Consider the following 229,579-nt stretch of genomic DNA (forward strand, 5'->3'; position numbering starts at 1 on the left):
ACCAGTGAGACCAGAAGGTTGGAAAGGGTGAGGACAAAGACTACAGCCATGCCCATGCCCAGCCCATTATCTGCTGTGTTCGTGACTGCCAGCACAGGACAGAGCCCCAGTACCAGTTTGAACGGGGGGAGGTCCTTCCAGAGACCCTTGGAGAATTCTTTCCATAATTTATTCATTATATGCTCCATTTAGTGGCGTCTTCACACTGTGTGCTAGGACCAATCCTTGGCGAATTCGGATTTCAGTGAATTGAATATGACAATGGCATTTTGAACAGCGGAAACAGTTCCGGTGGAGGATATGGTTGCTCCGGCAACGGCATCAATGCTGCCGCCATTCTTTTTGAGGTTCATTGAATCAAGCGGATGCTCCTTGAATTGGGTGGTAAACCCGTGAGAAGCGACGCGAGAACCCAACCCCGGTGTTTCTTTCATAGTTGTGATGCCAATGCCGGACAACGTGTCGGATTTGATGTCAAATCCAACCATAACGCCGATATTACCGCCGTAACCTCTACCGGATGTCTCGAAGGCGACTGCGGTTAGCTCTCCGTCGTGGATCGCTGGAAAGACCGTTATTGTTTTACCGTCCATTTTGAATTTTTTTCGGTCCTTGATAGGGTTGTTGTTATACTTGTGGAGGACCGATTCGATGGCGGGAGCCTGAACAAAAGTCAGTACCTGTTCTTCGATAATAGGGGCAGTGGCTTGTTTAAGCGCTGCCAGTGTCACTCCCGACAATCCACAAATCAGGGAGAGTACGATCATCATTTTGAGCATTTCTTTCATGGGTTACCTCTTTCCGAAAGGTCTGGGGCGAATACGTTCCAAGACCGGCGTGAGCAGGTTGGCAAGCAGGATGGCAAAAGGCACTCCGTCAGGATAGATGCCATAGACTCGGATGATGACAATCATGACCCCGGTAATTATTCCGAAGAGAAGCATGGGGATTTGTCTGTTAGGTGATGACGGGCCGTCGGTCGCCAGGAAAAAGGCGCCGAATAGCGTGGAACCAGTCAACAGATGGAGAGTTGGCGTGGCATAAATCGTGGGGTCAGCCATGTTGAAGAGACCCGCAGTAATAAGGACTCCTCCGATGACACCGACCGGAATGATGGTGGATATATGTTTACGAATGACGAGAAACAACGCGCCGGTTACAACGCCAGCGATTTGGGTTGCTCCCAGTCCACCGAGTTGTTTTCCGAGGAATAACGCACGGGAGTCGGTAATCATGACGGCATCAAGGCCGAAGTTTTTGAGTTGGGCCAAGGGATATGTGAGATCAACATTGAGCATAGTTGCGTCAATATCCATGAACCCGGGCCAGGATATCCGACATACCGCCCATCCGATGAGTGGTGCGCAGAATGGACTGCCACCGAGCCCGCCAAACATCATTTTACCCAGTATAATGGATGCGGCACTTCCTATGGTGACAAGCCACCAAGGGGCAGATGCCGGTAAAAGAAATGCGAAGCAAAGCCCGACGGTGAAAGCGTGGAAATCGCGCACTTGGGGTTTTTGATCCATGAACATGGTGCACACAGCTTCTGTGAGGATAGCTGTTGCCACAGAAAGCGCCATGACGCGGAAAGCTGTCATGCCGTATGAAGTCATGGCCATAGCAGCCGCTGGTATCATAGCCAGAAGAATATTAACCATCCTTCCCTGAACAGTGATGCCACGATGTCGATGGGGCGGGACCGAGACGGTCAATGCGAATGGATTGAGTTGTTTCATGGCTATTTCTCCTTTCCAGCCACACTTTTGGCTCGTTCAAGTTCGTTTTTTGCGAGCCGGATATACTGAAGCATGGGGCGTTGTGCGATACAGAAGAAGCCGCACAATCCACATTCAAAGCAGGCATCCACAGATTCATCGGCTGCTTTGTCGTACATGCCGAATTCCGCGTAGCTGGTGATCATGGCTGGATCGAGTCTGGCTGGGCAGTGACGAATGCATTCACCGCAACCAACACAAGGGGAATCCTGTGCAACGGGGGCGGAATTTTTGACTAAAGTGATGGCGGTGGTGTCGCGAGTCACCCCCTGCATGGGGCTGGCAGCGGCTGACCCGCGAAGAACACCACCGAGTACGATACGATCTCGGTCTTCGATATTGTCACCAGTTATATTGATGATTTCTCCGACAGGAGTTCCGAGGAGAAAGATCTGACTCGTTTTATCTACTGTGATCATGGTTTCCATGACGGGCAGGCCCGTTTCCATGATTCTTCCGATGTGAAAGACTGTTTCCAGGCCCACAACGAGCGTGTTGTCCGGATTTTCTTTGCCGGTTACGGTCAATGCAACCATGGGGTCCAATCCGGCAGGGTACTGTTCTGAAATTTTAGTGTATCGTGTGCTTTCCAGCAGGTCCGATCCATTGATTGCTGCCAAATATGTTGCGGGTGGTGCATATATGGAAAGAAGAGCCTGTATCCCCAATTCAAGAGTTCCACTGGCCGTAGACAAAAGTGTTGAGCGAGCCGTGAGCCCTTGTTCTTCATCCACGCCGTTTATGATCAATGTTTGGATATCCGAAGCTGCTGTGATGTCAGCCCCAAGTTCAATGAGTGCTTTAAGAAGCTCTTGCCCGGCAATACCATTGAACGAAATTGGTTCGACTGTTTCATCGCCATCAGCGGTTATACGAATTCGGTAGGGGTCGACATGGTCGATAGTTCCAGCCACTGGAGCATGGATATCTCCAAGGCCAGAGATTGAGGTTGTGGCAATTCGTTCACCGCGTTTGACAGCTTGACCACATGTAACCAGATAACAGTGCCTTTTTAGCGTTATTTCAGCCTGCGAGATGGCTCGAGGTGTATCGTGCTTATTCATGTTCGCCTACCTAGTGATGTGGCATTGGTTACAGTTGTCAGGTCCATATGGGCCGACCTCATTTTCTTCGTGGCAGGACATGCATTGGTCGTGAAATGCATTCATGCGTGGAAGAACGAGTTCCCGTGTTTCGGATTCATGGCATTTGTTACAGGAGGTGAAGTCGCCCTCGTATTGGGTCATATCCACTTGAACATGGCAGGATTTGCAGCTTGAGAGGCCTTTATCAAACATGTCTTCATGACAGTTCGTACAGCTTTGGTGTCCAGCCAGACGCATGCTCAACAGATCACCAGAGTCATCACCTTTGTGGCAGTTGGCACATTTTTGCGGCTCGGGTTCGATTTCTTTGCCGTGATGGCAATCATAGCAATCGTCTGCATAGTCTTTGTGTTCTTCATGATCGAAAATTATTGCTTCATATTCAGTGTGATGACAGCGAACGCAGTATGATTCATTAGGGAATGAATCCATGTGGTTATTAATATATTCATCATTAAATTCGTTGGGATGACATGAACCACAGTCAAGCGCTTTGTTATCCTCAACCGTCATTACGTCAGTGCCTTTTTCGTGGTGACATTGAATACAGTTGATCTGGTAGTCACGATGATGGACGAGGTGGGAAAAGATGACTTTTCCGCCATTGTTCTGGAACAGAATCCGTGCTGGCATCTGTGCTTTCTCACTCGTTTTGATGTATCCGATTGCGGACGCTGCCAAGAGTAAAATAGCTGCAAGAATGACCGGAAGTATCTTTGAATTTGAACGCATCTTTCCTCTCCGTCGCCTGAGCGCGACAGCTCAACAGTTAAAAAAGGTTTTTTTATCCTGCGGGCGGTCATCAATGACCGCCCGCAGGGAGGTGGAGTTTATTTAGGCATGACAGCCCAGTCCGGCACGGAGTGGAGATCGATTCCCCAGACAACGGGCAGGAGGTATACGACAAAGATCGTAATTAAGAGGGTGCCTATGATGTTTAACCATAGGCCCGCCTTGGCCATTTGTTTGATTGATATGCATCCGCTGCCGAAAACGACCGCGTTGGGCGGTGTTGCTACGGGAAGCATGAATGCGAAGGAAGCAGCTACACATGCACCGATGATGGTTGCATAGGGATGGACGCCCATTGCAATGGCTGCGCTACCCATAATCGGGACAAGCAATGTTGCAGTAGCAGTATTGGAAGTTATTTCCGTCAGGAAGATGGTGATCAGCACGACTGCGCCGACGAAAACCATGATGCTGGTGCCTTCAAGCCCACCCAGTTGGGAAGCAATATAAGTTGCCAGGCCGGTCTTGGCAAAGCCGTTGGCAATAGCCAGGCCACCACCGAAGAGCAGGATGACATCCCAGGGAATCTTGACGGCGGTTTTCCAATCCAGAAGGAATTCACCTTTTTTGAAGTTGGTGGGAATGGCGAACAGAATCAAGGCTCCAAGGATACCGATTGTGGCATCATGGATGTAGCCGAAATTCGGCATGATATCGGTAACGAAGGGAACCCCTTTAAGGAAACCACGGGCTAGCCAAAATGTGGCGACGAAACAGCCGACCACAACGATTTTCTTTTCTTCGGAAGACATGACGCCAAGTTTCTGAATTTCTTCGTCGATAATTTTTTTGCCGCCTGCGAGTTGCATTCCACCCATGGGGAAAAGAAGCTTGGTCAGGACGACCCAGGAAATGGCAAGCATGACGACAGACAGGGGCACACCAAACATCATCCACTGACCAAAACCGATTTCAACGCCGAACATCTTGTCGATCATACCGACCATAATGGTGTTGGGAGGGGTGCCGATAATGGTTGCAACGCCACCCATGGAGGCTGCGTAAGCAATACCAAGCATGAGACATTTACCGAAGTTTGATTCAGGACCGGTGGTTGCACATGCACGCAGGGTCTTGGAGTCAAAACCTGTGGCCTGCTGGATGACGGCAAGTCCGATGGGGACCATCATCATGGTGGTTGCCGTATTGGAAACCCACATGGACAGGAAGGCTGTAGCGATCATGAATCCGAGAATCATTCTGCCTGGACTGGTTCCGACCATTCGAATGGTATGTACGGCGACCCGCTTGTGCAGGTTCCATCTTTCCATGGTGACTGCGAGGAAGAAGCCGCCCATAAACAGATAGATCAGATGGTTGGCGTAGGGAGCAGTTGCAGCTTTGGATTTCATGATGCCGAGTAATGGGAATAAGGCGATGGGCAAAAGGGATGTCGCCGGAATGGGAATAGCTTCCGTAATCCACCAGATTGCCATGAACACTGTCACTGCAGCGACTCGCCACGCTTCAACCTTCATCCCCTCAGGGGCCGGAAGGAGAAGCATTAATGCAAAGACGATGGGGCCGAGAAAGAACCCTACCATCCTGCCTTTTCCGCTTTCCTCTGCTTGTGCACTCATGTTTACCTCCTAATCTATTGGCAAAAAAGCCGTCATTGTAATGGTAATCCCAGTCTTTGAACTCTCGGAACCCGAGAGCCGGGCAGGTCCGCAACCTCCCTGCCCGGTAATGGGGATTAGATACCGAGATCGTATGAATCGACGAAGGCCCCCACGCGAGCGGAGGAGTCTGCAATACGCTGACGCAGTTCCTTCTTGTATTCATCAAGATCAATATTCTTGCGTGCGACACCTGTGTCCATGGCGGCCTTGGCAACAGCCACGGAAACGTATTCGATTAGCCGCAGGTCAAGAGCCTTGGGGATGATGTAATCGATGCCGAATTCAAGCGTGTCGACGCCAAAGGCTTCGCAAACGTATGCCGGAGCCGGTTCCTTGGCGAGAGCGGCCAGAGCTTGTGCGGCGGCGAGCTTCATTTCTTCATTGATGGCTGTGGCACCAACATCGAGAGCACCTCGGAAGATGAACGGGAATCCGAGGACGTTATTTACTTGATTGGGGAAGTCAGAGCGTCCGGTACCCATGATGGCGTCAGGTCGAGCTTCCTTGGCGTCGGTGTAGGAGATTTCCGGATCAGGGTTGGCACAGGCGAAGATAATCGGGCTGTCTGCCATGGATTTGACCATTTCTTTGGAAACCATGTCCTTGACGGACAGGCCGAGGAAACAATCAGCTCCTTCCATGGCTTCTGCCAGAGAGCCGTATTCTTTTTCTGTGGCGTAAGCTTGTTTGGTCTCATTGAGGTCCGTACGGCTTTTGTTGATATGACCGCGCGAATCGAACATGGCTATATTTTCGGGAAGGACACCCATACCTTTGTACAAGTTGGTACAGGCGATAGCTGCTGCTCCTGCGCCGGAGATGACAACGCGCATGCCTTCAGCTTTTTTGCCGGAGATTTCCAAGGCGTTCATCATACCGGCAGCTGTCACGATGGCGGTGCCGTGTTGATCGTCATGGAAGACAGGGATATTCATCTCTTTTTTTAATTTTTCTTCAATATAGAAGCATTCTGGAGCTTTGATGTCTTCAAGGTTGATGCCGCCAAAGGTCGGTTCCATGGCCTTGACGATTTCAATGATCTTGTCAGGATCGGAAACGTCGAGGTTGATATCAAAGACATCCACATCAGCGAAAACTTTGAACAGTACGCCTTTACCTTCCATAACCGGCTTGCCTGCGGCTGCACCTATATTGCCGAGACCAAGAACAGCCGTTCCGTTGGACACGACGGCGACCAGATTGCCGCGAGCGGTGTATTCAAAGGATTTCGATTCATCTTCAGCTATTTCCAGACAGGAGTGGGCAACACCGGGGCTGTATGCCATGGACAGGTGTTTTTGAGTGACGCACGGTTTGACAGGAACAACTTCAATTTTACCTTTTCTCCCCATGGAGTGAAAATCGAGAGCTTCTTGTTTGGTGAATAAGGCCATTTTTATCTCCTTGGATAACGGTTTTTTATTTGAGGCCGGCAGCTTTACGATCGGGGACGGCGTAGAGTTCTCCACCATGGGCGTCGTTGATGACGAGCAGGGGAAAGTCTGTGACTTTCATTTTACGAACGGCCTCCGGGCCGAGTTCGTCAAAGGCGATGACCGTGGATTCTGTAATGGAATTGGACAGAAGAGCTCCTGCGCCACCTGTTGCGCCGAAGTAAACGGCTGTGTGGTCCTGCATGGCTTGGCGCGTTTCATCATTGCGTTTACCCTTGCCGATGGTGGCCTTGAGGCCCAGGCTGTAGAGACGCGGGGCATAGGAATCCATGCGATAGCTGGTTGTCGGACCGGCTGCGCCGATGGGGCGTCCCGGAGGGGCTGGGCTGGGACCAACATAGTAGATTGCAGCACCTTCAAGGGCGAAGGGAAGTTCTTTGCCTGCGTCCAGCAGATCCACAAGTTTTTTGTGGGCAGCATCGCGGGCGGAGTAGATGGTGCCGGAGAGGAATACTACATCGCCAGCCACAAGCTGTTTCATGTCTTCGTCTGTCAGCGGGGTATTCAGTTTATATTCAGCCATTAGAGTACGACCTCCTCGTGCCGTTGGGAGTGACACTGGATGTTTACGGCCAAGGGAAGACTTGCCAGATGGCAGGGATCGACAGCCATTTTCACACTGAGAGCAGTGGTTTTTCCGCCGAGGCCCATGGGACCGATGCCGAGTCTGTTGATGGCATCTTCGAGTTCTTTTTCCTTGGCTGCGATATCCGGGTCAGGATGTGTGTCATCCAGTCGACGCATAAGAGATTTCTTGGCAATGATGGATGCGTGTTCAAAGGTACCGCCAATGCCGAGGCCTACAACGATCGGAGGACAGGGGTTGGGGCCGGCTTCAGCAACGCGGTTGATAACGAATTCCTTGATGCCTTCCCAGCCTTGAGCTGGTGCCAACATGGTGCAACGACTCATGTTTTCACTGCCGCCGCCTTTTGCCATATAGACAATCTTCAGCGTGTCGCCAGGGACGAAATCAAAGTGAATGATTGCGGGGGTGCCATCGCCTGTATTGGCCCGACTGAACGGGTCGCAAGCGGATTTTCGTAGAAAACCATCGGCATACCCTTTACGAACACCTTCGTTGATGACTTCACGAAGATTTCCTCCGTCAATGCGAACGTCGTCGCCGACTTCAACAAAGAGGACGGCAAGGCCGCAATCCTGACAGAGGGGGAGTTTTGTACTTTTGGCAAGGTCGGCATTTTCCAGAAGTTGGCGCAGGACTTCCTTTGCGGAGTCACTGGTTTCTTTGGCCATCGCCTGTTCGAGTTTGGTGCGGACATCGCTCGGCAGCTCTGTGTTTGCCTTGATGCACATGTTTGCCACGGCATCGACTATTTCGCTGGTTTTGATTGTGCGCATGATTATTTCTTCCTGAAGATTTCTTTGATTGCTGTGATGCCCATCTTGCGGCGGAGGAAACCGAGTTGATCTTGCAGCGGCAGCCCTTTAGGGCAAACGTCTTCACAGGCCAGCAGGCCCATGCAGCCGAATATACCGTTATCATTGCCGATGATTTCAAAGTATTGATCGTCAGAGCGTTCATCTCTGGGGTCGACGACAAATCGGGCAATACGGTTTAGGGCCGCTGCCCCCATGAAATCATCCCGCAGGCGGGCGGTTCCACAGGCAGAGACACAACAGCCGCATTCGATGCAGCGTTCGAGTTCATAGATTTGGTTGGCTACCTTGTCGTCCATGCGCTCTTCTTTCTTGGTCGGATCGAATGTCTTGGACGTGTGAACCCATGATTCAGTTTTGTCGTACATTTCTCTGAACCAGACACCCGTATCCACGGAGAGGTCTCCGACGAGTTTGAAGACAGGCAGGGGGTGCAGTGTGATATTGGTGGGTTGATCTTTTGTTTTGGTCTGACAAGCCAGGCCCGGACGCCCATTGATGACCATGGCGCATGCGCCACAGATGCCTGCACGACAACAGAAGTCGAAGATGAGGCTCGGGTCCTGTTCTTCCCGCAGTCTATTTAGAGCAATGAACAGGGTCATGTTTGGGGTTTCATCAAGGGTGTAGGTCTGCATGTGCGGGACCTTTCCCTTTTTTTCTGGATTATACCGGAATATTTCGAATTTTATTTCTCTACCCATGATACGTTCCTTTTTTGATCCGGGTTATTACTTCTTGCCAATTTTAGTGACAGGGCTTTTGACGGTGCGATCCTTCACATATGTTTCGTCTGCGGGAATGATCGTTCCACCGCCGTATCCGCGGTCACCCGGGGGCAGTTCGAAAACAGGCGTGGTGTCTTCGTAGCTGAGTTCAGGCATGTCGGCCTTTTCTGGCCAGTATGCCAGCGTCCGATTGAGCCAATCCTGATCATTGCGTTCAGGATAGTCTTCGCGGTTGTGAGAACCTCGGGATTCAGTACGAACCATTGCCGCTTGGGCAATGCACAGGGCGAGCTTGACCTGTCCTTGAATCTTGAGTGCGGCAGCCAATTCGTGGTTAGGGCCTGCGCCATCAGAAACAAGGCTGACTTTTTTGGATTTTTCGAGAGTCTTTTGCAACGTTTCGACACATTCTTCCAAACCATCCTGATTACGGAAGACAAAGCAGCCTTTCATCAGGGCATCTTGCATCTCATTGCGTACGTCGTAGACATTGAGTTTGCCGTTGCGACCATGAATAAGGTCGTGAATGCGTTTTTCCTGTTTTTTGACTTCGGCATTGATGAGTTGGGTATCGAATTTGGTTTCGTGCCCCTGGAGGAACTCGACGATTTTTGTTCCGATGATTCCACCGGCCACGACGGTTTCAGCCAAAGAGTTTCCGCCAAGACGGTTGAAGCCGTGCATATCCCAACAGGCCGCTTCACCAGCGGAATAGAGGCCTTTGAGACCATACACCGCGCCGTCTTTATTGGTACGAATACCAGCCATGGTATAATGTTGGGTCGGACGAACTGGGATAAGTTCCGTACGTGGGTCGACACCAAGGAAGTGGTGACAGATTTCGTCTACTTCACGGAGCTTGGTGGAGATATGTTTGTCACCAAGGTGACGGATATCGAGCCAAAGATGCTCGCCGTATGGACTTTTTACGCCTTTGCCTTCACGCATGTGATGGGTCATCCAGCGAGAAACAACGTCACGAGAAGCGAGTTCAGCCTTGTCCGGCTCATAGATGTTCATGAAGCGTTCTTCATTACAGTCAAGCAGGGTTCCGCCGTCTCCGCGACAGCCTTCAGTCACGAGTATGTCCGTGGGAACAATACCGGTGGGATGAAACTGAATGGATTCAGGGTTACCGATGGGGACAACACCGGTGTCATGGGCGATGATATGGCCGCCACCATCACAGATGACTGCGTTGGTTGTGGCTTTGTAGATACGACCAAAACCGCCAGTACAGATGGCGGTTGCCTTGGCGAGATATGTTTCAAGCTGACCGGTTCGCAAGCAGCGAACAACAGCACCCATGCAGGTTTCGCCGTCTTGAATTAGGGCGATGGCTTCTTTTTTGTCGAAAACATCAATGCCAAGTTCGGCACAACGGTTGTCCATGGTACACATAACCGCATGGCCTGTACCATCAGACGTGAAGCAGGTGCGCCATTTGGCAGTACCGCCGAATGAACGAGCTGTAATCAACCCTTCATTTTCTTTTTTTTCAAATTTTTCAAATTTTTCTCCACCTTTAAAGAAAAATGATTTGCCTGGAATGACGCGGTTCCACGGCACACCCCAGTGTGCGAGGCGGCGCATTTCGATAGGAGCATTGTCTGCGAAAAGTCGGGCAACTTCCTGATCGCAACCCCAGTCAGAACCTTTGACTGTATCAATGAAATGGATGTCAGGGCCATCGCCTTCACCTTTTGCAGAGTTGCCGAGAGCAGCCTGCATTCCACCTTGTGCGGCAGAGGAGTGAGAACGTCTTGCTGGAACAATGGACAGGCAGGTTGCTTTGAAGCCGCTTTGCGCAGCCTCACAGGCGACACGCTCTCCGGCTAGGCCAGCACCAATAACGAGCAGATCTGAATAGTACGTTTGCATTGGATGATCCTTACTGACCTAATGTTACAAAGCGAATCAGCGTGGCGATGCCGATGACCATGAACATGGTGAACAGTGTCGACTCGAGCTTTTTGAAGCCCTTGCGCTTATCTGATTTGATGAAGCCCCATTTCACTGCAATGCGGTAGAATCCGACGCTGACGTGGAGTTCGACACAGGGAAGCAGGAGCATATAGAAAACAAACCACCAGAATTGCTGCATGCGTGCAGCAGATTTCATGGCGGTGATGGGGAGATCATTTAGGACGACCCACATGTGGATGGCGCCGAGGATCAGGATGATCATTGCGGTTCCAGCCTGAACAATCCAGAGCCATGTGTCCCGATGCTTAAGCATTTTAGCGTGTTGCCAGATTGTGGATTGATCTTCCACACGGAATGGAATCTTACGAGCTGCCAGAACGAAATGGACCAGGAATGTCAGAAAGATAATGGGTCCTCCCACCTGGGCCATGTATGTGACCTCAAAAAAATGTGCGATGGCATTCATGATGCTCGGCGAAATGACTACGGAAGATACGAGCAGCATATGACACCACATAAAGAGGATGAGTCCTGCACCCGTAAGCATCTGTAGCCAGTCTAGGCCAGCATCGACACGGGACAGTCCTGGAACTGATGTTGTGTGGTTTTTCATCATTTGTTCACCTGTTGTTCAAAAATTGTAACGAAACTGGCTTGGGCCATGACCTCTTGTCGGGTGTTTTGTGTGGTAAGCTGATTGTTGTGGCGATGCGTTTTAGGCACATTCGTTGCTCGCCCGTATTCCAACCTCCTCATTATTTGATGCATTTGATGAGTTGGTAAAAGCAACAGGCGTGCCATGACTTTGTCAGTGACAAAGTCTAAATATTTCAATGGATTAATTTTATGAGAAAAGAAGGATGAGCGGATTTTCGCTGACGCTGAAAAAGCATATCAGCGAAAATCCGCCGAGAGGTGTTTACTGGCGTTTCAAGTCGTACTTGGACATTTTTTCATTGAGAGTTCTTCGGGGGATACAGAGGTCGTCAATGACATTTTTTACGTTGCCGCCATGACGTGCGAGTGATTCCTTAATCAGGTGGCGTTCAAAGAGATTGACTTGATCCTTAAGGCTAATAGAGGAAGCGCATTCGCCTGCAATTGAGCTGGAGAGAATTTGTGGAATACGTTCTTGAGGCGGGAGGGCAGACAAGACATACCGTTCAGTCATACTTTTGAGTTCTCGAACGTTTCCGGGCCAGTCATGGCTCATCATGATAGCCAGACTTTGCGGCGTGGCACTGTCTGCCGAAGTGCCATAAGTGTCTGCAGCCTGTTCCAAAAAGAAAGAAAAGAGTAGAGGGATATCATCCTTTCGTTTCCTCAACGGTGGTACTGTCAGCTCCACGGTGTTCAGACGGAAGTACAGGTCTTCGCGGAGACGACCTTCCTTAATGGCTTTTTGTGGGGATTCATTCATGGCAGAAAGTAGTCGGAATTCTACAGGCCTTAATGTGTTGGAACCCAATCTTGTTATCTCTTTATGCTCCAAAGCTCTCAGGAGTTTTCCCTGAACATCAATAGGCATGGAACTCAGTTCATCGAGAAAGAGTGTGCCACCGTTTGCCGCCTCCAGCTTGCCAATACGTTTGCCCTGGGCGCCTGTGAAAGCGCCTGATTCATGACCGAATAATTCACTTTCAGCCATGTTTACAGGAATAGCCGCACAATTTAGGGCAAGGTAGTTCTTTTTATTGCGATGGCTCAATTTATGGATTGAGCGCGCAACAACTTCCTTGCCGGTTCCGGTTTCCCCAAGGATTAGAACATTGGCAATGGTCGGGGCGATATGTGTCATTTCCTTTTTTAGGCTTCGCATGGGAACACTTGAACCCACAAGTCTGGAGTCCAAGCCTTCGCTGTCAACAAGAGCTTGTTTAAGGAGTCGATTTTCTATAACAAGTTGACGTTTTTCAAGGGCTCGTTTGATGGTTTCCACAATCCGTTCAGGATCGAAAGGCTTTTCTACGAAGTCATACGCACCACCTCGAATGGCTTCTACAGCCATGGCAATATCCCCGTGGCCGGTAAAGAGGACTACCGGAAGATCCGGATCGACCTCTGCTATTTTTTTTTGAAACTGCAAACCATCAAGACCGGGCATTTTGACGTCCGAAAGGACGATCCCTTCATAATTCTTTGTGATGGTTGTAAGAGCCTTGCTTGCATCTTCGAAGCTCAGCACTTCAAATCCAGAGAGTTCAAGCCATTGTCGGGCGGAATCGCGTACAGATTTTTCATCATCAACAAGAGTGACCTTATTCATGGTTACGACTCCTTATTTTGTTTGGATAAAGGAAGATACACAGTAAATTCAGCGCCTTGATCAAGGCAGTTCCTTGCACGAAAATCACCATTCATATCCTTGATGATCTTATAGGAGATGGAAAGCCCAAGTCCAACGCCGACGCCTTCTTTTTTGGTGGTAACAAAAGGCTCAAAAAGCTTTTTGTCGATATCAGAAGATATGCCTGGACCATTATCCCAGACGCGGATTCTTGCCTTTTCATCACTGGCACTCAGCGTCACACCGATGAAGGATGACTCTGTGTTTTGCAAGGCATCAAGTGCGTTTCTGAAGAGATTAATCAGCACTTGTTCAAGCCGAACTCGGTCTCCCTTGATGAGGATGGGGGTGTCCGGCAAAGTTAATTTGAGTTCACAGTCTTCTACACGCATTTGATGCTTCATGAGTGTCAGGGATTCATTGATCGCTTGCCGTAAATCGAACTCTCTGTCCGTATTTGATGATTTTCGGGCGAAAGATTTCAATTGTTCTGTAACCTTTGCCATGCGGTCACCCAGTTTAGAAACTTTCGTCAGGGTAGGATCAAGTTCATCCAACAGATTTCTCGCCAGCATAAGTTTACAACTGGCGATATATGTTTTTGTTGCGGCAATTGGTTGGTTCAGTTCATGGGCGATAGCGGTCGCCATTTCGCCAAGCGCTGCCAATTTACCTGCCTGGACAAGTTCTTCCTGAGCTTCTCGCAATTCCACTTCGGTACGTTTGCGGTCTTCAATTTCTTGGGCCAGTTGTTTATTGATGTCCCGAATGTGTTCTGCTTCGACAGCTTGTTGTCTGGAAAGTATTTTTTGGTGTCGTTCCCTCAGAAGGAGGCGAGTGAGAATAGCAAGACCAATGAGGACAAAAGTCGTTAAAGACATGCCCAATGTTCTTTCCCACAAAGCACTTTGTTCCAACAGATAAAGTATATCCCAGTTCATCCCTGGAATGGATCGAGTGTTTTCGAAAAAACGTTCTTTATCTATGGTGACTTCATCCATGAAGCCCATTCGGGTCGTGTGTTTTGCTGGAAGATGTTTGAGTTTTAATTTGGGATATTGGCCGCGTTCATTAATTTTTGCCAATGTTTCGTTTGAGAGTGGTTTTAACGTCCTATATTTCCAGCTTGGTCGGCTCGACAGGATGATGACTCCGTTAGCGTCAACCACGAATACAGTCTCACCTCCTTCCTGCCATAAATTTTCCAGGGAAGAGAGTACGATTTTGGCGACAGCGACACCAACGATCTTTTCATTACTACGAATTGGGTGAGAAATATAAAATCCAGGTTCTCCGATAGTTATACCAACACCAAAAAACATACCGTTTTTGCCAGTGATCGCATCTTTGAAGTACGGACGAAAACTGAGGTTTAATCCAATAAAGTTTTTAGGTTTTTTCCAGTTGCTTGAAGAAATGACAACTCCATTTTCGTTAATGACATAGACTGCGGCAGAACCAGAGTTGATGCTTGCTGATTCCAGAAAAGAATTAACCTCTTCGACATTACCTTCTCCCTCAAGAAGATCCCTGACAATTTCTGTTTCAGAGATCAGGAAGGGGAGATATTCGTGTTTTTTGAGAGCGGATTGAAGAGTGCTTTCGTATAATGTCAACCGTTCATTGGAGACCCGATCAAGATCTTGAATGTAGTCATATTGGACGATTAAGGCCACAAGTACCGGAATGCCTATCATGAACATGAACGTCAAAAAAATAGGAATTGCTTTGCCCTTATACGTCTTGAATAACTGCATATAAATACTCGCTATCTGCTGAGTGTTGTTATGGTCGCCAGTGTGAGAGCTTTTGATTACTCAGTGTTGTATGCCGTCTATTTGCCCCTGTTTGATTGCAGCAAACCATCGGCGAAAAACCGCTTATTTTAAAGGGTATAGATAGAGCCGTTTTCATAGTGTTTTCTCTAACAATTTATTTTAATTCGTTTTTATCTCTTTCGGTGTAATCGAAGACTCTTTGATTAAGCAAGAATAGTACCGAGATTTCAACAATAATATTATTGTTGAAAGTTATCTGTGGTCACAATTTGCATGTCGGGAGTGAACCATATGGCTGATGTCGTAGGGTATTCTTTCTTCATGATACTTTTACCTTTGAAAGGTCCGAGAATAAAGAGAGCTGTTGCTAGTGCATCCGCTTTTTCTGCACTGTCGGCGATGACGGTCACTCCAACCGATGCGTTGGCAGAACTCATATCGGATGGGTTGATAATGTGGTGTCGAAATTCTTTCTTCCCGTGGTTTTCAACGGTTACAAATTGTTGGTAGTCCCCAGATCCGCATACTCCTTTTTCCCGAACTGTAATGGTCTTATACACAGTATCGGAACGAGGATGTCGTATGCCAACGGTCCAATCCTGGTCTCCGAAACAATAGAAGTCGCCTCCTGCTTCTACTATACCAGATTGAATTCCTTGTTTTTGCAGCAAGGCAACAGCAGTATCAATGATCGTGCCTTTGGCTATTCCTCCAAGATCAAGAGCCATTCCCTTCTTTTTCAGGCGAATACGTTTGTTTTCATTATCAACTATGACCATGTTGTGATCGACAAGCCCTTTTTTCATCTGGGCCAGAGTTTCATCAAGAGCATAGTAGAGCGGAGAGGTTGTCAGAGCACCGATCGTTGGATCAAAGGCCCCGTCAGTTTTTTTGCTGTATTCAAGGGCCCGGTTGATTAAGGCGTATGACCTTGTTGAGGGTGTCACCCAATACTGTCCGGCTCCTCGGTTGATTCTTCCGATTGAACCTTCTAAATTGCGATGGTCGTAATCTTTTTGCAACATCCGCATGGTAGTGATTGTTTTTTGAGCAGCTTTGTCTGCGGCGGCTTGACTTTGAGCCTTGATGGTCAAGTTAATTATTGTACCCAGACCAACATCGGTGAATCGGTATATGGTCTTGTCACCAGCAAGGAAAGGATGCGTTTGAGGAATAGATAGGACGTACAGAGGAATTGCGGCCAGCAATGCGCAACAAAGGGCCGCGCTCCATGAAAGTGTTTTTTCCCAATACAGATGATCCCGAAAGCTGGAAGAGAGCAGGGGGATGCAGGAAAAAACACCTATTATCGCTACAAATTGCAAGGCCGGTGCGACTGAGTGGATTATTTGAATTAAAAATCCGCCAAGAAGAGGACCAAAGAGAAATCCGAGTCCGGCAGCAAAGTGCGTGGTGCCAAAGGCCATGCCTTGATTTTGGGACATATCGGATGCAGCGGTCATGGATGCTGGAATGGATATGGCGGTTCCAAGTCCCATGATTGCTCCCCAGAGAATGAAATGCCATGGCTCTGAACTTGTCCCGAGGGCAAAGAGAGCACTCGCGCTGAGAAGCATACCAAAAACGATAGTACCAAGTTGTGTTTTTTTGCCATGAATTCTTCCCATGAGCGGAAGACAAAGGCTGGTTGTAAAGCTTGGTATTGCATACAAAATTGCGATTTCAAACCCGGTCCACCCGAGTTTTATGGTTAAAAGAATTGGATAAAAAGCTGTGAGTAGACCAATGCCAAGAGTTCGACCGAATATGGAGAACAGTAGGTACGTCGCATCAAGTTTTTTGAGAACGGAGGGATTGGAGGTACTTTTTCCCCTGACTGTTCGAGTTTCTTTAGGCAGAAAGAAAATAATAATCAGTGTTGCAAGCCCCATACAAAGGGACAGTCCCAGAAGCGGTGGTTTGATGGAACGGTTGAGATAGAGCAATCCACCAAGAAGAGGTCCGCAAAAAAGGGCTATGTTGAAAGCCATGGAATACAATGCGAACCACCGTGGGAGTGTCTCTTTTGACCCATTTCCTCCCAATGTGGCCATCCCAATTGGTTTGATGAGACCGGAAACAAGACCCAGAATGAATTGAATGACATACAGAGTCGTTAAACTCGTATGAAAAAAGTACAGTAAAGGAATAATACAGCCAATGAATGTCGTGAGAAGTAGTGGAAGACGCGGGCCAACTTTGTCTCCCCAAAGGCCGGCAACTGGTGCGATTAATAATTTGGCAAGATAGTATCCCGCAAATGCACTGCCAAGCCAGATGCCACTGATTCTTTCATCGAAAGATAGAAGTGGAATTGTAAATGAAAATAAGCCAATACCCAGTGTCGAAAAAAGCCCACTGGAAAGTATCGCCCAAAAAATACGGCGAGTATTGTGAGTGTGTGTATCGGAATTGCTCATACTGGGGTCATGTCCTAATTTAAGTCAGTGTGACTATAAATAGCCAAGAATGGCAAGCTGTTCGTGTGCTTGCCATAATAGTACATGGTGAAAACTCAGCAAAGCGCCTTTTATTTTATATTAAAAGAAGGCCTTGCGAAAAACATGCGCAAGACCTTCTTTTTTTGATTCTTAGAGTTGTTATTCGAGTTAGAATGGATAAACTAAAGTGCTTTCAGTGCTTTTCTGTTTGCCTATCTTTTTATTGATGGCATCGATACGGGCCTTGGCAGCTTCTCGCTGTTCTTTACGCGCGGCATTACGGATAACTGTTCCAAGCAAGCGTTTAGCGGTTTCGTATTTCCCCCTTTTTTCATAAATGAGGGAAGCACGATACATGGCGGTCAGCGCCCAGATGTTTTCCTGTGGATATTGCCAGGCCAGTTTGAGGTAATAATCCAAGGCTTTATCCATGTTACGCATGGCGTGCTCGCCTTCGCCCAACCAGAACAATGTTTCAGCCTGAAGAGCGGTCGTCATGGTGGATCGATTGTCCCACATAATCAGCAGTTCTTTTTGGGCTGTTTCGTAGTCTTTTCGCTGTTGATATAACAACGCCATACGTAAACGGGTCATGACCGGGATAGGTGTGCCAGTTTTGACCATTTCCTTATATGTATCTAGCGCTGCGGACTGTCTGCCAGAATCAAGTTCAATACGTGTTTTGATATCCAGCCAGGATGTTTTTAGGTTCGAAGGCAAACTTGGCTCATCTATTTGGTTTAAATAAAATGCACTTAACTGTAGATTTTTGGTTTTGGCTGCGTCGTTTGCCAAATAGAGTAATCCTTGAATGCCGAATGAAGAATCATCAAAAAGAAATGCTGAGCGTTTGGCCAGTGAAACAGATGGTTTCTCATTAAAGAGTTGTTGCCAGTATGCAAGCAGCAATAATTTGTCCAATGGGTATTGATCAAGAGAAAGCGAAGCAAGTTGTTTGCTCGGAGCGGTTGTCCAGAAAGGAGCTTCTGTTTGAGCATTAACGTCTTGTCCCGCCGCACCGGAAAGGGCGGTCAAAATTGGATAAAGAGCATAAGATTCAGTCGGTTTTTCCGGTAGGATATTATTAAAGTTGTCCTTGAAGGTTAGGAGTCCTGCAAGACGAAGAGAAATCGGAAGTGTTTTTTTATTTAAAGAATTCCAAATAGTTCTGGATGATTCAACATCTCCGTTAGATAATGTTAAAGCAAGTTTAAAGTTCGTGAGAAGGGCGGATGTTTCTTCAGAGATAAGCATTGATCTCAGTTCATTATCGATAGCCTTTTGGGCATCATCAAGCGACATGGTCAAAAGATTATTCCTAAACTGCGTCCATGGTCCAGAATGAGGATTGCCGAGGAACCACTGACTTCGGGATTTGGAGTAGGGAGCTAAAAGATTTCCAGACCAGAAAGCATTGGCCTTGAGGTATTTTCCGGTGGTGAAAGGGGAAAGATCTGTTGGCAGAGTGCCTTTTTCAAGGAAGAGTATGATTGATTTCCAGAATATCTTGACGGTTTCTTGTGAAATTTTGTCAATCTGGCTATTCGCTGCATCAAACTTTTCCAAAGACGCGGAAGCCATGGACTGAGCGATCAATGTTGTATCATTAGGAAGTAGGAAGGGTGCTGTAATAGAAGGGGATTCAGTAGGTTCTAATTCTTTTTTTTCTTTTAATTCCGCATGATTGTTGTCGGTAAGTGCTTGAGCAATACTCCAGAAGCTGTCATTCCATGCACGCTGTCCTACCGCCATGACCAGATTGAGTGCCTCTTTTTGAGAGGATCTGGATAGAGTATGATTTGCGGAATATGACCAGTACATTTTGAGCCAGACATCATGCCAGATATCAGCAAGTTCTGGTTCAGCCTTTAAACGTCGTTTGGCGACTGAATCATCCATGAATTTTGTAGCCTGAGTGAACCAGAGGACGGCTTTTGAAAGGTCACCTAGTCCTCGATAAGCCTGTCCACCAAGCCATAATCTTTCTGCTTCAAGGGTACGATCCTCAAAAGCAGGTGTCATTTCAATGATTTCAAGTGTTTTTGCTGGTGAATTGAGGTTTAAATACACTTGAGCCCGTTTAAGGATTGCTTCAGGAGAGTCTTCTGCAGTTTCGGTTGCATATTCCTTTTCAAGGCGATCCCAAGCTCCATAGTGTTCAAGCCATTTTTGAAAGGTCTGTTTTTGTGCCGCCAGGCTGTTGGTGCCTGGAATAAGCAAACAGACTATTAATGCGAAAAAGGAAAGCGAAAGTTTCATGGTCCCTCAAATGCCGTAAACGGCTTTTTATTGTCTTCGATCAGGCATTCTTATCAGTCTCGAAAAAAACTCTCAATGGTGAGTTAGTAGAAGTCGAACTTCCCGACGTAAAAAGGGTATGTCTGATTTTTATCGGAAGTTATGAAAGCTTATTTACCTTCTACTTGTTAAAAGTTTACATAATTTACATTATGAGACAAACGTGTAGTAAGCTGAAATAAAGAGTTAATCTGCATTGTGTTCTGTTGCATGTCAGATCGTCGCTATTCGTCGGCTTATCAATAAGCCCGCCGAAACCGTTAAATGCCCTGTGAGTTAATTGGATGTGTTTTCTGATCTTGGGGTCGGTTTAATGAGAGAACATCGTTAGGGCTTGAATGAAGGCCAAAAAAAAGACCCTGTCTAGGGCCTTTCTCTTTATGTGATTCGTTGAGAGTTTTATTCGTCGTCTTTTTCGATGGTCGTAGCTTGAATTTGTTTCAAGTATTTGTCCCGACATTCATAGGAACAGAACATGTGGACTTTGTCCCCTTCTCGAACTCGAATAGAACTATCCTTTTCAACATACGTACCGCAAACCGGGTCTTTGACCATTTCGCCGGAGGCCACTTTGTCCTTGATGACCTTTTCGCTTTGCATTTCCTTTTTTTTCTTGTCGCCCATGAAGAGCTTGTAAACAAGGAAAAGTGCTACGCCAATGACCAGGAATTTCAGCATGGTATGTCTCTTTTATGTATTGGTTTAGGCTTTTTGCCAGATTTTACGATCTTCGAGCCGGTATTCAATAGCATCCAGGGCTTCATCGATGGTTGTTCCATCAGGAAACACGTAGTTTGGTGCGATTTCCTTGAGGGGTACGAGGACAAACGCCCTTTCTTTGGCTCGCGGATGCGGCAAAGTCAGGAAATCCATGTCCATGGTCACATCACCCCAGGCGACGATATCCATATCCAGCGGCCTAGGGCCACCCTTCACCGTTCTCTCACGTCCCATTTTTGCTTCAATAGCCGTACACGTGGACATAAAGCCTTGTGGTGACCAAATTTCGGCATCAATTTCCAGTGCGATCATCTGGTTTGTGAACCACTGTTGATCCTTGACTTCGCCCTGAGGCTCAGTCTCGTAATATTCGGATACAGCCTTGAGACGTATCTCATCTCCATAGTCTTCAAGCTTAATCAAGGCCTCGTGAAGATTGTCTTCGGTGTCTCCAATGTTGGAGCCGAGGCTGACATAGCATATTACAGTTTCGATATTCTGGATACCGCCTCCTCAAGCAGATCGTTATTCACAGTCAGGGAGATACGGAAATACCCTTCTCCCGGTGTTCCGAAACCATTGCCGGGTGTGAGTACAACGCCTGTCTGTTTCAGAACGTTCGTCACGAATTCCGACGATTTATTTCCATCAGGTACATTGCACCACAAATAGAAGGAAGCGTCGGGGACGCGATGGTTTATGCCCACCTTGGTTAAAGCGGCACTTACCACGTCTCTGCGTTCCTTATAAATGGCGCGGAATTTTTCAGCGTAGGGTTCGCCATTGCGAAGCGCTGCGATACCGGCTTCCTGAACAGCTTGGAAAATGCCTGAATCCACATTTTCTTTGATCTTGCCCAGGCCTGCGACCAGATCACTGTTACCTACGGCCATGCCGACACGCCAGCCGGTCATATTGTAGGTTTTGGACAGGGAATGAAATTCGATGCATACCTCTTTGGCATGTTCGCATTCCATGATTGAAATAGGACGATTGTTCGGATCGTAGTAAATTTCAGTGTAGGCGGCGTCAGAGATGACGATTACATTGAATTCACGGGCTTTTTCAATCAGTCGGTCATAAAATTCTTTGGTGGCCGTTGCGGCTGTCGGATTGTTTGGATAGCAAACGAAAATCATCTTGGCTTTCGCCCAAGTGTCGTTGCTAATTGCTTCCAGATCAACCAGATAGTCGTTTTCTTCCAGCAGCGGCAGATATTCCACTATGCCACCGGCAAATTCTGTTGCGACACCATAGACTGGATAATTGGGCGTAGCCACAAGAGCCAGGTCTCCGGGGTTAATATATGCCAGCGGGAAATGAGCGATGCCTTCTTTGGAGCCGATAAGGCTGACCACTTCGGTCTGAGCATCAAGGTCCACATCGAAACGTTGCTTGTACCAGTCTGCCACGGCCTGACGATAGGCAGGCATGCCTACATACGAAGGATACTGGTGGTTAACGGGCTTTTTAGCTCCTTCATACAGAGCCTCGATGATGAAGTCCGGTGTCGGGAGATCTGGATCACCGATGCCCAAGCTGATGATATCCATGCCCTTGGCGGCCACTTCTGCTTTAGCCTTGTCGATGGCTGCGAAAAGATATGGGGGCAGCGTTGAAAGGCGGTCGGCCAATTTGAAATTAGACATGTATGAATTCTCCTTAAATTTCTTCAATGCAAGCACTTTCATAATTGCGGCTTGACCCTGTGTCAATCCGAACTGTTGCGCTTTGGGCAGTCCCTTGGTAGCACCTCAAGAGTTAGAGTGCCGTTTATTTGTATCCAATGTTAGGGCTACTCTTATTTTTAGGATATCATCCAATACTTTAATTGTATCAAATATGATCTGGTCGTGATCATGAATCGAAAAAAAAATGATAAATCAAGCAAAAACGTCAACCATCCATGGGTTGATCGTTATTTAGAATATGTTTTGATCGAAAAGGGGCTGTCAGAGAACAGTGTGTCCGGTTACGCCGAGGATTTACATTCCTTGTTGGCCTTTCTGGATGACAAGTCCTTTTTATTAAAGGACCTTTCGGACAAAACATTGTTTCTTTATTTGACATATCTACGGGCCAAGGGGTTGAAAAGTCGTTCTTTGGCTCGTCATTTGTCATCGCTCCGTGGTTTTTTTGCGTATGCCGTCAGTGAAAAGTGGTACAAAGAAGATCCTGGACATCTTTTGGAGAACCCCAAACTTCCAAAAAAACTTCCAGAATTTTTGACCAAAGAGGAAATATCCCGCCTACTCGCTCTACCCGACTCCTCCACCAAGCTTGGAATGCGGGATAAAGTTATGCTTGAACTGCTGTATGCGGCGGGTTTGCGTGTTTCCGAACTTATTGAAATGAAAGTGTTGGATTTTGATCCTCAGGTGGGCATGCTTAGGGTCTTCGGAAAGGGAGCCAAGGAGCGTCTCATACCAATTCATTACACAGCACAAGACTATTTGAACCATTATCTTGAATTCACCCGCCCTTCTTTTAAGCCGGTTGAGGATTTCATGTTCCTTAATCGCTCAGGCAAGGGATTAACTCGTCAAGGTGTATGGAAATTGATCAAGAAATTTGCTACATTGGCAGAGATAAAGCGATCCATTTCTCCGCATACCTTCAGACATTCTTTTGCCACGCATCTTTTGGAAGGTGGCGCAGATTTGCGGACGGTACAATTGCTTTTGGGTCACGCTGATATCAGTGCTACGGAAATCTATACGCATGTGGAATCCAGCCGGTTGAAAATGCTGCATCAGCGATACCATCCCCGTTCTTCAATGTGAGTATGAGAATAAAGTGAAATAGAATGAGTAAGAAACAACCGAAATTGTCCGCACCGACCGTTATTACGGGGCATGCCAATGCGGATTTTGATGCTCTGGCTGCCATGGTCGCTGCCAGCAAGCTTTACCCTGATGCTGTTCTCATTTTTCCGGGTAGCCAAGAAACAAACCTGCGGAATTTCTTCATTGAGAGCACTACTTATCTTTTTAATTTCAAAGCGTTCAAAGATATTGATCCTGCATCGGTAGAGCTACTTGTTGTTGTTGATACCCGTCAACGTTCACGCATTCCGCATGTTCGTCCGGTGTTGGATAATCCCAATTTACGCATCCATTTATATGATCACCATCCCGATAGTGATGAGGATTTGCCCGCTGAAAAAAGTGTGGTGAAGTTCTGGGGGGCAACCACTTCAATTATTGTTGATGAGATTCGGGAACGAGGATTGACGTTGAACATGGAAGAAGCCACCCTTCTCGGCCTTGGTATCTATGAAGATACAGGGTCCTTTGCTTTTAACACAACGACTCCACATGATTTTAAGGCTGCGGGGTGGCTCAAACAACAAGGCATGGACATTGAGGCCGTGTCTGACCTTTTGTCACGGGAATTATCTGCAGCACAGGTGACTTATCTCGGTGAATTGCTCAAGAATGCGAAGACCTATGACATTCATGGTGTGGATGTCATTATCACGGAAATTTCCACGGACCGTTTTGTCCCTGACTTTGCGTTGTTGGTTCACAAGCTCATGGATATGGAAAAGATCAAGGTTGTTTTTGCTCTGGGCAGGATGGCTGATCGAATTCATGTCGTTTCTCGCTCACGCAATCCAGATGTTAATGTCGGGCAGATTTGTTCGTCGCTTGGAGGCGGTGGTCATGAGGCCGCAGCTTCGGCTACGGTCAAGGATAAAACCCTGGCTGAGTTGCGTGATGATCTGTTTGCATTGTTTTATTCTCAAATTAATCCTCAGATCGTGGTGGATGGATTGATGTCCCGTCCGCCTGTGGTTATTGAGGGCGACAAGTCCATGGCGGACGCCGTGGAACTCATGACCCGCTACGGCCTCAAGGATGTGCCGGTCGTTTCTGCCAATACGATGAAATGCATTGGTATTATGGGACATAAGACGGCAGATAAGGCTCTCTCCCACCATCTTGGCGATATCGGACTCAGTGAGTATATGACCCGCAAGTTCGAAACTGTTGAGGTCAAGACGGATCTGTATCGTGTGATGGAGATTATCTTGAGTAATCGTCAGCGTATGCTGCCGGTTGTTGACGGAGAAGAACTTGTCGGCGTTATTACTCGCACCGATTTAATGAATATGCTCATAGATGAGCCTGCACGTATTCCAGACTCATTGTTGCCGGAGAGGCGCAGAGAACGGAATATTGCCGCCCAAGTGAAAAATCGTCTCCCACAGAAGATGCTCAATCTGTTGAAATCTGCTGGCGACCTTGGTCATAAATTGGGGTGGGAGGTTTACGCCGTTGGCGGTTTCGTTCGAGATATTCTTCTTGGAAGGCCAAATTTTGATCTTGATTTGGTCGTCGAAGGCGATGGGATTGAATTTGCGAGAAAATTTGCAAGTTTGTCAGGCGGTCGAGTCAAAGCACATTCCAAGTTTAAGACCGCTGTCGTTATCCTTGATGACGGTCAACGTGTTGATGTGGCGACAGCTCGTCTTGAATATTACGAATATCCCGCAGCCTTGCCCACGGTTGAACTGTCATCCATTAAAATGGATTTGTATCGGCGCGATTTTACAGTGAATGCCTTGGCGTTGCGGATTAACCCGGGACGGTTTGGGCAGCTCGTGGATTTTTTTGGGGCTGAACGGGATATCAGAAATCGAACCATTCGAGTTTTGCATTCATTGAGTTTTGTAGAAGATCCGACCCGTATTCTTCGTGCCATCCGTTTTGAACGTCGTTTTGATTTTCAAATCGGTGGTCAGACCATGCGTCTGATTAAAAATGCTTTGAATCTTGAGTTGTTCAGCAAACTTTCGGGCACTCGGGTCATGCATGAATTGCAATGGATCATGAACGAGGAAGACCCACTTGCTTGTTTTATAAGGATGCAGGAACTTGGGATTATGGCCGCAATTCATCCCTTACTCAAATTGACCAAGGATAAGGTCCAAATTTTGACTGAGCTGGGTAAGGTTCATAATTGGTATAAACTCTTGTATCTGGAGCCTGAGATTACGTCCTGGAAGCTCTATATCCTTGGCATGACGATGGGAATCAAGCGAGAAGATATAGGTCAAGTTACGACCCGTCTACATTTTACCCGCAAGGAAGAAAAAGATTTCAAGCAGTTGCGTGACATGATTGGTGATGCACTCATGAAGCTTATGGGGTGGCGTGAAGGAAAGTCCAAACTGAGTCGTTTGTACTCGATTCTGCATCCCATTCCCGTAGAGGGCATTTTGTTCCTTATGGCTCGGAGTCGAAAAGAACATATTCGTCGGAATATTTCACAATATCTTGCACGTTTACGGTATGTTAAAATTGATGTGGATGGTAAGGATTTGTTGAATTTGGGGATAGAACCGGGGCCGATATATACTATTATTCTTGATAGACTCATGCGGGCGAAGATTGATGGTCATGTGGAGACTCGAGAGGAGCAGTTGGAGATGGCAATAAAAATTTTCAAAGAAGATCTAGTCCAAAATGGAGATTCTACTGAAAACTAGTGTGTTTCGCGCTTGCCCTCTTGTGGCAAGCGGTGTAGAAAAATTTCAAATTTACGGTGTCTGTGATATGATACCTCAATTAATGCTGTCAGGCTGTCTCATTGAGTATAGTCAAATGCAAGGGATAGAGATTAAATGGAAGTGTTATGGGCGCCTTGGCGTCTGAATTATATACTCGGCCCCAAACCGGACGAATGCGTTTTTTGTATTCCTGAAGATTCGTCCGAAGATGAAGAACGATGTATTTTGGCCAGAGGAAAACACTGCTTTGTTATTATGAACAAATTTCCATATAATAATGGTCATCTCATGGTAACACCGTATAGACATGTGAGTAATCTGACGGATTTGACGCTTGATGAATCCAATGATTGCATGCTTTGGCTAAGATATTGTACAACTATTTTAGAAAAAGCTTTTAATCCTCAAGGGATAAATATGGGACTTAATCTTGGGGAAGCGGCAGGTGCCGGAATTGCTCAGCATTTACATTTTCAGATTGTCCCGCGTTGGAATGGAGACGCTTCATTCATCGCCGTTTTTGGGGAGACAACAGTCATCCCGGAACACTTGAATTCAACTTACAGCACACTCAAGCCGCTGTTCGATGAAATAACTGTTTAAGGAGATTTTCATGCGTTTTATCAAAGTCCTGTTTCTGTTGGCTCTTTTTGTTTTTTCCATCCTTTTCTTCAGCCAGAATATTGAATCGTTGCAGCAGGAGTTGACGCTGATTTTGGATGTCCCCTATATTGCTACGTTGCACTCCATTCCCCTGCCGTTCAGCGTTTTGATTCTGACTGCATTTGTCGCCGGTTCCTCGCTGACCATGATCTATTTCATCGTTGACAAATTCCGTGCCTGTTCCAAGCTCAAGGAATGTCGTACTCGTATGGCTAGCCTTGAACAGGAACTCAACTCTTTACGCAATCTGCCTATCAGTGAAGGTCAACCTTACGCTGAGTCCAAGGAAAACGAAGAAGAGAACGTATAAGGATTCATATGGTTTGGCAATTTTTCAATCGCAAGAAGGCATCGACCTTCGACGAGAATGTCAGGGCTGCCCGTGAAGCTGGGGGTGGGATTTCCCTGCCTGTTCAGGATACCCGTGCGGCCATTGAGGAACTCAGCCAGGTTGTTAAAAATGACCCGGAAGCAGTTGAAATTTATCTCGCGCTGGGTAGCTTATACCGTTCGCAGGGTGAGATCGAAAGAGCCATTCAAATTCGAAATAGTCTTATTGTCAGACCTGGCCTTGATCGTAAGTTCAAGGCCAGGGCCTGGTTTGAATTGGGTCGTGATTTTAGACGTGCCGGTTTTCTTGATCGTGCTGATAAAGCCTTTCTGGAAGCTCGTTCGCTTGGTCAAGATCCGACCGCTATTCATCAGGAGATGGCCCGTTTGGCAGCAGAACGGGGCGACTTTGAAAAAGCTGCCGATTCATACGGGCAACTGAATCTTCCTTTGCCCCAGGCTCATTATCTTGTTCGTCTTGCTTTAGATCGTTTTTCTGAAGGCAATAATTCTCAGGCGCATAGGGCATTACGGCATGCCATCCGTGCCTACCCTGGAGCTGTCGAGGCTTGGCTTGAGCAAATAGTTCAGGCGTACAAGACAGGTAATGCAACCAAGGTCGCTGATATTCTGGGGCAAGCTCTTGAGCATGTCGCGCCAGATTTGCGCTTTGTGCTGTTTGAAGGTCTTTTCCTTGCAGCCAACCGTGCCGAAACAGCAAAACAGACTTCCTTTGGTGAAGAAAATGAGTGGTCGCGTGTCTGTAACGATGAAAAATTGGTCAATGCGATATTGCCGATTATCGAGAGACAGGACCCTGATGTCCTTCTGCTCTATTATGGGGCCATGTTCCTGCTCCGTCTCGAGGATTTGGAGAATGCACAGTCTTGGTTGGAAAAGGCATTGATGCTCCAATCTGACTTTTGGATGGCTCGACTTGAACTTTTCGAATTGTCTCGTAACGACCAGACGTTAACGCCTTTCTATAAGGAACAACTTTCGTTCTTTACTGGCCGAGCTCGTAAAGTGCGTCGTTTTTTCTGCCGTCGTTGCGGTTTGAAGCGGGATCAATTGTTTTTTAACTGTCCCCGTTGCCGAAGCTGGCACTCCATTGCTTTTCGCACGGATATTTCCGAATAAAAATCCAACATTTCAGGTTTCACGTGGCTAAGAAAAAACTGACGCCTATGCTTGAGCAGTACCTTCGTTTCAAGGAGGAAAATCCAGGCTGCCTTCTTTTCTTTCGTATGGGCGACTTTTATGAGTTGTTCTTCGAAGATGCTGAGATTGTGGCCAAAGCTGTTCAAATTACCTTGACCAGTCGTAACCCAAACGACGAAAATCCTATCCCTATGTGCGGTATGCCCCATCATTCTGTGGAGCCTTATCTGAGTCAATTACTCGACAAGGGTTATAAGATCGCCATCTGTGATCAAGTGGAAAATCCCAAAGAAGCCGTAGGGTTGGTGAAACGGGATGTAACACGAGTCCTTACGCCGGGAACGGTTGTCGAGGATTCAAACCTCAAGTCCAAAGCAAACAATTATCTTGGTGCATTGTTTTGGGATGAGACCAAAGACGCGGGCGGTATTGCTTGGCTCGATTTTTCTACCGGCCAATGGTCTGGGCTGCATAGTCGCCGTGAGGTTGAGCTTTGGCAGTGGATGATAAAGATTAATCCCAGTGAGTTACTTCTCCCTCAAGGGAAAAAGGTGCCATCTCAATACAATGAATTGAGTGCACAGGTCACCAGTGTTGCACCGGGGGCTTATTTTGATCTGACAGCTTCAAAAAACAGAGTGCTAGAAATGCAGTCTGTTGCAGATTTCGAAAGTCTTGGGTTGAGTGGTAAAAACGAATTGACCCGTGCCTGTGGTGCACTTCTGACTTACCTTGAACAGACGCAGAAAGGCGATTTCGGGCACTTGGGTGAATTCAAGCCGTTGAATTTGAGTAAACATCTGCTTTTGGATGAAATTACCGAACGGAATCTCGAAATTTTCAGGCGTCTTGATGGGAAGACTGGACTTGGCACCCTGTGGCATGTGCTTGATCGGACCATGACTCCCATGGGGGGCCGGCTGCTTGAAGCCCGTTTGCGTCAGCCTTGGCGACAGCTTTCTCCCATTGATAAGAATCTCGATTGTGTCACGTTTTTCTTTGAACGCGATCAACTTCGCTCTGATGTCCGACACGCATTGGATTCAGTCTATGATTTGGAACGTCTTTCCACTCGCATTTTTTTAGGACGTGCAAATCCTAAAGATTTTATTGCATTACAAAAAAGTCTTTCAATGTTGCCCGTTCTTCAAAGTTGTCTGAAAGAACAGGAACTTGAAGCAGCCCCCGAATTGCGTAAAATTTATCGAAAATGGGATGGCATGGATGACCTGACCGCCCTGCTTGAATCAGCCCTTGTGGACAGTCCTCCACCGGTCATCACAGATGGCGGATTATTCAAGAAAGGGTATGATGCCGTTTTGGATGAGTTTATTGAGCTGAATGAACACGGTGAAGATAAACTGAGGAAATTGCACGAAAAAGAACTGTCTGCCAACGATATACCCAAGCTCAAGCTTGGATTCAACAAGGTCTTTGGTTATTTTTTCGAGGTCTCGAAGGCATATAAAGGGCAGGTGCCTGAACATTTTATTCGTCGTCAGACTTTGGTAAACAGTGAGCGGTATATTACTCCTGAACTTAAGGAGATGGAGGACCGTATCCTTTCGGCCTCCGATGAACGTAAAAGTCTTGAGTACAAGTTATTTCAGGATTTACGTGAGCGTCTTGCCAAGGCAAGGGATCGTTTTTTGTTTATGGCCGACATTGTGGCTGCCCTGGATTATTGGCAAGGGTTGGCAGAAGCTGCTCGTGTCAACGAATGGAACCGCCCTCTTCTTCATGATGGTATGGAAATCGAGATTAAGGCAGGACGCCACCCTGTAGTGGAAGAAGCCATGGGGGCTTCCAATTATATTCCCGGCGATTTGAAGATGGATAAAGATCGACGTATCCTGCTCATTACCGGTCCGAATATGGCAGGTAAATCCACGGTACTCAGGCAGGTGGCTATCCTGACCATTATGGCCCAGATTGGTTCCTTTGTTCCAGCCAAGTCCGCACAACTCGGGTTGGCGGATCGTGTTTTTTCTCGTGTGGGAGCTTCGGATAATCTGGCGCAAGGACATTCCACATTTATGGTGGAAATGACTGAAACTGCTCGTATTCTTCGACAAGCGACTAAACGAAGTCTGGTTATTTTGGATGAAATCGGACGTGGTACCAGTACTTATGATGGCCTTTCACTCGCTTGGGCCGTGGTCGAAGAGCTTTCTTCTCGTGCCAGAGGTGGAATTCGTACCTTGTTCGCCACTCATTACCATGAATTGACGAGTCTTGAAGGCAAGATTGAAGGGTTGCGTAATCTCAATATCGCGGTCAAGGAATGGAAAGGCGACATCGTCTTTTTACGTCGTCTTGTGCCTGGTCCTGCTGACAGAAGTTATGGTATCGAAGTGGCCCGACTGGCTGGAGTACCTCGTGGTGTCGTGGAACGAGCGCGAGAAATCCTTGCGAAGCTCGAAGAAAAGTCGCAGGATAATCAATCGAAAGGGGCTGTTGAGCGGGCATCGCAGACTTTATTGCCGGGATTTGGTGCTCCTCCTATTGAAATTCCGGAGGAATTGGTCGAACATCCGATCATCACTCAACTCGTGGATCTCGACGTGGACGGCATGACACCCATTCAGGCTTTGATGTTGCTTAATCAATGGAAGGACATGATCAAGGAATAGGATTTATGCGTAAACAGATTGTTCATGCCACCTTACTTATTTTTGTGTTCGTATTGTTGTCCGGTTGCGCCCTGGGTCGCAAAGAATGGCCTTCATCTGTAAAGAGTGAAGACACTTTCAAATTGAAACTTATGGAAGGCGTCCGACAAGATGGATGTCTTATATTGCAGGTTGCGGTTACTGGATCTCCCAATCGTCTTTGGCGTGCGAGTATTCAGTATGAAGCCATTGGGACTGAGGAAGGCCAAGGGTGTGAAGGTTGTCCTTTTGTTCCCAGAAATGCAGTTCATTTTACCCGTGATCAGAAAGGCTTTAATCTGGCAGGTAATACGCTTCAACTGAGTATATGCGGTCTTGAACCCGGAATAGATTATCGATTCAGGGTGGCTGGAAAAAGTGAGTTGTCTACCATGGCTATTGAATACACCGATGTCTTTGAAGCCTTACCGTAGCTTTGATTTTGTTTGATATGAGAAAAGTATTGGATGATACACAAAGATACAGCGTAGATATTCATCATATCATTTTTTAGGAGATAGAAGACATATGCATCATTTTGAATACCGAGACGGAATTTTATCCGCTGAAGAAGTCAGCGTCACCGCCCTTGCAGAAGAATATGGTACCCCACTGTACATTTATTCTGCTGCTACCCTTAGACGCCATTTCAAAGCTTTTGATTCTGCTTTTAATGAGCTGGATCATTTGACCTGTTATTCCATCAAAGCCAATTCAAATTTGGCGGTTCTTAAATTGCTGGCCGCTGAAGGCGCTGGCATGGACATTGTTTCCGGCGGTGAATTGTATCGCGCACTGAAAGCTGGCGTCACCCCTGAAAAGATTGTTTATTCCGGCGTAGGAAAACGTGATTCTGAGATTCGTGAAGCTCTTGAAGCGGGAATTCTGATGTTTAACGTAGAATCCGTCGCGGAACTTAAAAGAATCAATACGGTTGCCAGCGATATGGGAATGACGGCCAAGGTCAGCTTTCGGATTAATCCGGATGTCGATCCGCAGACTCATCCATATATTTCAACGGGTATGCAGGAAAATAAATTTGGATTGGATATCGAGAATTCGCTGGCTGCCTACACACTGGCTGCCGAGTTGGAGAATGTTGAACCCGTGGGCATGGATTGTCATATTGGTTCTCAGCTCACAAAAATCGATCCGTTTCTTGAAGCTTTAGATAAACTTTTGGATTTCAACGAAAAGCTGAAAGGACTTGGTATTAATATCAAGTACCTTGATCTTGGTGGTGGACTTGGGATTCCTTATGACAAGGAAGAACCGCCCCATCCTTCGGAATTTGGTAAAGCTTTGAGCGCAAAACTGAAAGGTTTGCCGTTGAAGGTCATTTTTGAACCTGGACGTGTCATTGCAGGCAATGCCGGTATCATGGTGACTCAGGTGGTTTATACCAAGTCCAACCCCACAAAGAATTTCTTGATTGTGGATGCTGCAATGAATGATTTGATTCGTCCGAGCTTATACGGTTCTTATCATCGTATTGGCGAAGTTGAACTTAAAGGCCGTCAACATCAACGTTTTGATGTCGTTGGTCCCATTTGTGAGTCCGGTGACTTCCTGGCCCGAGATCGTGAGCTGCCGACTGTGGATCAAGGAGAGCGTCTGGTGGTTTATTCTGCCGGAGCCTATGGATTTACCATGGCCTCAAATTATAATACCCGTCCTCGTGCCTGCGAGTTGCTGGTGGACGGCAGCAACGTGACAGTTGCCAGAAAACGGGAAACATACGAAGATCTTATCGCAAATGAACTTTAGTCAAAAGGCCGGGAGTTCGCTCCCGGCCTTTTTTATTTTCAGGATATATCATGCCAAGACTTAATTCTTTTTATCTGTCGCCTGACCTTTGGCCTTCCAAAGTTGGAGAACATGTTGCGCTGGAGGGACAGGAAGTGCGTCATATGGGCACAGTTCTCAGAACCGAGCCGGATCAGATGGTTCGACTTTTTGACGGACAAGGACATGACGGGCTTTTTTCTGTATGCGATATAAAAAAACGTCGAGCCTTGCTTGAGGCTGTTCAGTTAGAAGATCATTCCCGACCTGCCAATGGAATAATTCTGGCCATCGGTTGGGGAAAATCCAAACGCAGGAATTATCTTTTAGAAAAAATGGTTGAACTCAAGGGATTTGGGGTAGTTTTTTGGCAGGCTACCCGGAGTCAGGGAGTTGTTCCGGCTTCCCCCAAAGATTCTTGGACAGACAAGAATATTCAGGCTGCAAAACAGTGCGGAGCACATTTCCTTCCAGAGTTGCAAACGCTTCCCGGGGGTGTTGACTCTCTGATTGCCATGGCCAAAAAATATGAGAATAGAGTTATTGCGTGGGAATCCGACGATATTACAACGCGTTTATCGCCAACCATGCTTGCAAATGGGCATACGCTTGTGGTCATCGGGCCGGAAGGTGGTTTTGAAGATCGTGAGGCTCAAAAATTAGTGGAAGCAGATTTTATCCCCGTTACGTTTGGAGATTCTATTTTGCGCTGGGAAACAGCCGCGACTTATTGTCTCAGTCTGGCCATGTTTGGTACACAGGAATAGTCATGAAGCTTGAAATAGAAGATACACAACCTCTCGCTGATAGAATTCGCCCTACTTCATTGGATGACTTTGTCGGGCAAGGACATATTCGGAATCGAATTGAAGCTTTTTCCAAGTCCAAAAGAATGCCAAGTTTGTTATTGTTCGGGCCTCCCGGGTGTGGAAAATCAACATTGGCATTGTTGCTTGCCAAATTGACGGGCAAAAAATACCTGCGTGTAAGTGCACCGGAAGCCGGATTGACTGCTCTTCGCAAAAAGTTGCCGGGACAGGACATTCTTATTCTCGATGAGCTGCATCGCTTTTCCAAGGCCCAACAAGATTTTTTCCTTCCCATTCTGGAAACCGGTGAAATTATTTTGCTGGCAACGACCACGGAAAATCCTTCTTTCAGCGTGACCCGTCAATTGTTGTCACGACTTCATGTCCTTCGACTTCGTCAATTGAGTCGCGAGGAGTTGGTTAATGTAAGTACTCGAGGCGCAGAAGAGCTCGGCGTTGATCTGGAAGAAGAAAGTCATAAAATGTTGGCTGCCATGGCTGGTGGTGATGCTCGTACCCTGCTCAATTTACTAGAATATACATCTGAACTGCCCAAGGAAAAACGGTGCCCGGAATGTCTGCGTGATTCATTGCCGGAAATAGTTGTTCGTGGCGATCGGGATGGCGATTCGCACTATGAGTTGGTGTCTGCCCTTATCAAATCAATTCGTGGCAGTGACCCGGATGCGGCACTTTATTATTTGGCTTGTCTTATCGAAAGTGGCGAAGATCCGCGCTTTATCACCCGTCGTTTGATTATTTCATCCTCTGAAGATATTGGCCTTGGTGATCCGCACGCTTTGAGTCATGCCATGGCTTGTCATCAGGCTGTCGAGACCATCGGTATGCCCGAAGGGTTTATTCCCATGTCGCAATTGACGGTTTACCTTGCTCTGGCTCCCAAGAGCAACTCGACATACGCCGCCTACCACACAGCCCAAAAAGAAGTGCGTGAAAACGGTCCCAAGCCAGTCCCTTTGCATTTAAGGAATGCAACCTCTTCCCTTCAACGAGAATGGGGATATGGACGTGGCTATCTTTATCCGCATAATTTCCCGAAATCATGGGCTGATCAGGATTATCTCCCCAGCGAACTTGCCGGACGGAAATTTTATCATCCCAAAGATCAGGGCGAGGAGCCAAAGCTACTGGCATGGTTAAAACAGTTTCGCAGAAGTCGTTGATTTCTTAATGAAAAAGCCCTGTTCAATATATTGAGCAGGGCTTTTCTTCATTCATTACTTTAAGTTTTTACAACCGGGATTTATACAGTTTTTGCCATTCATCCAAAAAAAGAAGTGCAGTGTCTAGATCGGAAAGTTTACCCTGCTGCTGCCGTACGGCCCAAACGAGATCATCGAAGGAAACATTTTCAGGAAGTCCTAATTGACCAAGCAAATTACGAATGTCCTTTTCTAATTCCGGTGGATAGTCGGCGGCAAACAGTGAGGAGGCAGACTTTGGTTTTGGCCATCCCGGAATACGGCTTGCCGTAAATTCCATGAGCGTACGCATGCGTTTTGTATAGGTATGCTCACGAAGCACTCGTGTACGACTTTTGGTTGCATATTCATTACGATCATCGGGATGATTCAGGAAATATTCTATTTTTTCGGTAAATTCCGATATGCTTGTAAATGTTGCCAATTCATCGTCGTTGAAAGCGTCATTCATGAGACTACGTTTGTCCACTAATTGAAATGCGCCACAGGCCGCCAGTTCAAATGTGCGTGGATTGATAAAGTCTCCGCCTGTGACCAGTTCTTCTGTCTGGACACTGGAATGCAGGTTAAGGTTGATGGCAGTCGCGTTAAATATTTTAACGCAATCTTCTGATGAAATTCGTGCTCCTTTTAATTGTACCAGCGGTTCCAGTACATGGTCCCCTTCCCACTCTGTTCCCCATATTTTGAAGTCGAATTTGACCAACTCTCTGAAGGCGACCCTGCGGTTAGGATATCCTGCGCCCATGAATGAGATGTCAGAGCCGAATTTACGTTGTTCGACCGGTGATAAGTCTGACGGTTTGTGAAAACCTGGTTGGGCAGCAAGTGGCAGATAGAGCACATTGGGTTGTCCTATTGATGCAAGATCATCAAAAAAATGACCTTTTTGGATGACTGCGAAAATGTCATACAGAGGCGCAAACGCCTTCCAATAAGTGAAAAGTCGATAATCTTCCACAAACCACATGGCCGTGACAACGCCATCTCGACGGAGTCTTTTGAGTGCCTGTCGATTGAGTGGAGCTTGAGCCATGGATAAAACCATGTCAGGTTCAAATGTTTCGACCTTGGCCAATACTGATTGGCTGACGACATTCAAGAAGGAGTTCTGTAAATAATCCAATCTGTCGGATGTCACCTTGAGGTTATTCAAAGAGTCGTATGCAGGATAAAAATCTGGTGCTTCAAACACTTCAACCAGATGTCCTTCCTCCTTAAGTGCTGATGCCACATATCGGCCAATGGAAAGAGAGCCGCCATATAAAGGCAGAATAACAAGTATGCGTAAGTTATCCATTGATTTATCCATTATTCTCAAATTTTTGTATGGTCGTCATCCAGTCTTTTTCCCGATAGAATTCTTGAGCAAAAAAAAGCTCTTTTTCGAAGCATTCCGATTCTTCACCCGTGAGATATTGGTAAATGAAGTTTCTGAAAATAGTTCTTTGGCTATTGTCTTTGTCTACACCGGCAAACGGGATATAAATCTGCCCTAACGCATCGAAACCGGAGTTGAATCCGATAAGTCTTTCAGGTGCGTGTTCATTTTTTTGTGTGACCAGAAAACGTTGAAATTTTGGCGAAGTAAAAGGAGAAATACATTTAACTTCATTATCACACGGCTTGGTTTCTAAACAGGGGAGACAGTTTGTCACAGCTTGATACACTGTGTGTCCCAAGCCATAAGGGCCTGTTTCAAAACACCATGCCGAAGACAGAAAAAATGCTGTAACCGGCGTTCCGAGGTGTGCGGCTAGATGCATGGTTCCCGTATCCGGTGTCAGCAGCATATCGAGTGAGCCGACAAGATCAACAAGATCTTTCCAGTTTGTCTTGCCTGCCAAATTTTTTGTTTTATTTTGAAGTGAAGATGGTAACTCTTTGAGAACAGCCTGCCCCGCTGCGTGCTCTGTCTTTCCGCCGAGCAGAACAATCGAGTCTGTTTTTTGGGAGGCTCCCAATGTTGCTGAAATGGTCGCAAGGAGTTGGGCTGGTAAAGAACGACGGGATTCGCGGCCAGCGAGGACAACACCAATACCTCCGCCTTTGGGAGTGGCTGGTGGATTAACTTTGGTTGGTGCGATCATATCCGGGCAATATCCCGCCCAGAAGTCTACGAGATTTATGCCCAAACGTCGAAGATTAGACCAGCGCATGGCCATGGCTGGCCAAGTGCCCGTGATTTCCTGTCCGTTGTGCCAACAATACCCTGTCACTTTTACCGGGTCGAACAATGCGGCCAATCGAAAATTAAGTCCTGAAAAATTAAGGTTATAGACGGTATTGAAATCAATCGTTTGTAGCTTGGCAAAAGCCTGTCGGTTCTCAACAAGCATTTTAAGGAGTACGGTTGAAGCATCCAGTCCGGTCCCATGCGCTGTAATCGAATGCACGACAACATCCGGATAAATTAATTGTGCCAGCGATTTTAGGGAAGTGTCCACGCATAGATGCACCACACCGTCGTTTCGTGCGGAAATGGTCGCAATAAGCCGTTTTGTTTGGATAAGATCTCCAAAACGAGCCAACTGTATAACAAGATAATTTTTCATTCGTATTTTCACGGCGTCAAAAATGTATCGTAACTTCAATGATTATTGCAAGAACCGGGCAATTTCCCATTTTACATGTTCCTGCGCATTGGTTATCAAGACGCATGCGATATTATCCGATCTTCTTGAATCTGGAAAACAAAACGTGTCTTGTTGTTGGTGCAGGCGGGGTTGGCAAGCGGAAAATTCAGTCCCTGCTTGACTCTGGAGCCGGTCATGTGACCATCATCGACACCCGTAAAGCGGATGTCGAAATGGAATCAATCATGAGGCCGGACACTGTTACTTTTCAGTGTCGTGAATTTGTTGAGAGTGATCTTAGTGGCAAATTTTTAGTGATTGCCTGTACTTCATCTGAAGTGGTGAACCAGCGTATCAGCACACTCTGTGCGGATCGCAATATTTTGTGTAATGTCGTTGATCAGCCTGAAAAATGTAGTTTTATTGTTCCTGCTACCATTAAGCGTGGTGATCTGACTGTAGCCATTTCAACCGCAGGTCAAAGTCCTGCCATGACAAAACGCATCCGTAAGGATTTACAGGAACATTTTGGTAATGAATATGCTGCTCTCCTGACGCTTATGGGCCGCATTCGCCCGCTGATGCTTGGTCTTGAACAAGAGACAAAACAAAACACCGCGGTTTTCCGTTCTCTGGTCAATTCGGATTTGCTTATAGTAATAAAGAACAAGAACCTTGACGCTGCCAGGGAAATACTTAAAGAATCTTTGCCCGAACCGTTGTACGCCAACATCCCGGAGATGCTTGATGGGCTTATTTGATACGCTCCATATTTTTATTATTGCACTGTATGCGCTTGGCACCGTGCTTTTTCTGACCGGTATTACTACCGCCAATGAAAAGCTCAAACGGATTGCCATTTGGTTTGCTGTCGTTGGTTTTTCTTTGAATACCATTGACTTGGGAATAATCCTCATGAGTGATCCAGCCGCTCTCAGTGGTGGAACATTTTATTTTAATATTTTGGCGTGGAGTGTCTTAGCCATTTACTTTTTCCTTTGGTGGCGATTGCGGCTTGAATTTTTGGCAATCACCGCCCTGCCTTTAGCTCTGCTTCTGTTCGTGGCATCCATGGCTTTGGGAGGCATCCGGGTGATCATGCCTCCACAGTTAACCGCATTGTTTTTTGGTTTGCATATAGGATCCCTCGTGCTGACTCTTGGGGCGCTCATGATGGCTCTCGGGGCTGGTATGGCTTTTATTTATTATAATCGAAAACTTAAAACCAAGGCCGGTCTTACCAGTATGGGAAGCACTGTGCCCTCTTTGGAAAAATTCGATACCGTAAACCGGTGGGCTGTAGCCATCGGATTTCCTTTGTATACATTGGGACTTTTTTCCACGTTTTTTTGGTACTGGATTGCACCCAACAAGGAATTTACCTGGGATATCATGAAAATCGGCTCCTTGGCCGTCTGGTTCCTTTATGCATTCCTTTTTCATCAACGAATTGTACTGGGCTGGCGTGGACGTAAACCTGCTATCCTTGCCATTTGGGTTTTTGTCGGCATGTGCATTTCCCTTATACATCACACCATCACTTTTCGAGTAATGCCATGAACAGACAAATCATTCTCATAGGACTCAATCACCGGACTGCCGGTGTTGATGTGCGTGAAAAATTCGCTTTGACCGATGTAGAGAACTTTGAGCAAGGGCTTATGGCCCACTGTCCAGTGCTCGAATGTATGGCCCTCTCTACTTGTAACCGGGTAGAGATCATCGCTGTTGCTAAAAATATTTCTAAGCGAGAGGTTGTTGATTCTGTAATTCAGTATTGGGCTGCTATCTGCAAAGGCGACCCCGCATTACTTTTGGATAATACCTACAATTATTCTAGGCTGGAGGCTGTGAAACACGTTTTTTCTGTCGCGAGTAGCCTAGATTCCATGGTTATGGGCGAGCCACAAATTCTCGGTCAGCTAAAAGATGCATACCGGGCTGCCGTGGCGAAAGGGACAGCAAAGACCATTGTTAACCGTTTGCTTCATAAATCTTTTTCCGTTGCCAAACGTATTCGCACCGAGACAGCCATTGCCTCCAGTGCCGTGTCCATCAGTTTTGCCGCTGTTGAATTGGCGCGCAAGATTTTTGGAGATCTGGAAGGCACCAAGGCCATGCTCGTAGGTGCTGGCGAAATGGCAGAACTGGCCGCGACCCACTTACTGCGTAATGGTGTTCAGGATGTCATTATTGCCAACCGGACGTTTTCTCGTGCCAAAGAGTTGGCTGATAACCTTGGTGGCGAACCTATTCAGATTGAAAACATGCCGGATCGTCTGCACGAAGTTGACATCGTTATTAGTTCTACAGGTTCCCCTGTTGCCGTAATCAAGGCCAAGGACGTCAAATCCGTACTTAAGCGACGTAAAAACAAACCCATGTTTTTCATCGACATCGCTGTGCCTCGTGATATTGACCCTGATGTCAACATTTTGGACAACGTATATCTTTATGACATTGATGACCTCAAAGAGGTTGTTGAAGACAACATGGCGCAACGTCATGAAGAAGCAGCCAAGGCCAGAACCGTTGTTGATCATGAAACAGATACTTTTGGTAATTGGTTGCATTCGTTAAATCTTCAGCCGACTATTGTTGATTTGGTGGAAAAGACTGAAGACGTGGCGCATCGGGAATTGAACAAGACATTGAAAAAAATTGGTCAGGTAGATGAACGGACGCGGAAGGCATTGGAAACACTTGTCCTTTCTGTGGCCCACAAATCTATGCATGAACCCATTTGTTTTTTAAAACGTCGGACACAAGAAGAAGGTTCAGCCGAACGATTTATCGATTTGGCACGACGTATGTTCAATTTGGACGATGAATCTATTCCGGCGGAAGCCCATCTTGATCGAAAGAGTAACACCTGCTCGGCAGAAGACATCAACGAGCTCATTAAAGCCTCAAAGAACAAGGAACAATAATGCGTAGTTATCTAATAGAAGACCTGGTCGACAAGAATTATCAAGCTATTGTTGCCGCTTTTGAAGAACTGGGGTTCAGAGGACCTCTTGATGGCATTTATTACCTGCCCTTGCCTGTCGAGCTTTTGCAGCGTGAACAACAGGATCATCAGAAAGAATGTGGTCCGTATTTCATGGCTCTCGAATGTATTGAAAAAGAAGACGAGAACGCGTTGAAATTAGAACTGTTGGTTCGCGGAAGACAAAAAATGCGTTGCTCATGCATCTCATACGCTACTCCTGATCAACGTGCTCACATGATTGAATATTTGGATCAGTTTATCGATGAACTGGAAGTTTCCGTATAGCCATGTTTTCTGCGCCTGATAGTTTTCCTGAAACCCTTCAGAATCTTTTGCCTAAATGGGCGCATTTTTGTCTGTATATTGAAAAATTTATAAGTCGTGAACTGAAACAGGAACTTTCTGGAAAACATCTTCTTGTAGGTTTTTCCGGTGGTGTTGACTCTACTGCCCTGCTTCTTGTTCTTCACTATCTTTCTCAAAGAAATGATTTCCGACTAACTGCAGCCCATCTGAATCATCAACTACGCCCTGAGGCGGATGACGACGCTCAATGGTGTACATCGTTTTGTGACACTCTTGGTGTTGAGTGTGTGGTTGAATCCAAAAATATTGGGGATTTTGCTGAAAAACTCGGCGTTGGGATTGAAGAAGCTGGTCGGAATGCACGTTACGCTTTGTTTCAGAATGTGAAAAATGACACAGGCGCGGATTATGTCGCGTTGGGGCACCAATTGGATGACCTCAGCGAAGATGTTGTTATGCGTCTCATCCGGGGTACGGGATGGCCTGGACTATCAGGTATGGCGGGGTATGACCCTAATCGTTCGCTTATTCGTCCGTTGCTTATGATCCCAAAATCCACATTGATTGCTTTTGTTACCAAAACAGGTGTTATCTGGCGTGAAGATGCGTCAAATGCTGAATCAAACTGGACTCGTAACCGAGTCAGGAACGAAATTCTTCCACTTATCCAAAAAGAAAATCCTAGTTTTTGGCAATCAGTGAGCCGTTTGTGGAAAATTGGTCGTATTGAGAAAGATTATTGGCAGTCGATGACATTTTCCCCTTCGGAAACACTGGATAACGCTTTTCTGAAGACTGCCCACCAGGCGCTTCGTCTACGATTGTATAAATCATGTCTTGATCAACTTGGTTCAGGGCAAGTTTTAGCTGATTCATTGTTCAAGCTTGATGAAGCTTGGCAGGGAAAAAACGTTGGAGCGACCTTTCAGTTTCCCGGTGATAAAACTGCGATAATCACCGCCGTAGGTGTCGTTTTTGACTGCACCCATTGACTTCCGCAACTCCCCGGTATAAGAGCATGTGATCTTTTGCACAATGTGCTGAGGCGTCATGCAGGCGCTTCGTTTTCTTATCATCAGGAGGAGTTTATTATGAATATTCTGATTTTCGGCCCTAACGGCTCCGGTAAAGGCACCCAGGGTACCCTGGCCAAAGACAAGTACGGTCTGGATCACATCGAATCCGGTGCCATTTTCCGCAAGCATATCGGCGGCGGCACCGAACTCGGCATGAAAGCCAAGGAATTCATCAACAAGGGCGAACTCGTTCCTGATGATATCACCATCCCTATGGTTTTGGATGTGTTGTCCAGCTCCAAGGACGGTTGGCTGCTCGACGGATTCCCCCGCTCTTTGGTTCAGGGCGAAAAGCTCTGGGAAGCTTTGCAGAAAGACGGTGAGAAGCTCGATTTCGTTATCGAAATCAAGCTGCCTCGTGAAATTGCAAAGGGCCGTATCATGGGTCGTCGTCTTTGCGAAAATAATCCGAATCATCCCAACAATGTCGGTATTTCGGTTATCGCTCCTGACGGCGACAAGTGCCGTGTTTGTGGCGGTGCCTTGTCCGCTCGTGAAGATGACCAAGACGAAGCTGCAATCGACGTACGTCACAACATCTACTACGATGAAGAGACCGGTACCATGGCTGCTTGCAACTTCTACAAGAACATGAAAGACGGTGGTTTCAAGTTCATCGAATTGAACGGTGAAGATTCCATCGACACTATCAAGGATTACTTGATGAGCCAGCTCGTCTAGTTCTATTTACAGAAAGATATTAAGCCTCTTCCATTATTATGGAAGAGGCTTTTTTATATTTTATGGTGTACTTTTGCCTGACGCGATAAGCTCTTTTGATAACCATAGAAGAGAGCTATTTTCTGGGGTGACCTGTTTGATAATAAAGTTTTTATCTTGATTTCTTCTGGTCCATGAAGCGTGGTCATTTATGCATTATAAATAAAAAAAGGGAAGGACCATATGGCCCTTCCCTTTTTGTTTGTAGTGTATCGAAGACTTATGCTTCAGCTTCCTGCAAGTCTGCGGCACCGGGACCGAATCCAAGCAGGATCGGGCTAGCGACAAAGATGGAGGAATAGGTACCCACACCTACGCCGATGAGCAGAGCCAAGGCAAAGTCATGGATAACGCTGCCGCCCAGTACGAACAGGCAGAAGACAACCAACAAGGTTGTTACTGATGTCATGATTGTACGCGACAGGGTCTGGTTTACAGCAGTGTTGATAATCGAGGCGAACGTGGTGTTGCCTTTGCGGGCATTATTGTTCTCACGGATACGGTCAAAGACAATAATGGTGTCATTGAGCGAATAACCGATGATGGTCAACAATGCTGCGATGATGGTTAAATCGAATTCTTTACCAAGAATGGAAAAGATGCCGACTGTAATAGCCACGTCGTGTATGAGTGCTGCAACTGCGCCTAGAGCGTAATTAAGTTTCAAATACCAGCATAGTCCTACAGTGATAATGAGTGCTGCAATGATCAGCCACCCCATTTCAACACCGAGCAGACCTATGCCGTACACGCCAAAGCCTAAAGCCGCAGCCATGACGCCTGCAACGGTCCATCGTTGTTCAAAGCGACCGGAGATGTACACGGCAATAAGGAGAACTGCGTAGAACAGAGCCTCAAGAGCTTTTGTGCGTAAATCCGCGCCCACTTTTGGACCGACCATTTCGAGACGTTGTATCTCGAAATGAGCGCCATCAAGATTGTTTGATAAAGCACTGGTTACCCTATTTCGCACCTCTTCTGAGGTGATATTAGAGCTCGATGTACGAATCAAGTATTCATGGTCGCCGTCCAGTCCGAGGGTCTGAACAACGAGGCCGGGCAATTCAACGCCACTCACGGCGTTTTTGACCATTTCTACATCAGTGTTTTTGTCGATCTTCACCTGGACGATCATGCCGCCTGCGAAGTCGATGCCATACTTCGGGCCACCCTTGATGAGAAGGGAGCCAAGGCCGGCCAGGATGATAACCGCTGAAATAGCGAAAGCGATCTTCCTGAGTCCGATGAAGTCTATTTTGGTATCAGGTTTGATTATTTGAAGTCCCATTGTCTTCCCCTTAGATGCTCAGCTTGGCGCTATCGGAGCGGCTCTTTAAGTACAAGTCGAACAGGATGCGCGACACGAAGATTGCCGTAAACATGGACGTTATGATGCCCAAGGTCAGTGTGACGGCGAAGCCGCGAACAGGTCCGGTACCAAATTGATAGAGGATGACTGCCGCAATGACCGTCGTCACGTTAGCGTCGAGAATGGTCAGGGTCGCCCTGCCATATCCTTCTGCTACAGCCTGCGATGCGGACAGGCCGCGTCGCAGTTCCTCGCGGATGCGTTCGAAGATAATTACGTTTGCATCAACAGCCATACCGATTGTCAGAATGATACCGGCAATACCCGGTAGGGTCAGCGTGGCACCGAAAGCTGCCAGTCCACCCATGATGAGCATGATATTAATGCAAAGCACAACGTCCGCTACCAGTCCGGCAAAGCCGTAGTAAATAGCCATGAAGCCAAGTACCATTGCCATGCCGATGAAAGCGGACATGATGCCGTTGTCGATGGATTCTTGTCCCAAAGATGGGCCAACGCTACGTTGTTCCAGAATTTCGACTGGAGCAGGCAGTGAACCGGCGCGAAGCACGACTGCGAGATCGCGGGCTTCTTCTCGGCTGAACTGACCGGTGATGGAAGCGCGTCCACCAGAGATACGTTCCTGAATGACTGGTGCGGAATACACCTTGCCGTCCAGAACAATGGCCATACGCTTGTTCACGTTGTCGGTCGTCAGGTTGGTGAAGATGGATCCACCGCGTGCATTAAATGTAATAGAAACGTACGGAGCGTTCCAATTGTCAAGAAGCACCTTTGCATCGGTCACGTATTCACCGGTCAGGACCGCGTCACGTTTCAGAACGATGGCAGATTCGGCGTAATCGCCGCTCGGTAATTTCTTGAGCAGAACGGAAAGTTCACGGCCGGGAGCAAGAATGCCCTGCTTGGCCTTGGCAATATCAGCAGTGTCGTCCACCATCTTGAATTCGAGATGAGCAGTCTGGCCGATGATTTTGATTGCGCGCTCAGGATCTTGCAAACCAGGCAACTGCACTTGAATGCGGTTATCCTGTTGTTTGCGAATGTCCGGTTCGGCAACGCCGAATTGGTCAATCCTGTTGCGAATGGTTTTGATCGCCTGTTCCATGGTCAGCTTTTCTATATCACTACGATATTGTGGTGATATGGACAGGATGTATTCTTCCTTGCCGCCGTCCATGATCTTGGTATCTTCAATAGTGAACTGTGTGTAGTCAGTGATGACTTTTTCGAATGCCTCTTTCTGTTCACTTTTGAGAAGCACGACTTCGATTTGCGATTCATTCAAAACGTTTGGACGCAGAACAAAGATTTCTTTGTCGCGAGCCACGGCTTTGAGGTCGTCGCCGAGTCGGGCGAGGTTGTTGTCCATGGCAGTATCCATATCCACTCCGAGAGTGAGATTGATACCACCTTTGAGGTCAAGGCCGAGGTTGATGGAGTCGCCTGGCAGAATTTTGCCTATTGCTGACTCCTTGAAGCCCGGTATGGACGGCAGCATGTAGGCCAATCCGAGGACCAGGACGACGAGAGCTGTTACGGCTCTCCAACGCAAACTTTGCATGAAAACTCCCTTAATACGAACTAGTTGCAACCTCTTTGCACTACCCTTGCGATAAACACAAGTACGGACCGGGCCACGGAAAAGTTGTGGTCCGGTCCGTTAGGGTGTCTCAAAAACTGGTTGCAAGAACCTACTTTTTGTCAGCTGTCGGTACGCCGCCGTCTTTGTCGGCAACGAATCCGCGCTTAATAACGACATTAACGCCGGTTGCAATCTCAATGGTGAGATTGTCACCATCGATATTCACGATGGAGCCGAGGATGCCGCCATTGGTCCATACCTTGTCACCCTTACTCAGGGCTTGGAGCATGGCCTTGTGCGTCTTCTGCTTTTTTTGCTGAGGGCGAATGAGCAGAAAGTAGAAAATGGCGAACATGAGGACCAGCATGGGCAGCGGGCCGCCGAGAAGGCCGCCCAGACCGCCTGCCTCGCCGCCGCCGGTGGGCGGAGCCATGGCATATGCTACGGAATCGAAGAACATAGGTTCCTCCAGAAAAGGTTAATAATGTTGCAGTCTTCTGAGCTATCTAACAGGGAACATACAGATTGCCGTACGGTCGATGTGAGAACGGACGAATCTTCACAAAGTTCTCACTCATTATTTCCGTGCTGTCCAGCTTCAATTCGTTAGCGTAATCTTTAACTAAATCTTCAATAATTTTCAAATCTTCAGAATTCACGGGTTGAGCGTTCAAACCAGGACCGAGTTGATTCTCAGGAACGTCTCCGCGAATATAGATTACACCGCCATGCATTCCTGTGCCGAGACTTCGTCCCGCAACAGGCGCATCAGACTTATCAGAAAACATACCCAAGAGCAAAATAATTCCGCCAGCCATGTATTCTCCGAGGAAGTCCCCGGCCTTTCCGCCAACAACGATTTTTGGTTGGTGGTCAAGGTAGGCTTTCATATGAATTCCAACCCGGTAGCCAACATCACCCTTGATGAAAATTTCACCACCACGCATTGCGTACCCGATGACATCGCCAGCAAGTCCTTCAATGATGATGCGACCATTATCCATAGTATTGCCGACACCATCTTGAGCATTGTTGTGAATACGGAGTTTGGGACCACGCATAAATGCGCCCAAATCTTGCCCCGGAACGCCATAGACATCGAATGTCAGGTCCCCTTCCAAGGCCGTGGCAATATATCGTTGCCCGTTGCATTCCTTGAGCGTGAAATCAGTCACGCCACTTTTGATAAGCTCTCGAATTTCTTCGTTGAACTGCTTGTAATATGTTCGCCCTGCCGTGAGGGTCTTCTTTTTTCTTTTGGCTGTCATTTAATCCTCCAGATCCACGATGACGGGTTCGCCCGCCTTGGGCATCCAGACTCTATCCAGGTCGGGACAGACATCACGCACTGCCGATTCTTCGGAAGACATGAAGACCATGTCATCTTTTTCAGCCACCAGAAGCGGTCTGAGTTTGATGCGGTCGTTAAGTCCCATGAGTCGGTTATTATCGGCGACCAGAATGGCAAAGGGACCGTTGAGCATACCTGGGCCGTAGGTGGCGCGAAGTGTGGTGTACAGTTCCTTGTCTTCGTCATCCATACGCTCGATTTCGTCCCAGAAAGGCGGCGCAAAACATTTTGCCGTCATTTCCCAGGATAGACCGTGTTTACGGATGAGCATGTCCAATTCATAAGCCACGACTTCGGTATCTGTCATCATGGTGCAGAGATAGTCGTGTTCGCATAGATATCGGCGATTAATACCATATGATGAAATCTCGCCGTTGTGGACAATAGACCAGTTCAGAATGGTGAATGGATGTGCTCCTCCCCACCAGCCGGGGGTATTTGTCGGAAAACGGTTATGCCCGGTCCAGATATAAGCCGAGTATTCTTCCAGGCGGAAGAATTCAGCGATATCTTCAGGAAAGCCAACACCCTTGAATGCACCCATGTTCTTACCACTGGACACGACAAATGCGCCGGGAACAGTGGTGTTAATTTTCATGACCACGGCAACGATGTAATCTTCTTCCGGTAATTCCCAGAATTCGTTGTCCGGTTTTTCAGGGACAGTCACGAAATACCGATTGAACATCGGCGGATTGGGAATAGCCAAGGTCCGTCGAGTGGGAATTGGTTCGTAATAATGCAGATCGAAGTATGTCTTGATCATTTCTTCTGAGCCCTTGATGGCCGCATCATCATCACACATCATGTGGAAGCAGTATTTGTCTGCATGGTCAGGGTAGATGCCATAGGCTGCAAATCCGCCGCCAAGGCCATTCCCACGATCATGCATACAGGTCATGGCTTGAATGGGCATGTCGCCCGGAATCAATCCACGTTTCTTGTTGATGACGCCGAATATTCCACAACCGGAAATATCCTTTTCGAAATCATAATATCTATCAGGCGCTTTCATGTAATCCTCTCAGAAATCGCTAACTTACGCTTTGGGGTTCCAAGTTTCCCGAAAGAAATCATCAGGCCACATCAGTACATCCGGCTCACCGGCCAAAAGTTGTTTCTTGGCCTCTTCAGGGATGGGCATTTGGAATTTGACAAAAGCTGTATACATGCCGGCCATGTCGATATCACCCACCAGGACATAGCCCACCAAGTGGTCTTTTTGAAATACCAGTTTGCGGTAGCTCTTTTTCTTTTTGTCCAAAGTAATGGAAGCCGTATAGGACTCGTCATCTTCCGGCGGATTAACCGTCCCAACCGAAATAGTTGGCAGGCCATAGAACGAGATAGAGTTCATGGCTAAGGACCCTTTGAACTCGATGTCTGTGCCAGTCATGTTTTTACCGGCGCAGAAGCCTTGATTATATGCGTTTGTCCAGATGGGGATGACCCGATCGTCACCGAATAGCAAATCTTTGGCTTGAGCTACATCGCCCGCCGCGAATATGCCGTCGGCACTGGTGCGCATATGGTCATCTACATGAATGCCTCGGTCCACTTCGATACCAGCGCTTTTTGCCAGCCCGTAGTTGGGGACAACACCGATGGCAATGACGACCACGTCGGTCTGCAAGAAATCGCCGTCAGTCAGATGGACACCTTTGAGCTTGCCGTCTGCATCTCGTTGAATTTCCTTGGCAGAAACGCCGCAGCGAACGTTGAGACCGACTTCAGCAAGCCGTGAACCAGCCAGCGAAGCTGCGTTTTCATCAAACGCAAGACTCAATATGCGGGGAGACAGTTCCAGAATGGTGACGTCAACACCACGATCAAACAGGGATTCACCGGCTTTCAGGCCAATAAGTCCACCACCGATGACAACCGCCCTTTTTATTTCCTTGGCTTTGGAAATAAGCGTCTGGGCGTGTTTCAGATTGGTGAAGTTATATACGTCGGTACCATCAGATCCCGGAATGGGAGGTGTAAAAGGGATACCGCCTGTGGCGATAAGCAGATTTTCGAATTCAATAGTCTCGCCTTTGTTCGTGGTTACGGTTTTGGCTTTGGTATCAATGCCGGTGACTGTTGTGCCAAGCTTGAGGGAGACTTTGCTTTTTTCATAGAATTCTTGAGGACGAAGAGCTAAACGGTCCGGACCGATCTTGCCTGCGAGCAGGTAGGAAATGAGAGGACGACCATATGCCGGGGAATCCTCGGCACCGATAATCAGGATCTCGTTGTCGGTATCTACCTTGCGGATACCCTCGATGGCACCGATGGAAGCGATGCCGTTACCAATGATGACGTATTTCATGGTCGCTTCCTACCTTTCCTCGAATTTCAAGGCCTGATTGGGACATGCCTGCACACAGGCAGGACCTTCTTCACGCCCTTCGCACAGGTCACATTTGACGATTTTGCTTTCCGTGGGGTGTCTGCGAATGGCTCCGTAAGGACATGCCATCAGGCAGGACCAGCAGCCGACGCATTTATTCCGATCATATACAGTGCGTCCGGTCTCAGGGTCTTTGTATAAACCACCGGAAATACAGGCGGCTACACAAGACGGCTCGTCACAATGACGGCAGCTGATGGCAACACAAGTGTCACCTTTTTCAAAGACCTTTTTGCAAGGAGACAAGCCGTCTTTGCTCCGCTCTTCACGGTAGGCGACAATCAGATCTTTGGATTTGGAATGCGCAGTGATGCAGGCCAACTCGCAGAGGTGGCAGCCAATACAGTAATCTTTATCCGGATAGACTCTTTTCATGGTGTCCTCCGCTTAACGCCCGGCATGCTTGATGCCGAGAATGTCGAGTTCAGTGTCGGAAAGACCTACACCGCGAAGCTTATCGCGGTTGCCGCGCAGGGATTCAATGGAGTTCAACCCCATGCCGCCAAGCATTTCTTCAATTTCATGACCCCAGGCCCGAATCAGATTGGTCAATTTCTTGGCCGCAATATCCGGGTTCTGACGTTTGGACAATTTGGGATCGTTGGTAGCTATGCCCCATGGGCATTTGCCAGTGTAACAACGGCCGCAAATGGTACAGCCTACAGCGATCAAGGTCGCGGTGCCGATGTAAACGGCGTCAGCACCAAGGGCGATAGCCTTAACAACATCACCGGAGCACCTGATACCGCCTGCCGCAACGATAGAGACATTGTTGCGAATTCCTTCATCACGCAGGCGTTGATCTACCTGTGCTAACGCCAGTTCGATGGGAATACCAACGTTGTCGCGAATCATTGCCGGGGCCGCGCCTGTTCCACCACGCATGCCGTCAACTGTGATGATGTCCGCGCCCGCCCTGGCAATACCAGAGGCGATGGCCGCAACATTATGAACAGCGGCAATTTTAACGGAAACTGGAACCTTATATTCAGAGGCCTCCTTCAGCGCGTAAATGAGCTGAAGCAGATCTTCGATGGAATAGATATCGTGATGCGGTGCCGGAGAAATTGCATCTGAACCGATGGGGACCATTCTCGTTTCTGACACCATGTCATTAATCTTTTCACCAGGCAGATGGCCGCCGATACCAGGTTTTGCGCCCTGCCCTACTTTGATTTCGATACCTGCACCGGCTTTGAGATAATCAAGATGCACGCCGAAACGGCCGGACGCTACCTGCACGATGGTATTTTTGCCATATTTGTATAAAGACTTGTGCAAGCCTCCTTCGCCCGTATTGTAGGCTGTGCCGGTTGCTGTGGCGGCACGAGCCATTGCACGGTGAAGGTTGAAGTTGATAGCACCGAAGCTCATGGCAGCGAACATGATTGGTATATCGAGTTCAAGCTGCGGTGTAAGTTTGGTGTTCAGCTTGGGTTTGCCGGTCTTTTTATCTGTTGTAATATTCAATTTTCTGGGCTTCGCGCCAAGAAATGTTTTTAGTTCCATAGGCTCACGCAGTGGGTCAATGGACGGGTTGGTGACCTGACTGGCGTCGAGCAACATGCGATCCCAGTATACGGGAATATCTACGGGTGACCCCATTCCAGCCAGCAGAACGCCACCTGTGTCAGCCTGTTTATATATATTCTGTAAGAATACGGGGCGCCACAGATTGTTGGTTCTGAAGTCAGAAGGCTTGTTAACGATGTTCAGGGCAGCTGTGGGGCACAAAGCCTCACAACGGTGACAGCCTATGCACTTGGTGTTGTCGTGCATAACTTTCTGTCGGGCTTCATCCCAATAATGGGCTTCATACGAACACTGACGGACGCACACCTTGCAATTTATGCACAGGTCTTTGTCCCGTTCAATACAAAACTCATGGTAGTTTTTGTTGATGGGCTGAAAAAGCAAGACTGGTACCTCTTTACGTTTGTTGCCAAAAAAGTCATCTCGCATCCAAGATGTTTGGAGCTCGGCTTTAAATTTTTCACAATTCGGGGAATATCGAGAGTCCTCCGAAGGAAAAATAGAAAACCACAAGTACCATTATCCTGTCAAGAGAAGTTTTAAACACTTGGAATCGTTGATTTTGTAAATAAATGACAAAGTTAAAACAGGCTAGTGCAGTCTGAAATGGTACTCAAAGTTACAAAAATGAAGGGAAATGTGTGCATATCCTTTGCCTCCTTGACTTTGCGAGTGCCTCAACGTAAGAATTGATTTATGAACACGTACCCAAACCGCTTTAGCTTCTTTTTCTTTTTTAGCTTCCGCTTTTTTAGAAGCGCCTGCGGTCTTGGGGTGTATGTGTAACAACTAATTATTACATGACATCCACAACAAGGGCCGTAGGCGATAAGCTTACGGCCCTTTTCTATTGTGCCGCAAGCTTGATGCTACGGTCGAAACAACGAGGGGCATCCGTTATGATGTTGGGTTTCGGGAGTGTTGAAATTGCATTGGCGTTTTGGTTAAGCATTGGTGCGACGCTTTTGTGTGTAGTTTACGGAATTGTGAATTGGAACAATTCTGGCGATCCCACGACGACTGTTGAATCCGGGGAGGATAAGTAGATGGAAGGCAAACTCCTCGGAATTATTATCTATTTATGTGTCATATTTTATCTGGGGTATCGAGCCTGGAAAAACACAAAACAATCCACGGATTATATGCTTGCTGGCCGTGGCATGAATCCTTTCGTCCTTGCCATGTCTTACGGAGCGACTTTTGTCTCAACTTCAGCCATCATTGGCTTTGGTGGAGTGTCCGGCATGTTTGGTATGTCACTGCTTTGGCTCACCTTTTTGACGATTTTTGTGGGAATCTTTATCGCCATGGTCTTTTTTGGCAAACGTACACGGCGCATGGGGTTGGCTCTTGATTCTCACACCTTTCCTGAACTCTTGGGAAGACGCTATAAGTCAAAATTCATTCAACAATTCTCAGGTGTTGTCATATTTGTTTTTATTCCGGTATACGCTGCCGCTGTTCTTATCGGTATTTGTCGGATGCTTGAGGTGGCATTTCCCGCTGTGAGTTATGGAGCATGGTTGCTTATCGTGACGGCGGTTGTCGCCATGTATGTCATTACCGGTGGCCTTAAGGCCGTTATGTATACGGATGCCTTCCAAGGCACGATTATGGCGGTAATGATGCTTATTTTGATCGTCACCACCTACTCACTTCTCGGCGGTGTGACCGAAGCGCATCAGGCATTGACCGATATGATCAATCTGGTGCCTACCAAATTACAACAAGGTGGACTTGTCGGTTGGACAACGGGACCGCACTTGCAGTCTCCAATTGGTCTGACCATCTATACTACTATTATATATGGTGTCGGTATTGGTGTTTTGGCGCAGCCACAGCTGGCCATTCGATTCATGACTGTACCGTCTGACCGCGAGTTAAACCGAGCTGTTGCCATCGGCGGTGTCTTCATTCTTTTGATGACCGGTGTCGCATTTCTTGCGGGCGCATTGTCCAATGTTGTTTTCTATAAGGAGTTCGGCAAGATATCTATTGCCATGGCTGGCGGTAATTTTGATAAAATTATTCCTCTTTATATCGACAAGATTATGCCGGGTTGGTTTTCAGGCCTTTTCCTTGTCGCCATGTTTGCGGCAGCTATGTCCACCATGAGCTCCCAGTATCATGTAGGCGGCACCTCGCTATCCCGTGATTTTTTGGAACAGCACGTATCCATTGGCAATGGTGATTCTTCAATGAAACTTAATCGTTTGGGAGTGACTGTAGCCGTTATCGCCACCCTGATCTGGGCGTGGCTCCTGCCCGGTGGAGTTATTGCGCGTGCCACGGCCTTTTTCTTTGGTCTGTGCGCAGCATCTTTCTTGCCAATTTATGTCCTAGGCTTGTACTGGAAAGGCATGACTAAAATTGGAGCCAAAATATCCATGGTCGGCGGTTTCGTCTTCTCCATGTTCTGGCTTTTGTTCATTCACCTCAAGGAAGCCGCACCAATTGGATTGTGTCAGGCTTTGACCGGACAGGTGACCTTGGTGGCAAACACGTCAAAAGGTTCATGGATTTGGTTGCTTCAATGGGTTGACCCCAATGTTGTCGCCCTGCCCGTTTCGTTAGCTTTGGCAGTCGGCATAAGTCTTGCCACCCGACGAATGGAACAAAAACATCTTGATCTCTGCTGGGACGGTCTGTGCTAACTGTTTAATGTTAAAAGGAAAACATGGGTGCCTGAAGAATCAAGCCGGCACCCTTTTTTTATGAGTAATTGACAGCCGCACGCATTGCGCACATAAAAAGCCATTCACGAACAAAAGGATTAAAAAAAATATGAGAAAGATCGATGTAAACGTCAAATTCCTGCATCCCGTCTGGGAAGAAAATGAACTTGCCTATGCAACTGAACATTCTGCCGGACTTGATTTGCGCGCCTGTATTGATTCTGAGGACCTTGAAATCGGTCCCGGAGAAAAGGCTGCCATTCCTGCTGGGGTTGCCATTGAAATCCGTGAACCGAGTATTGCCGGTTACGTTTTTTCACGCAGTGGCCTTGGTACTAAGGATGGCCTGACCGTTAGTCAGGGCGTTGGCGTTATTGATCCCGATTATCGTGGTGAGATTAAAGTTTCTCTGTTGAATACTTCGGACAAGGTGCGACGAATCAAGCGCGGACAGCGCATCGCACAATTGGTATTCATGCCCATCTTTCAGGCTGCCATTCTTCCGGTCGACGAACTCGGCGATACGGATAGAGGAGCTGGTGGATTCGGGTCCACGGGAAAACATTAACTCAATAGAGAATAGAAATGAGCAATAAATTTGATGAAATAGTAAAAAAAGAAAACGCCCTTCTCTGCAACACCTATGGCCGGTATCCGCTGGCTATTTCCAAGGCCAAAGATTGCAGGTTGTATGATCTTGATGGCAACGAGTATTATGATTTTCTGGCAGGCATCGCAGTATGCAGCCTTGGTCACAGCCGCGAGGATTTGGCAGAAGTCATGGCCGAACAAGCCAAAAAACTGGTTCATGTTTCCAATTTGTTTTATCAGGAGCCGCAACTAGAACTGGCTGAAAAACTTTTGAGCACATGCAATGCCGGAAAAGTCTTTTTCTGTAACTCTGGCGCAGAAGCTAACGAAGGAGCCATCAAGCTCGCTCGCAAGTACATGTGCACGGTCAAGAACGAAAATCGCTACGAAATCATTACCTTGGAAAAGTCCTTTCATGGCAGGACGTTGTCCACCCTGACGGCGACAGGTCAAACAGGTCCAATCAAGGACGGTTTTTCTCCATTGCCTGAAGGATTTATTACGGTTCCCTTTGGTAATGTAAATGCTTTACGTGGGGCTATTGGCAAGAATACGGCTGCAATAATGATTGAGATGGTCCAGGGAGAAGGCGGCGCTCGTCCTTTGTCGAGCGATTACGTCAATGATATCGTTCAGATATGCAAGGAAAACGGTATCCTTCTTATCGTTGACGAAATTCAGACAGGCGTCTGTCGGACTGGGAGAATGTGGGCGCACCAACATTACAACATCACGCCCGACATTTTTACTTCTGCCAAAGCTTTGGCCAATGGTCTGCCCATAGGTGCCATGCTGTGTACAGATGAGCTTGCCAAAGGCTTTACGCTAGGTTCTCATGGCACCACCTTTGGTGGCGGAGCTGTCGTGTCTGCTGTAGCAGCCAAAGTTCTGGACATCATGATCAACGAGAAAATGGCAGAACGCGCATGGGAAATGGGTGAATTTGCCGCAGCAGAAGCACAAAAGCTGAAAGCCAAGTATCCCGATAAAATTGCTGGAACCCGTGGTCTTGGATTGTTGTTCGGCATTGAACTGACTTTTAATGGTACGAATGTCTGGAAGGCATTGCTTGAGCATAAAATGGTTTGTAACCTCACTCAAGGGACCATTTTGCGTCTAGTGCCTCCTCTGACTATTACAAAAGAAGATATCACGGTTTTCATGAATGTTTTGGACACGATTCTTGAAACCGTTGAGATTGAGTCAGCTTGACCACTCATGGCGTAGAGCGTATCTTTTGCAAAGAGGTACAATGTCATGAGTGGCGTCGCCCCCATAGGTTCGGTCAATGAGTATCAGCCCCTTACCCGAGAGGATGAGCGGGAACGCATTGAGCCGGATAATCAGCCTCCTGTGCATGAAAAATCGACAGAAGCTGTGCAGGGAGCTATTCGTAAGCAGTCCGAAAATGAAACCATTTATGGATTCAAGTACACGGGCAGAGGCTCATTCATCGACAAGGTATTCTAATTAATACCAACGAGAAAATACATCATATAAGGCCGGGACATGGTTCCCGGCCTTACCATATGCAACCATTGGAGACACCACGATATGTCCACCCTTTTGAAGATTGAAATTGTCATTGCCGACGAACAGGCTGAAGAGGCCGAAGGATTCATATCCACCAGGGTTGCTCACGGGTGGGAAGAAGGCGAAGCTGAAAATGGTCGTCGAATGACAATCTTTCTTGAAGATCACCCGTCTGGAAAATTGATTGCACAGGATTTTCAGGCACAGTTTCCAGAAGCATCCGTGACCTTTTCGGAAGAAGAGCCGCAGGATTGGGTCATGGCATGGAAGGACTTTTTTACCCCTGTCACCTGCGGAGAAACTTTCAAGATTTTCCCACCGTGGCTCAATGAAGATGCAAAAAATGGAACCACACATATTGTTATTGAACCCAAAATGGCTTTTGGTACCGGTCATCACCCGACCACATCATTGTGTTTGGGGACGATTGGAACATTGGCAAAAGAAAAACACATCCATTCGGGACAAACTTTTCTCGATCTTGGAACCGGATCTGGTATCCTCGCCATCGGCTTAGCCAAGGCTGGTTTGACCGGTGTGGGCTTGGATATTGACCCGATTGCCATCCCATGCGCCGTTGAAAATGCAGAGATTAATGACGTTGCAGATTCTGTTGAGATGGCAGTTGGAACCATTGATTGCCTTGACGAAGATGTGAAATTTGATCTGATTGTTGCCAACATTCTTTCTGGGCCGCTTATTGAAATTGCTTCAGACATCCTCGCTCATATTGCTCCCGGCGGTTCTCTTGTTCTCTCTGGAATTTTGGCCGAAAAGCAATCTGATGCCGTGGCCCAGGCTTATGACAGACGAGGAATAGGCATGCCGCAACGTTTTGTTGAAGGCGAATGGGTCTGCCTTGTCTGGGAAAACATCAAGAGATAGTGCCCATGTCTCAAGCTGACACGATTTTAGGCATGTATGAAGCCATGCACGCTGCACTTGGCGATAGCGATTGGTGGCCCGGCGAAACACCTTTCGAAATTTCGATAGGGGCTATCCTGACACAGAATACGAACTGGACGAATGTTGAAAAGGCCATCGACAATCTCAAGAATGCTGACTTGCTGTCGCCTAAAGCGATGCATGATCTGGATATCCATGAATTGGCAGAATTGATTCGTCCGGCTGGATATTACAATATTAAGGCTCGTCGAATATTTAATTTTCTTAAATTTCTGAAAAATGAAGTTTCTTACAATTTACTAGCATTAAAAGAATACTCTTTGGAAAATGTTCGTCCAAAAATACTCGGCGTCAATGGAATTGGGCCGGAAACAGCCGATGCTATTCTTTTGTATGCACTTGATTTTCCAACCTTTGTTGTTGATGCGTACACAGCCCGGCTTGCCCACAGGCATGGACTGGCTTTCGAAGGAATTGATTACCACGAGCTTCAATCTCTTTTCATGGACGTTTTGCCGCAAGATGTGGCAATGTACAATGAATACCACGCCCTTATAGTCCGTATCGGCAAGGATTGGTGTAAAAAAAAACAAGGGCTGTGTGACACCTGCCCCCTGAAACACTTTTTAGAGTAACAGACTGAATGTATAAGCATTTCCTACTTATTCTCCTTATGACTTTACTCCTGACCGGCGTTATCTTTGCTCAAGATGAAGGTGATATGTTGCATGAATCATTGCAACAGGAGCACGAACGTGCTGACGAGAATGAACAAAAAGTTCGTGATTTGACTCGGAAGGCCGGACGAATTTCAACCCGCCTTTCGGACATCGAACACGATGTGAAGTATTTGCAGGGAAAGATTCGCAAGCAGGAAAGATTTCTCAGCAAGATTAAAGAGAATGAACGCAAAGCTCGACAGGATCATTTTGCACTGGAAGAGGAAAAGCAACGGATATCCCTTGAGCTTTCCGGCTTGATGCAAACCTTGTGGCCCGTCCATTTACAAAATGTGCGTGCGCGATTTGAAGGCGTGGACAGTTGGGCCATGTTTGATCGTCGATTCAACTGGTTGGCTGAAATCTATGGTGCAACCAGTGATAAATTAAACGAAGCACATAAAAATTCTGAACAAATTGCCAAAAATCTTGAACAACAACGACTTTTGGAAGTTGAGGCCGAAAAACAACTCGCCAGTATCAACAAAAACAAAGATCGTCTGTTGGGCAACAAATATTCACTTCGAAAAAATCTAAAAACGATTCGTAAACAACGACAGGACGTTGAAACAGAGTTGACAGATATTCTTTCGACGATTGAAGATCTCAAGTATCAGTTACAATCACAAAAAACAAAACGGTTTTCCTTATATAAACGCACCCTTCCCTGGCCTGTTCAAGGTCGGTTGGTGTCTGGTTTCAACCTCCGAGCAAAGCCACCGGTACGAGGATTGGTCATCAGGACTAAAGATGGTGCCAACGTTCAAGCTGTTTTTTGGGGTAAAGTGGTTCATAACGACACTTTGCGAGGTTTTGGGCATGTGGTGATTCTTTATCATGGATATGATTACTACAGTCTTTATGCTTATTTAGCGGATACATTTGTCAGAAATGGACAAGAGGTTGAGAAAGATGAACCCTTGGGTACTGTTGGTTTTTATCCCAAGGCCGATGGGCCGGGATTGTATTTTGAATTGCGTTTTCATCAAAAACCAATTAATCCAAGAAATTGGTTAACAGCCTTAAAATGATAATCGTTAACCCTTTATAATACTCAGGACTCCGTTTTTCGGGAGGCTTTCATGCGCGTCACGCTTTGGATAGTTACATTTCTTCTTCTTTTTACCCTTACCATCGCCCCTGCGCCGTCTATGGCAGGCAGGGAAGATCATTTTGAGGCGCTTAAACGCTTCTCCCAAATTCTCGACCTGGTTGAAGGGCACTACGTAAAGCCGATTTCCAAAAAGGAACTCATCGACAATTCCATCAAGGGAATGATCGAACAGCTGGACCCCCATTCTGCCTATCTGACTCCGGAAGATTTCAAGGAAATGCAGGTTGATACCGCTGGTAAATTTAGTGGCATCGGAATTGAAATCAGTCAGGAACAGGGCCGTATTCTTGTGGTCTCCCCTATTGAAGACACTCCTGCATACAAGGCAGGCCTGCTTGCTGGCGATCTTATTCTTGAAATCAACGGTGAGTCGACTCAAGGTATGACATTGATGGACGCGGTAAAGCGGATTCGCGGAGAGAAAGGAACGACAGTTACCTTGCTCATTCTGCATAAGGAATCCAACAAACCCGTTGAAGTGCCTATCGTTCGTGGCACCATTCCCATCGTCAACGTCAAGAGCCAGTCTCTTGAAGACGGGTATTTATACCTACGTCTGACTAAGTTCCAAGAATCATCCACACGGAATCTGCGTGAAGAGATCGAAAAGTATCAGAAGAATCACACCCTTAAAGGTATTGTTTTCGACTTGAGAAACAACCCTGGCGGTCTTCTTGGTCAGGCGGTTTCCGTCGCGGACACCTTTATTGAAGATGGTACCATTGTTTACATTCAAGGCAAGGACAAGGCCAACCGTAAGGACTTCTATGCCACCAAGAATTCTAATGAAATCAAGGTGCCTCTTGTCACGCTGATCAACGCCGGTTCTGCTTCGGCTTCCGAGATCGTGGCTGGTGCGCTGCAAGATCACCACCGTTCTCTCATTGTTGGTGAAGGTTCCTTCGGCAAGGGCTCAGTACAAACCATTATTCCCATGTCTGACGGTTCTGGCATCAAGCTGACAACCGCGTTGTACTACACTCCTAGCGGACGTTCCATTCAGGCTACAGGGATTGAACCTGATCTTCGTATTCCTTTCGTGGCACCAAATAAGGATGACGATGCAGGAATGCGCGATAGGTTTACCCTTCGTGAAAAGGACTTGACCAGACATCTTGAGAACGGCTCTAAGTCGTCCAAGAGCGGCAAGGATGCTGACGCTGAAAAGGCCAAGGATATGCTTGCTCGTGACAACCAGATTCGTATGGCTTTGGAATTGGTAAAAAGTCTGCCGAAACTGAGAGAAATCAGATAAATAAGGAAGACCGTTCCCATGGACGATAGCTCTTCTGAACAGACCGATAACAAGACCGGGCTCGATGGATTCTTGCAAAGGATCTATCGGCCCGGTCCTCTCGTTTTTCTTTTCACCGTCGCTTTTCTGGGACTTATTTCCTTTGGGTACTTCCTTGTGACAGAAGAGACTCCTCCGCCAGCGGTTTTGGCGTCAGCTCCGACTTCTAAAGTGCAACCAACAATCATTCCGGTCAAGCGGACTCCTGTGGTCAAAGAATACGAAGAAGAGACCGCCGAGATGGAAGATTTCGTCAAGCAGACAGATTTCGCTATCCTTGAAACATTGCGAGAACTTGCCGTTGCCATGAGTGACCTTGATTTGGTGGACGTGGTGCTTCGTCAGCATGAAGGGCACAGCTATCATTATCAAGTGTTGCAACTCCCTAGAGTAAAAGACAGAAATAAATTTCTTGTAACCTTGAGAAGACATATTTTTGAGCGTTTGCCTGACGCAATTCTTCTCGATAACGGGGATAACGAAGCCATTATTCGAATTAATGACCTCCCCACGCACCGGTTATTGTTGGAAGCGAAACCTGAAATTATTGTTCGCCCAGAAGCAAAAAAACCAAAATTGGCTATTGTTATAGATGACATTGGCGAGAATCACGCCGTCCTTAAAGGATTGCTTGACCTTGATCTGCCTTTGACTTTTGCGGTCTGGCCTCATGCAAGCCATACAGAGGATTCCATTTCTCTCATCGGCTTAAAAAATCGTGATTTAATTATCCATTTCCCCATGGAACCTAAGGGATATCCCAAAGTTAAACCGGGTGAAGACGCCCTTTTTGTTAATATGACCACAGCTCAAATTCAGCAGCAGATTGTTGAAAATTTGAGCAGAGTTCCGCAGGCTATAGGGGTCAACAATCACATGGGATCTCGTTTCACGGCTTTCTCTCCCGGAATGACGACCGCCTTGACAGAGTTCAAGCGACGTGGGTTATTCTTTTTGGACAGCATGACATCTGCCCAAAGCGTTGGTCGGCAGACCGCTCAAGACGTTGGAATACCCTTCTACAAACGTGACATCTTTTTGGATAACGTCAAGGACGTGAACGCCATTGTTCATCAACTCAAAAAAACTGAACGAGTAGCAGCCCGTCAAGGAACTGCCATTGCTATCGGACATCCATATAAAGAGACCTTGGCAGCTCTGAAACAATGGCAAGCAGATAGAAAACCATCGGTTCAAATCATTTCTCTTTCACAAATTTCACCGAAATAAGTCACTTTCCTAGCCTGCCTGCTTTTTTCAACAGGGAATATCTGTACGATGTTCCCTGTTAGCTTAATAGAAATATGTATTTTGTTTGATTGCTTTGAATCCGCTGTTTTTATTGTTATATGTAGTGATGTTGATATTGATATTTGAAAAAATCATGTAATTCTCTAGAAAATTTCGACTGAATTTACGCCTTTTTATTGCCTAATTTGGGACTCCCGTGTAAAAATGTATTTAAGCAATTATCCGTTTTGGTCGATAAGAGAGCATTGAACCCGGCCCGCTTTTTGCTAACGTATTAAAGGTATTCAAATTTCCGGCATAGCCGGTGAAAAACGGGCCGAATATTCGGCAAAAATGAGGCTTTCTCCCAATGAGCAAAATCCTCGAACAAGATGAAGTTGATGCCCTGCTCCGAGGTTTATCCGGTGGGGACGTCGAAACGGAAACCGAGATACCGGAGGACGATACCGGTGTTGTCGCATTTGATCTGGCCAATCAGGACAGAATCATTCGCGGTCGCATGCCCGTCCTTGAGATTGTCAACGATCGTTTCGCACGTCTGTGCACCAATGCGCTGGCTAATACCATGCGTAAACGTGTGGACATCAATCCCATCTCTATCGATATGTCCAAGTTCGGTGACTTCATGCGTTCTTTGCCGGTCCCGACGTCCATTTCCATTTTTAAGATGGACCCACTTCGAGGAAATGCCCTGCTAGTGGTCGATTCCAGGCTTGTTTTTGCCTTAGTCGAAAACTTTTTTGGTGGTGCCGGTAGCCAACCTAAGGTTGAGGGCCGTGATTTTACGCCCATCGAACAGGCTATTGTCGAGCGTGTGGTGAAGATTGCTTTGGCAAATATGGAAGAATCGTGGAAGCCCGTGCATGAAGTCCATGTGGAAATGGTTCGTACCGAGGTTAATCCACAGTTCGCAGCCATTGTCCCCCCATCAGACGTTGTTATTGTCGTCACGTTTGAAGTTGAGTTGGAAAACGCCATTGGTTCTCTCATTGTCTGTCTTCCTTATGCGACAATGGAACCTATCCGTTCGAAGTTGCATGCATCTTTCCAATCTGAACGTCTTGAAGTCGATCACGTTTGGATTAATCGTTTCAAAGAACGTCTCATGGAAACACCTGTCGAAATGGTCATTCGCATGGGACGGACTTCCATTAGTGGTCGTCAGTTGCTCTATCTTCAGGAAGGCGACATTATTCTTCTCGATACAGATGAAGATGAACTGTTGGAGGCTGAAGTCGAAGGAATTCGTAAGTTTCACGGCTTGCCCGGTCGCGTAAAGGGTAACAAGTCTTTTCAGGTGATCAAGGAAGAAGAAATCCGTTTCTAATTTTCTACAAGAAGCTATTTATCGAGCCGCTCCATGCGGCTCTTTTTTTATGATCAAAGACCGAAACACCTTGACTTTGCACCTTTCAATTGGTCAAAATTTGTCCTAATTTGAGAGAAGGAGCCTGTTTCATGAAAAAGATTTTGTTGATTTTGGCTGTGAGTCTATTGCTTGCCGCCACCGCATTCGCTGGTAAATCCTATGTTGTTTCCGTGACCCAGATTGTTGAACATCCGGCCTTGGATGCCATGCGTAATGGTGTTGCTGATCGACTTAAAGAGAAAGGCATTGATGTCACATTCAATGTTCATATCGCCCAAGGTAATTCCGCCACCAACGTTCAAATCATTGGACAAATTATGGGCGAACAGCCTGATGTCGTCTTGGCCATCGCCACTCCCGGCGCACAGGCAGCTGCACAAAAAATTCATGATCGTCCTATAGTTTTTACTGGTGTAACTGATCCGGTAGATGCAGGACTGGTCAAAGATCTGCAAAACAGTGATGGCAAAAATGTGACAGGCATGTCCGATTTTAGCCCCATGGACAAACATGTGGCTTTAATTCAGGAAATTGTGCCTTCCACAAAGACTATCGGTGTCATTTATAACGCTGGCGAGCCTAATTCTGTGGCTCTCGTCAGTGCGCTCCGTGAAAATGTAGCCAAGGCTGGATTGAGCCTTGAAGAGGCCACTATTGCAAATTCAAGCGGCGTGTATCAGGCTGCCAAAAGCCTGATCGGGCGCTGTGATGTAGTGTATATCCCGACTGACAATACGGCTATTTCTGCTTTGGAATCAGCCATCAAAGTCTGTACACAAAGTCAAGTTCCCCTGATTGTTGGAGATGTCGATTCCGTTGCTCGTGGTGCAATTGCTGCCGTGGCTGTCGACTATTATAAAATGGGATTGCAAACCGGTGATATGGTTGCCAAAATACTTGTGGACGGTGTGAAGCCTTCCGACATGCCAATCGAGTTCCTCAATGATCTCAAATTGCATGTGAACAAAAAGGCCGCAATTTCCATGGGCGTTACCCTGCCAGAATCTACTATAAGCCGTGCAGCCAAGATTATTGAGTAGCCTCGCATTTGCTTATTCTGTCTAATAAGTATAAAAGGCGCGTTGCTTAAACGCGCCTTTTTCATTGTTTCGTCGAGGAAGTGTTTTCGCTTGATTCTCGACTAATTTAGGAAGCAAATATGACCAGTTATGCTTTTTTCGGTGCTTTGGAACAGGGATTCGCCTATGGCCTTATGGTCATTGGTGTCTATCTGACATTCCGAGTACTGGACTTTCCGGATCTCACGGTTGACGGTAGTCTTCCTCTTGGAGCCGCAGTTTCAGCCGTGGCTGTCACCTCAGGGTATTCCCCGTTTTTTGCTATTATGATGGCAGCCGGAGCGGGATTTCTTGCAGGAATGGTGACCGGTATACTCAATACAAAATTCAAAATTCTGCATCTGCTCGCCTCCATTCTAACCATGATCGCTCTTTATTCTGTTAATTTACGAATTATGGGTCGACCCAATATGGCCCTACTTGGACAAGACACAGTGGTCGATTGGTTCATGGAGTTAACCGGATTACTTCCTTATTATTCTACCCCATTACTATTCTTCATCATTTGTTTGGTCGTTGTAATCATACTCATTTGGTTTTTGCATACAGAACAAGGCCTCACTTTTCTGGCTACTGGCAACAATATGCAGATGATTACGAGCCAGGGTGTCAACACTGATACCGTAATTATCTTCGGTGTAGGCCTGTCCAACGCACTGGTCGCCACGTCCGGCGCATTAGTCGCTCAAAACCAGGGGGCAGCTGACGTTAATATGGGGGTGGGGACCATCGTTGCCGGTTTGGCTTCGGTCATACTTGGTGAAACCATTTTCGGCGACAAGACCATTGGACGTGCTATCATTGCCGCCCTGCTCGGGTCCGCTTTGTATCGTATAGCGATTGGTTTAGCCCTTGGTCTCAAACTTGGTTCTTTTTCCATTACTCCGAGCGATTTGAATTTAATCACAGCCCTTCTTGTTGTCGTGGCATTGATCGCACCCAGAATGAAACGTAAAATTCTCGCCGGGAGGTCCAAATGATATCCATATCCGGCGTGAGCAAAGCCTTTAATAAAGGCGACGTTAATGAAGTGACAGCACTCAACGGTGTGAACCTTGAAGTGAAAGATGGTGACTTTATTACCATTATCGGTTCCAACGGTGCAGGAAAATCCACCTTCCTCAACGCTTTGGCTGGTTCATTTTTCATTGATTCCGGCAAGCTAATTCTCGATGACACAGATATTACTAAATGGCCTGAATACAAACGGGCTGGGCTTATAGGCAGAGTCTTTCAGGATCCACTGCTTGGCACCTGTGCAGAGGCGACGATTGAACAAAATCTCGCCATGGCCAACAAACGAGGATTATCTCGTGGATTGTCCAGAGGTGTCAAAAACAAGGATCGTGAATTCTTTAAGGAAAAGCTGGCTGTGCTTAGCTTGGGGCTTGAAGATCGTCTCAAAACGCACACAGGTTTACTGTCCGGTGGTCAAAGACAAGCCTTAACCATGCTTATGGCGACATTGGTCCGCCCTCGCCTGTTATTGCTGGATGAACATACAGCCGCCCTTGACCCCAAAACCGGCAGTATGGTTCTCGGTCTAACCGAAGAAATCGTTAGTTCACAAGGACTGACAACATTGATGGTGACACACAACATGAATCAGGCCATTGCCATGGGCAATCGGCTTATCATGTTTCATCGAGGTAAAATCATTTTGGATATCAGTGGGGAAGAAAAAACAAATCTCAAGGTCGAAGATCTGCTTCAGCGTTTCTCGAAGTTACGCGGAGAAGAAGGCGTCTCCGACCGGATGCTGCTGAGCTAGGGGTGTTCAGTACTGTCCTTTGGCAAGAACTGGCATTTTTATGCCAACCCGTATAAAAAAAATAACAACTGACAAGACGGAGGCTATTATGGCTATCGAACAAACCTTTTCCATCATCAAGCCCGATGCAGTGGGTCGCGGTCTCATCGCTGAAATTCTGAAAATGATCACCGATTCCGGTCTGAAGATCAAAGGCATGAAAATGATGCACATGGATCGTGCCAAGGCTGAGGGCTTTTACGCCGTTCATAAGGAACGTCCTTTCTTCGGTGAACTGGTGGATTACATGATTTCCGGTCCCGTGGTTGTTACCTGTTTGGAAGGCGAAAATGCTATTGAAACATACCGTAACCTGATGGGCGCCACCAATCCGGCTGACGCTGCAGAAGGCACCATTCGTGCTGCTTACGGCGAAAACATCCAGAACAACTCCTGCCACGGTTCCGACGGTCCTGACACCGCCAAGACCGAGGTGGCATACTTCTTTAACAACGACGAGCTGGTGGGATAATGACTCATACTATCGGGTTCATAGGCGTTGGCAATATGGGGACAGCCATTCTCAAAGGGCTGACCTCGCGTGATGACATCAAACTGCATGGATTCGACCTGCACACGGATAATCTCGTCCGGGCTGGTAAAGAATATGGTCTTGTGGCGCAAAAAAGCGCTCTGGACCTCGCCAAGGCATGCGACTACATCATTGTGGCCGTCAAGCCGCAACACGCTGAACCCGTGATCAAGGAAATTGCGGCATCATTGGATAGGTCCAAATGCCTTATTTCCATCTGTGCTGGGCTTTCTCTTGGAAAGTTCGAAGAATGGACTGAAAACCGATGTGCCGTGGTGCGGGTCATGCCCAACACCCCAGCACTGGTCAATGAAGGCGTGTCCGCCATTTGTTTGGACAATGCCAATCTGTCTGATGAGATGAGGGAATTCGTCCCGGCCATGTTCAAAGGAATCGGTCAGGCTCACATTTTACCGGAAAAACAATTTGATGCCTTTACCGGCGTCATTGGCTCCGGTCCGGCCTATGTCTTCTATTTTATGGAAGCAATGATTGAATCTGGTGTTGCTCTCGGCCTAACAAGGCCACAAGCTACACAGATGGTCGAAGGACTTTTCCTTGGTTCATCAAAACTGGCAGCAGAAAGTGATCTTTCCGTTACCCAGTTGCGTGAGATGGTTACATCACCTGCCGGCACAACGATTCGTGCGCTTATGCACTTTGATCGTCAGGCCGTTAAGGGAGACATCATTGACGGTGTTTTCGAGTCATACTTTCGAAGTATCGAACTCGGCAAAAAATAAAAAAAGGGGCTTCATATGAAGCCCCTTTTTTTATTTAAATTCATAGAGTTAAAACGCTAGCGATAACATTCCAAGGACTGGAATGAATACCCAAGCCGCTATGGTTCCGGTCTTGTCGCACAGCCCGATTAAAGCACGAATCATGGTTTTGTCCCACGGCTTATCGATAGGACCAAGTACAGGTTTGTCTTTGACTGTACCGAAATACACGGTTGGTCCACCCATTTGACCACCAATAAGCCAGGCAGCGGTAGCCATGGGCCATCCAGCATTAGGGCTTTCCATTTTTCTGGCATCTTTTTTGAAATGCTTTTTTGTCTCTTTTATATTCAAGCCGCGCAATTTACCCGCAATGATCATTAAATACGCTGTAATTCGTGCAGGCAACCACGCCAAAAGATCGTCTGTTTTGGCAGCGCCACGTCCAAGATCATTAAATCTCTCCGTGCGATATCCCCACATGGAATCCATGGTACTGACTGTCTTGTAAGCCCACAGTCCGCCGGGCCCAAACAGGCAGAGATAAAACAATGGAGCGACAAAACCATCGTTGAGATTCTCGCTGACTGTTTCTGCGAGAGTGCGACGAATACCATTGGCGTCAAGTTCGCTTGTATCTCGACTTACCAACATGGCTATGGCTTTACGTGCTCCGACAATGTCACCGGATTCTAATACATGAAGAACTTTGCTGGATTCTTTGATCAAACAACCGAGAGCCAGTCCTGCGTATGAAAGGTACAAGCTTATAAGAACGCCAAGATATGGTATCACCGTGACTAATGCGACGATCCCCCAAGAGACTGAGGCGAAGAGAAGGACTGCGATCCAACCGGCTATACCAAGGTTGATTTTGACCTTACGGGCTGCATTTTCATAGAGATCAAGCCATTTCCCGATAAAACGTACGGGGTGTGGCAGTTTTTTGGGATCACCAAGTATGCTGTCCAGCATGACAGCCAAAGTGGGGATGATAAAAGCGGATGGGAATGTAGTCATGATAATAAAAAAGACCGGGAAGAGCACTCACTCTCCCCGGCCTGTAGTAGTTTAGTTTTCGAAGTAGGATCGTAGCAAAGCGCTTCGCACAGGATGGCGTAATTTGCGTAAAGCCTTGGCTTCGATCTGACGGATACGTTCACGGGTAACGTTGAAGAGCTTACCAACTTCCTCAAGGGTGTGGTCAGACTTTTCGCCAATACCGAAACGTTTTCTGAGCACCTGCTCCTCTCTCGGAGTCAGGTCGGATAAAACAGAGGCGATTTGCTCACCAAGCTTGGTGGAAACCACTTCTTCGGCAGGCGCAGTGGCCTTCTTGTCTTCAATGAAATCGCCCAGACTCGAATCTTCCTCGTCTCCAATTGGAGTCTCAAGGGAAATGGGTTCCTTGGCAATCTTGAGAACTTTCTTAACCTTTTCAAGCGGATAATCCATACGCTCGGCGATTTCTTCAGGGGAAGGATCGCGACCCAATTCCTGTACAAGGTAACGGGAGGTACGGATAAGCTTGTTGATGGTTTCAATCATATGCACCGGAATACGGATGGTTCTGGCCTGATCCGCGATAGCGCGGGTAATGGCCTGACGAATCCACCATGTTGCATATGTGGAGAATTTGTAACCACGCTGGTATTCGAACTTGTCCACAGCCTTCATCAAACCAATGTTGCCTTCCTGAATGAGATCCAGGAACTGCAAACCACGGTTAGTGTATTTTTTAGCAATGGATACGACCAGACGCAGGTTGGCACGAATAAGTTCCTGCTTGGCCTGCAAGGCTGTACGGTTGCCGCTCTTGATACGCCACAGGACTTCTTCCAGGTCATGTACAGAATGACAGCACTTATCCTGAAGACGCTTCATGATCTCCAGTTTACCTGCCAACATTTCCTTAAAGGAAAAGAATTCTTCAACAGTCATGCCCAATCGGTCTGCAGCGACCACGGGATTGACTTCGCGATCATCTACTTGCTTGAACAATTCTTCGATTTCGCTCTTGGTCATACCAACAGAAAGAATATAGGCGGAAAAGTCACGCTGACAGTTGTGCATCTGGCGAACATAATCGTTGACCGTTTCAATAATGCGATCAATGAGCGTCTTTTCCAGCTTGATATCGCGCAGTCGGGTGACGACCTCTTCCTTATATTTAAGAATATCTTTTTGAACGCCGTAAACACGCTTGTCCAAGCAGGCGCAATAGTCGAGCTTTTCGTAAATCTTGTGTTTCTTGTTGTAGAGCTCTTTGACCTCAGCGAGCAGGAAGATAACTCTTTGACGCTGGTTCATTTCATCTTCGGAAGGATCATCTTCCTCGATGGTTTTGACCACGTCTTTCAGCTTGATACGTCCATCTTCAAGGTCTTCACCCACTGCGATGAGTTCTTCAACGGCAACAGGAACCTCAATCAGAGAGTACAGGACGTCCAGTTCGCCGTTTTCAATCTTCTTGGCGATAACAACTTCGCCTTCACGATCCAAAAGGCCTACAGCGCCCATTTCGCGCAAATACATGCGCACAGGGTCTGTGCTTCGAGAGGCGTATTCCGCAGAATCTTCCTCTTTTTCGTTTAAGGCCAGTTCCTTGTCAGGATTCATTTTTTTGTGAGTCTCTTCCGAGTCCACAATAGCAATGTCCATCTGTTCAAAGATGGCATGAATTTCTTCCAGCTGTTCCGGGGAGTTGTAGTCAGAAGGCAACGCCTTGCTTAACTCCTCGTATGTCAGGAATCCTTTTTTCTTACCTGCTGCGATCAAAGATTTGATCTGTTGGATTTCCTTAATGTTGCTCATCATCCCTCCTGCGAGATTCTTTCAAGGCCAAGAGTTCCATTGCCCGATGGGTGTCGCCGTTCTGCTGCGCCTGGCGTATGGCCTCTGTGAGCTGCCGTTTGTTCATTTTGTCTTGCCCAAACGTAATTTTATTACAAATATGATTCCATTCGTCCAGTAAATCCCGGCCGGAAAGAATGTTGCTCCGCATTTCTTCGCGACACCTGTAGTAGAAGCCTTTTTCTTGTTCGTTCAGCAGGCTCGTTATATGGCCTGGCTGCGTATTTACAAGCTTCTCCCAAAGTGCTTTCGCCCAATCGGTGCGAAGAATACGGTCAAATCCTCTTTCTGCCAGATGGGACACGTAGTCCGGATACTGGATTGGAAACCGCAAAAAATACCGATCATCCGTATCATCTTTGCCGACTGCTATGCCTGCCTGCTGTCGCTGTTTGACTGGTTGACGTCGTTGAGGCTGCTGTTGCGTGTTGCGCGACGGTGACATTGCACCGGCATCGCGTCTGAAGTCAGCTTCCGACAAACCAAGCCCGCCAGCTAAACGGGGCAGGTAATATGCCTTCAATGATGCGTCGGACAAATCCGACAAAAAACTTTTGGCCCACGCTATGATTTCCCTTGGGGCGAACTTATCCCTCAGGGTTGTCATGCAAAAATCAAGTCCGTCCGGGGCAGCAGACATGCACGCCTCGAAACCTTCGGCTCCCTTCGCCTGAAGCAGGCTGTCCACATCCTCCCCGTCAGGCATGAGAACTACTTTACAGGCTACGCCTTGTAAGAGAATCATCCTGCTTGACTTAAGTGCGGCCTTACGTCCTGCTCCGTCACCGTCGAACACAAGGTCAACTCGTGAACAAAAGCCAGTCAGTCGCTTCACTTGATCCGGTGTCAGGGCTGTGCCCAAAACGCCGCATGAATCGGTGTACCCGAACTGATGAAGCGATATTACATCCATGTACCCTTCGGTCAAAATGGCCCGCTTGGAGCGGGTCATGGTGGACCGTGCCAAACTCAACCCGTACAAGTGATCGCCCTTCTTGTAGATAGGCGTATCCGAGCTATTTAAGTACTTGGGTTCTCCATCTGTAATTATTCTACCGCCAAAGGCAATAACCCGCCCTGATAAATTTTGAATAGGAAAGATCAATCTTCCACGAAACCTATCGTAAATATTACCTTTATCGTTTTTTGATAAAAGTCCGGCTTCAACGCCTTCTTCGGAGGTTCTTCCTTTTGTCTTGAGAAAATGGTCCAAACCATGCCAATCATCAGGACTGTAACCAAGACCGAATTTTTCGATCATTTCCTGAGTCATGCCCCGATTCGTCAGGTATTTCATGGCGTGATTTCCGGCCGCCATGCGTAGGTTCCTTTGAAACCAATCACTGGACTCGAGATGCATGTCAATGAGCTTCTGTTTACGTGCTTTACGTTCCGCAGCATGCGGATCGCGAGGCACATTGGAAAGTTCAATCCCGGCTTCAGCGGCCAATTGTTCCAAAGATTCACGGAATTCAAGGCCATTGATACGCCCATAAAAATCAATAACGTCGCCCGAGGCCTGACATCCAAAACAATAGAAGAATCCTTCTTCGTCATTGACTGACATGGAAGGTTTAGTCTCCTGATGAAAAGGACAAGCCCCCATCCACCGGCCAGATACCGGTTTCAGGTCTACGTAACGGCGCACTATGTCCGAAATGTTGATACGGGCTTTAACAGCCTCAACACCGCTTCTGTCCACCAGATGCCTCCAAACTCGAGCTATTACTTGAGTTTCACTTCGGTCATACCGTCCCCGCCCCGATCTTCGGGTGCAAGGGAAAATTTTTCTACCGCAGGATAATATTTTAAAAATTCGTGGACTTCGCGTCGCAACGCTCCAGTTCCACGACCATGAACAATTTCAAGTTTTCCAGCGCTTTTGAGCAAAGCCCTGTCAATAGCTCGCTCCAATTCACTGATAGCTACATCTGATCGATTACCTCTGAGATCCACTTCAACAACGAGATCATCCGGAGTCGAGGCTGTCGCTTTTAACCCTTTGGATGTGGTCTTCTGTGTCTTGCCCGCCGGCCCAAGGTGTTCTGCCTTGACCCACATGGCGACACCATTGATATCGACTTTGGCTTGTTTTTTCTTTGCGTTAATCTCAAGCACGGTGCCAGTCTTGTTCCAAGCCAGATACGATACTTTTTTGCCCGGGACAATGTCTGCAAAGGAAAAGGCAGGAGCTTTTTTACGTTCAGTCCCTATTTCTTCAATTTGCATGCGAACTTGTGCGAGTTTTTTTCGTGTCTCTTTTCGGCCTATTTTATTGGCTTGCCATTGCTTAACCACATCCTGGGCACTATTTTGGATGTCGGCAAGCAATTTGGTGCGCTTCTTTTCGAAATTTGCTTCCAGTTTGACCCGTTTTTGTTCAATTTTGCCCCGTTCTTTCTCGATGGCATCCAGTTCATCTTCTTTTTTGACCGCCATTGCATTAAGACGATCCAGCACTGATGTGGTATCAGAGCCGTCCAAAAGGAGATACTTTTCTGCACGAGATAGAATTTCGAGAGGCAATCCGTGTTCTTTGGCCACATCCAGAGCAATGGATGCACCAACCTGATCATAGGCCAATTTGAATAATGGCCTTTTGGTACCGGGATCAAACAGCACGCTTGCGGCGCGAACGGATTCTTTAGACATGGCATAGGCTTTCAAGGCCGGGAAATGAGTGGCCGTAAAGGTCGTTGTTTCTCGTTCGACCAAAGAATCAATGACAGCCTGAGCCAAAGCTGCCCCCTGTGTAGGGTCGGTGCCAGCGCCAAATTCATCAAGGATGAAAAGAGATTGGCTTCCTACCAGATCCCATACTCGTTTCAAATATTGAATCTGTGCGGTAAAAGTGGACACGTTTTCTTCAAGGCTCTGTTCATCGCCCATGATGACAAAAATTTCAGACCAAAATGGCAGTCGGCTGCCTTCTGCTGCAGGAACCGGCAAGCCGGCAAAGGTCATTAATCCTATAAGACCGACTGTCTTTAAACAAACAGTTTTACCACCAGCATTACCACCACTGACGATCATCGCCTTTTGCCCTTCCAGCAATTCGATGCTGAGAGGCTGTACGGAGTCGTCTGTCAGGGCTAAAAGAGGGTGCCGAGCCTTGATCAGTTTGGGCGTCCCGTTTTCAACGACTTGAATTGTGCGTCCATTATATGACTGAGCAAGTTCAACTTTGGCCATGAGGACATCAAGAGACACAAGTCCTTGATAAGCCCCATAAACCTCTTGAAATTCGCTGCGAATAAGCCCGGTCAGGTACAGGAGGACTTTATATTCCTCTTCCCGTTCTTCCCGCTTCAATTCCTGGAGTCTGTTATTGGTCTCAACAAGAAACATTGGTTCAAAATAGCAAGTTTCACCAGTCTGCGAATAATCGTGAATGATGCCCTTGGTTTTGTTCTTGTAGTTCGCTTTGATGGGCAGGACATATCGATCTGAGGAGACCGTCATGAATTCGTCCTGCATAGCCGAACTCATGTTTTGCTGAATAATAAAATCTTTGACCCGCTTAGTACATCGCTGATGGATAGAACGAATTTCCTGACGGACTGCTAACAAATCAGGTGAACTTTCGTCCTTGATCTGCCCTTCCACATCAAGACATCTGCCTATACCGGAAACGGTTTTCTGAGGCCACGCATATGCGAATAAAGTTTCGGTGAGAGTATCCCACTCCCTTTCCTCAAATCGTTCAAGAGATTCTCGAGCGGTTTTGGCCATTTCCAATATTACTTTAAGAGCAAAAAGCGCGTCTTGGTCGAGAACGGCTTTGTCACTTTCAAGGTGCGGAAATATGACATCCATTTCAGGGAAAGGACGAAGTTTAAAACCGGATTCTCCAACCCAGGCCGTAGCCTGTTCAAAAAGGACTCCGGCAGTGCAAACCTCTTTAAAGGTAGTAAGTGGCCGGATTTCCAAACACGACGAAGCGCCGGGTTCGGAAACAGCGAAACCGGACAGCGCCCCGAGAATCTTGGGGAACTCCAATACGTGGAATGTTCTGGATTCCATCTGTGAGCCGTTTGGTTGGGAAGTTAGGAAAGCTTGGATTTGACCAGTCCGCTAGCTTTTTTGCCGTCAACCTGCCCCTTGTGCGCGCCGAGAACAGCTTGCATCACCTTGCCCATATCGGCCATGGAAGAGGCTCCGAGATCGGCAATGGCCTTCTCAATAGCTACTTCCAACTCTTCATCGGACAATGATTGGGGGAGATACGAATCCAGGGCGACAAGTTCTTCGGCCTCAATCTTAGCCAAATCATCTCTGCCAGCCTTGGTGTATTGATCAAAGGAATCCTTGCGTTGCTTGACCTGCTTAGCAATGAGATCAAGAACGACATCGTCGGGAAGACCATCGGACCTTTCTTCGACCATGCGGTTTTTAATGGCCGTCTTGAGGTGTCTCAAGACGGCCACTTTTACCGTCGATTTAGCCTTGTAGGCCTCGATGTAGTCTTTGTCTATTTGTTGTGACAGACTCATAACTACATATTACGCATTTTGCGCATTTTTTTTGCAAGCCTTTTCTTAGCGGCAGCTTTCTTTTTCTTCTTCTGCACGCTGGGCTTTTCGTAGTGCTGACGTTTTTTCAGCTCGGACAAGATCCCGGCCTTCTCTACCTGCTTCTTGAAGCGACGCAGAGAGATGTCGAAATTGTCATTATCGTCAAAGTAAACACCCGGCAAAGTAAATCACCTCCTCGGTGAACTGCCCGCGCCTTTGGCGGGCGAGCGAAATAAGAGATACTACATATACGTATCAAAATTGGATTGCAATAGATAAATATAAAAATATCTCGCATACTCCGCAAAGACAAAGGCCTATCGATTTTTCTCGACAGGCCTAATTTGTCTAATAAAATCATATTTTAATGTTCAGCGTTTTTTGCATCTCGCATGGACTGCAGGACTGTGACGGCCAGCGCAACACCAAGGACGCCGAGAACGACATAGAGGACGCCGAAAAATACGAAATGGTCGGGCATCCACCAGGGAAGGTCCTGAAAAAGCGGGCTATGAACGGTTTCACCATGAATCATCATAGGGTTGTCTCCAAATTATTTAACGGCGTCCTTGAGGATCTTACCGGGACGGAATTTGACGACCTTGGTGGCCGGGATCTTGATTTCAGCGCCAGTGCGGGGATTACGGCCAACACGAGCTTTACGTTCTTCCACAACGAAAGTGCCGAAACCAGTCAGTGTCAGCTTGCCATCTTTGACCAAGGTACCTTCGACGGTATCCAGAAAAGCATTCAGAGCGCGCTCTGCATTCGCTTTGGTCAGGTTCGCCTTCTCCGCGATTTTGACAACCAATTCAGCCTTTGTCATCAGTCCTTCCTCCTCAATGAAATAATTCCTTTACGTATCTGGGTAAAAATGCGGACAGAGATGAAACTGTACTCGCATCTTGTTTCCTTCAACAACTCACCCCTCCGGCTTTAAATGAACTTTCGGGCTGTGTCCAGTCCGGTCGCTCAAATACTACGAAAAAACCTATGTCCTATCAAGGTTTCGGGGTTTTTTAAACTCAGTGAATTTAATCAGAAACAGTATTTTCCCTCTCAAGTCAATAGGGAACGGCCTTTTTGTTGTGAAAAAATGAACTAAAGTCGTTCTGATAGGCTGGAAAACTGTTTTGGAGTCAAATTTTCAGGACGAACCTTTGGACTGACACCTTCTAATTCAAACCACTCTTCGATTGAATCATTCCATCGTTTTTTCAAAATGGTTGAAATTTGTTTTCTGCGTTGTTGGAAAAGGAGTTTAATCAACTCGGATAATTTTTTGGGATCAGCAGGCCATTCCTCAACAGGAAGCGGGGCGAATCGAACGACAGCTGAATCAATTTTAGGTTGAGGTCGGAACACGGTGGGCGGTACTTTAAACAAATAAGTGGTAGTACAATAATTCTTCACCCATGCAGTCAGCCCCCCAAACGCTTTGGTTCCCGGTTGTGCCGTCAAGCGATTTGCAACTTCATGCTGCACCATGAATACAGCCATTTGTAGCGTATTCACCTTGCTGACAATATCCCAAATTAATTTTGAGCCGACATTGTATGGCAAGTTGCCAATGATTTTACACGGCCTTTCATTGAGCGATTCCCAAGGGAATTTCAGAGCATCCATTTTGATGACTTCCAAATTTGGCCATCTCTCATCAAGGCGCAGCGCCAGTTCATCGTCCATTTCAAGAGCGACAAGCTTGCTTGCATCCGTTTCCACGAGAAATTCCGTCAAGGCGCCCCGCCCTGGTCCAATTTCTATAATATAGTCATTTTCTGTCGGAACAATAGCATCCACAATTTTACGGCAGATGTTTTGATCCTTGAGAAAGTTCTGGCCTAGACTTTTCTTGGCCCTGTGTTTTGGTCGTTCGTCAGACATTTATTTTCTCCGTGTGTCATGGATAGCGGAACACCATTTATCTGGCAACATCATTGACACCATATAAATTCAAAACGTATGAGTCTTCGTTATCTATTTTTTAGGAGGATTTTATGAATTTACGCCATTATGTGAGAGACATTCCCGATTACCCCAAAAAAGGTATCACCTTTTACGATATAACTCCGATTCTCAGCAGTCCCGAAGCATTTCAATATGTCATGGACCAACTTTATGAAAAGTACAAGAATTGCGGGGCAGATAAGATAGTGGCAGCCGATGCTCGTGGTTTTATATTCGGCGCACCATTGGCCTTGAGAATGGGTGTTCCGTTTATTCCTGTTCGTAAGCCCGGCAAGCTTCCTTTCAAGAACCGTTGCGTCACTTATGACCTTGAATACGGTTCAGACACTCTGTGCATGCACGTCGATGCCGTTGATCCGGGCGACAAAATTCTGATGATTGACGACCTGCTGGCGACCGGCGGTACAGCGGAAGGCATGGTACAACTTGTCAAAGAGGCAGGCGGAGAAATCGTCGGCTGTGGTTTTGTCATTCAACTCGGATTTCTTGATGGCGACAAGGTCATGAAAGCTGCTGGGGTTGATCACGATTTTCTCATTGAAGTATAGTATAAGGACACGTCATGACCAAAATAGGCATCATCGGCGGGAGCGGACTGGATAACCCGGACCTCATGCAGGATGCACACGATGTTGAAGTGGAGACTTCCTATGGTAGCCCCTCTGCCCCGCTCAAAATGGGAACCATTGCAGGAAAAAATGTCGTTCTGCTTGCACGACATGGTCGTGAGCACACGATTCCACCTACTTTCGTTAACTATCGCGCCAACATTCAAGCGTTAAAGGATGCTGGTTGCACTTTAATTCTTGCGACAACTGCCTGTGGATCCTTGCGTGCAGAGATTGACCGTGGACATCTTGTCATTCTTGATCAGTTCATTGATTTCACTCGCCGCCGCCCCGTTTCTTTTTACGAAGAATTCGAACCGCATGGCGCTGTTCATACCGGTATGGCGGATCCTTTTGATAAGACATTGCGTGGTGTATTCAATCAGGCGTGCGATTCACTTGATCTCACACATCACAAGGCTGGCACTGTTATTACTATCGAAGGTTCCCGATTTTCCACTCGGGCTGAATCCAATATGTTTCGCATGTGGGGTGCCGATGTGATCAACATGTCTGTCGCACCTGAATGTATACTCGCCAATGAGGCCGGTATTCCTTATGCCGCAGTAGCTATGTCCACTGATTACGATTGCTGGAAAACCGATGAAGCCCCCGTGACCTGGGAAGAAATTCTTGAAGTCTTTCAAGGAAATGTGGAAAAAGTTACCTCCCTGCTTGTCGAAGCCATTAAAAATATCGATTGATTTTAATGAATACCAATCAAATCACTGCGTCCGTTCCGACAAAATGCGACCTGCTTGTTCGGGCGGATGTTGTTGTTACACAGGATACGGACCGTCGGGTCATTACCAGTGCCGGCGTGGCTATCACTGATGGCCTTATCGTGGAAGTCGCCGGATATAATGAATTGGAAGCTAAATTTCAACCGACTCAACGGTTGGATATGGCTGGCAAGATGCTTTTGCCCGGACTTGTCAACGGACATACGCATTTACCCATGACGCTTTTCCGCGGCTATGCCGACGATCTTCCGCTCATGGAATGGCTCGAAGACCATATCTGGCCCGTGGAATTTCAATTAACTGATGAAATTCTTTCCATTGGTGCGGACATTGGGTGCTGTGAATTGATTAGGACTGGCTGCACAGCGTTCCTTAATGGTTATTTCCACGAGTATATCACAGGTGACGCGGCCAATGCAGCCGGGTTGCGAGCGGTTTTAGGCGAAGGTTTTTTTCATTTTCCTTCACCGCATTTCCCCACGGCCAATGACTGTTGGGATACAATACGCACACTGGATGCCCGATATGACAAAAATTCACGAATTCGGACGGCTGTTACCCCCCACGCTGCGTTCACGGTAAATCCAGATGAATTGCAGGCCAGCTTTCAATTAGCTACCGATCTGGACATCCCGTGGCAAGTACATTTAGCGGAATCCCCTGTTGAAACAGCTGTCTGTCTCGAAAAGCATGGCAAGCGTCCTGTGGAACTCCTCCGTTCTCTCAACTTGTTGACGCCACGAACCACCCTTCATCATTGTGTTGACGTAACAGATGATGAAATCACGGCCCTCGCAGAAAACGGCGTGAATGTTGTCCACAACCCGGCTTCCAATCTCAAGTTGTGTTCAGGTCTTTCACCAGTGCAAAAAATGGTGGATGCTGGTGTAACGGTCGGCTTGGGAACAGATGGCGCTTCGAGCAACAATCAACTTAATATGTTTCGAGATATGGCTTTGGCAGCTTTGATCGGCAAAGTTCGTCATGAGGACGCCTCGGCAGTAAACGCACAAACCGCTCTTGATATGGCGACTGTCAACTCAGCCCGCTGTCTCGGTTGGCCTGAACTTGGACGTATCGAAAAGGGGTGCCCTGCGGACATGATAGCACTTGATTTAGGCAGTCCAAATCTTATGCCAATGTTCTCGCCGGTTTCACATGCCGTGTATGCTGCAACAGGCATGGAAGTGTGCATGACCATGGTCGCTGGAGAAATTCTCTATCTTTATGGAGATTTCAGAACTATCGACGTGCAAGCCTTGCGAGACAACGCTTTTAGTGCGGTTGAGTGGGTTCGAACTAAGGCGAAAAAATAAAAAAAATGTCGTAAAAAACTTGACAACACCCACTCTGGGTGCATATCGAATTCTGCTCTTGCATTAATATGAAATTTTTATGCCGCTGGCATCCCGTGAGCCGCATTATTTTTAGGAGGAAGGCACCAAATGGCTAAAAAGAAAGTTACCGTTTCCCTGGAAGGCGCTGTCATGACCGATGCAGGTCTGACCTACAAGGGCGTTATTATGGAAACCATTGATGAGAAATGTGAAGGTTGTGAACGTATTGTCTCCTTTGAAGACAAAAAGTACTGCCCGACCTACGCACAGCCCGCAACCAAGTGGAGCAAAGGCGTCTGCAACTTCGCCACTCACGCCCGCGCAGATGTTGACAAGGCCGGTAAGGTCAAGGTCAACCCGTTGAAGGCTTCCAAGCGCGCTGCTCGCGGCCGCTAGGCTAAAGTTTTTAAAAAAGGCGGGGCAAGTCCCCGCCTTTTTTTTGTTTGTATGAATTGTTTTTTGGGTTATTTTATTGAAAATAAACCGGAGGCCCCACATGGATGCTCTCTTTTCCGAACTGGACAAACAGTCTGAAGCAGTTGTCGAACTGCAAACCAAGCTTACTGCTATTCCCGCCCTTGGACCGATGAATGGTGGTGACGGTGAAAAAGACAAAGCTGACTTTCTGATCGCTCATCTTAAATCCATGGGTATTGAAGATATTCGCGAGTATAATGCCCCAGCCAAGGACGTTTCCTGCGGTTACCGTCCAAACGTTGCGGCAATCATCCCCGGTAAAAATACGGAAAAGACCTTGTGGGTCATCTCGCATATCGACATCGTCCCTCCGGGCGACTTGGCTCTGTGGGATACTGATCCCTACACGTTAGTTCGTGATGGAGATAAAATCATTGGGCGAGGCGTTGAAGACAATCAGCAGGGTATTGTTTCTTCGCTCCTGACGGCTCAAGCTTTGCTTGATCTAAAAGTTACCCCAGAAGTTAACTACGGTATTATCTTCGTGGCAGACGAAGAAACCGGCAGCGGCTTTGGTTTGGAATATCTGGTTAAGGAACATGAAGAAATATTCGCCAAAGATGATCTTTTCCTGGTTCCCGACTTTGGTGAACCGACTTCCGAAATGGTTGAAGTCGCAGAAAAGTCCATGTTTTGGCTCAAGGTTATTGTTGAGGGCAAGCAGTGCCACGCATCTACCCCATATCAGGGTGTGAACTCTTTGGTTGCTGCTTCAGACTTTATTCTTCGTATTAAGGAACTTGAAAGCATCTACGATGCCGAGAACCCTATTTACGACCCGCCCTGCTCCACGTTCCAGCCCACAATGAAAGAGGCAAACGTGGCCAATATCAACACTCTTCCAGGCCGTGATGTTTTTTACATTGATAGCCGCGTCATGCCTGAATATGACGTCGAAGAAATCCTGAAGACTATCCGTGACTTTGGTTCTGAAGTGGAAAAAACACATGGCGTGACCATTTCCTATGAGACCGTTCAGGCCGAACAGGCAGCTCCTGCCACACCAGTCGACAGCGAAATTGCGGTCAAGACTATTAAATCCATCAAAAAGATTTATAACAACAATCCTCGTACTGTTGGCGTCGGCGGTGGTACTGTTGCTGCATTCCTGCGCCGTAAAGAATATCAGGCCGTTGTCTGGGCCACTTTGAACCATTGCGCACACCAGCCCAATGAGTGGGCTTCTATAAAAAATACTATCAATGACGCCAAAGTCATTGGTGATATCCTCTTGTCTAAATAGACGGATGCAAAAAGCAAATGCAGCGTAAAGCCCCATTTCCGAATCAATTCGATCTCATTGTCGTGGGAGCGGGTCATGCTGGCTGTGAAGCCGCCATGGCCGCTGCCCGACTTGGACTTAAAACGCTCCTTTTGACTATCAATGCCGACCGCATTGGTCATTTGTCCTGCAATCCTGCCATCGGAGGGTTGGCCAAAGGACATATGGTCAAAGAAATTGATGCCCTTGGTGGTATGATAGGGTTATGGGCAGATGCCGCCGGTATCCAGTTCCGCATCTTGAATACCCGCAAGGGGCCTGCCGTTCGGTCCAGCCGTGCACAGATTGACCGCGTTGAATATATGCGTGTGGTCCAAAAATCCATTTTTGCTCAGGATAATCTGTGGGTGTTTCAGGACATCGGTGCTGCTGTGCTCACTAAAGACGGCCACGCTTGTGGAGTCCGCACAGAATTAGATGAAGTATTACCTTCCCGTTCCGTGCTTCTCACGACCGGAACATTCCTGCGTGGCCTTATGCACATTGGTTTGGAAAACATCAAAGGCGGTCGCATGGGCGATCCGGCCTCGAATCAGCTGTCAGACAACCTGCGTGAACTTGGCTTCGAATTGGGACGCCTTAAGACCGGCACCACGCCAAGACTCTTGAAAGATTCTATTAATTTCGATGTCATGCAGATACAGCCGGGCGATGATCCGCCGGTTCCATTCAGCTTCCGCAATAAGACTGTGCCTATGCCACAGGTTCCGTGCTACCTGACCTACACTAATGAAAAGGCGCACGAAGCGATTCGTTCCGGTTTTGACCGCTCCCCGATGTTCACCGGTATTATCGAAGGCACTGGCGCACGCTATTGTCCGTCCATTGAAGATAAGGTTGCCCGCTTTCCAGAAAAGGATCGTCATCAGATTTTTGTAGAGCCAGAGGGACTGGACAGTCCCGAAATGTATCCAAGCGGCATCCCCACCAGTCTGCCTTTTGATGTGCAGAAAAAAATGGTTGCCGCTATTGTCGGGTTGGAAAATGCGCAAATTGTTCGCCCTGGCTATGCCATTGAGTATGATTTTTTACCGCCTACGCAGCTTAAGCCAACGCTTGAAACGAAGAATATTTCAGGTTTGTATTTCGCTGGACAGATCAACGGCACTTCCGGGTATGAAGAAGCCGCTGCGCAAGGTTTTTGGGCCGCGGTTAACGCTGCCAATAAACTTCTTGGCCGTGATCCCTTCCTGCTTTCTCGCGATCAGGCCTACATGGCTGTACTTGTGGATGACCTTGTCACCAAAGGTACAGAAGAGCCGTATCGCATGTTTACCTCCCGCGCCGAACATAGACTTTTACTTCGGGAAGGCAATGCGGATGAACGATTAACCTCCATTGGTCGTGATCTTGGTCTTGTTGACGACGATCATTGGGCAATCTATTCTGCCAAGCAGGAACAACTTCAATCCACATTGGAAGCTTTGCGGTCCATCCGTATTCGTCCTGACGCACCGACTCGTGCAATCATGCAGGATATCGGCGCCTCGGTTCCAGGAAAAGCTGTCGAGTTGGCAGCTCTGTTGCGTCAACCACAAATGACCATTGAACAGTTGGAAGTATTTTATCCGGCCATTGCCGATTTGGATGAAGTGGTCCTGCGTGAAGCAGAGACTCAGGTTCGCTATGAGGGATATCTTGTTAAACAGGCAGACCTTGTTGCCAAGTTCAAGACTATGGAAAATGTTTCTCTGCCGTCTGATCTTGATTATACTGTCGTTTCAGGTTTGACACGTGAAGTAGTGGAAAAATTGTCTTCAGTTCAGCCAGTGACCTTGGGGCAGGCCGGTCGTATATCCGGCATCACACCCGCCGCCCTGACCTGTCTTGAAGTCCATCTCAAAAAAATCGGCCTCTTGTAACCAAAGCGTTGGTTCGTTGTATTGACAGTGAGTGACTCTCTGTCTAAATATAAAGAATACGATGAACTGACGCAGTTGCGTAATTTCATCAACAATTTAACGAATTGCCAACCCACCTCAAGGAGTCTGATCTTGGACGAAGGATCTGACAGTCGGTTTTTTACTATTTTTAAAAAACTATTCGGCACAAACGGCCAGCAGCTTGAAGAGCACATCCTCGAAGCCAAAGCGGACGGAGAGCTTGAAAGCGATGAAGTTTCCATGCTGCTCAACGTTTTGGAACTTGATGAAAAGCAAGTCAAAGAAATCATGGTTCCACGCACGGACATGGTTTGTGCCGAAATCGGCAGTACGGTAAAAGACGTCGCCGACCTCATTGCCAATCAAGGCGCTCATTCCCGTATCCCCATATTTCGAGAAACAAAAGACCATATTTTTGGACTGGTCCATGCTAAAGATCTTTTAGAGCCACTTTTGCAAGGATTGGACAATACGTCTGTGGACGGCCTTATGCGTCCAGCTTTCTTTGTCCATGAAGAAAAGCCTTTGGATGAAGTCCTCGCTATTCTTAAACAGGAAAAGCTCCACATGGCTATCGTGCAGGATGAGTACGGTGGAACATCTGGCATGGTCACCATGGAAGATGTGCTCGAAGAAATTGTCGGCGAAATTGCTGATGAATATGATCAGGAACGTCCCATAGAAATCCAGGAACTTCCTGATGGAGCGTACATTGTCTCTGGCCGTGTTCCTCTGGATGAAATCAGTGAACGGTGCTCTCTGGATCTTGAAAGCGAAGAAGTGGATTCTATCGGTGGATATATTGCCGACATGGCAGGTCGTATCCCCGAGCAAGGAGAGTTCTACACTTTCGACAATCGACGGTTTACGGTCCTTGAAGCCGATGAACGACAAATCTGGTCTATTAGAATCGAACCTCTCGTACAAGAGTAAGCTGTGTTAACACTGGTCCTTATCGCTACTGTCGGGGCGTGGATAGGCTTTGCCAACCCCGTGTTTCATTTTCCCCTGGCCGCATTGGCCTTTCCTCTCGGGCTTGCCTGGATTGGTTTTCGCGCTACATCTTGGAAAAAAGCCCTTAAATACGGTTGGTTCGCTGGGACATTGGCTGCCACAGGTTGTTATTACTGGATGGTTATTCCTGTCCAGATCTACGGAGGGTTGCCATGGTTCATCGCCCTACCCTGTCCGATTTTGCTCGCCGCATCCATAAGTCTCTACTTTGGCTTATTTTCAGTGGGCATGTATTACGCGGGCAAACAGATTGACGGCATCCCCCTGTGTTTGTTGGCTGGTTTCTCTTGGGCATCCATGGAAATGCTTATGGGAACGTTGTTTTCCGGCTTCCCCTGGATTAATTTATCTTCCGCATTCGCCTCGTGGCCATTTGCCATTCAAAGCGCGTCTGTGCTTGGAGCATATGGGCTTTCCGGGGTTTTCGCGATGCTGGCCGTGGCATTATTGCTCTACAGCACATACAAAAGTACTCTATGGCTTGCTGTAGGCTTAACCCTTTGTCTGACAGTATTTGGTGTCTACAGAGTAACAACTTTTGATACCGGCACACCGGATTTCCCAATTTCACTGATTCAAGGAAATGTTGACCAGGGAAAAAAATGGGCGCCCTCGTATCAAGCCGCTACTGTAAAGAAATACAGTAAGTTGACTTTGGAGGCGATGCGAGATCATAAGTCTGTTTTGGCCATCTGGCCTGAAACGGCCATGCCTTTTTATTTGCAAAACATGACCCCGCTGCGCAAAGGCGTCGAAATATTGGCCAGAGAAGCTAAAATCAACATAATTACAGGGTCCCCGGCGTATCATGTCACCAACATGAAAAAAAATAATTATGTGCTCTATAACCGGGCATGGCTTATGGATACGACAGGGAGAACAACGCAGCATTATGACAAGGAACATCTTGTCCCGTTTGGCGAATATATGCCCTTCGAAGAATGGATGCCCTTTAAAAAATTAGTTCAAGCCGCCGGCAACTTTCTTCCTGGTACAGATAACCATCCACTCAAAGTGAATGGCGTTGCTCTTGGAGTCCTCATTTGTTATGAAGCCATATTCCCTGATTTGGCACAGAAACAGGTGGAACGGGGTGCAACCATTCTGGTTAACATCAGTAATGACGCTTGGTTTGGAAACACTTCGGCTCCACAACAACACCTCAATTTATCAATTATGCGTGCTGTTGAACAAGGCCGTTGGCTAGCGAGAAGCACCAATACCGGCATTTCTGCATTTGTTGATCCTGTCGGACGAATCGTTGCCAGGGGAAATCAATTTCAAGCTGAGAGTTTGAGCTTGGGCATCGCTCCTTTGCATAAAACAACGCTCTATCACCGAATAGTTGGTTGGCTAACCTTCTTTATTTACACCATGACCATTGCCGCATTCGGATTTATCGGCTACACAGCCATTCGATATAAAGGAAAAATAGAATAATGTTTGAATATCCTGAACTTAAAGGTGCTTCCCAGAATCTTCTGGACCAATTTGAGACCCTCTGGGGGCGTCTTTGACTACGCCCAAACTAAAGAACGACTCGACGCTATAGAAATCGAACTCTCCAAACCTGGCGCATGGGATAAACCCGAAGCTCTTACCCCTGTTCTTAAAGAAAAAAGTCAGCTTTCTACCAAACTCAACATGTATGAGGGGCTATCCGAAGCCAAGGAAGACCTTGAGGCATGGCTGGAATTGGCTCAAGAATCTCCGGACGATGAATCTTTGACCGCTTTGGATGGGCAGGTAGCCTTACTCAAAGAACGGTTGGCAGGGACGGAATTGGCAACCATGTTTGCTTTCGAGCATGATAAAAGTAATACCATTCTTGAAATCCATCCTGGTGCCGGTGGTGTTGAATCTCAAGATTGGGCGGAAATGCTGCTTCGCATGTACAATCGCTATGCTGAACGCAAAGGATTCAAAGTCTCTCAACTTGATTTTCAGGCCGGAGATGAAGCAGGGATTAAATCAGTCACCCTTCAAATCGAAGGACTATTCGCCTATGGTCTGCTCAAAGGCGAGGCCGGAGTCCATCGCCTGATCCGTATTTCTCCTTTCGATTCATCAGGCCGACGTCATACCTCTTTCGCATCCGTAGATGTTTATCCCGATATGGACGATGACATCGAAATTGAGGTCAAGGATGAAGATTTACGAATAGATACCTTTCGATCCAGTGGTCCCGGTGGTCAATCTGTCAACAAGACCAGTTCCGCTGTTCGTATCACACATATTCCCACTGGCATTGTCGCCCAATGTCAGAATGAAAAATCACAACACAGAAATAAGGCAACAGCCTTGCGTTTGTTGAAAGCTCGACTCTATGAGCAGGAGTTGAAAAAGATTGAAGAAAGCCGCAGGCAAGATTATCAGGCCAAAGAGGCCATAGCTTGGGGAAGTCAGATACGCACCTATACGCTCCAACCCTATCGTTTGGTCAAAGATCACCGGTCCAATAGTGAAAGCGGCAATGTTGACGCATTTTTGGACGGAGATCTGGACGAAATGATTCGAAACCACCTACTCTACATCCATGCCCAAGGAAAAAAAGATTAATTTCCCTGAACAGAAACTCGCCACTGAACTTTCTGAGCTCCAGAAGGAACTGTGTGGTCTTTCCCAGGCATGCCTGGGAAAGCTCGATACAGATGCTGTCTGGGTCTTTCGACTTTTTGAAGGGATTACCCCGGAAGAATGGGACGATCTGTCGACAAAGCACGATTTGCAACAGTGGTTGACCATGTCCATCGACGGTGATGCTTTTCCTCAGCTCAGAAAATTACAGAAAACGCTAGAAAACCTATCGTATCAGACCGATCATGATGCTTTGACAGGCTTGGCGAACAGACGAGCTTTCGATCGTATTCTTGACATTGAAATAGAACGGTCAAAACGAGCCAAAACGCCTTTATCGCTCGCAATTTTTGATCTTGATAATTTCAAATCCGTCAATGACACCTATGGTCACACAAAAGGTGATGAAGTATTGGCGCGTTTTGCTGAACATCTGCAAGCTTCAACCAGACGATATGATCTAGCTTCTCGTTTTGGTGGAGAGGAGTTTGCCTTGATTATGGCAGGTTCCGGCGTGGTCAAGGCAACGCAACTTTTGAATCGCTTGCTTAAGGAATTTAAGGAAATAGAATTTTATTCTTCAGATGGAAAAACTTCCTTCAATGTGACATGTTCCGCAGGGTTAACCTGTTTCAAAGGCACAATAAACATGACAGAGAAGCAACTCATCAACCTGGCTGACGAAGCGCTTTACGAAGCGAAATCGTCCGGTAAAGATCAGGTGAAGGTATCCAGATTGCCCTTTGTGGACAATGTGTCAAACGCAACTCTTGTCCAGGCAAATGAAAAGAAATTCCTGTTCGGCGGGAAATAACGGAGACAGGCCATGAACAAAAACAAGACACTCAGCCTTGCCATAATGAGCGGTAAAGGCGGCGTGGGTAAAACCAATATAGTTCTCAATCTAGGATACGCTTTGCAGCAGGCTGAAGCAAAATCCATACTCATGGATTGTGACCTCGGGCTGGCAAACCTTGATGTACTGCTCGGCATTTCACCAGAAAAGAATTTGCACGACCTTTTGCAGACAGGAGTAGCAGCTGAAGATGTCCTTGTCTCGATCGAGCCAGGTTTTGATATGCTTCCGGCCACAAGCGGCGTGCCTGAATTGGTCGAAATGGACGAAGATATTCAGGATATTCTCTTTAAAAAGCTTATTACTATCGCCGGGCAGTATGATTACCTCATGCTCGACCTCGGAGCTGGCATCAGTCCGACGGTTCTCTCTTTGGCTGCCCTGTCCCAGCTTCGGGTTGTCGTTGTCACTCCAGAACCAACGTCATTGACTGACAGCTATGCCGTGATCAAGGTCTTGACCACACAGTATGGAATTAAAGATTATCTGGTGGTCGTGAACCAGGCCCTCAGTGCGCAAGAAGCGAATCAAACATTCGACAGATTATCTGCTGCATGCAAAAATTTTCTGAATATTGAATTACGAAATCTTGGATTTGTTCATCAAGACTCGACACTTGTTGAATCGGTACGTCGTCAAACGCCACTCATGAAATATGCCCCAAAAGCCACGGCCAGCAAGGATATTAGAGCGCTTGCACGGAAAATAATGCGGTACCGAGAAGACAATATTGAGCGGATTGCCGGACGTCCAATTTTAAAAAATTTTCCATCCTGATGAAAATAGAAATAAAGGGTTGACGAAAAGAGCCATTTTTCGGCATAGTTAGTGAGAATTTTGGAGAATGACTTCATTTCCATTTCTTCGTAGAGCCATTTGATGGCGCTACGATTCAAGCAATGTTTCAGGGGGAAACCATGAATAAAAGCGAATTGATCAAGGCTCTGTCCGAACAAAAGAAAATGCACGTTGACGAGGCCACCAAAGTGGTCGGAGCTTTCGTCGATTCCGTCAAGGAAGCCCTTCGTCGCGGCGACCGTGTCGAAATCAGAGGTTTTGGCAGCTTTAAAATCAAAGACTACGAAGGTTACACCGGACGCAATCCCAAGACTGGGACAGTTGTTCAGGTTAAACCCAAAAAACTTCCCTTCTTCCGTCCTGGTAAAGAATTGAAAGAATTCATCAACCAGTAGGATGAAACGGTTTTCATACTGCCTTTTTTTGGCGGTCTGGCTATTCGCCTGCACTAACGCGTGGGCGAAAGAGCCGGTCCTGACTCTTCTTTATTCGGCAAATACGTATGGCACGGTGCGTCCATGTCCATCATGAGGTGGTAAAACCCTTGGTGGCGTGGCCCGGCGGGCCACGTATTTTTTTGACGTCCATAAAACATCGGCACCACGACTTGTGGTTTCCGGTGGGTGGGAATTTATGCGTCCACAAAGCAAACTTCCTGCCCCAGACGTGCTGCAATCTTTAATCAAGGCATATAACCTTATGGGCTATGATCTTGGCTTCATCCCCAAGGAAGAAGCCAAGGCTTTAAAACAAGCTCAAGCAGTTGTAGGGTCGTGGCAAAAAACTTCTGAAGAAGTTCCGATCACAATTTTAACAACCCAAAATGGTGATAAAATAGGATTTGTTCGATTTCCTCCCTTAGACCAAGGTAACGATATACCAGAGCCTGAACTGATTTCACGCATTGGACGACAGATCAAATTATTACGGAATAAAGTTCGTCTTGTTGTCGGACTGTCAGGATGGGGTTGGCTTGGTGAAAATGAATACTTGATGAAAAATCCCAAAACCGTTCCTGATCTTCTTTTAGGAAGCGGACGAGGGTCTGGGCTGAATGGTCGGGTTTTGGCCGATGATCGTTGTATCTGGGTTCGTTCTTATGACAAAGGACGGAGTATTTGCGAGATACAAATATACGAATGGCCTGATCGAAAGAATTCGTTTGCCTGGACAGTCTCGAAGAATTATAACACGTCTTCAATAGGATTGAACGATACCTATAAGGACAACCCGGAGGTGGCCGCTGTATTACAATAGTGGCTTGCATCCGTTTTCATAGAAACTAGAAGGAGATGACTATGGAATTTAGAGGAGCCTATACCGCCCTCTCAACCCCGTTTGCAAACGGGGAAATTGATGAAACCGCATATCGTGATTTTATCGAGTGGCAAATTGAACAGGGAATTGACGGGCTGGTACCATGTGGTACCACTGGCGAAGCCGCAACATTGACTCATGAAGAACAGGGACGGGTCATCAAAATTTGTGTGGAGCAGGCTAAAGGCCGTGTACAGGTAGTAGCCGGTGCCGGTTCCAACTCCACAAAAGAAGCCATCGCATTGACCCAGATGGCCAAAGACGCCGGAGCAGATGCAGCTCTACAAATAACTCCATATTACAACAAACCCACGCCTGGCGGATTGGTAGAACACTTCAAAGCCATTGCTGCAGAAGTCTCCATGCCTTTCGTTATTTACAACGTGCCTGGACGAACCGGTTTGAATTTGCTTCCTGCTCACCTCAAGATGATTGTGGATGCAGTTCCTGAGACTGTTGCTGTCAAAGAAGCAACCGGGGACCTGAATCAAGCCGCTCAAGTCATCGAGCAATGTGGTAAAAATTTCAATCTGCTGTCTGGTGACGACTTCACAGTCCTCCCCTTACTTGCAGTCGGCGGTGTAGGTGTAATATCCGTTGTTTCCAACATCATGCCCAAAGCGATGAGCGACATGTGCAAGGCATTTTTTAACAAGGATCATGAAACCGCTTTGGATTTGAGTTTGAAAATGGCTCCGGTCAACCGTGCCATGTTCATGGAAACCAATCCTATTCCTGTCAAAACGTCCCTGTCCATAATGGGTATTTTTAAAGATGCACAGTTCCGTCTGCCTATCGTTCCCCTGCAGGATGAGAACAAACCCAAATTGAAATCCGTGCTTAAAACCGCCGGTATATTGTAATTTTGAAAGCCCCTGCTGTTTAGCCGGGGCTTTTTTCGTCATCTCCTGAAAAGGGCGACCATTTGGTCGCCCTTTTTTTATTCATTAAAAATATTATTTTTTAGGAGATCGCCATTTGGCAACGATTGAATCTATAGTGCCTTCTTGTTTCAATTTTTGTAAAGAAATCTCTATTTGTTTGAGCAACTTTGTATTCCCTTTGGCAACAGCAATGCCTACAGGAGATCCTGGATCTAAATTATCGAGTATTTTAATTTTCACATGATGCTTTTGGGCTAAATACAAACCTACTTCAAGAGGCGCAATAACAGCCACAATCGTCTTTTGCTGCAATAACAGCATAGAAGTCTCTTTGCTGTCAGTCTGATATAAACGAATCTGACTTCTTAGACCTATCTGATTAAAATACTCCTCCACGAAAGAATGCCTATCGCCAGCAACAACTTGCCATCGTAAATCATGAATCGTTTGAATGTTGGTGTTATCCTCTCGAACGAAAACCACCACTTTCCTCATATAATATGGAGTAGTAAAATCAAAAAATGTTTCTCGTTTTTTATTAATCTCTATTCCGGCAATACAATCAATTCTCCCCAACCGTAAGCTCGTTATGACCTTATCCCATGGTAACTGTTGAAAAACGATAGTCTTTCCCATGCGAGTAGCAACATTCCGTATAATCTCCACATCCAATCCAGTCGGTGCTAAGTTTTCGGCTTGGTATTGATACGGAGGGAAACCTTTAGCTACACCACAGAGAATTGTTTTTTTGCTCGTATCAGCCACAGCATAGAGAACTGATGATGCAATGCAAAAGGCTACGATGTAAAGAAAACATCGCATCAGGCACAATGCAACCCTGCTGCCTTCTCTTTTCCTCAAACAATTCTGCATATGAATTTAATACACCCTTCGTTGAAACAAGTATATATGGGAGAATTACTCACTAATGTGAATTATTGCACAATCAATCCATTAGACATGAAAAAGGCCCGTCAGCACAACGCTGACGGGCCCATACTTTGCGCTTCAATCAGATCGCTTCAACTAGCCTTCGAAGGCCTTAATGAAGTTGGGGGCAACCTGTTTCTTACGGCTCATCACGCCGTCGAGATATACAGAGGAACCTTCGGGAGCAATGCCAAAGGCTTTCTCGACAACAGAAATGTCGTCGGAAGCGATGAGCATCTCGGAACCTTCTTTCATGATATCAGTCAAGAGCAGGAAGACAGAGTGACGACCGTCTGCTTTGACTTTTTCGATTTCAGCCTGAAGAGCTTCCTTGTGAGCATCCAACATGGACAGATCAACAACTTCCAGCTGGCCAATGCCAACCTTGTTGCCATTCATATCGAAATCTTTGTAGTCACGGAAAACCAACTCGCTCGGGCTTGCGCCGTCGACAGCGGATTTGACCTTGAACATTTCCATGCCCAGAGCCATGACATCGTCAACACCAGCGATTTTGGCCAGAGCTGCGACAGCTTCCTTGTCAGCATCGGTGCAGGTGACGGACTTGAACATGACAGTGTCGCTCAAGATGGCACACAGCAGGATACCAGCGATGTTCGCAGGCATTTCTACATTGTAGAAATCATACATGTTCTTCAGAACAGTACCGGTACAGCCCACGGGCCAAACCCACATTTCCAGCGGACCGGAAGTGGTGATGTCACCCAGCTTGTGATGGTCGACGACGGCAAGGAGTTCACCCTTATCCAGATTGTCGATGGTCTGAGAAATGTCAGTGTGGTCAACCAGAATAATCTGCTGATCAGTAGCATCGGTAACGATCTCGGGAGCGGCAACGCCGAACTTTTCGAGAACGAAAACAGACTCAGGAGCGATTTCGCCCTGGGTGATAGCTTTGGCTTCCATGCCACGTTTTGAGTACAGATCAGCGGCAGCAATCGCGGAAGCGACAGTGTCGGTATCGGGGTTTTTGTGTCCAACAACCAAAATAGCCATATCAAGTCCTCCTAATTGAATTGTCCTTTAATAAGGAAATTTGCCTCGAAAATAGAATGTGACGAATATCACAACCTACCCGGACTGCCAAGCTAAAAACGGCTCCAAACTAAGAAAAGGACAAAAAGACTTATTCCAGTAGTCAAGACGGCATACGCCCGTTTCACTCGAAGAGCCATTAATCCACCAAGAGTGGCTGCAACCCACAAGTGTGCCCATGTGATATCAATGGATGTGAGAAAACCTGGATATACAGAAAAAATAAGTTGCATACATTGTTTGATGACAAGAATGGCGATAAAAAAGGACAAACCAGACATGACAAAAGTACGTGCCATGGATTTCATAATCAATGTTGCAGGTAGATTGTGTGTTTCAGGATTACGTGCCCAATTCAACAATCGATTATAACTCCCCTGCTCCTGATCACGAATCATCATTTCAACCCTGGCACCAAGCCATGCGAGTGGCATGCTGGCAAAAAGGACGCCCATTATCCGAGCTGGATGCTCCAGACCAAAAAATGTTGTCAGAGAAAGTGCTGAAAAAGTAGCAGCTGTCAAATGTGGCGGGATGAATGTTCCGACAGGTATGAGATCGAGCCACAGGAGCTCAAAAAAGATTGCGATGTAAAGGCTGGTTGTATAATCGCCACTAAAGGCCCCCCAAAAAAGGCCTATGACGAGTGGACGTTCAAGAAGTCCTATACTGATTGAATACCTAAACAGAGAAAACAGGGCAAAAAAAAAGCGACCATGGCAAACCATACAAATGGGTTGTGAACAATCATGACTCAAACCTCACCTGAACCGGGTCATTGGGAACACACCTGAAATCAAGTTTTACACCTTTTCGATTGAGAAGTTTGAGACAATTCTCGTCCTCATCTGATAATGCGACACTTGGAGAAATTTGTTTTTTACCAGGGCTATAATGGACGTTGCCTATATTCAGCATGTCAAAATCAAATCCGGCTTCATAAGCTCTTTTTGCATCTGCACAATTAGAGAAAAGAACAATAATATGTTCTCCGTTGGATCCAATTTGATTGATGGCATCGTGGAGAGCATCCACACTGACAAAAGAACTGTCCACAGTTTGCGGAATGGCTAGCGACATTATTTCTTGCTGTAGAATATCGTGTGATAATTCATCATTGGCGACAATGATCTGATTCGCACTCGTATAGGGAAGCCATGTCTCAATAATCTGGCCGTGAATCAAGCGGTTGTCAATACGAACAAGAATCACGGCATCACCCTATTTCTTCGTTTTTTTTCGAAGCATTGCGCCCGCGACCTTGATGCCCTGCCGTCCTGCAGTTTTCGCCTTTTCGGCCAGAGCATTCAAATTCATTTTGCGCGATTGCAGGGTTGCTACCAACATTGGCAGATTGACGCCTGTAATGACTTCAAGATTCTCAGATTTCATAAGAGAAAGACTCATAGTGGTGGGTGAACCACCAAACAGATCCGTAAGAGCGACAACGCCCTTTCCGTTTTCCACGGTCTGTATAGCCTTTCTGACGGCCTCCATGGTTTCATCCACACTTTTATCGACATCAATCCCCACAGCCAAACAATTCTCTTGTTTGCCCATGACCATTTTTGCCGCATCAAGCAAAGTATCCCCGAACGTACCGTGGGTTACCAAGACGATGCCAACCATTGCATCTTTTTTATCAGACTTTAAAGCCATTCTTTATCCAAGTTCCATATGTCGATGTTCAATCGAAACAGTATACCCTTTTTTCTTCAGGGTCGCCAGTACGGACTCTCCCACTGAAACCGACCGATGCCGGCCACCAGTACACCCAAGTGCCAAGGTAATCCGGTATCGCCCTTCATCGGCGTACAAAGGGAGCATGTAGCTCAAAAAGTCGAGGAAACGTCTTTCAAATTCATTGCCAACACCACTGCCAAGAACATACTGGGCAATGGATTCATCCATACCGGAAAGTGACCTGAGTTTTTCGTCAAAATAAGGATTAGGCAAAAATCGTAGATCAAAAACTAAATCAGCTTCTGACGGGACACCGTATTTGAAGCCAAACGAAATGAGATGTACTCGCATGCCACGGCCTACTTCTTCAATGGCAGACCATTTGGTCTGAATTACGCGTCGAAGATCGTGGATAGAATAATTTGTTGTATCAAGCACCAAAGCGGCACCGTTTCGGACAGGATCTAGGAGTTCCTTTTCCTGTTCAAGCGCCTGTTCCAGGCCAAGGTTCTTGCTTTCCAGAGGATGTGGCCGACGAGTTGTGGCATAACGCCGGACAAGTTCATTCATCCGTGCTTCAAGAAATAAAACCTGAGGGGTAATTCCTAATTCATGAAAATCCCGTAAAGCCTGCCCCCAACCATCCACAAATTCGAGTTGCCGCAAATCCATGCCAAGGGCCAGCCCTCGATATTGGGAATCAAATTTTAAAATAAGGTCCGCAATTTTAGGCGACATCTCAGAAGGCAAGCCGTCAATACAGAAAAAACCCAGATCCTCAAAAACATTGAGGGCTGTGCTTTTTCCAGAACCGGAAAGCCCGGTCACAATGACTACGGGAAAAGAATTGGAAGGCGTCACAGAAATATCCTCAAATTATTATACACTTTTGAGAAGCCCCCACAACTCCTCGGAACCGTCAGCTTCAAGTAAGGATTGACGAAAGGTTTTATCTTTCAACAATCGGGAAATTTGGGCCAATATACGCAAATGCAACCCAGCCGCCTGCTCCGGTGCCAGCACGAGAAAAAAGATGAAGCAAGGCTTTTGGTCAAGGGCATCAAATTCGATCCCCTTAAAACTTCGACCCACGAGAACAATAACCTTTTCCAGATTCTCCAATTTACCGTGAGGGATAGCTATGCCGTCACCAATTCCGGTGGTTCCCAGTTGTTCACGGTCGAGAAGGACACGGACCGCGAGGTCCGTGTCCATCTCTGGATATTTAACCCCTAACGGGGCGATAAGTTCTTTCAGTGTGTCCGATTTGTTTTCGGACAGAAGTTCGGGAAGGACAAAGTCCTTCGCCAGGTAATCACCAAGTTTCATTTTTAGTATCCAGGATCAATCAGGCCGTAATCGCCATTTTTTCTTTTATAGATAACATTAACGCCTTCGGTTTCGGCGTTACGGAACACCAAGAATTCATTCTCAAGAGAATCAAGCTGCATGGCAGCTTCATCAACGGACATTGGTTTCGGTACATACTCATCAGTGCCAACTATAGTGGGCTCAGATTCACTGGGCAGATCTTCATAGGATAATACATTCATCTGTACCATCTTGTTGCCACGCCCCTGCTTTGAACGGCTCTTCATTTTCTCACGCATTTTGCGCAACTGGGCTTCCAGCTTGTCCAGCACCATATCAATGGTGGAATACATATCTTCAGAAGCCTCATAGGCCGATATGTGAATGCGATCCGAATTCAAAAGAACGTCCGCCTTATGGCGAAATTTGTCGACCAACAGATTTACCTGGAGATCGGCCTCCGAATCGGAAACGTATCTTGCTACTTTTTCAAAACGCTTCTTAGCGTATCCCTTGAGATGATCGGACGGCTCAAAGTTCTTGAAAGTGAAGCTAATGTTCATACGTTGCCTCCTGGTTGTGAGTGCGGCAAACAGGATTAAAAATACTGCTTGCGTTTTGATGAAGACGGGATACCCATGGCGGAACGGTATTTTGCGACAGTACGTCGAGCGATATTCACATCAAGTTCATCTTGAAGTATTTCGCCTATCCGTTCATCACTGAGCGGTTTTTTCGTGTCTTCATCTGCAATCATTCTCTTGATGAGCGCTTTGACGCTCTCTGAACCCACCTGCGAACCATCGTTCAAATCCAAGGCTGAGTTGAAGAAAAACTTCAATTCAAAAATACCATGTGGAGTTGAGACATATTTACTGGTTGTAATACGGCTCACCGTGGATTCATGCATCTCAATGTCCTCGGCTACCTCCTTGAGGATCAGGGGTTTGAGCTTTGTCACACCTTCTTCAAAAAAGTTTCTCTGAAAGCCGACAATACTCTCAACTACTTTATACAATGTTCTCTGACGCTGGTACAGACTTTTCATAAGCCATGCGGCAGATCGCATCTTTTCCTGAAAATATTCTTTTTCCTTATTGGCAGCACCTTTCATGGAGTCCATATAAAAAGCATTCATCTGCAAACGAGGTAACCCATCTTCATTAAGGATGATGACAAAATCTTCACCATATTTATAAACGAAGACATCCGGACTGACGTAATGAGGCTCAGTACTTGAAAAATTTGTCCCGGGCATGGGATCAAGAGTCTGCATCATGTCCAGATATTCTTTGAGCTCTTCCATAGAAATCTTAAACTTGCGGGCCAATGGCTTGTACCGATTCTTTTCCAGATCTTCCAGATGATCGGTAACTAATGAAACAAGAATAGGATCATCATAGCCAAGAACGTCCATCTGAACGAGCAAACATTCTTGTGGATCTCGTGCGGCGATTCCTACCGGATCGAGGCGCTGAATACGCTTAATAGTGGATTCAATTTCTGCATCCGAAGCCTGAACCATTGATTGAAGCTCTTCGATAGAAGCTTGCAAATACCCATTTGAATCAACATTTCCGAGAACTATTTCACCAATAGCAATTTCGAGTTCGGAAAAATTGGAAAGACGCATCTGCCAATTGATGTGCCCTTCAAGGGATGGCTTGGAAGCAAGGCGGGCCTCAAAGGACATGCCCTCTTCCGGGATTTCTGAATCTCGTCCGGTCGCCTGCTTTGAAGTGCTTGAAAATTCGCCGAGATAATTTTCCCAATCGGCATTGCGGACCAGTTCTTCCTCAGCTTGAGATTCAGTAAGGACTTCGGCAGGTTCAGAAACATCTGCTTCTGTTTCCTTTTCTTCAAGAAAAGGATTTTCCATAAGTTCTTGCTGAACAGTTTCAAGCAACTCAAGACGTGAAAGTTGCAGCAGTTTTATTGCCTGCTGCAACTGTGGAGTCATAACCAGTTGTTGAGAAAGCTTGAGTTGTTGTCTGAGTTCCAATCCCATAATGTATATCTCGAAAGGCTAATATGATCTCGTTCACACTACCGGTTTGAATTCTTTTCCGGCCATACCTTTATAATTCTGTTTTGAGTATGTCACACCTGCGATAACGAAGCAAGGACATTGTTATAACATGCCGTTACTATTAACGATATAGCACTGTGAAAGTCGCATGAAAAAAGTGTACCAACCTTTAGGAACCCTGTAAATCGCGAATGCATGAAAGTTAAGTAATTAGTACTTACAGTCGGAAATCTTCACCCAGATAAATTTGACGGGCACGACTGTTCTGAACGATTTCTTCGGGGGAACCCTCAAGAATGACATTGCCTTCGTAAACGAGGTACGCTCTGTCACAAATATTGAGTGTTTCTCGAACATTATGGTCTGAAATCAAAATACCAATCCCCATGCTTTTCAGCACGGAAATGATCTCCTGAATGTCGATAACAGCAATAGGATCAATACCGGCAAAGGGTTCATCCAAAAGAATAAATTGAGGATCAAGTATAAGCGCACGGGCTATTTCAAGACGCCGTCGTTCTCCACCAGACAGATACATGGCAGCCTGATCTGCGAGCTTGGTAATGGTGAACATTTCCATCAATTCATCAGCACGAGCATTCTGCTGTTTTGTAGACATGGACGTTTGCTCAAGAATGATTTCAAGATTCTGGCGTACTGTCAGCTTTCGGAAAATGGAACTCTCTTGCGGCAAATAGCTGACTCCCATGCGAGCTCGTTCATGAAGCGGTTTTTCTGTCAAATCTACTCCATCCAAAGCCACATTCCCAGTATTTGGCTCGACAATGCCGACGAGCATATAAAAGGTTGTGGTCTTGCCCGCACCGTTAGGGCCAAGCAGCCCGACAACTTCCTTGGGATTTAATTCCAGACTGATGCCATGCACGACCTCTTTCTGGCCGTATCGTTTGGATAGGTTTGCTGCTCGCAGTCCTTCTGCCATTTATTGCACCTTCATGTTGCCGGGAGTCATAAAAATCGCTTTGACACGTTGGCCTTTTCCGCCCACCACTTCGGAACGATTGTCCTTGATGTTGAACTTGATAATTTCTCCGGTCAAACTATTGGGGCCATCTTGCAGCAATGGATTCTGTTCCATTTGTAACAACTGATCATTCACAAAATATGTCAGTTTGCCACAGGTGCCTTCTGCTGTCCCCTTTTGGGCTTTGACATCCCCTTCCGCAATGATGCGGTCAACGCTGTCTGCCGTAAACTTTTTACCGCTCTTGGAAGAAAGATACGCTGACAAGTTGTTGGCCCACAAAGTTAACTGACCGTGTTCGGCGACAACATTCCCAACAAAGGAAACAACCTTGCCGGATTCATCATATGTCATACGATCAGACGAAATTTTTACTGGCATTCGGCTCGGATCTATGCCGATTTTGGCAGGATCATCCTTAGGGGCAACAGCCGCTGACGCTTTGACTTCACCATCGCCACTTTTGGCGTTCGCAACAGCCTCAGGCTGAACCGAAGTCTTTTCAGGAGGGACTAAAACAGGTTCAGGAGTGGGAACGACAACCAACTCGAGATACTTCACATTGGCATAGCCTATAGCCTTGCTCTGGTCTCGATCGGCTTCTGTCAGATTAAAAATTGTTGCCCACCCATTCTTGATAAAATCAACCTTGACCCGCTGGCCTTTTGCCAGGGTGAGAATATGTTCGCTCTCTTTGTCAGGACGCTCTCGAACATTGAGATTAACGGTTGCCTCACGAATTTCACCCCATTCCTCGGCCATAACCACGGAAGGGAGAGTTAACACGACCAACAGAAGCAAGGTCGTCAGCGCATATATATTCTTCATGAAAGACTCACTCCTCGTCTTCATTCAATGGATTCTTTTTAAGTCCCTCGGGGGCCAGCAATGCTGTTACACCTCCGGCAGCCACGAGTTGACGGGTCACAAGATCAATCTCTATCGCTTTGGCCTGTATGGTCATATCAGAACGACGTACAGTCACACCGCCCTTGAGATATACTTTATCAATCGCCCCAACATAATCAAGTTGTTGGGCATCAAGGGCAAGGTCACCAAATCGACCAGATACGCCGTCGTACATTGTCAGGTTATCATTGGCCTGATCAACCTCGCCACGGTCTGCCCGGACATACACTTCCTTACGATCTTCACCGAAATAAGCCGTCAATTGAGGGCGTTCAACACCGATAAGCCCTTGTTCTTGATTGTATTTTGCTGTTTTTGCAAGTAATTTCCATGACAGGTTACCCTGTTTGCCCTGTACGAGCTCAATATCCTCGGCTGTAACATCAGCTTCTTCAAGCAAACGTTTTCGCGATTTGGAACTACTCTTTTGTGTTGAATCCGGTTCAATGATCGGATCAGCAAAGAACACAGAATTGACCGTAATCCCGACAACGAGACCTACGGCAAATATGAGAACAAGCATCAGCGCCGGACGCCTTTTCATCATTCTGCCCACTGCTTTAAAGCTTTATCTTTGAGCCCACGAGCTTCAAGGATAAACGCGATGGCTTCTCTGACGGCTCCGTCCCCACCCTTGCGAGTGGAAATCCAGTCTGCTGCCTCTATGACTTCGGGCACACCATTGGGGACACTCATGGCTAATCCGGCCACATTCATAACACCAAGATCAATCCAATCGTCGCCCATAAACGCGGCTTCAGACAAAGATACACCAACGTTTTCGCATATCTCTTCAAAAAGCGGTGCTTTGTCGTGCTTTCCAGCATAATAATGGGCAATACCCAATTCTCGGATACGCTTTTCGACAGGCTTCTGGTTTAATCCTGTGATGACACCTATTTCGAGGCCTACTGCTTGTGCCAATTTTATACCGAGACCATCTTGAACATGAAAACGTTTCATGACAATCCCGTCGTCACCATAATACAGGCCGCCGTCAGTGAGGACACCGTCCACGTCGAGAACAAGCAGCTTGATGTTTTGTGCGAGCTTCGTCGTGTTATCAGGCACGATTCAACTCCCACAGCGCCTTCAGACGAATAAGCAATGGCTCCACTTTATCCAGTGGGAGACTGTTCGGGCCATCACAAAGTGCCTTGTCAGGATCGGGATGTACTTCCATGAATACACCGTTGACCCCCGCTGCGACTGCGGCAGAAGCGAGTACTGGAACATATTCACGTTGACCGTCGGACATACCACCAAGCCCACCTGGTAACTGAACTGAATGAGTGGCATCCATGACTACGGGGACATCGAAGCCCTGCATTTGCGGGATGGAACGCATGTCCACGACGAGATTATTGTATCCGTAAGTGGAACCACGTTCGGTCAACCAGACCTGCTCGTTGCCGGAGGCTCGGACCTTTTCCACAGCGTTTTTCATGTCCCAGGGGGCCAGAAACTGGCCTTTTTTGATATTGATAACCCTGCCGGTTTTAGCGGCAGCGACAAGCAAATCAGTCTGGCGACACAAGAAAGCCGGAATCTGAAGCACATCCGCCACTTCGCCAACCGGAGCAGCCTGCTCCGGGTGGTGAATATCGGTGACCACGGGCAAGCCCGTAGTTCTCTTTACTTCAGCAAGTATTTCCAACCCCTTTTCCATGCCGGGACCACGAAAGCTCGTCACAGAAGTCCGATTTGCCTTATCAAAAGAACTTTTGAAGACAAGCGGAATATCCAGCTTTGCAGCCAGTTCGGCCAGAGTGCCAGCCGTCTGGAGTACTATTTCCCGACTTTCAATGGCGCAGGGACCGGCCAGAATAAACGGACCGGACCTGCTTGCTTGATAAAGGTCTGCCATAGGCTATTTCTTGCCCTTTTCGTCCTTGGCTGCCTTGATGAAATCCCTGAAAAGCGGATGGGGCTTCATGGGATTGGACTTGAATTCCGGGTGGAACTGACAGCCCAGATACCAAGGATGATCTGGCAGTTCGACGATTTCCACGAGGGATTCATCAGGAGCTGTGCCGGACAAAACCATGCCATGCTCCTCGAACTGCGGGATAAACTTATTGTTGTATTCAAAACGATGACGATGACGCTCGTCGATCTTCTCTGTCTTGTAAGCCTCGTATGCGACCGTACCCTTCTTGAGCTTACACGGGTAAGAACCAAGACGCATGGTGCCGCCCTTTTCCGATTCTTCACACCGTGTTTCGGTCTTCTTGGTGCGGAAGTCGTACCATTCTTTCATCAGATAAATGATGTTGTTCGGAGTATTTTTATCAAATTCTTCAGAATTTGCATCTTCCAAACCAATCACGTTACGGGCGAATTCAATGCAGGCACACTGCATGCCGAGACAAATTCCGAAGAACGGCACCTTGTTTTCACGTGCATACTGAATGGCCAGAATCTTGCCTTCCACACCACGTGCACCAAAGCCGCCGGGTACAAGAATGCCGTCCAAACCTTTCAGTTTCTTATCAACGTTCTTGGCGTTCACCTTTTCGGAATTCACGTACTCAAGTTGTACGTCAACTTCGTTGGCCACACCGCCGTGCACCAGAGCTTCATGCAGGCTCTTGTATGCTTCGGTCAGGTCTACATATTTGCCAATAATACCAATTTTAACGGAGCCCTTGGGGTTTTTCAGCGTGTGGACGAGATTTTCCCACGGAGCAAGTTCCGCGTTGCGAGCTGGCAGCTTCAACAAAATGGCGATCTTTTGATCAACGCCCTGTTCGTAAAATTTCAAGGGGACTTCGTAAATGTTGGAAACATCTTCGCCGGTAAACACAGCGTCTTCGTCAACGTCACAGAACAAGGCAATCTTACGCTTGAGGTGGTCTTCAAGCATCACCTCGGAGCGACAGATGATGATATCCGGCTGGATACCGATGCTGCGCAGTTCCTTGACAGAATGCTGCGTGGGCTTGGTCTTCAACTCACCAGCGGCCTTCAGATAGGGAACCAGTGTCAGGTGAATGTACAGGACGTTTTCCTTGCCCAGGTCATTCTTGAGCTGACGAATGGCTTCAAGGAAAGGCTGACCTTCGATATCACCGACTGTACCGCCGATTTCGATCAGGGCAACATCTTCGCCGTTGGGCAGGTTGATAACTGCTTCCTTGATGGCGTCGGTAATGTGCGGGATAACCTGCACGGTACCGCCCAAGTAATCGCCACGGCGTTCTTTCTGAATAACGGAGTTGTAGATGGAGCCGGAGGTGTAGTTGTTTTGCTGGCTCAAAGCCGTTTCAAGATAACGCTCGTAGTGACCAAGATCGAGGTCGGTTTCTGCACCGTCATCAGTGACGTATACTTCACCATGCTGGAAAGGATTCATGGTGCCAGGATCGACATTAATATACGGGTCGAGTTTCTGGATTGTTGCCTTCAAACCTCGAGCTTGAAGGAGTGCGCCGATGGATGCGGCAGCAAGTCCTTTGCCCAGAGAAGAGAGAACACCACCGGTAATAAATATGAATTTGGTTTTCATACGGAAAAAAGCCCCTTGGTTCTGCTTGAATTATATGAATATATTATGATCGACCTTCTATGTCGACCATGTTGACTGTCATGCATCGGACACGTATGTTCCTTGCCCAACACGGCACTGCTTTGCAAAGTATGCAAGGTAGTACGACAAAGTCAATACGAAGAGGAGAATTTCATGGCGCGCGTCAATGCACTTGTCATCACAGGATACGGTACCAACTGCGAAAAGGAATCCGCTTATGCACTTAAGCAGGCGGGAGCAGAGAATGCCGATATCGCCTACTTTTCCGACCTTGCCGCAGGCCATGTGCGCATGGATAAGTATAATTATTTGCTCTGTCCCGGCGGATTTCTCGACGGCGACGACCTTGGAGCCGCTCAGGCCGCAGCACTGCGCTGGCGTTGGTCAAACGATGCCGAAGGCAAACCGGTTCTGGATCAGCTCAAAGTTTTTTTTGATAACGGCGGTATTATTCTTGGTATCTGCAACGGCTTTCAACTTTTATGCAAGCTTGGTTTGCTTCCGGCTATCGGTGGCAAATATTTTGAACGTCAGGTTTCATTGTCCTATAATGACTCTGGCCGTTTCGAAGATCGTTGGGTCCGCCTTAAAACCAACCCGGCTTCTCCGTGCGTATTCACCAAAGGCATCGACATGATCGATGTTCCCATTCGTCACGGTGAAGGCAAAATCATTCCCATGGACGACGACACATTCAAGGCCATTCAGGACAACAACCTGATTGCTGTTCAATATGTACACCCTGAAACCGGCGAACCGACATTGGAATATCCGTATAATCCAAATGGTTCTCCTCTGGGTATCGCTGGCCTGACCGATCCGTCCGGCCGTATTCTGGGACTCATGCCCCACCCCGAGGCTTACAATCACATCACCAACCATCCGTCATGGACGCGCGGCACTGATCCCAACATGCCGCTCGGTTTGGCTATGCTCGAAGCCGGTGTAAAATATCTGGCCGACCAATAATCGCCGGAACTTTCATGTCTATTCGTATTCCTCCTGAACCGCCTGAAGGCGCAAGCTGGCGTTCATTTATGGACGTGGCGTTTCAGGAGGCGTGCAAGGCCGCTAAAGTGGGAGAATCTCCCATTGGTGCGGCCTTGTTTGACATGGACGGCACGCTTATCGCCAGCGCGCATAACCAGCCTATTTCTCTCAACGATCCGACAGGTCACGCCGAAGTCCTTTGTCTGCGCAAAGCTGCGGATAGATTGAAAAACTATCGTTTAACAAACACTATCATGGCTGTCACTCTGGAGCCGTGTCTTATGTGTACCGGCGCGCTTATTCATGCCCGTGTACAAGGTGTGATTTTTGCCGCACGAGACACACGGGCCGGAGCGTTGGTTTCCAATCTCGACGGCCACGCCCTGCCCTTCACGAATCACAAGATATGGACCATCGAGGGCGTCATGGGCGAAGAGTGTAGCGGCCTGCTCAAAAGATTTTTTCTGGAACGCAGAAAATAAACTCCCCACTTTACAAGTCTGATTTTCGTCTTATTCTCCGTACTCCACCAAACTTTTTTAGGAGTATTCGAGTATGAAAATAGCTCTCCCCACCCGTGACGGTAATATCGACGATCATTTTGGCCATTGCAACCATTACACTATAATCACGCTGGATGATGATCAGAACATTGTCAGCAAAGAACGCATGGACTCCCCGGAAGGCTGCGGTTGCAAATCCGACATTGCCCCGATTCTGGCCTCCAAGGGCGTAAAAGTCATGCTCGCCGGCAACATGGGCCAAGGCGCGGTCAATATTCTTCAGGCCAACAAGATTCAGGTCGTACGCGGTTGCTCCGGGCCGATCGACGAAGTCACCGCAAAATGGTTGGCCGGTGAAATCAAGGATGAACTCATTGTCTGCAACCATCACGACTGCGGCCATCACTAGCCCTCTCCCCTTTTCAACAAAACTTTTCGGCGCGATCGGCAAAATGTCTTGCCAGTTGCGCCGAGTCTGTTTATATACCCTTTCCACATCGGCGTTAGCCGACTGTTGATTGAAAACGCATTGTCCTCGATGCACCCTCACAACAATTAAAATAGCTTTGGCTGTTTAAAAATGTGCGAGTGCTAGGCGCAAGAAAAAAGCAGGACCGAAGCGTATCTTAATACGCGAGGGTCTGATTTTTTCGCAGCAACGACGCAATCGTGCATTTTTCAACAGCCAAAGGAGAGGTAGCGAAGTCCGGCCGTAACGCGCTCGACTCGAAATCGAGTTATGGGTCAAACCATACGTGGGTTCGAATCCCACCCTCTCCGCCAAGAATGACAAGGGGTTACAGCAATTACGCTGCAACCCCTTTTCTGTTGGATTTGTGAATATATGCAAAAATATATGCAAACGGTTTGAAAAACGACTTTTCAAACACCACCCAAAAGCCCCCTTCCTTCCGGTTGGGGGCTTCGTCTTAATACGCTTTCCTCTGCTCAAGAATCCGAAGTGCCTCTCTCGGACTTACTCCGCTCCCCTTCGATCTCGACTTGATCCGGCTGGTCATATCGCGGGTGGTAATTACCATCCAAGGCTTTTTGTCTTCCATGGCCTCTTTATTCCACCCTTTCCACTCGGTCAGGATACTACGGGCTTTTTTCTCGTCCCCTGCACGCAGAGCCCCAACATAGTTGTTTGCAAACTCGGTGGCCTTGTTGCTTCTGACCTGTTGAGAAACCTTCCGGCCTCGGTACTGATCCCATGACTTGCGGCTAGAGATAGGCTGGAACCCTGCCATCTTTCCTATCGCTTCCGCCTCAGTCAATTTGCGCGGACCACGTTTCCCCGGCTCATTGATAGGCTTGCCGGAAATAGAACGTTGACCGTCTTTCCAGAGACGATAACCGGCCATGCCGTTTCGAACGATTGTAGGCGCGGCCTCTTCAAATGCTCGCCACTCATTGCCAGCATTGAGAGCCTTTACTATCCTTGAAGGTTTGCGGATGAACATGTCGTAAGGGATGCCGAAGATATCGCCAAGATTGTCAGCGACGCTTTCTTCTATCGTGGCACCAGGTTCAACCCTTGAAAGGATCGGAGTTTCAAGCCCGACGGAACCACCAAGGGAGAACCCGGCCCCGGCTGGCAGTCCATACGAAACCATATCGCGAAGGATGTCGCCTTCTGGCAGTTTCTTCCGGATCTCTTCCGTCCAATCATCATCGTCACCGGTTGCCCATTGGAACAGGTGCATCAGCGTCGCGTAGAAAGGTAGAGCCGTAAATCCACCGATGGCCATGGTTCCCATCATCGACTTGGCAAATGCTTTCTTTCCTTCTGCGCCTTGCTCCGTCAGCATCCAATTCCAGATAGAAAGGATATTGTGTGAGAAGGTGCGGAAAGTATAGGCAGGGTTTGCACCACGGCCTATGGTCGAGTTCCTGAGAGGCTGCGGGAGGTTGGTCTTCCCGTAGACGAAATGAGAGTCTCTCACCACATCTTCGGCGTATGCCTTGGCTTTCTCATAGGGCAATCTTACTCCAGGCTTGGCGCCGAGCTCTGCCAGAACCGCTTCATTTGTGATCTTGCCGTCTCGGGCTGCACGGTATGCGGCCAGAGCCAGAGAAGCCCGGTTGAAACGCTCGGCAATGGCCATAGGCATTCCTGCCCATTTCAAAACCTTATTACCAATTGCCGCGACCGAAACACCTTGAACACGCCCGCGAATCTCATTGAGGAAACCTTCGGTAATAACGTCCTCGCGATACAAGTCGTCGAGAAGACGCGATTCGTCCTTGGGCAAGGTCTTTACTTTTCCGCCCGTAGCTCTGCCGGTCAACTGCTCGGTGAGTGTTGCCGCGGCAGCCTTCCAGTATTTGAAACCGCCACTTTTTACGTCCATGCTGAATCGAGGAATACCCACAATAACATTCTGCGTCAGGTTGAGCGCGGCAGTCTTGAGATTGAAACCCAAGTACCAGAGGAAAGCCATGGCCTTGATATTACCGACAGCGCGGTCAATCTTGTCCGCATTTCTGAGCATATTCTGGACGTAATTGGTGGCGTAGACATATTCTTTCGGATGGTGCTTTGCATCAACTTGTCCAAGCAGTGAAGTAAAATCCCGGCTTGCCTGAATCTTGGTCAGCCAACCGGAAAGACCGGCCTTGTAGTCATAGATGATGCCTTGAATATCTTCCTTCTCATGTCCGGGAACACCCTTGCGTCCGATGGTTGCAGCCGACCAACCGCGTGATTTCATGGTGTCGGACACGGCTTCGGCCAACTTGCCTTTGATTTCCTTGGCCATCTCCTTGTTTTCTATCTTGTCAGCCGCCGCCACCACAATTTGCTCCATGGCATTGGTGTCGATACCAAATTCATAGAGTTCATCGGGCAGACGTTCGTTCTTCCCTGTAGACCAGTCTACATTGTCGGGATAATCGGCTTTCAATTCAGCCATTTTCTTTTCAGCCTTGCGACCGGCGAGTCCCTTTGTCGAAGCGTCAAAGTGTTCCCGGTGAACGGCGCTGCGTTTGTTCTTTGTCCAATGCTTACGAGCCGTAGCTTCATTGGCAAACTCTTTGGAAACGATGTCGTCAGTTGCATTGAAAACCGCCCACTTACCTTCATCGGTCTGACCGACGTAGTTGTCTCCAACAGCCTGAACGTAATACCCACCGTACCGTTTGTGCGGGAAGTAGTTATGAACATGATTGATATTCGAACGGAACGCCTTGATTGTGTCCTCGTCAATCTCAGCCATTTCACGCATGGCATCATAGGCCCGCAGGAAATCGCGGTCGAGGGATTCACGGAGGGCACTCATTGCCTTTTTTACCTTCTCAGAAACAGGCTGTTTATCCAACCAACGCTCAAACATCCGATAATAGCGAGGATTCATTTCAAGGACGATCCGCCCGTTTTCATAGGTGTCGCGCCCTTTGGCATCCTGAACCGGAATAAACTTGTCGAGATTCATACCCGGCAGTTTCTCGCCGTCTATCTCCCAAATCATATCACGAAGCGCGGCATGATCTTCTTTGCTCAGGTCAGTAAAGAAATCTTCAACCTCTTCCAACGACTCTTTGAGAACTGCCGCTCTTTCGTCCATACGGGTCAACTGACGACGGTAGATAGCATCAAAGGCCGGAAACCGTTTGGCAATCCAGTGAGGCAAGCTCGCGACTTCCTGCAATACGGAAAGGTCACCGGTATTGATCCGGTTATGAAGACCGGACTTGCCTTTCTTTGCTGCATCCTTGGCAATCTGGCTAGGCTTGGCTGTCATTGCCCTTACAGCGGCATTGCCACCGCTCGGCATGGTGCCGCCATTCATGCGTTGGAGTTGCTGAATAAGTGCCGACTGACGATAGGTGCCGCGTGAGAATTTAACTTTTTTATTTCCGATTCGAACTCGTATTTTTGCATTCTTCAATACAGGCTCACCGTCTGATCCTGTGCCTATCTTTTCGCCATCGACAACGTACAAAGGACGTTCCCCAGCCTTCAACTCAAGGAATGTTCCCATTTCTTGATTGTATTTAGGGATAGCAATAGCTTCTCCTGATTTGGGTAAATATTTACCATGGTAAACGGACACTCCCTCCTCAGAAATATTATCTCTGTAATTAAAGCTTATTCCACCTTCGGGGATATCGCCATATCGAACGAACACATCCTCTGCTTCCCCCCATTTTTTGTCATGAGATTCCTTAGCCAATTGATCTGCAATTGCCGTAGCCTTATGGATAATTTTAGCTTCCGGTACCCCAGAACCAAGCGACTTGCTTTCTTTTTCTATTTCAAATCCATTTTTTTTTGCCCACATCAATGCTTGATTGTAGGCATTTGCAACAGATTCCTTGTATTCTTCATGTGTGCCTTCAAAAAAAATGACAGATATCCCCTTGCTGTCCTTTCCCTTTCTTAAGCCTTGCACCTTAAATTGGGGAGATTCTTTTAGCCCCATGGCTTTAACATAATAGCCACTTGTGACCTGAGAAATTTCACGGTCTGAGGGGAAAAGTACACGACCAAATCCAGACGGACTTATATTGCCATCAGGAGCATGGAATCCCAACGAATCAACTAGAACTGAATCTTTAACCATAGATACTTCTTGTCCATTTATAGCAGGAAAATCAAATTTATTTTTTTTAGAAAATCTAGTTTTGTCGTTACCACTCTCTTTAGAGAACGCAACCGACGGTTCGCGCTGACCAAACTTGATACCACCTCTGGGACCGTCAGGCCCGTGAATGGTCCATTGAACAGCATCATCAACAATCAATGCTATTTCAGCGTCAGTCAGATTCATATTCAAGCCAAGGTCGCGCAGCCACTCGGTGACCGCTTTAACGAACCTACGCCATATTTTTTTTGCCTTATTCGACAGGGGTTTGTTGAGTCGCACCTTTTCAGCAATACCAGCAAGATACTCTTCTGCTGCAAGGATCTGATCTTGTCGGTTATTCAAATCGAAGTCATACAGGCTGGCAGTATCACGGAAAGCCCTTTTACCGCCTGCAGCAACAAACACTCGGTTCATCATGCGGACATATTCACGCGGGCCAAACAAGCCTTTAAGTCCCTGATGCAACCCTTGTTCGTGCATCCAGAGTGCTACCGCCCGGCGATTAGAACCGATGTTGCCAGCAACCAAATAAACTCGGTCGCCATCGTTCGCGGCTTCAAGCACGCCGCCGCCCTGCTCATTGAATTCATCCTGAATATGCTTCGGCAAATCTTCGACAGATTGCACAACCTCAAGAGGCAATGCTTTCTCTGCCGACTTCTGAAGCTTATTAAGCGCGCCCTCAACCACTTTGCGAGACATTGATCTAGTCGGAACGTCCTTACGGGAAAACATAGTGATGTTCTGCGATGTCGGTTTTTTCTTCCCTTTCGCCTCGTCGACCAGTTCCTCTGTCGCTTCTTTGAAAGCCTGACTTCGTTTTTCAAGCTCGTTGGCTTTGGCCTGCTCTTTGATATTTTCAAGTCCAATACCCGGCAAATCGCGGCCATCATCGTGTGATCCTTCGGCCTGTTTGGGCATGGAGTCGGCATATTGGTGAAGCTGTTCGGCAATATGCTTGGCGGGAGTTTTGTCCATAATCCGCATCCAATCTTCTGCGACGGGATCCCCTTTGCCCTTGGCCGGAGCCATGGACATGTATTTCGTCAGATAGTCATGGACGGTCTTGATTGCAGAATTCGTGCGCTTGGCCTGTTCAGCCTCGATGAACATATCCAAAACATCCTGCAACAGGCCGGACATGTCATAGTTCTTATTGCGGCTCAAACGAGCAAGGGCCGGAAGTATACGATCCATCTTGTTGACAATTCGCTTCGGCGCACGTTCAAGGGTATTGGGGTTGGCAAATACCAGTCCACGGAAGGCATTGATTACGGTAGCCTTGCCGTCGGGGTTCAACACGTTGTAATGATCGTCCCAATACTCGTTCCGCTTGGTTGTATCGAGTACTCCATTTTCCTCAAGCATTTTCACAATACGTCGGGAAGCATTCTGGCTCAGATATTCAGAGAAGGTCATGTCACCGTATCTGGACAAGTCGAGCGCCAGTTCCTTCAACGTATCCTCAGAAATCAAATTGCCGAGTGAAACGCTCTGCGCCATCTTGCCCATACCACCAGTTACATTCTGGTTATAGATACGGCTCTTCTTCAAAAGTTCTTTGGGACTTGCCCCTTCCATATCCACAACGCGCACAAGAACAGGTTGCTCGAAACCGTCAACGTCTTCGGCAGTCAAACCAAAGATCGAAGCACTGTCTTTCAACTCGGAGACATACTTTTCAGCATGTTGGGGGTAGGATTCGTAAACGACCTGAAGAGTCATTGTTCGGCCATTGCCGCCAAGGACAAGACCTTTTTCGGTGATGATGGGTGCGCCATTGCTGGCATCGGGGTTGTTGGTAACAAGGTACGCAGGATTGAACCGGGCAGCGTTGCCCTTTACCTTGGCTTGCTCTTCCTTGTCGCTATGGTAGACGCGCTCCTGAACCTTGGGCGGATAGTCCTCCCTCGGCTTGAAGCTATCGGTGGGATCGTGAGAAGGCACAACGTCAGACAACTCACGGATTTCGTATCGTGCGTCGTCTTCCTTTGTTTCCTCACCTACTCGGTACGGAATTCCTGTGCGATTTCCTCTTGCGTCTTTTTCCGATACTTTCCCATATTCCCGGCTTGTTCGTGACGCTTCATTAGATTCGTGAACGCTTGAGGATCGTCGCCCTCGATCACGTCCTGAACCATCGTTTCCCGCTCTTCCTTCGGAAACGGTATCGCTTTCTTCTCTTCCATTGGACTGCTCCTTAATATCGACTGCCTCTGATTTTACATCAGATTCAGACTGTGCGCTACCGGAAACATCAGGCTTTTCGATCACGACCATTCGGGTTGCTACACCGGTCGGACGTTCAGAACTTTTGAAAGAACCTTCAGGCAGCTGTTCCGACCAACCGTGTTCCATCATCGCGTCGTAATCACGATTCGGCACGGCCTTGAGAAGTTTGTCTTTGATAGTTGCCTGCGCGTCCTGATCCATGACCGGGCCTTCGTCCACAACCTCGCGCCAGCCCCATTGCTTACCTTCATCGTCAAGCTGAACCTCTTCGACGTTCATGCCCTTCTTAACTTTCTGAGCAACAACCAGGCGGATACCCTTCTTGCTGTAGGGCTTGCCGCTGGACATGACGTTTACGCCATCAGGCGCGGATTGTTCCGGGTTCTTTTGATCCAGAGAGATTTTTCCAACATGCCCTTTGGTTCCCACCGGCTTGGTGGTGTTGCCCTTAGTCCATGCCTTGAACTCGTCTGCGCTCATCTCGACAAGATTGCCGAGCCCGGTCCAGCCTGCTTCGTAATTCGAAAGGTAGCCTTCCTGGGCTTCCTGCGCGTTGTCAAAGCCCATCAAAATCTTGTGCTCGTCGAAGGAACCGTCTTCGTTCTTTTGATCCACCACAAAGACGGGCTTGGAACTCATGTCTTCAGACTCAACACCGTCTTTCAGGAAAACGTCCAGATGGTCCTTGTCTTTACCCACGGTTCCCTTGATATAGCCGTAATGGTGCTGCATCTGCACAGACCAAGGCTTTCCATCCTTGTCCGTACCGGAACGCTCGGAGCCTGCCGGATTCTCAATGGAGATATCAAGGCCTATGGCTTTAACATGGCCGAGCTTGTAATTTCCTTTTTCAATCTGAGCCTCAGTCGGCTGCGGGGTGTCATTCTGCTCGGAGGTCGCGGCTTCGTTCGCCTTCGTTTCAACGGACTGCCTACGAGCCTGTTCCGTTATAACGGCACGAAGGTCGGTCTGGTAGGCGACCCCTGCACCCTCTGCGACGCCTAATGCGGCTCGATCTTCATCGGCTTCCATCTTGCCTCTAAGCTCTTCAAGAGCTTCGTCGGATAGCTCTCCAACCTTTTGCCCTTGAATCTCATAGCCAGCGGAGGCAAGAGTATAATCAAAAGAATAGCGTTCTTTCTTCCCTTTCAAGGAATAACCCGAATCGCCGTTGCCATCTTCTTTGTTAATAAGCTCGACGTGGCCATCTTCCAGCACGACACGAAGAGTATCGTCGCTTTCTGCCTCGACTACGCCCTGGTGCTCCCCACCGTTAAGGTCATAGATGGTAATAGCATTGATCGGGGAAGTTGCAGCCTCGTTTGCTTTATTGATAATAAGGGGCTGCGCTTGCGCCGGCGCAAGGTCCATAGCCGTTCGCACAGCAGGCACTCCACCATGAACTATTTCAAAATCAGGCCGGTAATTCTCGCCCTCGTTGGAAACCATTTCAAAATCTTGGGAAGAACGACTCGGAATTGGTTCGGACTGAGCCCAGCCCATTGCAATAGGCCGGGAGCCTTCCGGCAAAGCTGCCGGGGGCTGACCTTGTGGCATGGCCATAGCAGTACGGCCTTGTTCCTGCGGAATGGGACCATATCCGGTCTGTTGTGTCGGTTGAGGGATGATAACAGGACCACCAGGAGGAAGGGCCATTGCTCCGCCAACCGGGAGTTCGTTCCGTGCTGCCGGGGGCATTTGCGGCGTGACGTGAGGATCAGCCAGACCAAAGGCTTCATCAGCCGTCGGAAAGGGGGAACCCGCGTTCAAGGCATCTTGTAAACCCTTGTCGAAATAATCACTAACCTCTTTCGCAGAATATCCAAGAGCATTTTCATATACAGGCTGTTCGTTCTGTGCTGCCGGGATGTCTTGGTTTGGCTGCGTTGACGTGACTTGCGGTGTCCCCATATTCATGAGGTCTACGGTCTCAGGAAAAGGAGTAGCAGTACGTTCTCTTACTTCCTTCTCAGTATATCCACTGTCATCATAGACAGTCGGGAATTTGGAAGGATCGAGGCGGGGGCCATATCCTTCATCGTCGAAAACTCCGCCCATTGACTTCACCGCTTGAGGCAGGCCACCGGGAACAGGACGAGCATCAATATACGAAGGCTGTTCTTCTTCGCCTTTCATTAGATCGTAAGCCTTTGCTCCAGCCTTGTGAACGCCCATCTGCAAGACGGAACCGACAGCGACCGGGCCTGCCTGGGTGTCGATAAACTCGCCCAAGGTAGGATCGTCTTTCCTGAGGTCCATATCCTTTCGGATACCTTCCTGCCCAAAATATGTGACGGCTTCTGTGACTTCTTCCTCTGCCACTTCTGCGGTCATTTTTGCGCCGATACGGGCAAGAGCCCGCTTCGAAATAGCTTCGGTTATTCCCGCAAAGCCTGGGATTTTCCCGAAGATTTTACCACCAACACCCTTGAACATGCCTGCGGTCAATGCCTGGGAAATTGCTTCTGGCCCTGCTTCCCATGCGCCCATCTCCGACGCTTCATCGTCGATGTCTTTTTTAATCGCTTCCCATTCCGGCGCGGTCAGGTTGACATTCCCCTTTTTGGCAACATCGAGCATCTCTTCAAGGAACTGGTCTTTTGCCATGCGGTAGAACGCTGGACCGGTGCTCGCAAAGGCTCCGACCATGGAACCGACAGTACCACCAGTAATTGCGCCAGCCGTAGTACCAGCAACCGGGACCGCTGACCCCGCTGCCCCACCGATCATTGCGCCTACCTTCGCGCCTGCCAAGCCACCGGAAGCACCAACGACCGCACTGGTAGCAACGCTCGCCGGGCCTTGGGCAAGAGATTCGTTCCACTTGTCGCCAAGAATGACCTGTTTGGACGGGATACGGGAAGCGCGATCCTTTTTTTGCTCCGCAATCCACTCGTCTTCCCAAGAATCGTTTTTCAAATCGACGTCACCACCGCGAGAAATACGGGCAATGTCTTCGGGGAATTGGTCGCGAACGGCATTAAGAATACCTGTTCCAAGTTCCCTAGCCCCACCGAAAAAACCGCTATTGTCCGGCAAGTCGTCAACCGTAATCGGAGTATTGGGATTCACCTGATTATACTGGTCAACAGCAGCTTGGAGCTTTTGATCGTCAGTAGAGAGTTCGCCTTGCGGTGTGTCATTATGAAAGAACCCCTCGTTCGCAAGCTCTTCTTGCGCCATTTGGAACAGGGTATCGCGGTCGTAAAAGCCCATTATTCCCTCGCTTTACTGCTGTGCAAGTTGAGTGTTTCCGGTCAGCCCAAGATATTTCAAGATTTTCAAATATTCTGCATAGTGTGGGCTGTCATGGAGTTGACCTTTGCCGTCCCTAATCTTTTCAGAAGGTTTGACCATAATCCGACGGGCTTGTCCGTCCTCTCCCTTTGCCCAAATAGTTCCATTTTTCGACATTTGGGATTTTCCACGATATTGCGCGAGGGGGTGCCCCCCTTGAGGGGGAGTATTAGAAGCGACTTGAACGGGCTGCGGTTTGGGTTTTACTGGTGCCAAACCAAGGCCTTGTGAAGCGGCAGGGACTCTATGGTTCGCAACAATGTCGGGATCGGTCCTGGAAGGACCACCTCCATTCTCTTCGTTGAGAACTCTCTGCGCTCCATCCGGCCCAAGTTGTTTGGTGAGCTTTTTTATTTTCTCAATTTCTGCCCGCTCTTCTTTGGTCGGATCGGGATCGATGTATCCAAGTTTTTTGCTGTACTGGAGCCACCTACGAGCCATGCTGCGAGTTTCATTGGAAAGAGCCGGGTCTTGCGAAATCCCAACTACTTTCTGAACAAACGGAATGCGATCAGCTTCCGGCATAGATTCCATATCGTCGCCGGTCGGAAAGACAAAGGTGTTACCTTCACCGTCTTTCACGCCTTTGAGTCCTTTGGTCATATCGTTGAGGGCGTCACGGTATCGCTTGAGAGTAGCGTCGCTAGCCTCACGCCCGGCCTTTGCCTGCGCCAAGCCCAACTTCCCCTCGTTCAGTTCGGTTGCGCTTTCCCGCTGCTTGATAAGAGCCTTGTTGCCTTCAATGGCGGTCAGGTCTTTCTCTCGGCCAAGGTTCTCGATCTTGAAATGCTTCTTCAATTCAGCCATAGAACGGACAGTTACCGGGTCGCCGCCGTCCTCAGAAAAAACGAGATAATCCAAATCGGACAGGTCGTTGATATTCTTCTGTGGGACAATGGTGTAAGTCCTTCCGTCTTTCATGCCCTTGGCGTACATATGTTTGGACGGGTCACATTGGTACGTCAGGTTCCCCTTTTGAATGGCTGCGGCGTGTTGCGCCCCTTGCATAAAGAATTGCTTTTCATCCATGCCGGAAATCATCTGCCAGACATCCTTCATGGGCATTCGCTCGCCGGTCGCGGTGTTGCCTTGATTGGAGTCCAAATAATGAACGCCAAAAGTCTTAGTCTTCGAGTCGTAGTCACCGAGGCTGTATGGAAGCGGAGCCTTCGAACTCAAAAGCTCAATACCCTTGATCGCTTCGTCCGTCTTGCCCTCGGCCAGCAGGGAATTCACACGCTGTTTCCCGGTCAAAAAATCAGTATATTTAGATGCAAGGATTTTCTTTCGATTCTCCATCAGCGTGGCTTTGCCCTGCTCAGTTTGTGAATATGTATCCACAAGTCCAGCATACGCGGCAACCTCCGCACTGTTCGTCGGTTTGATTGCGCTAAAGTCATAATTGTTCTGTTGAAGAACAGGAATATAGTTGTTTGCTGCGGTACGGATAGCCTTGTTCTCATTTGCCTTGGCAATCGTGTCTTGATGGCCGAGTCCCGTGGCGTACTGCCCCTGCGCGGCAATCCAGTTCTGTTCGGTCATACCGTCCGGTCGCTCTCCACCTGACTGCAAAGCCTTGAGCCCAAGCCCAACCTGTTCGCGGTTCTCTTTCTCGCGGCCAATTTCTCCAATCTGCTCGTCGTAAAGCTGATTGCGCTTCATACCTGACATCAGGCCGACGGCACTGCTTGCCATCTTCAATCCGTCTTCTGCCGTAGGGCGGCCCCATTTATCTGGCATATCTAAAACTCCTTATGAGAGAAGGTATCCGAGTGCTCCGACGCCTGCGCCGATGCCTCCACCAATAGGACCACCAAGAGCAAAGCCAGCCATTCCCATCCCTGCACCGGACATTAAAGCCCCGCCTGCAGTTTTGCCGGGCGGTGTGGTCGTGACTGTCTTTTCCTGCCCCATCTTGCTCAAAGTGCTGGCACCTTGGCCCATGCCCTGCAACGCCTTGGCTGAAACATCTTCAATTGGGTATAATCCGAGTCCTGCCATGGTATCCCCCTACATTACCGGAAGGCCGAAATTGCTGGCCCCCTGGAGTCTACGGAAATTCTCTGTTTCCGCGTTGGTTCTGGCGTTGTCTTTCGCCATGCCTGTGTTACGAGCTCGGTCCATATTCAGCGCGTTCATTGCACTGATGAGCTTGCCGGAAGACGGGCTTCCACCCATGCGGCCAGACTGACGAGTAAGCATCTTCCCGGCGTCCTTGTACTGCCCGGCCATGGTCGCACCGGCCTTGCCCATGCGGTCCTCGATGTTCACGCCGTTGATAGCCTGATCGAGATACATACCCGTTGCTTGAGTCTTCGCGGGAAGCAATCCGAGATTTGCGGTATTCTGTGCGGTTGTGAGAGTGTTCTGCGATTGCTGCGCTTCGGTCTGCCCAGGGAGGAGCTGCTGCGCTGCCTCAATCTGCGACAACCCCAAGGAAGTTTGACCGGGTAAAAGGGCTTGCTGACTTTCTATTTGCGATTTCTCAAGCCCCGTCTGCAAAGGCATGAGCTCCATGTTCGAAGCTATCTTCGCCTTCTCAAAATCGGCGTTATTCTCCATCCAGAAGTCGTAATATCCACGACCCATTTCCAGTTCTTCTTCTGCGACGGAAGCCATGCGTTTGTTATATTCGTAGTCGATGGAGTTAGTTGTAGTAGAACCGCCTCCCTTGCACAACGAGACAGGCCCGTCATACTCATAAGATACTTCCTCGATCACTTCTAGGGTTGCCATGTCGAAGACGATCTTCTCATAAACCTTCATCGTAAATCCTCCCGTGTGAGGGTAATAAGTGTCGCTTCTTCGCTCTGCCCCGTGTTCCCGTTGAAAACGCCGAGCGGGAGCAAGCCACCGACCTGGCCGCCGCATTTCCTCACATATCGCAATGCCAGCCTGTGCCGTGTCGGGAGAATCCCGACGAGCATATCCAGCAAGTAGCCGTGTTCGTCTTCCATGGTCAGGAGCTTGGTCAGCACCCACTTGCCGAGCTCGACCGACTTGCCATGGCCCCAAGTATTCTTGAACAGGCAGAAATGATACTGAACCCACTTCTCTTGGAACCGATCCAACCAACACACGCCGACCGGGACGCCATCAAAAAACGGTATGAAAAGATGGCAGCCGGGAGACTTCACGAACTCAATCCACTTCTCCGCGTCGGTGATCTCTCGCTCAAGGAATACCTGTGACGCCGTGCCGTCTTGCTGCATCTGCACAAAGAGCATCGCCAAGAACTCGTCTGCGATGTCCTCAGTGTAAGGAATAAGGCCGTATCCGGTGTGTTGTTCGCTCATGCTCTATTCCTCACTGATCGCCATGTAATTGACCGTGCCCTCTGCCAGGGTATTCGCCCCGGTTAAAGTTACGGAAATGGAAGTAAATTCTACTTTGGTCAAAAGCGCGTCAGTGCCTTTGCGCCAATACGCAGTATAGCCAACGCTATTCAGCGTGGCGGTATTAGTCATATAGCTGTTTGTACTGTGGGATAGTGACCCTGATGTAGGTGAAGACGTTAGCGAGGTTGTCCCTGTCCCACTAAAAGTTGCCGTTCCAGCAGCCCCCGAACAAGTCACGGTCACTCCACCAATTGAAACTTTCGCAACAAAGTCATTTGTTACGGTGTGGGTATTCGTCAGGTTGCCCGAGATATCTATTTGATATAGCTCCCAAGCCCCATCCGAGGGGGTAGAAGCTGCCGGGATACTAAAAGAGTCACTATGAACAGACTGCCCGATCCATACGCCGGAGAGGGTGTTATTAAGGGAAGAAGCCTCTTGCGTGTCATATGACATAGACGCTGGAAACGTGTTCGCCCCGTCGTCCGTTGCTGACAATTTAAGATAAACCGAGTGACCTGTGGCCGAGGCCGTAAGCCCCGAAATGGAAATGCTACCGGGATAATATCCAGTTGAAGAGGTTGTTATAGACCTCGTATCTTCCACAACACCATCCACATAGACACTCAAAATTGCGGTTCTTTTATGCCATATGCCGACGGTATCGGTTGGCTTATTCGCCTTAAACTCATAGTCAATGGTACACGCCGAACAATAAGGGGGTGTCGTATATGAAGCTGTTTGTGCAGCAACTCCATCCTGATCTTCTGATTTAGAAAGCAACACATCAAAATCAACAGTCCCGGCTGCGATGACAAGCCGAGCATTGCTCATAAATCTGTAGACATTAGGGGTGCCGCTGACCTCTTCAATGTCAGTAACTTCCATGTTTAACGATTGGTGAACTGTGTTGTTGTCCTTATCGAACGTCTTTAAATTCCGTGGAGAAAGTTGGATCTTGGGCGGCGTAACCCAATAACCGGGCAACGTCAGCCATACTCCGTTTGACACCCACCCCTGCTCCATCCTTTTTAGAGACTTGTATTCCCGGTGTGCGCCGCCAAACCAACGATAATAGGTGATATCGCTGCCGGTCATAAGCATATAATCCTTGCCGACTGCTACGTTCCCGTTGACATCGAGAGCTCCATTCGGCCCCATCATTAAGCGGGTAACGCCACCAGTAGTATCAAGCAGGAAATTCCCGTCACCGCCAAAAATTTTGGCCCCTTCCATAAAACGAAAAAGCCCATCTACCCCAAGCTGAATCTGAGCAGAGGCAGACAGAAATGCACCGTTGATAATGTCGCCATCCAAATGCTTGGTCAGGATCGCGCCATCCACAAACATATCACCGTTGACGCCGATAGCGGTCTGACCGTCCACCGTACCGACCACAAAGACCGGAACCGGACTTTCAAGCCCTGCGCTCGGCTGCAACACCTGAAACGAGTCGGCAATGACTCGATGAATAGTGTCGTATTTGTTGTCGTCAGTCAGCGAGGACAACAAATCGTTGATCGTGGCCGAGGAATCGGCAGGGACGACTCGCCCGCCGTTGTTCGGTTCCCATGGCGAATGATTACCGGGCCAGTTCTGTGTTCTGAGCCAGTAAGTATGTGAAGCTTTGGTATTCAGGCCGGAATGAATGAACTCCCCAATCGCCTTGTAATTCTCTTTGCTCGGGAACGAGTAGATACCGACTCGGATTGCGTCGCTGATACTCTGCGAGCCAAACGCGCAGTATATTTCAACGTGGCTCAAGTCGCTGTTGTATGACGGATTGGTCCAAGTCAGTTTGTTGGACACGACCATGGACGTAACAGCCAGATCACGCGGCGGGTTTGGCACACTGTCACCACGAACAATGCGAGAGAAGTCGTACTCCGCGTCCGTACCGACACCCTTTTGACTGACCTTGAGCCCCATCTTCTGCAAGTCTTCAAACGTCACCACGGCCTTGAGCGCGGTATTTCTGCGCTTGCCCTGCATGGTTTCAATTGTTTCTTTGACGGCAGTAAGGAACGCTTTGGTTGAAGCGTCCACTCCGGCAGGAACAGCCGGAAGGTTTGGAGATTGCTTGCCTCTAACCGGCATACTGCAACTCCGTGATACTTGCGGCCATACGGACTTCAAACACTTTCGCCGTGCCTTCTACCTGAAACTCCCAATCGTATCCCTTCACGCCGTTGGTCAGACGGAACGGTTCGTCATTGGTTATAATCTTGGTTTCTTGGTGAACACCATTGCGGTACACCTTGAAGTAAACCGGATCACCGACGGCCTGTGCGCCGTTAATTCTGGCTGCGCCAAGATTAAGCGGGGTCGAGTGGAAGAAGTCTTTTGATTTCCAAGTGTAGGTCATGGCCGTGGCTGCGCCTTCCCACTTCTCAATGCGATAGCTGGTGTCGTCGTAGGTCAGAAGATACAGGGCGTCGTCTTCGGTATCGACATGGCCGCCGTAGACCTTTTTCCCCATAAGGGAAATATTGCCGACGTCCTGCGATTCAAAGTCGAAGATAATACCGTTTCCGGTCCCTTCGAAGAATCCGATATACTGACCGTCTTGATAGAACCCGATCAATGAAGAAGTAGGCAAATCCCGCCATTGATCCTTGGTGTAGACGCTGCGAGTCAAAACCGTTTGACCTTCAGGACCAATCATAACCAACCCATCAGGCGAGGCATAAATTACGCCGCCTGGAGAGTTGGCCACCGACCGTTTGGAAATACAAGCCTGATTGTAAGACACCTTGTCCATGGACAGGGATTCGGGATCAAGACCGCCAATTAAATGAGCATGGCCCGTGGTCAGCACCACAACCGTTTGATTGAAGTAGCCGCCGGTCACGATGTCGTGGGGTACAGAAAGACGAAAATTCCAAGGGTAAGCATATGGGATATACGACTCTGAGGGATAAACTTCCTTGTCCTTAAACGCGAAAAACAGCCCGTTGCCTGTGTGCATCAAGCCAAAAGCATCATCCGGCAGTTTGTTCCAATTCTCAGTAGGCAGAACCTCGGAACTCAAATCAGAATCGGCAACGTTGTCAGTGAAACTCGTCTCGCTCGCAGGGATGTCGGCAGCCGAAGAGGAGTACGGCACAAGCTGAAACTCGGCAGAAGAATCACCAGAATTCAATCTGTAGACACGATAATGAGAAATAGACACCCCGGCCAAGGTCGGAGGGGTAAAGTTCGTCAGGACGCAAGATTGTCCCGTTTTGACCTCAAAGACTCCGGTCGGGTCGGAAGGCTCTGATTCCTCACCCCATGAAGTGACGTAGGTGTAAACGTAGGAGGTGGACCGTTCAATTTCTGCGTCTTCCGCGACACTGGCCGGGGAAAGTTGTACATTCAAAGGCGCGGAAGGCTTCGGAAGACCAAGCCGCTTTGTCTCGGTTGGGTAGGTGTCAGCCGCCCCACTCGTTGCCAAAGTTGCGTCAGTTTGCTTCGGGTAGCTGTCTCCAGTGAAGTGGATACGGCTATCAGCATCGTTGACGGCAGCTTCAACCACATCCACCACGCTCGACCAGTACAGCCAAGTCCCGTCCTTGAGTTTGTAGATCGAGCGAATAGCACCCGCTTTCGAAATCGGGTTTGGGTTCTGAGCTTCCAAGTCCATAAGCGGGGAAAGAATCCCGCGTTTGGTATTGCAATTCTGAGAGACTTGGGCGTTGACCGCTTCCAAGTGTTTGGGAGAAATGCGCGGCTTCGTTGCAAAAAAGGCAGGGACCACAATAGGTGCGGGCATCAGGCAAGCCCCCTTTCGATCTTGCCTATTTGCTGTGCCAGCAACAGGTAAGCATCCTGTTCAAAGATATCGAGTCCGTACCGCGTGGCAATGAATGCTGCGGCCTTGTAGACGGAGATTGGCTTGGACTCGTCAAGACATTGAACCGCAAAGGCTCGAACTTCACTTCTCAGCTTCCACTTTTTATCTCCCCTCAGCCAAGACCAGAAGGTTTTCCAAGGTGCAGCCTTAAAATCGTCTATGTGCTTCTGCTCATGTGCGCGAAGGCCGGTATCGTCACGGTACTTTTTCAGAATGAAGGCGACCGGGCCGATTGCACGACCCGCGAATTGCTCAGGGACCAGACGGCGGGAGTTGGTGTAGATAATCATTTCTACACCCCCGGCACGGCTACGCCGGTAGGAACATGCTTCGTGCCGTTTTCAATGACGTTGGCAGGAGTGGCGTTATCCGTGGTAGTCACCACGTAGTCAACTACAGGGATTTCGCCTTTGTGTTGGGTCAAGTCCATTACTTCGACGTAATGGATTTGAACGACATACTCGCCGCCCGACTCCACTAGCTCTTCAGTCCAGATAACCCCATGTCCGCTTGCGGCGGGGTCAATGGCGTCGTGCTTAACGGTGTCGACCAACTGGCCCACGCTACCCTCGCGGTAGGACTTGACCACCGACGAGTCGATAGCAACCGTTGCGCCAGTCGGCACGTTGCCAGTCAGCCATGACACAAAGTCAGCGTTGCCTGCGCTTTGCGTATAGTGGACGACTCCAGTACGTGCCACGGCCTCAAGGGTCGGGGCGGGTCGTGGTACTAAGGCTTCGTGGTTATATACAATTTTGAGAGTTTCGGCAACGCCAAGAGCTGTGGTCAACGTGATAGAGTTGGCCGTAGCATCAAAAGTCCAACCGGTTTCCTCGACGTAGGTTGTGCCATTGAACCGATAGACCCCACTCGGCGCGGCCTTGGCCGGACGATCAAGTTTAAAAGTCTTGCGGACCCCATCGCCCAACTGACTCTGCCAACCTTGATCGCTTTTGTAGCCAACGTTCAACACGCCGAGGATGTCTGCGATTTCGTAGATGTGGATACTGTCATAAGATACTGTTTCGCCTACAGCATCAGCACCAACATACACATACCCTCCATCTACTCCTGCGGGTATGATGATTGTATTTTTACCTAATGTTAGTGGGGTATGTTTAGCGTCTATACCATTCCATTCGCGAATATAGGGAGTGCCTGTAAGCGCGGTGACATTGACAACAGCCATGATAGATACAGATGTGGGCAAAGCCTCATACATGATATATGACAATGCACCTGTGGCATCATAGTCTGCTGTGGCTACGCCGTTAAGTACGGTAGCCTCACCACTAAGCACTCTACCGGCGATAGCGCCATCTTCAAGTAGGTACGGGTCAGGGGCAACGTCGGTCAGTGGCGTTGAGTTGTCGATAGTGATGGTGGTAGGGGTAGAGCCTTGGACAAGCTCCGCTCCCCACAAGTAAGCCTCTTCTCCAGTAGATGCCGAGTCAATAAAGTCAACGCGAACAAGAGTCGGTATACCCGCAGTTAGCATAGTTGCGGATATACGTTGCCATTCAGCACTTAGAGTCACTGGATCAGAGAATTTATAACCACCATCATAAATAGCTATTGATGCCTGCTTTCCAATAGAAGACCCCTTACCTCTTAACCAGATCGAGGCAGTGTAGATGTCAGAAGCTAAACCAGTAAGAGTATAACGAGCCTGCGGGTCTGCGGTAGATGCTGTTCCGATAGACACAGGCTTACTATTGTTAGGTGCAGCTACTTCATTAGTATTTGTAATGGTACAACTCTGTGCAGCCCACGTTGTTGTAAAGTCAAACGGCTCTGCTATTTTATTCTGTGTGGCATTCAACTTTGCACTATCATCCCGTCTTGCATTAAGCGCGGCGTACATCTCGGCAGGAGTGTCAACATCGTTGCCGATGAATGTTTCAGGCCGCGTAATCGGGCCGGGGGTTTTGTTGGCGGTGTCCTCTTCTCCAACAACAACCATCACATCACCCGTTGGGTCGGGGATTATTTGCCCTACTTTTGGCGTCAGTTCAACATAGACGCTGCCGCCACTCGCTACCACCACGGCAAGGGGGAATACTCCGTTGCTAGTAATCGCAAACATTTTTTTATCTACTGCCAGTGTCTCGCGGTCATACGCATCACTAGGCCACGCATCCACGCTGCCCCCATCACTCAACACCCATACTCTGGTAGGGCCGATTGTCCGAGTTGTATTGTACGCGCTGACAAATGGAAGACTGCCAATAAATGTAGTATTCCACGGCCCCTCACTCCCAACCATCGCGCCGGAAATCAGGTCCGCGCCCGACTCGTTCAAAAAACGGAGCGAATCGAACAGCCACTTGTCTGTCAATATGCCTTGCAGTTTGGTGTAAATATCCAGCAAGCCAGCCGGGGTGACGGCTTTATCGCTCAAAGTGTGTGCGATAGCTTCGGCAGCCGTGGCGAGTTCCACTTCACCGGGAATCTCGGTCGTCGCAAGCTGCACAGTGCGGTCGAGCTTATCCCATGTCGCTCCGTTGAAAACCGCCCAATCTCCTACGGCATAGTCAGTAGTATTGACCGAGCCATCAGCAGAGGCGGCGTAATAATCTCCCTTGTCAGGCGATGCAGGATAGCCAGAAGCCGGAACAAACGTCCCTTTGTACTCCATGGCCCCAACAACTGTTTCAGGAAGCTGAGACACTGGAACCTTGCCGCCCGCGTCGAGTCCGGCCACGCCGTTTGCTACGCCCTTCTCACTGGCCGGAACCTGTTCGACGTCCAATACGTTACCAAGCCCGACTTGCGTTTTGGTGACGCCGTGTGGGTTTGCTACGTCTGCTTCGTGGGCCGTCTGCGCGTCTGCACCGGCTGTAATAGCTGCGGCATTGGCGGCAATCCCATCAGCATTGGTGGAAATATCTGTGGAGTTCTGGTCGATGTCAGCTTGCATCACAACAGAAATGGACCGCTTGTCATACGGCGGAAGGTCGGCAACGTCAGCCAGGTTACAATCTCGGTTCGGGATCGTGACGTAATAACGCTGAATCTTGCCCGTATTCGGGTTGATAACCTTAAATTTGTATTCGCTGCCTTCTGTTCCGAGCTCGTTGGGGAACACTGCCAGGATACAAGAACCGAGAGAATTGGTTTCGGCTTCAATGTAAGTCGGGACCACAAGCCCTTCATACTTCTCGGTCGTGGTCAGTTTCGCAACAACGTGTGCGCCTTCGACCGGATCACCGGCAGAGTCGTTAACCTGGACAGTGACGTTGACGGTAGGGATCGCCATTACATGAAGCTCCTTGGCTTAACTTGCAAAGAACGCTTCGCCCCGCCCGTAATGGCGCGGATTTTGGCAGAAGCAATGCCGTCTTCGAACAATTCGTTTTTGATCTGTGCGCCGGGGATGTCTTCCCACTCGCGCCCGCGCATAGCCTTGAGAGAAGCTACTGCGCCGTAGGCAATGTCTTTGCCCCAATCTTCCATCAGCCCTTCGGGTATCCCGGTAGAAAGAAGCGTCGGCTTGAGTGCGACGGTCGGGATCAGCTTGGTATCCTGGCTGATCATTACCAATATGGTCACGATGTCAGTGGTGGCGGTGAAGTGCGTTCCCGCAATCAATTCTTCTCCATTCAAATGGCTGACGGAAATAACCTCGCAAACTCTCGACTCCTGCGGCGGGTCAAGGTCTGCGGTGGCGACTCCAGCCGGGAAAAAGAGATAATCCAAGTCTTTCTGCCAAATCTGCGAACGCTGGCAGAAAGTGATAGCGGCCCGGCGAATCTCGTTGACGATCTGCGCCTTCGGGCATTTGTCCACTTCCGGCAGGACGTAAGGGAGAAGAGTTTTCCAGAGTACGTTTGCCATGTGCTACTCCACAACCTTGACTTGTTTCGGGTAGAAAAGGTCGGCCTTGAGCTTGACGCCGAGCGACTGATAAAAAGCGTTGAAGCGGTGCTGCGCCTTTGCAAAGTTGGCGTCGGAGTTATCGCCAGCAAACACCTGATAGAGAATCCAATCCTTGATAGGACCGGCAAAAGTTTCAGGCAAAGGTACGTCGTCGTCAGGTCCGGTAATGGAAGTAGGTTCAGCCGAGTACGTCATGGAAATGTAGACGTTCTCGCCAGTGGTAACGCCAGGATAGACCCAATAGGTCGAGGGGTTCGCCACCGCGTCATATGCGTAGTTGTCGATCTCGGTTCCGGTTGTGGTCCAATCAAACGCCTTCATCGCGTCCTTGGCAGAAATAAAAATGGGCTCGCCCGGTGTAAGGCCGTCCGAACCCATGTTTTGAATGACTTCAATCAGGCGCAGCGCGGTCTTCGAAGCTCCGTTCACCCCATTTACGGGGAGAGCCTGCATAACTCCATTGCCGAGCTTGATAGCTTCGGTGTGGGCGGTAGCGTCCGGCCTCTGCAACGCAATCTCACGGACTGCGCTATTAAAAAGGTCGGTCATGCTGACAACACCCGCCGTGATTGCCCACGGCCAGCGTTCGCCCGTCGGGTTGGCGAGGTCTTGCAGAACTCCAGAACAGAGCAGGAAAATTTCACTTGCCTTCATGGTCGCTCCTTAAAGAGTCTGGAAGGGGAAACGCGAGACGTTGCGAGATCCGATGATTCGACCGGACTTGTCTCGGTCGTATTCCGTCTTCACCGCATCGCGCAGGGTGTTGACGACGACCATGGGAACTTCGACTTCTTCGTCGCGCTTGATCTGGAACCGACGACCATTGGCGTTCAGAAAAACGTCTTCCTTCCCGTCGAACTCGGCGGAACTCGGAATAATGATTGTTACAGTCTCTTCCGGTTCGTCGGGGACAGGTTCGTCTTCCTCCGTATCAGGTTCGACGGCCTTGGCGTTTTCCATTGCCTTTACCTTGGCTTCAAGCTCCGCGACTTTAGCCTTGGCTTCCTCGGCTTCCTTCGCTTCTTTGGCAGCTTCGGTCTTTGCCTCTTCCGCTTCTTTCTGAGCGGCTTCCAGGGCTTCGTCCGTCTGCGTTTCGGTGTCGTTGTTGTCGCCGGTCAACGCATCAGGGACGCTGGCGTCGGTGGGGGCCACATTATTAGGGGCCACTTTCGCTTTCTTCTTACCCATGGGACTTCCTCCAAATTAAAAAAAACGAGGGGGAGAAATTCCCCCTCGTCATAGGGTTACTGAATTACTGGACTACAGCTTGACGCAACACTCGGCGCGAGCCATCCAAGCATCGTTCAGGATGCAGGCTGCGTACATGGTCTTCCAACCAACCGAGCCACACTGACCAAGCTGGTCGCCGCCACGAGGGACGTTGGGGTTCAGGACCATGGGAGTGATCGCCTTCTTGCCGCGCAGAGGAACAACACCGAAGGCATGCTGTGCCAGATAAATGACCGGGTACACATCGGCACTGGTGCCGGTAGTGGAGATCATCAAGCCCTTGGCTCCGCCTGCATCAGCGAAGGGTTCGTAGAGAGAGGATGCGCAGTAACGAACCTCTTCAACTGTGCCGATCTCGCCGGGAAGTGCCTGCTGAGTGCCGTATTCGGCAACGGGAATGAATCCGGTCATGTCACGGATGGAACTGGAACAGTCGGTGTGACAAAGGCCGATAAAGCAAGCACCAACGGGGCTGGTGTTATGGTTCGGAGAGCCGTCAAGGAACTGAGTGTGACGCTTGCCGTTCATGGCAAGGATGCCACGAAGGGCGCGACGCTGAACTGCCAAAGTCAACTCGGTATTGACGTCGGTACGAGCTGATCCGTTGGCGTAGAAGACGGAGGTTCCGCCCTTGATAACGCCGTAGCTGACGAGCTCAACAGTCTCGGAGGCCTGTTCGCCGGTGATGCCCATGTACTCTTTGAGTACGGGGTCTTCGTGGGTGTCCACGATAACATCAGTGAGTTCAACGTAATCACCGTACTGTTCCAGGTTGACGGTTACATCCGTCTTGGTCCCGGTCTTGCCGGAAGGAGACACGCCCTCAGTGAGAGGGGTCAGGGCCGGAGCCAGGGAGTTGTAACGCCTGAAAATCTGCGTCTTGGTGTCGTTCTTTTCCAGGGGGCGGGAATCAGCAAAACGCTCGATGAGACGAAGCGGTACGCCACGTTCCAAAAACTTCTTGCATGCCTTGCCTGCGGTACGGGGAGAAATGTCGCCGTAATTCATGAGTTACCTCGTATGGTATCGCCCGCCCTAGCCGTGTGTGCTAGTCCTCATCCCATCCAGCATCGAAATCATCTTTGCTGCCTTTGGACTTGGGGAGCGGGCCGGGTTTCGAATCAACCGCGAGTGCTGCGTTGGCTGCCGCCTTGGTCTTTTCATCGACCGGCGGTGTTGCCTGCGTTTCTCGCGTGGCATTGAACTCGTTGATCAGCGAGGCGACCTGTGCAGGGGTTCCTTTTTCAATAACCGCGAACTTCTCCGTGGCTGTTGCGTAAGGCTGCTCTCCAACCCATGTTCGAAGGTCTTGGTGGTACTGTTGACTCTCCAAGGCTCTGTCAGGGTTGGTGGCTAAATCCTCGTAGCCGTCAACGGCGGCGTAAACTGCCGCGTTATGCGCTTCGTTCGCGCTCTGCTGAACTGTTTGATTGATGACTTCGCCCTGCTCGCTGACCTGTGCAGCCGCATCGCGTGCGGTTTGAACGGTAGAGGCCTGGATCAAAGCCATGTCGGAGCCGTAGTCCTCAAGGACTCCACGGAGCCGTTTGCCATCGGTGGTGTCTTCTTTGAAGAGGGCCGCGAGTTGCGGGTCTTCTTTCTCGACTGCCGCCAAGTCATCTTTGAGCTCGTCGGGAACTTCGAAATCACTGGCTGCTTGCTGTACCGGGACAGCCGGGGCCGGGTCGGGAGCGACCGGGGGGGCTGCCGGTTGGGAGCGAAGGGCTTCCAGTTCATCTCGCAACTGAGCTTTCTCGTTGCGTTCCTTCTCAAGCCGACCGAACATGGAGTCGTAGCCGTGGGCCTTCTCCTCTGTGCTCAGTTCTTTTTCTGCGGCCTTCCCTTCCTGATCGGGGGCCAACTCGCCGTCTGCATTGGCTGCATCGGCTTCGGGCGCGTCGTCGGAGTCGTCCGCATCGTCGTCGGTAAAATTGTTGTCGTCAGTGGAGGCCGAATCTTCATCGGGGGCTCCGGCAGTCTCATCAGCAAACGCTTCTGCGAATTCCTGTTCTGCCTGTTCCTCTGCCGTCATTTGATCTTGGTCTTTCATCTTTCCTCCGGGCCGCATGGTGCGGGGGCCGTCGTTTGATGGTTAAGCGGTGTAACCGCCCGGTTTCTGTGCTTTGAACCCATCGGGAGCCATGTCTTCCAAGGCTTCCTTGAGTTCGGTAATCCGGCCTTGCAGCCGGAACATTTCTTTGGTGTCGAGCTCGGTTTCCAACTGCTCGCGCTTCTGATTGATTCGGTCCTCGATGTAGGAACGAACGAGCTTGACTGCGGGGGTGTCCCAACTGTTTTTCAAAGCTCTAAGGTCGTTGTCAGAAAAGATCATGCTCCGACCTCCTGAGGTGCTGCGGTCTGCTGTTGCTGCTGGATGGCTCCGCCGAGCATCTGAGTAAGAGCGGCCTGCGGATCAAGCCCTCGCTTCTCCATCTCGCCCACGATGGCCTGAACATTGGCGGTCGCCTCTGCTGTGGCCTGCATGGTCATTTGCTTTTGCTGCCAATCCTCATACTCGCGGTCGTCGCGGAGAATTTCGGGGTCCAGATCCATGGATTTGAAAATTTCTTCAAGGAGCTCATCGTCTTTGACTCTGCCTTGGAAACGCGGGTTGTCAGTGAGCGCGACGGCCTGCGTCATGCGCTGCGCCTGAATCTCCTTGGCAATGAGAGCGGAAGAGCCACGGGCAACAATGTCGAAGTCTCCCTTGATGTCCTCGCGGGGGTTGAACTTCATGTTCCAGTGGTAGAGAGCCTTGATAAAAGGCTTGGTGATATTGTCGTCGAAGTCTTTGACGATATCCTTCAACGGGATACTGGCCGCGCCCATGAGCATGGACAAACCGGAAGCTGTGTCACCAGCCCCGCGCACAGCAGCGTTGTCGCCTTGCATAAAACGAGGCGAGGTCAATTCGTCAGAAAACTCGGAGAACATCTTGGTAATGCTCATGAGTTCGGGAGTATGGGACGGGAGCTCAAACACATTGAAAGCGGATCGGACATCGACGCCGGACTTAAACGGCCAGACCTTCCAACCATGTACGTCGGTCGGGTCCACTCCATCGGCCAGAGCACGAACATTCACACCAATCTGAGGACCGGAAGCGATAGCGGCGTTGTCGAGGGTCATTCGAACGGAAGCGTTGATACCCATTTGACAATCACGCATGACGGTCGGGATACCATTCCCGTAGAATGAGCTTTCGTCCTTGTCGTAAAAGAAGAAGTGATATGGGATTTCTACGCCTTCGATGGGAGAAATGACGGCTTTGATTACTCGGTTGCCAACCATCCAGACGTTTGCTGGGAAAGACTCGCCAGCGCGTTCAGGCTCTATCTCAACGCCAGCCATGACAAGCTGATGTCCCTGGACATATCCCCAACGCTCGTAGACACGGAAGCGACCGGACAAATCGGGAGATGAAGTCTCAAGCTCGCCCATTACCCGAAGGTCAGTCTCGTATTTTTTGATTTCTGCATCACCTTGAGGGTGATCCAGAATATATTGACGGATGGTCCGTTCGGAAAAATTAGGCATAAGAGCCAAATCCATGAGCTCATTGGGCATCATGAGGTGGTCTTGCCAAACAAACCGCATCTTCTTTGGATCGGTTACGCTGATATCGGGGTACGTGTTCCAGATGGAAACAAATTCATAGGCAGGCAAAAGCCCTGCGTCTTCATGACGGGCAAGAGTCCATTGACCTGTTGCCTCGTCGATGGTGTAGCGATCACGGACACGCTTTTTAACGAGCGGCCCTTTCATACAGCCAGTGCCGAACTTGAAGGCATTGCCAAGAAGGTCATTGCACACACGCCGATAACTCGGACTGCCGGGAGATTCGACCAACTGGTCGGACATAACGCGAGTCATGTTCTCGGCGTTCTTCTTGGCTATGTCGCGGAGAATGGCGTCTTCGTCGATGTCGTCGGGGCTGACACCTTGCTCGATGAGCTCGGCGGCTTTCTCCTGAATCATCTTGGGATGGACAACAGGTTCGGGAGTGGATGAAATGCCCCAATTCTTTTCACCGTTGGCCTGAAACAGAATGTCCATGGCGCGGGCTTTCGTGCCGTCAACCTTCGTCTTGGTGACGCGAAGATTGACCTTCGACCGTTTGGGGTCCATGGCTGCCAGAATTTCGGGATCGTAAACGCCTTTAACTTGGCGGAGATCACGAAGCCAACGCTCTTCATAGAGTAACCGCTGGTTTGCTACCTCGTCGAACTCAGCACGAAGGAACGAGCCGAGCGCGTCAACATTGGCTTTTTCTTGCTTGGATTCTTCCGGCTGCTGTTCGGTCGTGGTCATTCCTGGCGTCCTGTCTGGTTGAGGAGACATTGGTAAACGCTGGAATTATAACCCCTGTTTTGGGCTTAAACCGCTGGTGCTAGGCTGGTCACACCCTCACGCCCCCCTGATGAGGGGTTGACAGGGTTTTAACTGAGGCCGAGGTATTGCGCGCCCACCAATAGTAGAATGGGGCTTTGACATGGACACGGAGCGGATCGGCTACCTTATCAAGATTGAGCATAAGAACGCGCCGGTCATAGGTAGGATCGGAAAGAGGTAGGCCAGCAACGTGAACAACATCGAATTCCATATCAATTGCCAAACCGATAGCGCACATGCCGGAAGTCATGTTGTCCCATCGTGTCGGGAAAACATAGTCGGGGTAAGTGTATGCTTTGGGTTCCCACTTTGAGGCTTTGATCTGTTCTGCCAGGTGGTGCGGGTGCTTCGACACAGCATAGTCAACCGGGACCGGGCTCAGTGACACGGCACGGTTAACCGCAAATACCCTCATGCCGGGGGAATAAGCGCAGACTGTCTCTTGCTGCCAGCCTGGACCGTTGCCAATGACAAGGGCGGCTTTCATGGCTACCACCCTCCTATCGTATCCGCGACCTTGGCAGTTTGCCCTTGATACCTATTGCCCATAGTGCCTAGATCGAGCTCTGCTAAAGCGTAGAGAAACGCGGCAACAGGTGGGAACTCTTCGGGGTGACGCTTGAGGTCGGCAGGCTGGAGCGTCTGATAATGCCCTGCGACTTCACAGTCTCCGAAATGAAGGGTCTTGCGCTTGGTGGTACGCTTGGCGACCAGACGGTCGTAGAACCGGAACACTTCGCTTTTTTCGCTACGGTCATACATTGGCGGGGAGTTAAGCTCGACCGGAGCTTTCCGCATCCGGTAACGATGCTCTTCATTATAGTCATCCACCAGCAGGACATTATTATTATCCATGGGCGTCATCCACTCTTTGCAAAGGGTGCGATCCTGCAACATGGCCACGCGGGAAAGGAGTTCCTGAAAGTCGTCGGACTTGGTTTCACCGAGTACGAATACATGGTGCTGGTGCATCTCAGGGTCTTTGCGAAGGATCTCCCCCAACACGACGGCATGACCTGACGATGAATTGAACGGGAAAGCCAGACCACCAACAATGCGCTGGAATGTCCGCTCAGTCAGGCGGTCTTTGTAATAGTGTTCCTGCGTCCTGTAATCTACCAGCCTTTGAATAGGTGTTGCTCTCATCATGATAAATCTCTCCCTGTCGTCACAGAAGTTTCGAGGACGCGGTATCGGGTTTCATCCCCAATATGATCTTCGGCATGGGTATTAACGTCGTCGTGCTTGGTTTCGTCGCGGGGAAGCGTCGGTATAGTTCGAATGAACTGGAAGCAGTTGGAGAACACGAACAGACCGGGCTCTTCCATAGGGAACTCGAAACACGCCTTGAACATGCCGCGCATTTTCTCCCACCCGTTGATACGGGAACCAGGCTTTTTGTTAGCCTTCTGCCAATAGACATCCTCGGATTCGAAGTCGTCATTAATGCAGTTCTTGTTTTCCTCGGTCCAGATAGATGAATCTGCCGGGCCAGGCATGACCTTGAATGAAAACTTTGCTTCGCGTTCCTTGATACCCTTGGCAATCTCTTTGGCTGACATCTTGATACCCTTGTCAGGCGTTTTGCCGTCCCACCCGTACCATTCGAATATGCGGAAGAGTGTTCCAGGGGGAAATATGCGCTTTGTCCCGTCGGTCATTGTAGCCTCTGTCCCATCGGACTCGGCCCACCAGCCCACGGCGAAAGGTTTGCTCGATCCCCAATCAAATGAGCGGTTGATCTTCCATGTCTTCGGCGGGCGGAACGGCTTGATTACGTGAACGTCGCGGCTGAATACGTCGTCGAACATGCCGCCTGAAATGATATCCCAATCGCCTTCAAGCATAGCCTTGACGAGTTCGGGGGAACCGAGAGCGGAAAGACGATCCGCGTAGTCGGGGTCGTTTTCCATCAATGTCGGGTTGTCGGTGAGCTTGGCCGGAATATACTGACGGAGCATACCGCCTTCTTCCTTCTCCATCCTGCGATGTTCCATGGGGTCACAACCATCGACAAAGGATGCCTTGACCCAATTATGCCCAACTCCGCCAGGGTTTGCGCCTGAGATCACGCGAGGAAATATCCCTTGATATTCCTCTGGTACTTTCAATCCGCCAAGGCGCAGTCGCCCGCGCAGATAGCGATATATTTTGTCTGTAAAATGTGTGAGCTCGTCGAACAAAAGGAGGTGGATTTCTGCGCCCTGATACGAATACATATTCTTTTCATACTGACAGTGGCAGAGGAATATCTTTGACCCACCGGCAAAGCCGTTATTCTTTCCGTTCCTGAACGCAATGGAGTTTTCGGTATAGTTGATCTTGGCGAAACCCATGTCCACCCACTCAGCGAGCAGGACGGGAAAGGAAGTCGGCCCTTCCATATGGTTCTTGAGGAGATCAGGAGAGAGTCTGCGGAAAAGGTAAACCTGTAAACCTGGAATCAGGTATGCAAACGCAATAGCAGCCACGCGAAGAAAGTGGGACTTTCCCCCACCAGCCGCACCGCCGTACAGAATCTCGGTGGCCTGTGAAAAGAAAGCCTCAAGCTGCTTGGGGTGCAGAGGGAAGTCGAGTTCAACTTCATTTGTCATCAGATTGTGGAACCGTGCCTGAAATACGCAGGGTCGGCGTTGCTGTCTCAATCTTACCCGAATGGTTTAGGTCGAGCTTGTCACCGTACTTCTTCGGCTTGAGCTTTCCGGCCTGCCACTTGATTGTATCAACCATGAGCTTCGAACGCTGGACAATATCGGGGCGGGTTGCGTCATACTCATTGCCGTGGCGGTCCTTTCTTTTTTCAACATCCAAGCTGCCGTCAAAGGCGATGGTTCGCATCTCATCAACAAGGATTTCAGTCTGGAGTTCTTTCGCGCGTGTGTATTGCTTACGAAAGTCAGGGTGAGATTCCAGCCATCGAAAGATAGCCGGGACGCTTGGCATGTCTTCTCTTGCTGCAAGCTGCCGCAATGTATGGCCATCCACAATAAGTTCACAGATTAACGCCGCGAGCTTCTTCGTGTACTTGGACGGTCGCCCCATTTTTTTCTTTGTCTTCGCCTTCTTCTTCGCCATAAAAAACCGCCTTTAAGCGACGTATGCGAACCCAATAAAGACTTCGTTGGTTGAATCCTCGTACTTGTTCTGAACCTTGTCCTCGTTGAACATGGACAGATTGAACGGCGTTACGAGGTAAATCGGGATTCGACGCTTTTGGACTTCTGAAATCAATTCAGATTCGGGCATGTGATTCTCCATAGGTATAGACCCCAAACAAAAAATATTGAGCTATGATCTTGTGTTCCTATGCCCTGCGAATTATCGAGCCTGCGAGGTTCATCCGACCGTTACCCCGAAACGGGGTAGTGCCTGGCCGTCGTCGCCATATGCACCTTTTAAAAAATCGCGCTCGTTTATCCGTTACGCCAGGGCTTAATGCTCATGCCTGGCCGACCGGCCTCCGGGGTCCGTGAGGCCGCAGGGTTTCGGGGTGAAATTAGTTCTACTGCTTTGCCTTGAGCGTGGTTTCAACCGCGACCAAGCGTTCGGTGTTGTGGTCCGTCTTGATGTCCAGCCGTTCAACATCTTTCTTTGATGCGAAGTGCTGATGAAGATTGAGTTGGCAAAGTCGCTGCGCTTCCTCGTATCGATCAATACGTTCATGAACGCGGGTTATCTGTTCCTTGGTATCTGCTGCAGTTGCGTCCACCTTCTCCGATAAATCTCCGAAGAGTTTTTCGATTAATTTTTTAAGGAGCCATAGAACGAATCCGCTTGAACCGACGGTCGCTGAAACTGTGAGAGCGGTGTTTGCGAAAAGAGTTTCAGTCACGACTACCCCAAAAGTTTTTTGTTTAGAGCTTTTGCCGTGGTTCTATCTGCGAAGAACCAGCAAAAAGCGGTGGAGAAGAGAGAGAAGATTGCGCGGAACCCGTAGTCAACTATCGAAAGCTGTGCCGCGATGGATGCTCCACCAACGGTCAACATTGCTTGAGCCAGGAGAGTGTTTGCTTTGACGCCCATATAAATGAGCATGGCGGGCCGGATGGCTTTATTCACGACATCGACGATGCCGAAGAGGAAAACAATAAAGCCACCAAAGGCTCTGGCGCAACGCCCACCTTCAAGCAGCTTTTCCAGGGCTTCACTCGACAAGAGTCTTTGATTGCCCTGCTTCTGTGACTCCAGATATGCCTCGCCGTCGAATTTCTCGCGGGTGACTTCTATCTCGCACTTGGCCTCGACGACGCGGGTTTTGCGATCTTCCGCCGCCATGTCCTTTTCGTGCGCGAACTCAAGTTTCTTGGTCTTGTATGTCTGGTATGCGCTGATTGCGCCACCTATCAAACCCAGGACGGGGGAAAGGAGAAGTGTTGGATCAAACCCCATTGACTACCTCCAACTCGCATAGACCGGACGCCGTGATAACTTTGACGAGCGGTCGTAATGCTGCTTTTGATTGAAATATGAATGGGACTTTCTTGACGAACCCTGCGCTCTGCCCGACGAGGATACAGCCCTTCGAATGGGCAACCTTGTTGCCGGAGTGGACGCGAATAAGCGACCGCCCTTCGACGTTTTGAACAGCGAGAATATTTCCGAAGTGGTTCGAATAGACGGGAGCGAGCGGATAGAGGCCAGGCGGGATGCAAGATACGGACTGAGCGTTGTCGAGCCATGGTCGTTCAAGGGTATACATGGTGAGGCCATTCCAGGGCAGCGTAAGGACACCGCGAGTGCAGGATTCATCCATAAAATACCTATGCAACATAGCCCTTTTGACACGGCTCATACCCTCGCCTTCTCGTCGTACAGATATGGGTTAACCATCAGACCAAACCACTTCGAAACACGCCGGGCCATGCCCTTGGTCATGCCAGCATCGCAGAGACGGCAATAGATAGTCGTCTCGTTGAGTGCGTGTTGGGCATCTTGCTTCGGCGTGGTTTCCATTGCCTATCCCTTCTTGACGAGTGATCCGGCCTGACCATGGAAGACGAGCCTCCGAGCCGTGGCCAGTGAAGCCGGGACCGGGGCCAGACAACAGACCCTCGTTTAGTAGTGCATATGATAACATCGGTTTGGCGCAATAACCGCTGGTGCTATGCTCATGAGGGGGTAGCGATATGCTGACGGGGGGTTGACAAGGGGTCACTAATTTGCAAAACCCTATTGACATTATGGTCAATTTGCCATAATTTACCCATATGAGCTTGAACGAACGGAAAGTGTTTTGGGTGGGCAGTAGCCTAAAAGACCTTAAAGAATTGGGGAAAGATGTCTCCATAGAGATGGGAGCCGCTTTATCTGAAGTTCAAAATGGAAGATCACCAGAGAACGTAGTGTCGTTTAAGGAAGGCGGTTCTGGTGTGATGGAAATACGGGTATCTATCGACAAAGAAACGTATCGAACCATGTATGTCGCCAAGCTCAAAAAAGGTATTTATGTCTTACATGCCTTCCACAAAAAATCATCAAAAGGGAAAGCAACGCCACCTAAGGATGTTGCTAAAATAAAAGCCCGGTACACAGAAGCTCTAGACTCAGACAAACGATAAACCCCCTTCCTAAAAGTCCAAGACTTGCAGAAGGCGGATAAGTTGAATGGAGGTGCTGACTATGGCAATTACAGAAAGTTCAGGAAATGTTTTTGAAGACCTCGGTTTAGAAAACGCCGAAGAACTACATTACAAATCACATCTGGTTATGGCTCTTAAAGACGCAATTAAATTTCACAAATTCACTCAAACAAAAGCCGCGAAAGTATGTGGAACAGACCAACCAACTCTTTCAAAGGTTTTACGTGGACAGATCGACAAAGTTACCACCGACCGCCTGTTTAGATGGCTTGGCTGTCTTGGACTAGGAGTTAGAATAACGCTCGATCAAACGCCGAAAAAAGGTGTTCAAGTCTGCACATGCAGCTAAAACAGTAAGCCCTCGGTTAAAACCGGGGGCTTTTTTTTATGCTACAGCTTGAGCGGCGTAGGACTCTGGATCTTTCAGCCAACTCCATACTTCGGCAACTTCGGCAATCCAGAACCCATCGATAAAGAAGATTGGAGCCCCCTCTTTTTGCCATTTTTTCACGGTGCGCTCATCTCTTCCGAACCGCTTGGCAATTCTCTTCCACCCTTTGACCGTTTCAACTGGCCGAATTATCATGGTACTCCCCTTGTGCGGTTCTGATGGCCGGGGCTATCAGGTCAAAAATTTCCGAAACGATTCTATCTAGCCCTTCATCGTCATTCTTGGCCATGTAGACTTCTCCGAGCTCTTCGGAGATTTTTGCCAGGGCTCCAAGAAGCCCATCCCCGTCGGGCGTGAATACAGGGTGTTTCTCCCTGGCCGCGTCGAGGTGGGCTTGTATTGTCGCTAGAGTTTTTTCCCGCACTACGCCGCGACCTTCTCTATATTTTCAACCGTGACCACCAGAAGACCGGGCTTTAATTCGGTTGGTTCATACCTTTTCGATTCACTGTGCTTGAGATTGTTGGCAGTCAGGAAGGCCATACCTTCGAAAAGGAAGTCTTTTCCTCCATTGGTAGTGAAGAGCTTCACCGTGGAATCAGAACTCTTGTTAAGTAATTCGATAGCCACCTGGCGGGTCTGATAATTGAAGTATATCTGAACGTGCTGATATGAGGATAGACTGAACTCTTTTGCGGATGAGCGGGAGAAGGCAAACGCCCCATTTTTGCGTATGGTAATTTGTGGGCTCTCTGCTGGCTTCCCTGTATTTTGGTGCATGACGAACCCGGCGAGTAGGTCGGAGGTTGGCTGCAGTCTTTCTTGAGACGTGGTTTCATCTTCTTCAATCGGCACGGCTTTTCCATCCTTGAGCTCGTAGACTTCACAAGGCTCGACATGCTCTTCTTCCTTTGGCGGGAACACAAGATCCAACATGGCCTCACGGAAATACTTTGGTTCATCAACCTGCCAAGTATATGTTCCGTCGTTATTCTTCTCAAGATCGCCAAGGTTGAAATATTTGTAGCAGGAAGCACACAAGCCCATTGAAGCTATGCCGATATCCTCTCGCTTGCAGCATGGGCATGTTCCTGTTTTCGCTCTTTTCTTTTCAATCTTTGGCACAGGTTTGCCCGTCTTGAGCTCAACAAAATAATCAGGCTCATCGATAAGCCATTTGAATGTGCCATCAGGGGTCAATTCCAAATCACCATCTTTGAAATAATTGTAGCAAGTATTGCATAGCCCCCTTGCGGCAATGCGAGCATGTTCCCGTCCACAACATTTGCAAGTTGCAATGGCCATTGTCTCTTTCTCCTCTGGCTTCTGGCCCACAGTCAGTTTGCGGGCTTCATGTTCGGTGCATTTTTCACACGCTGAAATAGGACGCCCTGTATTCACGCCTACGCTTCCCCAACCAGGAGCATTTTCGTTTCTCTTCCTATTCTCATCGCAGGCGGAAGGGATCAGTTTGATTTTTAGGTCAGGGCAATAAAAAGTATTCTTTTCAAGCCATTCTTCTTCGGGTGTCACTCTTCGAACTCCTTCCCGTTTCCGATCGTGTAATTCAGCATGGCTTCCCGGGCCTCCTCACACCCCTTGCAGACCACAACGAGGAACCCGGCAAACCGCAATATCTCAATCATCCGCTTTTGATCTTGCGATATGGAGCCGCCCTTGACGCGCTTCATCTCGATAAACATGCCGTGGTACCCCAGCCGCGCCCATGCAAAGAAAATGTCAGGCACACCGGCCTTGACACCTTCAGCCTTGAGTTTTGCGGCCACGGCTGCGAATCGGTGTCCACCGTTCGGCGTCGCCCACAACAGCGCGTAAAATTCTTCCGGCAACCACCCTTCTGCCCACTCAAAAAAGGCAACCTGTTCGTCGTGTTCAAGCGGCGTTGCATTTTCCGTTTTAACGACCTTTTTACCCTTGGGCCTTGCCGTGGGTCGTTCGGACCTCATAAGCTTGTCCAGACCGCCCATTTCGCGGATTTGCGCGGCACTGTATGTTTCTTGCCCACTCATTTTTCAAAGCCTTCAGTTGATGGGCTTTTTATCCACCAGTTGATGCATTGACCGCGATACCCACAATGACGAACGGTTTTAGCCTTCACCTTTTCGCCATGGTTAAACGGCTTCTTTTCCCAGGTGGGCTTACCGTAACAAAAACCGTCGGGCCCATAGCATGGGAGGAGTTCTGCCACTTTGGCGTTGTAGCAGGGGCGACTCATGCCGCTGGCACCCTTTTGTGTCTTGAAGACCGGGCTATAATTTCCAAAATTTTCCGACACCCCTGACGATTCCGCTTAACCTGCTCGTCTGTCAGTTCGGTGGACCCGGACAAAGCCAAGAGCCTGAGCTTGGGCTCCCGATCAACAACAGCGGCGTGCGCGTCGAGTATATCTTTGACGCACGGGAAAAACTTGTTGTTCCGCCTATGCTCAGTACACGCGGCAACGAATTGGGCTTCGGTCAGATGTCCGAGGTCTTCAATCCAGTCGTCCAGGAGTACCAGCACTTGGGCCGGGCCGATCATTGCCGACGGGTAATTCAGGCCGAACGCCGTTAAGCGCATGTGGATTGTTTCCTCGCTGACTTTCTGCATTTCTCTTTGTCTCCTTCGCTTTGAGTAAAGCCATTGCCATGGCTTCACGGTCTTGGCTGTTCTTCTGCGCTTGGGTCGTTGCCCTTGGTTGTTGCTGGCCGGGCTGCGCAGGATGAGCCGCATTGTCCGGTCGCTTGAATGGCTTGTTGCGCCACGCTCGATCTTTTATGCAATTCGTGAAACTCGGAGAAAATCCATCGCTCCACTGATCGTCCTGCTGGAAAAGCAGGACAAACTGGTCACGGATATACGGCATGTCTTCCACCAGCATGCCCCGGTCTTCCATGTCGCACCACATGCGCCACGCGCTGTCCTCGTTGACCCTGGCCTTGTTGTCCTCGAAAACCTGGAGACAGGCCATGAACACCCCGCGAGAAGATCGTCCCTTGGACGGGTACGGCGTTTTCTTCGGCCCGGTGTTTGTGGTGGGGGAAAGCTGGTCTTTTGGTGGAGGATCAACGTGCGCGCACGCGACTCTCTCTCTCTCTTCTTTCTTCTCTTCTTCTTCCTCTTCTTCTTGCTTGCAAGCCGCTTGCAAGTTTCTTGTATGATTGTCCTTAAATTCCTGCATTTTAGGCAAACAAACTTTTATGCCTTTTTCTGAAAAGGTCACGAAAAGCAGCTGACCTTTTTCCAAAAAGGTCAGCACCTTTTTGAATTTTTTAGGGTAGATCCCGGTCAGCTTCCGCCAACCTTTCACGGAAGTTTCGAGTTCTGGAGTGCCATTGGCTTTGTACTGATCCGCGACAACCTCGCAAATAATCCACCACATACCATACCCCTCGACTCCGAATTCATCCATGAGGGCAATGAGCTTTGGATCTCGATGAGCGTCAGACATGTGTTTGAACCACTTCATGTCAGTTACCCGGCCTTACGAATACTCTTGACTGGTGGGCAGTCTCGCTCTCTGGCTCTGTAAACTATGTCGTCCATTTCCTTGGCAACCCGGTTACGGAGTGTGATCAGTTCTGTGTAGTGCATCCCGCTATCTGCCGCACTAGTGAACGCTGAAGCGACGTGAAGCCCTTGCAAACACTCCTCTGTCATATCTCTCCCGTCTGGGTGCGCCTCTTCGTGTACGAGCCGATACCCAAACCGTGCCGCCAGCAATTCAAGCGGCTGCACGCCGTCACAAGCGCGCATAATCGGAATCAGATCCATAACGCCGAACTTCGCAAGAGGATCGTCTTGGTTTAGTTCACGCATCAAGGTCGTGTATGGTTTGCCTATATCGGCGGCGATCTGCTTGCGCGGTTTGCCGGACTCGTCGATCATTGACTCAATGACGTCGAGCATGTTTTCTGAGGCTGTCATTAGATTTACCCTCCAATCAAATAATTTTCGGTTGTCGCGTCTTGTGGCTTACTGCAATCATGGACGCAAAACTAAACATTCACTTTAAGAGACAGGCTGACGGATCAACACTGGCAACTGCGGTGCTAATCGAAGACGGGAACGCAACGCCCCGCTTCTTTCGACTGCCAATTAAACCTGAGGTCGACCCGTGGACGGTGTACGCGGACGTGGCGAATCAGGCGGTCGGGTATTTGAAGTCCCAAACGGAGCCGCCGACCAAGAATAAACAAACTGGATCGTCGCCAAAAGGGAGACTCATCCAATTGCAGGGGGTGCTGACGACATGACATCAAGCGGCCTCGTCTTTGGTGCCAGGATGCTTGTCTCCGTAGATGAATGGCTCAAGAGCCAGTTGAACGTCAGCCGTTCTAACTCCTGATTTTCGTCCTGGCACTTTCCCCGCAACTCGGCGAATAGTCATGAGCGACAAGCCAGAAAATGAGGCTAACTGTTGTTCATTCCATCCAGTTTCGTTCAAAAACTTGGTAAGTTCTTTCTGAGTAATCATAGTCAAAGTTTAACCGAGTGGTTATTTTTCGTCAATCAAGTTTAAACGAATGGTTACAGACGGCCAGAAAAGTCTTTGATATGAGGATGATTATGGGATTTCATGACGACTTAACAAACGGCCTCAAAGGTCTTGTCGGCAAGGATAGGCGCTTTAAAAACAACGCAAGACTTGCCGAGGCGTGTGACGTAGCCCCTATTCAAATCAGCCGAATCGTTAAAAAAGAACGTGAACAATATATAAAAGCTCTTGCCAAAATTATTGATGGAGTAGGAGCTCGACTAATTTTTGACGATGCAAATGAGCACGACACGGCCCGCGAGGTCTGCTTTGTTGACGCTCAAGCCGTTAATGCTCCTGATGCGATAAAAATTGCTGAAGAAGATTATATTGCGGTGCCTTTGGCCGAAGAGCCGGTTGCCGCTGGCCCCGGTCTTATTCCACAAGATTCAATACGTGGATGGGTGTTGGTTTGGAGACATCATAAGTCTTTACGGTTCACTACCAATCTTGTCGCTGTCCAGATCGGGAAGAATGAACGTTCAATGCTTCCGACATTTTGTCCTGAAGACATCCTCTTGATAGATCGATCAAACAAGAATCCAGAGCAGCCTGGCAAGACATGGCTGGTATGCGACCCTGATGGTGGATGCGCTATCAAACGCGTTAGCACAAAACCTGTCGATGGCGATATTGAATTGATTTTTTATTCAGACAACACACAAGATTTTCCGCCTACAAGTTACCGCTTAAAACGCGATTTTGATGGTAACATCACCCGCGCAATCGCTGGCCGTGTCGTATGGGCTTGGTCTGATGTGAGGGATAAATGAAGAAGCCAAGTCCTTCCGCACAATTTTTATCGGATAAACGATCCTACAAATACTATCTTCGAAGCCGGAAACATAAATATCCAGACCGTAACGATAGTGACCACCTGCACAGTGGGAGGAACTACTTGGAATCCACATACAATTCAACACCATTAAAACTGCTGGACGAAGCTGCTGAAGAAGGGAACTATGCTTCCTTCTTATCCCCAAAAAACAAAGACACCTATACATCAGCAAAGGTGCTCATCCCCAAAATATTTTCATTAATCGATGCTCCTAAAGATGCCGTGCGAACCTTTCTTACTCTTGCTCAAAGGGTAAAGAATTGGAAAGTTAGAAGAATTCATTATGACTATAAAAAATGTACCTCTTATGATTTGGCGGCACAATGTGTTCTGGACTACATAGTTGAAGAATATCAACGGGAAATATCATCAAAAAGAAATCACTTCACCACGACGGTTGTTCCCCCGCAAGATGAAGGGCATTTGAGGCTACTTAAAACCGTCGGAATATTATCTAGGACGGACGAGGATAAGCAAACAGTCCATCGCAGAATTGAAATGTTCAAACAAAGTAGTTCTCAAATAGAGGAACAAATTTCAATTGGATCGGCAAGTTATGTCGAAAGGGTTGCAAAGGCTTTTGTTAAACATATTCAGAATTGCCTCAACAGAGCAGACAGAACGTTAACAGAATCTGCAGAAGGACTAATCTCAGAATACGTTGGTGAGGTGTTGGACAACATCAAAGAACATACGAAAATCAACAAGTGGAGAATTACAGGGTTCTTGGACTGGAGACAGGACATCCCTATGTGCGAAGTTGCTATTTTCAATTTTGGCAGATCTTTTGCAGACTCATTTATTGAAGCTCCCAAGACGTCAAAAAGTTATGATGATCTTTCTGATTTTCTCAATAAGTACGAACAAATGAATGGTAAAATTAGAGATCGGGACGAAAGATGTCTTATCACCCTGTTCGCGTTGCAGGAAGGCATCAGCTCAAAGAATACAGACGACTCATCCAAACGGGGAATGGGAACGGTTGATTTGATTGAGCTTTTTCAGAGAATGCACGAGGAGTGCCGCATTGGTCAGTCGAATTCTGATGCAAAAATGACTCTACTGTCCGGAGATGTAAACATTTTATTTGATGGAACATATCAAATGAAAAAAATGCCGCCTGCGGGTAAAATTATATCCTTTAACAAATCAGGCCACCTTCTTGACAAGTTTAATCCGAAATTTATAACATGTATTGAACCTTTATATTTTCCAGGGACAGTGGTGAGCATCCGCTTCCCGCTTGAAAGAGCTTGGACGGAGAAAATATGAACCAGAAAATTAATCAGACCATAGATTTTGGAAATTTTGGATCGAGTCTCCTTACGACGAGAGAACGAGGGGAATTAGCTGGGAAAAAGTTGAGAATCGATGAAATGAGCTGCCAAGGCAATCCGATCAAAATTATTGTTCCCGACTATATCACGTCGATCACCTCGTCTTTTATCCTCGGCATGTTTGGAAACATAATTCAACGTTGCGGATCAGAAGAGGCTTTTCTGAAAAAATTCCAATTCCAAATGAAAGATCGCCACTGGATCAACCTTAATCGCAGCATTGAGTACGCCCTGAGGCCAACTAATTGTCGTCCCTACTAATTACCACCACTGCTTTTTGGAAGAGTGTCCGAGCTCTCGATACAGCCGCAATCGCACTAATAATTTCGTGTGGCACACTTAGTTGGCGTCTAATTGAAACTTTTTTTAAGCGAACTGATCGTATTTCTGACCGTCAGGTCCAAGATATCAAGGAAGTCTGGATTGACGCTTCACTCGTGCCTGTTTGTATCACCCCCCTTCGTAAATTTGTAACAGCCCTTACAAAAAAGTTTCGCGAGGTGTGTGGAGATTTGGCTCTGGAACAAAATCAAGATAAAATTGATGAAATCACTACAAATTTTGATTCTTTTTTCAAAGAAAAAAGAGACCGGATAGAATCAAAACTCAGAATCATCGCTCCAATTAGCGGGAATCATTACAACCAAATTCAGGATATAATTAACGACTTTGAAGACGCCCACTGGGAACACTTTAGCATGGTGACTAACAATGAGAAGGGAACTGGCCTTCAGAGTGCAGCCTTTGGATATGAGACGACCCTGTACACAGGTTTGAACAAAACACTTCGGACGCTTTATCTGCTCAACAATAGCGATGATCTGTCCAATTTTTTCGGATTTGAAATCACTTTCAAGGAAAAAATATTTCGAAATGGGAAAAGAGCCTTTAAGGGCGTTATAAACGGGACTCACAACTTGGCCCAAAAAAAGAATGCCATTTGTTATACTCCCTTCACTAATAACAACGCTATACCGCAATTGGATGAACCAGCTTATATGTATAAATTAAAATTCTTACGGGCGTTACGGGAAAGGGCTTGTTGCGACATAACATTCCCCACCGAAGAATTAAAGCGTGTGCATAAAGAAGATGGAAAAATTTGGGCCTGCAAGATGTTTATTCTCATGACGATATGTCATGTTATTTTATGGTTGTCCTCCCCTATTTGGTTTCCTCTTTGCGCTACACGTAAATGGTGGAAATTGACCAACGAATTGCCTAACATGGAAACGGATATGGAATGGAAAGCAGCCATGATAATCCAACGTCCTGAATTATTTTCACGTATCTATTAGCCCCCTCGCCCCGCGGGGGTTTTCTTTTGGACTATTTTCTTCTCCACTCCCAAGGCGGTGTCGGATTCACTGATCCCCACAGCCCAAGGTGCTTGGCCCTAGCGATGGCTTCGTCTTCATCCCACGCCCCGCATATTGGTAGCTTACAATATCGCGAATAAACCCAAGCCCATCCATGCTCAAGAATCATCTGATTAAGTATCCGCCCATCGCCTAGAAAAACAATGGCCACAGATCGCCCGTATCGATCTTGATCTATCTCCTTTACGTCAACCACGCGACCAATCGTTGCCTTAACGTAAGCCGTGGCACCAGCCCCACCTTCTTGCTTTCGCTCAGGACAATCGATGCCGTACAACCGCACACGCTCACGGCCCCCTTCGATCCTTTTCACATGAATGGTATCGCCATCCACTACTCGCTCAACTGTACCGCGCCAAGCATGGACTGGAAGGACTAAGAAAAACAAAAAACATATGATGTAAAATGTACGCATGCTAATTGGCTGGTAATCTACTTGTCACGTCACTATGCCTGTCAAACGTATAGACACTCCCATTTATTTGATGGGTGTCGCCAGTAGACTTTGTAATAATACTGTTTGTTCCAAGAGTAAGACGGGCTTTCCCATTATAATTAAAATTCATCATTGGGATCCTGTCATACGTTGAAAAATCAATTCGATCATCGAAATCTTGATCTTTTAATAAGAGACTGGTCCCCGTGGGCTGGGAACTCATTGAAGCCATGCTTTTAAATTCATTCTCTGATTGCACACCTAACTGCAAAGTCCCTCCGCCCCCGGCGTTGTAGAAAAGGTGTACAACTGGCTTACATTTTTCATCTACGATCTCAACAGAAGAAGCGTAAATTTTCCTAACAAAAAACTTATTTGCTGACAGTATGTCATAATCAGCATTTATAAGTTTATTACTCTGTTTGGCCATAGCTTCTTGTGAGCCGGACTGTGACATCCATCCGCCTACAATCCCACCTAAGAAAGAACATACCGCAACAAGAATCACCAATTTAAAAGACTTCAAATTATTCACAACAACCTCTTTTAGTTTCCCACTATCCTCTTCAGCATTAACCGATCTTTCTGGCGACCCTCTCCACCTTATCGGCAAGCATCCTTAACAACATTGCCAGTCCCGGCCTGTGATCTTCATTTAGCTCGACTAATTCTTTGAGAGCTTCGCTTATCGCATATAATTCTACCTGAATATCCACATGATTCTCCATGTCTTTGGACACCCTAACCATGTGAAGCTATATGCAATTTTGATTCATAATATTGTTTACATATTTATTCAGTCAAAACAAATACCATTTGGTTATTTTAATGTTGACATAATTTTAACCAAATGGTTATTCTTTCTTCAACACGACGCACCACCAACCCCGAACAGCCTGCGCCACGGCCAGCGAGTAAGGATGACAATGCGAAGTGGACGCCAAAAGTACCGCAACAGCAAGGCCGGGCAACGAGAGGTCACGCCACGGGAGGGAAAGGCGAGAGGTTGAGGAAAGTTCATTGATACGGAGGGTAGCACTCAATGGAGAGTAAGCGGTCTTGAAAACCGTGCCATCGGTGAAGAGCCGATGGGGGTTCAATTCCTCTACCCTCCTCCATCAAAACATCGAACGACAAAACAGCAGGGAAATGAGGACCATCATGGAAAAGACATGCGGCCTTTGCGAACAATTCGAAGGATTACCCGGCACTACCGGCCTCGGCAAGTGTGACGCACTGGAAGACGAAATCGAACTGAAGCACAGCGTCAAGGTGACGGTCTTTGTCCATGAAACAACCAAGTGCGCCAAGTGCGAACACTTCGACGGCAACGACGAATACCGCGACATGCTCAATGCAGAGCTTGCACACGACGAAACAATGGGCCGCACCGCGACCGGACACCCGCACAAAAGCGCAGCGTAAATTTTGAAGCGAGAGACACTAAGGATAAGCAACATGAAAACCATCGAATTGACAAAAGGGCATGTCGCCGTGGTTGACGACGAAGACTACGACAAGCTCGCTGAACACAAGTGGTGTTCACGCGAAGATAAGCGCAAAGATGGAAGTATTCGTACTGTTTATGCCGGGCGTAGCAAATGGGAAAAAGGCAAATGTCTTTCAATCATGATGCATCGAGAAGTAGTTGGTGCTGGACCAGGACAACAGGTCGATCACATCAACGGGAATGGACTCGATAACACTCGCAAAAACCTGCGGTTGTGTACCTGCGAGCAAAATATGCACAACAGTCGCCGACGTTTATCCAACAGCAGTGGGTTCAAAGGTGTTTCTCGCGATAATAGCGGGAAGAAATGGCAGTCACGCATAGAGGTGTGCGGAAGGAAAATATACCTTGGAATGTTTGACTCCGCTAAAGAAGCGGCCCGTGCATACGACAAGGCGGCTATGAAGCATCATGGCGAATTCGCTCGCTTAAACGGTGTGTAATAAATTTCTGCTTATCCCCACCCCGCCGGTGGTGGCCCCGGAAACCGGCAAGCTTTTAAACAAAGGAGAGAGAACCATGCAAGAGACTATGCTTCAAACCATTGATCGAAGAGCCAGAACCAGCGATGGCGACACCGTTTGCGCCCTGTGCGGCAACACTCTCCCCAAAGGAGAGGTCTACACTCAGGAAACAAATGTCTCTACTGGCACGATGATTGAGCGCGACATATGCGCCAACTGCCAAGGCTCGGATCCACACAACGAATTCGTGAACATAGTGATTGTGATCGGCGTGAGCCTCGCTTTCGTCGGGATTCTGGCCTTGGCTTTAGTTGGGTAATTTAAAGGAGAACCCTCATGACTGATATAAAATTAGAAACAACACTCCCGGCCCTCAAATTTGATTTTGATGGGCTCATGGCAATGGCTAATGGAATAAAAGAAAAATATGAAAAATTGGTTGTCCGTGAAGAAGATGTCAAAGACATCAAAAAGGTCATGGCCGACTTGAACAAGACCAAAGACGCCGTAAACGCAGCGCGCAAAGAAGCCGTTAAAAAGGTGTCTGAACCAATCAAGGATTTCGAGGACAAGATCAAGCAGGTGGTCAAGGTTATCGCTGATACCCGTGAGGTTCTGGCAAGTCAGGTCAAGAAGCATGAGGAGCAGGAACGCCAGGACAAGAAGCGTGACGTTCAGTTCTTGATCGACGACCTTAAATCCGAACACAATCTCCCTGACCTGATTGTCAAAATTGAACCGTCCTGGCTGAACAAGACCAAGACGTTAAAATCAATCAAGGCAGAAGTTGAAGCAGTCATCCTTGCACATATGAAGGCCGAACGCGAAGCCGCGCAATTAGAACAGGCCAAACAGGATCGTGCTGTTGTAATCGAACAACGTTGCGAAATCTGTGAAAAGCAATATGGCGTCGCTATTTCACCCTCTACCTTTGTCAGGTTGAACGATCTTGATATCCCGCTCATCGAGGTCAATGCGCAGATTGACAACGCTTTCCAAATGAAGGCCGCAACTCAACCCGCCCGGCCACAAGTCCAAGAACCTATGCCAACGCAGGTGGCTACGCCTGTACAACAAGAATCACCGGCTATTCCCACTTCCCCTATGCCTCCGGTTCCTCCGATGGCTCAGAAATGCATCTGCGTCGAAATCCATTACGCCCCAAACAAAGAACAGGCCGTGGAAACCGCGTTGCGTGACCTCCAAAAGATTTGCACCTCAGTCCGCCTTGTAAACGACGTCCGTACAGCGGCGTAAGGAGATAAGGAAAATGCACGGCAACAATCAAGAAATTTGTCTGAGTAATGGGGCTCCTGCCACACAGCAAGGTAATCATGTCTCCACTCTGGAAGACTTCGCCCTTGCCCCGGAAAGGATCGTCGCTCGCAAACGTATGCTCCATCAAGTCATGGCGTCCGTAATGCAGGAAGGCGAACATTATGGCGTAATTCCCGGCTGCGGCAAGAAGCCTTCCCTTCTCAAACCCGGCGCGGAAGCCATTTCTTCCACATTCCAGCTTTGTCCCAAGTACGACATTAACAAGGTCGAAATGGGCGATGGACACCGCGAGTATGAAATCATTTGCAATCTGTACACCCCCGGTGGTGGATTTGTAGGCTCCGGCGTTGGTTCCTGTTCCACAATGGAAGGCAAGTACCGTTTCCGCACTGGCGACGGTGAAGTAACAGAAGTCCCTGTCCCAAAGGAATATTGGGATAAACGCGACCTCAAAATCCTCAAACAGACAGCAAATGCAGCCGGACACGAAGGCGACAAGTTCAACGTAAAAAAGAACGAATCCGGCAAGTGGATGATTTCCACCCATGGAGAGCGCGTTGAACACGACAACCCCGCCGACTATTACAACACCGTCCTGAAAATGGGTAAGAAGCGTGCATTCGTGGATGCAGTCCTGACTGCAACTGGCGCGTCAGACATCTTTACTCAAGACATTGAAGAAATGCCCGAAGTTATCCCCGGTGCTCGCCAAGCGCAGACACGCCCCCAAACACAACAAGGCCAGCAGCAAGGCAACGCCATGGATCAAATGGGTGACATGCCGAACTGGAGCCAGTCGCAAGGGCAAAACCAAGGCCCAGCACCATTGACCGATGGGCAGAAGCGCAAAATATTCGGCGTATGCAAAGGGAAGAACATCGACCTTGACGCTCTCTGCCTCTCTCTGACCGACAATAACAGCTTTGGCAGAAAGATTATGCGCATCACCGACCTGAGCACTCAGGAAGCATCAACAATTATTGATTGGCTTGACGGTGGAAGTCTCGATTTCCTGTCTCAGCAAGCAGCATAACCACACCCTCAACCCTGTTGAAGCGGGCAGGTGGGCTTCCTCTCTCCTGCCCCCTGCCCGCACCCAAGGAGATAATCAATGGCAAAGGACAAGCTTTCACTCGCAACGCTCGGACAGGGAGCAGCCGTCGAACAGTTCGACATAGCCCTGGGCCGCGCTCTCGAAAATATCTTGGATGTGAACACGGACGGAAAAGCCAAGCGCAAGGTCACGCTTGAAGTGACCCTCAAGCCCAACGCTGACCGAAATATGGCGAACGTCTCGTACCAGGTGAAATCCAAACTCGCCAACGATGAAGCCATCGACACCACTTTTATGTTTGGCAAAGACGGCAAAGGAAAAGTCAACGCAATGGAACTCTTTTCCGGCCAGATGCCCGGTCAGGGTCTTTTACCCGGCGTTGATCCCGTAACAGGCGAAGTCCTCGGCGAACAAGAAGAAGACGGCACCGTAATTAACTTCAACCGCAAAGAAGGCACCAACAATGATTAAGGAAGCAATCGACCGCATACTTGGACTCGCTCGACCGGAAACCGTGAAGGTGGAAGAACGGGAATATTCCACTCACTCGTTGACCCCTCTGGAAACTCCTACTCCTGAAACTCTCCACGTCATGTCCCTGACCGGACTTGTCGACTACATCGAAAAGAACGTGGACGGCTTGGACCATGACAATCTCATGGTCGTGGTTGATGATCCGAACACGGTCAGACTCATTGGCAACACACTTGCCCCGTTTGAAAACCGTGCTTTCCACTTAACCTCAAAGTTCACATTTGAGGAATTCCCCTACGAGCGTTTCATGTCTTCCGAAGACTTCAACATCAAAATTCAATCTCTTTTCGTTGACACTCATGATCGAGCAGCAGTCCTCAAGCAATCCGCCAGCGTTACCGACGAGGCCGTAGCGACTCTGGCAGACGACGGCGTAACACAGAGCACCCAAGCCAGAACCGGCATTGCCCGCAAAGAAGAAGTTGCGCTCAAAAACCCGGTGACTCTGGCCCCCTATCGTACTTTCCCCGAAATCGACCAACCGGCATCACCGTTTGTTTTCCGTATGCGCGGTGCGGCTCGTACCGGATCGGAACCCGGCTTTGCCCTTTTTGAAGCTGACGGCGGGAAATGGCGCAATGATGCCCGAATCACCATCAAGAAATGGCTGACTAAACATTTACCGGAAGGCGTTGTCGTCCTGGCGTAGCCATCCGCATAGGGCGCAAGTCTCGCTTGTGCCCTTCGGGATGATTGCGAACCAGAGGAGACACCATGAACGGACTTCCAAGGACATCGTACAAAGCCAAATCCGAGAAGCTGGAGATTGCCCTTAATCACGCAAGACGACGCGCAGATTGGGCAGAGAGAGACGCCAAGGTCGCCAAGTATGACCTGGCCGAAGCAAAGAAAAAAATAGCCAGCCTTGAACAGCAATTAAGGCAACAGCAAGACCAATTTTCATTTGATGGAGTGGCATAAGACATCGCGGACATACAACAATTTTCCCCGGCCTTTGTGATTGGTCGAGGATTCGTAAAATGGTCAGGAGGGGCGGATTGGCTGCCCCTCCTACAACCAAAGAAGAGGGATATTAAAATGAAGATTACCAAAACAGAGAATGGCTACATTCTGGAAGACCCGCAGACCTCAAACGAAGAACAGGCCCTCGAACGGTTTGTCGAGAGCCTGCGTGAGGGGAACGAGATTGTGGAAACTAGCAGCCCGTCAAGTGGTTGTTCAGCCACTCGTTCACCCTCTTCGGCCCAATCCCAGCCCAAGGGAGATGAAGAGCGATAATATAGAGGGTGTCGTTTTTGTCCATGCCGCCACTCACATAGTCTCGCACTTCCTCAGCGGTGGAATTGGTCGAAACCGCATGAGTAGACTCAGTAATTTCGGCATAGCCATCGTAGCTCCGAATGCGTTTAAGAACTTCATTGTAGTCGCGACCAGGGGCTGAGAGATCGTAGGTAACAAGATAAACGGACAAAGGGATACTCCTTCTGATTAAAGGTTAACTAAATGTATTTCGTTTTCCCGATATCAGAAGGAATCCCAAAAGGAAATCCGATAACAATATTTGATGGAGTCAGTGAGTCATGATTTTTTTGAAGAGCTTACTTCTGTTCATAGCTGCCCTTCACTGCATTGCCTCTTTTCTGGCTGGATGGGGTGTTGGTGTTGAACACGGATTCTCTAAAGAGATTTATGCCCTTCTCATTTTCGTAGCCACCGCATTTGTCGGGACGGTCTGGGCGTTTATCTCGAACGAACGCAACAACTTTTGAGAGGTAGTACGATGAAATGGGAAGTCAGACCGCACAACATGTTCCCAAACATGGCAATCATTTTTGACGAAAACGGCTCACAAGTTGGAGTCGTCGAGAAAGAGGATGCCAACTTGATAGCAGCAGCCCCAGAGATGTTGGCCGTGATCAAGCACCTCTGTGCATCCTTGGAGTTTCAGAAACTCTCCAGGCGGCAGATAATTACGATTTTGACGGAAGAAATCACTCGGGCCGAAGGCCAAACCGTTGGAGGGAACTCTGATGATTAAGGCTATACCCTTCAATGTAGCCATGACCTGCGCCATACTGAATGGCGAGAAAACGCAGACACGCCGGGTTATCAAATGGCCTGCCGAATATTACCCGGTTGAATACCTCGGCGAGTATCCCATGGATGAAGACGGTATTGATCGTCATTGGTGGGTCATGAACTTGTCAGCCGAGACAGGATTTATACCGCCTCACCTTCCTGGCGATATCCTTTGGGTTCGCGAACCGGGTCGCGTCGTAGCCTACGAAGAGTCCGCAGATTGTCAGTATGAATGGATGCGAATCAAATACATGGCGGATGGGCACGATGTGGAAATAAACACCCCATGGCGCATGTCTGATGTTTGGGACGGCAACGGACAGAAGTACCCATATGGTGCGCCGGATTGGGTCTGGAAAAAGCAAGGTATTCCAAACGGTATTTTCAAAGAAGCCGCCCGTACTTTTCTCAAAGTCAACAAGGTGCGCATTGAGCGGGTCACAGACATTTCTTGGCAAGACGCTTGCGCCGAAGGCTTTGCGGACTACGGAGATAATCCGAACCAAGGCCATCGGCATGACCCCGTGGGCTGGTTCCATAACCTTTGGGAGTCTATCTATCCCGGCACATGGAAACGCAATCATTGGGTGTGGGTCTACGAATTTGAACTCACCGACAAACCCGCCGATTGGCCGGAAAATTGATAGTAGGTAGCGCATTATGAATTTACGCTATGGCTCCATCTGTTCCGGTATCGAGGCCGCTTCCGTGGCCTGGGAACCGCTCGGCTGGAAGCCTGTCTTTTTCTCTGAAATCGAAAAGCACCCCTCGAACGTGCTTCGCTATCACTGGCCCGATATCCCGAACCTCGGAGACTTCACCGCCATTGCTGGCAAAGATCACGACATTGACGTGCTTGTCGGCGGAACTCCTTGCCAAGCATTCAGCGTGGCCGGTCGCCGACAGTCTCTTGAAGACGATCGAGGGAACCTCACACTCAAATTTGTGGAGCTTGTACATGAATCAGATGTCCCTATTGCCATTTGGGAAAACGTCCCCGGAGTCCTCAACACAGAAGATAACGCTTTCGGCTGCCTCCTCTCTGGACTTGTTGGATCAGACACCACCCTCGTACCGCTTAAAGACGGGGGCTGGCCTTGTTTCGGCATGGTTGCCGGACCACAAAGGGTCGTGGCGTGGCGGGTTTTTGATGCGCAATACCAGCGAGTGGCCCAGCGTAGGCGGAGGTTGTTCCTCGTTAGCTTCCGAACTGGTGACGGGAGAAATCCCGGAGCGGTACTTTTTGAGCCCGAAAGCCTGCCGAGGGATACTGCACCGCGCCGAAAAAAGGGCGAAAGAATTGCCCCGACAATTACAGGAGGCCCTCCTTTCAGTCGCACAGGAAATAGCCGCGTAGAAAGTGAGGCGATGGTTACCGGTACATTCCGAATGACCGCCTTCGGAGAGTATGTGGCTGATGATTCAGCTTCTACAGTTAAGGCCAGAGACTATAAAGACGCAACGGATTTGATTGCCTTCAATTGGCAGAATGCCGGGAATGATGGGCTTGCCATTGTTGAAGATGGCACCGGGCCCCTTGATTGTTCTCAAACAAAAGCAATCTGTTTTTTCGATGATGAAAAACGAAGGATGCGTGTTCGAAGGCTCATGCCGATCGAGGGGGAGCGGCTCCAAGGTTTTCCAGACAACCACACAAAATATGGTCGTACAAAAGACGGGAATGAATATGAGCTGGCAGATGGGCCTCGCTACATGGTTATTGGCAACTCCATGGCTGTGCCGTGCATGGCTTGGATAGGCCGTCGAATTGAGAAGGTCTTGGAAGCAACACAGTATTCAAAATAGGCAGACAAGATGAACACACAAGACATCATACGCTTATCAAACATCACGCCCCTGGAACACCAGATGCATGATAGCGGAATAGTCCATGTCGTTTCCTGTTCAGGGGGCAAGGACTCCACCGCTTCCATCCTGCGCTCAAGGGAATTGGGCATCCAAGCGCGTTACGTGTTCGCCGATGTCGGGAATGAGCACCAACTTACCTACGAATATCTCGACTACCTTGAAGATCGGCTTTGCATCACTATTGAGCGAATCAAGCCTGATTTTTCCGAATGGATGGCAAAAAGACGGGCGTGGGTTCGTGAAGTCGGTCCCCGTCGCGGCTATACACCCGCCATGGTTGAGCGCATTGTCAGCCATTTGAAGCCAACCGGTATCCCATTTCTCGACTTGTGCCTTATCAAGGGCTTTTTCCCTTCTACTAAGCGGAAGTTCTGCACACAGTTTTTGAAGCAAGTCCCGATTAACACGCTTGTTACGGAACCGCTTCTTGAAGCTGATCGAGAGGTTTGGTCATGGCAGGGAGTTCGTCGCGAAGAGTCAGCCGCCCGTGCCACTGCAAGCCATTTTGAGGCAAGCCGAGACGGATGGGAAGGATTCTTTATTTATCGCCCCATCGTGGAATGGACTACTGACGAAGTTTTTGCCATGCACCGTCGCCACGCCGTGAAGCCGAACCCCCTTTATTCTCTTGGGATGACCCGCGTGGGCTGCATGCCCTGCGTCAACACAAGAAAGGAAGAACTCTACCAGATTCAAAAGCAATTCCCAGAAGTTATTGACCGGATCGCCAAATGGGAACGGCTTGTAATGCTGTGTAGCAAGAAAGGTGTAACGACATTCTTTCATGCCAGAACCATTCCCAATAGAGGCGGAGGCGACACGCGATCACATATCAGGAACGCCGCCAAGTGGTCTAAGACTGACCGCTATGGGCAATATGACATGCTCAAGGCAATGGAAGCCCCAGCAGAATGCGCCAGCCAGTACGGGCTTTGTGAATAAATATTACTATCAGCAGGAAGTGGAGTGCATCAAATGAATGTAGCTATAAGCTGGAAAATGAAGCCCACGAGTATGGCAAGAAAACCAACTCTTCGAGGATTTTCAAGGTGTTCCGTGAAACTCCAGTATTTTGCGTGCGCTTTTATGATTAAGAACTTCAATTTTGTTTTTGATTTAAACATTGCCTTTTCAAGCCGTGACCTTGTCTCGCCCAATTCTTTTAACCTCTTTTCCTCTTTTTCACAGTTGGTCATGTCTGCGAGCCTGTTCCCAAAACGAATAGCGTTGTTTTTACAATGCTCATGGTGTGCTTTGGTAAAGAGGTCTAGCGCAATTAAGGACGCCCCAACGATGTCAATAACGAGGCCGATCCGCGTGAAGTCTATTGATTCGATCATGCGCGTAGCATCGGCAGAACAATGAAAGAAGTCAACCAATCCGCAATCAGGAGAAATCAATGAACGCAATCGAAGCATATCAGGCCAGCAGCACATGCGTGTGTGGCGGCATACCTACTCTGGTTGAGGTAAACGGCAAACAGCAGATTAAGTGCGCCTCTTGTGGATGCTCTGGACCACTTGAACCTCAAGCTGAAGGTGCTGTCCGTGGCTGGAATATAAACATTGAGGCTCTGACCTCTAACATGACTGTCATTGACATCATGTCGCGAGACAATCCCAAACTGGCTGAGTTGTTTGGCAAGTAACCACGTATCTGTAATGAGGTGATGAAATGAAAGAACTGAATGAACCAATCGTCCTCTGCTCATCATGCAGGAAGGTGTTTCTCGGCAGAGATTTCAAATTAAATGACGGCTGCCCTGGATGCAAAAGCATGAAGGTCGTAGTCGTGTTCTCGGCTGAAAGCCTTGTCACCGACATTGAGAACTCCAACGCCTTCCAGGCTCTTATTCAGGTAGGCGCGGACGGAGAGCAACTTGATGAGGTTGCCGACCTCATGGGCGTCCAGGGAGGCTCGTCCGATGTCAGGACTGATTCCACGCAGATTGATGCGCTGTCTGAATGGAAGTGTGAAAACGGCTGTTACTTTTAACCTGCTTTCTCAGCATAAGGAGGCACGATGACCAAAGGCAAAGAAATGAAGTGGGCGGAAAAGATGCTTTACCCGTCAACAATGAAGGTGACTGTTTATGATGACGGAGAAGTCGTCATAGATATTAAGAGTGAAGGCAGGACCGGCCATACCATGTCGCTTAACAAGAGCCAGTCCGCAGAGCTTCTCGCCCACCTTAAAAATATTACTACATGAGAAACCACTATGCTTGACCACCTAAATACACTGGAAGGCTTCCTAATCGGGGTTGGTGCCACCACCTCCATTATGTGTGGCTGGAAAGTCCTTTGCGGATTTTGCAAAGGTCTGTGGGCAAAAATCCAAGAGAATACAACCAAATGAGAGTAAGATGAGTGAATACAAAGAACGTGACCATAGGCACCTCGACCAAGAGGGTAATTACTATTGCAAGCATGTACTCGCCATGACTCAGGAAGGACTTCACGACAAATCAGACATTGCGGCAGAATTGGCGCACCGCGACTTTGAGATTGACTGTCTTAAAGATGACAAGGGCAGGATTGAAAAACAGATGTGCCACCTAGCCGCTGTCCATCATCTTAACGCTGTAAAAATATTTGAAGCGAGTCCTCTTGAGGCGGCACTATCCCGTATTGAAGAACTTGAAGCTGAGCTTTCTGATTGGCAGCGATACTGTGGAATCATCCTGCGTGAGCAGAGATCAACTGATATGAACAAATCTGAGGAGAACTAATATGGGTGGCCCCTACTGCGAGACATGTAAATATTTTTATCAAGGCCCAACGAGTGGTGATGGCGGCGAGTGTGAAGACCCCGCCAAGATCATCTACAGCAAGGGAGGGCAGTCCTCAGAAAAGCCTTGGGTCTACAAAAAGTGTGAGTGCTGCAACTGGACTGAAATAGAAGGCGAGGAGCGGCCTCATTACGGCAAGGATTGTCCCGAAGGAATGGTGCAAGTCGAGTTTGTCATGTGCGACCCCAAAGACAAAAAGGGCGAATATGGTTGGAAGCCTGTAGAAAAGACGTCGGTAGATATCTACGTCGACGGTGAACGGTACCTCGTAAAAGTGGGCGACTATCACGACGGGGTTGCAGAGCGGCGCGGGTTGTATGTCGGAGGCCCTATCGACATGGTGTGTGAGAAGACAAACATCAACACATGCAGCCTGTTCAGAAAATCCACTGATGAAGACAAACACGACGAGTCATTCACATGCTCCGACTGCGGCGATAGATTCATGGGCAGTCCGTGTAACGATGATGGGCAATGTACGCTCTGCGCGACAAATGACACACTGTAACTTTCTCCCCTCCCCAACGAACATCGCGCCGAGGAGTAACGGACCTGGGCGCGGTGTTCACAAAAGGGAGAAGCCGCACCACACGGCACGGCCTCACCTTTCGCGTTCTGCCGGGACAACCCCGACGAGGTAAATAATATGACTGATAAAACTGAATTGCTCAAGCCTACGATTGAAGAACTGGAAGAACGGGCCGGGACAGGAGACTGCGACTATGCGGTGTTGGAAGCAGCAGCCGAGTGGGTCGTCGAACTTAAAGGCAAAATTGCCATGAGTTCCACCGCAACTGGCATGATGATGGTCCATGGCGAGATCGACCGTTTAAGCGGAGTTATCTATCGCATTGCCGACGATGTTGCTTGGTACATTCAGTGCCGCGAGTTTGAAGGATATTTGTACGATATGAATTTTATAGACTTCATCAGTCCGGATGCCCTGGCAGAGATCAGCGCGTCAACTGGATCAGCCATGGGCGTGATGAAAAAGGCTATCGCGCCGAAGGGGATGTAGGCATGGAACAAGAAAGCAAAACATACCTGTGCCTTGCCCCCAGGAGGCGGATATACAAGGGGAGGCTTTTCGACATTAGGCCCTACAAGCCAAACCCCTTTAAGCGTTTTTTTAGTGACTGCTTTCACGGACGAGACTTCTATGGGAATCAAATCGTACATGAATTTATCAAGCACTACGCGACCGTGTATGTACGCCCTTATGATTTTTTCCCATGGTCGGAAACTTCACCACTGGTAGACATTGGAGAATACAACGAACACATGGCTTGCCTTGAAGAAGCGATTGCCAAAGCGACAGAGCTTTCCCGGCGTATTCCCGAAGATTCAATTTGTACTGTGGATGTCGTCCTTGAGACATTCAAAGTGGTCAAGAGGATTATTACCAAGACCGAAGATGGCGACTTTATATACGACAGCGGAGAATACTTAAAAATAAGCGAAGACAAAGTGTGGTCGAACACAAAAGAAAAGGTTTCCTCGCGTATTTTCTGGAAAATGGTTCATTACTTCGGATGGGGCTACGCTTCCTCAATGTTTCAAAGGTTAGTGGACCGATGCCTGATCTCTACAAAATCGTAACCGATCGAATCCACCGTGACCTTGAAACGGCCATGGACAAAGAAGCCGAAGAGCTTTCCGAAGGTGAGAAGTTTGCTCTTTGTTATGCTGCCGGAGTCCAGTTCCATAGCGTTGTTGACGACGATTATATTTTCACATTCAAAACCGTTAATCCCTGTGCTGTCGTCAAGATAGACGGCAAGTTTCAGGTTTACGAAAGACAAGACTCATAGAGGGATGAAGAACAATGACACCTGTTCTTGTTGACTTAGACGGCCTTGCTAATGCTATAAGCATCAGCAAAAGCACATTGCAAAGATTCTGGACAACGCTACCACATGTCCGTATCCCCTCTTCGGAGGGGGCGGACGGAAGAGGGGCATTGTTTTCCGTTGAAGATGTTAAACAGTTCCTCGTCATGAACCACGGAATCAATTATGGCAGTCAACAAATACAAGACGAAGAAAGGGCCACGGTATCAAGCGGTCCTCTGTCTGCACGGCCAAAGAGTCGCAACGAAGTCAGGGTTCAAGACAAAGAAGGACGCAAGAAAGTGGCTGCACCAAGAGGAAAAGCGATGGGAATTGTTCGGAGAAAAGACGAAGACCAGCATGGACTTCGAAGAGTTGGCCGGTGATTACCTAACATGGGTTGAAGACCGCCGGAGCAGAAACACATATATTTACAAACGAAGCACATTCCGCAGATTCCTTGACTTTTACCCGCGCAGACTACCTTTAAACGAACTCAGCCGTGAACTCCTTGAAGAGTTCCACCGCGTACAGAACCAAGAGCGCGGCCCGAAGGCAGCCAATAGCGACTTACGCGAGATAGGGACCATGTTCAATTGGGCCATCAAGCGCGACTACATGGCCAAGAACGTCGCCCGCCAGGTTGAACCATACCCCGTCGAAGCCACTGTCCGATACGTCCCGCCATCCGAGGATATAGCAGCCGTCAGAATGGCAGCCACTCCAGAAGAACGTCTCATATTCGACACCCTCTACTATTCTGCAGGAAGACTCACCGAGATACTTGAGCTCACCTGGGAAGACATTAACTTCGAAGCCAACGCCCTCCGTCTATGGACTTCAAAGCGCAGGGGCGGCAACAAAGAGCCTCGCGTAATTGCCATGCACAGAGAACTGGAAAAGGTGCTTGAAGAGGCGTGGAAGAGAAGAGACACAGCGAGTCCATACGTCTTCACCAACCCACATACCGGATCTCACTACACGCGACACAGCGATCCTATCCGTCTACTCTTCTCTCGTCTCTGCAAGAAGGCCGGACTCAAGAAGCCTTTTACGGCTCATGCTATCCGACATCATGTAGCCTCCCGCTTCGCAGATTCGCGCAAAGCGACACACCGCCAGATTCAACAATTCTTGGGCCACATGAATATCAAGACGACAGAAACATATCTCCATGAGCTCCAAGTCGATCACGACATCCTGGATGCCTTTGACTCTAAGACAGACACCACCAAAGAAGCCGAAAAATAATATGCAAAAAAATATGCAAACGCTCTGCATATTCATGCACGATGTAGCATTTCCTTGCATATTATGCACAGTAACGCCAACGAAAACCTTTTAATACCAACGCTTTTAAGCCCCACAAACTAGACTCGAAATCGAGTTATGGGTCAAACCATACGTGGGTTCGAATCCCACCCTCTCCGCCATGAAAGTAAAAAGCCTTTGGGTCTATGACCCAAAGGCTTTTTTGTAATTAATTTCTGTATAATTCATTAATTTAAGAATTGGAAAGCCCCTCCTAATTCTGTGGTGTTCTGTGATCATTCCACCTGACAACACTTCTGGGTGGGCTTTGTCTTTGCGTGTTTTTGTCTTGGGGTGTATCTGTTTTTTTGGAGATCGCACTAAACTTATAACAGCAACCAGAGAGACATGGAGAAATGGACCTAAAAAAAAATTCTACACCTTATGTTTTGCCTCCGTCCGTTATCGACCTGTGCAATACGTTTTCGCGAATCACTCTCCCATCTCAACCGCTGCTTGACTCTATGGCAGTATTCAATCGCTCACTTCAGCCTGTGATGGAATCTGTGGCCATGATGAACCGCTCACTTACACCACTCGGACAGGTTGCCGCTAAAATGAGCCGTTCAGTCCATAAAGCGACTTTTCCGGCTACTCAGGCATTAGGGGCTGCCCTTCGGTCAAGCGCATTCGTTGGTGCTGTTGAGGCAATGCGTTCTCCTACGATGCTTCAGTTCGGCGAGACTATACGAGAAATGGCTGCTGTCGGGACTGCGTTTAATGGTGTTATTGATGATTCTGTCGGGAAGGAGTTCCTCGCTGTCGTTGAAACCCTACGGAAGGTGGATTGGACGGCGGCCATTGAGGAGTCGCTAGAAGAAACCGAAGATCATCAAGACGACGAACTCAAGAACGAAGCAGAGGCGGCTGGCAGCTTCATCAACACGGAGTTTCAAAGCATACTGGATGAAGTGGAACAAACGCCGCAGGGGATGATAGCTGCGCTAACCGTGCTTCGTGAGAGAGTCATAGAGTCTCCGCTGGGCAAGGCTACAAAAAGTATCGTCCTGTGGATGTTAAGCGTCATACTTGGCAACCTCTTTTGGGCTTATATTTGCGTTCCTGTTGGGAAGAATATCAACCAACACTTCACCCACAGAGAAGCATTAAAAGCCACCAAGCAACACATTTTGAAAGAGGTCGGACACCACCCGCAGCTACGCATCGTGTCGGTAGAAAGCCGCTTGAATATTCGCATAAAGACGAACAGGAAATCGCATGTCGTCGGAAAGTTGTACCCGTATACAGTCGTTACCGTGATAGGCCATGCAGGAAAGTGGGCAAAAGTGGGCTTTGCCAACGGGCAGGCTGAGAGCGTTGAGGGGTGGGTGTTCAACAAGTACCTATCGAGACTAAAATAGGTGTCCTAGTAGCTCTTGAAACTGCTACATTAGCTATTAATGAATGTTGACAATATTCAATGATTACGGGATTTGATAGGATACCTGATGGTTTCCCACCCTCTCCGCCACGAAAGTAAAAAGCTCTGAACATCGATTCAGAGCTCTTTTTTATTTAAAACGGGTTTTATTCTTTGAATTTTTCGCCTCATTTTTTTTATTTCCTGAAAGATTGCATCTAAAAAAGGACACTTTACTTTACAGGGGCTTTAATCTGACCTTAATTTTAAACAAAACTTCAACTAAAAAACCACCCCAACATACCAATTAGTCAAGACAAAACCACCATTTTTAATATTCCTTTACTTTCGTCACTTAATAGGACAAGTAGTACCTGCTCAGCGTAACTGGACGCACGATTACTTCTTTGTCCCATTTGGACAGCATGCGTTTCGGTTTATCGAAACAAGATTTATTCCACGTACCAGAGCCATCCCTTAATATATATCCGGTAATCCGGACACGACCGCTGTTGCGCGCCGTCGTCATTAATACCTTTTCACACAAGGATCGTATGGCTTTTTCCTCTTTTTCTTTTGATAACCGTCTTAATGCGGGCATCAAATCATGCGGCTATGAAACCCCGACCCCTATCCAGACTCAGGCAATCCCTCACGTACTCAAAGGGTACGATGTCATGGGATTGGCCCAAACTGGCACAGGTAAGACCGCTGCGTTTGCCCTGCCTACTCTGCAACGTTTGCTGGACGAAAGGCTGCCCGCCAAAGGTGCACCCAAAATTCTGGTTCTCGCTCCGACTCGTGAGCTGGCATTGCAGATTCACGAAAGCTTCATCGCTCTGGGTAAACAAACCGGTATTCGCAGTGCTGCCGTCATAGGCGGCGTGGGCATGAGTCCTCAGGTCAAGGCCTTCGCCCATTCACGGATCATCGTGGCTTGTCCGGGTCGATTGGTACGTCTCATGAAAATGAACGCTATCAGCCTTAATCAAATCAACACATTGGTTCTCGACGAAGCAGACCGGATGCTCGATATGGGGTTCATGCCCGACATCAAACGCATCTTGGCCAAACTGCCTGTCAAACGGCAGAATCTGCTCTTTTCCGCCACGATGCCCGCCGATATCAGAAAGCTCGCAGAGAAAATTCTCAACCAGCCCAAAACCGTTCAGGTCGCCAACACGGTCTCGGTAAAAAGCGTTGGACATATTCAGTACAAGGCGCCCAACCATCTCAAACTTTCCCTGTTGGGAAAAGTTCTCGCTGCAACTGACCATAAAAGCGTACTCATCTTTACCCGCACAAAGCACAAGGCAAAGAATCTGGCGCGCAAGCTCAGTAACGGTGGAGAAAACTGCACTTTCCTTCAAGGCAATATGAGCCAGGGACAACGCCAAAGAGCTTTGGACGGATTTCGCAACGGGCAGTTCAACATTATGGTAGCCACCGACATCGCCGCGCGCGGTATCGATTGCGACCGCATTTCCCATGTCATCAATTTTGACATGCCGGACACCGTTGAAAACTATACTCACCGTATTGGACGGACCGGTCGAGCCGGTCGATCCGGCACTGCCGTCAGTTTTGTAACCCCGGAAGAACGCTCTCAGATCAAAGACATTGAGCGGGTCATGCGTATCAAAATCGAACAAGATACCATTGACGGATTCGATCACAACGCCGTCAGTACCAAAATAGACACTCGCAAACCCAGCCGCCGTCCTCCCAAGAATCGCTTTTCCAATTCAAGAAAGCGTAGTTCCAACCGAGGTCGTCGCTCCGCAGCGTAGTCTTCCTTTCGTTACGAGAACAAAGCCCTGTCCTTCGGCAATTAAACCGAAGCACAGGGCTTTCCCTTGTCTATCCCTTTCCTGTCTACAACCCTACATTCTTCAAATCATCTCCGAGATATTCACGTTCGTTTTCGCCAAGCATACCGAGCGAAAGACAAATGAGTGTCCAGAGGTGAACCACCGGGAAGTGTGCGCCGGAGTATTCACTGAGATCATGAATCTGTGAATGGCAGTTATGACATGGCGCGATGCAATAGTCCGCCTTGGTGCGAAGAATCTGATCGAGTTTGATCTGACCATACTTGCGCCGTTCGTCTGCAAAACCTGACTGGAGAAATCCGCCGCCGCCACCGCAACAGTAGTTGTTGGATTTATTCGGCCACATATCGATGAAATTTTCTTCACCGACTACGGATTTGACCACAAAACGAAGGTCCTCGGCCACCGGATCACCCAGTGACTTCCGTACAAGCTGACACGGGTCCTGAACCGTGAAGGTCACGCCCAAGTCCTTGTTCCAATCGGAGTTGACTGGCAGCTTGCCCTCACGAATCCACTGGGCATACAGCCGAATAATGCTTTCCATCTCGAAGTCGTGTTCAACATTAAACTTTTGCAGTCCGGCCCGGACTGCATAAAATTCGTGTCCTCACTCCGTGTTGAGCCAAACCTTGCACCCCAGCTCTTCTACGGCTCCGGCCTTGTTGCGCACCACATTTTCCCATGCGTCATCATCGGCCAGAAACATGCAGTAATTTTCTGCAGCCCATCCTTTGGTGCTATATGTCCAGTCCGCGCCGACCAGATTAAGTATCTTCCAGAGCGGAACCATTTCGTCCGGCTCGGTCACTGGTTCGCGTGAATTCTGATTCAGGAAATAATACGCGCCCTTTCTGTCGACAGAGACTTGAATATTCTCCTGACCAGGCTGCATTTCACGCACTTCCTCGGCCACATCCTCAACCACGAATTTGAAGTCTTCGCTGGATGCACCCATTGCGCTGTTGCCGGGGGTGTTCAAGGCCTGTTCGCAGGAACCAAGTATTCCTTTGGGACGATCTTCCCTCGGCCACGATTGACGGCATTGATAAATTAGTTGTGGGATATCCACTTCCATGGGACATGCATGAACACACCGTCGACACATGGTGCACAACCACACCCAGGATGTGGACCGGATAGTTTCTTCCTGTCCCATAAGCGCCAAACGCACGAATTTGCGAGGGTCCATGTCTTCCATACCCGTGGCAGGGCATCCTGCAGAACAGGCTCCACACGTGAGACACATGTTCAGATTACCGCCCTCGGGCAGCAGTTCCCGGACCTTGTCCACCAGTTCCGATTGCTTCGGCTCAAGAAGAAGCGCTGCTTCACCCATGGCTAACTCCTTTCGCGGACTTATGCCGCCGGATTCCCGGGAGCGGTCGCCCGCTCCCGAAAACCGTTTATCGTGAGGTTCAACTTTTATTCACACTGAATTTTCTATCTAGGCCAAGGCCTCCGTCTGAACAGCCGCGCCTGTCTGGTCGTACATAAGGCCGCAACGCAAATCGAAGTGACGGTTGACGCTCATGGTCGGACACGGTGCATTCAATGCCACCTGAGTGACCGTCGAACCAAGGAAAGCCTTTTCCGGATCACGTTCCTTGGAATGGTGAGCCATGATGATCAGGTCTGCATCGGCCTGATTCCCCATGCGCAGAATTTCCATGGAAGGCTTGCCGCGACAGGCCTCGAAACCGCATTCACCGATACCATCAAGACGAGGACCATATTCATCTTCCAGTCGTCCGATGACATCAGAGCGACTGTTTCCATTTTCCACGACATGCATGATCTTGAGATTGGCCTTGTACTGACGGGCCATCTGGCCGCCGTAACTTACGGCGCATTCAGCTTGATCAGAGAAATCGGTTGCCACAAGGATATTACTATACAGCGGTTCCTTACAAACAACGTCCTTGTGAACAATCATGACCGGACAGCGGGCCTTCTGACTCACGCGTTCAAGCGTACTGCCTGTCATGCCCCACATCTTGGAACGGGTTTCCTCGTATTCCTTGGTGTGCGGTCCCATGACGATAAGGTCGGTGTTCTTCTTTCGTGCCAGACGCAGAATCTCGTTGTGCGGGATACCCGGTACGACAATAATCTGTGATTCCTGGATTCCCTCAAGCATTTCCGCATACGTTTCAGAGATCTGTTCCTTGAGCCGTGAAGTTTCACCCGAAGGTTCCAGAGTTTCGATAGAACCCCAGCCCTGAGCCATGCCCGCTACATGAACGAGGTAAAGCTTTGACTCGAACTTACGAGCGAATTCCATTGCTGCCTGAACCGCGCAGTTGTCGATTCCGGTAGGAGTGACTCCTACGATGATGTCCTTAAACATGATTTGCCCCCTTGCTGAGGTTATCCGCCTTTGCTTCCGCCATATCGTCGCCGCTTTCGACCTGGTTCGGCTGGCTCCAGACCTTGTTGGCGATATCCCTCCTGACCCCAGCCGATATGGTCAGGTTTTTCTCGAATTGAATGGCCCCATCCTCCAGCCCGAAGGCTTCGCCCATCAATTGTGTCAGATAGAGAATGGGGATAGGTTTGGCTCCAAGTTTCTGCGCCTGCGACTGATATGCCTCAAGATTCATCTGACATAATGGACAGACCGTGGCGATGGCATCCGCGCCCTCTGCATCAGCGAGTATTGCCGCCACCGATTGAAGTGCCACATCTCTATGCCCCACCATGAGCGAAGCACCACAACATTTGTTTCCGTGATTCCACTCATGCATTTCTGCACCCAATGCCGTAAGAACACGATGCATGGATGTAGGGTTCTTGGGATCATCAAACACCGGGTATGGTCGTAAGATCTGACACCCGTAATATGGGGCGATCTTCATGCCCTCAAGGTTGTTTGTCACCTTCTGTTCAATAATTTTTGCCCCGACATCATTGATGAGAACATCGAGAATATGTCGCACCTCCACCTTGCCGGAATAGGTCAAACCGGACGCAGCCAGCACTTCATTCACCTTGCCATGCAGACTCCTGTCTCCAATTACTTCCTTGTTCACCTTGAGCAGGTTGAGATAGCAGGCGGAACACGGCGCGATCACATCAATGCCGTCGAGTTCTTTTTCAGTGAGGGCAAGATTACGTGCCGGAAGCGCATAGTTCATAAGCTTGCTCACCGGCTCAGCCGCACTCGCGCCGCAACAGGTCCAGTCTGGAATTTCAATCAATTCGGCACCAAGATACTCCATGACTGCACGCGTAGAGATATCAAACTCCGTCGCACTTTCAGTCAAAGAACAACCTGGGTAGTATGCGTATTTCATGACAATCCCTCCATCTCTCGCGCCTTGGCGAACATAGGCTTCAGCACTCCGCCCTGACCGCCACCCGGCATATGTACCTTGCCCTTGGCCATCATCTTCATACCCAGCGGTACAAACTTGAGCGGTAGCGTCGGGTTATCCATGCGTTTGAAGAAATAATTGCTCATCATGCCCATTTCCTGCACTCGACCATGTGACTCGACATTTTCCATGAACGCTCTATAGAACGCACTGTTCTTACGTCCTTTGCCACTGAGCATGGCCAGTCTCTTCAGAGAAGCCATGACCGAAGTGAGTTTGAGACCTCGTGGACATCGCAGTGTGCAGGTGTAACAAGATGAACACATCCAGAAGGTCTGGCTTTCAAGGATCTCGTCGAGCATGCCGAACTGGATCATCCGCCACATGGCCCGTGGAGTGATATCCATGGCGAACCCGTTGGGACAGGATGCCGTACAAGTACCGCACTGCATACAGGCCCCGACTTCTTCCTTTAATTGGGCGAGCACGAACTCGATTTCATCTCCGGCCGGGCTCCATGTTTTTCTTACTGCTTCGCTCATGGCGTTATTCCTCCATATTTCCGAATTACGCCGGTTCTTCGAGTGCCGCGTCAATGACAGACATCATCGGCCCATCGTGGAATCCCTTGAGGACCGTGGCACTGTTAGGACAAACTGCCGCACAGGAGCCACACCCCTGACACAGGATTTCGTCCACCTGAATCTGACCGAGTTCCATATCCAATACACGAGCACCATACGGGCAGGCCGCGATACACGCCTGACACAATGAACACAATGAGTGTCGGACAGAGGCCACCACAGTTTCACGGGCAATAGTTTCTGCATTGAGAATTCGTAATGCGCGTTGAGCAGCAGCCTTTGCAGAAGCAACAGATTCTCCCATTCGACGAGGAGCCAAACCGGTTCCGCACGCGTAAACACCCTGCTTGAGGAAATCTACGGGCCGCCACTTGAAATCCGCTTCTTGATAAAAGCCGTCTTCGTTAATCTCCACGCCAAAGACTTCCTGGATATCATCCATGTCATTGGGTTCCATGCCACTCGAAAGTGACAGAATATCTGGCCTGAGGATTATGTTTTCCCTAAGAATGGGGTCGTAGGCCGTAATGACCGGCTTACCTTCCTCAAACTTCACCTGAGGGGGGGCGTCCTGTTCATATCGAATGAAGATGGCTCCGGCCTTCCGTGCCTGCGTGTAGTAGGTCTCAAGGAAACCAGGCATCATAATATCACGATAGAACACGTATATCGACAGATCAGGATTGCGCTCCTTGAGAGCGAGCACGTTCTTGACCATTTCCGGACAACACACCTTGCTGCAATAGGTACGGTCCTCACCGGGCTTGCGCCAACACTGAATCATGGCAACCGAAGAAAGTATGCCTGCGTCAAGCTGACCTGTGGCAAGCTGTTCTTCCAATGCGAAATGAGTCATCACCGACTTATGCACACACAGGCCGCTTTCATAGACCTTGGCCTCGTGTGCACCGGTAGCAAGAATGGAGACACCATGCTCAAGAGGGAATACTCCTTCCGGACTGGCAATGGCGGAACGGAACCGTCCTGCACTGCCTCGAGACAGCACGACACGTGAATCCTTGAGCACCCTGATATTCGGATGCTTTTCCACCTGTGCGATGAGTTCTTCCATGTACTTGTGTGGATCGGAACCATCGAGTTGTGTATGCAACCGCATAGCCATGCCGCCAAGTTCTTCTTCGGATTCCACCAAACAGACTCCATAGCCTTGATCCGCAATAGCCATAGCCGCTGTCATACCCGCCAATCCACCACCGACAACCAAGGCCGACCGTTCTACGTCAACCATATTAGGTGGCGGTGTTGGGTCGACTCCTTGCAACCGTGCTACAGCCGTGGACAAAGATGCGTAAATCTCCTTCTCCGCTGTTCGTGCATCTGTTTCCGGGCCAAAGGTCGGTGTATAGATATCCACCACATCCATAAGTGCGGGATTCAGACCAATGGTCTTACCCAATTCCTTGAGACGGGGAATGTAGGCGTAAGGCATACACGCACCGATGATAATACGGTTCGGCTTGAACTCTATGGCCGCCTGTTCAATATCGCCCCACCCTTCTACCGTGCAGGCACTTCCTACACTTACAACCTTGCAAACCGAGTGAACATTGGCCATACGCAGACTCAACGCTTCGATATCAACGGATTGCTCCAAAGTAGGACAGGATGCACAGACTGCCACCAATGTACGAGGTGGTTCACGCGAAACGTCTGGGAAATCGGGTTCAGGTTCGTCCTCAATACCCGCCAGCACGTCATATGCCTTGATGATACGGGACGCGGCTTGCGCTGCTGCGCCTGCATGAATCACGGATTCGGAGATGTCCTTGGGTTCACCAAACGCCCCGGCTGCGAATATACCGACAGCGCTTGTGCGTTCCGGTGAATACGGCTGCGTATCTGCGAAACCCCACTGATTGAGATCAATACCGATTGTCTGCGCAAATGTGTCCGAATTCTTTGGCGGACGTGCTCCCACGGCCAGAACAACCATGTCATAGATTTCGGTGACCATTGTTCCGTCTTCGGCAAAGTATTCGAGTTTGATGTCTTGCCCGTCATCCGTCGGCAGGAGCGAATGAGGACGGCTGCGCACAAAACGAACGCCCTGTTCTTTTTCAGCATTGATACGATATCGTTGATATCCCTTCCCCGCCGTACGCATATCCATGTAAAAAATGGAAGTCTCCACTTCACCATTGGTCACCTTTTTAGCGAGCAACGATTCCTTGATGGAAAACATGCAGCATATCCCAGAACAGAAATCCGCATTCCTTTGCACATCGCGCGAGCCAACGCACTGAATCCATGCAATCTTTTTGATCGGCTTGTCATCACCGGGACGCAACAGCTTGCCGCCTGTGGGACCAGTCCCGCTCAAAAGGCGTTCGAATTCGACCGCTGTAAGTACGCCGGGGTGTTCATAATTCCAGATTTCCGATGAAACCTCAGGATCTGTTTTTGGATCGTAGCACTCAAATCCACCGGCCAAAACGATGGCTCCGACTTCCAGTTCCTCGACAGTGTCTGAAAGAATACGCACGAACAACTTATCGAGCCACGGCACAAACTTCTTTGCCGTCAACGGCTTGGTCAGATATTCGCGTGCACCTTGCAAAACAAGTTCGGTAGCGGTTTCATCCTGACTTTCATCTGCCAGAATAACCACCGGCATATCCGGGTGAAGTTCCTGACAACGTGTCAAGACACGTTCGGCATCCATGTCATTAATATTTAATCCAAGTAGGACAAGCCTGAATTGATCGGTTTCGGCGAGCTGATCCACTGCCTCACGCCCACTTGCGGTAAAATGAAGTGGGAAATTCTGTTCATCAAGACTTCCTTGCATCATTTCCTGTACCGTTTCATCTCGATCTACCACGAGGATATGAAAATCCTTGCGCTCTTCGAACTTGAAATCAATGGCCCCGGTAGGACATACTTCATGACATTTCCAACAACGCAAACAGTTGTCCAAATCCAGTACATACTGATTGGGAATGGCATGCGGAACCGGCAGATAAATAGCTGCCCGTTGCGTCAATCCAGCGTTGAATTCACTGTCCACTCGAACCGGGCACACCTCGGAACACTTGCCGCAACTAACACATTTGGTCGGGTCCACCAAAGGCGATGTTCGGTTTAACGAGACAAAGAACTTGCCCGGTTCACCTTCTACTTCCGCCACTTCGGTAGAGAGCATAATATCAATATTATCGTGAAACAGCCCCTTGCGCAGGCAATACTGGCTGGATGAATCCCGTGACATAAGCGGCAGCATCTTACACATGCCGCAATGATCGGACGGAAATTGGTGGTCAAGTTGACTCAAAATTCCACCGTGGTTCGGACGGCGGTCGATAAGAGCGACCTTGTGACCAGTAACGGCCAGGTCGAGAGCGGCGCGTATACCACCGATTCCTGCGCCTACCACCATTGCTCCGTATTGCTTCCTCATAACGTCCTCCCGAAACTGGGACCTGTCATTAGGCCATGTGCGACACTGTGTCCTGGAACTCGTCTTCCTTGAAAACCGAAAGCGGCGGCGACTCTTCCAGACTTCTGCCCGGCTCGTAGTCAAAGCTCTTCTGTGTCCGAGCTGCGACTGTACGGAACAACTCCATTACGGGGATGCCGTTAGGACAAGCATTAGAACACTGTCCACATCCCACACAGGCCATGGACATATGCGCCATACGGGTCAGATGATAGAAGATAGTATCCGTGGGCAGCTTGAGACTTCCCTTACGCTTGGCCCAGCCCATGTACTGCCACGGCTTATGTTCGAACACGTCAGTATTAAAAACGCATTCCTTGCAGTAACAAACCGGACAAGCCACTCGGCAATTATAACAATTCACGCAACTCGACAGATATTCTGACAAATCGGTCAATGTACCAGTGGCGGCCTTGGTCGCCTCAATCATGGCATCACGATTTTTAGTGCGCACCTTAATAAGCGATTCAAGCACTGCGTCTCGTCCAGTGGTTTCCATATTGGGCAACCCAAGGCTATTGAGCAGAGCCTCGCCTCGAGCACTATCTGCCATGACCGGAATAGCATCGTGCAGATCTGCACCGGCGATCCCAATAACAATATCCGCATTGGTCGGAGCCGGGAATTCACAGGACTTGCAGGCCGGAGCTATATCCACACCGTTCACAGCTGTCTCATTTGCTCCACCGTGCTGTCCTTGAAATGCAAGTGTTGCCTCAAATGACTCCCGGTCACCGACGAACGTCGTATAGCCAGTGTTGTCATAGGCCCCCATACAATCCATCCCCACGATAATTACATCATCAAGGCTGCCCTGATTGAGCTTCACTAATTCCACGAATGCCCTAATTTCACAGGGGCGCATAACAACAGCTATACGTTCGCCGGACTGACCACGCGTCAATCGCGACAGAAGTTTTGCACTGTTCAGGGGAAATGCCGGAGCCAAAGGGTCCGCACCTGAAAGCTGATCAGGGTCAGTCACCAACGTCGGCATGGGGAGTCCCTTGTCAAACAGATGAACCGGCACCACGACTCCGCCTAATGACTCGTCTTCCAACAAGCCACGCAAAAAGCCTTGTATCGCCACAACCGGGTTGTTATTTTCAACCTGTATTTTCACAGTGGTCGCCATGTCGCCACCTCCCAGTGTCTAAACCACGGCCATGGAACGCGCTTCCATGGGACCGAGTTCTCTGATTTCGTTAATGAAAGAATTTACCGTTTCCGCAAATTCATTCCCTTCACTCGCTCCTACCCAAGTCAGCTTGACGCGCTCCCTTTCAACTCCAAACTGAGGCAGGATTTCGTTGAGGAGCTTAACCCGACGTCGGGCCTTGTAATTGCCATTGATATAATGGCAATCACCGGGATGACACCCACTGACAAGCACTCCGTCAGCTCCGGAAAGGAGCGACTTTACGATGTACTTGGGGTCCACCATGCCGGTACACATAACGCGTACCAATCGAAGATTCGGCTGTTGCACCATTCTCGACGTTCCAGCGAGATCTGCTGCGGTGTAGGTGCACCAGTTGCAGACAAAAGCTAAAATGGTCGGTTCGAATTCACTACTCATCACTGCCTCCTAGGCTTCGCCTGGTTGATTGTCGCTGACGGCCTCAGCTATTTGTCCCTCGCCCTCAGGAGGCACAAGGTCAAACATCATGCCAAGCATTCCATCGATTTCATTGAATATCTGTGTCTGATTAAAGTGCTTGATCTGTGCGGCTCCACTCGGACAATAACCGGCACAGCTGCCACACCCCTTACACATGGCTTCATTGATGACCGAAATTTGTCGTCGTTCATCAAATTCAATGGCCGAGTATGGGCACAAGTCGATACACACCTTGCATCCGATGCACACGTCCGGGTCGATCCACGAGGTTGTAGGAGAGATGGAGACCGTTCCCTTAGCCGCAAGCGCAAGGGCCTGCGCTGCACCACCTGAAGCATGGGCAACGGCATCAGGGATATCCTTTGGTCCCTGACAGGCTCCAGCAAGGAACACACCATCTGTTGCGGTAGAAACCGGACCAAGCTTGGGATGCTCTTCGAGGAAGAAACCATCCTGCCCTTGGGCCACACCGAAGATACGTGCCACTTCATTTGTATCACTCCGTGCTTCCATGGCGGTACAAAGAATGACCATGTCCACAGGCACCCGCACGTTCATTCCGAGCAAGGTATCCTCGCCGACGATGACCAGCGAATCGTCTTCCTGCACAACTTCAGCCGGACGGCCTCGAATAAAGGTCACGCCTTCTTCCTGCACACGCTTGAAGAATTCTTCGTACCCTTTACCGAAACACCGCATATCAATATAAAAATTATACACTTTGGTGTCATGTCCGACCTTGTCTTTGATAAGATGATCAAACTTGAGGGCGTACATGCAACAGGTGCGCGAACAGTATTCGTGATAATTCTTATCGCGGCTGCCCACACAATGAATTATACCGACACTCTTGGGCGCCTCGCCATTCTTCAAGACGATCTTTCCCTCGGTGGGACCAACTGCATTGTTAAGCCGTTCGAATTGTAGCGCGGTGTACACATTGTCAAAACGACCAAAACCGTATTCGTACAACGGTGTCGGGTCCATGGCATCGTATCCGGTAGCCAGTACGATGGAACCAACATTAAAGACTTCATGAGTCTCCTTCATTGTATAATCAATGGCCCCGGTAGGACATATAGTCTGACAAATTCCGCACTTGTCCTTGGTGATCTTTTTGCAAATTGAACCATCAATGACCGGCGTACTCGGCACAGCCTGTGGCGAATTCCGATAAATGGCCTTTCGCATGGAAAGCCCTTCGTTAAACTCATTCAAGGCCTTGGTTGGACACTTTTCAAGACAGGCACCGCATCCAGTACAAATAGCTTCGTTGACGTAGCGAGGCTTGTGCTTCACGGTCACGGTATAATTCCCGACAAAACCGGAAACGTCCTCGACTTCACTCCACGTCATAAGATTGATATTCGGTTCCTGCGACACTGCCACCATCTTGGGGGTAGAGATGCAGGCCGCACAATCCAACGTCGGAAACGTCTTGTCGAACTGGGCCATATGTCCACCAATTGATGGACTTTTTTCAACCAGATGAACCTTGTGTCCCGATTTTGCGATATCAAGAGAGGCCTGAATACCGGCGATGCCAGCACCAACGACCATGACATCCGGCAGGACATCCACTTCGCGAGAAAAGAGCTTCTCATGATCACCCACTCTATCAACAGCCGCTTCGACAATGTGCTTGGCCTTGGCTGTCGCTTCATCCGGGTCAGCGGTTGTCCATGAACAATGTTCACGAATACATGCGTGTTGCATGAGATAAGGATTCAGCCCAGCTCTTGCACAAGCCTTCTGAAACGTCTTTTCATGCAGACGCGGCGAACAGGATGCCACGACGACCCGATTGAGGCCGTATTCGCGGATATCCTTGATAACCATTTCTTGTCCCGGGTCCGAACACATGAATTGGTAGTCTCGAGAGACCGCCACGTCCTTGAGTTTTCCGGCATACCTGGCCACGTCTTCGCAATCGACCTTTCCCGCGATGTTCGAACCGCAGTGACAGATGTATACTCCGATTTTGTTGCCCATGGTTCCTCCATTCCTCGACGTGTCAACGACTGCTCTTGCCGCTGGTCAGTTCCAAAGTCAGTTCGCCCACCAGTTTTTTGAGTTCTTCATTTTCAGCGATCAACTCAGATTCACTCGAAAGATTTGGTCGCTTTTCAAAAATCTGATGGCATTGCTCCAGGAATTGCCCTCGCCACTTGTAATACTGTCCGGGTCGCAGGTCGTGGGAGCGACACAAGTCATTGACGCACCCTCCCATAAGGCCTTCCAAGACGATCTTTGCTTTTTTCCGTGCATCCCATTTGCGCCGCATTCGTGATACCTCCTTGCCGTATTCCCTTGTCTTCTCTTTTCCGGGGCGTTCACATGGAGAGTATGAGAGTGTCGCGCTACGCGAACCGCTTGAATATTGTTGCCCTTGAATCAGCAACCCCGCTTGAACCAAAAGGAAATTCATTTTCCCGGATATCCGCGTTACTCCCGGACGATTCTCACTTGCTCTCTAAGAACAAGATGCGTACCGCTTTCGAGTTGTATAGATATTCTCGATTGATGGAGAGAGAGTCTATTGGCAGACGCGCTGTTTTTCCTTGAAAATCAGGCTTAAAACGTCTTCTCGTACAAGATGAGTCTTGCAAAACAAGACACATCCTCGCCCTGAAGAGAGTCACCTGCCATTCATAGGATGAAATTATTTGCAAAAGATTGTGCGAGGACTCTCAAGAGTCTCTCATCCTTTAAAGAGCGTTGAGTGTCTTGTTAGACGAGACTTTTTAATTCCCTCAAAACGATATGTTTTTTTCTTCAACAATTTCAAGATGTAGACAGATTTGACAATTCCCGCACAATTCATGGTATAATTATGTGAGGACTTCTTTGTGGGAAGAGGGAGAATTACGTCATGGCCGAAATTCTCATTATTGATGGAGACAGGAGTTTTACTCAAGCCTTGGGGAAAGCTCTTGCAACACACGGCCTGCCGACGGCAGACTGTGATACATTGTCACGTGCGATGGGCCTGCTTCACACCGGTGACTACAAGGCTGTACTGCTTGGAGATGATCTTGCGGACGGAGACAGTCTTGCTTACCTCGCAACGATCAGAGAAATTCCGTCCTTTCCTGAAGTCATTGTCATTTCCCGTAGCCGAAATCCTGACATGGCGGAATTGGCCATTCAGAACGGTGCATGGAATTACATCACCAAACCGCTGAACATGCAGCGACTTCTCGTCCTTATCAGGCGTGTCATAGAGTACCATGAAGAACGATACAGCGGAGGTATCCGGTGTTCCCTGCGTCGTTCCGGTATCATTGGCAACAGCCGCCTGCTTCAATCCTGCCTAGATACACTGGCTCATGCTGCCAGCTCAGATGCAAATGTTCTTATCACCGGAGAAACTGGGACAGGTAAGGAACTCTTCGCACGAGCCATTCACAAAAACAGTGAACGTGCCGCAAATTCTTTTGTTGTCGTGGACTGTGCCGCTCTTCCAGACACTTTGGCAGAGAACCTGCTGTTTGGTCATGAACGTGGAGCATACACAAGTGCAGACAGGAATTCTGTTGGTCTTGTTAAACAAGCTGACGGCGGTATTCTCTTTCTCGATGAAGTAGGAGAACTTCCTCTATCCATGCAAAAAGTTTTCTTACGAGTACTGGAAGGACGCAGTTTTCGCCCCGTTGGAGGAATGAAAGAAATCCAGAGTGATTTTCGCCTTGTAGCTGCAACCAATCGAAATCTTGAGGCCATGGTTGAAAAAGACGACTTCCGGCGAGATCTTTTCTATCGGCTGCGCGGTATCCGCATGCAGCTTCCACCGCTTCGGGCAATGACAGAAGACATTAACGAATTGACATGTAAATTTATTCAGCATCATTCCAAACGACTTAAAATGGCGAGCAAAGGATTTTCGCCTGATTTCTTGGATGCACTGATGAACTATGAATGGCCAGGCAACATCCGAGAACTCCAAAACACCATTGAACAAGCCCTTTCACGAGCTGGCAAAGAATCGATCCTCTACCCTCGTCATCTGCCGCGTGCCATCCGTGCTGAAATTGCTCGACGTGACATGGAAAAAGGAACCAGTAAAGAAGAACATCAGGACCACTTACGTATTGATCCACAAGATTTCCCGACTCTCAAGGAGTATCGAAATCTCCAGTATGAAGAAATGGAAAAAAGGTATCTTCTTAATCTTTTTGATATAACCGGGGGGGATGTCAAAAAGTCATGCGAAGTCGCAGGGATTTCTCGCGCTCGATTTTATGTCCTCATCAAACAGCACGGAATATCAAGGGATTGAAAACGATTAACCACAACGCAAAACTCCCTGAGTCCACTTATTGTGATTTCAGGGAGTTGTTTTTTTGAGACAATAATTTTGAATTATTCTTTCAAAGTTGCGACATAATCCATAATGGCTTGTGCAGAACGTTTGGAAAGATTCACCGCTTCAGCCACAGTCTTGGCGCCTGTGACAACATCACCTGAAGCAAAAACCCCTTCTCGAGTGGTTCGACCATCTTCATTGGTTATGATGAGACCGGTTTTGCCGACCTCAATACCGGACAGATTATCTCTTGGAGTCTGACTGGCCGCAATGAAAACTGTATCGGCCTCAAGAAAATGTTCGCTACCGTCTTCAGTAACAAGGCGCATGGAACCATCCTGTTCCTCAAGATGAGTCCTGACGCAGCGAATACCATCATCGAGAATTTCAAGAGGTGCCGTGTAGAACTGAAATAAAACACCATCAAGTTTGGCGTATTCATATTCATACTTGGTGGCGGACATGTTCTCCTCACCACGACGATATAGAACTGTTACCTCTTCCGCGCCCTTGCGTCGGGCCGTTCTGGCGACATCCATAGCCACATTTCCCGCACCGATAACAAATACTCGCTTGCCTAGAGAATATACATTGGGATTTTTGAGATAATTAATCGCGTAGTGGACCGTTCCCAAGGTTTCACCTTTGATACGTAACGGTTTAGGACTCCAGACGCCTGTACCGATGAAGATTGCTTTGTATCCATCGCGCAAAAGGTCTTCAAGTGTAATAATCGGACCGATGACCATATTGGGACGTATTTTAACACCCAGTCGTTCCAACATCTTCTTGAGCTTGACCAAAAGGCTTTTAGGCAAACGAAAATCGGGAATACCATATTGAAGGACTCCACCGATCTTGTCTTCGGATTCAAAAATAGTCACATCAAAACCTTTGGAGGCAAGGATAAAGGCAACAGTAAGACCGGCAGGTCCGGACCCGACTATGGCAATTTTCTTCCCATTGTTCTCATGTTCAGGCTTTCTTTGCTGAATCTGCTCCAAATAATACCCGGATATATAATTCTCAATGTCACTGATTTGAATGGGAGAACTTTTCTTTCCAAGGATGCAATGTCCCTCACAAAAATTTTCATGCGGACAAATGAGAGAACAAACGACCGAAAGCGGATTATTGTTGAACAGAAGTTCGCCCGCTTCATAGGTTTTCCCGTCAAGCAGGAGTTTGATGACTTCATTAATAGGGGTACTGATCGGACACCCTTTGCTGCACAACGGCTTCTTGCATTGCAAGCAGCGACTCGCCTCTTCAATGATATGCTTTCCCATAAGACTCGAATACTTGTTTGGAAATGTTAACCCAATGGAAGACTCAAAGACATCATGATATCTTTATCGCCCTTACTTTTGACAATAAGCAGTGATTGATGAAGACATTTTGATGGCATTGTCAAGGGCATTTCAGACCTTGGAAATCTGTTTTTTTCAACAAGAGATGATCAACAAGATTATATACGTCCAGCGAGGATTGATTAAAATTCATCAAGAATATTGTCTATAATTGCAATAATCATGTATTTAAAGAAGAAACATAAAATTCTTGTATAAATAATTAACCACATACAATTCTTTTTTCATGAATAACGTACAAAAATAACGGGGTAAATCATGCGTGTCGTAATAAACTCACAAGCCCCTGACTTTACTTTGGAAGATATAAGAGGCCGTACGGTTTCACTATCCGACTATACTCAAAAAAAACATGTGCTCCTCATTTTTAACAGAAGTTTCTCGTGACCATTCTGCCGAAAGCACATGGCGCAGTTGCGTCAAGAATACGAACTACTTAAAACCTTAAACATTGAAGTATTCGTAATCGGACCAGAGAAACCACAATCGTTCATAAAATATTGGGAAAAAGAGAAACTGCTATTTGTAGGACTTCCCGACCCAAAACACTCCGTGCTGAATCTTTATGATCAAGAAGTAAGCCTTTTAAAATTAGGCAGAATGCCTGCACAAATGTTGATAGATACACACGGAATTTTAAAATTCGTTTATTATGGTCATTCCATGGCGGACATACCAAATATCAAACAAATCAAAAGCGTGTTGTCAGCCTAATAAAAAAGCCCGGTTTCATAACCGGGCTTTTTTATTACTCAATGAAATTGCTACTTAAATTCATGTACCAAAATAAAATCGTTGGCAGCACGCGTCCCATGGCAACCAATACAACCAGCAGGTTTTCCGGCCTTATCCGCCGTGCCATCTGGCGAATATTTCACCCAGAACCAATCTCCATCGCTCGGATTGTACCCACTCACCTTATACATAACTGTAATCGCCATAAGCTTTTCATCCGAGCTGTAATTCTCTTTAACCTCAATTGTACCACACGCCACCGGCGGCATTTTCGAATTCAACCCTGCCGAATTCACATAAACCTTATGTTTTGGACCATGCGGAGCACGCCCTGGTTGCATTCCTTCATGATCCGGCCAGAAACCCCATTCAGTATATGGATCAACATTGGTTATATAATTCCACAACTCTTTTGCATCGGGACCAGGTTTCCCTTCCGCCAGAGCAGAACCAGCGAGGAAGGTGAAAACAAACGCCATACAGAGAGCAATCAAACAAGACTTTTTCATGAACGACTCCTTGGTTTCGCAATTATGGGCTAAAACAATCCTCTCACAAGATTAAAACCGGTATAAAGCTGCATGAAAGCCAATAAAACCAACACAAGATTGTTTACCCCATGGAATATGGGCAGAATCTTTCTCGGGGCTTTTTTAAATTTCATATACAAACCAGAGCCTTCACCGAAAAGAATCAATGGCAACATAATCATTGCGATTGTTCGATGGTCACCGGTCATACCTGTCGCGCCATAGATGAGTTTAGCCATGATGCCACCGGCAATCATACCGAAAAACCATGTACTCATGACAATTATTCCATAGCGTACATGCCCTTTCCAATTAAACTGAACCTTATGCTTAAAAAGAGATATTCTGACACGATTGATCCCCTGCCATGCCACCCAAAAAGACAGGAAAAGCGCAAGCGTCATGAAAATAGGATGTCCAAGGGACACAAAAATCGGCATCTTTTGCGATGAAAAAACAACCGTGTCAGCTTTTTGAGTAGAGACACAGTTCAAAATTTGAGTAACAGTCTGAATCTGCCCACTCAACAATATGGAGAATGCCGCGATTTCATCATCTGAAACTTTTGCACCATTGGAAGCCATACGTTTAACCGTCGGCCCCCAAAAATTCTCTCCCTTACCAAGATTGACGCAAATACGATCAGCCGTATGACATACAACGCATCGCTCCTGAAGTGTGGACGGTTCAATCTGTAAAGCGAAAGCATTCGCAACCGGAAAGGAAAACATAACCATTACCAAAACGATGAGAATACGATAAGAAATTTTCATACTTATCGGTATCTGATAATCATCACTACAAGTCAACATGTCTCCCATATTAATAATACGAGAGAGACTTGCTCTCTGCACATAACCATCATATTAATATGAAATGTCATCTTCACCATTCACATTGAAAGTCGTAGAGATTATCCGTTCAATTCCTTTCGGAAAAGTTATTACATATGGAGGTATTGCAACAATGGCGGGCAATCGACGAGCAGCTCGGCAAATTGCTCGCATTCTCCATTCATGTTCTCGAAAAGAAAAACTTCCCTGGCACAGAGTTATTAACAGGGAAGGCCGTATATCCCTTGCCCGTCAACAAGGTTATGATGATCAAAAAGAATTACTTATCAATGAAGGTATCATCTTCGACCCATCGGACAAAATAAATCTGGACCATTTTCTATGGCATGGACATAAAGTCTGATCGACTTGCCTTTTATTACTGAAATTAGTTGCATTTCAAGCCTCTTTTGCAATAGATTGCTCCCATGAAACAGATACATATTCGCTCCATTTTTTGTGTTTTGGTTTTAATCTCATTGAGTGCTTGCGCTAGTAAAGCCCCTGAAATGGGCATGCACGAGGGCGTATTCGCCACCTGTGGTGAATCCGACGACTGCGTCTCTTCCCAAGCAAACGACGCCAAACACAAAATTGCCCCTATCAAAGCCAATGGAGATCCTGAAATCGTCATGGTTGATCTTGGCAATGCCATCGATTCTATCTTCGGCGGCAAGGTGTTGTTGGTTCAAGACAACTACCTTCGTGCCGAATTCAAGAGTACTGTCATGCGCACCATGGACGACGCTGAGTTTTTTTATGATCAGCATGCAGGAGTCATCCACGTCCACGCCATCTCTCGTGGAGACTTCTTTGATTTCGACGGCAATCGGGACCGTATTGAGGAATTACGACAAACTTTTGAAGAATCACAATAAATGAAAAAATGAGACAATAAAAAAAAGACCGCACAGAATGCGGTCTTTTTTTTATCACAGATGTGATTTTTTACTTGGAGATAGCTTCATTGGGGCATGTTTCAATAGCTTCATCCACACAATCAGCAGTGGAATCTTCTTTGATCACAATAGCCTTTTCACCGTCTTCATCCATTTCAAAAACTTCAGGACAAATTTCGACACAAGATTCACAGCCGATGCATTCATCAGGATCAATAACAATACTCATACTACAACCTCCTATAATGGTTGAAACAAATCAACCTATGATTTTCAATTGCTGTAATATAGCCTGTCAGTCAATTTGGTGGCAACACTTTTCATGAAAAAATATTAAGTATGCCGAACCAGCTATTGTATCGACAACTCACAGACAACACACGTTGTTGAACGCATGGTAGACATACTTATTTCAATCATATTAGACAGTTAATATATTTTTTCTCAGCATATATAAAAATTCTCGGAAAAAAAGTAATTCAATGATAAATTGTCATGAAATAATAGTTCATTACCAAACTTATTATCATGAAATAAACTTTTCTCGGGGACCCCATGCCATCATTTCTTAAAAATGCATTTAAAAAAGACCAGCTCATTCTCCTCGGTGCAGGCATGAGCATAACCGTTGTCATGGTCTTTCTCTTTTTAAGCCAGCCACAGTTCCTCTATTTGCTTGAATTAAAGGTATATGACCATTATATTAAAGAATATCACGGACCTGTTTCTACCAATATCCCTGTTATCATCGACCTTGATGAAAAAAGTTTGGCTGAAAAGGGCCAATGGCCCTGGCCAAGATATCGTGTAGCTATGCTTATGAAATATCTTCAGGCATACGGTGCAGTAGCCATTGCTTCAGATATAATCTTCGTTGAACCGGACCGTACGTCTCCCATAAATATCAGAAAAGATGTAAAAAGAGATTTAGATCTTAATATAGGCTTCAAAGGACTACCCGCCGATTTCGACGACTATGATGCATTATTGGCAGCCAATCTCAAAACCGGTCCCTTCATTCTCGGCATTGATTTTATAGCAGGGGGAAAAAAACAAACAGAAAGGTCTCCAGAGAGACAAGAATGTTCAGTCAAACCTGCCAAGGTCGCAATTCTTGCCCCTCCCGGCTCCATGTCACCACTTGACGCACTTCCCAAAGCAAAGGACATGATCTGCCCCATTCCTATTCTGGCAAAAGCTGCCGCTCGATGCGGATTCATCACCATTTCTCCTGATGCGGATTCCGTTTACAGACGAGTACCACTCCTCTTCAGTTGCAAAGGGAAACTCTATCCGAGTTTGGCGCTGGCGTCGCTCATGCAAGCGACTGGCATAGACAGCATGATTTTGAAAATGTCCTCATTGGGCGTGGAATCCATCAAACTTAAAGGAATGGTCATCCCCACAGACTACCATGGACGAATGCTGATTAACTATCGCGGTACAATGAAAACATTTGAATACATAAGTGCCGCTGACGTGCTCGACAGAAAACTTCCTAACGGAGCCCTCCAGGGTCGAATTGCGCTAATAGGCACTTCAGCTTCAGGACTGAAAGATTTACGCCCTACTCCACTTGATCCCGGTGCACCCGGGGTGGAAACACATGCAACTATCATCGATAATATTTTGTCAAAACAATTCATTTCCATCCCGGATTGGACAAAAGGGGTTGAATTTTCCGGTATGATTCTCGCTGGGCTTGTCACCACATTCCTCCTCATGTGGGCCCGCGCCTCCTGGATTGTACTGCCGTTAATAGGCCTAAGCTATGCCATGTGGTATGGATCTATTATCCTTTACAAAGAACAAAGCTATTTCATATCTCCTATGTATTCTTACCTTACCTTGGCTGTAACATTTGCTTCTTTGACCATTCTTAAATTCTGGCGAGAAGAACATGCCAAGAAATTCATCCACGGCGCGTTCGCCCACTATCTAGCGCCATCCGTTATTTCTCAAATCATGGATGATCCGGACGCCTTGTCTCTGGAAGGTCAGGAAAAAGATATGACCATTCAATTTTCAGACGTTCGTAATTTCACATCACTTTCGGAAAAGCTTTCTCCGACACAAGTGACAGATCTTTTACACGACTACCTGACACCCATGACTCGAATCATCACAGAAAATGAGGGAACACTGGACAAGTTCATCGGCGACGCTGTTATGGCATTTTGGAACGCACCGCTGGATGTGAAAAATCATCAGGATAAAGCATTAATTGCCGCACTGAATCAACTGGATCGATTGGACAAACTGAATGAAGAATTCATTGAAAAATATGGATTTACCATCGCTGTGGGCATTGGTATTCACTCCGGCCCTGTACGCGTCGGAAACATGGGGTCCGCAGATTTGTTCGATTACACACTCATCGGTGACAATGTAAATCTGGCTTCACGACTTGAAGGTCTCACCAAATATTACGGCCAAAAACTCGTGGTTAGTCAAACTGTAATCAACGCCTGTAGAGAAGGATATTACTGTCGCATACTCGATAAGGTTCGGGTCAAAGGCAAAAAAGAACCCGTCACTATTTATACGATATACAGGCAAAAAGAAGCTCAAGAGCGTAAGGAAGAACTTGCTCTTTATGAAAAAGCCCATGAGGCTTATACGGATATGGATTTTGAAAAAGCAAAAGACATGTTTCTGAAACTCAAGGAAACGGACAAAGAACCATTACTATATGATCTTTACATTAACCGATGTAACCATTTGATTGAGACACCACCAGATTCAAATTGGGACGTTGTATTCAATCACAAGACCAAATAGAAAAGGGCCGCATAAAGCGGCCCTTTTCTTATTTATATCATTTTTAAATTTAGGGATTGTTCATCATGGCTTCAATAAAACTATCGGGCCACAAAGCAGGAGACGGATCACCTTCCATGAGTCTCTCTTTGCCGGTTTCATCCAACTCAAAACCATTTTTAATGAAACTGGTATAAAAACCGGCAGCATCAATATCACCAATTAAAATACAACCAGCCAGCACATTACCTTTAAAAATAAGCTTCCGGTAAATGGAATCTTTCCGATCCAAATGAATAGTTGTCTCAAACCCATCTTCGTCAGCGAGGTTCGTCTCTCCAACGGAAATAGTTGGCAAACCATAATATGTGATGGAGTTCATTGACATGCCTCCAGTGTATGGAGAATTCGTCCCGGCCATGTTCAAACCGGCATATCGCCCCTGCGTGTATGCGTTGGGCCAAATGGGACGTACTGTATATTCACCGGTCAGCAAATCTTTTGCCTCGGCCACATCACCTGCAGCGAACACGTCAGGATCACTGGTCGCGAGATAATCATTCACCCGAATACCCTGATTTGTAGTCAATCCAGCCTGTGCAGCCAGTCCCATATTCGGACGAACACCGGCAGCCACAATAACCACATCGGCGTCAACAAGACCTTTGTCTGTTTCCACACCCTTGATGGTACCATCACTGTAGCGAACAATTCCCTTGGTGTCTGTACCCTGCATAAATCTGATGCCATTCTTTTCAAGATGATCGACGATCAACTCCCCGGCAGTCTCATCAAAATAGGTACGCATGATGCGGGAACGGACAACAATAGTTACTTCAACACCCTTCTCGGCAAAACCTTCGGCCGCTTTCAAGGCGATCAGACCAGCGCCAATGACAACTACTTTCTTGACCTTGTCCACCAACTCCTTGAGTGTTTCCGCGTGTGCTACGGTTGTAAAATTGTGCACACCTGGTCCATCAATTCCGGGCAAATTCAGCTTGACCGGGGTTCCACCGGTTGCAATCAGTAGCTTGCCATAAGGAACGGTGTCACCACTGTCCAAAGTCAAGACTTTTCCCTTGGTATCAATGGACAGAACCCTTGACCCAAGTCGCATTTCAATCCCGTTATTTTTATAAAATTCTTCTGGACGGAATGGCAGTGTTTCGAATTTGATCTTATCTGAAAGGTAATAGGAAATCAGCGGACGTCCATATGTCGGCACAGCTTCATCACTAATTACGATGATGGCCCCTGTAGTATCATGTTGACGAATACCTTCAATGGCACCGATGGCGGAAACGCCGTTTCCTACAATAACGTAATTCATGCTTGACTCCTCTGCGCCCAGAATTCATAACATTAACAATTATGACAATAAAACGCCTCTTTTGGGGGTTGATCAGACTTTCTACACATTTTTTAGTAAAAAATCCACTTCAACAATTAAAACAACTGTTTCATAATAACATCTTGTAATAATACATTTAAAATGAAAGTGAAAAATTTGCCAGAACCGTAAAGAACCGTTAACTAAAGCACCTCCCATTTACTCTAAACAAGAGATAAGCAAACCGTGAGCATTCAGGGAAATAAAGTACTCATTGCCAACAGGGGCGAAATAGCTGTTCGAATCATGGAAGCATGTTCCGAACTAGGCGTTCCGTTTGTCGCCCTATATACGGAAGAAGACTCCCAGTCCGGCCACATTGACGTCGCCAAAAGGCTGGGCGGTGAGAAATCACTTTACCGCATCCACAATTACTTGGATGCAGGAGACATTCTTTCCGTAGCCGACGAATCCGGCGCGACCGCCGTCCATCCAGGATACGGATTCTTTTCGGAAAACTACCGTTTTGCCAGACGCGTAGTGGAACGTGACCGCCCCATGACCTTCATTGGTCCCTCATGGGAAGTTATCCGCGACCTGGGCGACAAGATTAACACCAAACGACTGGCACGCACAATCGGCGTTCCCACTGTACCTGGTTCCGACCGGGCTATATATGATGAAATGGAAGCGGAAGCCATTGCTGAAAGCCTCTTTGAATTCCAAACGAAAATGGGCATTTCCCGTCCAGTTGTTCTGGTCAAGGCATCTGCTGGTGGCGGAGGTATGGGCATCGACGAAGTCGAAGACATGGCTCGTTTCAGACAAACCTACCGTCGAATTCGCAACTATTCACTCCGTACCTTCAATGATGAAGGTGTACTCATTGAGCAGCGCGTGTTCAACTTCAACCACCTTGAAGTACAGATCGCTTCAGATCGTACCGGCATCAATCCGGTTCACTTCGGGACCCGGAATTGCTCAGTTCAGAGCCCCGGGCTGCAAAAACGCATTGAAGTCGCCCCTGGATTCAGACCTGAAGACCTACAATATAGTTTTGATGCCCAAAAATTGATGGATGACATTACTGAATATTCTCTCTCCATCGCTCGTGAAATCAAATACGACAACGTCGGTACATGGGAATGGATCGTGACTCCCAACGGTGAACCGTTCCTCATGGAAGTGAATACTCGTATTCAAGTAGAAAATGGCGTTTCAGCTTGCATCTCTTCAACGCAGGGCAACAAGGACGTCAATCTCGTTCGTGAACAAATCCGAATCGGTCTTGGTGAAGACCTCGGTTATACGCAGGATGATGTCTCCTTTGACGGTGTCAGCATTGAATACCGCCTCATCGCCGAAGACACGACCCAAGGTTTTACTCCCTGGGTTGGTAAGATCGAAGAACTGAAATGGACCGATTGTGACTGGTTGAGCATGCACACGCATGTTCCACTTGATCGAACATACCAAATTCCAACCGAATATGACCCAAACCTGGCTCTGGCCATCATTTGGGGTAAGGATTTGGAAGAGGCAAAGAAACGCGGTCTAGAATTCCTGAACGACCTGAAACTCAACGGCGGGGACTCAAGCGGTGCTGGCATGAAGTCCAACATTCCCTTCCTCATTGAGAAAACAGAAAATTTGCTTGAATTCTAATACTATGAATATAGAAAAGAAATTAAAGGGACTTCTGGAACGGGTCAGCTATGCCCGCGATATCCTTGGTGGCGCCCCCCGACCCGAATTGGATGCCTTTACCACGGAAATCAGCGAGTTCTCCAAAAAAAACAGCGACCTGTCCGAAGAATTGAAAAACCGGGCACTGGATTCACTGGATGCTCGATTGATTGCCATGGAATCCGCCATCGACACGCAACTTACGGCCATGGATAAAGTGCGTATCGTTCGCCATCCTCAACGAGCCTGTCTCAAAGACATCCTTGAAAACGTCTATGACAACTACACCGAAATTGGTGGTCAGGACGAGCACTCCATTGATCCCGGCATGCTCATCGCCAGAGCGTACATCACTCGGCGTCGTGGCAAAAAAATCATCAATCAGCCGGTTATGGTCGTGGGGCAGGAAAAAGGCCACGGCGAGGAATTCCGCAACGGCGGATCAATCAAGCCCTGGGGCAACAGCAAGGCTTTAAAGTACATGAAGGTTGCTGCACGGGAACAAATTCCCATCCACGCCTATGTGAACACACCCGGCTCCTACCCTGTTGAGGATTTCCCCGGTGCCGCCCAGCAAATTGCTGAGAATATTTATGAGATGGCCGGACTTCCTGTCCCCATTATCGCCATCTTCTCCGAAGGCGGTTCCGGTGGAGCTGAAGCCATCGGTATGGCAGACAAACGCCTGATGCTTTCTCATGGATATTACTCAGTCATTTCTCCCGAAGGGGCTGCAGCCATTGAAGGCCGCATCCGAGGCTCTCAACGAGCCCCGGTCGAGCTTATAGAATCTTGTGCTCTGGCACAACGCATCACGGCTCAGGACAACCTGAAAAACGGTTATATCGATGAAATAATTGAAGAACCACCGCTTGGTGTTCGCGCCGATCATTTCGACTTCTACAAGCAGGTCCGGGAACAAATAGTCCGTGCAACCGACGAAGTCTCTCTCGGAGTGCGTGGCGTCCGTTTGTTTCGAGCCATGGCTATGCGCCATTTCAAAAGACATACAGACATCATTGTTCGCTGGTCCCTTAATGAAACTGCACGTGAACGCCTGATCGCCAAGCGCTTCAAAAAATATCGCAAACTTGCTCAGCATGCTTACAAAGATAATCGATCCTTGATGGACAAGCTCACCGCGACCAGTTCCGGTATCGTGTCCAACACCTCAAGCCTTCTCATGTACGGATTGGTCAAACCCTTTCGCCAGCGTATCGGTCGCATCGTGGAAGAAGCGACTGACGAAATTCATGTCGTCACCGGCAAGGTCGATTCCATCGTAAAGACAGCACTCAAGAAAGTGGGCATTAAAGCTGAAGGCGATAAGCAAAAGGAAATGGAACTGACCGGCCTGTCCACGACACAAGCGACTGAACCGGCAGTGACCAGTGACAACGGCTACATCAGCCCTCAAGCAAATATAGACCGAGAAGTCACATGCCCGCATGCCTCGAAGCGTGGCTGCCTTGATATCTGGGCCAAAGATCTGTTTACAGACTTTGCCGGTGTCTGCCCTCACTGTGGTTACAACTTCCCGATGGAATACCAGTGGTATCTCCATAATCTCTTTGACAAAGGCTCCCTACGTGAATTCAATCGCGACATAGCAGCAGGCAACCCTACAAAGTTCCCTAACTTCGAGGCACGCTTGGACGCAGCTAAAGAAAAGACTGGCCTGCAATCAAGCTGCATGACCTTCAATGCCAGCCTTGAAGGGATTAACGTCACTTGTGCCACACTGATCGCCAACTTCCGAGGTGGTTCCGTCGGAGCCGCCGAGGGTGAGAAATTCATTCGCGCTCTGGAACTGGCACAGACAAAACATCAGCCGTTCCTCGCCTATGTGCACGGCACCGCTGGTATCCGCATTCAGGAAGGCGTTAATGGCCTTATTCAGATGCCCCGCTGTACCATGGCAGTACGCAAATATATCGAAGAAGGAGGCCTATACATCGTACTGTACGATACCAATTCGTATGCCGGTCCAGTGGCATCCTTCCTTGGATGTTCTCCGTACCAGTACGCAGTCCGTTCTTCCCGTTTGGGCTTTGCAGGCCCCGGCGTAATCAAGGAAACCACAGGCATCGAAATACCGCCCGACTATCACAACTGCTACAAAGGCCTTTCCCGAGGTCATATTCAAGGCGTGTGGAGCCGTAAAGACATTCGTAAAAACTTGCATCAGGCCTTCCTGACAATTGGTGGACGCAACCTCTATTACAGGTAACTTTCACCCACATATGTTCTGCATAAGGCAGTCTCCTCGGAGGCTGCCTTTTTTATTTCAAATCTAAAATATAACAACACTGTAACGTGGAGGTAACACCCATTTTGCCGGAGGGTGTATTTAAAACACTGGCCGTACTCGTTTACTAGTTATAATTCCTGCATATTTATCTACACAGGCTCAACATGCGAGAAACGCCATGCTTCCAGAAAAGATCAAAGCCTTATTTACAGATAAAACAGAGGATGCAATGCACCAGGAACTCCCTGAGTATGTACTGACAGATTTTAACTTAGACACAATTCATACTCAAACGCTGGTTCTCATTACAATCAGAGAGTATTTTACACTCCGAGAAATGTACGGCCAAGGTTTTGTCGATCGTTTGGAAAAAGAACTCAGGACATCCCTGTATCAAACAGCAAAAAACAACAAAACTACCACGATCCAGACTCATAAAGTTGGTCCTGGTGTTACCGCCTTCCTCGTCCTGCAAGACAGCAATCCTGCCGATATTGCTTACGGATACAAAGTTCAGGCTCGTATTGCTCTTGAAGGTATAATGCTCCGTCATACGGGCATTGGCATTGATCTTGGAATGGGATTCGCCTCGGTACCATGTCACCAAAAGGATAGTTGCACTACGATTATCGCACAAGCTCTCAAAGACGCTCGACGCATGGAAAGCCGACCGTTAGACATGAATGCTCTCTCCATCAGCTCTCGTTTCAATACGATTCTCACGCAAAAATTGATATCAGCTCATTATCAACCGATTTATGATTTTCGCACCAGCACGACCTTGGGCTGGGAAGCTCTTGCTCGTGGACCAGAAGGATCTTCGTTCCGTTCCCCCTTTATGCTTTTTGAAACGGCTGAAGAACTTGGTCGCCTTTTTGCCTTGGAAAAACTCTGTCGAGAAGCCGCTGTCAAAAATATAGGTACATTGTCAGATAATCAAAAACTTTTCTTAAACATCCACCCGAAGACCATGGCCGACCCTCTTTTCTCTCCCGGTCATACGCTCGAACTTTTAGAAAAGGCCAACCTGACCGCGGATAATATCGTTTTCGAGATTACCGAACGCCATAGCGTTCAAGACTTTGATCTTTTTTACCGAGCATTGGACCATTACCGCAATCAGGGCTTTCAAATCGCCGTGGACGATGCCGGAGCAGGTTATGCAGGATTATCACTCATTGCTGAACTTCAGCCGGATTACATCAAACTTGATAAATCACTCATCGACGACATCCATAAAGATCCGGTAAAACGCGCACTGGTAGAAACCACTGTCACTTTTGCCGACAAGATCGGTTCTCGTATTATTGCTGAGGGGATTGAATACAAAGCACAGGCAATTTGTCTCAAAGATATTGGTATTCACTGCGGCCAAGGGTACTTTCTTGCAAAACCCACGTATCCCAAACCACAGGTCAGCGACGAATGCAAAAACCTAAAAGCCGTCCGTGACATTTCATCCAACATCACTTGTTCTCGACCAATCGGTGATTTGGCACAGGCCCCGCATGCCGAGAAGCTGGACTGCAAAGTTTCACAGGTGGATGAATTTTTCAGAAAAAACAATCAGTTCAGCAATATCGTCGTGGTTGAAGATGACATCCCCAAAGGTATTCTCATGGAATATCACCTTAACCGTCAGCTTTCATCCCAGTATGGAATTGCCCTGTACCACAAACGGTCCATTGTTTCGATTATGGACGACAAACCACTTGTGGTTGATATGGAGACCCCCGTTGAGCAAGCCGCACGCTCTGCAATGCAACGAGAACACTTCAAGACCTACGATGATCTTATCGTCACCAAAAAAGGAAGACTCTACGGAGTCGTCACGGTTCAGGCTCTCCTAAACGCACTGGCTGAGATACAGGTTGAAATGGCCAAGGGGACCAACCCTCTAACCGGCCTGCCAGGAAATGTCGCAATTGAACAGGAAGTAGAACGACGTATTAAGCAAAATGAAAGCTTCAGCATCATATACGGCGATCTTGATCATTTCAAAGTGTACAATGACACCTACGGATTCAAGAACGGTGACAGAATCATCAAGTTGGCGGCGGACATCATGTCATGGGCCATGCAAAAACACGCCCCACAGGATGCCCAACTCTGTCACATAGGCGGCGATGACTTTGTACTCATCACTACACCGGAATCTGTCAGTAGAATATGCACATCCATTACCCGCTGTTTCGCACGGTTGGTTAACCAATGCTATTGCGCAGAAGATCGGGCACGAGGCTGGATCAAAGCCAAAGGAAGAGATGGTAAAGAACGGGAATACCCATTGGTTACCATCTCTCTCGGTGTCATTGAAGTTTTTGGCAAATGCTCGCTCATGGAGATTGGGGAACGGGCCGCGCACATAAAAAAATACGCGAAGACCATTCCCGGAAACTCCGTGGCCATTGATCGACGCTCCGCTATCGGAAACGAGTCAACAGTTCTTATCGAGCAGGAATAAGAGCTTAGTCTTACCGTGTCAGTTTACGAAACTTAAGACGATGAGGTTGGCTGGCATCCGCGCCGAGACGCTTTTTCCTGTCAGCGTCATAGTCGCTGTAGTTCCCTTCCACCATGACCACTTTGGAATCCCCCTCAAAGGCAAGAATATGCGTGGCTACACGGTCCATGAACCAACGATCATGGCTGATAACCAACACACAACCGGCGAAGTTCTCCAGACCATCTTCCAAAGCACGCATGGTATTTACGTCCAGATCATTGGTTGGTTCATCAAGAATCAGAACGTTCGCACCGGATTTCAACATCTGGGCCATATGGACTCTATTCCGCTCACCACCCGACAGGATATCAACAGATTTCTGCTGATCCTGACCAGCAAAATTGAAACGGGAGCAATAGGCTCGAGCATTCATTTCACGGTCTCCAAGTTTGATAAACTCGGCCCCACCGCTGATGATCTCGTATACGCTTTTACCCGGTGTCAAAGAGTTACGATTCTGGTCGGCATAAGCCAACTCAACTGTAGCTCCGATAGTCATAGTGCCTGAGTCAGGTTGCTCATCGCCTACAATCATCTTGCACAACGTGGATTTACCCGCGCCATTAGGACCGATAATACCGACAATGGCATTGGGAGGCAGTATGAAGTTCACATCTTCCATAAGCAACTTGTCGCCCATGGATTTGGAAACATTCTCAGCCACGATGACCTGTTTACCAAGATGCGGTCCCGGTGGAATGTAAATTTGCAGATCATCTGCCAGACGTTCACTTTCATGGCTGATCATGGATTCATACGCGTTAATACGCGCCTTGGACTTGGCCCGACGTCCCTTTGGAGACATGCGAATCCATTCCAATTCTCGTTGTAAAGTCTTTTGACGATCCTCTTCCTGCTTGCCTTCCTGAGAAAGTCGATTCTGTTTCTGATCCAGCCAAGAAGAATAGTTGCCCTTCCAAGGAATACCACGACCACGATCAAGTTCCAAAATCCAACCAGCCACATTGTCGAGAAAATACCTATCATGAGTTACGGCAATGACGGTGCCTGGGAAGCTGGACAGAAATTGTTCCAACCAGGCAACTGAATCTGCATCAAGATGGTTGGTAGGTTCGTCCAACAGCAAAATATCCGGCGACTGAAGCAACAGACGACACAAGGCCACACGACGTTTTTCACCACCAGAAATCACGGATACAGATGTGTCGCCCGGAGGGCACCGCAAGGAATCCATGGCCATTTCGAGCTTGGAATCAATATCCCACGCGCCCTTGGCATCCATGAGTTCCTGCACTTTGCCCTGCTTCTCGATGAGAGCATCCATCTCGTCGGCTTCCATGGGTTCTGCAAACTTTTCGTTGATCTCGTTATATTCACGGATAATATCCATGATTTCGCCAACACCTTCTTCAACCACTTCACGAACTGTGCGCTCTTCGTGCTGAAGCGGTTCCTGTTCAAGATAGCCAACAGTAAATCCGTCCTTGACCTGTACTTCACCTTCAAAAGCGGTGTCCACACCGGCCAAAATCTTCAGCAAGGAAGACTTACCAGAACCGTTCAAACCAAGCACGCCGATCTTGGCGCCATAGAAATAGGAAAGAGAAACATTTTTCAATACTTCCCTTTGCCCGTGACGCTTGGTCACTTGGTACATGGAATAAATTATCTTATCGGGTTCGTTGCTCATTGATACCTCGTTAAAAATGAAAATATGCGGAACGGTGATTAGGTATACGACTGTACCACCGCTTTCAAGTCGTTTTTGTCGTATTCATGGGCAGCAAGCCTGCCCTGAACGGAAAATACCGGCCGATCATTTCGATACAGCACTCCCAACGGGATACGCTCGCCAAATTCGTCGCTCTTTTCCATGGCCACTCCCCAATTGGCCGGATCATGGTCTTCCATGAAATACGTCCGCTCTTTATACCAAGCAAACGTATTGATCTTATTAAAAGAAACACATGGCTGCAAAATATCCACCAAAGAAAAGCCGGTATGATTGACGGCTTCGGTGATGACGGCAGCCAGATGATCCGGCTCACCAGAAAATGCTCGCGCTACAAAGCTTGCCTTCATGGACACGGCAGTACTGACTGGGTTGAAGGCTTCTGACTGCGCGCCGTTAGGTTGAGCCTTGGTTACATGACCACGCCCAGTTGTCGGACTGGCTTGTCCTTTAGTCAAACCGTAAATCTGATTATTATGCACCAGCATGGTTATATCCAGATTGCGCCGGATAGCCGCGAGGAAATGGTTACCCCCTTCACCGTAGGTACAACCATCGCCGGATACACAAATGACCTTCATATCGGGATTCGCCATCTTCATGCCCTGCGCCACTGGCAGAGATCGGCCATGTAGGCCGTTAAACATGTGGCAATTAAGATAATGCGGCATCTTGGCAGCCTGTCCAATACCAGAAGAAATCATCACCTCGTAAGGCGCAATGTCCATATCCGCTAATGCTTTTTTCAAACTCGAAAGGATGGAAAAATTACCGCATCCGGGACACCATGTCGTTTCGAATTGACCGTAATCTTCGATGGTAACCATATCTCTACTCCATGGTCTTGATGATGTTGTCCAAACCGGCAAGCACATATTCAGGAGTCATGGGCCGTCCGTCAAAACGAAGAATATACTCCCGAATCATAAATCCGGTTTCCTGAGCAAGAAGTTTGGCAAACTGACCGGTGGCATTGCCCTCCACGGTGACGACCATGCCAGATTCCTCCAGATAATCGATAAACGTGTCTTCCAAAAGCGGCCAAACCTGTTTAAAATGCAACACACCAATGTTCTTGCTAAAACCGGCTGTATCCATGGCGTCCAGGCACGCGCCGAGCGTGGAACCCCATGAAACAAGCAAAATGTCCGGCTTATCATCACCATAATAATCGGGTTCAATCACTTCATCCCAAAGGCCGTATTCCTTGTTCAACCGCTTGGTGTTTTGCATCATTCGGTTGAAGCCATCCTCGGTGATTTTCGTATTCTCATCGTGCTCATGAGAATCTGCCCGTACCAATGCCTTGGTTGAACCCGGCACCAATCGGGGGGACACACCATCTTCTGTCAACTGATAGCGCTTGTAGTCATCCACATCGGTATCAAGCATTGGGCGAGCTGTTTGTGGTAAATTATCAATGTCAAACGGCTCCAAAGAACGATAGGAATCTGCCAAATATTGATCGGATAAAATAAAAACCGGGGTTTGAAACTTCTCGGCCAGATCAAAGGCCCTGTGTGTCAGATAAAAACATTCTTCTGGGTCTGCCGGAGCAAATACGGCTCGTGGGAATTCACCGTGCCCTGCATAGAGGACCAGATTGAGATCACCTTGCTCGGTTCGAGTCGCCATGCCTGTCGCTGGTCCGGGTCGTTGAACCACGACACAAACCAATGGCATTTCAGAAACACCGGCCAAACTCACGCCTTCAACCATGAGCGCAAAACCGCCGCCCGATGTGGTAACGATGGCCCTTGCACCGGCAAAGGATGCACCGACAGCCATGTTCACGGCCGCGATCTCATCTTCAACCTGCTCATACACCAAACCAAGCGGCCCGCCTTTCTCGATGAGTGACATGGCAACCGTCGTAGCAGGTGTCATGGGGTAAAATGACAAAAAGTTACACCCTGCAGCCACGGCTCCGAGCGCGATGGCCTCATTACCGTTAACCATAATCTGTTTGCCATTTTCTTCAGGGGGCGCAAGACAAGGAAAATCATACTTTTGCGAGGCCACCCAAGCGTATGCCGCTTGCAACACCTCAATATTGGCCTGCACCACTTCATCGCCCTTCTTGGCAAATATCTCGGCCAAAAGTTGTTCCAAAATCTTCACATCATGACAGACAACCGCACCAAGAACACCAAGAGCTACTGTATTATAAAATAAAGATTTGGACGCCAATTCCTTAAAAGGAATACGTAAGGCGTTGAAACTCTCCGTGTCGATATCATCACCAGCGACCACTATTGCATCAGGATTAAGCCTTGCCTGATGCAACTCCAAAGTCTCGGCATTCAGGGCCACCAATATGTCTATGGCCTCAGTAGGACCGACAATAGGATCTGGACCAAGTCTGATGGCGAAGGTGTTATGACCGCCACGAACCCGTGACATGTATTTCTGATTGACCAACAAATGGTAGCCGGACCGCGTGACGCCCTTGGACAAAAGACGACCTATGGTGGCCAATCCCTGTCCTGCAGCGCCGCCGATGACGATATTGATGCTTGTGTCTGCCATAATTTCCTCGTGGCTGTGACCGAAAAAAACCGGAAGGAATAAGTTCCCTTCCGGCACGTTGCTCTTAAGTCTTACGCGTTTGCCGGAGGTGTAAAGACCCGAGTGGCCAGATCTCGATCCAGCATGAACAGCCCACCGCCGTCGCCGACCATTTTCATCTTGCCGACGATGTCGCCCACGGTGTCTTCTTCTTCCACCTGCTCGGCGATGAACCATTGTAGGAAGATGCCTACGGCATGATTTTTTTCTTCAACAGCCAGATTGGCCAAATCATTAATCCGAGCGGTAACACCCTGCTCGTGGCTCAAAGCTTCCTCAAAAGCAGCCAACGGAGATTCCCACGAATACTCAGGTGCTTCGATGGTGCCAAGTTTTGCATGCCCGCCAGCTTCGTTGATGTAATCAAAGAACTTCATGGCGTGGAACATTTCTTCCTGATACTGCGCGTACATCCATTTGGAAATACCGGACATTCCCACCTGAGAAAAATGGGAAGACATGGAAAGATAGATATGAGCGGAGTAAATTTCCCAATTCATCTGCGCATTGAGCGCATCTTCCATTTTTTCACTGAGCATAACTTACGTCTCCTTGGCTTTGTTATCGTCTTGACTCCGAGCGTATGATCATTCGTCGCTCGTCACGTACACAAGACACAATGATAATCATTGTGAATGAAAAAACCAGTGTATAATCCACTATTTTTTCAATTGTTTTGCAACTGAGAAAAACACCGAAACAGAGGCTAATACAATCTATTTTCTGAAAAAATAGATCGAATACGATAATCCAAATGAGTATGCCTCTTCCCTGCCGTAGCATTGTTCAATCCGATCTGGAAGGCTCGATCCGAGCCAATGAGCACAGCCAGTTCCCGAGCTCGTGTCAATCCAGTATACAGCAGGTTGCGTTGTAACAACATATAGTGCTGAGTCACGATAGGCATAACAACGGCGGGATATTCACTTCCCTGCGATTTATGCACACTCACAGCATACGCCAATCCAAGCTCATCCAATTCACTGGACTCGATGTGCACAAAATTGCCGTCGAACTCAATAAGCAATTCATGAGCATCTTCATCCACCTCAATAATCCATCCAAGGTCGCCATTAAAAACTTCCTTGTCATAATTATTTTTAAGCTGGATGACGCGATCCCCTTCACGATACGTTACATACTTTCGCTCAAGTTCCCGCTTTCCTCCGGGAGGGTTCAGACGTTTTTGCAAGGCAATATTCAATGCTTGCGTACCAACGTCTCCCTTGTGCATGGGAGTAAGCACCTGGATATCCCGAAGCGGGTCCAAACCGTACCGTTTGGGAATACGATCACACACGCTGTCGAGTATCAGCTTTTGCACCTTAAGTGTATTTTCCTGTGGTATCCAATAAAAATCTGCTTCCGGGGCCTGACTCGGATGCTGACGCGGAAATTGCCCATTGTTGATACGATGAGCGTTTACAACAATGAAACTTTCCTGCGCCTGCCTAAAAATATGGGTCAAAACAGCACACGGTATTTTGTGCGAATTAATCAAATCACCAAGAACATTTCCCGGCCCGACACTTGGCAACTGATTGACGTCACCGACAAGAATCAAACGGCAAGTATGCGGCAGTGCGCGCAGGATTGCCACAAACAACTGAGCGTCCACCATACTCGCTTCATCAACGACCAGTACGTCAGCCTTGAGTTTTTGATCTTCACAATAATGAAAACCGCCGTCCGGTTGATATTGTAAAAGTCGGTGTAACGTCTTGGATGGATGTCCCGTTGCCTCGGCCATACGCTTGGCTGCTCTTCCTGTAGGCGCGGCCTGTTTAACCTTGAGACCCAGTTCTTTCAAAGTCAGCATGATAGCCTTGGTAATAGTCGTCTTACCTGTACCGGGACCGCCAGTGATAATGAAAACCTTATTACTACATGCTTCAAACACGGCTTCCCGCTGTTCATCGGACAACGTAAAACCGAGCGTTTCCTCAACTCGTGGCAAAGTCTTGTCGATCTTTTTTCGGCTGACGGGCGTGGGATGACTAACGAGCTGATAGAGTCGCTGTGTGGATTCATTTTCATAATGATAGAAGTACATCAGATACACGGCTTCAGAAATGTTCTGCTCTGACAAATCCTCAATGCGTATCCGCTTTTTCTCTTCCAACGAATAAAGAGCCAACTCTAACTTCTCAATATCAGAGGTGTCGAGCATCCGGGCCACGTCTTCCAGCAACTTGGGCTTAGGCAAAAACAAATGCCCACTCCGCTCGCAACTGGTGAGTATGGTATAGGCGAGAGCCGCTTCTAACCGTTGCGCACAATCATGATCGAAACCGAGCTTCATGGCCATCTGGTCCGCTGTTCGGAATCCGATCCCTCGAATTTCATAGGCCAGATCATACGGATTTTCCCGCAGCTTACGCTCCGCCTGTGCACCATAAAGATGAAATATTTTCCCTGCAAATGTGGTGGGAACATTGTGTGTCTGTAAGAAAACCAGAAGGTTCTTGATCTCCCGCTGCTTCCCCCATGACTCAATAATATCAACGAGTTTTTTCTTTGATATACCGCGCACTTTAAGAAGTTTTTCCGGGTCGTCATCTAAAATATCCAGCACCTCAATGCCGAACTCTTCCACCAATCTTGTGGCGGTTTTTTCCCCCACACCCTTGATGGAAGATTGCAGGAAACGGATAACTCCGTTCTCTGTCGCCGGACGGGTCTGTTCAAATGTAGAGACCTCAAACTGACGACCAAATTTCGGATGCATAAGCCATTTGCCGTGTAAGTCCAAAGACGCACCAGCAGCCAGTTCACCCAAGGTACCGACGATAGTCGTCTGGCCGGGTTCATTCTTCACACTCACACGGGCAATCGTGTACCCGTTTTCTTTGTTATGATAGATGACTGTCTGCACTTCCGCGCCAGACAAGTAGGAAAGTTGATCGTCGCTCATGGACACTCTTTTCGGCTACACTTTTTGCCGGTGAACGAGAGACTGCTTAAGCGTCTCCTTGTCCATAAATTTGACTTCCGCGCCAATGGGTATGCCTTGCGCCAAACGGCTCACAGACACTTCAGGAAATTCGGACTCCACCAGATTTTTTACATAGGAAGCGGTTGCCTCAGCATCCAAGGTGGCACCAAGGGCCAGAATCAATTCGGATATTTCACCTGTAGACAACCGACGACGGAGTCGGTCCACTTCCAGATGCCCCGGTTCAACCCCGTCCAGCGGCGACAACAAGCCGCCGAGGACAAGATATTTCCCACGATAAATGCCCATCTCTTCCATGGCGAGAAGCGCATCCCATTCTGGCACGAGACACAGTTGAACTGATTCTCGAGATGGATCGGCACAGATGGAACAGGGGCTGGATTCCGCCAGACAGGCACAGTCGTCGCACAGACAAAGTCGTTCACGAAGATCGACAATAGACTGCCCTACTCCCCGCGCCTTTTCCCCTGGCATCTTGAGTAATGTCAAAGCAATACGTAAGGCCGACTTAGGCCCGATACCGGGCAGGCTGGAAAGCTGGTCGACCACATCCTTGAGTGGTCCAGGAAGATTCTGCAAATCAGCTCCTAAAACATGCCGGGGATATTCATACCGCCGGTAATGCCCTTCATTTCTTCTTCCATCATTTCCTTGGACTTCTTGATAGCCTCATTGACGGCGGTCATAACGAGATCCTGAAGCATTTCCACATCACCAGCTTCCATGACGGAATCTTCGATAAGTACTTCGACGACTTCCTGTGCACCAGAAACCTTAACCTTGACCATGCCTCCACCGCTGGATGCATCGACAATCTTCGCTTTCAGGCCTTCCTGAGTCTCAGACATCTTGCGCTGCATGATCTGAGCCTGACGAATCATTTCATTCATACCTTTCATTATATTCTCCTCAATATTATTCGTTTATTGTTTTCGAGCACTTACCGAAATAATCTGAGCACCAAACGTTTCAATAATTTTATTGACGGCCGGATTATTTTCGGCATCTTCCATGAGTTGTTTATCCGATTTAGGCACGATAATATTGCCTGTTTCAACCCGAACCTCAACCCCTGGATCAAAATATTCTTTCGTGAGTGATTCAAGCGCGTTAAACGTATTCTTTTCCGTCAATTGACCACATAACGTCTTAGAACGACACGTCACGACCAACTCATTATTCGCAAGTTCACCCTTTGTCAGGTGCAACATGCTCACCTTAACACCAGCCTGCCCATTTCGCTCTTCCACAAAGGAAAGAAATCCTTTCCAACTTTTGGGACCTGATGACGTGACTGAAACCGACACCGATGGAGTCACTGTTTCAGCCATGGGCGCAGCATCAGACGGCATCACCGCCGCTGGCTCAGGCTCCTTTGGCGCTGCCGGAGAAGCCGGTGGTTCGGCTACCCGAGCAGTTGCTGCCTGCGGAGTCGTTTGGCGAGATGGCATTTGAGGCCTTTGTTGTGCCTGTTGTGGAGCCTGCAGCCGGGATTGTTGCATGGACTGCGACGCCTGAGGCTGAGAAAAACGCTGACCATTACCAGAAGCGCCTCCCTGTCCCTGCCGATATCCTGTGCCGGGACCACCTTGCATTCCACCAGAACCGCCAGTGGGACGCTGAGGCGTATTGGAAGCCGGAGCCTGTGCAGACACGGATTCAAGACGAATCAATTCGGGAAGACTGGTCAAATTCAACAACAACAATTCCAACGCCAAAGCCGGTTCCAGACTGGTCATAACCTTGCGTTGACCGTCCAATGTCATCTGCCAGCACGCATGAATATGCGCGGGTTCGAATTTTCCAGCCCAGTCCATCCAACTAGTAGCTTCTTCGCCGGACAAACCGAGAAGCGGCAAAGCCTCTTCTCCCGCCTGTCTGAGTAAAAACATGTTACGCCAGCAGTTAGTCAACTCACGCAAGAAGAATCCGAGATCAAGTCCCTGATCAAGCACCTGACGAAGTACGTATCCGACAGAAACAAGATTGCGAGAGTGCATAGCCTCCATCAGGCCGAAGAAAACATCCTGACCGGCCAGACCAAGAAAGCCGCGCACATCCTCTTCCTTGAGCACATCTTCACCCATAGCGAGAGCCTGCCCCAACAAAGACATGGAGTCGCGTACACTTCCAGCTCCACGCTTGGCGATGATCTGTAATGCGCCGGGTTCAAACTGCAACCCTTCCAGATTCATTATTTTTTCTAGATGATTCACCAGTTCGGACTGAGTCAGCATCTTAAAGGTATAATGCTGGCAACGGCTAATAATTGTTGCCGGGAATTTATGATGCTCAGTTGTCGCCAAAATAAATGTGGCTCGCGGCGGCGGCTCTTCCAACGTCTTGAGAAGCGCGTTAAACGCCTCTTTGGTGAGCATGTGCGCCTCATCGATGATGAAAACCTTGTAACGGCATTCTATCGGTGCATAGCCTATATCTTCTTTCAACCGACGAGCATCATCAATACCACGATTGGATGCGCCATCGATTTCAATAACATCCACAGCCACACCAGCAGTGATCTGTTTGCAATTCGAACACTCATTGCACGGCTCCCCGGTGGGAGCATTCACACAGTTCAATGCCTTGGCAAAAATACGGGCAATCGTCGTCTTACCCACCCCACGCGTGCCCGAAAAGAGATAGGCAGGCGCAATCTTGTCCTGAGCGGCTGCCCGGGAAAGAATGGATTTAATCGCTTTTTGTCCGGCAACGTCTTCAAATGTCTGGGGACGATACTTTGCTGTGAGGTTCGATGTACTCATTGGTATGCCTGATGCTTGAACGCGAAATTTATACTCGCCTGATAAAACAGAAGAAAAACGGTGAAGCCCGATATTCCGCGTCGAATTTCACCATTAATATCAGATGATGGTCCGACTTTCTAGACTTTCTATCAACCCAGTTTTCAATCACACCGCGTCAATGTGTTTTCTTTCATGGATATGGACATAAAAAATCAACCCTTTGCGTACACGATTGAACACAAGGGGTTGATTGATATTTCAAGACAACACGTTTTTCACGCGTTTCTCTTCATTAAATTGAATAACGATGAAGCCAATGTTCGTAATCCGGATTCTCACCTTTGACTATCTTGAAGTATTCAGTCTGTAGCATCATAGCCACAGGCCCGGCCTTGCCTTCGCCAATCTGACGATGGTCAATGGAACTGATGGGAGTCAACTCAGCCGCAGTGCCAGTGAAGAAAACTTCGTCGGCCACGTACAACATATCACGGGTCATCGGCTCTTCGCGAACCTCGTAACCAAGATCATTTGCCAGGGCGATGATGGAATTACGAGTCAATCCACCCAGAACGCCATCAGAATGCGGGGTATAGATAACGTCATCTACTACCATGAAAATATTCTCGCCGGAACCTTCAGACACATGGCCTGTTGTATCAAGCAGAATAGCTTCATCGTATCCGTCAGCCACGGCTTCGGTCTTCGCAAGCACAGAGTTCACATAGTTGCCGCATGCTTTGGACTTGGTCATCATGACATTAACGTGATGGCGATTGAAAGAACTACATTTGACCGCAATACCTTTTTCCAATGCATCATCACCAAGATACGCGCCCCATGGCCAAGTAGCTATGATGGTACGAATCGGATTATCACCGGGATGCACACCCATGGCACCGTCACCGATAAAAACCAGAGGACGGACATAGGCTCCGGCCAACTTGTTTCGCTTCAGGGTATCAATGGCAGCATCGGTCAATTCTTCTGCAGTATACGGAACCTTGATGCCCAATATCTTGGCAGAATTAATCAGACGAACCATATGTTCATCAAGTCGGAAGACTTCAGAAGAACCGTCCGCGCACTCATACGCACGAATGCCTTCAAAAACGCCCGCACCGTAATGAAGGGTGTGAGTCAGGACATGAACATTTGCCTCGTCCCAGGGGACCTGTTTGCCGTCAAACCAGATGGTTTCGGATTTCTGGACCATTGATGATCTCCTTATTGTATTGCGGCACACTCGCCGATCTATTCTTGAGTTGAATATGGACGCTAAAAAAAACTCCTACATAGGTCAAGATACTAAAGCGAACCATTTGAGCATGGAACATTGATTGCCAGACAATTACAGCCATTTTCATTTTGACAGTGCAGTAAGTGGAGAGTAAGAAATCTGGATTGAACTATTATATTTTAGGAGTTTTACGTCATGTCCAAGTTCGCTAGAGTCGATAGACTGCCCCCGTATGTTTTTGCTCAGGTCAACGAATTGAAAATGAAGATGCGCCACGCGGGCGCGGATATCATTGACCTCGGCATGGGCAACCCTGATGTGCCCACCCCCAAGCCCATCCTCGACAAACTGACTGACGCGGCGCACAAGGCCGGTAACTCCAAGTATTCAGCGTCGAAAGGCATCAAGGGTTTGCGCCACGGAATCCGTGATTGGTACTACCGTCGCTATAATGTTTCTCTGGACGCCGACCGCGAAGTCTGTGTCACCATGGGAGCCAAGGAAGGCTTGGCCCACCTTGCGCTGGCCATGCTTTCCCCCGGTGATGTCGTCCTGGCACCAGACCCAGCCTACCCGATTCACCCGTATGCCTCCATCATTGCAGGTGCAGATGTCCGCCGTGTTCCCATCGGTCCTGGTCAGGATTTCTTCGAGAATCTGGAAACTGCGGTTTCACACACATGGCCCAAGCCCAAGTTGTTGATCATCAATTTCCCGCACAACCCGACCACTCAATGCGTGGACTTGAGCTTTTTCCAACGTATCGTTGATTTCGCCAAAGAACATGCCCTCTACGTCATTCATGACTTCGCCTATGCGGATTTCGTATTCGACGGTTACGAAGCCCCCAGCTTCATGCAGGCCGAAGGCGCTCGTGACGTAGGTGTCGAATTCTTCTCCATGACCAAAAGTTATTCCATGGCTGGCATGCGTGTTGGTTACTGCGTCGGCAACCCGGAAATGGTCAATGCACTGACCCGCATCAAGAGTTACCTCGACTACGGTATTTATCAGCCCATTCAGATCGCTGCCGCTTGTGCCCTCAACGGCGACCTCGAAGATGATCCCAAATTCACACAGGACGATATGGACGCATCGGTCAAAGAAATCATGGCCGTATATGAAGATCGCCGTAACGCCCTTTGCGAAGGCCTCAATCGCATCGGCTGGGACGTGACACCACCTAAGGCAACCATGTTCTTATGGGCTGCCATCCCGGATGAATTCAAAAAAATGGGATCAGTTGAATTTTCCAAAATGCTCTTGCAAGAAGCAGAAGTCGCAGTCTCTCCCGGTCTTGGTTTCGGCCAATACGGTGACGACCATGTCCGCTTCAGCTTTGTCGAAAATCGACACCGCACGAACCAGGCAGTCCGCAACCTGCGCAAATTCTTCGCAAAGGGGTAAGTATGGACGTTATAAAACTCGGCCTTGGCGGTTTCGGCACTGTCGGCTCTGGTCTAGCAAAAATTCTGGACAGCAATGCTCAACGCATTGAAAAAAGAATCGGCAAACGCATTGAAATTAGATCCGTACTCGTACGTGATCTAACCAAGAAACGTGCTTTTGATCCGGGTCCGAACGTCACTTTTACCGATGACCTTAATGTATTGGTCAACGATCCTGATATTGACATCATCGTTGAACTCATGGGTGGTCTCGACACAGCGAAAGACTTGGTACTCAAGGCTTTTGCCGCAGGCAAACATGTCGTCACAGCCAACAAACATCTTCTGGCCGAACACGGGCTGGAGCTTTTCGATGCAGCCCGGGATCACTCCACGGGCCTCATGTTCGAAGCCAGTTGTGCCGGTGGGATTCCTATTGTCCAGACTTTGAAAGAAAGTCTGGCTGGTGATGAAATCACACAAATGCTCGGTATCATGAACGGCACAGCCAACTACATCCTGTCCGAAATGACCACCAAGGGGCTGGATTTTGAAACAGCTCTGGCTGATGCTCAGGATCTTGGATATGCCGAGGCTGATCCGACGTTCGACATTGAAGGTTTCGACACTGCTCACAAACTTTGCGTACTTATTCGCATGGCCTATGGCGTAGACTATCCATTGAATGAAATCCCCATTCAGGGAATTACCGGGGTTACCCCCATGGACATTCAATTCGCTCGCGAATTCGGTTACCGCATCAAGTTGCTGGCCCATGTCATGGATGTGGACGGCAAGCTGGAAGCGGGTGTCCATCCAGCTCTGGTACCATATACCTATTTGTTGGCTCGTGTTGGCGGCAACTATAACGCCGTTCGACTGAAAGGCAACGCAGTGGGGCCAATCATGCTGCACGGCCAAGGGGCTGGAGATCTGCCCACAGGCAGTGCTGTGCTGGCAGACATCATGAACGTCGTCCGTAATGTTGGTGAGGGATGCCCTGCTCCAGACAATACCGGCTTTAGAAATCAGCCCCTTACAAAGGCGAACATTCTCCCTCCAGAAGACTCCGAGTCCAAGTATTACTTCCGTTTCACCGTTGCTGATCGCACTGGTGTTATGGCCGCCATCACCAAATCCATGGCGACTCACGGCATTTCCATTGCGCAGGCTGTGCAAAAAGGTGAAGCCGGAGCTGAAGGTGTACCCTTGGTGATCGTGAGTCATGAGACCCCTGCCAAAGCTGTAGCCGCAATGATTGAAGAAATGGACGCCATGGATTTCACAGTCGAACCCTGCGTCAAATTCAGGATACTTTAGAGATATATAATGAAAATACTGTACCTTATAGCTGACGGAATGGGTGGTTGGCCGCTGGATAAACTCGGCGGCAAAACCACCATGGAAGCAGCGCATACACCCAACATGGACGCACTGGCCAAAACCGGCATAATCGGTCGCGCCCAGACTGTGCCTGAGGGCATGCCCCCCGGCTCCGATGTAGCGAACATGTCCTTGCTCGGCTTTGATCCTGCCACCTATCACACTGGCCGCGGTCCTATCGAAGCTGCCGCTCAGGGACTTGAGCTTGGAGCGGACGATCTGGTCTGGCGATTGAATCTGGTTACTGTTTCCAAACTGACCATCGATGGGTACATGCGTGACTACTCGTCAGGCCACATCTCCACTGATATTTCGAGACCCATAGTAGAAACGTTGCAGGAAAAACTCGGCGACGACTCCTATACTTTCTATCCCGGAATCCAATACCGCCACCTGCTGGTACAAAAAGACGGCGCTCTCACTGAAGACGCCGATCTACTCATCAGCCCTCCCCACGACATAACAGACAAATCCATCAAGCCGGATTTGCGAGTCTTTTCCCGTAGCCCATTCCTGTGGGATCTCGTATTCGAGGCCAAAGACATTCTCGAGGACCGATCAATAAACATGTCCATGGCGAATTCCATCTGGCCATGGGGTCAAGGCCGCCCGCTCAACCTACCGAATTTCAAAGAGACATCCGGCATGAAAGGTGCGGTCATTTCTGCTGTGGACCTAATTAAAGGACTAGGCAATGCTTCCGGTATGGATGTTATTGATGTGGAGGGTGCAACTGGCCTGTTGGAGACAAATTATCAGGGCAAAGTTGATGCAGCTCTCACATTCCTCGAAGATAATGACTTCGTATTCGTTCATTTGGAAGGTCCTGATGAATGCGGTCACGGAGGCAGCGCCAAAGACAAAGTGGAGGCAATCAGCCGGTTCGATGCACGTGTAGTCGCTCCCCTACGGGAAGCACTCAAGGACCAAGAAACCGCGTGGATCATTACTTGTGATCACTTCACACCCATTGTTGAACGCACACATACTATGGATGCCGTGCCCTTCATTCTCAACGGCCCCGGATGCGATGCGTCAGGCATTGAGTCATTCAGTGAACAGTCAGCGGATTCTACTGGCCTAAAACTGGAAAAGGGCCACGAGCTTCTTTCATTCGCACTGAAAACATTCGGATTGAAATAATGGCGCGCAAATCAGATTTTCCCGCGTGTGACAGTTGGTATTCACACTTCATTTCCTATGGTGAAACTGATGCCATGGGTGTAGTATATCACGCTGAATATCTTCATCTTTTTGAACGATCTCGAAGTAAGCTCATCAGAGAATCAGGCATGAGTTACGCTGAGACAGAACGTCGAGGTATAATGTTGCCTGTCCGTGAGGCACAATGCCGATACCGCGTACCCATCAGGTATGATGAAGAAATTTATATCCATGTAGGCATCGAAAAATGGGGCCGAGCTTCAGTCGATTTCATTTATGAAATCTGGAATCGGGAAAAGACCACACTCCATTCAACCGGCAAGACAAGTCACGCCTGCGTTAACCTGGAAGGAAAACCAGTGCGTGTCCCTGACTGGCTCAAAAACCTTTTCTTATAAAATACGACGAACCAAAGACTTCATAATATTAATTGAAATAGCCGATTGCTAAACATGCTCTCCGGCAAGGATTTCCCATGCGCATTGACATTCACGCCCACGCCTTTGATCCCAAAATTGCTCACAAGGTTCTTGTTCAGCTTGAAGGCCACTACGGCATCAAACCGATCGGCACGGGCAAGACTGATGATCTCATTGAACGGTTGGACGAAGCCGGTATCGACAAATCTGTAGTACTGACTGCTGCAACGACTCCAAGCCAGGTGATTCCGGCCAACAATTGGGCCATTCAACTCAAAAAAAACAATCCGCGTTTTATCCCGTTTGGCACTGTCCATCCAGGCTTCGATCGTAATGCCGAGGAATTGGACCGTCTGGAAAGAAACGGTATCCAAGGACTTAAATTCCATCCCGATTTCCAAGGATTCAGAATGGATGACGAAGACTTCTTCGAAGTCATGGAACTCGTCCAAGGACGATTTGTTTGTATGTTCCACGTCGGAGATACTTTACCGCCTAACGAAAATCCTTCGTGTCCCAAAAAGATGGCTGCACTGAGAAAACGATTCCCCAAACCAATTATGATTGCGGCGCATATGGGCGGCTACCAACACTGGGAGTATGCCATTGAGCACCTTGCAGGGACCGATGTTTACGTAGATTGTTCAAGTGTACTGGACTTTGTAGACGACACACTTCTGAATCGTTTATTCGATGCCTTTTCGCATGATCATATTCTTTTTGGCAGCGATTACCCGCTTTTTGATGCGGCAACAGAGATTAAAAAAATTGCGTGCCGACTTAATCTGAACGACAGCCAAGTGGATGATCTCCTCAGCCGAGGTGAATCTCTTTTCGTCTAAAAAAAATCAACACCTTTTGAAAAATAGGAGTTGATAAAAAGTGCGAACAGATTGTAAGAAGAAATTACCATTCAATGCTTACAAGGGGTAATCAATGAAACGTTTTTTCACACTTGTCATGCTGTGTCTATTTGCTTTTTCTCTGACGGCATGCTTTTCAAAAAAGTACATGATAACGACCAATACGGGCAAAACGTATATTGCTGACGGTTCGCCAGAGTATGATGTCCAAACCGAGACCTACAAATTTGAGGACGACAAAGGGAAAAAGGTCATCCTCAATCAGGAAGACATTGAAGTTATCAAGGAACAATAATTTGCCATAAAAAGCCCCGATAAAAATCGGGGCTTTTTATTACAAACAAATACTGATTGAATCAAATCAAATCATTAATAGATCCAAAATCTGGATCAAAAAGCCGTTTATACGTCCTCACAACAAATCCGTCAGTCATCCCGGAAATGTAATCACACAACATGCGCCGCCGTTCATAGGCATCATGCTTTTGCAATGCTATATGATAATGGGCCGGTAAAAGTCGGTAACCGGGAGCGTCCTTAATCACATATTCTTCTTCCATGACCGTGAAAAGTTCACGCAGAATACGTCCACCCTTATATTCAAGTTGATGAACCTGAGGAGTGTGAAAAACCAAATTAATGGACAGCATTTTCAAAAGAGTACAAAGCGCCAAGCCTTCTTCCTCAACCTGGATGTCAAACCGGTAGCGGTGTGTTTTCTCTGCAAGGACATTGTCACGTTCGACGAATTTCGTTCCGTGAATAAATGTACCTATCAACCGTGCAAGGAAAGCACTGAAAGTGTCATCCGTAATAGCGGTGGCTAGTTCCTCAAGAAATCCCCGGTCATTGCCGGTATACTCTTTATCCTTGTCATCCATCCAATTCCGTATTTTTTTTATTGTGATGAAGCCTGCACGAATACCATCATCAATGTCATGGATTGAATAAGCGATGTCATCGGCCCAATCCATAATTCGACATTCAAGCGACTTGAATGAATTCAATGCATTTTCATTTTCAAAAAGAGTAGAAAACTCGACATCAGGGCTAACAAAATCAAGAATATCCTTCTGAAAATTGTAGATAAAATGATTCTTTTTCTTTTCTGAATTAGCAAACAACACTTTATATTTAAGCATCCCGTCAAGAAAAGCCCGTGTGGGATTCATGCCGGACCATTGAGTTTTATCTCTGTAAAACAGGTCAACCAAAATACGAAGATTCTGCGCATTCCCTTCAAAACCACCAGCTTCGAACATCAATTCATTCAAAATCTGCTCACCGGCATGCCCAAAAGAAGGATGACCAATGTCATGTGCCAAGCAAATTGATTCGACCAAATCCTGATCTATCCTGAAACCGTCTGACAAAGCATTAGAAGAACGGTTAAGATGATTCACTATGGAACGACCGATTTGTGACACCTCCATAGAATGCGTCAGACGAGTACGATAAAAATCAAATTCACCGGACAAAAAGACCTGCGTCTTATTCTGAAGCCGACGAAAAGCCGGAGAATATATAATACGATCCCGATCCTGCTCAAATGGAGTGCGGCCCTTCACGTTTTTGGACTGACCACGCCCTATCCACTCAGTATCGAAGTCACTGTAAAAACTGTTTTTCACGCTTCCTCCTCGTCCTGAAAACTTACGTGGAACTCGGGATAAAAGAAAGCCCCTCCCGGTAGGTACCGGAAGGGGATTCATAATCATAGTATTGAGTGCTAACCTAGATCCGGGATTTTCCCGGCATTCTCACGCGCACCACTTCCAGCAGATAGCTTTCTTTCAAGAGCGTTAAAAAACCGCGAAAAAGAAAACGTCAATGTCAGATAGATACAGCCAGCACCCACGAGGAACGGAACATATGTATAATACCGTGCTCCAAGCACTTTTGCCGAGTACATCAACTCAGCCACACCAATGGTGGAAATAAGAGATGAATCCTTGAGCAAAACAATCAATTCGTTACCCAAAGGTGGAATCATACGCCGCAAAGCTTGTGGCAAAATGACATGAATCATGGCCTGCACATGACGCAATCCGGTACTACGGGCTGCTTCCATCTGTCCTGTATTAATGGACTGGATACCTGCCCGAATAATCTCGGCATTATACGCACCACTATTAATGCCTAGGGCAATCATACCGGTAAGCAAAGGATCCGGGGAAATCCCTTCGCCTGTCATCATCATGTAAATTTGCGGGAAGCCCAAGTAAAAGAAAAAAATCTGCAATAACATGGGAGTGCCGCGAATAATTTGAATATAGGCATCCGCAATAACGCGAATATAAAAACGGCGGCTAATGCGACACGTTCCGGCTAAAGTGCCAAGAATAAGCCCCATGGCAAGCGCACCAAGAGTGACCTGCAAGGACGCAAGTGCACCATTGAGCAACATATCATAATGTTTAAAAACCAGAGCGAAGTCCACTATCAGCTCCTGAAAAGACAAGCCGGGAGGAAATAGATCCCTCCCGGCAAAGTTATATTAGAGATTCCACTTCTTGACGAGAGCGTCGTAAGTACCGTCTTTTTTGACGGCTTCCAGAGCCTCATTCAAGGCTTTGAGAAGCGGATCATTGCCCTTACGGGAAATGATGGCGAATTCTTCGAAGGACAGCGGCTCTCCGGCACGCTTAAAAGTACCCTGCTTCATGTACTCATCAGCAACAGACAGGTCGGCGATGACAGCATCGGCGGCCTTGTTACGCAGCATCATGAAAGCAATGTTGTAGCTTTCGGGTTTGACGACTTCGGCACCTTCAATCTTGTCAGCCTGCTGTTCACCGGTGGTACCCAACTGAACTGCAATCTTCTTGCCTTTGAGGTCGGCAGCAGAAGTAATGTTGGAATCAGGACGAGTAACGATAACCTGACCGCTGGCAATATACGGAGCGGAAAAGCTCACCTGCTTGGCACGATCAGGGGTGATGCTGAAACCAGACATCCCCATATCAACCTGACCGGACTGGACTGCTGTAACAATAGCAGCAAATTCCATGGTGACCCATTTGACCTTCAAGTCCATCTTTTTAGCCATTGCAGACAGCAGATCAATATCGAAACCAACGCGTTCACCATTGTCACCAATGGATTCGAACGGAGGATAGTCAGGGCTGTTACCGACAGCTATTTCGCCAGCGGCCTTGACTTTATCCAGAGTGGTTCCAGCAAATGCGGAAACAGACAAAACACCGAGCAACATGGCGATAGCCATAACGGCTACGACATTGAACCTATTGAACTTCATACCTTTCTCCTTGAAAATTAAAAGTCATATCCAAACCATACGGCCTGAATAAAAATTAAGTACACCTGCCGCCTATTCCACTATGCCCGCCATAAGCGGACCTATCTTACGAGATATTCCTTCCTCTGCCGTGTCGAGAATGTCAAGGATTCGGCCACGATAAATGACCGCAATACGATCAGACAATTGCAAGGCTTCGTTCAAATCTCCGGTCACAAGTAATACGCCAGCCATCTTTCGCGCTTCAAGCAAACGATTCCAAACCTCTTCGGTAGCAGAAACATCCAAGCCCTGTGTCGGTTGTTCTGCGACAATCAAACGAGGTTGGCGATACAGTTCGCGTGCAAGTACTGCTTTTTGCAGATTACCACCGGAAAGCTGCCATGCCAGCGCGTGAATTCGCCCCGGACGAATATCAAACTTCTTGATAAGCTCAATTGTATCCTTGGCCGCTTTTTTCTTATCCAGAAACCACCCCTTGGCAAAACCTTTCCGGGTCGTCAAAAGCAGATTGTCCACAAGATTCTGATTCGGCAAAGTAGCCAAACCAAGTCTGTCTTCCGGAATGTAACACATTGACCGATTCCAGGTAGATTCGGCAAAAAACTTACGCCAGGGTTGTCCCATTATAAAAACAGTATCCTGCGGCGGCTTGATCAATCCCGTAACAGCTTCGACCAACCCTTTTTGACCGTTACCGGCCACGCCCACTATAGAAACAACTTCGCCTTGGTGGACATCCAGATCAACTTCGGACAACCCAAGCCCGGTGAGATTCCTCACATCAAGAACTTTATCGCCCCTCTCGACAGGCTTTCGATCGACTTCCAACAACACTTCCTTGCCAACCATGCGTGAAGCAAGATCAGCCTTGGATTCAATAGTGTTGGGATCAAGTTCACCCTCAATTCTACCACGACGCAAAATGGCAATTTCATCCGCCAATGCAATGACTTCTTCCAACTTGTGACTAATAAAAATGATGGATTTACCCTGTTCGGTCATACGCCACAGGGTTTTGAACAATCGTCCTGTCTCTTCGGGCGTCAAGACAGCGGTGGGCTCATCAAAAATAAGAATACGACTTTCACGATACAGCAGTTTCAAAATTTCAACCAACTGCCGCTCGCCCATGGAAAGATCGGCAATACGAGCATCTGGATCAATTTCCATGTCGTACTTACCGGCCAATTCACTCACCCGCTTCGACATCTCTTTTCGTCTGATGAAGAAACTGCCTTCCTGTCCCAAAAGAACATTCTCAGCAACAGTCATAGAGTCAACCAACATAAAATGTTGATACACCATACCGATTCCGGCTGCGATGGCATCTCTGGAAGAAGAAAAACGAACCGGTTTCCCATCAACTTCAATGGTGCCTTCATCCGGTTTGTACCGACCAGCCAGCATGGACATCATGGTGGATTTACCAGCACCGTTTTCACCGAGCAAGGCTTTGATGCGTCCAGGATACACATCAAGGGTAATGGCATCATTAGCCACTATCTTGCCGAACCGTTTGGTGAGCCCTTTCAGACGCACCACGGGTATCACTCCAACTTCTACAGGACGACTTGGTACCGGACGAATATATTTCAAATTGGTCACGCCTTACCCCTCAGGCTCGATGTTGGTACCGAGAGCGGCGGGTCCGTCAACACGACGCCCACGCCAAGCGGAAAGGATCAAAACCAAAATGGTCAGCAAGTAAGGGAGCATGAGCAACAAAGAAGACGATAAATTTGTACCGACAGCCTGCAAACGCAACTGAAAAGCCATCACGCCACCAAAAAGATAGGCACCGACGACAGCACGCCCCGGCCGCCAGAAGGCAAAAATAACTAGCGCCACGGCAATCCATCCGCGCCCACCAGACAAACCGTTCGTCCATAGATGTGTATACGCCAGCGAAAGGTACGCCCCACCAAGACCGATAAGAAAACCGCCAGCAACAACTGCAAAGTAACGAAGTACCACGGGCTTCAAACCGGCTGCGGAAGCAGCGGCAGGCATTTCACCGGTTGCGGTCACATGCAAACCGAGGCTAGTCCGTTTGAAAAAGAACCAGAATAGGAACGGTACGATGAATGAGACATACACCAGCATGTCATGCTTGAAGAAAATCTCACCAATGACTGGAATTTGCGACAACACCGGGAAATCAAAAGGGCTAAATCCCGGCGCATGTAAGCCAACATACGGCACACCAAGGTAGTGAGTCAGCCCAGTGCCAAGGATTGTCAGCGCCAAACCGGACACAACCTGATTTCCCAGACAGGAAATACAGACAAAGCCATGCAATGAGGCAAAAATCATTCCGGCTGTTCCACCCGCAAGAAAACCGAGCCACGGTGAACCAGTGATCAGACTGACCCAAAAAGCAGCCAAGGCGGCAACGGACATAATGCCCTCAACACCAAGGTTGAGCACGCCGCCCTTCTCGGTCATCATTTCGCCCAAAGTGGCATAAAGAATGGGGGTGCCGGACTGCACCGTTGCAGCAAAAAGCGGTATCAAAAATTCCCACATACGCTTAATCCTGCCTCTGCTTACGTTCCAAGGTGTATAAAAGGAAGAACTGCCCGGCCAAAACGGTCAAGAGAATCATACCCTCCATGATCACACCAAATGCTGCTGGAATCTGCAATTCAAGCTGCAAATTTTCCACGCCGACCCGCAATGCAGCCAACAGGAATGAAGCAAACGCAATATTCAAGGGTTCAAGACGTGCCAACCAGGCCACGACAATCGCAGTGTAGCCGTATCCGACAATAAGACTTGGCTGCAAACGATTCAGGACCGCCGAGGTTTCGATACATCCGGCAAACCCGGCAAATCCACCAGACAGGCACATAACGAACATGACGAGCATTCCGTAACGGATCTTGGCATACTTGGCCACACGAGCACCTTCACCGCTGGCCTGCAATTCAAAACCAAGTCGAGTGAAACGCATGAAGGCCCACAGCCCTATACCGACGATCGCACAAAATAATAATCCCCAATGTACACGGGAGGAACCAATATAGGGAATGATCGCATTCACAGAAAATTCAGGAGTCATGGGGAACCCGAAGCTGGCCGGATCTTTCCAAACGCCAAAAACCAGATAATCGAGCAAAAGAATAGCAATATAGTTGAGCATCAACGTAGAAATAATTTCGTTGACGCGCAATTTTAGCTTGAGAAATGCAGGAATAAATGCCCAGGCTCCGCCAAGAATAAAAGCCATGATGAACATGAGCGGTAGCAAAATAAAACCTGGTAAATCAGGAAACAATAGAGCCATCCATGTAGCCCCAATTGCCCCAAGTGCAAACTGACCTTCCGCGCCGATATTCCATATCTGCATGCGAAAGGCTACAGCCACGCCCAAAGAACAAAGAAAAAGCGGAATGGCTTTAAGCAGTGCGCCTTCCAGCGCCCAAAGGTTACCAAAACTTCCCTGCCACAGAACCATCATCCCGTGCAGTGCGTCCTTGCCCTGCCCTTCAATGAGCAGAGCGCTCACAAAAAGGGAAAAGAGCAGGGCGCCCAGGAATACAACCAGGGCGCCCCACTTCCAGGGTTCATCTCTTTTTATTATTTTCAGAGGCATGTGCCGTACTTATTTTACAGTACCGACAACGCCTTCAACAAACCACATCATATCATGCAGTTGGGCGTCGGTGGCTTTTTCGCCATCGGCGATCTTGATTGTACCGCTCTGATCCTTGATAGGACCAACAAAGCAGATATCGTTGCCCTTAACCAACTCGGCACGTTTGGCCATGACAGCACTCTTGACGTCTTCCGGGACCATCGGCCCCATAGGGGCGATATCGACAACGCCGTCTTCCATGGACCACCAAATAGACTCGTCACCCTTCCAGGAGCCGTCGCGAACCTGTTCCACAGTCTTGGTATAGACCGGGCCCCAGTTCCAGATAGCGGAAGTCAGGTGAGCCTTGGGAGCAAAAGAAGACATATCGGAGTTGTAACCAATGGAGTACATTCCAGCTTCTTCAGCGGCTTCCTGCGGTGCAGGAGAATCCTGATGCTGAGCGATAACGTCACAACCTGCATCCAGAAGAGATTTGGCAGCATCTTTTTCGAGTGCCGGGTCATACCAAGTCTTGGTCCAGACAACACGCACTTCAACATCCGGATTCATCTGGCGAGCACCGACAGCAAAGGCGTTGATGCCGCGAATAACTTCGGGAATCGGGAAGGCAGCCACATAACCGAGCTTGTCGGTCTTGGTCATGGCACCAGCCACCATACCGGTCAAGAAACGAGCCTGATAAACACGACCGAAATAATTAGTGACGTTGGCAGATTTCTTGAAGCCGGAACAATGCATGAACTTGGCGTCCGGGAATTCTTTACCAACCTTGATGGTCGGATCCATGTAGCCAAAACTCGTGGTGAAAATAATGTCGAAACCTTTGCGAGCCATGTTGCGGATAACACGCTCGGAATCAGCACCTTCAGGTACGGACTCAACAAAAGAAGTCGTCACCCAATCAAGGGCATCCACGGCTTGACGGCCCTGGTCGTGAGCATATGAATAACCGGCGTCTCCGACCGGGGAAACGTAAACGAATCCGGCCTTGACGGTTTTGGGCTCTTCCTGAGCGGGAGCGGCAGCTTCTTCAGTCTTTGCAGGCTCTTCAGCTTTTTTCTCCTGAGGAGCTTCGCCACAGGCAACCAGGGACAGGAGTAGCGCCATGCACATGGCGGATACACCAAACAGTTTCAGCAATTTTTTCATGTGGACCTCTCCGTTAGCGATTTATTATCTCAAAACTCTATCCCAGCGAGTCCATTCGAGCAAGGCTCAAAGGGAACTGCTGGGAGTAATCAGCGTGGATAGTATTTTTTTTCTTCACTTATTCATCGTCAGAAACTTGGGCGATTGGTTCAACAAATTGAGTACCTGCGTCCCAAGGAAATAAAATCCAGGTGTCCTGGCTCACTTCCGTTATATATGTCTCGACCAAAGGACGCCCTTCGGGCTTGGCATAAACCGTGGCAAAATGCGCTTTAGGCACCATGTCACGAGCTAATTTTGCGGTCTTACCGGTGTCAACGAGATCATCGATGAGCAACCAGCCTTCTCCGTCACAATCTACCTGTTTGAGAACATTGGTCTCACCCTGCTCTTTCCAATTATAGGAAGAGAGACAAATGGTATCAATCAAATGAATATCCAGTTCTCGAGCAATGATCGCAGCCGGAACCAAGCCACCACGCGTAATGGCAAGAATACCTTTCCATGGCCCCTTTTCAACAAGTCGCCAGGACAAGGCTCTGCAATCACGATGTAGCTGTTCCCAAGAAACCGGGAACATCTTCTGGTATCTGCTCTTGTCACCCATAGTGAAACATCTCCTGCATGTGCTGTTCAAAGGAATTGGCTTTCTACCCGTATCAAACCGCTTAATCAAGCAATTCTACGCCCTAATTACACCTTATCGCGCCAGCAGTTGCATTCCGTAAAACCCAGCCCCGTATAATCCGCTCTCTTCATTACAATTGAGTCGAATAGGAACAGAATGCAAAAAGTCGCCATATATATGAGAATTATGAAATTCTTCCAAAAATTCCGGGACAGTAACAAACATGGGATTCTTGGCAGCAATGCCACCGGCAATAAAAAAACCACCGTGAGACATAACTCCGATGGCCCAATCGCGACATGCCCGAGCGTAAAAACGAGCATACCATTTGGTCGTTGCATCTCTTATTGTAATGGACGCTGAGACCTCTTTTGGGGTCAAATTCTTACCTGTCAAAAATTTATGCACCAATTTCAATCCTAACCCGGTGACAACGGAATCACCTTCCGGCCAATTCCGACCACTTTCCTGACGGTTAAAGTCACCGTAGTCGGATTCTTCTTTGCCCAAAAAAGGGAAAGCCATATGTCCGCCCTCAAAAGGCAATGCACTCCAGCCGCAATCAGTGGGAATAAGCGCGGAATATCCAAGACCAGTTCCAGCCCCGATAATAGCTATGGGATCACCGTCGACACCCGTCCCCTCCTGGAGAATCATAGCTTCGTCTACGGCAGACGTTCTACAGGCAAAGGCTTGCGCGGCAAAATCGTTGATGACACTCACGGCTTTCGTCCCGAAATCGATATCCCGAATATCAATTCCCCAAGATGCATTGGTCAAACAGGGACATTCCACACCACCAACAACCGCTCCGGCAGCCGCGACAACAACACTCTCAAAAGACCCCGGATATGCAGAAAAATCACTGCTCCAGAGTTGTTCCAAAAGCTGAGAAAAAGTCTCCGCGCCATGGGTTTTCAGCCAAATTGAATCCACCATGACAAAGCCGTCACCCGTGGTTTCAAAAAGAGCAAACCGACTGTTAGTGCCACCTATATCAGCGGCTAGAATCTTCGCCATCAGTAAAATGCCTCCCGTGAGCGGAACACTATCATAATCAGACAAAAAGAAAAGGAGCCTGAAGGCTCCCTTTTCTGCTGCATCGATTGGATTTGGCTACGCCGCTTCTGTCGCTTTTTCCGTGGATCTCGTCATCGATGGCATATCTGCCAACTCCACAGCTTGCTGTTTTTTCTGTACATACTTCCGGGTAATTCTACGCAAAGTTTCCGTCTTGCCTTCGCGTTCACTAGGACTCAGGAATGAAGCCAGTTTACGTTCGAGCTTGTAGGAATTCTGTTCCTTACTGATAGCAATAATCCCTTCAAGGACCAATTTCTGATTCAACAATTCAGCACGAGTGGAAAAATTAATATTCTCTGCAATAGGGGAAAACACAAGATTGCTCAAAATCAACCCATAAAGAGTAGAAATAAATGCCACAGGAATATTTTTGAGAATAACTGCCGTATCATTGATTCCCATAAGAAGACCAATCAAGCCAATAACGCTGCCTGCAACACCAAACGCCGGTGCCATTCGGGCTAAAGTCTGAAAAAAACGCTCACTCTGTTGACGACGAAGATTGAAAAAAGCCATCTCGGCATTCAAGCATTCACGAATTTCATCTTCTTTGTAGTTATCCACCAACAGAATCAGTCCGTTCTTCATAAAAGAACTGGTATCGTTGGCTTTTGAACGTTCCAATGAAAGGATGCCATCTACTTTACTTTTGACCGAAAGGTCGAGCAACGTGTTGACAATGGACTCAGCCGAAACACTTTTGGTAGAATATATGTTTTTCGCCACCCTGAATGCGTTTTTCACGTGCCGCGCCGGGTAGCTCATCAACATTGCGGCTGTCAGACCAGATATGACAACCAAAAATGCGGCCAGATTAAAATAGGCCCCAGCGGCTCCGGTCAGCATAAAGCTGCACACGAAAATGACGAGACTCAATCCTACGCCAATAAAATTCTTTCTACTCATAACATTCTCCAATCGATCAGCTTTGATGGACGATGACGATTTCAACTCGCCGGTTTTGCGCCTTGTTGGCTTCGGACGTATCAGGCACTTCCGGTTGATACGATCCTCTGCCAGTTATGATAATTCGCTTGGGAGCGATCCCGAATTGCGTGATAAGGAATTCAGCCACGTTGGCCGCTCGTTGTGAAGACAACGTAAAGCTTTGCGTACCTTCCGACTCGCTCTTGTCCGCGAAACCGATAACATGAACAGCACCGAGACTGAGCTTCACTACTTCGGCAACCTCGTTCAAGTACTGCCAGGATTCAGCCTTGAGTTCCCCGGATTTCTCGTCAAAAAACAATGCTCCACGCAATGAAATACGCACCTGTCCAGGGACTTCCCTGATAACAGAAATTCCCTTTGAACGAGATCGAAACAGAACTTCTGTCTCTGCGACACGCACGACATCTTGAGAACCACCGCTTTCCGCTCGGCTAGCAATCTGTCCAATCAATCCGATAAGAGGATCAAGTGTACTCGCAGCCTGCGCCTTTTCCGCGGTCTGATGACTAAACAGGATTTTTACATCCTGATGAGTGCTGGCATACATAAACAGCACCACAAACAGGACAAACATGACCATCATCAGATCAGCCCACGGCACGGACCAATCGTTCATGCCACGGATTGCGCCTTCGCCTTCCATTTGGCTAAATGATGAAAAATCTTTAGTAAAACTCTTTTCAATTTGCTGCATGTATTCTCCTGCGCATCTACGCGCACGATATGAAGCAAGAATCTTACCACAACAGTAACCAGCTAAAATACAGGCATTTATTTTCTTGTAATATGTCCTTCATTTTAGAATGACAAAAAGCTGACAGCCTGTGCGTTGACTCGGGCAAGAATATGGGAGAAACATTGATTCCATGACAACATCGCAAGGACCGTTCACCACCATCAGTCCCATTATCTTGGCTTCAGGCTCACCCAGACGGCGCGAACTTCTGGCCGACCTCGGTCTTGAATTCACAGTACATCCAAGTCCGCTTAATGAACCGAAGCCAGAAACAAATGAATCCCCGCTAAAATATGTCAAACGAATGGCAGAACTGAAAACGCTGGACATTGCCCGGCATTATGCAGGCCAAACCATACTTGGCGCCGACACCATCGTAGTTTTAAACGACCGTATTATGGGTAAACCCATAAATGATGCACATGCCTTGGAAATGCTCATGACATTGTCTGGCAACACGCATCAAGTCATCACCGGGTTTTGTATGGTAATGCCCGACGACACACGCATTACCAAAGCCATCAGCACGGATGTCGACATGCGCTCCTCCACCGAAATAGAACTCAAGAGGTATATTGCTACCGGCGAGCCTGCAGATAAGGCGGGAGCGTATGCCATTCAAGGGGTTGGAACATTTCTTGTTACCGCGATTCGAGGATCATACACCAATGTAGTCGGATTGCCTGTCGCACGAGTTCTGGACGAACTTCTCGCTTCAAAAATCATTACGCCTGCAAAAATCTAAACCCAATACGAAACTCTCTGCCTTCAACGATCAAGCATTACGGGTTTTATTTAATTTGATTAAAATGGATTCCATTTCTTGACTTTTAGTTAGGCATCCTTACAATGCTTGTCATGAACGAATTCAGAGAATCTTATGAAACAATGCAGCATGCGTTGCTTGAGCTTGTCGATACAGTGAACGCACATCATCGTGGTGGCGTAGATTTCGGCACTGGACATAGGTTGCACCCTGCTGAAATTCATACCATAGCAACAATTGGTGATGAACCCCAAATTACTGTCACGCAGTTGGCTGAACGACTCTCCGTTTCCAAACCAACTATCTCTGAACGCATCGGTAAACTCATGAAGAAAGGCCTTGTTGAAAAGGGGATAAAGCCCTACGACGCCAAGGCTGTCACCCTACTGCTCACTAAAACAGGATGGACGGCCTACACCCATCATGAAGCTCACCACGACAAAATGTTTGATGTATTCGTATCACAATACGGTGAAAAATCCGAAATCATGGCTCAAAAACTCAGTCAAGCCCTGCACGAAATGCAAAATTTAGCAGAATTGTTTGACTGCCATAACGATTAAATAATTATTTTTTGTTCATATTTTTTTAAACCAGTTGTTAGGCAGCCTAACAAGAAAAGGAGCATCCATGAAAGTGTTACACGTTTTCCATTCACAAACTGGAAACACAAAAAAAGTTGCACAAACTATTGAAAAATCAGTGATTGAGTCAGGTTGTAAAATAACAACGGTACAAGCAAAGGCAAAAGGAGACCCAATACAACTCATGGACTATGACTTGGTTCTGATTGGTTCGGGAGTGTATGGATGGCTTCCGGGAAAACCCATGATGGATTGGTTGGCCGAACGAGCAAAAGAGAGCATGACCGAATTTGGCGGGTCGGGAATTCTCAAACCAGGTTCTCCACGATTATTAAACAAATACGTTGCTATCTATTGCACGTTTGGTGGAAGCCATACTGGCATCAACGAGGCCATTCCTGCCGTAAAATACATGGGGCAATTATTTGATCATTTAGGATTCACCATTGCTGCTGAGTGGTACATGCCGGGTGCATATGGAGTCCCGAAACTGGAACACCACAACACGCAAGGTCGACTTGGTGATATTAGAAACCGTCCTAACGAAAATGACTTAAATGCAATGGCTGAAAAGGTAAAAGGATTGATAGCGTCAATCAAACCTCCTACTTCCCCGGTTGAGTAAGTAATGAAAAAACCCATTATTCTGTCTGTTTCAGACGGATATTATGAATATTCTCACCCTCGGCAACTCCTCTTTCCCGGTGTTGCCGAGGCAGATCTCATGGCGGCAGGAATTCCGAGAGTAGAATGGGACTTCTGGATAAGCCCGTACACTTCAACAATTATTCAAACTGAAAAAACACCATTCTGGTTGATGCCGGGGCTGGTAATATCTCCAAAACAACTGGAAGGCTTGTTGATAATCTCAAACTAAAAAATATTCACCCGAACGATATTGATTGCATAGTCCTTACTCATCTACACCCAGATCATATAGCGGGATTACTTCCTTCAAATGGTAATACTCTTTTCCCCAACGCGCGGATTCTCCTATCCGACATTGAATATTCTTATTGGCAGAAAAAACCAAATCTTCTTGAACTGAATATTCCACCTGAAGTTCGCAAAATGCTCCAAAGTACGACTTCTGAATTCTTGCAACGCTATGCTGACAGAATCGAAACCGTTTCGATGGATGAACAACTTATGGCAGATATCAGTCTATTTGCAGCCCCCGGTCATACTCCCGGCCATGTTGGAGTTGAAGTGCAAACAGACGACACTTTGTTTTTAATCGCAGGAGATGCTTTTTTACACCCTGCTCACTTTACTCATCCTGAATGATCATCATCCGTAGACATTATGCCCGAGACAGCAACACGTACTCGACGACACATCTTAGAACGGATAAAAAATGAATCGGCTACCACGCTTGGATTTCATTTGTAACATATATGCGCTCAACGATTTATGAATATATCAATTCTCAATTCATTCATGTACAAGATCACAACGAATTGATGTATTATGAAAGGCCCTTCTCGCCATCTGGAATAATTAGAATATCAAGGCATAAAAAACCATGATCGAAGGATTGAGCCATATTACCCTTGTTGTGCAAGACTTGAAAAAGACATCCTCAATTTTTACAAAAATACTTGATGCCGAAGAGGTGTATGCAAGTGGCGATACGCAATACTCACTGTCTCAAGAGAAATTTTTTCTAGTTGGTGGTGTCTGGATCGCCATAATGAAAGGCCAGCCATTATCAGATAAAACATACAACCATATCGCCTTCAAAATTCCACACAATGAAATTGACAACTATGCAAAACGTATAGAGGCTCTAAATCTTCACGTCCGTATGGACAGAAATAGAGTATCAGGTGAAGGTTGTTCACTATATTTCCATGACTATGACAACCATCTGTTTGAACTCCATACAGGTACACTCAAAGAACGACTGACGGCGTACGCCAAAGATGATTAACATGAAGACTCAATCGCCACTCGACAAACTTGCCTCAGCACTGGCAACTCTCGGCCCAATCGGACATTTCCCCAAGGCTCCAGGGACATGGGGATCTCTGGCCTCCATTGTCGCGGCTCCATGGCTGTTCCTTTCTCTCCCTTTATGGGGACGTCTTGCTGCCCTGGCCGCTATCCTTCTCGTCGGAATCTGGGCTTGTGCTCGTGCAGAAGTCATATTCGATAAAAAAGATCCCGGTTGCGTCATCATTGACGAATTGTTCGGCCAATGGCTTGCCCTGCTTTTTTTTCACGGCATGCCTATTGGGTATCTGATTGTTGGATTCGGCCTATTCCGTTTCTTTGACATTCTCAAACCATGGCCAGTCAAATGGGCCGAAGACTCCTTCCCCGGCGGGCTTGGAGTCATGCTCGATGATGGCGTTGCAGGACTTTATGCCATGGGCGGCCTACACCTTCTTCATTACATTCTCTCCATATAACAAAAAAAACGCCGCTTCCCGAAGGAAGCGGCGTTATCATTGTATAACCAATCGAATTTATTGTACCACAAACTCGGCTCGACGATTCTTGGCCCAGGCACTTTCATTGTGCGCGGGATCAAGAGGACGTTCTTCACCAAAACTAACAATCTTCATACGTTCAGGTTCGACGCCAAGAATCACCAAATGTTCATAGGCAGCACGGGCACGACGCTCACCCAAAGCGAGATTGTACTCTTCGGTACCACGTTCGTCACAGTGCCCTTCGACCACGACGCCAACATCCGTATATTTACGCATGATACTCGCCTTAAGGGCAAGAGTAGCACGAGATTCCTCGTTCAATTCATAGGAATCAAAGGCGAAATGAATAGTAATGCTGGAAAGTTCTTCCACGGCTTCGGTCTTGGCACGCGCCTCAGCTTCTGCGGCCAGAGCAGCCTCATCGACCTTGGGTTCTGTCGGCGGCGGAGTCCACTGGGAATCATCCTTGACCTCAACCTTAGTCTCAGGCGGGGTAGTGGTGGTCGTCTTTTTGGCACAGCCAGCAAAGACAAAAAGGGACAGGGCCAACAAGGCCACAATTCCGAAATACACTCTGTTTTTCATGCTCACTCCTTGGTAGAGCCGTCGCCCGGCCATTATTTCAGATGCTTCCGAAAGCCAATGATTCTCGCATTGGGTAGCATGCACCTTTTCTTACAAAAAAATCAACCCCGTGTTTATGACAATTTACCTCTGCAACGAAGTATCCCATGCCGGAGCAAAGGCCGCGCCTTTACCAGTGGATATCATCCGAGGTTTATCTCCATGACGGGTTGAAAGATACAATTTGTATTCACCGGTCCTGCTGGACGCAAAAGCAACGAAATACCCATCCGGACCAAAAGCTGGATATTCATCGTTACCAGGGCCAAACGTCAATTGCTTTTCTTTGCTTGTCTGCAAATCATGCAAAAAAATACGATGCCCGTCTGATGTCTGATGAGTATACGCCACATAGCGTCCATCAGGACTAAGACACGGATGAGTGTTATACCGACCAGTGGTGGTCACACGCTTAATCTGACCGGTCTTCATATCCAAAAGATAAATATGCGGATTACCTGCTCTGGCTGAAGTAAAAGCCATCTTCTCACCAGTCCTGTCAAAACTTGGAGATACGTCAATATAAGGACTACGCACCAAAGTTTTGCCAGGTTTATAATCATTCTTCAGGTTGAAAATATTGGTTGTGCCATTCCGATTGAGAGCCACATACAAAGAACCGTTCGGACCGTAAACGGGACTGATAACAGTCGACCCCAACCCTTTGTACATTCTTTTTATCGTACCGGATTCACTATCATACACACCAAGCTCATGCCGCGTTTTGCCGATATGAGTAAAAGCAATTCGCTTCCCATCTTCAGACCACGCGGGACTCAGGTTGTAGCCGCCCAATTTCGTAATGCGTTTAAGCCCTCGGCCCTGAGGAAGAACAGTAAAGACTTCCTTTGTCTTCCCCTCCTGCTTGACGAAAGCAATGGGAGAATCAAAAAATCCCTTCTTGCCTGTCAAAGCTTCAAGAAAGGATGAACAAAAACGATCAGCCACCAGCGGCAGATTCTTGCTCACGTCACGATAAGATTTCCCGACCACACGACGGCCACTAAAGGTCTCGAATACACGAGCTTCAATATATTCACCGTTCCAGCCTGTCGTCATGCACAAATCAACACGAGCAAGCTGAAGAGGTTTGAAATCTATGTCTGAAGCCTTCACGCCCTGACTTGGGTCGCCGCCCAGCAGATCGGTCACCGGCACAATGTTAAGAAAAGGGATATAGCCCAAGTCATTGGCTACCAGTTCCTGAAGAGCATTGGCTGCCGCTTCAGGCAATGGAGAGCCGTCCAATTCCTTGGGAGTCAAAAGAGTGATGTTCACCATGCGTTGGCCTGGGCCGTGAATATCCACCGTCAGCGGTCCCTGTGCGAACGCAGCGGCGACCATGAGGCAGACACAGACGCAACTCATACCAAGTATCAAAATCCGTTTCATACCGTCTACTCTGAAAGTTCCTGGCTGTTGAAATTAATACGCAGAACCCGGTCCCTTTCGGTCCTCGGTTTCTCCACATATTCTGTTTCCTTGATGGCTCGAAGAGTTGAACTGTCAAATTCAGGATTGTTTGACGATTCGATAATCTTCGAGGACAAAATTTTCCCGTCGGCTTCAAGCACTATTTCAAGCGTTGCCGTAAGATTGGCTTCTCCGGCAAATGCAGGATATCGCCAATTTTTCTTAATGGCAGATCCGACGATCAGGGCATAGACTTCAGACAAACCGGAGCCTGACCCGCCGACAGTACCGCCGACAACCCCACCGTCCACTCCACCAGGCTGCCCGCCATGAGCATAAACCTGATCCCCTTCACGCTTCTTGAGCGCAGCCAATTCGTCGGTCAAAGCTTTTTTCTTTTTCTGATCCTGCCGTTTGGTCCTCGCCTTTGCAGCGGCCATCCCTTCAGCCAACAACTGATCAGCTGTTTTCTTTGGCTTGGGTTTAGGCTTCGGTTGAGGCTTAGGTTTCGGTTTTTCTTCCTTTTTCTTAACCACGGCCTTTTTCTCAACCTTCTTAGGGCTGATTTTCTTGACCTCTGGTTCAGGTTTGGCCTCGACCACAGGAGTGGACAGCACTTCAACAGCAGGCTCGGCCTTTGCTTCAACAACTGGCACTGCCGGCGTCGAAGTCACCGGTTCAACTGTAGCCTTTACTTCTACAGGCGGACCGGGGGGAGGCGGAGCAAGGGATACAAGATCAACCGTATACACAGGTCTATCCATATTCACCGTCACTCCGGCGGTGTTCACGCCATAGATGGCAACCATGGCCAAAACCATGTGAAAAAGAATGGAGAATATAAGACCGATACTTTGCCGCATTATATTAAGATACTACTATTTTTTGTTTTTTTTCAGATCAACGGTCTTTTCAGCCACTATACCCAATCGATCAATTCCAGCACCTTTGATTTCACCCATAATCATAACCACAGTACCATAGGCCACATCTTTGTCGGCGCGCAAAAACAGTTGTTTCTTCTGCTTGGCAACCAGTCGCTTCAGATGATCCTGTAATTCGTCCAGCCCAACCTGATATTCATCGAGAAACAGCGTGCCATCCTTCTTGACTGACAACACTAGATGCTCGGAATCCTGTGGCAAATTCTTGACTGTCTTGGTCACGGGCAGATCAACCTCGACCCCCTGTGTCATAAGTGGCGCAGTGACCATAAAAATGATCAACAATACCAACATCACGTCTACAAATGGCGTGACATTAATTTCATTGAGAAAACCGCCTCCTGTCTTAATAGCCATGAGGCGCTCCTACCTTTTCTCGGGCTTGGATGCCCAGGCAATTTCGCGCTCGGCACGGTTCAAGAAGGCACCGGCAAAATCAATCAAGCCGGTCTCGACTTCACCCAGTTTGCCAAGGAAATAGTTGTAAAAAATAGTGGCAGGAATAGCGACCAGCAACCCGATAGCCGTCGCAATCAACGCTTCGGAGATACCCGGAGCAACTGTTGCCAACGCTGCGGACTGAGCCAAACCAATGGAATGAAAGGAATGCATAATTCCCCAAACCGTACCAAACAACCCAATAAAGGGGGCTGCATTGGCACAAGTCGCCAAAAATGGCAGATTACGAGTTAAAACACGCATTTCCTTCGAGATGCCCTGCTTGAGGACACGACGCAGAGTGTCCTTGACGAGTAACCGTTTACGCTCTCGATTGACGTCCGCCTTTTCCAGCAACCGAAATTCATGCACTGCCAAGGTCGATACACGGGATAAAGGAGATTGATCTTTGTCGCCCAAGACCTTCAGGCCAGAGGTCAGATCCTGTGCATCCATAAAAGCATCATAGCCCTGCATGACCTTTTTCCGGGCTGAACCAATGGTGAAAAATTTAAAAAAGATAATAGTCCAACTCCATACAGACATCAGAGCAAGAAAAATCATCACCAATTTTACAGCCAATGTCGCCCCTGTCAGGAGGGTCAACATGTCACTCTCAGGCAAAAAATTCATGGTGGCACCTATACTTTAATCTTCGGGCTAGAAAGCCCCATTATGCAAAGAAAGCCGGGCTTAACCCAAGCCACGGCTTTCCGATGTCACTTTGACGTATACACTTCCATAGTCACAATTGTGCGACAACGTAAAATTACTTCATGCATCGCTGAACAATCTCCCAGGCATTGGACCCTGTCTGGCGATACTCTTCAACCGTCAACCCGGCCCCGAGTGCAATGGTTTTTCGCAAGTCGCTGCTTATCAAATCACACGGGGCATGGGCGTCATTATTCACGACCAGTTTAGCTCCATGCTTTCTGGCAAGGGCCGCCACATGCCCATTTGTGTAGCTATGCCCACCGCGAGTGGTGATTTCCAAAGCCACTCCTTTTTCAACAGCCAGTTTTACTTCTTCGTCGGTGATCAAGCCAGGATGAGCCAAAACATCAACACCGGCTTCGATAGCAGCCAGATTGGTCCCAGGGGCAACGGGTTCAACCGGAGTCTCTCCGTGAACCAAAACAACCTGAGCACCGGCTTTTCTCGCATCTTGCACCATTCCCTCAATCAACGCAGGCGGAACATGTGTCAGTTCTACCCCTGCCATCACATTGATATCAAAGAAATGCCCATGTTTTTTTACGAACCGGAGAATATTCTCCAGCGTATAATACATGGTGCTTTCATCCGCATGATCAGTCATGCAGAGAGCCTTGTATCCGGCAACCTCAGCCCTACGCACAAGTTCGGCAGGAATAAGTTCACCGTCGCTAAAAATCGTGTGTGTATGCAGATCAATCATTGCAGGCCTACATTTTGTATTTAATGTCGTCTTCAGAGAGCTTTTCCAACTCATCCACCCATGTATCAGAATCCTCTGTGCTGATAACGGTCTCAGCATGTTCCGGAAACGGCGCACCGGCCTCTTCAAGAACGGATTCACTCGCTAAAATTTTGCACTCGGCACGAACAGCCAGAGCAATGGCATCCGAAGGACGACTGTCGATCCGACGGGTCTCCTTATCGGTGGTGACCACTATTTCCGAAAAAAAAGTTCCGTTTTCGATGTCGGTGATTTCCACTCTGGTAATCGTACCACCCAAAGCACGAATCGCATTCAGCAGTAAGTCATGAGTCATAGGACGAGGAAACGGAACTTCGTTGATAGCCATAGAAATAGACATGGCCTCGACAGCACCAATCCAGATAGGCAAGACTTTGGTTTCATCCATGTCCTTAAGGACGATAATAGGCGACTTGCCCGACTCGTCCAATGCAAGTCCGAATATTTCCACCTCTACCACGGCTGACCAATCCTTTCCCCATTCAAGGAGTGTTTCTTTGCTTCAACAATTTTCACAGGAACCATCATGCCGACAAGGCCGCTGTCGCAATCAATGTCTACATTCACAATTCTTCCAGCCGGATCGCGTCCTTTCCAGGCGGTCATGGGACCATCCTGCTTACGGCTCAATCCTTCAATAAAAGCAATAGTCTCATTGCCAACGAGATTCTTTAGACATTTTCTAGTAATATTATTTTGCAGAGTCTGCAAGCGCATCAGTCGTTCAGATGCTTCTTCCGGGGATACTTTCGGTTCCATATTCACCGCAGCCACCCCTGGTCGGTCAGAATACTTGAAAGAAAAACTGGATTCAAATCCAACTTTTTCCACCATATCAAGTGTTTCCTGAAAATCTTCCTCAGTCTCACCGGGGAAACCAACAATAATATCCGTGGTCAACGCAATATCCGGCCTCGCAGCCTTCAACCCATCAACGATGGAAAGATACCGCGTAATATCATACTTACGACGCATGGCCTTGAGTACTCTGTCAGATCCGGCCTGCATGGGCAGATGCAAAGACGGACAGACATTTTCAAGCTCTCCAAATGCAGCAATGACCTCAGGAGCAATATCTTTGGGATGGGATGTCGTAAATCTGAGTCTTTCCAATCCTTCGATGGCAGCCACACTCGTCAGCAAGTCCGCGAAACTGACGCCAACACCGCCCTTGTCCAACCCAAAGCTGTTGACGTTCTGACCAAGCAGGGAAATTTCACGAACGCCACTTTCCACCAATAAACGACATTCGTCGATAACGGCTTCCGGATGGCGAGACTTTTGCCGCCCCCGCGTATAAGGCACTATACAGTACGAACAAAAATTATCACACCCCTGCATGATGTTCACGAACGCCTGTCGTGTCTTTTGAATAGTAATAGTCTTTTCTTCGGGTTGCTCTCGTTCTTCATAAATAGGAACAAAATCAAGCAATGCCAAACGTTCTTCCTTGCCTGCTGCGATACGTTCCAAGGCGTTGGGAGCATCTGCGATTCCATCAGAGCCAAATACAAGCTTAACGAAAGGGAAACGGTCAAAAAACCCCTTTCCCACTTGCTGGGCCACACATCCCCCCACAGCCGCGAAAACATTCTCATCACGTTTCACATGTGCAGCGATACGGCCAAGCTCACTGTAAACCTTCTGCTCCGGTTTATCCCGGACACTGCACGTATTGAGAATAAAGACCTGTGCCTCGGATTCATCGGCTTCAACCCACCCCCGACTTTCCAAAGCGCGGTTAAGCCACTGCGAATCATGCACGTTCATCTGACACCCAAAGGTGGTGATGTGAAATTTCATATATACTATCCTACCCACTATACGGGCAGTTGAAGGTTATTCTAAATCACTACGCCCCGTGCAAGCCAATTAAACATTGGCGAGCCACGTGTCCAGAAAGTGCAAGGCTTTTCCCAAAGTTTCCTTTGCGGTCAATCGCGTGTTGTCGATGACGAGTTCCGCCTCCGGGTCCATCTCGAACTCAACATCCACGCCGAGGACCTCACCCAGCCCCTCAAATTGTTCACCGGTCTTCTTGCGTTGCAAAGCCTTTGCGTACAACCCGGCCATAACAAGCCCTTCTGATCGATCAGACTCCCGACGAATGGCCTCAGAGAGATCACACTGAACGAATATTTCTGCAAACCGAGGGAGTTTTTGCCGCGCATACTGACGCATGGACTGTTTGTACGCAGAGCCATCCATCAATACATTCTTGCCCTGTCGCGCAAGTTCCGCCACTTCATTGACAAAAAGAACGTATGCCTTTTCGCGCTCTTCAGACGTATAATGAGGATGCGGGAAATATGATTTACGCCGCTCATCCATCTGAAGCAAAGCGACCTCAAGTCCTCGGGCTTCCATGGATGTAAGCACACCTTTCGCCAACGTGGACTTTCCGCTTCCAGGCAACCCGACAATCCAGAGCGCCCACCCCGATACGCTTTCGGACATGTCTACTCCAAATATTTATTAATATTCTCCCAATCAAAAACATCGTCCTCAAGCACATTGCCCACAAAATTGAAAAGCCTTCGACGAACAGACTCGGGATGATCAGGATACCATTCCGGTGACGCGATGACCAACCCACGAAAAACACAAAACGGTGCCATGACGTCAAATATTTCCGTATCGCCTGTACGGGCTATATATTCCTCGACATACGCCCGATACAACTTCTCAAAAGGTCCACTCATCCGATCATGACCGTAAAGACTCCACAACAGATAATTAATAGCCATGGTCGCCAAATCTCCTG

Annotated in this window: 237 protein-coding genes and 2 tRNA genes (2 of these 239 running past the window's edge); 102 read left to right on the forward strand and 137 right to left on the reverse strand. The window is 48.2% G+C overall.

Features of this window, described 5'->3' with window-relative positions; all coding sequences use genetic code 11:
• The 20 genes from rsxE to SYK_RS02965 all read right to left on the reverse strand — a co-directional run.
• Nucleotides 1–176, reverse strand: partial view of an electron transport complex subunit RsxE gene (gene rsxE, locus SYK_RS02870; RefSeq protein WP_281762113.1) — the beginning only. It extends 505 nt beyond the left edge of the window; 176 of the gene's 681 nt are visible here — the first part of the coding sequence; its start codon is at nt 174–176; its stop codon lies beyond the left edge, outside the window.
• A 36-nt stretch (nt 177–212) separates the two neighbouring features.
• Nucleotides 213–788 carry an RnfABCDGE type electron transport complex subunit G gene (gene rnfG / locus SYK_RS02875; protein ID WP_281762114.1) on the reverse strand — a complete coding sequence of 192 codons (576 nt, stop codon included), beginning with the start codon at nt 786–788 and terminating at the stop codon, nt 213–215.
• 3 nt (nt 789–791) lie between these two features.
• A complete protein-coding gene (locus SYK_RS02880; RefSeq protein WP_281762115.1) occupies nt 792–1,742 on the reverse strand; it encodes an RnfABCDGE type electron transport complex subunit D in 951 nt (316 codons plus the stop codon).
• A gap of 2 nt (nt 1,743–1,744) precedes the next feature.
• Nucleotides 1,745–2,845 (reverse strand): 4Fe-4S dicluster domain-containing protein, encoded by a 1,101-nt coding sequence (locus SYK_RS02885; RefSeq protein ID WP_281762116.1) that lies wholly within the window; start codon nt 2,843–2,845, stop codon nt 1,745–1,747.
• A gap of 6 nt (nt 2,846–2,851) precedes the next feature.
• Nucleotides 2,852–3,619, reverse strand: a complete 768-nt coding sequence (locus SYK_RS02890; protein ID WP_281762117.1) for a cytochrome c3 family protein — start codon at nt 3,617–3,619, stop codon at nt 2,852–2,854.
• 98 nt (nt 3,620–3,717) lie between these two features.
• The gene (locus SYK_RS02895) at nt 3,718–5,259 is read right to left on the reverse strand and encodes an SLC13 family permease (RefSeq protein ID WP_281762118.1); all 1,542 of its coding nucleotides are present in this window, start codon (nt 5,257–5,259) and stop codon (nt 3,718–3,720) included.
• A 116-nt stretch (nt 5,260–5,375) separates the two neighbouring features.
• The gene (locus tag SYK_RS02900; protein WP_281762119.1) at nt 5,376–6,695 is read right to left on the reverse strand and encodes a malic enzyme-like NAD(P)-binding protein; all 1,320 of its coding nucleotides are present in this window, start codon (nt 6,693–6,695) and stop codon (nt 5,376–5,378) included.
• 25 nt (nt 6,696–6,720) lie between these two features.
• Nucleotides 6,721–7,278 carry a Fe-S-containing hydro-lyase gene (locus tag SYK_RS02905; protein WP_281762120.1) on the reverse strand — a complete coding sequence of 186 codons (558 nt, stop codon included), beginning with the start codon at nt 7,276–7,278 and terminating at the stop codon, nt 6,721–6,723.
• A complete protein-coding gene (locus SYK_RS02910) occupies nt 7,278–8,117 on the reverse strand; it encodes a fumarate hydratase (protein ID WP_281762121.1) in 840 nt (279 codons plus the stop codon). Before SYK_RS02910 ends, SYK_RS02905 begins: the two co-directional genes overlap by 1 nt.
• Before the next feature lie 2 nt (nt 8,118–8,119).
• Nucleotides 8,120–8,860 carry a fumarate reductase iron-sulfur subunit gene (locus tag SYK_RS02915; protein WP_281762122.1) on the reverse strand — a complete coding sequence of 247 codons (741 nt, stop codon included), beginning with the start codon at nt 8,858–8,860 and terminating at the stop codon, nt 8,120–8,122.
• Nucleotides 8,861–8,887: 27 nt separating this feature from the next.
• Nucleotides 8,888–10,765: a fumarate reductase flavoprotein subunit gene (locus tag SYK_RS02920; RefSeq protein ID WP_281762123.1), complete on the reverse strand. Its 1,878-nt coding sequence runs from the start codon at nt 10,763–10,765 to the stop codon at nt 8,888–8,890.
• Between the two features lie 10 nt (nt 10,766–10,775).
• The gene (locus SYK_RS02925) at nt 10,776–11,423 is read right to left on the reverse strand and encodes a succinate dehydrogenase/fumarate reductase transmembrane subunit (protein ID WP_281763225.1); all 648 of its coding nucleotides are present in this window, start codon (nt 11,421–11,423) and stop codon (nt 10,776–10,778) included.
• Complete coding sequence (locus tag SYK_RS02930; RefSeq protein ID WP_281762124.1) at nt 11,423–11,611, reverse strand: hypothetical protein; 189 nt, start codon at nt 11,609–11,611, stop codon at nt 11,423–11,425. Before SYK_RS02930 ends, SYK_RS02925 begins: the two co-directional genes overlap by 1 nt.
• A gap of 118 nt (nt 11,612–11,729) precedes the next feature.
• Nucleotides 11,730–13,076, reverse strand: a complete 1,347-nt coding sequence (locus SYK_RS02935) for a sigma-54-dependent transcriptional regulator (protein WP_281762125.1) — start codon at nt 13,074–13,076, stop codon at nt 11,730–11,732.
• A 2-nt stretch (nt 13,077–13,078) separates the two neighbouring features.
• Nucleotides 13,079–14,854 (reverse strand): sensor histidine kinase, encoded by a 1,776-nt coding sequence (locus SYK_RS02940; protein WP_281762126.1) that lies wholly within the window; start codon nt 14,852–14,854, stop codon nt 13,079–13,081.
• A 260-nt stretch (nt 14,855–15,114) separates the two neighbouring features.
• A complete protein-coding gene (locus SYK_RS02945; protein ID WP_281762127.1) occupies nt 15,115–17,295 on the reverse strand; it encodes an MFS transporter in 2,181 nt (726 codons plus the stop codon).
• Nucleotides 17,296–17,484: 189 nt separating this feature from the next.
• Nucleotides 17,485–19,575 carry a tetratricopeptide repeat protein gene (locus SYK_RS02950; protein WP_281762128.1) on the reverse strand — a complete coding sequence of 697 codons (2,091 nt, stop codon included), beginning with the start codon at nt 19,573–19,575 and terminating at the stop codon, nt 17,485–17,487.
• Nucleotides 19,576–20,013: 438 nt separating this feature from the next.
• Nucleotides 20,014–20,292 (reverse strand): transcriptional regulator, encoded by a 279-nt coding sequence (locus tag SYK_RS02955; protein WP_281762129.1) that lies wholly within the window; start codon nt 20,290–20,292, stop codon nt 20,014–20,016.
• A 24-nt stretch (nt 20,293–20,316) separates the two neighbouring features.
• Nucleotides 20,317–20,838 (reverse strand): 2-amino-4-hydroxy-6-hydroxymethyldihydropteridine diphosphokinase, encoded by a 522-nt coding sequence (gene folK, locus SYK_RS02960; RefSeq protein ID WP_353618300.1) that lies wholly within the window; start codon nt 20,836–20,838, stop codon nt 20,317–20,319.
• A complete protein-coding gene (locus SYK_RS02965) occupies nt 20,817–21,983 on the reverse strand; it encodes an LL-diaminopimelate aminotransferase (RefSeq protein ID WP_281762130.1) in 1,167 nt (388 codons plus the stop codon). Before SYK_RS02965 ends, folK begins: the two co-directional genes overlap by 22 nt.
• A gap of 210 nt (nt 21,984–22,193) precedes the next feature.
• Here SYK_RS02965 and xerD point away from each other — a divergent pair, with 210 nt between their 5' ends.
• The 10 genes from xerD to SYK_RS03015 all read left to right on the forward strand — a co-directional run bounded on the left by xerD (nt 22,194) and on the right by SYK_RS03015 (nt 34,432).
• Nucleotides 22,194–23,117, forward strand: coding sequence for a site-specific tyrosine recombinase XerD (gene xerD, locus SYK_RS02970; protein ID WP_281762131.1), 924 nt, complete (start codon nt 22,194–22,196; stop codon nt 23,115–23,117).
• Between the two features lie 23 nt (nt 23,118–23,140).
• Nucleotides 23,141–25,828, forward strand: coding sequence for a CBS domain-containing protein (locus tag SYK_RS02975; protein ID WP_281762132.1), 2,688 nt, complete (start codon nt 23,141–23,143; stop codon nt 25,826–25,828).
• Nucleotides 25,829–25,963: 135 nt separating this feature from the next.
• A complete protein-coding gene (locus SYK_RS02980; RefSeq protein ID WP_281762133.1) occupies nt 25,964–26,452 on the forward strand; it encodes an HIT family protein in 489 nt (162 codons plus the stop codon).
• A gap of 10 nt (nt 26,453–26,462) precedes the next feature.
• Complete coding sequence (locus tag SYK_RS02985; protein WP_281762134.1) at nt 26,463–26,822, forward strand: DUF1049 domain-containing protein; 360 nt, start codon at nt 26,463–26,465, stop codon at nt 26,820–26,822.
• A gap of 8 nt (nt 26,823–26,830) precedes the next feature.
• The gene (locus SYK_RS02990) at nt 26,831–27,982 is read left to right on the forward strand and encodes a tetratricopeptide repeat protein (RefSeq protein WP_281762135.1); all 1,152 of its coding nucleotides are present in this window, start codon (nt 26,831–26,833) and stop codon (nt 27,980–27,982) included.
• 47 nt (nt 27,983–28,029) lie between these two features.
• Complete coding sequence (gene mutS, locus SYK_RS02995; RefSeq protein ID WP_281763227.1) at nt 28,030–30,636, forward strand: DNA mismatch repair protein MutS; 2,607 nt, start codon at nt 28,030–28,032, stop codon at nt 30,634–30,636.
• A gap of 5 nt (nt 30,637–30,641) precedes the next feature.
• Entirely contained in the window at nt 30,642–31,088 is a 447-nt protein-coding gene (locus SYK_RS03000) for a hypothetical protein (RefSeq protein WP_281762136.1), read from the forward strand.
• A gap of 94 nt (nt 31,089–31,182) precedes the next feature.
• Nucleotides 31,183–32,421 carry a diaminopimelate decarboxylase gene (lysA, locus tag SYK_RS03005; RefSeq protein WP_281762137.1) on the forward strand — a complete coding sequence of 413 codons (1,239 nt, stop codon included), beginning with the start codon at nt 31,183–31,185 and terminating at the stop codon, nt 32,419–32,421.
• Between the two features lie 50 nt (nt 32,422–32,471).
• Nucleotides 32,472–33,206, forward strand: coding sequence for an RsmE family RNA methyltransferase (locus SYK_RS03010; protein WP_281762138.1), 735 nt, complete (start codon nt 32,472–32,474; stop codon nt 33,204–33,206).
• A gap of 2 nt (nt 33,207–33,208) precedes the next feature.
• On the forward strand, nt 33,209–34,432 hold the full coding sequence (locus SYK_RS03015) for a replication-associated recombination protein A (protein WP_281762139.1): 1,224 nt from the start codon (nt 33,209–33,211) through the stop codon (nt 34,430–34,432).
• 67 nt (nt 34,433–34,499) lie between these two features.
• On the opposite strand, the gene SYK_RS03020 is transcribed toward SYK_RS03015, so the two are convergent.
• A complete protein-coding gene (locus SYK_RS03020) occupies nt 34,500–35,771 on the reverse strand; it encodes a CgeB family protein (RefSeq protein ID WP_281762140.1) in 1,272 nt (423 codons plus the stop codon).
• A gap of 4 nt (nt 35,772–35,775) precedes the next feature.
• The gene (locus SYK_RS03025) at nt 35,776–37,026 is read right to left on the reverse strand and encodes a glycosyltransferase family 9 protein (RefSeq protein WP_281762141.1); all 1,251 of its coding nucleotides are present in this window, start codon (nt 37,024–37,026) and stop codon (nt 35,776–35,778) included.
• Between the two features lie 104 nt (nt 37,027–37,130).
• Here SYK_RS03025 and SYK_RS03030 point away from each other — a divergent pair, with 104 nt between their 5' ends.
• From SYK_RS03030 to SYK_RS03055, 6 genes are all read left to right on the forward strand, one after another.
• Nucleotides 37,131–37,808, forward strand: coding sequence for a precorrin-2 dehydrogenase/sirohydrochlorin ferrochelatase family protein (locus tag SYK_RS03030; protein ID WP_281762142.1), 678 nt, complete (start codon nt 37,131–37,133; stop codon nt 37,806–37,808).
• Entirely contained in the window at nt 37,795–38,607 is an 813-nt protein-coding gene (locus tag SYK_RS03035; protein ID WP_281762143.1) for a cytochrome C assembly family protein, read from the forward strand. The genes SYK_RS03030 and SYK_RS03035 overlap by 14 nt, the downstream gene beginning before the upstream one ends.
• Nucleotides 38,604–39,977 carry a glutamyl-tRNA reductase gene (hemA, locus tag SYK_RS03040; protein ID WP_281762144.1) on the forward strand — a complete coding sequence of 458 codons (1,374 nt, stop codon included), beginning with the start codon at nt 38,604–38,606 and terminating at the stop codon, nt 39,975–39,977. The genes SYK_RS03035 and hemA overlap by 4 nt, the downstream gene beginning before the upstream one ends.
• Complete coding sequence (locus SYK_RS03045; protein WP_281762145.1) at nt 39,977–40,324, forward strand: hypothetical protein; 348 nt, start codon at nt 39,977–39,979, stop codon at nt 40,322–40,324. The genes hemA and SYK_RS03045 overlap by 1 nt, the downstream gene beginning before the upstream one ends.
• Before the next feature lie 2 nt (nt 40,325–40,326).
• Entirely contained in the window at nt 40,327–41,337 is a 1,011-nt protein-coding gene (gene tilS / locus SYK_RS03050) for a tRNA lysidine(34) synthetase TilS (protein WP_281762146.1), read from the forward strand.
• A 99-nt stretch (nt 41,338–41,436) separates the two neighbouring features.
• Nucleotides 41,437–42,102 carry an adenylate kinase gene (locus SYK_RS03055; protein ID WP_281762147.1) on the forward strand — a complete coding sequence of 222 codons (666 nt, stop codon included), beginning with the start codon at nt 41,437–41,439 and terminating at the stop codon, nt 42,100–42,102.
• Between the two features lie 259 nt (nt 42,103–42,361).
• Here SYK_RS03055 and secF read toward each other — a convergent pair whose 3' ends face one another.
• The 8 genes from secF to SYK_RS03095 all read right to left on the reverse strand — a co-directional run bounded on the left by secF (nt 42,362) and on the right by SYK_RS03095 (nt 50,719).
• Nucleotides 42,362–43,429 (reverse strand): protein translocase subunit SecF, encoded by a 1,068-nt coding sequence (gene secF / locus SYK_RS03060; RefSeq protein WP_281762148.1) that lies wholly within the window; start codon nt 43,427–43,429, stop codon nt 42,362–42,364.
• A gap of 10 nt (nt 43,430–43,439) precedes the next feature.
• Complete coding sequence (gene secD / locus SYK_RS03065) at nt 43,440–45,035, reverse strand: protein translocase subunit SecD (RefSeq protein ID WP_281762149.1); 1,596 nt, start codon at nt 45,033–45,035, stop codon at nt 43,440–43,442.
• 130 nt (nt 45,036–45,165) lie between these two features.
• The gene (gene yajC, locus SYK_RS03070; protein ID WP_281762150.1) at nt 45,166–45,516 is read right to left on the reverse strand and encodes a preprotein translocase subunit YajC; all 351 of its coding nucleotides are present in this window, start codon (nt 45,514–45,516) and stop codon (nt 45,166–45,168) included.
• Between the two features lie 46 nt (nt 45,517–45,562).
• Nucleotides 45,563–46,324, reverse strand: coding sequence for a GltB/FmdC/FwdC-like GXGXG domain-containing protein (locus SYK_RS03075; protein ID WP_281762151.1), 762 nt, complete (start codon nt 46,322–46,324; stop codon nt 45,563–45,565).
• Nucleotides 46,325–47,422 carry a class II glutamine amidotransferase gene (locus SYK_RS03080; RefSeq protein ID WP_281762152.1) on the reverse strand — a complete coding sequence of 366 codons (1,098 nt, stop codon included), beginning with the start codon at nt 47,420–47,422 and terminating at the stop codon, nt 46,325–46,327. It lies immediately after the preceding gene.
• A gap of 24 nt (nt 47,423–47,446) precedes the next feature.
• A complete protein-coding gene (locus SYK_RS03085; protein ID WP_281762153.1) occupies nt 47,447–48,721 on the reverse strand; it encodes an NAD(P)/FAD-dependent oxidoreductase in 1,275 nt (424 codons plus the stop codon).
• Nucleotides 48,722–48,730: 9 nt separating this feature from the next.
• Complete coding sequence (locus tag SYK_RS03090) at nt 48,731–49,177, reverse strand: 4Fe-4S dicluster domain-containing protein (RefSeq protein WP_281762154.1); 447 nt, start codon at nt 49,175–49,177, stop codon at nt 48,731–48,733.
• A 12-nt stretch (nt 49,178–49,189) separates the two neighbouring features.
• Nucleotides 49,190–50,719 carry a glutamate synthase-related protein gene (locus tag SYK_RS03095; RefSeq protein ID WP_281763228.1) on the reverse strand — a complete coding sequence of 510 codons (1,530 nt, stop codon included), beginning with the start codon at nt 50,717–50,719 and terminating at the stop codon, nt 49,190–49,192.
• A 518-nt stretch (nt 50,720–51,237) separates the two neighbouring features.
• Here SYK_RS03095 and SYK_RS17670 point away from each other — a divergent pair.
• From SYK_RS17670 to proC, 16 genes are all read left to right on the forward strand, one after another.
• Nucleotides 51,238–51,381 (forward strand): symporter small accessory protein, encoded by a 144-nt coding sequence (locus SYK_RS17670; RefSeq protein ID WP_353618301.1) that lies wholly within the window; start codon nt 51,238–51,240, stop codon nt 51,379–51,381.
• The gene (locus SYK_RS03100; protein WP_281762155.1) at nt 51,382–52,989 is read left to right on the forward strand and encodes a sodium:solute symporter family protein; all 1,608 of its coding nucleotides are present in this window, start codon (nt 51,382–51,384) and stop codon (nt 52,987–52,989) included.
• Nucleotides 52,990–53,119: 130 nt separating this feature from the next.
• The gene (dut, locus tag SYK_RS03105; RefSeq protein ID WP_281762156.1) at nt 53,120–53,578 is read left to right on the forward strand and encodes a dUTP diphosphatase; all 459 of its coding nucleotides are present in this window, start codon (nt 53,120–53,122) and stop codon (nt 53,576–53,578) included.
• A 17-nt stretch (nt 53,579–53,595) separates the two neighbouring features.
• Nucleotides 53,596–54,813 carry an aspartate aminotransferase family protein gene (locus SYK_RS03110; protein WP_281762157.1) on the forward strand — a complete coding sequence of 406 codons (1,218 nt, stop codon included), beginning with the start codon at nt 53,596–53,598 and terminating at the stop codon, nt 54,811–54,813.
• A 45-nt stretch (nt 54,814–54,858) separates the two neighbouring features.
• The gene (locus tag SYK_RS03115; RefSeq protein WP_281762158.1) at nt 54,859–55,071 is read left to right on the forward strand and encodes a hypothetical protein; all 213 of its coding nucleotides are present in this window, start codon (nt 54,859–54,861) and stop codon (nt 55,069–55,071) included.
• An 84-nt stretch (nt 55,072–55,155) separates the two neighbouring features.
• Complete coding sequence (locus SYK_RS03120; protein WP_281762159.1) at nt 55,156–56,019, forward strand: 50S ribosomal protein L11 methyltransferase; 864 nt, start codon at nt 55,156–55,158, stop codon at nt 56,017–56,019.
• A 5-nt stretch (nt 56,020–56,024) separates the two neighbouring features.
• Nucleotides 56,025–56,675 carry an endonuclease III domain-containing protein gene (locus tag SYK_RS03125; protein ID WP_281762160.1) on the forward strand — a complete coding sequence of 217 codons (651 nt, stop codon included), beginning with the start codon at nt 56,025–56,027 and terminating at the stop codon, nt 56,673–56,675.
• Nucleotides 56,676–56,683: 8 nt separating this feature from the next.
• Nucleotides 56,684–57,790, forward strand: coding sequence for a murein hydrolase activator EnvC family protein (locus SYK_RS03130; protein WP_281762161.1), 1,107 nt, complete (start codon nt 56,684–56,686; stop codon nt 57,788–57,790).
• Between the two features lie 51 nt (nt 57,791–57,841).
• Nucleotides 57,842–59,128 carry a S41 family peptidase gene (locus tag SYK_RS03135; RefSeq protein WP_281762162.1) on the forward strand — a complete coding sequence of 429 codons (1,287 nt, stop codon included), beginning with the start codon at nt 57,842–57,844 and terminating at the stop codon, nt 59,126–59,128.
• 279 nt (nt 59,129–59,407) lie between these two features.
• Nucleotides 59,408–60,397: a divergent polysaccharide deacetylase family protein gene (locus SYK_RS03140; RefSeq protein WP_281762163.1), complete on the forward strand. Its 990-nt coding sequence runs from the start codon at nt 59,408–59,410 to the stop codon at nt 60,395–60,397.
• Between the two features lie 370 nt (nt 60,398–60,767).
• Entirely contained in the window at nt 60,768–61,745 is a 978-nt protein-coding gene (fliM, locus tag SYK_RS03145) for a flagellar motor switch protein FliM (protein WP_281762164.1), read from the forward strand.
• Nucleotides 61,746–61,876: 131 nt separating this feature from the next.
• Complete coding sequence (locus tag SYK_RS03150; protein ID WP_281762165.1) at nt 61,877–62,827, forward strand: ABC transporter substrate-binding protein; 951 nt, start codon at nt 61,877–61,879, stop codon at nt 62,825–62,827.
• A 119-nt stretch (nt 62,828–62,946) separates the two neighbouring features.
• Nucleotides 62,947–63,846 carry an ABC transporter permease gene (locus tag SYK_RS03155; RefSeq protein ID WP_281762166.1) on the forward strand — a complete coding sequence of 300 codons (900 nt, stop codon included), beginning with the start codon at nt 62,947–62,949 and terminating at the stop codon, nt 63,844–63,846.
• Nucleotides 63,843–64,637, forward strand: coding sequence for an ABC transporter ATP-binding protein (locus SYK_RS03160; protein WP_281762167.1), 795 nt, complete (start codon nt 63,843–63,845; stop codon nt 64,635–64,637). Before SYK_RS03155 ends, SYK_RS03160 begins: the two co-directional genes overlap by 4 nt.
• 88 nt (nt 64,638–64,725) lie before the next feature.
• Nucleotides 64,726–65,148, forward strand: coding sequence for a nucleoside-diphosphate kinase (gene ndk, locus SYK_RS03165; RefSeq protein WP_281762168.1), 423 nt, complete (start codon nt 64,726–64,728; stop codon nt 65,146–65,148).
• Nucleotides 65,148–65,951, forward strand: coding sequence for a pyrroline-5-carboxylate reductase (gene proC / locus SYK_RS03170; RefSeq protein ID WP_281762169.1), 804 nt, complete (start codon nt 65,148–65,150; stop codon nt 65,949–65,951). The genes ndk and proC overlap by 1 nt, the downstream gene beginning before the upstream one ends.
• A gap of 48 nt (nt 65,952–65,999) precedes the next feature.
• On the opposite strand, the gene cbiB is transcribed toward proC, so the two are convergent.
• From cbiB to rsmA, 9 genes are all read right to left on the reverse strand, one after another.
• A complete protein-coding gene (gene cbiB / locus SYK_RS03175; protein ID WP_281762170.1) occupies nt 66,000–66,950 on the reverse strand; it encodes an adenosylcobinamide-phosphate synthase CbiB in 951 nt (316 codons plus the stop codon).
• Nucleotides 66,951–67,001: 51 nt separating this feature from the next.
• Nucleotides 67,002–68,744 (reverse strand): RNA polymerase sigma factor RpoD, encoded by a 1,743-nt coding sequence (gene rpoD, locus SYK_RS03180; RefSeq protein WP_281762171.1) that lies wholly within the window; start codon nt 68,742–68,744, stop codon nt 67,002–67,004.
• Complete coding sequence (dnaG, locus tag SYK_RS03185) at nt 68,731–70,485, reverse strand: DNA primase (protein ID WP_281762172.1); 1,755 nt, start codon at nt 70,483–70,485, stop codon at nt 68,731–68,733. The genes rpoD and dnaG overlap by 14 nt, the downstream gene beginning before the upstream one ends.
• A gap of 23 nt (nt 70,486–70,508) precedes the next feature.
• On the reverse strand, nt 70,509–72,806 hold the full coding sequence (locus SYK_RS03190) for an endonuclease MutS2 (RefSeq protein ID WP_281762173.1): 2,298 nt from the start codon (nt 72,804–72,806) through the stop codon (nt 70,509–70,511).
• A gap of 23 nt (nt 72,807–72,829) precedes the next feature.
• Nucleotides 72,830–73,276 (reverse strand): GatB/YqeY domain-containing protein, encoded by a 447-nt coding sequence (locus tag SYK_RS03195; RefSeq protein ID WP_281762174.1) that lies wholly within the window; start codon nt 73,274–73,276, stop codon nt 72,830–72,832.
• A gap of 2 nt (nt 73,277–73,278) precedes the next feature.
• Nucleotides 73,279–73,479: a 30S ribosomal protein S21 gene (gene rpsU, locus SYK_RS03200; RefSeq protein WP_163809588.1), complete on the reverse strand. Its 201-nt coding sequence runs from the start codon at nt 73,477–73,479 to the stop codon at nt 73,279–73,281.
• A gap of 182 nt (nt 73,480–73,661) precedes the next feature.
• The gene (locus SYK_RS03205) at nt 73,662–73,835 is read right to left on the reverse strand and encodes a hypothetical protein (RefSeq protein WP_281763300.1); all 174 of its coding nucleotides are present in this window, start codon (nt 73,833–73,835) and stop codon (nt 73,662–73,664) included.
• 15 nt (nt 73,836–73,850) lie between these two features.
• Nucleotides 73,851–74,123: an HU family DNA-binding protein gene (locus SYK_RS03210; RefSeq protein ID WP_281762175.1), complete on the reverse strand. Its 273-nt coding sequence runs from the start codon at nt 74,121–74,123 to the stop codon at nt 73,851–73,853.
• A gap of 275 nt (nt 74,124–74,398) precedes the next feature.
• Entirely contained in the window at nt 74,399–75,181 is a 783-nt protein-coding gene (rsmA, locus tag SYK_RS03215; RefSeq protein ID WP_281762176.1) for a 16S rRNA (adenine(1518)-N(6)/adenine(1519)-N(6))-dimethyltransferase RsmA, read from the reverse strand.
• Nucleotides 75,182–75,294: 113 nt separating this feature from the next.
• Here rsmA and SYK_RS03220 point away from each other — a divergent pair, with 113 nt between their 5' ends.
• The 14 genes from SYK_RS03220 to dapA all read left to right on the forward strand — a co-directional run bounded on the left by SYK_RS03220 (nt 75,295) and on the right by dapA (nt 89,020).
• Complete coding sequence (locus tag SYK_RS03220; protein WP_281762177.1) at nt 75,295–75,813, forward strand: adenine phosphoribosyltransferase; 519 nt, start codon at nt 75,295–75,297, stop codon at nt 75,811–75,813.
• 14 nt (nt 75,814–75,827) lie between these two features.
• Nucleotides 75,828–76,577 (forward strand): S-methyl-5'-thioadenosine phosphorylase, encoded by a 750-nt coding sequence (mtnP, locus tag SYK_RS03225; RefSeq protein ID WP_281762178.1) that lies wholly within the window; start codon nt 75,828–75,830, stop codon nt 76,575–76,577.
• Nucleotides 76,578–76,582: 5 nt separating this feature from the next.
• Nucleotides 76,583–77,932, forward strand: a complete 1,350-nt coding sequence (locus tag SYK_RS03230) for an amidohydrolase (RefSeq protein ID WP_281762179.1) — start codon at nt 76,583–76,585, stop codon at nt 77,930–77,932.
• A gap of 129 nt (nt 77,933–78,061) precedes the next feature.
• The gene (locus tag SYK_RS03235; RefSeq protein ID WP_281762180.1) at nt 78,062–78,349 is read left to right on the forward strand and encodes a PxxKW family cysteine-rich protein; all 288 of its coding nucleotides are present in this window, start codon (nt 78,062–78,064) and stop codon (nt 78,347–78,349) included.
• Between the two features lie 100 nt (nt 78,350–78,449).
• Nucleotides 78,450–79,673 carry a M20 family metallo-hydrolase gene (locus tag SYK_RS03240; protein ID WP_281762181.1) on the forward strand — a complete coding sequence of 408 codons (1,224 nt, stop codon included), beginning with the start codon at nt 78,450–78,452 and terminating at the stop codon, nt 79,671–79,673.
• Nucleotides 79,674–79,690: 17 nt separating this feature from the next.
• Complete coding sequence (gene mnmG, locus SYK_RS03245; protein WP_281762182.1) at nt 79,691–81,574, forward strand: tRNA uridine-5-carboxymethylaminomethyl(34) synthesis enzyme MnmG; 1,884 nt, start codon at nt 79,691–79,693, stop codon at nt 81,572–81,574.
• Nucleotides 81,575–81,706: 132 nt separating this feature from the next.
• On the forward strand, nt 81,707–82,528 hold the full coding sequence (locus SYK_RS03250; protein ID WP_281762183.1) for a hemolysin family protein: 822 nt from the start codon (nt 81,707–81,709) through the stop codon (nt 82,526–82,528).
• 3 nt (nt 82,529–82,531) lie between these two features.
• Nucleotides 82,532–84,049 (forward strand): apolipoprotein N-acyltransferase, encoded by a 1,518-nt coding sequence (lnt, locus tag SYK_RS03255; protein ID WP_281762184.1) that lies wholly within the window; start codon nt 82,532–82,534, stop codon nt 84,047–84,049.
• A protein-coding gene (gene prfB, locus SYK_RS03260) for a peptide chain release factor 2 (RefSeq protein ID WP_281762185.1) occupies nt 84,049–85,168 on the forward strand; the annotation gives its coding sequence in 2 pieces (ribosomal slippage) (nt 84,049–84,123 and nt 84,125–85,168; 1,119 coding nt in all). Before lnt ends, prfB begins: the two co-directional genes overlap by 1 nt.
• The gene (locus tag SYK_RS03265) at nt 85,146–86,000 is read left to right on the forward strand and encodes a GGDEF domain-containing protein (protein WP_281762186.1); all 855 of its coding nucleotides are present in this window, start codon (nt 85,146–85,148) and stop codon (nt 85,998–86,000) included. The genes prfB and SYK_RS03265 overlap by 23 nt, the downstream gene beginning before the upstream one ends.
• A gap of 12 nt (nt 86,001–86,012) precedes the next feature.
• Nucleotides 86,013–86,819 (forward strand): MinD/ParA family protein, encoded by an 807-nt coding sequence (locus tag SYK_RS03270; protein ID WP_281762187.1) that lies wholly within the window; start codon nt 86,013–86,015, stop codon nt 86,817–86,819.
• Between the two features lie 122 nt (nt 86,820–86,941).
• On the forward strand, nt 86,942–87,235 hold the full coding sequence (locus tag SYK_RS03275; protein WP_281762188.1) for an HU family DNA-binding protein: 294 nt from the start codon (nt 86,942–86,944) through the stop codon (nt 87,233–87,235).
• A gap of 1 nt (nt 87,236) precedes the next feature.
• On the forward strand, nt 87,237–88,097 hold the full coding sequence (locus SYK_RS03280) for a UshA-like (seleno)protein family 2 (protein WP_431194118.1): 861 nt from the start codon (nt 87,237–87,239) through the stop codon (nt 88,095–88,097).
• Between the two features lie 41 nt (nt 88,098–88,138).
• The gene (gene dapA / locus SYK_RS03285) at nt 88,139–89,020 is read left to right on the forward strand and encodes a 4-hydroxy-tetrahydrodipicolinate synthase (protein WP_281762190.1); all 882 of its coding nucleotides are present in this window, start codon (nt 88,139–88,141) and stop codon (nt 89,018–89,020) included.
• 93 nt (nt 89,021–89,113) lie between these two features.
• On the opposite strand, the gene SYK_RS03290 is transcribed toward dapA, so the two are convergent.
• The 15 genes from SYK_RS03290 to pyrG all read right to left on the reverse strand — a co-directional run bounded on the left by SYK_RS03290 (nt 89,114) and on the right by pyrG (nt 101,452).
• Nucleotides 89,114–89,806, reverse strand: coding sequence for a transporter substrate-binding domain-containing protein (locus SYK_RS03290; RefSeq protein WP_281762191.1), 693 nt, complete (start codon nt 89,804–89,806; stop codon nt 89,114–89,116).
• Between the two features lie 261 nt (nt 89,807–90,067).
• Nucleotides 90,068–90,988, reverse strand: a complete 921-nt coding sequence (locus tag SYK_RS03295; protein ID WP_281762192.1) for a manganese-dependent inorganic pyrophosphatase — start codon at nt 90,986–90,988, stop codon at nt 90,068–90,070.
• Between the two features lie 92 nt (nt 90,989–91,080).
• A complete protein-coding gene (locus SYK_RS03300; protein ID WP_281762193.1) occupies nt 91,081–91,755 on the reverse strand; it encodes a PTS sugar transporter subunit IIC in 675 nt (224 codons plus the stop codon).
• 19 nt (nt 91,756–91,774) lie between these two features.
• Entirely contained in the window at nt 91,775–92,239 is a 465-nt protein-coding gene (locus tag SYK_RS03305) for a PTS sugar transporter subunit IIB (RefSeq protein ID WP_281762194.1), read from the reverse strand.
• A 9-nt stretch (nt 92,240–92,248) separates the two neighbouring features.
• Nucleotides 92,249–92,686, reverse strand: a complete 438-nt coding sequence (locus SYK_RS03310; protein ID WP_281762195.1) for a PTS sugar transporter subunit IIA — start codon at nt 92,684–92,686, stop codon at nt 92,249–92,251.
• A 3-nt stretch (nt 92,687–92,689) separates the two neighbouring features.
• Nucleotides 92,690–93,571, reverse strand: a complete 882-nt coding sequence (gene rapZ / locus SYK_RS03315) for an RNase adapter RapZ (RefSeq protein WP_281762196.1) — start codon at nt 93,569–93,571, stop codon at nt 92,690–92,692.
• 18 nt (nt 93,572–93,589) lie between these two features.
• Nucleotides 93,590–94,039 carry a PTS sugar transporter subunit IIA gene (locus SYK_RS03320; RefSeq protein WP_281762197.1) on the reverse strand — a complete coding sequence of 150 codons (450 nt, stop codon included), beginning with the start codon at nt 94,037–94,039 and terminating at the stop codon, nt 93,590–93,592.
• 2 nt (nt 94,040–94,041) lie between these two features.
• Nucleotides 94,042–94,584 carry a ribosome hibernation-promoting factor, HPF/YfiA family gene (gene hpf, locus SYK_RS03325; protein WP_281762198.1) on the reverse strand — a complete coding sequence of 181 codons (543 nt, stop codon included), beginning with the start codon at nt 94,582–94,584 and terminating at the stop codon, nt 94,042–94,044.
• Nucleotides 94,585–94,619: 35 nt separating this feature from the next.
• Nucleotides 94,620–96,029, reverse strand: coding sequence for an RNA polymerase factor sigma-54 (gene rpoN, locus SYK_RS03330; RefSeq protein ID WP_281762199.1), 1,410 nt, complete (start codon nt 96,027–96,029; stop codon nt 94,620–94,622).
• Nucleotides 96,030–96,267: 238 nt separating this feature from the next.
• Nucleotides 96,268–96,993 (reverse strand): LPS export ABC transporter ATP-binding protein, encoded by a 726-nt coding sequence (gene lptB, locus SYK_RS03335; RefSeq protein WP_281762200.1) that lies wholly within the window; start codon nt 96,991–96,993, stop codon nt 96,268–96,270.
• The gene (gene lptA, locus SYK_RS03340; protein ID WP_281762201.1) at nt 96,994–97,863 is read right to left on the reverse strand and encodes a lipopolysaccharide transport periplasmic protein LptA; all 870 of its coding nucleotides are present in this window, start codon (nt 97,861–97,863) and stop codon (nt 96,994–96,996) included.
• Nucleotides 97,864–97,870: 7 nt separating this feature from the next.
• Nucleotides 97,871–98,491 (reverse strand): LPS export ABC transporter periplasmic protein LptC, encoded by a 621-nt coding sequence (lptC, locus tag SYK_RS03345; RefSeq protein WP_281762202.1) that lies wholly within the window; start codon nt 98,489–98,491, stop codon nt 97,871–97,873.
• Complete coding sequence (locus tag SYK_RS03350; RefSeq protein WP_281762203.1) at nt 98,488–99,015, reverse strand: KdsC family phosphatase; 528 nt, start codon at nt 99,013–99,015, stop codon at nt 98,488–98,490. Before SYK_RS03350 ends, lptC begins: the two co-directional genes overlap by 4 nt.
• Nucleotides 99,008–99,811 carry a 3-deoxy-8-phosphooctulonate synthase gene (gene kdsA / locus SYK_RS03355; RefSeq protein ID WP_281762204.1) on the reverse strand — a complete coding sequence of 268 codons (804 nt, stop codon included), beginning with the start codon at nt 99,809–99,811 and terminating at the stop codon, nt 99,008–99,010. Before kdsA ends, SYK_RS03350 begins: the two co-directional genes overlap by 8 nt.
• A gap of 3 nt (nt 99,812–99,814) precedes the next feature.
• Nucleotides 99,815–101,452 (reverse strand): CTP synthase, encoded by a 1,638-nt coding sequence (gene pyrG / locus SYK_RS03360; RefSeq protein ID WP_281762205.1) that lies wholly within the window; start codon nt 101,450–101,452, stop codon nt 99,815–99,817.
• 174 nt (nt 101,453–101,626) lie between these two features.
• Here pyrG and SYK_RS03365 point away from each other — a divergent pair, with 174 nt between their 5' ends.
• The 4 genes from SYK_RS03365 to SYK_RS03380 all read left to right on the forward strand — a co-directional run bounded on the left by SYK_RS03365 (nt 101,627) and on the right by SYK_RS03380 (nt 103,749).
• Complete coding sequence (locus SYK_RS03365) at nt 101,627–102,442, forward strand: phosphoribosylformylglycinamidine synthase subunit PurQ (protein ID WP_281762206.1); 816 nt, start codon at nt 101,627–101,629, stop codon at nt 102,440–102,442.
• A 14-nt stretch (nt 102,443–102,456) separates the two neighbouring features.
• Complete coding sequence (locus SYK_RS03370; RefSeq protein WP_281762207.1) at nt 102,457–102,945, forward strand: nucleoside deaminase; 489 nt, start codon at nt 102,457–102,459, stop codon at nt 102,943–102,945.
• Nucleotides 102,946–103,018: 73 nt separating this feature from the next.
• A complete protein-coding gene (locus SYK_RS03375; RefSeq protein WP_281762208.1) occupies nt 103,019–103,375 on the forward strand; it encodes a NifB/NifX family molybdenum-iron cluster-binding protein in 357 nt (118 codons plus the stop codon).
• Nucleotides 103,376–103,656: 281 nt separating this feature from the next.
• Nucleotides 103,657–103,749, forward strand: a tRNA-Ser gene (locus SYK_RS03380).
• Nucleotides 103,750–103,895: 146 nt separating this feature from the next.
• On the opposite strand, the gene SYK_RS03385 is transcribed toward SYK_RS03380, so the two are convergent.
• From SYK_RS03385 to SYK_RS03505, 25 genes are all read right to left on the reverse strand, one after another.
• On the reverse strand, nt 103,896–113,003 hold the full coding sequence (locus SYK_RS03385; RefSeq protein ID WP_281762209.1) for a PLxRFG domain-containing protein: 9,108 nt from the start codon (nt 113,001–113,003) through the stop codon (nt 103,896–103,898).
• A gap of 12 nt (nt 113,004–113,015) precedes the next feature.
• Entirely contained in the window at nt 113,016–114,824 is a 1,809-nt protein-coding gene (locus SYK_RS03390) for a hypothetical protein (RefSeq protein WP_281762210.1), read from the reverse strand.
• 12 nt (nt 114,825–114,836) lie between these two features.
• On the reverse strand, nt 114,837–115,085 hold the full coding sequence (locus SYK_RS03395) for a hypothetical protein (RefSeq protein ID WP_281762211.1): 249 nt from the start codon (nt 115,083–115,085) through the stop codon (nt 114,837–114,839).
• Nucleotides 115,086–115,094: 9 nt separating this feature from the next.
• On the reverse strand, nt 115,095–115,850 hold the full coding sequence (locus tag SYK_RS03400) for a hypothetical protein (protein ID WP_281762212.1): 756 nt from the start codon (nt 115,848–115,850) through the stop codon (nt 115,095–115,097).
• Nucleotides 115,847–116,380: a hypothetical protein gene (locus tag SYK_RS03405; protein WP_281762213.1), complete on the reverse strand. Its 534-nt coding sequence runs from the start codon at nt 116,378–116,380 to the stop codon at nt 115,847–115,849. The genes SYK_RS03400 and SYK_RS03405 overlap by 4 nt, the downstream gene beginning before the upstream one ends.
• A 3-nt stretch (nt 116,381–116,383) precedes the next feature.
• Complete coding sequence (locus SYK_RS03410) at nt 116,384–118,519, reverse strand: phage tail protein (protein WP_281762214.1); 2,136 nt, start codon at nt 118,517–118,519, stop codon at nt 116,384–116,386.
• Entirely contained in the window at nt 118,509–120,176 is a 1,668-nt protein-coding gene (locus SYK_RS03415) for a hypothetical protein (RefSeq protein ID WP_281762215.1), read from the reverse strand. Before SYK_RS03415 ends, SYK_RS03410 begins: the two co-directional genes overlap by 11 nt.
• The gene (locus SYK_RS03420) at nt 120,176–120,547 is read right to left on the reverse strand and encodes a hypothetical protein (RefSeq protein WP_281762216.1); all 372 of its coding nucleotides are present in this window, start codon (nt 120,545–120,547) and stop codon (nt 120,176–120,178) included. The genes SYK_RS03415 and SYK_RS03420 overlap by 1 nt, the downstream gene beginning before the upstream one ends.
• A 2-nt stretch (nt 120,548–120,549) precedes the next feature.
• Nucleotides 120,550–123,516, reverse strand: coding sequence for a hypothetical protein (locus SYK_RS03425; RefSeq protein ID WP_281762217.1), 2,967 nt, complete (start codon nt 123,514–123,516; stop codon nt 120,550–120,552).
• A complete protein-coding gene (locus SYK_RS03430) occupies nt 123,516–124,094 on the reverse strand; it encodes a hypothetical protein (RefSeq protein ID WP_281762218.1) in 579 nt (192 codons plus the stop codon). The genes SYK_RS03425 and SYK_RS03430 overlap by 1 nt, the downstream gene beginning before the upstream one ends.
• A gap of 3 nt (nt 124,095–124,097) precedes the next feature.
• Nucleotides 124,098–124,790: a phage adaptor protein gene (locus SYK_RS03435; RefSeq protein ID WP_281762219.1), complete on the reverse strand. Its 693-nt coding sequence runs from the start codon at nt 124,788–124,790 to the stop codon at nt 124,098–124,100.
• Nucleotides 124,791–124,799: 9 nt separating this feature from the next.
• The gene (locus SYK_RS03440) at nt 124,800–125,324 is read right to left on the reverse strand and encodes a hypothetical protein (protein WP_281762220.1); all 525 of its coding nucleotides are present in this window, start codon (nt 125,322–125,324) and stop codon (nt 124,800–124,802) included.
• A gap of 72 nt (nt 125,325–125,396) precedes the next feature.
• On the reverse strand, nt 125,397–126,374 hold the full coding sequence (locus SYK_RS03445) for a N4-gp56 family major capsid protein (RefSeq protein ID WP_281762221.1): 978 nt from the start codon (nt 126,372–126,374) through the stop codon (nt 125,397–125,399).
• A gap of 40 nt (nt 126,375–126,414) precedes the next feature.
• The gene (locus SYK_RS03450) at nt 126,415–127,416 is read right to left on the reverse strand and encodes a hypothetical protein (protein ID WP_281762222.1); all 1,002 of its coding nucleotides are present in this window, start codon (nt 127,414–127,416) and stop codon (nt 126,415–126,417) included.
• Between the two features lie 42 nt (nt 127,417–127,458).
• On the reverse strand, nt 127,459–127,698 hold the full coding sequence (locus SYK_RS03455) for a hypothetical protein (protein ID WP_281762223.1): 240 nt from the start codon (nt 127,696–127,698) through the stop codon (nt 127,459–127,461).
• Nucleotides 127,695–129,677, reverse strand: coding sequence for a portal protein (locus tag SYK_RS03460; protein ID WP_281762224.1), 1,983 nt, complete (start codon nt 129,675–129,677; stop codon nt 127,695–127,697). The genes SYK_RS03455 and SYK_RS03460 overlap by 4 nt, the downstream gene beginning before the upstream one ends.
• An 88-nt stretch (nt 129,678–129,765) precedes the next feature.
• Nucleotides 129,766–130,245 carry a hypothetical protein gene (locus tag SYK_RS03465; protein WP_281762225.1) on the reverse strand — a complete coding sequence of 160 codons (480 nt, stop codon included), beginning with the start codon at nt 130,243–130,245 and terminating at the stop codon, nt 129,766–129,768.
• Nucleotides 130,246–130,247: 2 nt separating this feature from the next.
• Entirely contained in the window at nt 130,248–130,907 is a 660-nt protein-coding gene (locus tag SYK_RS03470; RefSeq protein ID WP_281762226.1) for a hypothetical protein, read from the reverse strand.
• On the reverse strand, nt 130,904–132,352 hold the full coding sequence (locus SYK_RS03475; RefSeq protein ID WP_281762227.1) for a terminase family protein: 1,449 nt from the start codon (nt 132,350–132,352) through the stop codon (nt 130,904–130,906). The genes SYK_RS03470 and SYK_RS03475 overlap by 4 nt, the downstream gene beginning before the upstream one ends.
• The gene (locus tag SYK_RS03480; RefSeq protein WP_281762228.1) at nt 132,342–132,833 is read right to left on the reverse strand and encodes a terminase small subunit-like protein; all 492 of its coding nucleotides are present in this window, start codon (nt 132,831–132,833) and stop codon (nt 132,342–132,344) included. Before SYK_RS03480 ends, SYK_RS03475 begins: the two co-directional genes overlap by 11 nt.
• 12 nt (nt 132,834–132,845) lie before the next feature.
• Nucleotides 132,846–133,004, reverse strand: a complete 159-nt coding sequence (locus tag SYK_RS03485) for a hypothetical protein (protein WP_281762229.1) — start codon at nt 133,002–133,004, stop codon at nt 132,846–132,848.
• 256 nt (nt 133,005–133,260) lie between these two features.
• Nucleotides 133,261–133,590, reverse strand: coding sequence for a hypothetical protein (locus SYK_RS03490; protein WP_281762230.1), 330 nt, complete (start codon nt 133,588–133,590; stop codon nt 133,261–133,263).
• 2 nt (nt 133,591–133,592) lie between these two features.
• A complete protein-coding gene (locus SYK_RS03495) occupies nt 133,593–134,147 on the reverse strand; it encodes a hypothetical protein (protein ID WP_281761846.1) in 555 nt (184 codons plus the stop codon).
• Nucleotides 134,137–134,550: a DUF5675 family protein gene (locus SYK_RS03500; RefSeq protein WP_281761845.1), complete on the reverse strand. Its 414-nt coding sequence runs from the start codon at nt 134,548–134,550 to the stop codon at nt 134,137–134,139. Before SYK_RS03500 ends, SYK_RS03495 begins: the two co-directional genes overlap by 11 nt.
• Nucleotides 134,547–134,711, reverse strand: coding sequence for a hypothetical protein (locus tag SYK_RS03505; RefSeq protein WP_281761844.1), 165 nt, complete (start codon nt 134,709–134,711; stop codon nt 134,547–134,549). Before SYK_RS03505 ends, SYK_RS03500 begins: the two co-directional genes overlap by 4 nt.
• A 254-nt stretch (nt 134,712–134,965) precedes the next feature.
• On the opposite strand from SYK_RS03505, the gene SYK_RS03510 reads away from it, so the two are divergent.
• Nucleotides 134,966–135,316, forward strand: a complete 351-nt coding sequence (locus SYK_RS03510) for a type II toxin-antitoxin system RelE/ParE family toxin (RefSeq protein WP_281761843.1) — start codon at nt 134,966–134,968, stop codon at nt 135,314–135,316.
• Between the two features lie 61 nt (nt 135,317–135,377).
• Nucleotides 135,378–135,686, forward strand: a complete 309-nt coding sequence (locus tag SYK_RS03515) for a helix-turn-helix domain-containing protein (protein WP_281761842.1) — start codon at nt 135,378–135,380, stop codon at nt 135,684–135,686.
• Nucleotides 135,687–135,722: 36 nt separating this feature from the next.
• Here the strand turns inward: SYK_RS03515 and SYK_RS03520 are convergent, their stop codons facing one another.
• The 8 genes from SYK_RS03520 to SYK_RS03555 form a co-directional block, all read right to left on the reverse strand.
• Nucleotides 135,723–135,923 (reverse strand): hypothetical protein, encoded by a 201-nt coding sequence (locus SYK_RS03520; protein ID WP_281761841.1) that lies wholly within the window; start codon nt 135,921–135,923, stop codon nt 135,723–135,725.
• Nucleotides 135,924–136,151: 228 nt separating this feature from the next.
• The gene (locus tag SYK_RS03525) at nt 136,152–137,261 is read right to left on the reverse strand and encodes a hypothetical protein (protein ID WP_281761840.1); all 1,110 of its coding nucleotides are present in this window, start codon (nt 137,259–137,261) and stop codon (nt 136,152–136,154) included.
• Nucleotides 137,258–137,758, reverse strand: coding sequence for a VRR-NUC domain-containing protein (locus tag SYK_RS03530; RefSeq protein ID WP_281762231.1), 501 nt, complete (start codon nt 137,756–137,758; stop codon nt 137,258–137,260). Before SYK_RS03530 ends, SYK_RS03525 begins: the two co-directional genes overlap by 4 nt.
• Nucleotides 137,755–137,964 (reverse strand): hypothetical protein, encoded by a 210-nt coding sequence (locus SYK_RS03535; protein WP_281762232.1) that lies wholly within the window; start codon nt 137,962–137,964, stop codon nt 137,755–137,757. The genes SYK_RS03530 and SYK_RS03535 overlap by 4 nt, the downstream gene beginning before the upstream one ends.
• Nucleotides 137,961–138,251 (reverse strand): hypothetical protein, encoded by a 291-nt coding sequence (locus tag SYK_RS03540; RefSeq protein WP_281762233.1) that lies wholly within the window; start codon nt 138,249–138,251, stop codon nt 137,961–137,963. Before SYK_RS03540 ends, SYK_RS03535 begins: the two co-directional genes overlap by 4 nt.
• Complete coding sequence (locus SYK_RS03545) at nt 138,223–139,197, reverse strand: hypothetical protein (protein ID WP_281762234.1); 975 nt, start codon at nt 139,195–139,197, stop codon at nt 138,223–138,225. Before SYK_RS03545 ends, SYK_RS03540 begins: the two co-directional genes overlap by 29 nt.
• Nucleotides 139,198–139,202: 5 nt before the next feature.
• The gene (locus tag SYK_RS03550; RefSeq protein ID WP_281762235.1) at nt 139,203–139,655 is read right to left on the reverse strand and encodes a phage regulatory CII family protein; all 453 of its coding nucleotides are present in this window, start codon (nt 139,653–139,655) and stop codon (nt 139,203–139,205) included.
• A 331-nt stretch (nt 139,656–139,986) separates the two neighbouring features.
• A complete protein-coding gene (locus tag SYK_RS03555) occupies nt 139,987–140,205 on the reverse strand; it encodes a hypothetical protein (protein WP_281762236.1) in 219 nt (72 codons plus the stop codon).
• Nucleotides 140,206–140,297: 92 nt separating this feature from the next.
• Here SYK_RS03555 and SYK_RS03560 point away from each other — a divergent pair, with 92 nt between their 5' ends.
• From SYK_RS03560 to SYK_RS03575, 4 genes are all read left to right on the forward strand, one after another.
• On the forward strand, nt 140,298–141,038 hold the full coding sequence (locus tag SYK_RS03560; protein ID WP_281762237.1) for a S24 family peptidase: 741 nt from the start codon (nt 140,298–140,300) through the stop codon (nt 141,036–141,038).
• Nucleotides 141,039–141,163: 125 nt separating this feature from the next.
• Complete coding sequence (locus SYK_RS03565) at nt 141,164–142,375, forward strand: hypothetical protein (protein WP_281762238.1); 1,212 nt, start codon at nt 141,164–141,166, stop codon at nt 142,373–142,375.
• Nucleotides 142,372–142,701 (forward strand): hypothetical protein, encoded by a 330-nt coding sequence (locus SYK_RS03570; RefSeq protein ID WP_281762239.1) that lies wholly within the window; start codon nt 142,372–142,374, stop codon nt 142,699–142,701. Before SYK_RS03565 ends, SYK_RS03570 begins: the two co-directional genes overlap by 4 nt.
• Nucleotides 142,702–142,952: 251 nt before the next feature.
• Nucleotides 142,953–143,738, forward strand: a complete 786-nt coding sequence (locus SYK_RS03575; protein WP_281762240.1) for a hypothetical protein — start codon at nt 142,953–142,955, stop codon at nt 143,736–143,738.
• 31 nt (nt 143,739–143,769) lie between these two features.
• Here SYK_RS03575 and SYK_RS03580 read toward each other — a convergent pair whose 3' ends face one another.
• The 4 genes from SYK_RS03580 to SYK_RS03595 form a co-directional block, all read right to left on the reverse strand.
• The gene (locus SYK_RS03580) at nt 143,770–144,234 is read right to left on the reverse strand and encodes a thermonuclease family protein (protein ID WP_281762241.1); all 465 of its coding nucleotides are present in this window, start codon (nt 144,232–144,234) and stop codon (nt 143,770–143,772) included.
• A gap of 1 nt (nt 144,235) precedes the next feature.
• On the reverse strand, nt 144,236–144,790 hold the full coding sequence (locus SYK_RS03585; RefSeq protein WP_281762242.1) for a hypothetical protein: 555 nt from the start codon (nt 144,788–144,790) through the stop codon (nt 144,236–144,238).
• Between the two features lie 37 nt (nt 144,791–144,827).
• Entirely contained in the window at nt 144,828–144,995 is a 168-nt protein-coding gene (locus SYK_RS03590) for a hypothetical protein (RefSeq protein ID WP_281762243.1), read from the reverse strand.
• Between the two features lie 114 nt (nt 144,996–145,109).
• Nucleotides 145,110–145,298 carry a hypothetical protein gene (locus SYK_RS03595; RefSeq protein WP_281762244.1) on the reverse strand — a complete coding sequence of 63 codons (189 nt, stop codon included), beginning with the start codon at nt 145,296–145,298 and terminating at the stop codon, nt 145,110–145,112.
• On the opposite strand from SYK_RS03595, the gene SYK_RS03600 reads away from it, so the two are divergent.
• From SYK_RS03600 to SYK_RS03640, 9 genes are all read left to right on the forward strand, one after another.
• Nucleotides 145,283–145,373, forward strand: a tRNA-Ser gene (locus SYK_RS03600). The genes SYK_RS03595 and SYK_RS03600 overlap by 16 nt on opposite strands.
• A gap of 43 nt (nt 145,374–145,416) precedes the next feature.
• Nucleotides 145,417–145,680 carry a hypothetical protein gene (locus SYK_RS03605; protein WP_281761830.1) on the forward strand — a complete coding sequence of 88 codons (264 nt, stop codon included), beginning with the start codon at nt 145,417–145,419 and terminating at the stop codon, nt 145,678–145,680.
• A 33-nt stretch (nt 145,681–145,713) separates the two neighbouring features.
• On the forward strand, nt 145,714–146,208 hold the full coding sequence (locus SYK_RS03610) for an AP2/ERF family transcription factor (RefSeq protein WP_281761829.1): 495 nt from the start codon (nt 145,714–145,716) through the stop codon (nt 146,206–146,208).
• A gap of 76 nt (nt 146,209–146,284) precedes the next feature.
• The gene (locus tag SYK_RS03615; RefSeq protein ID WP_281762245.1) at nt 146,285–146,548 is read left to right on the forward strand and encodes a hypothetical protein; all 264 of its coding nucleotides are present in this window, start codon (nt 146,285–146,287) and stop codon (nt 146,546–146,548) included.
• Nucleotides 146,549–146,565: 17 nt separating this feature from the next.
• Complete coding sequence (locus SYK_RS03620) at nt 146,566–147,486, forward strand: DUF1351 domain-containing protein (protein ID WP_281762246.1); 921 nt, start codon at nt 146,566–146,568, stop codon at nt 147,484–147,486.
• Nucleotides 147,487–147,499: 13 nt separating this feature from the next.
• A complete protein-coding gene (locus SYK_RS03625) occupies nt 147,500–148,540 on the forward strand; it encodes a hypothetical protein (protein WP_281762247.1) in 1,041 nt (346 codons plus the stop codon).
• A gap of 78 nt (nt 148,541–148,618) precedes the next feature.
• On the forward strand, nt 148,619–149,032 hold the full coding sequence (locus tag SYK_RS03630; protein ID WP_281762248.1) for a hypothetical protein: 414 nt from the start codon (nt 148,619–148,621) through the stop codon (nt 149,030–149,032).
• Nucleotides 149,025–149,744, forward strand: coding sequence for a hypothetical protein (locus SYK_RS03635; RefSeq protein WP_281762249.1), 720 nt, complete (start codon nt 149,025–149,027; stop codon nt 149,742–149,744). Before SYK_RS03630 ends, SYK_RS03635 begins: the two co-directional genes overlap by 8 nt.
• 65 nt (nt 149,745–149,809) lie before the next feature.
• Nucleotides 149,810–150,016, forward strand: a complete 207-nt coding sequence (locus tag SYK_RS03640) for a hypothetical protein (RefSeq protein WP_281762250.1) — start codon at nt 149,810–149,812, stop codon at nt 150,014–150,016.
• Nucleotides 150,017–150,251: 235 nt separating this feature from the next.
• Here the strand turns inward: SYK_RS03640 and SYK_RS03645 are convergent, their stop codons facing one another.
• A complete protein-coding gene (locus SYK_RS03645; protein WP_281762251.1) occupies nt 150,252–150,527 on the reverse strand; it encodes a hypothetical protein in 276 nt (91 codons plus the stop codon).
• A gap of 109 nt (nt 150,528–150,636) precedes the next feature.
• On the opposite strand from SYK_RS03645, the gene SYK_RS03650 reads away from it, so the two are divergent.
• The 5 genes from SYK_RS03650 (at nt 150,637) to SYK_RS03670 (ending at nt 153,946) form a co-directional block, all read left to right on the forward strand.
• A complete protein-coding gene (locus tag SYK_RS03650; protein ID WP_281762252.1) occupies nt 150,637–150,825 on the forward strand; it encodes a hypothetical protein in 189 nt (62 codons plus the stop codon).
• A gap of 11 nt (nt 150,826–150,836) precedes the next feature.
• Nucleotides 150,837–151,094 (forward strand): hypothetical protein, encoded by a 258-nt coding sequence (locus SYK_RS03655; RefSeq protein WP_281762253.1) that lies wholly within the window; start codon nt 150,837–150,839, stop codon nt 151,092–151,094.
• Nucleotides 151,087–151,779 carry a hypothetical protein gene (locus tag SYK_RS03660; RefSeq protein ID WP_281762254.1) on the forward strand — a complete coding sequence of 231 codons (693 nt, stop codon included), beginning with the start codon at nt 151,087–151,089 and terminating at the stop codon, nt 151,777–151,779. Before SYK_RS03655 ends, SYK_RS03660 begins: the two co-directional genes overlap by 8 nt.
• 16 nt (nt 151,780–151,795) lie before the next feature.
• Nucleotides 151,796–152,941, forward strand: coding sequence for a DNA cytosine methyltransferase (locus SYK_RS03665; protein WP_281762255.1), 1,146 nt, complete (start codon nt 151,796–151,798; stop codon nt 152,939–152,941).
• A gap of 63 nt (nt 152,942–153,004) precedes the next feature.
• Nucleotides 153,005–153,946, forward strand: coding sequence for a phosphoadenosine phosphosulfate reductase family protein (locus tag SYK_RS03670; protein WP_281761818.1), 942 nt, complete (start codon nt 153,005–153,007; stop codon nt 153,944–153,946).
• 29 nt (nt 153,947–153,975) lie between these two features.
• On the opposite strand, the gene SYK_RS03675 is transcribed toward SYK_RS03670, so the two are convergent.
• Nucleotides 153,976–154,344, reverse strand: coding sequence for a hypothetical protein (locus SYK_RS03675; RefSeq protein WP_281761817.1), 369 nt, complete (start codon nt 154,342–154,344; stop codon nt 153,976–153,978).
• A 59-nt stretch (nt 154,345–154,403) separates the two neighbouring features.
• Between SYK_RS03675 and SYK_RS03680 the strand changes: the two genes are divergently transcribed.
• From SYK_RS03680 to SYK_RS03730, 11 genes are all read left to right on the forward strand, one after another.
• Nucleotides 154,404–154,652, forward strand: coding sequence for a hypothetical protein (locus SYK_RS03680; protein WP_281761816.1), 249 nt, complete (start codon nt 154,404–154,406; stop codon nt 154,650–154,652).
• A 26-nt stretch (nt 154,653–154,678) separates the two neighbouring features.
• Entirely contained in the window at nt 154,679–154,999 is a 321-nt protein-coding gene (locus SYK_RS03685) for a hypothetical protein (protein WP_281762256.1), read from the forward strand.
• 27 nt (nt 155,000–155,026) lie between these two features.
• Nucleotides 155,027–155,215: a hypothetical protein gene (locus SYK_RS03690; RefSeq protein ID WP_281762257.1), complete on the forward strand. Its 189-nt coding sequence runs from the start codon at nt 155,027–155,029 to the stop codon at nt 155,213–155,215.
• Between the two features lie 154 nt (nt 155,216–155,369).
• The gene (locus SYK_RS03695; RefSeq protein WP_281762258.1) at nt 155,370–155,735 is read left to right on the forward strand and encodes a hypothetical protein; all 366 of its coding nucleotides are present in this window, start codon (nt 155,370–155,372) and stop codon (nt 155,733–155,735) included.
• Between the two features lies 1 nt (nt 155,736).
• Nucleotides 155,737–156,303, forward strand: a complete 567-nt coding sequence (locus tag SYK_RS03700; protein WP_281762259.1) for a hypothetical protein — start codon at nt 155,737–155,739, stop codon at nt 156,301–156,303.
• A gap of 138 nt (nt 156,304–156,441) precedes the next feature.
• The gene (locus SYK_RS03705; protein WP_281762260.1) at nt 156,442–156,813 is read left to right on the forward strand and encodes a hypothetical protein; all 372 of its coding nucleotides are present in this window, start codon (nt 156,442–156,444) and stop codon (nt 156,811–156,813) included.
• Between the two features lie 2 nt (nt 156,814–156,815).
• On the forward strand, nt 156,816–157,394 hold the full coding sequence (locus SYK_RS03710) for a hypothetical protein (protein WP_281762261.1): 579 nt from the start codon (nt 156,816–156,818) through the stop codon (nt 157,392–157,394).
• Nucleotides 157,370–157,606 (forward strand): hypothetical protein, encoded by a 237-nt coding sequence (locus tag SYK_RS03715; protein ID WP_281762262.1) that lies wholly within the window; start codon nt 157,370–157,372, stop codon nt 157,604–157,606. The genes SYK_RS03710 and SYK_RS03715 overlap by 25 nt, the downstream gene beginning before the upstream one ends.
• Nucleotides 157,607–157,810: 204 nt before the next feature.
• Nucleotides 157,811–158,875: a tyrosine-type recombinase/integrase gene (locus tag SYK_RS03720; protein WP_281762263.1), complete on the forward strand. Its 1,065-nt coding sequence runs from the start codon at nt 157,811–157,813 to the stop codon at nt 158,873–158,875.
• A gap of 575 nt (nt 158,876–159,450) precedes the next feature.
• Nucleotides 159,451–160,296, forward strand: a complete 846-nt coding sequence (locus SYK_RS03725) for an SH3 domain-containing protein (RefSeq protein ID WP_281762264.1) — start codon at nt 159,451–159,453, stop codon at nt 160,294–160,296.
• Nucleotides 160,297–160,849: 553 nt separating this feature from the next.
• Nucleotides 160,850–162,085: a DEAD/DEAH box helicase gene (locus SYK_RS03730; RefSeq protein ID WP_281762265.1), complete on the forward strand. Its 1,236-nt coding sequence runs from the start codon at nt 160,850–160,852 to the stop codon at nt 162,083–162,085.
• Between the two features lie 85 nt (nt 162,086–162,170).
• Here SYK_RS03730 and SYK_RS03735 read toward each other — a convergent pair whose 3' ends face one another.
• From SYK_RS03735 to SYK_RS03775, 9 genes are all read right to left on the reverse strand, one after another.
• The gene (locus SYK_RS03735; protein WP_281762266.1) at nt 162,171–163,466 is read right to left on the reverse strand and encodes a (Fe-S)-binding protein; all 1,296 of its coding nucleotides are present in this window, start codon (nt 163,464–163,466) and stop codon (nt 162,171–162,173) included.
• Between the two features lie 108 nt (nt 163,467–163,574).
• Nucleotides 163,575–164,477 (reverse strand): universal stress protein, encoded by a 903-nt coding sequence (locus SYK_RS03740; RefSeq protein WP_281762267.1) that lies wholly within the window; start codon nt 164,475–164,477, stop codon nt 163,575–163,577.
• Entirely contained in the window at nt 164,470–165,423 is a 954-nt protein-coding gene (locus tag SYK_RS03745) for a CoB--CoM heterodisulfide reductase iron-sulfur subunit B family protein (protein WP_281762268.1), read from the reverse strand. The genes SYK_RS03740 and SYK_RS03745 overlap by 8 nt, the downstream gene beginning before the upstream one ends.
• The gene (locus SYK_RS03750; RefSeq protein WP_281762269.1) at nt 165,420–165,986 is read right to left on the reverse strand and encodes a 4Fe-4S dicluster domain-containing protein; all 567 of its coding nucleotides are present in this window, start codon (nt 165,984–165,986) and stop codon (nt 165,420–165,422) included. The genes SYK_RS03745 and SYK_RS03750 overlap by 4 nt, the downstream gene beginning before the upstream one ends.
• Nucleotides 165,987–166,011: 25 nt before the next feature.
• On the reverse strand, nt 166,012–169,446 hold the full coding sequence (locus SYK_RS03755; RefSeq protein WP_281762270.1) for an FAD-dependent oxidoreductase: 3,435 nt from the start codon (nt 169,444–169,446) through the stop codon (nt 166,012–166,014).
• Between the two features lie 28 nt (nt 169,447–169,474).
• Nucleotides 169,475–170,620: a 4Fe-4S dicluster domain-containing protein gene (locus tag SYK_RS03760; protein ID WP_281762271.1), complete on the reverse strand. Its 1,146-nt coding sequence runs from the start codon at nt 170,618–170,620 to the stop codon at nt 169,475–169,477.
• An 18-nt stretch (nt 170,621–170,638) separates the two neighbouring features.
• Nucleotides 170,639–171,064 (reverse strand): hydrogenase iron-sulfur subunit, encoded by a 426-nt coding sequence (locus SYK_RS03765; RefSeq protein ID WP_281762272.1) that lies wholly within the window; start codon nt 171,062–171,064, stop codon nt 170,639–170,641.
• Between the two features lie 9 nt (nt 171,065–171,073).
• A complete protein-coding gene (locus SYK_RS03770) occupies nt 171,074–173,098 on the reverse strand; it encodes a CoB--CoM heterodisulfide reductase iron-sulfur subunit A family protein (RefSeq protein WP_281762273.1) in 2,025 nt (674 codons plus the stop codon).
• 22 nt (nt 173,099–173,120) lie between these two features.
• The gene (locus SYK_RS03775; protein WP_281762274.1) at nt 173,121–173,390 is read right to left on the reverse strand and encodes a transposase; all 270 of its coding nucleotides are present in this window, start codon (nt 173,388–173,390) and stop codon (nt 173,121–173,123) included.
• A 588-nt stretch (nt 173,391–173,978) separates the two neighbouring features.
• Between SYK_RS03775 and SYK_RS03780 the strand changes: the two genes are divergently transcribed.
• Nucleotides 173,979–175,385, forward strand: a complete 1,407-nt coding sequence (locus tag SYK_RS03780; RefSeq protein WP_281762275.1) for a sigma-54-dependent transcriptional regulator — start codon at nt 173,979–173,981, stop codon at nt 175,383–175,385.
• An 83-nt stretch (nt 175,386–175,468) separates the two neighbouring features.
• On the opposite strand, the gene SYK_RS03785 is transcribed toward SYK_RS03780, so the two are convergent.
• Nucleotides 175,469–176,701 carry an NAD(P)-dependent oxidoreductase gene (locus SYK_RS03785; RefSeq protein WP_281762276.1) on the reverse strand — a complete coding sequence of 411 codons (1,233 nt, stop codon included), beginning with the start codon at nt 176,699–176,701 and terminating at the stop codon, nt 175,469–175,471.
• 339 nt (nt 176,702–177,040) lie between these two features.
• On the opposite strand from SYK_RS03785, the gene SYK_RS03790 reads away from it, so the two are divergent.
• Entirely contained in the window at nt 177,041–177,496 is a 456-nt protein-coding gene (locus SYK_RS03790) for a peroxiredoxin family protein (protein ID WP_488663690.1), read from the forward strand.
• 50 nt (nt 177,497–177,546) lie between these two features.
• Here the strand turns inward: SYK_RS03790 and SYK_RS03795 are convergent, their stop codons facing one another.
• The gene (locus tag SYK_RS03795; RefSeq protein WP_281762277.1) at nt 177,547–178,026 is read right to left on the reverse strand and encodes a cytochrome P460 family protein; all 480 of its coding nucleotides are present in this window, start codon (nt 178,024–178,026) and stop codon (nt 177,547–177,549) included.
• Nucleotides 178,027–178,055: 29 nt separating this feature from the next.
• On the reverse strand, nt 178,056–178,820 hold the full coding sequence (locus SYK_RS03800) for a hypothetical protein (RefSeq protein WP_281762278.1): 765 nt from the start codon (nt 178,818–178,820) through the stop codon (nt 178,056–178,058).
• 103 nt (nt 178,821–178,923) lie between these two features.
• On the opposite strand from SYK_RS03800, the gene SYK_RS03805 reads away from it, so the two are divergent.
• Both SYK_RS03805 and SYK_RS03810 read left to right on the forward strand, forming a co-directional pair.
• Complete coding sequence (locus SYK_RS03805) at nt 178,924–179,244, forward strand: MGMT family protein (protein WP_281762279.1); 321 nt, start codon at nt 178,924–178,926, stop codon at nt 179,242–179,244.
• Between the two features lie 64 nt (nt 179,245–179,308).
• Nucleotides 179,309–179,758: a DUF1499 domain-containing protein gene (locus tag SYK_RS03810; RefSeq protein WP_281762280.1), complete on the forward strand. Its 450-nt coding sequence runs from the start codon at nt 179,309–179,311 to the stop codon at nt 179,756–179,758.
• A gap of 70 nt (nt 179,759–179,828) precedes the next feature.
• Here the strand turns inward: SYK_RS03810 and SYK_RS03815 are convergent, their stop codons facing one another.
• Nucleotides 179,829–180,008 carry a ferredoxin gene (locus SYK_RS03815; protein WP_281762281.1) on the reverse strand — a complete coding sequence of 60 codons (180 nt, stop codon included), beginning with the start codon at nt 180,006–180,008 and terminating at the stop codon, nt 179,829–179,831.
• Between the two features lie 326 nt (nt 180,009–180,334).
• On the opposite strand from SYK_RS03815, the gene SYK_RS03820 reads away from it, so the two are divergent.
• Entirely contained in the window at nt 180,335–182,560 is a 2,226-nt protein-coding gene (locus SYK_RS03820) for a CHASE2 domain-containing protein (RefSeq protein WP_281762282.1), read from the forward strand.
• Between the two features lie 49 nt (nt 182,561–182,609).
• Here SYK_RS03820 and SYK_RS03825 read toward each other — a convergent pair whose 3' ends face one another.
• Entirely contained in the window at nt 182,610–183,872 is a 1,263-nt protein-coding gene (locus tag SYK_RS03825) for an NAD(P)/FAD-dependent oxidoreductase (protein ID WP_281762283.1), read from the reverse strand.
• A 246-nt stretch (nt 183,873–184,118) separates the two neighbouring features.
• Here SYK_RS03825 and SYK_RS03830 point away from each other — a divergent pair, with 246 nt between their 5' ends.
• From SYK_RS03830 to SYK_RS03840, 3 genes are all read left to right on the forward strand, one after another.
• Nucleotides 184,119–185,537: a biotin carboxylase N-terminal domain-containing protein gene (locus tag SYK_RS03830; RefSeq protein WP_281762284.1), complete on the forward strand. Its 1,419-nt coding sequence runs from the start codon at nt 184,119–184,121 to the stop codon at nt 185,535–185,537.
• Nucleotides 185,538–185,541: 4 nt separating this feature from the next.
• Nucleotides 185,542–187,788: a carboxyl transferase domain-containing protein gene (locus SYK_RS03835; protein WP_281762285.1), complete on the forward strand. Its 2,247-nt coding sequence runs from the start codon at nt 185,542–185,544 to the stop codon at nt 187,786–187,788.
• Between the two features lie 250 nt (nt 187,789–188,038).
• Nucleotides 188,039–190,273 carry a GGDEF domain-containing protein gene (locus SYK_RS03840; protein WP_281762286.1) on the forward strand — a complete coding sequence of 745 codons (2,235 nt, stop codon included), beginning with the start codon at nt 188,039–188,041 and terminating at the stop codon, nt 190,271–190,273.
• A 10-nt stretch (nt 190,274–190,283) separates the two neighbouring features.
• Here SYK_RS03840 and ettA read toward each other — a convergent pair whose 3' ends face one another.
• The 9 genes from ettA to SYK_RS03885 form a co-directional block, all read right to left on the reverse strand.
• Entirely contained in the window at nt 190,284–191,966 is a 1,683-nt protein-coding gene (gene ettA, locus SYK_RS03845; RefSeq protein ID WP_281762287.1) for an energy-dependent translational throttle protein EttA, read from the reverse strand.
• Between the two features lie 38 nt (nt 191,967–192,004).
• Nucleotides 192,005–192,835: a 2-oxoacid:ferredoxin oxidoreductase subunit beta gene (locus tag SYK_RS03850; RefSeq protein WP_281762288.1), complete on the reverse strand. Its 831-nt coding sequence runs from the start codon at nt 192,833–192,835 to the stop codon at nt 192,005–192,007.
• A gap of 4 nt (nt 192,836–192,839) precedes the next feature.
• Nucleotides 192,840–194,537 (reverse strand): 2-oxoacid:acceptor oxidoreductase subunit alpha, encoded by a 1,698-nt coding sequence (locus tag SYK_RS03855; protein ID WP_281762289.1) that lies wholly within the window; start codon nt 194,535–194,537, stop codon nt 192,840–192,842.
• Nucleotides 194,538–194,608: 71 nt separating this feature from the next.
• Nucleotides 194,609–195,115, reverse strand: coding sequence for a ferritin (locus SYK_RS03860; RefSeq protein WP_281762290.1), 507 nt, complete (start codon nt 195,113–195,115; stop codon nt 194,609–194,611).
• Nucleotides 195,116–195,282: 167 nt separating this feature from the next.
• Complete coding sequence (gene recD2 / locus SYK_RS03865; protein ID WP_281762291.1) at nt 195,283–197,490, reverse strand: SF1B family DNA helicase RecD2; 2,208 nt, start codon at nt 197,488–197,490, stop codon at nt 195,283–195,285.
• Between the two features lie 15 nt (nt 197,491–197,505).
• Nucleotides 197,506–198,111 carry a recombination mediator RecR gene (recR, locus tag SYK_RS03870; RefSeq protein ID WP_281762292.1) on the reverse strand — a complete coding sequence of 202 codons (606 nt, stop codon included), beginning with the start codon at nt 198,109–198,111 and terminating at the stop codon, nt 197,506–197,508.
• A gap of 8 nt (nt 198,112–198,119) precedes the next feature.
• Nucleotides 198,120–198,431, reverse strand: a complete 312-nt coding sequence (locus SYK_RS03875; protein WP_281762293.1) for a YbaB/EbfC family nucleoid-associated protein — start codon at nt 198,429–198,431, stop codon at nt 198,120–198,122.
• A gap of 24 nt (nt 198,432–198,455) precedes the next feature.
• Nucleotides 198,456–200,297, reverse strand: coding sequence for a DNA polymerase III subunit gamma/tau (gene dnaX / locus SYK_RS03880; RefSeq protein WP_281762294.1), 1,842 nt, complete (start codon nt 200,295–200,297; stop codon nt 198,456–198,458).
• A gap of 274 nt (nt 200,298–200,571) precedes the next feature.
• The gene (locus SYK_RS03885; RefSeq protein ID WP_281762295.1) at nt 200,572–201,495 is read right to left on the reverse strand and encodes a branched-chain amino acid transaminase; all 924 of its coding nucleotides are present in this window, start codon (nt 201,493–201,495) and stop codon (nt 200,572–200,574) included.
• A gap of 219 nt (nt 201,496–201,714) precedes the next feature.
• Between SYK_RS03885 and SYK_RS03890 the strand changes: the two genes are divergently transcribed.
• The 6 genes from SYK_RS03890 to SYK_RS03915 all read left to right on the forward strand — a co-directional run bounded on the left by SYK_RS03890 (nt 201,715) and on the right by SYK_RS03915 (nt 207,031).
• Complete coding sequence (locus tag SYK_RS03890; RefSeq protein WP_281762296.1) at nt 201,715–202,926, forward strand: aminotransferase class I/II-fold pyridoxal phosphate-dependent enzyme; 1,212 nt, start codon at nt 201,715–201,717, stop codon at nt 202,924–202,926.
• 2 nt (nt 202,927–202,928) lie between these two features.
• Nucleotides 202,929–204,227 carry a homoserine dehydrogenase gene (locus tag SYK_RS03895; protein ID WP_281762297.1) on the forward strand — a complete coding sequence of 433 codons (1,299 nt, stop codon included), beginning with the start codon at nt 202,929–202,931 and terminating at the stop codon, nt 204,225–204,227.
• Nucleotides 204,228–204,236: 9 nt separating this feature from the next.
• On the forward strand, nt 204,237–205,433 hold the full coding sequence (locus SYK_RS03900) for a cofactor-independent phosphoglycerate mutase (RefSeq protein ID WP_281762298.1): 1,197 nt from the start codon (nt 204,237–204,239) through the stop codon (nt 205,431–205,433).
• On the forward strand, nt 205,433–205,852 hold the full coding sequence (locus SYK_RS03905) for an acyl-CoA thioesterase (protein ID WP_281762299.1): 420 nt from the start codon (nt 205,433–205,435) through the stop codon (nt 205,850–205,852). The genes SYK_RS03900 and SYK_RS03905 overlap by 1 nt, the downstream gene beginning before the upstream one ends.
• Nucleotides 205,853–205,929: 77 nt before the next feature.
• A complete protein-coding gene (locus SYK_RS03910) occupies nt 205,930–206,715 on the forward strand; it encodes an amidohydrolase family protein (RefSeq protein WP_281762300.1) in 786 nt (261 codons plus the stop codon).
• A 94-nt stretch (nt 206,716–206,809) separates the two neighbouring features.
• Nucleotides 206,810–207,031, forward strand: a complete 222-nt coding sequence (locus tag SYK_RS03915) for a YgdI/YgdR family lipoprotein (RefSeq protein WP_281762301.1) — start codon at nt 206,810–206,812, stop codon at nt 207,029–207,031.
• 61 nt (nt 207,032–207,092) lie between these two features.
• Here the strand turns inward: SYK_RS03915 and dgt are convergent, their stop codons facing one another.
• The 11 genes from dgt to SYK_RS03970 form a co-directional block, all read right to left on the reverse strand.
• Entirely contained in the window at nt 207,093–208,367 is a 1,275-nt protein-coding gene (dgt, locus tag SYK_RS03920) for a dGTP triphosphohydrolase (protein ID WP_281762302.1), read from the reverse strand.
• A 98-nt stretch (nt 208,368–208,465) separates the two neighbouring features.
• Entirely contained in the window at nt 208,466–209,176 is a 711-nt protein-coding gene (locus SYK_RS03925) for an amino acid ABC transporter permease (RefSeq protein WP_281762303.1), read from the reverse strand.
• Between the two features lie 57 nt (nt 209,177–209,233).
• Entirely contained in the window at nt 209,234–209,962 is a 729-nt protein-coding gene (locus tag SYK_RS03930) for a basic amino acid ABC transporter substrate-binding protein (protein ID WP_431194124.1), read from the reverse strand.
• A 105-nt stretch (nt 209,963–210,067) separates the two neighbouring features.
• Complete coding sequence (locus SYK_RS03935; protein WP_281762305.1) at nt 210,068–211,603, reverse strand: ABC transporter ATP-binding protein; 1,536 nt, start codon at nt 211,601–211,603, stop codon at nt 210,068–210,070.
• Nucleotides 211,604–211,606: 3 nt separating this feature from the next.
• The gene (locus SYK_RS03940; protein ID WP_281762306.1) at nt 211,607–212,524 is read right to left on the reverse strand and encodes an ABC transporter permease; all 918 of its coding nucleotides are present in this window, start codon (nt 212,522–212,524) and stop codon (nt 211,607–211,609) included.
• Between the two features lie 4 nt (nt 212,525–212,528).
• Nucleotides 212,529–213,593: an ABC transporter permease gene (locus SYK_RS03945; protein ID WP_281762307.1), complete on the reverse strand. Its 1,065-nt coding sequence runs from the start codon at nt 213,591–213,593 to the stop codon at nt 212,529–212,531.
• 9 nt (nt 213,594–213,602) lie between these two features.
• Nucleotides 213,603–214,748, reverse strand: coding sequence for a BMP family ABC transporter substrate-binding protein (locus SYK_RS03950; protein WP_281762308.1), 1,146 nt, complete (start codon nt 214,746–214,748; stop codon nt 213,603–213,605).
• A 118-nt stretch (nt 214,749–214,866) separates the two neighbouring features.
• Nucleotides 214,867–215,355, reverse strand: coding sequence for a xanthine phosphoribosyltransferase (gene gpt, locus SYK_RS03955; protein WP_281762309.1), 489 nt, complete (start codon nt 215,353–215,355; stop codon nt 214,867–214,869).
• Nucleotides 215,356–215,448: 93 nt separating this feature from the next.
• Nucleotides 215,449–216,396 carry a glucokinase gene (locus SYK_RS03960; protein ID WP_281762310.1) on the reverse strand — a complete coding sequence of 316 codons (948 nt, stop codon included), beginning with the start codon at nt 216,394–216,396 and terminating at the stop codon, nt 215,449–215,451.
• Between the two features lie 96 nt (nt 216,397–216,492).
• The gene (locus tag SYK_RS03965) at nt 216,493–217,365 is read right to left on the reverse strand and encodes a motility protein A (RefSeq protein ID WP_281762311.1); all 873 of its coding nucleotides are present in this window, start codon (nt 217,363–217,365) and stop codon (nt 216,493–216,495) included.
• A 16-nt stretch (nt 217,366–217,381) separates the two neighbouring features.
• Nucleotides 217,382–218,104 (reverse strand): OmpA family protein, encoded by a 723-nt coding sequence (locus SYK_RS03970; protein WP_281762312.1) that lies wholly within the window; start codon nt 218,102–218,104, stop codon nt 217,382–217,384.
• Between the two features lie 172 nt (nt 218,105–218,276).
• On the opposite strand from SYK_RS03970, the gene SYK_RS03975 reads away from it, so the two are divergent.
• The 7 genes from SYK_RS03975 to SYK_RS04005 all read left to right on the forward strand — a co-directional run bounded on the left by SYK_RS03975 (nt 218,277) and on the right by SYK_RS04005 (nt 221,910).
• Entirely contained in the window at nt 218,277–218,891 is a 615-nt protein-coding gene (locus SYK_RS03975) for a Maf family protein (RefSeq protein WP_281762313.1), read from the forward strand.
• Nucleotides 218,892–219,004: 113 nt separating this feature from the next.
• A complete protein-coding gene (locus SYK_RS03980) occupies nt 219,005–219,475 on the forward strand; it encodes a MarR family winged helix-turn-helix transcriptional regulator (RefSeq protein WP_281762314.1) in 471 nt (156 codons plus the stop codon).
• A gap of 67 nt (nt 219,476–219,542) precedes the next feature.
• A complete protein-coding gene (locus SYK_RS03985; protein WP_281762315.1) occupies nt 219,543–220,121 on the forward strand; it encodes a flavodoxin family protein in 579 nt (192 codons plus the stop codon).
• Nucleotides 220,122–220,124: 3 nt separating this feature from the next.
• A complete protein-coding gene (locus SYK_RS03990) occupies nt 220,125–220,373 on the forward strand; it encodes a hypothetical protein (RefSeq protein WP_281762316.1) in 249 nt (82 codons plus the stop codon).
• Nucleotides 220,331–220,783 carry an MBL fold metallo-hydrolase gene (locus SYK_RS03995; RefSeq protein ID WP_281763229.1) on the forward strand — a complete coding sequence of 151 codons (453 nt, stop codon included), beginning with the start codon at nt 220,331–220,333 and terminating at the stop codon, nt 220,781–220,783. Before SYK_RS03990 ends, SYK_RS03995 begins: the two co-directional genes overlap by 43 nt.
• 238 nt (nt 220,784–221,021) lie before the next feature.
• Nucleotides 221,022–221,429, forward strand: coding sequence for a FosX/FosE/FosI family fosfomycin resistance hydrolase (fosX, locus tag SYK_RS04000; RefSeq protein ID WP_281762317.1), 408 nt, complete (start codon nt 221,022–221,024; stop codon nt 221,427–221,429).
• 1 nt (nt 221,430) lies between these two features.
• Nucleotides 221,431–221,910, forward strand: coding sequence for a phosphatidylglycerophosphatase A family protein (locus SYK_RS04005; RefSeq protein WP_281762318.1), 480 nt, complete (start codon nt 221,431–221,433; stop codon nt 221,908–221,910).
• A 57-nt stretch (nt 221,911–221,967) separates the two neighbouring features.
• Here the strand turns inward: SYK_RS04005 and pal are convergent, their stop codons facing one another.
• The 10 genes from pal to SYK_RS04055 all read right to left on the reverse strand — a co-directional run.
• Nucleotides 221,968–222,519 carry a peptidoglycan-associated lipoprotein Pal gene (gene pal / locus SYK_RS04010; RefSeq protein ID WP_281762319.1) on the reverse strand — a complete coding sequence of 184 codons (552 nt, stop codon included), beginning with the start codon at nt 222,517–222,519 and terminating at the stop codon, nt 221,968–221,970.
• Nucleotides 222,520–222,642: 123 nt separating this feature from the next.
• The gene (locus tag SYK_RS04015; RefSeq protein WP_281762320.1) at nt 222,643–223,950 is read right to left on the reverse strand and encodes a protein tolB; all 1,308 of its coding nucleotides are present in this window, start codon (nt 223,948–223,950) and stop codon (nt 222,643–222,645) included.
• A 5-nt stretch (nt 223,951–223,955) separates the two neighbouring features.
• A complete protein-coding gene (gene tolA, locus SYK_RS04020; protein WP_281762321.1) occupies nt 223,956–224,834 on the reverse strand; it encodes a cell envelope integrity protein TolA in 879 nt (292 codons plus the stop codon).
• 15 nt (nt 224,835–224,849) lie between these two features.
• Nucleotides 224,850–225,272 carry a protein TolR gene (gene tolR, locus SYK_RS04025; RefSeq protein ID WP_281762322.1) on the reverse strand — a complete coding sequence of 141 codons (423 nt, stop codon included), beginning with the start codon at nt 225,270–225,272 and terminating at the stop codon, nt 224,850–224,852.
• A gap of 9 nt (nt 225,273–225,281) precedes the next feature.
• Nucleotides 225,282–225,986 carry a MotA/TolQ/ExbB proton channel family protein gene (locus SYK_RS04030; protein ID WP_281762323.1) on the reverse strand — a complete coding sequence of 235 codons (705 nt, stop codon included), beginning with the start codon at nt 225,984–225,986 and terminating at the stop codon, nt 225,282–225,284.
• Between the two features lie 136 nt (nt 225,987–226,122).
• Nucleotides 226,123–226,773, reverse strand: a complete 651-nt coding sequence (locus tag SYK_RS04035) for a histidinol phosphate phosphatase domain-containing protein (protein WP_281762324.1) — start codon at nt 226,771–226,773, stop codon at nt 226,123–226,125.
• A 7-nt stretch (nt 226,774–226,780) separates the two neighbouring features.
• A complete protein-coding gene (locus tag SYK_RS04040) occupies nt 226,781–227,275 on the reverse strand; it encodes a bifunctional nuclease family protein (protein ID WP_281762325.1) in 495 nt (164 codons plus the stop codon).
• Nucleotides 227,269–228,618: a tRNA (N6-isopentenyl adenosine(37)-C2)-methylthiotransferase MiaB gene (gene miaB, locus SYK_RS04045; RefSeq protein WP_281762326.1), complete on the reverse strand. Its 1,350-nt coding sequence runs from the start codon at nt 228,616–228,618 to the stop codon at nt 227,269–227,271. Before miaB ends, SYK_RS04040 begins: the two co-directional genes overlap by 7 nt.
• A 69-nt stretch (nt 228,619–228,687) precedes the next feature.
• The gene (locus tag SYK_RS04050) at nt 228,688–229,272 is read right to left on the reverse strand and encodes an adenylyl-sulfate kinase (RefSeq protein WP_281762327.1); all 585 of its coding nucleotides are present in this window, start codon (nt 229,270–229,272) and stop codon (nt 228,688–228,690) included.
• 2 nt (nt 229,273–229,274) lie between these two features.
• Nucleotides 229,275–229,579: the 3' end of a phosphotransferase family protein gene (locus SYK_RS04055; protein WP_281762328.1), read on the reverse strand. The gene runs 778 nt beyond the window's last position; only the last 305 of its 1,083 coding nucleotides appear in the window; the start codon falls outside the window, past its right edge; the stop codon is at nt 229,275–229,277.

The sequence above is a fragment of the Pseudodesulfovibrio nedwellii genome (genome assembly GCF_027923765.1).
Taxonomy (GTDB): Bacteria; Desulfobacterota; Desulfovibrionia; order Desulfovibrionales; family Desulfovibrionaceae; genus Pseudodesulfovibrio; species Pseudodesulfovibrio nedwellii.

What these genes read in the sequence shown, in the direction of transcription:
- rnfG (WP_281762114.1), bottom strand. Translation starts at nt 788, where the DNA reads ATGAAAGAAATGCTCAAAATGATGATCGTACTCTCCCTGATTTGTGGA.
- SYK_RS02880 (WP_281762115.1), bottom strand. Translation starts at nt 1,742, where the DNA reads ATGAAACAACTCAATCCATTCGCATTGACCGTCTCGGTCCCGCCCCAT.
- SYK_RS02885 (WP_281762116.1), bottom strand. Translation starts at nt 2,845, where the DNA reads ATGAATAAGCACGATACACCTCGAGCCATCTCGCAGGCTGAAATAACG.
- SYK_RS02890 (WP_281762117.1), bottom strand. Translation starts at nt 3,619, where the DNA reads ATGCGTTCAAATTCAAAGATACTTCCGGTCATTCTTGCAGCTATTTTA.
- SYK_RS02895 (WP_281762118.1), bottom strand. Translation starts at nt 5,259, where the DNA reads ATGAGTGCACAAGCAGAGGAAAGCGGAAAAGGCAGGATGGTAGGGTTC.
- SYK_RS02900 (WP_281762119.1), bottom strand. Translation starts at nt 6,695, where the DNA reads ATGGCCTTATTCACCAAACAAGAAGCTCTCGATTTTCACTCCATGGGG.
- SYK_RS02905 (WP_281762120.1), bottom strand. Translation starts at nt 7,278, where the DNA reads ATGGCTGAATATAAACTGAATACCCCGCTGACAGACGAAGACATGAAA.
- SYK_RS02910 (WP_281762121.1), bottom strand. Translation starts at nt 8,117, where the DNA reads ATGCGCACAATCAAAACCAGCGAAATAGTCGATGCCGTGGCAAACATG.
- SYK_RS02915 (WP_281762122.1), bottom strand. Translation starts at nt 8,860, where the DNA reads ATGGGTAGAGAAATAAAATTCGAAATATTCCGGTATAATCCAGAAAAA.
- SYK_RS02920 (WP_281762123.1), bottom strand. Translation starts at nt 10,765, where the DNA reads ATGCAAACGTACTATTCAGATCTGCTCGTTATTGGTGCTGGCCTAGCC.
- SYK_RS02925 (WP_281763225.1), bottom strand. Translation starts at nt 11,423, where the DNA reads ATGAAAAACCACACAACATCAGTTCCAGGACTGTCCCGTGTCGATGCT.
- SYK_RS02930 (WP_281762124.1), bottom strand. Translation starts at nt 11,611, where the DNA reads ATGGCACGCCTGTTGCTTTTACCAACTCATCAAATGCATCAAATAATG.
- SYK_RS02935 (WP_281762125.1), bottom strand. Translation starts at nt 13,076, where the DNA reads ATGAATAAGGTCACTCTTGTTGATGATGAAAAATCTGTACGCGATTCC.
- SYK_RS02940 (WP_281762126.1), bottom strand. Translation starts at nt 14,854, where the DNA reads ATGCAGTTATTCAAGACGTATAAGGGCAAAGCAATTCCTATTTTTTTG.
- SYK_RS02945 (WP_281762127.1), bottom strand. Translation starts at nt 17,295, where the DNA reads ATGAGCAATTCCGATACACACACTCACAATACTCGCCGTATTTTTTGG.
- SYK_RS02950 (WP_281762128.1), bottom strand. Translation starts at nt 19,575, where the DNA reads ATGAAACTTTCGCTTTCCTTTTTCGCATTAATAGTCTGTTTGCTTATT.
- SYK_RS02955 (WP_281762129.1), bottom strand. Translation starts at nt 20,292, where the DNA reads ATGCTGAAATTCCTGGTCATTGGCGTAGCACTTTTCCTTGTTTACAAG.
- SYK_RS02965 (WP_281762130.1), bottom strand. Translation starts at nt 21,983, where the DNA reads ATGTCTAATTTCAAATTGGCCGACCGCCTTTCAACGCTGCCCCCATAT.
- xerD (WP_281762131.1), top strand. Translation starts at nt 22,194, where the DNA reads ATGAATCGAAAAAAAAATGATAAATCAAGCAAAAACGTCAACCATCCA.
- SYK_RS02975 (WP_281762132.1), top strand. Translation starts at nt 23,141, where the DNA reads ATGAGTAAGAAACAACCGAAATTGTCCGCACCGACCGTTATTACGGGG.
- SYK_RS02980 (WP_281762133.1), top strand. Translation starts at nt 25,964, where the DNA reads ATGGAAGTGTTATGGGCGCCTTGGCGTCTGAATTATATACTCGGCCCC.
- SYK_RS02985 (WP_281762134.1), top strand. Translation starts at nt 26,463, where the DNA reads ATGCGTTTTATCAAAGTCCTGTTTCTGTTGGCTCTTTTTGTTTTTTCC.
- SYK_RS02990 (WP_281762135.1), top strand. Translation starts at nt 26,831, where the DNA reads ATGGTTTGGCAATTTTTCAATCGCAAGAAGGCATCGACCTTCGACGAG.
- mutS (WP_281763227.1), top strand. Translation starts at nt 28,030, where the DNA reads ATGCTTGAGCAGTACCTTCGTTTCAAGGAGGAAAATCCAGGCTGCCTT.
- SYK_RS03000 (WP_281762136.1), top strand. Translation starts at nt 30,642, where the DNA reads ATGCGTAAACAGATTGTTCATGCCACCTTACTTATTTTTGTGTTCGTA.
- lysA (WP_281762137.1), top strand. Translation starts at nt 31,183, where the DNA reads ATGCATCATTTTGAATACCGAGACGGAATTTTATCCGCTGAAGAAGTC.
- SYK_RS03010 (WP_281762138.1), top strand. Translation starts at nt 32,472, where the DNA reads ATGCCAAGACTTAATTCTTTTTATCTGTCGCCTGACCTTTGGCCTTCC.
- SYK_RS03015 (WP_281762139.1), top strand. Translation starts at nt 33,209, where the DNA reads ATGAAGCTTGAAATAGAAGATACACAACCTCTCGCTGATAGAATTCGC.
- SYK_RS03020 (WP_281762140.1), bottom strand. Translation starts at nt 35,771, where the DNA reads ATGGATAACTTACGCATACTTGTTATTCTGCCTTTATATGGCGGCTCT.
- SYK_RS03025 (WP_281762141.1), bottom strand. Translation starts at nt 37,026, where the DNA reads ATGAAAAATTATCTTGTTATACAGTTGGCTCGTTTTGGAGATCTTATC.
- SYK_RS03030 (WP_281762142.1), top strand. Translation starts at nt 37,131, where the DNA reads ATGCGATATTATCCGATCTTCTTGAATCTGGAAAACAAAACGTGTCTT.
- SYK_RS03035 (WP_281762143.1), top strand. Translation starts at nt 37,795, where the DNA reads ATGGGCTTATTTGATACGCTCCATATTTTTATTATTGCACTGTATGCG.
- hemA (WP_281762144.1), top strand. Translation starts at nt 38,604, where the DNA reads ATGAACAGACAAATCATTCTCATAGGACTCAATCACCGGACTGCCGGT.
- SYK_RS03045 (WP_281762145.1), top strand. Translation starts at nt 39,977, where the DNA reads ATGCGTAGTTATCTAATAGAAGACCTGGTCGACAAGAATTATCAAGCT.
- tilS (WP_281762146.1), top strand. Translation starts at nt 40,327, where the DNA reads ATGTTTTCTGCGCCTGATAGTTTTCCTGAAACCCTTCAGAATCTTTTG.
- SYK_RS03055 (WP_281762147.1), top strand. Translation starts at nt 41,437, where the DNA reads ATGAATATTCTGATTTTCGGCCCTAACGGCTCCGGTAAAGGCACCCAG.
- secF (WP_281762148.1), bottom strand. Translation starts at nt 43,429, where the DNA reads ATGGGACTTCAAATAATCAAACCTGATACCAAAATAGACTTCATCGGA.
- secD (WP_281762149.1), bottom strand. Translation starts at nt 45,035, where the DNA reads ATGCAAAGTTTGCGTTGGAGAGCCGTAACAGCTCTCGTCGTCCTGGTC.
- yajC (WP_281762150.1), bottom strand. Translation starts at nt 45,516, where the DNA reads ATGTTCTTCGATTCCGTAGCATATGCCATGGCTCCGCCCACCGGCGGC.
- SYK_RS03075 (WP_281762151.1), bottom strand. Translation starts at nt 46,324, where the DNA reads ATGACAGCCAAAAGAAAAAAGAAGACCCTCACGGCAGGGCGAACATAT.
- SYK_RS03080 (WP_281762152.1), bottom strand. Translation starts at nt 47,422, where the DNA reads ATGAAAGCGCCTGATAGATATTATGATTTCGAAAAGGATATTTCCGGT.
- SYK_RS03085 (WP_281762153.1), bottom strand. Translation starts at nt 48,721, where the DNA reads ATGAAATACGTCATCATTGGTAACGGCATCGCTTCCATCGGTGCCATC.
- SYK_RS03090 (WP_281762154.1), bottom strand. Translation starts at nt 49,177, where the DNA reads ATGAAAAGAGTCTATCCGGATAAAGATTACTGTATTGGCTGCCACCTC.
- SYK_RS17670 (WP_353618301.1), top strand. Translation starts at nt 51,238, where the DNA reads ATGTTGGGTTTCGGGAGTGTTGAAATTGCATTGGCGTTTTGGTTAAGC.
- SYK_RS03100 (WP_281762155.1), top strand. Translation starts at nt 51,382, where the DNA reads ATGGAAGGCAAACTCCTCGGAATTATTATCTATTTATGTGTCATATTT.
- dut (WP_281762156.1), top strand. Translation starts at nt 53,120, where the DNA reads ATGAGAAAGATCGATGTAAACGTCAAATTCCTGCATCCCGTCTGGGAA.
- SYK_RS03110 (WP_281762157.1), top strand. Translation starts at nt 53,596, where the DNA reads ATGAGCAATAAATTTGATGAAATAGTAAAAAAAGAAAACGCCCTTCTC.
- SYK_RS03115 (WP_281762158.1), top strand. Translation starts at nt 54,859, where the DNA reads ATGAGTGGCGTCGCCCCCATAGGTTCGGTCAATGAGTATCAGCCCCTT.
- SYK_RS03120 (WP_281762159.1), top strand. Translation starts at nt 55,156, where the DNA reads ATGTCCACCCTTTTGAAGATTGAAATTGTCATTGCCGACGAACAGGCT.
- SYK_RS03125 (WP_281762160.1), top strand. Translation starts at nt 56,025, where the DNA reads ATGTCTCAAGCTGACACGATTTTAGGCATGTATGAAGCCATGCACGCT.
- SYK_RS03130 (WP_281762161.1), top strand. Translation starts at nt 56,684, where the DNA reads ATGTATAAGCATTTCCTACTTATTCTCCTTATGACTTTACTCCTGACC.
- SYK_RS03135 (WP_281762162.1), top strand. Translation starts at nt 57,842, where the DNA reads ATGCGCGTCACGCTTTGGATAGTTACATTTCTTCTTCTTTTTACCCTT.
- SYK_RS03140 (WP_281762163.1), top strand. Translation starts at nt 59,408, where the DNA reads ATGGAAGATTTCGTCAAGCAGACAGATTTCGCTATCCTTGAAACATTG.
- fliM (WP_281762164.1), top strand. Translation starts at nt 60,768, where the DNA reads ATGAGCAAAATCCTCGAACAAGATGAAGTTGATGCCCTGCTCCGAGGT.
- SYK_RS03150 (WP_281762165.1), top strand. Translation starts at nt 61,877, where the DNA reads ATGAAAAAGATTTTGTTGATTTTGGCTGTGAGTCTATTGCTTGCCGCC.
- SYK_RS03155 (WP_281762166.1), top strand. Translation starts at nt 62,947, where the DNA reads ATGACCAGTTATGCTTTTTTCGGTGCTTTGGAACAGGGATTCGCCTAT.
- SYK_RS03160 (WP_281762167.1), top strand. Translation starts at nt 63,843, where the DNA reads ATGATATCCATATCCGGCGTGAGCAAAGCCTTTAATAAAGGCGACGTT.
- ndk (WP_281762168.1), top strand. Translation starts at nt 64,726, where the DNA reads ATGGCTATCGAACAAACCTTTTCCATCATCAAGCCCGATGCAGTGGGT.
- proC (WP_281762169.1), top strand. Translation starts at nt 65,148, where the DNA reads ATGACTCATACTATCGGGTTCATAGGCGTTGGCAATATGGGGACAGCC.
- cbiB (WP_281762170.1), bottom strand. Translation starts at nt 66,950, where the DNA reads ATGACTACATTCCCATCCGCTTTTATCATCCCCACTTTGGCTGTCATG.
- rpoD (WP_281762171.1), bottom strand. Translation starts at nt 68,744, where the DNA reads ATGAGCAACATTAAGGAAATCCAACAGATCAAATCTTTGATCGCAGCA.
- SYK_RS03190 (WP_281762173.1), bottom strand. Translation starts at nt 72,806, where the DNA reads ATGGAATCCAGAACATTCCACGTATTGGAGTTCCCCAAGATTCTCGGG.
- SYK_RS03195 (WP_281762174.1), bottom strand. Translation starts at nt 73,276, where the DNA reads ATGAGTCTGTCACAACAAATAGACAAAGACTACATCGAGGCCTACAAG.
- SYK_RS03205 (WP_281763300.1), bottom strand. Translation starts at nt 73,835, where the DNA reads ATGATGATTCATGGTGAAACCGTTCATAGCCCGCTTTTTCAGGACCTT.
- SYK_RS03210 (WP_281762175.1), bottom strand. Translation starts at nt 74,123, where the DNA reads ATGACAAAGGCTGAATTGGTTGTCAAAATCGCGGAGAAGGCGAACCTG.
- rsmA (WP_281762176.1), bottom strand. Translation starts at nt 75,181, where the DNA reads ATGTCTGACGAACGACCAAAACACAGGGCCAAGAAAAGTCTAGGCCAG.
- SYK_RS03220 (WP_281762177.1), top strand. Translation starts at nt 75,295, where the DNA reads ATGAATTTACGCCATTATGTGAGAGACATTCCCGATTACCCCAAAAAA.
- mtnP (WP_281762178.1), top strand. Translation starts at nt 75,828, where the DNA reads ATGACCAAAATAGGCATCATCGGCGGGAGCGGACTGGATAACCCGGAC.
- SYK_RS03230 (WP_281762179.1), top strand. Translation starts at nt 76,583, where the DNA reads ATGAATACCAATCAAATCACTGCGTCCGTTCCGACAAAATGCGACCTG.
- SYK_RS03235 (WP_281762180.1), top strand. Translation starts at nt 78,062, where the DNA reads ATGGCTAAAAAGAAAGTTACCGTTTCCCTGGAAGGCGCTGTCATGACC.
- SYK_RS03240 (WP_281762181.1), top strand. Translation starts at nt 78,450, where the DNA reads ATGGATGCTCTCTTTTCCGAACTGGACAAACAGTCTGAAGCAGTTGTC.
- mnmG (WP_281762182.1), top strand. Translation starts at nt 79,691, where the DNA reads ATGCAGCGTAAAGCCCCATTTCCGAATCAATTCGATCTCATTGTCGTG.
- SYK_RS03265 (WP_281762186.1), top strand. Translation starts at nt 85,146, where the DNA reads ATGCCCAAGGAAAAAAAGATTAATTTCCCTGAACAGAAACTCGCCACT.
- SYK_RS03270 (WP_281762187.1), top strand. Translation starts at nt 86,013, where the DNA reads ATGAACAAAAACAAGACACTCAGCCTTGCCATAATGAGCGGTAAAGGC.
- SYK_RS03275 (WP_281762188.1), top strand. Translation starts at nt 86,942, where the DNA reads ATGTTTCAGGGGGAAACCATGAATAAAAGCGAATTGATCAAGGCTCTG.
- dapA (WP_281762190.1), top strand. Translation starts at nt 88,139, where the DNA reads ATGGAATTTAGAGGAGCCTATACCGCCCTCTCAACCCCGTTTGCAAAC.
- SYK_RS03295 (WP_281762192.1), bottom strand. Translation starts at nt 90,988, where the DNA reads ATGGCTATTTTGGTTGTTGGACACAAAAACCCCGATACCGACACTGTC.
- SYK_RS03300 (WP_281762193.1), bottom strand. Translation starts at nt 91,755, where the DNA reads ATGGTTTGCCATGGTCGCTTTTTTTTTGCCCTGTTTTCTCTGTTTAGG.
- SYK_RS03310 (WP_281762195.1), bottom strand. Translation starts at nt 92,686, where the DNA reads ATGGCTTTAAAGTCTGATAAAAAAGATGCAATGGTTGGCATCGTCTTG.
- SYK_RS03320 (WP_281762197.1), bottom strand. Translation starts at nt 94,039, where the DNA reads ATGAAACTTGGTGATTACCTGGCGAAGGACTTTGTCCTTCCCGAACTT.
- hpf (WP_281762198.1), bottom strand. Translation starts at nt 94,584, where the DNA reads ATGAACATTAGCTTCACTTTCAAGAACTTTGAGCCGTCCGATCATCTC.
- rpoN (WP_281762199.1), bottom strand. Translation starts at nt 96,029, where the DNA reads ATGGGATTGGAACTCAGACAACAACTCAAGCTTTCTCAACAACTGGTT.
- lptB (WP_281762200.1), bottom strand. Translation starts at nt 96,993, where the DNA reads ATGGCAGAAGGACTGCGAGCAGCAAACCTATCCAAACGATACGGCCAG.
- lptA (WP_281762201.1), bottom strand. Translation starts at nt 97,863, where the DNA reads ATGAAGAATATATATGCGCTGACGACCTTGCTTCTGTTGGTCGTGTTA.
- lptC (WP_281762202.1), bottom strand. Translation starts at nt 98,491, where the DNA reads ATGATGAAAAGGCGTCCGGCGCTGATGCTTGTTCTCATATTTGCCGTA.
- kdsA (WP_281762204.1), bottom strand. Translation starts at nt 99,811, where the DNA reads ATGGCAGACCTTTATCAAGCAAGCAGGTCCGGTCCGTTTATTCTGGCC.
- pyrG (WP_281762205.1), bottom strand. Translation starts at nt 101,452, where the DNA reads ATGAAAACCAAATTCATATTTATTACCGGTGGTGTTCTCTCTTCTCTG.
- SYK_RS03365 (WP_281762206.1), top strand. Translation starts at nt 101,627, where the DNA reads ATGGCGCGCGTCAATGCACTTGTCATCACAGGATACGGTACCAACTGC.
- SYK_RS03370 (WP_281762207.1), top strand. Translation starts at nt 102,457, where the DNA reads ATGTCTATTCGTATTCCTCCTGAACCGCCTGAAGGCGCAAGCTGGCGT.
- SYK_RS03375 (WP_281762208.1), top strand. Translation starts at nt 103,019, where the DNA reads ATGAAAATAGCTCTCCCCACCCGTGACGGTAATATCGACGATCATTTT.
- SYK_RS03385 (WP_281762209.1), bottom strand. Translation starts at nt 113,003, where the DNA reads ATGGGCTTTTACGACCGCGATACCCTGTTCCAAATGGCGCAAGAAGAG.
- SYK_RS03390 (WP_281762210.1), bottom strand. Translation starts at nt 114,824, where the DNA reads ATGCCAGATAAATGGGGCCGCCCTACGGCAGAAGACGGATTGAAGATG.
- SYK_RS03395 (WP_281762211.1), bottom strand. Translation starts at nt 115,085, where the DNA reads ATGGCAGGACTCGGATTATACCCAATTGAAGATGTTTCAGCCAAGGCG.
- SYK_RS03400 (WP_281762212.1), bottom strand. Translation starts at nt 115,850, where the DNA reads ATGAAGGTTTATGAGAAGATCGTCTTCGACATGGCAACCCTAGAAGTG.
- SYK_RS03405 (WP_281762213.1), bottom strand. Translation starts at nt 116,380, where the DNA reads ATGAGCGAACAACACACCGGATACGGCCTTATTCCTTACACTGAGGAC.
- SYK_RS03410 (WP_281762214.1), bottom strand. Translation starts at nt 118,519, where the DNA reads ATGCCGGTTAGAGGCAAGCAATCTCCAAACCTTCCGGCTGTTCCTGCC.
- SYK_RS03415 (WP_281762215.1), bottom strand. Translation starts at nt 120,176, where the DNA reads ATGCCCGCACCTATTGTGGTCCCTGCCTTTTTTGCAACGAAGCCGCGC.
- SYK_RS03420 (WP_281762216.1), bottom strand. Translation starts at nt 120,547, where the DNA reads ATGATTATCTACACCAACTCCCGCCGTCTGGTCCCTGAGCAATTCGCG.
- SYK_RS03425 (WP_281762217.1), bottom strand. Translation starts at nt 123,516, where the DNA reads ATGGCGATCCCTACCGTCAACGTCACTGTCCAGGTTAACGACTCTGCC.
- SYK_RS03430 (WP_281762218.1), bottom strand. Translation starts at nt 124,094, where the DNA reads ATGGCAAACGTACTCTGGAAAACTCTTCTCCCTTACGTCCTGCCGGAA.
- SYK_RS03435 (WP_281762219.1), bottom strand. Translation starts at nt 124,790, where the DNA reads ATGAAGGCAAGTGAAATTTTCCTGCTCTGTTCTGGAGTTCTGCAAGAC.
- SYK_RS03440 (WP_281762220.1), bottom strand. Translation starts at nt 125,324, where the DNA reads ATGGGTAAGAAGAAAGCGAAAGTGGCCCCTAATAATGTGGCCCCCACC.
- SYK_RS03445 (WP_281762221.1), bottom strand. Translation starts at nt 126,374, where the DNA reads ATGAATTACGGCGACATTTCTCCCCGTACCGCAGGCAAGGCATGCAAG.
- SYK_RS03450 (WP_281762222.1), bottom strand. Translation starts at nt 127,416, where the DNA reads ATGAAAGACCAAGATCAAATGACGGCAGAGGAACAGGCAGAACAGGAA.
- SYK_RS03455 (WP_281762223.1), bottom strand. Translation starts at nt 127,698, where the DNA reads ATGATCTTTTCTGACAACGACCTTAGAGCTTTGAAAAACAGTTGGGAC.
- SYK_RS03460 (WP_281762224.1), bottom strand. Translation starts at nt 129,677, where the DNA reads ATGACCACGACCGAACAGCAGCCGGAAGAATCCAAGCAAGAAAAAGCC.
- SYK_RS03465 (WP_281762225.1), bottom strand. Translation starts at nt 130,245, where the DNA reads ATGAAAGCCGCCCTTGTCATTGGCAACGGTCCAGGCTGGCAGCAAGAG.
- SYK_RS03470 (WP_281762226.1), bottom strand. Translation starts at nt 130,907, where the DNA reads ATGATGAGAGCAACACCTATTCAAAGGCTGGTAGATTACAGGACGCAG.
- SYK_RS03475 (WP_281762227.1), bottom strand. Translation starts at nt 132,352, where the DNA reads ATGACAAATGAAGTTGAACTCGACTTCCCTCTGCACCCCAAGCAGCTT.
- SYK_RS03480 (WP_281762228.1), bottom strand. Translation starts at nt 132,833, where the DNA reads ATGGCGAAGAAGAAGGCGAAGACAAAGAAAAAAATGGGGCGACCGTCC.
- SYK_RS03485 (WP_281762229.1), bottom strand. Translation starts at nt 133,004, where the DNA reads ATGCCCGAATCTGAATTGATTTCAGAAGTCCAAAAGCGTCGAATCCCG.
- SYK_RS03495 (WP_281761846.1), bottom strand. Translation starts at nt 134,147, where the DNA reads ATGGGGTTTGATCCAACACTTCTCCTTTCCCCCGTCCTGGGTTTGATA.
- SYK_RS03500 (WP_281761845.1), bottom strand. Translation starts at nt 134,550, where the DNA reads ATGAGCCGTGTCAAAAGGGCTATGTTGCATAGGTATTTTATGGATGAA.
- SYK_RS03505 (WP_281761844.1), bottom strand. Translation starts at nt 134,711, where the DNA reads ATGGAAACCACGCCGAAGCAAGATGCCCAACACGCACTCAACGAGACG.
- SYK_RS03510 (WP_281761843.1), top strand. Translation starts at nt 134,966, where the DNA reads ATGAGCTTGAACGAACGGAAAGTGTTTTGGGTGGGCAGTAGCCTAAAA.
- SYK_RS03515 (WP_281761842.1), top strand. Translation starts at nt 135,378, where the DNA reads ATGGCAATTACAGAAAGTTCAGGAAATGTTTTTGAAGACCTCGGTTTA.
- SYK_RS03520 (WP_281761841.1), bottom strand. Translation starts at nt 135,923, where the DNA reads ATGATAATTCGGCCAGTTGAAACGGTCAAAGGGTGGAAGAGAATTGCC.
- SYK_RS03530 (WP_281762231.1), bottom strand. Translation starts at nt 137,758, where the DNA reads ATGAGTGGGCAAGAAACATACAGTGCCGCGCAAATCCGCGAAATGGGC.
- SYK_RS03535 (WP_281762232.1), bottom strand. Translation starts at nt 137,964, where the DNA reads ATGAGTCGCCCCTGCTACAACGCCAAAGTGGCAGAACTCCTCCCATGC.
- SYK_RS03545 (WP_281762234.1), bottom strand. Translation starts at nt 139,197, where the DNA reads ATGAAGTGGTTCAAACACATGTCTGACGCTCATCGAGATCCAAAGCTC.
- SYK_RS03550 (WP_281762235.1), bottom strand. Translation starts at nt 139,655, where the DNA reads ATGACAGCCTCAGAAAACATGCTCGACGTCATTGAGTCAATGATCGAC.
- SYK_RS03555 (WP_281762236.1), bottom strand. Translation starts at nt 140,205, where the DNA reads ATGATTACTCAGAAAGAACTTACCAAGTTTTTGAACGAAACTGGATGG.
- SYK_RS03560 (WP_281762237.1), top strand. Translation starts at nt 140,298, where the DNA reads ATGGGATTTCATGACGACTTAACAAACGGCCTCAAAGGTCTTGTCGGC.
- SYK_RS03570 (WP_281762239.1), top strand. Translation starts at nt 142,372, where the DNA reads ATGAACCAGAAAATTAATCAGACCATAGATTTTGGAAATTTTGGATCG.
- SYK_RS03580 (WP_281762241.1), bottom strand. Translation starts at nt 144,234, where the DNA reads ATGCGTACATTTTACATCATATGTTTTTTGTTTTTCTTAGTCCTTCCA.
- SYK_RS03605 (WP_281761830.1), top strand. Translation starts at nt 145,417, where the DNA reads ATGGAAAAGACATGCGGCCTTTGCGAACAATTCGAAGGATTACCCGGC.
- SYK_RS03610 (WP_281761829.1), top strand. Translation starts at nt 145,714, where the DNA reads ATGAAAACCATCGAATTGACAAAAGGGCATGTCGCCGTGGTTGACGAC.
- SYK_RS03615 (WP_281762245.1), top strand. Translation starts at nt 146,285, where the DNA reads ATGCAAGAGACTATGCTTCAAACCATTGATCGAAGAGCCAGAACCAGC.
- SYK_RS03620 (WP_281762246.1), top strand. Translation starts at nt 146,566, where the DNA reads ATGACTGATATAAAATTAGAAACAACACTCCCGGCCCTCAAATTTGAT.
- SYK_RS03625 (WP_281762247.1), top strand. Translation starts at nt 147,500, where the DNA reads ATGCACGGCAACAATCAAGAAATTTGTCTGAGTAATGGGGCTCCTGCC.
- SYK_RS03630 (WP_281762248.1), top strand. Translation starts at nt 148,619, where the DNA reads ATGGCAAAGGACAAGCTTTCACTCGCAACGCTCGGACAGGGAGCAGCC.
- SYK_RS03635 (WP_281762249.1), top strand. Translation starts at nt 149,025, where the DNA reads ATGATTAAGGAAGCAATCGACCGCATACTTGGACTCGCTCGACCGGAA.
- SYK_RS03640 (WP_281762250.1), top strand. Translation starts at nt 149,810, where the DNA reads ATGAACGGACTTCCAAGGACATCGTACAAAGCCAAATCCGAGAAGCTG.
- SYK_RS03650 (WP_281762252.1), top strand. Translation starts at nt 150,637, where the DNA reads ATGATTTTTTTGAAGAGCTTACTTCTGTTCATAGCTGCCCTTCACTGC.
- SYK_RS03655 (WP_281762253.1), top strand. Translation starts at nt 150,837, where the DNA reads ATGAAATGGGAAGTCAGACCGCACAACATGTTCCCAAACATGGCAATC.
- SYK_RS03660 (WP_281762254.1), top strand. Translation starts at nt 151,087, where the DNA reads ATGATTAAGGCTATACCCTTCAATGTAGCCATGACCTGCGCCATACTG.
- SYK_RS03665 (WP_281762255.1), top strand. Translation starts at nt 151,796, where the DNA reads ATGAATTTACGCTATGGCTCCATCTGTTCCGGTATCGAGGCCGCTTCC.
- SYK_RS03670 (WP_281761818.1), top strand. Translation starts at nt 153,005, where the DNA reads ATGCATGATAGCGGAATAGTCCATGTCGTTTCCTGTTCAGGGGGCAAG.
- SYK_RS03675 (WP_281761817.1), bottom strand. Translation starts at nt 154,344, where the DNA reads ATGATCGAATCAATAGACTTCACGCGGATCGGCCTCGTTATTGACATC.
- SYK_RS03680 (WP_281761816.1), top strand. Translation starts at nt 154,404, where the DNA reads ATGAACGCAATCGAAGCATATCAGGCCAGCAGCACATGCGTGTGTGGC.
- SYK_RS03685 (WP_281762256.1), top strand. Translation starts at nt 154,679, where the DNA reads ATGAAAGAACTGAATGAACCAATCGTCCTCTGCTCATCATGCAGGAAG.
- SYK_RS03690 (WP_281762257.1), top strand. Translation starts at nt 155,027, where the DNA reads ATGACCAAAGGCAAAGAAATGAAGTGGGCGGAAAAGATGCTTTACCCG.
- SYK_RS03695 (WP_281762258.1), top strand. Translation starts at nt 155,370, where the DNA reads ATGAGTGAATACAAAGAACGTGACCATAGGCACCTCGACCAAGAGGGT.
- SYK_RS03700 (WP_281762259.1), top strand. Translation starts at nt 155,737, where the DNA reads ATGGGTGGCCCCTACTGCGAGACATGTAAATATTTTTATCAAGGCCCA.
- SYK_RS03705 (WP_281762260.1), top strand. Translation starts at nt 156,442, where the DNA reads ATGACTGATAAAACTGAATTGCTCAAGCCTACGATTGAAGAACTGGAA.
- SYK_RS03710 (WP_281762261.1), top strand. Translation starts at nt 156,816, where the DNA reads ATGGAACAAGAAAGCAAAACATACCTGTGCCTTGCCCCCAGGAGGCGG.
- SYK_RS03715 (WP_281762262.1), top strand. Translation starts at nt 157,370, where the DNA reads ATGCCTGATCTCTACAAAATCGTAACCGATCGAATCCACCGTGACCTT.
- SYK_RS03720 (WP_281762263.1), top strand. Translation starts at nt 157,811, where the DNA reads ATGGCAGTCAACAAATACAAGACGAAGAAAGGGCCACGGTATCAAGCG.
- SYK_RS03725 (WP_281762264.1), top strand. Translation starts at nt 159,451, where the DNA reads ATGAACCGCTCACTTACACCACTCGGACAGGTTGCCGCTAAAATGAGC.
- SYK_RS03730 (WP_281762265.1), top strand. Translation starts at nt 160,850, where the DNA reads ATGGCTTTTTCCTCTTTTTCTTTTGATAACCGTCTTAATGCGGGCATC.
- SYK_RS03740 (WP_281762267.1), bottom strand. Translation starts at nt 164,477, where the DNA reads ATGTTTAAGGACATCATCGTAGGAGTCACTCCTACCGGAATCGACAAC.
- SYK_RS03745 (WP_281762268.1), bottom strand. Translation starts at nt 165,423, where the DNA reads ATGAAATACGCATACTACCCAGGTTGTTCTTTGACTGAAAGTGCGACG.
- SYK_RS03750 (WP_281762269.1), bottom strand. Translation starts at nt 165,986, where the DNA reads ATGAGCGAAGCAGTAAGAAAAACATGGAGCCCGGCCGGAGATGAAATC.
- SYK_RS03755 (WP_281762270.1), bottom strand. Translation starts at nt 169,446, where the DNA reads ATGAGGAAGCAATACGGAGCAATGGTGGTAGGCGCAGGAATCGGTGGT.
- SYK_RS03760 (WP_281762271.1), bottom strand. Translation starts at nt 170,620, where the DNA reads ATGGCGACCACTGTGAAAATACAGGTTGAAAATAACAACCCGGTTGTG.
- SYK_RS03765 (WP_281762272.1), bottom strand. Translation starts at nt 171,064, where the DNA reads ATGAGTAGTGAATTCGAACCGACCATTTTAGCTTTTGTCTGCAACTGG.
- SYK_RS03770 (WP_281762273.1), bottom strand. Translation starts at nt 173,098, where the DNA reads ATGGGCAACAAAATCGGAGTATACATCTGTCACTGCGGTTCGAACATC.
- SYK_RS03775 (WP_281762274.1), bottom strand. Translation starts at nt 173,390, where the DNA reads ATGCGGCGCAAATGGGATGCACGGAAAAAAGCAAAGATCGTCTTGGAA.
- SYK_RS03780 (WP_281762275.1), top strand. Translation starts at nt 173,979, where the DNA reads ATGGCCGAAATTCTCATTATTGATGGAGACAGGAGTTTTACTCAAGCC.
- SYK_RS03785 (WP_281762276.1), bottom strand. Translation starts at nt 176,701, where the DNA reads ATGGGAAAGCATATCATTGAAGAGGCGAGTCGCTGCTTGCAATGCAAG.
- SYK_RS03795 (WP_281762277.1), bottom strand. Translation starts at nt 178,026, where the DNA reads ATGAAAAAGTCTTGTTTGATTGCTCTCTGTATGGCGTTTGTTTTCACC.
- SYK_RS03800 (WP_281762278.1), bottom strand. Translation starts at nt 178,820, where the DNA reads ATGAAAATTTCTTATCGTATTCTCATCGTTTTGGTAATGGTTATGTTT.
- SYK_RS03805 (WP_281762279.1), top strand. Translation starts at nt 178,924, where the DNA reads ATGTCATCTTCACCATTCACATTGAAAGTCGTAGAGATTATCCGTTCA.
- SYK_RS03810 (WP_281762280.1), top strand. Translation starts at nt 179,309, where the DNA reads ATGAAACAGATACATATTCGCTCCATTTTTTGTGTTTTGGTTTTAATC.
- SYK_RS03815 (WP_281762281.1), bottom strand. Translation starts at nt 180,008, where the DNA reads ATGAGTATTGTTATTGATCCTGATGAATGCATCGGCTGTGAATCTTGT.
- SYK_RS03820 (WP_281762282.1), top strand. Translation starts at nt 180,335, where the DNA reads ATGCCATCATTTCTTAAAAATGCATTTAAAAAAGACCAGCTCATTCTC.
- SYK_RS03825 (WP_281762283.1), bottom strand. Translation starts at nt 183,872, where the DNA reads ATGAATTACGTTATTGTAGGAAACGGCGTTTCCGCCATCGGTGCCATT.
- SYK_RS03835 (WP_281762285.1), top strand. Translation starts at nt 185,542, where the DNA reads ATGAATATAGAAAAGAAATTAAAGGGACTTCTGGAACGGGTCAGCTAT.
- SYK_RS03840 (WP_281762286.1), top strand. Translation starts at nt 188,039, where the DNA reads ATGCACCAGGAACTCCCTGAGTATGTACTGACAGATTTTAACTTAGAC.
- ettA (WP_281762287.1), bottom strand. Translation starts at nt 191,966, where the DNA reads ATGAGCAACGAACCCGATAAGATAATTTATTCCATGTACCAAGTGACC.
- SYK_RS03850 (WP_281762288.1), bottom strand. Translation starts at nt 192,835, where the DNA reads ATGGTTACCATCGAAGATTACGGTCAATTCGAAACGACATGGTGTCCC.
- SYK_RS03855 (WP_281762289.1), bottom strand. Translation starts at nt 194,537, where the DNA reads ATGGCAGACACAAGCATCAATATCGTCATCGGCGGCGCTGCAGGACAG.
- SYK_RS03860 (WP_281762290.1), bottom strand. Translation starts at nt 195,115, where the DNA reads ATGCTCAGTGAAAAAATGGAAGATGCGCTCAATGCGCAGATGAATTGG.
- recD2 (WP_281762291.1), bottom strand. Translation starts at nt 197,490, where the DNA reads ATGAGCGACGATCAACTTTCCTACTTGTCTGGCGCGGAAGTGCAGACA.
- SYK_RS03875 (WP_281762293.1), bottom strand. Translation starts at nt 198,431, where the DNA reads ATGAAAGGTATGAATGAAATGATTCGTCAGGCTCAGATCATGCAGCGC.
- dnaX (WP_281762294.1), bottom strand. Translation starts at nt 200,297, where the DNA reads ATGAGTACATCGAACCTCACAGCAAAGTATCGTCCCCAGACATTTGAA.
- SYK_RS03885 (WP_281762295.1), bottom strand. Translation starts at nt 201,495, where the DNA reads ATGGTCCAGAAATCCGAAACCATCTGGTTTGACGGCAAACAGGTCCCC.
- SYK_RS03890 (WP_281762296.1), top strand. Translation starts at nt 201,715, where the DNA reads ATGTCCAAGTTCGCTAGAGTCGATAGACTGCCCCCGTATGTTTTTGCT.
- SYK_RS03895 (WP_281762297.1), top strand. Translation starts at nt 202,929, where the DNA reads ATGGACGTTATAAAACTCGGCCTTGGCGGTTTCGGCACTGTCGGCTCT.
- SYK_RS03900 (WP_281762298.1), top strand. Translation starts at nt 204,237, where the DNA reads ATGAAAATACTGTACCTTATAGCTGACGGAATGGGTGGTTGGCCGCTG.
- SYK_RS03905 (WP_281762299.1), top strand. Translation starts at nt 205,433, where the DNA reads ATGGCGCGCAAATCAGATTTTCCCGCGTGTGACAGTTGGTATTCACAC.
- SYK_RS03910 (WP_281762300.1), top strand. Translation starts at nt 205,930, where the DNA reads ATGCGCATTGACATTCACGCCCACGCCTTTGATCCCAAAATTGCTCAC.
- SYK_RS03915 (WP_281762301.1), top strand. Translation starts at nt 206,810, where the DNA reads ATGAAACGTTTTTTCACACTTGTCATGCTGTGTCTATTTGCTTTTTCT.
- SYK_RS03930 (WP_431194124.1), bottom strand. Translation starts at nt 209,962, where the DNA reads ATGGCTATCGCCATGTTGCTCGGTGTTTTGTCTGTTTCCGCATTTGCT.
- SYK_RS03940 (WP_281762306.1), bottom strand. Translation starts at nt 212,524, where the DNA reads ATGTGGGAATTTTTGATACCGCTTTTTGCTGCAACGGTGCAGTCCGGC.
- SYK_RS03945 (WP_281762307.1), bottom strand. Translation starts at nt 213,593, where the DNA reads ATGCCTCTGAAAATAATAAAAAGAGATGAACCCTGGAAGTGGGGCGCC.
- SYK_RS03950 (WP_281762308.1), bottom strand. Translation starts at nt 214,748, where the DNA reads ATGAAAAAATTGCTGAAACTGTTTGGTGTATCCGCCATGTGCATGGCG.
- gpt (WP_281762309.1), bottom strand. Translation starts at nt 215,355, where the DNA reads ATGGGTGACAAGAGCAGATACCAGAAGATGTTCCCGGTTTCTTGGGAA.
- SYK_RS03960 (WP_281762310.1), bottom strand. Translation starts at nt 216,396, where the DNA reads ATGGCGAAGATTCTAGCCGCTGATATAGGTGGCACTAACAGTCGGTTT.
- SYK_RS03965 (WP_281762311.1), bottom strand. Translation starts at nt 217,365, where the DNA reads ATGAGTAGAAAGAATTTTATTGGCGTAGGATTGAGTCTCGTCATTTTC.
- SYK_RS03970 (WP_281762312.1), bottom strand. Translation starts at nt 218,104, where the DNA reads ATGCAGCAAATTGAAAAGAGTTTTACTAAAGATTTTTCATCATTTAGC.
- SYK_RS03975 (WP_281762313.1), top strand. Translation starts at nt 218,277, where the DNA reads ATGACAACATCGCAAGGACCGTTCACCACCATCAGTCCCATTATCTTG.
- SYK_RS03980 (WP_281762314.1), top strand. Translation starts at nt 219,005, where the DNA reads ATGAACGAATTCAGAGAATCTTATGAAACAATGCAGCATGCGTTGCTT.
- SYK_RS03985 (WP_281762315.1), top strand. Translation starts at nt 219,543, where the DNA reads ATGAAAGTGTTACACGTTTTCCATTCACAAACTGGAAACACAAAAAAA.
- SYK_RS03990 (WP_281762316.1), top strand. Translation starts at nt 220,125, where the DNA reads ATGAAAAAACCCATTATTCTGTCTGTTTCAGACGGATATTATGAATAT.
- fosX (WP_281762317.1), top strand. Translation starts at nt 221,022, where the DNA reads ATGATCGAAGGATTGAGCCATATTACCCTTGTTGTGCAAGACTTGAAA.
- SYK_RS04005 (WP_281762318.1), top strand. Translation starts at nt 221,431, where the DNA reads ATGAAGACTCAATCGCCACTCGACAAACTTGCCTCAGCACTGGCAACT.
- pal (WP_281762319.1), bottom strand. Translation starts at nt 222,519, where the DNA reads ATGAAAAACAGAGTGTATTTCGGAATTGTGGCCTTGTTGGCCCTGTCC.
- SYK_RS04015 (WP_281762320.1), bottom strand. Translation starts at nt 223,950, where the DNA reads ATGAAACGGATTTTGATACTTGGTATGAGTTGCGTCTGTGTCTGCCTC.
- tolA (WP_281762321.1), bottom strand. Translation starts at nt 224,834, where the DNA reads ATGCGGCAAAGTATCGGTCTTATATTCTCCATTCTTTTTCACATGGTT.
- tolR (WP_281762322.1), bottom strand. Translation starts at nt 225,272, where the DNA reads ATGGCTATTAAGACAGGAGGCGGTTTTCTCAATGAAATTAATGTCACG.
- SYK_RS04030 (WP_281762323.1), bottom strand. Translation starts at nt 225,986, where the DNA reads ATGAATTTTTTGCCTGAGAGTGACATGTTGACCCTCCTGACAGGGGCG.
- SYK_RS04035 (WP_281762324.1), bottom strand. Translation starts at nt 226,773, where the DNA reads ATGATTGATCTGCATACACACACGATTTTTAGCGACGGTGAACTTATT.
- miaB (WP_281762326.1), bottom strand. Translation starts at nt 228,618, where the DNA reads ATGAAATTTCACATCACCACCTTTGGGTGTCAGATGAACGTGCATGAT.
- SYK_RS04050 (WP_281762327.1), bottom strand. Translation starts at nt 229,272, where the DNA reads ATGTCCGAAAGCGTATCGGGGTGGGCGCTCTGGATTGTCGGGTTGCCT.